The organism is Streptomyces venezuelae (assembly GCF_008642355.1).
GTDB classification, from domain to species: Bacteria; Actinomycetota; Actinomycetes; order Streptomycetales; family Streptomycetaceae; genus Streptomyces; species Streptomyces venezuelae_B.
This window is the reverse complement of sequence record NZ_CP029193.1, coordinates 3,753,020-3,977,217: the sequence shown is the minus strand read 5'-3', so window position 1 is coordinate 3,977,217 and position 224,198 is coordinate 3,753,020. Positions and strand designations below refer to the sequence as shown.

The following is a 224,198-nucleotide window of genomic DNA, read 5'->3' as shown; positions in this document are numbered from 1 at the left end:
AAGTCGGCCGTGAGTCGGCCCCCACCTGTTCGTCTACTCGACCTGCGGCAGGAACGCCTTCGTGACTCTCACGAAGACCTCCTGCAGTTCCGGGGGCACCCCCATTCTCCGGGCCGCTTCCTCGGGGCTCAGCAGTCGGGGGGTCTCGGGCTCCCCGCCCCGCGCCGCCATGATCGGCAGATCGTTCTCGGACAGCCGGCCGGAGCGGATCAGCATGTCCCGCAGGGGGACCCCGAGGACGGCGGCGAGGCGCCGCATCGTCTCCAGGTCCGGCATGCTCTGCCGCTGGATCAGTCGGCTGACCGCGGCCCGGTGCACGCCCGCGTCGTCCGCCAGTTTGGACTTGCCGCCGCCGCGCGGACTGTCGATGTCGTAACCGCGCTCGCGCATCACGCCCTCGATCCACTCGGCGAACTCCTCCAGTTCGTCCGCTCGGTTCCGGCCACCCTCACGGCCGTGTTCGTGATCGCTGCCGGGTCGGTACCCCTGGTCGCTGCGGGCGCTGGCCCGCGGGCTGGACACCATGTCGTCGCTCTCCCCTCGTCGCAGGGTGAGCGTACCGATCGCGCGCGCACCGAAATATGTGCGCGCTCGCACGTTGTTGTGAAGATCCGGCGCACGCGGGCGCGGGAGAGCGCATCCGCCGCGCGTCCGGGGCCGTCGCCGCATCTGTTTCCGGCCACCCGCATCTCCTCCTCCGACCTCTCGTCCTCCCGTTTTTAGTTGCGCGTGCGCACGTAGCGTGGAACTCTGATCACGCATCGACGTCTTCGAACTAATGTTCGCATACCTGCGGAGGGGATGCGCATGCCCAATCGGACAGATCTGCTCGCACCTGCTCTGAACAGCGCGTTTACTGACACACGAGTCTCCGGGCCCCACCGGGACGAGGCTCTCGACTGGCGCAGAAACGCCGCCTGTGTGGATCTCCCCCAGCAGTACGTCTTCACTCGCACCCCTGCAGAAGCCGCGCCGGTATTGCGCGCCTGCAATCAGTGCCCCATTCGCCGTGAGTGCGAAGCCATCGTCGACCCGTCGCACACGTGGTTCGACGGGGTCAGCGGGGGGCGCCTGTGGCGCAACGGACGCGAGGTCAAGCCGCGCAAGCCGAGGTCCACCGAGAAGCCGAGGAGCTCGTGATGAGCGGCAGCACCGTCGACCGCGCCGCGCTCTGGATCGACTCGCTGCGCCGCCGGTACCCCTTGCTCCTGGAGGAGCTGGCGCCCGGCACCGGACGTACGTTCCGAGAGGTGCGGGGCGGTGGTCCGTCCGCGTCCACCACCGCTCCCGTACGCCTCTACGTCTCCGACGCCCTTCGCGACATCGGCGACGGGGTGGTCGAGCTGGAGGAGGCGGTACGCGACCGGCTCGGCCTGCGCCGCATCTCCGCCGCCCCGGTGCCGGTCCGCCTGCGCCGCCTCGCCGAACTCCTCGATGTAGTGCGGGAAAGGGACCTGCCCGACCTCGCCGTCCACGTCGAGGAGGAGACCCGCCGGATGGCCAACCGGTGCGCCCGCGCCCTCGGGGACCCCGAACAGCTGGTGCGGCTGCCCGGTCGCTGCCCGGCCTGCGACTCGGTGTCGCTGCGCGCCTTTCCCGAACGCGGGGTCGCGATGTGCGTGAACCCGCCCTGCCGGCACGTACTCGACGACGGTGTGCTCGACGGGGAGACGGGAGCCACGGCATGAACGCACCTCTCATCTCGGGCGACCTCGCCGCCACCGAGGCCGATGTCTCGCCCGCGACCATCCGCAAGTGGGTCCAGCTCGGCCACCTGAAGGCCGCGGGCAGGCAGGGGCGACGCTCGATGTACCGCCTGGAGGACGTGTTCGCCGCGGAGCGGTGCGTGCGGCGGGCGGCGAGGGCACAGTCCTAGGAGCAGATCCAGGCGTACGTGAAGAGGGTCCCGCACCGGTCGGTGCGGGACCCTTCTCGCGTCTCCGACCAGCCCCAACACCCCTCCCCGCCGGTTCAGTTGCGGGATCAGGGACCCTGGATCACACTTGGAGCAGCGGCAGAGCTGCGCCCCGCACCGGGGCGGCGGACCTGCCGCTTTGTGTTGCCCGCAGTTGTGTCACCCCCACTCGTTTCCCTTCTCATGACAGGGAGTGTCCATGTGTCCATCCTGACCTTCCCCGACGCGGAACGGCTCGTCGTCGACTTCCTCAAGAACCGGGCAGAGCTGGCCGGTTCGGTCGTCGACAACAAGCCGCCCGCCGGGTTCGACGGCACCCAGAAGGCCGTCCTCGTCTCCCGCGTCGGCGGCGCGTGGGTCGACGACCGGCATCTCGACCAGCCGCTGCTCGATTTCGAGGTCTACGGCCCGGACAAGTCCACCGCGCACGGCATCTCCCTCGCCGCCCGTGCCTGTGTGCTCGAACTGACCGGCACCTCGTACGGCGGGGCCGTCGTCACCGACGTCTCCGAGGCGGACGGGCCGCGCTGGCTGCCCGACTACAACCGCCCGGCGGGCAACCGGTACCTGTCGACGGTGCGGGTCTCGATCCGCCCCGCGTAGCACCACCCCGCAGCCGCACCCCCAGGCCCTGCCATCCGGCGGGGCCTTCGTCGTACCCGAACGAAACAACATCTGAGGAGTTCGCATGGCAGGCAACAACGGCAAGGAAATCCGCGTCGCCGGTACCGGACGGGTGCTGATCGCGCCGGTCGGGACCGACGGGCCGGCCACCATCGCCACCGACTGGGACAAGGGGAAGTGGACGGACCTCGGTTACACCACGACCGACGGCATCAAGTTCAACAAGAAGGACAAGATCGACCCGGTCGACACCTGGCAGTCGGTGAGCCCGGCGCGGTTCATCTACTCCGACCGCGACCTGACCGTGAAGTTCCAGCTGCTGCAGCTGAACAAGGCGAACCTGGCCTTCTTCATGGGCGGTGGCGAGGTCAAGGCGGCCACCGTGCCGGCGACGCTCGACGCGCAGGCCGAGCCGGAGCTGAAGGAGTTCACGTACGACCTCGCCAACACCCCGGCGCCGGACGAGCGTGCGCTCGGCATCGAGTTCACCGACGGTGCGGCGAAGTACCGGTTCGTCGTGCCGCGTGGTCAGGTCACCGAGACCGAGGAGATCGGTCTGACCCGGACCGGCGCGGTGAAGCTGGGCGTGACGTTCACGGCGCTCGCCAAGGACGACAACGCTCCGCTGGCCAGCTTCCGGATCAAGGAACTGGCGACGTCGTACGTGTAAGCGGTCCGGGACGCAGAGCCCCTGCGCGACCGCTTGATTGATTGCGCAAAATCGCCGGTTGCGCTTGCGCGCGACCGCATAGGATCCCAGCGACGCCCGGCCCGTGCCCCCAGCACGGCCGGGCGTCGCCCTGCCGAAGGAGAGACCCGTGTCCGGCTTCAACGTCAACGCCGCCCGCGCCCAGCGCCTCGAAGCGCTCGGCCGGGCGTGGACCTTCGAGCTCGACTCCGACAGCTTCGAGCTGCCGACCGAACTGACCCGCGCGACCGCGCGCAAGCTCCGTGACCTCGACGACAACGATGTGGACGGGCTGCTCGAACTGCTCCTCGGGGAGCAGCAGTTCGCCCGCTTCGAGCGGCACGAGGTCACGATGCAGGACATCGCGGCGATCCTCGAGGCGTACGGCAAGGAGACCGGGCTCGGCCTGGGGGAAGGCTGAGCCTCGGCGCGTTCGTCGACGAACACGCCGAGGCTCTTGAGGCCGACCTGCTCCGCTTCTACGGCCTCGACCTCCTGGACTGGCACCGCGGCCGCCTCTCCTCCCGCCGCCTCGCCGTTCTGATCCGGCATCTGCCGCGGGAGGGGGCGGTGGCGCGGGAGACGGAGGGGGAGGCGGCGGAGTGGTCGGTGGGGGACTACCTGCTGGCCCACGCGGTGGACCAACTGGCTCAGGCGAACTGGATGTTCGCCACGGTCAACCAGGACGAGGACGCGGATCCGCTGGACCCGCCGCAGCCGTTGCCGCGCCCGGACGCCGAGAGCGCCGCCGACGAGTCCGAGGCGGAGTATCCGTCACCCACTGCCTCCGCGAATGCGACTCCGGCGAAACCTACCCCGCAGCAGCTGGCCGCTTTCTTCACCTGACCTTTTCCGCGGCCTCCCCAGGGGCCATGATCTGCCGGACGGCAGACGACCTGTGGAGGGGTGTGCGTGAAAGTGCAGATGACGAGTTGGTCCTCGTGGCGCAGCAAGGAGGTGCTCGTGCGCGAGGCCGGGGAAACCGGACCGATACCACTGCAGATCCGGGGAGTGTTCGGAGCCTCCGTGGTGGCCTATGCGGCCCAGCGCACGGATTCGACCGTCGCACAGGGGGTTTCGTACCGGATATGGAATGCGGGTAAACGTCGCATCATCCTGCCTGCGGGATACAACTCCCTGGACGTTGAACGGCGTTCTGTGGGCTCCAGTGGGTCCACCGGTATCGGTCCGTGGAAAGTGACCAGGCTGGCCGATGAGGACGTCCCTCTCGCCGTCGGCCAGATGGCCGGCCGCGGTCCGTGGGTGCTGCGGCTCGCGGACGGCTCCGCGAAAACCCTGCGCATCGTGTGGAACCAGGGGAAGTCCCCTGGCTGCCTGACGCTGTTCCGTGCCGACTCCGGCGCCGGCGAGGAACTCTCCGAACCGGAACACACCCAGGAGACCATCCGTGTGGCCGGCCCCGGGTACCTCCTCCTCGATGCCCGCCGCTGGACACTCGACATCGCCTGACCCATCGGATCACCACTGACGGCCTTGTGCGCCCCGACAGACGGCGCCCAGGGCCGTCACCTGTTTCTGGGAGCTGATCATGGCCGAACCGAGCACACCTGCACCGGGCAAGGGCGCGGCCACGCCCGATCCCACCGTCGTCAAGTGGTTCAAGGATTTCACCGAGCGGGAGCTCGTGAAAAAGGTCGAGCTCAACGCGCTCAAGAGCGAGATGAACGGTGGAGCCTTCGCCGCCAATGGCATCAGTGGCGAGCTCACCGGAATCAAGCTGGAGAAGACCATCTGGGACCCCCTTCAGGACCTTGAGAACAAGAAGGCTGAAGGCCTGGGTGAGCTACCGAGTCAACTCAAGGCGGCGGCCGGAAAAGCGCAGACGACGGCTGACAGAGCCGAGACCAAAGCCACCGGCGCCGACCGGCGCATCACCGACCTCTCCCGCGAACTCAACCGCAAAATCGCCCGTAAGGCGGACCTCTCCGACCTCCGGTCGACTGCCAGTCGGCACGACAGTCAGCTCGAAGGCCTTCGGAGCAGTCAGGTCAACGCGCTGAACCGCGAGGCGCGCCAGGCCAGGGTCAGCGTCCAGGCGCTGGAGGACGAGATCGCCCGGCTCAATGCCCGCTTCTGATCCGGCGTGCAAGGAGTGGAAATCCTGAGGAGTAGACACCCATGGCATTGAACAAGTCCGTAAGCAGCGCGGCCACCCAACTCGGCCGCATGCGCAGCGCCGCGAGTCAGGCCGCCACCCAGGTCGGCAAGTTGGGGAAGTCCACCGGCTCCGCCGCCGGGTCCGTGGGCAAGCTGAACAAGCCCACCGGGTCCGCCGCCTCCGCCGTCGGCAAGCTCGGCAAGTCCACCACGTCCGCCGCCACCGCGGTCGGCAAGCTGCGTACGTCCGCCAACAGCAGCAGCGGCGCGGTCAAGCAGCTGCACAGCGGACTCCGTACCGCCGACGGGTCCCTGGGCAAGGCGAAGAAGGGATCCGACAAGTTCAAGAGTTCGCTCGACAAGCTGCGGAGTTCGGCGAACAAGGCAAAGACCGCCCTGCGTGACGTGAAGCGTCAGGCCGACGCCGTGGAGAAGTCCGTCGGGAAGGCCGGCAAGAACGCCGACAAGGGCGGCAAGTCCATGGGCAACCTGGGCAAGGGGCTCAAGGGGGCGAGCACCGCGCAGAAGGGGCTCAATCTCGCCATGGCGGCCAGCCCCTTCGGGCTGATCATGACGCTCGCCGCCCCGCTGATCGCCCAGTTCGTGAACATGGACAAGGTCACCGCCGCCCTCAAGCGCGGGATGAACGCCGCGTGGAAGGGCATCAAGTCCGGCACCCGCGCTGCCGTCGACTTCATCAAGCCGCTGGTCAAGGGGCTCGGCAATCTCATCCTGACCCCCATCAAGGGGCTCGCCTCCGCCCTCAACGGCGTGTTCGGCGTTCTCGCCGGGATCAAGATCTCCATCCCCAGCTGGGTGCCGAAGTGGGGAGGGAAGTCGTTCGGCTTCCCGCGACTTCACGTGCCCGTACCGCACCTCGCCCAGGGCGGCATCGTGCAGGCCCGCAACGGCGGCACGCTCGCGCTCGTCGGTGAGGCGGGTGAGCACGAAGCCGTCATCCCGCTGTCGCGCCTCGAACGGATGATCAGCAACGGTGGCGGCAACGCCGTCGCCCTGCGCCGTCTCGCCGAGGCCATGGAGCGCCTCGCGGACCGGCCCGTCCACGTCGACGTCGACTCGCAGACCATCGCCCGCGCCGTGTTCGCGGGCCGGCGCGCCCTGGCACGGCGCTGACCCCCGATCCACCGAGTCACAACAGAACAGGAGGAGTTCATGGCCAGGAACCTGTGGATCGGAGCCCCCGGTCGGCTCCGGGAGATCCGGCAGGCGGCGAAGAGCTGGGACCGCACCGCCGAGCTCAACGTCACCGAGTTCAAGGCGCTCGAAGGGCGCGTCACCACCTTCGCGCCGACCCGCACCATCCGCCGTCTCAAGCTCTCCTTCGAGTGGCTTGAGCCCGATGACGCCCAGCACCTCGCCCGGCTCGCCCGCCGCGTCGGCACCGGCCGCGGCCCGCTCGTCGTCCTCGACCCCGCCTCCGTCAACCTGCTCGACCCCTATCAGGCGGCCGGTCAGTCGGACATCCCCGGTGGCTGGGACCACTGGTTCACCATGAACGGCGACATCGCGCTGGCCAGGAACGCCGACGGCGTCACGACCGTCGACTGCCGGGACGCGGCCGCCGCCGTCGGGTGGATCCACGGGGTGTGGGCCGGCTGGCCCGTCGTGCCCGGCATGCGGGCGTCCTGGCTGCTCCCCGAAGGCTGGGACCCGGCCGTCGCCACCGCCCAGCTGGACTGGAAGGCGGCGGACGGCAAGTACCTGAGCAGCAGCCACGCCATCGGCGCGTCCGTCACCGCGGTCGCCCCCGCGGGCGCCGCCTTCGTCACACCCGTCGCACGGCCCGGCGCCGTCGGCCTGTTCGGGCTCGCGGGCGGCTGCCTCACCCTCGACGAGGAGCCCGTCGCGCACGCGCTCGGCGACGGCTGCCCGGCCATGGTGGTCACGGCGTACACGGACGTCCCCGCGGCCAGGCTGCCGTACCGCAACGTCAGCCTCGACCTCGTGGAGGTCCGCGATGCAGCGCTCTGACGAGGTCCTCGACCGGGCCCTGTCCACGCCGGAGCGCGTACCGGCCCACTCCACGCGCCTCGGCGGCAAGGAGATCGGCCCGCAGGTCCAGTCGTGGAAGGTCGAGCGGGCGTACGCCACGGACCTTCCCGAGGCGATGCGGGCCGTTTCCGGCAGCGCCTCCGCCCAGCTGGAGCTGTTGCTCGGCGGTGCGGAGGGCGTTCCCGCGCCGCGGCTGTACTCGGCCTGGGCCGACCGGCTCACGGGTGATCTCGTACGTCCCGGACAGTCCGTCGTCCACACATCCGGTGCGGGTGGGCGCACCGTGCCGGCCTTCCGCGGCACGGTGCGTTCGCGCACGGCGGCCTCCGGGAGCGACACCGTCACCGTGCAGGCGCTGGACGGGGCGGAGCGGCTGCGGGGGCCCGCCTCCCTGCCCCGGCCGTACCACGGCTACTACTACGGGCGGCCGGTCGCCACCGCGACCTGGTGCGTCGACGAACTCCTGCGCCAGGGCGGCATCCACAGCTGTCCCCCGCCGCGGGCCCCGGACATCGACCCGGCCGACACGCAGCCGTTCACCGCGCTGTACGCCTCCCTGCACGGCGGGTTCAACGCGACCCACGGCCAGCCCGAGTACGTACCGAGCCCGTCGACGTACGACTGGATTCGTGAGGGCGCGCCCTTCGAGATGGCCCTCATGCCCAAGGCGGCCGGTCTCGAGGCGTCGTGGATGCCGCGCTCGCGGTTCACCCTGCCGGGCAAGGTCTTCCAGGTGGAGTGCTGGGTCAACACGGCGCTCGCGCGGGGCAACATGATCGAGATGTCGGCGGTGTTCGACCAGAACGGGACACGCACCGGCTACCTCAAGGCGACCTTCGACATCGCCACCGGCAAGGTGCACATCAGCTCCGGAACGAACGGTGTCGGCGAGCAGACGACGAACCCCTGGGTCTTCGACACGCTCGCCTCGCTGCGGGGGGTCTGGCACCTCGGCTTCACGGTGGACACGTCCTCGACCGGCACGGTCGTCGCTCCGACCGTGCAGCCCCGCCTCACCCAGCCCGACGGCAGGAACCGGGTGGGGCAGACGGTGACCTTCGACAAGGAGATCGCCTGGCAGCCGATCTCCGAGCTGCAGCAGGTCAACCTCAAGACCGACATGGCCGTCGAGTGCATCCAGGTCACCGACCGGCTCTGGACGGACACCGCCAGCTATCCGTGGGAGGAGTGGGAGCAGCGCGGCCAGTGGACCAAGGGTGCCGTCCTCGACACCCCCGAACTGCCCCTCTTCGACATCCCCAAGGTGTCCGGCTCCCAGTGGGACGTGATCACCGAGATCGCACGGGCCAGCATGTCCACCGCCGAGTTCGACGAACAGGGCGTGTTCCGCTGGCGCGGTCCCTCTCGGTTCACCACGGTGCCGGCCGTGCCCGACCTCACCGTCACCACGCGCCGGGACATCTCCTCGCTCACCGTCACCGAGGAGATCGACGCCTGCCGCAACTACTGCGAGCAGCCCTACCAGGACTGGAACGGGATCAAGGCGGTGGCCGGTGAGCCGATCCTGGACACGGTGGTACGGGAGATCAAGCCGAACTCGGCGATCGTCGTGCAGTACGCCATGGCCGAGGACGACACCGAGGTCGGCCCGCCCGGCGTCCTGGACGACTCCGTCTCCGGTGAGGGGCACCAGGTGCGCTTCGGCACCGCGAAGACCGGCGGGACGTCGGTCAAGGGCGAGGTCACGGTGAGCTGCTGGCGGGACGGGCCGACGTACTTCGTGCGGTTCGCCAACCACAGTGCGGCCAGCGTCTGGACGGTCACGAAGGACGGCAAGCCCTCCGTGCGGCTCCAGCCGCTCAAGCGCTCGGCCGACCCGAAGCTGCGCTCGTACGCGTGGCGGAACACGACCAGTCAGAAGTACTACGGCAAGCAGCAGTACACGGCCCCCTCCGGTGACTGGGTGCAGACCGTCGACACCGCGTCCGCCCTGTCGAAGGCCATGCTCACCGCCGGGCGCTACCCCGTGCCGCTCCTCGGCGACGTCGAGGTCCTGCACGACCCGCGCATCCAGCTCGGCGACGTGGTCCGCGTCGTCGACACGGCGGGCGCCGAACTCGACACCCTGGCCTGGGTGGTGGGCATCCGCACCACACACGCCGCGGGCAGCGCGCCGCAGCAGACCCTCACCCTGCGCGGCACCGCCTACAACGGCGTACCGGCCGACGAGGGGCTGGTCCCCGACGTCCCGGTCGACCCCGCCTACGGAGTGCAGCGGAAGTACGTCCGACTCGCCGCCCAGTACGCGACGCTCGGCGACCTCACGGCGAAGGCGATCAGCTACCGGACGCTTCTGGAGACGACGGGAGGAACGGAGTGAACGAGGAAACGACGCTCACGGAGGCGTACGTACCGCCGCCGGGCCCCGTGCAGATCGACGACCCGCTGGTGGCGGCGGACGACGAGGGGACGGGCCTGAGCGACATGACGCAACCGCCCCTCGGGGGCTGACCCGCAACGCGCCCGAACCCCTGAACCCCTGACCCCTGGACCCGGAGGAATCAGAAGACCATGGTCGCTCTCACCCCCCTCGGCAACCTCCCCTACCCCCAGCCCGCCGACAATGCCGACATCCCCGTCCACCTGCAGTCGCTCGCGGAGGCCGTCGACGGCCGCACCGTGCTGCGGTTCGCCGACGCCGCCGCCCGCGACGCGAAGGTGACCGACCCGATCCCCGGCATGATCGCCTGGCTCAACAACCCCGGCCGGCACTACTACTTCACCGCCGCCAAGCAGTGGGCCCCGCTCTCCCTCGGCCCCGTGTACTGGTCGAGCACCCTGACCGGCACGACGACGTCGACGGCGTACGTCGAGACGCTCACCGGCGCCACCGACCCCTTCACCATCACGTTCATCGCCCCGCCGTACGGCACCGCGGTCCTCACGGTCGGCGCCCGCTTCAACAACAGCGCGGCCGGTCTCGCGTACTTCTCGGCCAACGTGAAGCAGGGCACCCGGGTCGTCAGCGCCGCCTCCGACGCCCGCGCGGCCCTCGTCGGCGGCACGAACCAGGTCACGGCGAGCATGCAGTACCCGCTCTCCGGCCTCACCCCGGGCGCCGCCTACACCGTGACCGGTGCCTACCGCACCACGGCAGGCACCCTCACCCTCAGCAACCGCTACCTCACCATCACGTCCCTGATCTGACCTGATCTGACGCACACCGGGGAGGCCTCATGGCCACACCTCTGTCCCCCGACGCCCTCGTCCGCGCCCTGCGCGGCGAGGGCGTCCGCATGAGAGAACACGGCAACTGGAGGACGCACAACCGCAACCACAAGGGCCCCTGGGGCCCCGTGCACGGCGTCATGCTGCACCACACGGCAGGGCGCGACAGCCTCGCCCTCTGCCGCCGGGGCATGCCGGATCTGCCGGGTCCGCTCTGTATCGGACTCATCAGCAAGGACGGCACGCTCCACCTGATCGGATACGGCCGCACCAACCACGCGGGCAACGGTTCCGCCGCCGCGCTCGACGCCGTGCGGAGGTCGAAGGCGCTGCCGTCCCGGCCGGGGCCCGACGCCGTGGACGGCAACGCCCGTTTCTACGGCTTCGAGATCGAGAACCTCGGCAACGGCCGCGACCCGTTCCCCGCCGTCCAGCTCGACACGGTCGAACGCCTCTCGGCGGCGCTGTGCCGGGCGCACGGCTGGTCGGGCGCGAGCGTCATCGGCCACAAGGAGTGGACCCGACGCAAGATCGACCCGACGTTCTCGATGCCGGTGATGCGGGGGCGGGTCGCCAAGCGGCTCGGCTCCGACGCGCCGGGCGGCGAGGGCGGCGAAGACGGTCCCGCGTACGAGCCGTTCCCCGGCGCCGCGTTCTTCGCGATCGGCCGTCACAGCGCGCTGTTCACCTCCGTCGGGAGGCGCCTGGTCAAGGAGGGCTGCGGGCGGTACGAGGTCGGACCCGGGCCCGTCTGGACCGAGGCCGACCGCGCCTCGTACGCCGCCTGGCAGCACAAGCTCGGCTACCGGGGCGCGGACGCGGACGGGGTGCCGGGCCGGGCCAGCTGGAACCGGCTGCGGGTGCCGCGGTCATGACCGATGCCACGCGCAGAGGGCTGCGCACCGCCGTGCAGACACTCGTCACCCTCATCACCGCCCTGCCGCTGCTCGCCGCCGACCCGGGCGTCGCCGACGTCCCGGTGCTCGCGGGCCTCGTGGCCTTCGCCGCGGCGCTGAGCCGCCTCATGGCCGTGCCGGCCGTCGAGGCGCTGCTGCCCCCGTGGCTGCGGAGGCGGGGGGTGGACGATGGCCGGAGCTGAGACGGGGAGCGTCCCCCTGGAGCTGGAGCGGCTGCGCCGTTCCGTGGACGTCGGGTTCGCCACGACCAGGGGTGACCTCGCCCTCCTGCTCCAGCGCGCCGACCAGACCGACAAGACCCTCTCCGAGCACGAGGACCGCCTCGACGCCCTGGAACGCAGCCGCTGGCCCCTGCCCTCCCTGGCAGCGATCACCTCCTGCACCGCCCTGGCCGTCACCCTCTGGCAGGCGGGCGGCAGGTGAGGCGCTGAACGACGACGCGAGGGGCCCGGCCGCCGCCACGGTGGCCGGGCCCTCGACGTCCGGGCCACCGTGGGCCGTTGGCGGCGGCCCCGGCACCACACGAGACGCCACAACAGGGCCGTGCAGATTCCAGCCGACCGTCACTCGACGTCAACTCAGGCGCCGGCTCTGACGCGGTGCACAAACTTCGACTTCGTCAAGACGGAATGTTGGACACTACGTTGACGGGGGCATATCACCATGGGAAACCCCGCGCCTCCGACACACCCCACATCCCGCGCTCAGTGACTCCACCCTTGTAAGTCGCCCCCCCCGCACTCCGCACGCCGTCACCCAGGACCCCGGTGGCTCTTCGTCCCACCCGCCCCATCGGCCCCCCTGGACGTGGGCCGTACGCAGGGAGGATGCCGCCATGATCCACGGCGTTCCGCTCCCCGGCGGACAACTGCGCGTCCACCGGGCCCCCGACCACCTCGTCATGGAGTTCCACGGCGAGATAGACATCGCGGCGGCCCTGGAGATCCTGCCGATCCTGGACGCGGCGACCACGCCGCCCGAGACGCTGCTCGTCATCGACCTCACGCCGACCACGTTCCTCGACTGCTCCGGCCTGGCCCTGCTCTGCCGCGCCCGCACCCGCCTGGAGGAACGAGACGGCGACCTGCTCCTGGTCTGCCCCCACCCACTCATCCTGCGCACGCTGCGCGTCCTCCACCTCACAGCCCGCCTCCGCCCGGCCCCCACGTTGGAGGAAGCGCTGCGCGGACGGTTACGGGCGGCGGGCTGAACGATCCGAGCGGGCCGAAACGGGAACCGGGAAACGACGAAGGCCCGAACCGTCTGAACGGTCCGGGCCTTCTGCCGGCGGAGGATACGAGATTCGAACTCGTGAGGGGTTGCCCCCAACACGCTTTCCAAGCGTGCGCCCTAGGCCACTAGGCGAATCCTCCGCCGCAAACAATACAAGACGTTGGGCAGTGCTCGCGAACACGATCCACTCGCGGGACTCCCGAGGGAGTCTCGAGGGGGTCACGGGGGCTGAACCGTTCCTCCCGGCGTCGCTTCCACGCCCCGGGATCCGCTACTGTGGGGGCCAGCCCCTCACGTGGCGCTATCTGACTGAACTCCCCCAGGGCCGGAAGGCAGCAAGGGTAGGTCGGCTCTGGCGGGTGCGTGGGGGGCGCTTTGCGTTCCGGTGCGGTCCGCGTTGTCGGTGGTCGCCTATAACCTCGTATGCGTGTCGTCTCTCGCCTTGTACCGCCGCTATCGCCCGGAGTCGTTCGCCGAGGTCATCGGGCAGGAGCATGTGACCGACCCGCTGCAGCAGGCGCTGCGGAACAACCGGGTCAACCATGCCTACCTGTTCAGTGGCCCGCGCGGCTGCGGCAAGACGACGAGCGCGCGCATCCTGGCCCGCTGCCTCAACTGTGAGCAAGGTCCCACTCCCACGCCCTGCGGCGAGTGCCAGTCCTGCCGCGACCTGGCGCGGAACGGGCCGGGTTCCATCGACGTCATCGAGATCGACGCCGCTTCGCACGGTGGTGTGGACGACGCGCGTGACCTGCGCGAGAAGGCTTTCTTCGGTCCCGCATCCAGCCGGTACAAGATCTACATCATCGACGAGGCCCACATGGTCACCTCGGCGGGCTTCAACGCCCTCCTGAAGGTGGTCGAGGAGCCCCCGGAGCACCTCAAGTTCATCTTCGCGACGACCGAGCCCGAGAAGGTCATCGGCACGATCCGGTCGCGCACCCACCACTACCCGTTCCGGCTCGTGCCCCCCGGCACCCTCCGCGACTACCTCGCCGAGGTCTGCGGCCGCGAGGACATGGCCGTCGAGGACGGGGTTTTCCCGCTGGTCGTGCGGGCCGGTGCCGGATCCGTGCGTGACTCCATGTCCGTCATGGACCAGCTCCTCGCCGGCGCTCGCGAGGACGGTGTGACGTATGCCATGGCGACGTCCCTCCTCGGGTACACGGACGGCTCGCTGCTCGACTCCGTCATCGAGGCCTTCGCCTCCGGAGACGGCGCCGCGGCCTTCGAGGTCGTGGACCGCGTCATCGAGGGCGGCAACGACCCGCGCCGCTTCGTCGCCGACCTCCTGGAGCGGCTGCGGGACCTCGTGATCCTCGCCGCCGTGCCGGACGCCGCCGAGAAGGGGCTCATCGACGCCCCCGCCGACGTCGTGGAGCGCATGCAGGCGCAGGCCGGTGTCTTCGGCGGCGCCGAGCTCAGCCGTGCGGCCGACCTCGTGAACGAGGGCCTGACCGAGATGCGGGGCGCCACCTCGCCGCGCCTCCAGCTGGAGCTGATCTGTGCCCGCGTGCTGCTCCCCGCGGCCTACGACGACGAGCGCTCCGTCATGGCCCGGCTCGAGCGCCTGGAGCGCGGCGGGAACTTCGTGCCCGGTGGGCAGGGGCCCGGCCCCTCCATGGGGTACGTTCCCGGGCCCGAGGCTCATGCGGGCGTGCAGCAGCCCGGGGCGGCCATGCCGCCTGTGGGCCCTGCGGGTGGTTCCGCGCCTGCCCCGCAGGGGCCGCCGGTGCCTCCGGGCGGCGGGCCCGCGGCTGCGCGGGCGGCCGTGCGGGGCGCAGGCGGAGCGCCTGAGGCGGCCCCGTCGGCGGTTCCTGCCGCGGCCCCGGCTCCGCAGGCGAGTGCTCCGCCGCCCGCGGCGACGCCCCCTGCCGCTCCTGCTGCTCCGGCCCCCGCTGCTGAACCCACGGGTGAGCGTCGGCCCGGGGGCTGGCCCACGGCTTCGGCTCCCGCCGCCCAGACGTCGTCCACGCCCCGCCCGGGCGGATGGCCGACGGCTGCGTCCGCGGGCAGTGCCTCACCGGCCGCCTCCGCCCCGGCCCCGCAGGCTGCTGCCGCTCCGGCCGCCGCCCCCCAGCCCTCGCAGGCCGCCGCACCGATGGCGTCGGCACCCGCGGGCGGGCCCGACCCGCGTTCCCTCTGGCCGAACATCCTGGAAGCGGTGAAGAACCGCCGCCGTTTCACGTGGATCCTGCTCAGCCAGAACGCCCAGGTGGCGGGGTTCGACGGGACGACCCTGCAGATCGGCTTCGTCAACGCGGGCGCGCGGGACAACTTCGCGAGCAGCGGCAGTGAGGACGTGCTGCGGCAGGCGCTGTCCGAGCAGTTCGGGGTGCAGTGGAAGGTCGAGGCGATCGTCGACCCGTCCGGCGGCTCGGCGCCTCCGCCTGCGGCCGGCAACTTCGGCGGCGGTGGTGTGCCGTCGGGAGCGGGGAGCTTCGGCGGTGGCGCCCCCCAGCCTCCGCGCGCTGCCGCGCCCCAGCAACAGGCCCCCTCCCCGGCGGCTCCGGCCCCGTACTCTCCGCCCGCTCCGGCCCCGGAGCCGACTCCGGCTCCCGCTCCGGTCGCGGCCCCGCCCCGGGAGCACATCTCGCCCGAGGACGACATTCCCGAGGACGACGACCCGGACCTGGTCGAGTCGGCCCTGTCGGGCCACGACCTGATCGTGCGCGAGCTGGGCGCGACGGTGGTCGACGAATACCCGAACGAATAACCGCGCCGCCGCGCCGCCGCGCCGCCGCGCCGCCGCGCCGCCGCGCCGCCGCGAAGCGGCGGGGTGGTCCGGAGCGGGCCCGCATCCGAAGGGCACCGAACGCGCCGGGAACTGGAGGAACGTACAGGAGGGGGCAGCGCGTCCAGTGGGTGGCCCGTACGAAACGGGAAGGCGTGCGCGGGCTACCCTGACCCCGTGAAGGTCCTCGTCATCGGCAGTGGTGCCCGCGAACACGCCCTGTGCCGCTCTCTGTCCCTCGACCCCGACGTCTCCGAGCTGCACTGCGCCCCCGGCAACGCCGGCATCGCAGCAGTGGCCGAGCTGCACACCGTCGACGCCCTCGACGGCGCCGCCGTGGCGGGCCTCGCCCAGCGGCTGGACGCGGGGCTCGTCATCGTGGGCCCCGAGGCCCCCCTCGTCGCCGGTGTCGCCGACGCCGTGCGCGACGCGGGCATCCCCTGCTTCGGCCCCTCCAAGGAGGCCGCGCAGCTGGAGGGCTCCAAGGCCTTCGCCAAGGACGTCATGGCGGGCGCGAGCGTGCCGACCGCCCGGTCGTACGTCTGCACCACCCCCGCCGAGATCGACGAGGCACTCGACGCCTTCGGAGCGCCGTACGTCGTCAAGGACGACGGACTCGCCGCCGGCAAGGGAGTCGTCGTCACGGACGACGTCGACGTGGCCCGCGCCCACGCCCTCGCCTGCGAGCGCGTCGTCATCGAGGAGTTCCTCGACGGCCCCGAGGTGTCCCTCTTCGCGGTCACCGACGGTGAGACGGTCGTCCCGCTCCAGCCCGCCCAGGACTTCAAGCGGGCGCTCGACAACGACGAGGGCCCGAACACGGGCGGCATGGGCGCGTACTCACCCCTGCCGTGGGCCGACCCGAAGCTCGTCGACGAGGTCATGCAGAGCGTGCTGCAGCCGACCGTCGACGAGCTGCGCCGCCGCGGCACCCCGTTCGCGGGGCTGCTGTACGCGGGGCTCGCGATCACGAGCCGTGGCGTCCGCGTCATCGAATTCAACGCCCGCTTCGGCGACCCCGAGACCCAGGTCGTCCTCGCCCGCCTCAGGACCCCGCTCGCCGGGCTCCTCATGGCGGCGGCGACCGGCAACCTCGCCGACCTTCCCCCGCTGCGCTGGAGCGACGACGCCGCGGTGACCGTGGTCGTCGCCTCGCACAACTATCCGGGTACGCCGCGTACGGGCGACCCCATCGAGGGCCTGGACGAGGTCTCGGCGCAGGATGCCCCGGATGCGTACGTCCTGCACGCCGGAACGAAGCGCGACGGCGACGCGATCGTCAGCGCGGGCGGACGCGTGCTGTCCGTGACGGCGACCGGCGCGGGCCTGACGCAGGCGCGCGAGCGGGCGTACGCCGCGCTGTCCCGTATCCGTCTCGACGGGTCCCAGCACCGCACCGACATCGCGGCGAAGGCCGCCGCGGAGGCTTCCGCTTAGCCCACCGAGCCCGAGCGGCTAAGCAGCTGAGCGGCTGAGCGGCTGAGCGGCCGAGTCTTCGAGCGCCCAAGCCGCCGAGGCGTCCCGCACGCGGCTTCCGCGTGACCTTTCGGCCACCCCCGAAGCCCCCAGGGCCCCGGATCCGACACTGGATCCGGGGCCCTTTCGGCAGCCAGCTTTAGCCAAAGCCATTCCATCGGGTGACCGGTGGCCCATCCGGCTGACGACGACCGGGACCCCAACTAGGGTGCGGCGAAAGCGTTCAAGGCGCCCAGAGCCAAACAGACCACCGGCATTGCGATGTCGGCGGCGGGTGCCACAGTGGGGGAGTGAGCAAGACCAACGCCGTTGCAGTGCGCCGTCGGCTCCGGCCGGCGGCGACCGAACAGTAGGCAGCAGGGGGTGCCATCGGTCGTGTCAGGTACGGGTGTGGAGGTGGGCGCGCAGGCCGCGCGCTCCCGGGCCCTCGCCGTGCTGCGTCTGCGCAGCAGGGCACTGGCCGTCGCCCTGTTGCCCGCGGCCGTCGCCGTCGTGCTGTTCGCGGCGGGGGCCACGGGGCATGCCGGTGGCGGAAGTTGGTACGTCGCGAGCTGGACCGTGACCGTCATCGCGCTGCTCGTTCTGCTCGCCGCGGGCGCGGTCGGGCTGGTCGTCGCGCGGGCGCGGCCCGCCCTGAGCCCCACCGTCCCGATCGCCGAGGAGTCGGCGCCCGATCTGTACCGCCTGGTGCGGGACCTCGCCGACCGGCTCGGCGTGCCCGCCCCCTCGGCGATAGCGCTCACCCCGGACTGCGACAGCTGGCTCGAGGACCGTACGCATCCGGCGCACGGGGCGCCGGCGGGACGGGGTCGGGCCGGAGCGTCGGAAGCCCGGAACGCGCGGGCGCCCGGCACCGCGGGTGAGGCCACCGGTCCCGGCGGAGGCGAAGGCGGGGCCACCGGCCCCGTCGCGCCCGTTCTCGTCATCGGCTCCCCGTTCCTGTGGTGGATGCGCGTCGGCGAGCTCCGCGCGGTGCTCGCGCCCGTCGTGGCAGGTACGGGTCCCTCGGCGCACCCCGACATAGCCGCCGCCCGGCGCTTCGTGCGCGGGCTCGACGCGGCGGTCGCGGTCGCCTCGGCGCCGGGACGCGGGCCGCTGGCCCGGGTGGCGCTCGGCGGCGTCGGGCGGGTCGCCCGGCTCCTGCTGCGCCACTGCCGGGTCCACGCCGCCGAGATGGAGCGCGGGGTCGCCGCGGCCGCGGCGGAGCGGGCGCAGACCGTGGACTACGGCGTGCGGATCGTCGCACAGGAGCAGGTCGGCCTCGCGTACGCGGGCTGGGACCGCCTCCTCACCCGGGTCGCCCTGCCCGCCTGGCGCATGGGGCGCTGGCCCTCGCGGCTCGACGCGGGCGTGGTCTCCGCGCTGACGGAACTCTCCCGCAGGGACCGGCTGGCGGAGGGCTTCGCCTCCCGGCTCGGCGAGCGTCCCGCATGCGACCTCCTGGAGGAGCCGGGTTCCGTGGACGAGGCGGCGTCGCTGCTCGCCGCCCGCCTCTTCCACGGTGGGCCCGCGGAGTCGGGGCCGGACTGGGCGCCGGTGGCGTGGCAGGAGTACCCGGACGAGGTCGTCGACCGAAAATGGCGCATGGACGCGGCGCGGCTGCACCGGGTCCTGGACACGCTGGAGGCCGACGGGCCCGTCGACCGCACCGCCTCGGCGCCCAAGACCCCGACCCTCGACCGGGTCCTGACCCACCTGACGACGGCCCCGCAAAGCCTCACGGAGAGTGACCAGGCCTCGATCGAGGCGCCCTGCAGGGCTGCCGAGTCCGTCGGGACCGCCGAGTCCGTCGGGACCGCCGAGTCTGCCGAGTCCGCCGGGGCCACCGACGCCCTGGATGCCTTGGACGCCCCCGAGCGCGCCGCCTCCCTCTTCCCCGAGGTCGACGAGAGTGCCGACGAGGCCGATGAGGGGAGCCGTGGCGGTCTGCTCGCCGCGGGGCTCACCGCCGAGATCGCCCGCGAGGAAGCCGCCGCGCCCCCGCGTCCCGCCCCCACCGGGCAGGGCCCGGACGAAGCGCTCTGGGATGACGGCGCGCTGCCGCTCTTCCCGCTGCAGCCGCCCCGCACCGGCCGTGAGCTGCTCGTCGACCACGTCACGGCGATGGTGTGCTGCGCGGCCGTCGACACCGCGGGTGCCGCCCCCGGCCTCGACTGGCTCGACGGCCCCGCCCTGCTGGTGGGCGGCGAGCGCGCGGCGGATCTCGCGCCGCGCGTCCTGAGCCTCGTCGAGGACGGCGACCCGTCCCCGTTGCGGGACTGGCTCACCCGCCTCGGCATCCGCCCCGAGAAACCGGTCCGTCTGGTCTGAGCGCCGGTGTCCGACCCCGCAGACCCCCGAGCACACCCACGAAGACCCCCCAAGCACACCCTGAGGACACCCCCGAAAACACCCACACCCCCGCCCCGCCCCTTGGGACCGCGAACGCTGCACCGCCGGTGATAAAGCCCGATCCAGCACGATCCAGCCTGATTCCCCTCGATATCGCCCGGTACCACCCACTACCACCTGCCACCACCCACTACCACCTGCCACCACCTGCCACCACCCGCCACCCCCACTTCCACCCCCACCCCTCCCGGAGCATCACGCTCCGTTCATATCAATTCGCGACGAACGGTGACGGGGCGCGTGCGTAATGTGATGTGCTGGGAGCGGCTGCCGGACCGTATGCACCACAGGGCGGCGCAGGCTCGGGGGAGCGAGGGAGGGGCACGTATGAGGTCGGAGCCGAACCGCCGATGGGAATCGGGTGCGCTGGCGCACGCCGTATCGGACCCTTTCGGCCAGGGCCCACTGCCCTGGCTGCGCGGAACCGAGCACTACTTCGACGACACCGGCCGCGTCGTGCCCTGGTACATCGACCACGCCCCGGCCCCCGGCGCCGCCGACATCCCGGCCCCGCGCACCGGCGGTCCGATCAACGCCGACGACGTGCACTGCCAGATCAAGGGATTCACGTCGACCGGAGCCGCCGCTCCCGGTGAGGCCATCGACTTCCACGTCACCGTCGACCCGCCCCAGCAGTTCAGCGTCGACATCTACCGCATCGGGCACTACGGCGGAGACGGCGCCAGCAAGATCACCACGAGCCCCCGACTCTCCGGCATCGTCCAGCCGGCCCCGCTCACCGCCGACCGCACGGTCTCCTGCCACCACTGGTGGCTCTCCTGGCGCCTGCAGATCCCGAGCTACTGGAACGTCGGGGCGTACGTGGCGGTCCTCACCACCGCCGACGGGTACCGATCCCACGTCCCCTTCACGGTCCGCGACGACCACCCCGCCGACCTCTTGCTGCTCCTGCCCGACGTCACCTGGCAGGCGTACAACCTCTACCCCGAGGACGGTCGCACGGGCGCCAGCCTGTACCACGCGTGGGACGAAAAGGGCGGACTGCTCGGCGAGAGCGAGGCCGCCGTCACGGTCTCCTTCGACCGGCCGTACGCGGGTGCGGGCCTCCCCCTGCACGTGGGCCACGCCTACGACTTCATCCGCTGGGCCGAGCGGTACGGATACGACCTGGCGTACGCGGACGCCCGCGACCTGCACGCGGGCCGCGTCGACCCCACCCGGTACCGAGGCCTGGTCTTCCCGGGCCACGACGAGTACTGGTCGCCGAGCATGCGCCGCACCACGGAACAGGCCCGCGAACACGGCACGTCACTGGTCTTCCTCTCCGCCAACACCATGTACTGGCAGGTGGAGTTGAGCCCCTCCGCGTCCGGCGTCGAGGACCGTCTCCTCACCTGCCGCAAGCGCCGCGGCCCCGGCAAACCGGCGCTCTGGCGCGAGCGGGACGGCGGCAAGGCGGCCGAGCAGCAGCTCCTCGGCATCCAGTACGCGGGCCGCGTTCCCGAGCCGCGGCCCCTCGTCGTCCGCAACGCCGACCACTGGCTGTGGGAGGCCACGGGGGCGCACGACGGCGACGAGATCGACGGCCTGGTCGCGGGCGAGGCCGACCGCTACTTCCCCCGGACCGCGCTCCCCGAGCACCAGGGCCGCATCCTGCTCGCCCACTCCCCGTACGAGGACACCGAGGGCGTCGTCCGCCACCAGGAGTCGTCGCTCTACCGCGCCCCGTCCGGCGCCCTCGTCTTCGCGTCCGGCACCTTCGCCTGGTCCCCGGCGCTGGACCGTCCAGGCCATGTCGACGCCCGTATCCAGCGCGCCACGGCCAACCTCCTGGACCGCATCTGCAAACGTGACTGACCGCCACTCCACGCCCCGGTCGATGTCCGCTCCACCGCCCGACTCAACCCCTGGCCAAAACCACACCTCCCATACGGGAGAATCGACCTCACTTGGCCAGAACCACGGGAGGGAACCGTGTCCGGATTCGTAGAAAAGCCCGAGCCGCTCCAGGTGCCGGGCCTGGTCCACCTCCACACCGGCAAGGTGCGCGAGCTGTACCAGAACGAGGCGGGCGAGCTCGTCATGGTCGCCAGCGACCGCCTCTCCGCCTATGACTGGGTGCTGCCGTCGGAGATCCCCGACAAGGGCCGCGTCCTCACCCAGCTCTCCCTGTGGTGGTTCGACCAGCTCGCCGACCTCGTCCCGAACCACGTCGTCTCCACGGAGCTGCCGAAGGGCGCACCCGCCGACTGGGAGGGCCGCACGCTGGTCTGCAAGTCCCTGGAGATGGTCCCGGTCGAGTGCGTCGCCCGCGGCTATCTGACGGGCTCGGGCCTCCTGGAGTACAAGGAGTCGCGCACGGTCTGCGGCCTCGCCCTGCCCGAGGGCCTGGTCGACGGCTCGGAGCTGCCCGCGCCGATCTTCACGCCCGCCGCCAAGGCCGCCGTCGGCGAGCACGACGAGAACGTGTCGTACGAGGAAGTCGCCCGCCAGGTCGGCGCGGAGACCGCGGCGCAGCTGCGTCAGACGACCCTCGCCGTCTACGGCAGGGCGCGGGACATCGCACGCGAGCGCGGTCTGATCCTCGCCGACACGAAGTTCGAGTTCGGCTACGCGGGGGAGGAGCTCATCCTCGCCGACGAGGTCCTGACGCCGGACTCGTCGCGCTTCTGGCCCGCGGACCAGTGGGAGCCGGGCCGTGCGCAGCCGTCGTACGACAAGCAGTTCGTGCGTAACTGGCTGACCTCGCCGGCCTCGGGCTGGGACCGCGGAAGCGAGCAGCCGCCGCCCGCGCTGCCGCAGGACGTGGTGGACGCCACACGCGCCAAGTACATCGAGGCGTACGAGCGGCTCACCGGCACGCCCTGGTAGGCAGGGGTACAGCTGCTGGGAACGGAGAAGGCCCCGGTCCGATGGACCGGGGCCTTTCCTCTGGAGCGGACGACCAGGTTCGAACTGGCGACCTCAACCTTGGCAAGGTTGCGCTCTACCAACTGAGCTACGTCCGCGTTGCGCCGTGGCGCGAGGACAACTATACCCAACCTCGCTCGCGTGCGAGACGCACCGCGGCATGACGGTTCTCGGCGCCGATTTTGGTGGCGGCCGAGGAGAGGTAGTTGCGGACGGTTCCCTGGGAGAGCGCGGCGCGCTCGGCGATCTCCGCGACGGGCGCTCCGTCGGCGGCGAGTTCGAGCACCTCGGCCTCGCGTGCGGTAAGCGGCGAGTCCCCGGCGGAAATGGCGTCGGCGGCCAACTCCGGGTCCACGTAACGGTTTCCGGCGTGCACGGTCCGGATGATCTCGGCGAGCCGCTGGGCGCTGACGGTCTTCGGCACGAAGCCTCGTACGCCCACCGCGAGGGCCCGTTTCAGATGTCCGGGTCTGCCATGACTCGTCACGATCATGGTCCTGCAGTCGGGGAGTTCGTCGCGCAGGGATGTGGCCACACTCACACCGTCGGCGCCGGGCATCTGCAGATCGAGGACGGCGACGTCGGGCCGGTGGGCCCGCGCCATGGCGAGCGCCTCGGGCCCCGACGCGGCCTCGGCGACGACGACGAGGTCGTCCTCCAGGGCGAGCAGCGCGGCGAGCGCCCCGCGGATGAGGTGCTCATCGTCGGCCAACAGCACACGAAGACTCATGCCGCCGCCTCGGTCGGTTCCGCCAGGTCAGGAGCATGGTCCTGGTCCTGGCCCGGGTCCCGCGGAGGCGGCAGCGGTACCTGCACCGCCAGCCGGAACACCCCGTCACCGGACGTGAAGTCCAGCGTCCCGCCCACCGCGGCGAGCCGCTCCCGCAACCCCGCGAGACCGGAGCCGCTCCCCGCGAGAGCCGGCCCATCCCCCGAGAGATCGGCCCCACGCCCGGCAGGCCCGGCCCTGCGCCCCGCAGGCTCAGCTGCCCGCCTCGCAGGCGACGGCGCCTCCGGTACTCCGTCGTTCTCCACGCTCAACGTCGCCCGTTCCTCACTCACGGCGAGAGCGATGTCGCACCGGCCCGCGTCCCCGTGTCGCAGCACGTTCGTCGCCGCCTCCCGCACGACCCACCCGAGCGCCGACTGCACCGAGGCGGGCAGCTCCGCCCCGGACCCGATGACCCGGCACTCGATCCCGGCCGCCTCCAACACGCCCTGCGCGCCCGCGAGTTCCACCTTCAGGTCGACCTCGCGGTAGCCGCGTACGACTTCCCGCACTTCCCGCTGCGACTCCTGCGCGATCCGCTGCACCTCGACCATCTGGTCCACGGCCTCGGGGCGCCCCCGGCGCGCGAGCTGCACCGCGAGTTCGCTCTTGAGGGCGATGACGGCGAGGTTGCGGCCCATGACGTCGTGCAGGTCCCGCCCGAACCGCAGCCGTTCCTCGGCGACCGCGAGCCTCGCCTCGACCTCGCGCGCCCGGTCGGCCTCCCACATCACGGAGAGCGTCCAGGCGCCGCAGCGCGTGGAGATCAGCGCGAGGAAACCCGCGAAGGCGATGATCACGCCGATCGCGACGAGCTGCCCGCCGCGCGCCCCGGCGACGGCGAACGCGCCGACGGCCACGACGAGGACGAGCGCCATACGGGCCGCATAGCCCCGGACCGTGGCGGAGAAGGCGAGCGACTGGGCGAACGGTATCGGTACGAACAGGGCGGTGATGCCCAGCATCTCCGAGCGCACCCCGTCCACCGCCTGGAGGCTCACGGCCAGACCCATCGTGACGGTCATGAGGGCGCCCGCGACGACGAGGTCGCGGCGTGGCAGCGGGGCCCGCCGCAGGTAGTGGTCGACGGAGCGGCGCAGCGACCGGCTGGCGTGCAGGCACTGCGCGGCGCCCGACACGATCAGGGCCCAGCCGAAGAGTCGGGGGCTGAGGTCGTGGCGCAGGCTCAGGCCGAGCGGTACCGAGACCCAGCTGAGGAGGAAGATCCACGGCATCAGGTGCCAGGTCACCGTCGACTGGAACTCGACCTTCTCGATCTTGCTGCGCCCGTGCCAGCTCCGCTGCCAGGCCCGCATCCGGCCGACCACGTCCGTCGCCTCCCTCAGTGCCGGGGTTCCCACCGGAACCACCGCCGTACAGCAAACACCGCGAGCACGGTCCAGGCCACCGCGGTGGTGGCGGCGCCGAGCGCGTCACCTGCGGAGAGGTTTCCGGCCCAGCCGCCGCGGATCAGCTCGATGACGGGCGACAGCGGCAGCAGCTCGCAGACCGAGGCGAGCTTGTCGGGCATGACCTCCAGGGGGACGAAGAGTCCGGAGCCGAGCATCGACACGAAGATCAGCGGCATGGTCATGACCTGTGCGGACTCGGTGGACCGGCTGAAGCTCCCGGTGACGGCGGCCAGCGCGGCGAACATCACGAGGCCCGCGACGACGCCGAGGAGGACGAGGTGCGGCGCGCTCGGCGCCCCCGCGTCGAGGAGCACCGCGCAGCCCACGGAGAGGACGAGGCACTGCACGACGCCGATGAGGACCGAGGGCAGTGCGGCGCCCGCGAGGATCTCGGGGTCCCGCAGCTCGCCGGTGCGCAGCCGCTTCAGTACGAGTTCCTCGCGACGTGCGACGTAGACGGCGGTCAGCGCCGAGTACACGGCGAAGAGCAGGGAGAAGCCGAGGGCGCTCGGCAGCACGACGGTGCCGACGTCGAGTCCCGTGCCCTTCAGGTCCATGCCGTCGGCGGCCTGCCGCATGCTGAACGGGATGACCAGCGGTACGAACAGGGCCGCGAACAGCGTGCCCTTGCTCCGCCCGAGCAGCGTCATCTCGGAGCGCGCGAGCGCCCGCATGCGCCCTGCGGGCGTCGTCATGGGCATCGTGCTCATACCGCCATCTCCTTGTCCTCGGAGCCGTCCTCGGAGCCGTTCTCGGGGCCGCTCTTCCTGCCCGCACGGCGCCCGTATCCGTCGTCGTTCCCGCTCTCGGCGGCGCGCGCGATCCGCAGGAACGCCTCCTCCAGGGACGCGGCCCGCACGTCGAGTCCGGTGAGCTCGACCCGAGCGTCCCTGGCCCACAGCAGCAGCCCGGTGGCGGCGCGTTGGAGTTCGTTCGTACGCAGCCGGACCCTCCTTCCCGACGTCTCGTGGCCCGTCACGCCCAGCTCGCCGAGGGGCGGCAGGTCGCCGACGAAGTAGCCGTCGGGCAGCTCGAAGGAGATGTGCGAGGGCTGACTCGCGACCACGTCGGAGACGCGTCCCGCGGCGGCGATCCGCCCCTCGTGCAGGATCGCGAGGCGGTCGGCGAGTTCCTCGGCCTCTTCCAGGTAGTGCGTGGTGAGCAGCACGGTCGTGCCGTTGTCGCGCAGGTCCCGCACCAACTGCCAGGTCTCGCGGCGCCCTTCGGCGTCGAGTCCGGTGGTGGGTTCGTCGAGGAAGAGCACCTCGGGCCTGCCGAGGAGAGCCATGGCGAGGTCGAGCCGGCGCTTCTCGCCACCCGAGAGCTGCTTCACGCGCACCCCGGCCCGCTTGGCGAGCCCGACGATGTCCAGGGCCTCGCCGACGGGCATGGCGCCGCTGGTGCACCCCGCCCACATGCGGGCCGTCTCCTGGACGGTCAACTCGGCGGGGAATCCGCCTTCCTGGAGCATGACGCCGATGCGGGGCCGTACTTTGGCGCGTTCGGTGTACGGGTCGTGCCCGAGGACGCGCACGCGTCCGCCGGCCGGGGCGGCGAGCCCTTCGAGGAGTTCGAGGGTGGATGTCTTGCCGGCGCCGTTGGTGCCGAGGAGCGCGAACAGTTCGCCGCGGCCCACGGCGAAGGAGACCCCGCGTACCGCCTCGAAACCGCCCCCGTACACGCGCCGCAGATCGGTCACGTCGATCACTTGGTCAGTCATGGTTCGAGCGTCTCCCGGCCGGGAAGCGGTCGGCAGTGCGCGCTGTCACCGGCCCGTATGACAAATGTCAGAACACGTGGCCGACCATGGGGACCAAGGGAACCGAGGGGACACGAAGAAGGCCCCGGTCGAATCGACCGGGGCCTCTCACATGGAGCGAACGACGAGGTTCGAACTCGCGACCTCAACCTTGGCAAGGTTGCGCTCTACCAACTGAGCTACGTTCGCATTGCCTCCGACCAGCTCTCACTGATCGGCGCGAGCACCAGCTTACCGCAACCGGAGGACCGGTCGGTGAGCGGTGCAGAGCGGGTGACAGGAATTGCACACTGCGCCTTCCCCCTGGAAGGGGGATGTTCTACTACTGAACTACACCCGCACGACTCCGTGAGGCCCGGCCTTTCGGCCTCGCCCCTCGGCGTGCTCCAGACTCTAGCTGACCAGCGGGGGTGCAGCGCAAGTCGGTTGTCCCGAGGGGCGCGGATCGAGCTCGGATGCGGCGTGGACCTGCTGGTCCGGCCGACCGCTCAGTTGGCCGCCTCGAACGCCTCGTAGACCTTCTTGGGGATGCGGCCGCGCGGCGGGACGTTCATGTGGTGCGAGCGCGCCCAGGCGCGGACCGCCGACGGGTCGGGGGACAGGGCGGTGTGCCGGAACGCGGCGCCGGACCGCGACCGCTTGCGGGCGGCCTCCAGGTACGGGGCAAGTGCCCCGCGCAGTTTCTCTGCATTGGTTTGATTGAGGTCGATCTCGTACGAGGTGCCGTCAAGACCGAACGCGACCGTTTCCGCCGCTTCCCCGCCGTCGATGTCGTCAAAGAGAGTGACCACGACACGTTGCGCCACGAATATCGGTCCCTTCGCGCGGCTCTCCCGCGTGTACCGCGTTGACATGCGGTGTTGCCGACTGTGATGCCGACTGCATGGATGTTTTCGGCAAAGTATCGACTATTGCCTTTTCCTTTGTACAGTGCCCGGCATTGCATTGTGAAGCCTGGCCTAATACCTCCGCGTGTCAGGTTGCAATGACGTTGCGTGATCTTTCATGGATTCATGGTGAAGGTTCTCGGTTCGAAACCTGTTTGAGCACCGGAACGTGACCGTCATCTCGTAGGTTGCTACGAGTCTACGCGAGTAGAAATTTTGTGCCGGTAGTCTGAAGGAACCTGCTCAGCACCCAGCAAGCAGCACACGCCAGCACCACACACCGGGAGTGCCAGTGGCACGCGTCGTAGTCGACGTCATGCTCAAGCCGGAGATCCTCGACCCCCAGGGCCAGGCGGTGCAGCGTGCACTGCCGCGCCTCGGTTTCCAGGGCATCTCCGACGTACGTCAGGGAAAGCGCTTCGAACTCGAGGTGGACGGGCCCGTGGATGCCGCGGCCCTCGCCCGTATCCACGAGTTGGCGGAAACCTTCCTCGCCAACACCGTGATCGAGGACTTCGTCGTAAAGGTCGAAGAAGGCCAGGAGACGCGGAAGGCCGAGGAGGCCGCGAAGTGACCGCTCGAATTGGAGTCGTCACTTTCCCGGGAACCCTCGACGACCGCGACACCCAGCGTGCCGTCCGCGTGGCGGGCGCCGAAGCCGTGCCGCTGTGGCACAAGGACAAGGACCTCAAGCAGGTCGACGCCGTGGTGCTGCCCGGCGGGTTCTCCTACGGCGACTATCTGCGGGCCGGCGCCATCTCGCGTTTCTCGCCGGTGATGGAGTCCGTCATCGAGCAGGCGAAGGCCGGAATGCCGGTCCTCGGCATCTGCAACGGCTTCCAGGTGCTCACCGAGACGCACCTCCTGCCCGGGGCGATGCTGCGCAACAACCACCTGCACTTCATCTGCCGGGAGCAGAAGCTGCGCGTGGAGAACGCGGAGACCGCCTGGACCGCCGACTACACGGCGGGACAGGAGATCCGCATCCCGCTGAAGAACATCGACGGGCAGTACACGGCCGACGAGCGGACGCTGGACATGCTGGAGGCCGAGGGCCGCGTCGCCTTCCGCTACCTGGACGGCAACCCCAACGGCTCGCTCCGTGACATCGCCGGCATCACCAACGAGGCGGGCAACGTCGTCGGCCTCATGCCGCACCCCGAGCACGCCGTCGAGCCGCTGATCGGGACCGGCCGCGCCGACGGCCTCGGATTCTTCACCTCGATCCTGAAGAAGCTGGTCAACGCATGACTCTGGACACCGTCAAGCACGCGAGCGAGACGCCCGACGTCAAGCTCCCCTGGGCCGAACTGGGCCTGAAGGAAGACGAGTACGAGCGCGTCCGCGAGATCCTCGGCCGCCGCCCGACCGGCGCCGAGCTCGCCATGTACTCCGTCATGTGGTCCGAGCACTGCTCGTACAAGAGCAGCAAGGTCCACCTGCGGCAGTTCGGCGAGAAGGTGCCGGAGAACGACGCGATGCTCGTCGGCATCGGTGAGAACGCCGGCGTCGTCGACGTCGGCCAGGGCTACGCGGTCACCTTCAAGGTCGAGTCCCACAACCACCCGTCGTACGTCGAGCCCTACCAGGGCGCGGCCACCGGCGTCGGCGGCATCGTCCGCGACATCATCGCGATGGGCGCCCGCCCGGTCGCCGTCGTGGACCCGCTGCGCATGGGCGACGCCCAGCACCCCGACACCAAGCGCGTGCTCCCCGGAGTCGTCGCTGGCATCGGCGGCTACGGCAACTGCCTGGGTCTGCCCAACATCGGCGGCGAGCTCGTCTTCGACGCCTGCTACCAGGGCAACCCGCTGGTGAACGCAGGTGCCATCGGCGTGATGCGGCACGAGGACATCCACCTCGCGAAGGCGTCGGGCCCCGGCAACAAGGTCATCCTGTACGGCGCCCGCACGGGCGGCGACGGCATCGGCGGCGCCTCGATCCTGGCCTCCGAGACCTTCGACGACACGAAGCCGAGCAAGCGGCCGGCCGTGCAGGTCGGCGACCCCTTCCAGGAGAAGCTCCTCATCGAGTGCACCCTGGAGGCCTTCGCCGAGAAGCTCGTCGTCGGCATCCAGGACCTCGGCGCCGCCGGACTCTCCTGCGCCACCAGCGAGTTGGCGTCCAACGGCTCGGGCGGCATGCGCGTCGATCTTGACGACGTGCCGCTGCGCGACTCCACGCTCACCCCTGAGGAGATCCTCATGAGTGAGTCGCAGGAACGCATGTGTGCCGTGGTCGAGCCCGAGAAGGTCGAGCGCTTCCTGGAGATCTGCGAGAAGTGGGACGTCATCGCCACCGTCGTCGGTGAGGTGACCGACGGCGACCGCCTGGAGATCTTCTGGCACGGCGAGAAGATCGTCGACGTCGACCCGCGCACGGTCGCGCACGACGGCCCGGTCTACGAGCGTCCGTACGCCCGCCCGTCCTGGCAGGACGCCCTCCAGGCCGACGACGCGAACAAGCTGGCCCGCCCGGCGAACGGCGAGGAGCTGCGCGAGCAGGTCCTGAAGCTGGTCGCCGCGCCGAACCAGGCCGCGAAGTCCTGGGTCACCGACCAGTACGACCGCTTCGTGCAGGGCAACACCGTGCTGGCGCAGACCGAGGACTCCGGGATGATCCGGATCAACGAGGAGACGGGCCTCGGTGTCGCCATCGCCACCGACGGCAACGGCCGGTTCGCGAAGCTCGACCCGTACACGGGTGCGCAGCTCGCGCTCGCCGAGTCGTACCGCAACGTCGCCGCCTCCGGCGCCAAGCCCCTCGCGATCTCGGACTGCCTGAACTTCGGCTCGCCCGAGGACCCGGACGTCATGTGGCAGTTCGCCGAGGCCGTCCGCGGCCTCGCGGACGGCTGCCTGGAGCTCGGCACCCCGGTCACCGGCGGCAACGTCTCGCTCTACAACCAGACCGGCGAGGCGGCGATCCACCCGACGCCCGTCGTCGCCGTCCTCGGCGTGATCGACGACGTCGCGCGGCGCACGCCGATGGCGTTCGAGGAAGAGGGCCAGCTCCTCTACCTGCTGGGCGAGACGCGCGAGGAGTTCGGCGGTTCGGCCTGGTCGCAGGTGATCCACGGACACCTCGGCGGACTGCCGCCCAAGGTCGACCTGGCGCGCGAGAAGCTGCTCGCCGAGATCCTGATCTCCGCGTCGCGCGACGGCATGATCGACGCCGCGCACGACCTGTCGGACGGCGGTCTCGTGCAGGCCGTCACCGAGTCGTGCCTGCGCGGCGGCAAGGGCGCGCGGCTCGTCGTCCCCGACGGCTTGGACGCGTTCACGTTCCTCTTCTCCGAGTCGGCGGGCCGCGCGGTCGTCTCGGTGCCGCGGAGCGAGGAGCTGCGCTTCACCGACATGTGCGGGGCGCGGGGTCTGCCCGTGCGGCGCATCGGGGTCGTCGACGGTGACGCCGTCGACGTACAGGGCGAGTTCACGCTGCCGCTGAGCGAGCTGCGCGAGGCCCACGAGGGGACGCTTCCCGGGCTCTTCGCCTGAGCCGTCCCGTCTCTGCCCGAAGCCCCCGTCCGGACCAGGTCCGGACGGGGGCTTCGGCGTACCCGGACACGCCACGCGGACACTGCAGGGGTTGCACGGAATTACGTAATTACGTAAGTTCGAGGCATGGATCTGGAACAGCGCGTCGCCGAGCTCGAACGGCGCATGGCGGAGCTGGAGAGCGCGGAACCGGCCGCGCCCGCCGTGGGAGAGGGCGATTTCTGGGCCCTCGACGCGCTGAAGGCGCGGCATCCGGTGACGGAGGACGCGGACGGCGCCGTCCTGTTCACCGGGTCGGTACGGGTGCCGACGGGGCACCGGTACGAGTGGCAGTACGGCCTGCTCACCGAGTCCGTCTTCGAGGGCGACTGGTCCGAGGCGGCCGAATCGTTCGCCGCGCTCGGCAACCCCGTACGGCTGCGGCTGCTGCGGGAGATCCTCGGCGGCCTGCGCACCGCCGCCGAGCTGGCCGCGCTCGACGACGTCGGCACGACCGGCCAGATCTACCACCACCTGCGCCAGCTGACCGGCGCGGGCTGGCTGCACAGCACCGGGCGCGGGCGCTACGAGGTGCCCGCCGGGCGGGTGGTGCCGCTGCTCGTGGCGCTCACGGCGGCCAAGCCGGTGTCCTGACCGTTACCTGTACGAGGGGGAAGTCATGTCCGTGGGCCAACGCAAGGCGGCGGCACTGCTGCAACGTCTGCTGTTGCTGTTCATCGCCGCCCATCTGATCGTCGTCTTCACCGGCGACCCGCCCTATCCGAGCTGGCTCGGCCTTGCCGCGGCCGTCGGCGTGTTCGGCCTCTCCTTCGCGCTCGGCGCCGACGCGCGCCGCGAGGCCAAGGCTTCGCAGCCTTCGACGGTCGAGATCGAACCGCCGGTCACCGGCCGCTGGTCCGCGCTCAACAGTCCCGCCGACAAGGTGCCGAGCCATGGCACGCGGAGCTGCGGGCAGGCCTACGCCATCGACATCGTCGCCGAGCCGGCGGACGGGCCGGGCAGGCCCGCCTTCGCCTGGCTCTGGCCTCTCGCGCGCGGCAACCGTGCGTTCCCCGCCTTCGGGGCGCCGCTGCTGGCGGTCGCCGACGCGACCGTCGTGCACGCGGAGGACGGTCAGCGGGACCACCTCAGCCGCAACTCCCTCGCCGGAATCCTGTACCTGATCGTCGTCGAGGGCTTCGGCAGGTCGCTGGGCGGCGCCCGCCGCATCGTCGGCAACCACGTCATCCTCGACATCGGTGAGGGGACGTACGCCGTGTACGCGCACGTCAAGCAGGGCTCGCTCACCGTGCGGGCGGGGGACCGGGTGACCGTCGGACAGGAGCTCGGCCGGTGCGGGAACTCCGGCAACTCCACCGAGCCGCACGTGCACTTCCAGCTGATGGACGGGCCCGACCTGGACACGGCCCGGGGCGTGCCGTTCAGCTGGCGAGGGGTCGGCGTGCCCCGCAACCGCGAGACGTTCACCGTGCGGGAAGAGACCACCCCGGTACCGTGACCTGCATGACCGAGGAGCTGGGGCTGCGCGCGCGCAAGAAGCGGCAGACCGCCGCGCGGATCTGGCAGGTCGCTGTGGACCTCTGTGCCGAGCGGGGCTTCGACCACGTCTCCGTGGCGGAGATCGCCGAGGCGGCCGACGTGTCGAAGATGACCGTCTTCAACTACTTCGGCACCAAGGAAGACGTGATCGTCGGCCCCATGGAGGACCACGCGGAGGACCCGGCCCGCGCGGTCCGCGAGCGGCGCCCCGGCGAGTCCGCGGTCGCCGCGGCGCGCCGCCAGTTCCTGGAGCAGATCCCCCGGCGCGACCCGTCGATCGGCCTCGGCGGCGACCCGCGCACCCTCAAGGTGCGCCAGCTCATCAAGGAGACACCGACGCTCGCGCACCGCGTGGTCATCTTCCACATGCGCAGCGTCCAGCTCCTCGCCGACGAGCTCGCCGAGGAGACCGGCGACATGCTTCTCGCGCGGGTCGCCGCGGCCCAGCTGATCGGCGCCCGGAACGCGCTCATCATGCAGAACCACGAACGCACCCTCGCGGGGGACCCGGACGACGAGATCGCGAAGGGCTGCGCGGAGGCCGCCGAGCGCGCCTTCGACCTGGTCGAAAAGGGACTACAGGGGTACCCCGGAAACGCTTAGGCTCGGCCTCATGCCACCGGCCAAGAAGCGCACGCGCTCGTACGACTCCACCAAGATCCGCACCGCCGTGCTCGCCCAGTTCGGCAACGTACGGGACGCGGTGCACACCCTCACGCCCGAGCAGCTGGCCCGCCCCACCCGGCTCGGCGACTGGACCGTGCACGAACTCGCCGCCCACCTCGCCCTGGTCCTCGGCACCGTCCACCGCTACCTCGGCATGCCGGAACCGGCCAGACACGAAGTGCCGCTCATGGACTGGCCGTTCGCCACGGTCACCGCCGCCGCGCGGGTCGACGAGGACACCCGGGCGCTCGCCGAGACAGCGGGCGCGGACCTCGACGACCTCTTCACGCGCACGTTCACCGGCTTCGAGGAGTCCCTGGCCGCCGCGTCCGACGACCGTCTGGTGCCCTCGCGCTTCGGCGCCATGACCCTGGGCGACTTCCTCGTCACCCGTACCGTCGAACTCACCGTCCACACGGACGACTTGAACGACGCCGTGCCGGGCCTCGACGTGCCGTACGACCGGCAGGCCCTGGCCGCCTGCGCCCGGCTGCTCGCGGACGCCCTCGCGGTGAAGGCGCCCGGCGCGTCGACGGAGGTGCGGATTCCGCCGTATGCCGTCGTGCAGTGCGTCGAAGGACCCCGGCACACCCGCGGCACCCCGCCCAACGTCGTCGAGGCCGACCCGCTCACCTGGATCCGCCTCGCGACCGGACGCACGGACTGGGCGACCGCCGTCGACGCGGCGCAGGTCAGCGCGAGCGGTGAGCGGGCGGACCTGTCGGGGCTGCTGCCGATCATGGGGTGACCCCGCGGGCGCCGGGACGGAGAGATGGAACCGGTACCCCCACTTGTTCCGTCACATTGCCATGCACACGCAGCGAGTGACCCTCACCCTGACCGCGCTGGCCTCCGCGGGGCTGCTGCTCACGGCATGCGGCAGCGAGTCCGGAGCCGGCTCCGACCGCGACTCCGGCGGCCGTACCGTGACGACCGAGCAGGCACTCACCGGCGTCCGCTGGAACGTGGAGAGCCTCACCGTGGGCGGCAAGAAGCACGACGCCCCGGAAGGCGCGTACCTGAAGATCGGCAAGGACGGCAGGGCCGCCGGCAGCTACGGCTGCAACCACGCGGGCACCACCGTGTCGGTCAAGGGCGACACCGTGGACTTCGGCGAGACACAGACGACGATGATGGCCTGCGAGGGCGGCGGCCGCATGAAGTTCGAGGAGAAGCTCACGCGCGCACTCGGCGCGGGCAGGTTCACCGCGAAGGTGGACGGCGACCGCATGACCCTCACCACGGCCAAGGGAGACCGCGTGGACTTCACCTCGCAGCCCGCCGAGCCCGACGCGCCGCTCACCGGCACCAAATGGACGGTGAACGGCATCGGCGACGGCAAGACCGCCGCGACCCTGCCGAAGGCCGTGTCCGGCAAGGTCCACCTCACCTTCGGCGACGACGGCAAGGTCCGCGGCAACCTCGGCTGCAACGACGTCTCGGCCAAGGCCGAGGCGGAGGACGGCCGCATCACCTTCGGCAAGCCCGCGACCACCCGGAAGATGTGCCCCGGCGACGCGATGACCACCGAACGCAAGCTCCTGAAGCTCTTCGACGGCGAGGCACGCCACGAGGTGCAGCAGGGCACGCTGAAGCTCACCGCGGACGACGGCACGGTCGTCACGGCGAACACCACCGCGGCCAAGGGCCGGGCCAAGGACTAGGCGTAGGGCAGCAGTTCCTTGTCCGTCCGCTCCCACGCACGCCGCAGCTCCGCCAGGAGCCGCGGCTCCGCGGCGGCCCGGTCGGCCTGCTCGCGACGGTCCTCGGCGAGGTGGAAGAGCTGGTCGGCGCCGTCCTTGCCCCGGTAGTACTTCCAGTCGCCGCGCCGCAGCGCCCGCTCGCCCCGCACCCGCCAGAACAGCTCCCGCTCGGCGAGCCGCTCGCCCTTCAGGAGGTACGGGGCGAGGCTGGCGCCGTCCAGCGGGTGGGCGCGGTCCGGCCTGGCGCCGCCGATCTCCAGCAGCGTCGCCGTCCAGTCGGGCGTGTAGACGGGCTCGTCGCTGACCTGCCCGCCGTCGATCCGCGCCGGCCACCGCACGATGGTCGGCACTCGGATACCGCCCTCCTTGAGGGAGCCCTTGTTGCCGGACAGCGGCCAGTTGTACGAGAAGCGCTCGCCGCCGTTGTCCGACGCGAAGAACACGAGGGTGTCGCGCTCCTGCCCCGACTTCCGCAGGGCGCGCAGCACCTCACCGATCGAACGGTCCAGATCCTCGACCATCTCCTTGTACTTCTCCACGGAACCGCCGTCCCGGTGCTGCAGCGCCCCCTTCTCGCCCGCCTTGATGCGGCGGACGATCTCGGCGCTCTGCTCCTCGTCGCCGTCGGCTATCCACGGCCAGTGGGGAGTGGTGAAGTTCAGGTTGAGCAGCCACGGCTTGCCGCCGTGGTCCCGTCGCACGTACGCGCTCGCCCGCTCGGTCAGGACGCGGGTGTAGTACCGCAGGTCCTTGTACTCGGCGTCGCCCTCCCGGACGGCGCCCTCGTAGAGGTCGTACTCCCCGCCGAGCCCCAGCTTCGAGTAGTACTCCAGGGCCCCGCCGAAGTTCCCGAAGAACTCGTCCCACCCGGACTTGGTGGGTGAGTAGTCCGGCAGGTAGCCGCAGTGCCACTTGCCGATGAGCGCGGTCGCGTACCCGGCGTCGCGCAGCAGTGACGCGAGCGTGGGGTGGGTCGGGTCGAGGCCCACGGACCTGTCCGCGATCGGCTCCGCGAGACCGCCCTTCGTACGCCCGGGGAAGCGGCCCGTGTACAGGCTGAAGCGGGTCGGCGAGCAGGTCGCCGACCCGGAGTAGGCGTCCGTGAAGCGGACGCCCTCGCGGGCGAGGCGGTCGAGGTTCGGCGTCCGGATGTGCGGCGAGCCGTAGGACGAGAGGTCGGCCCAGCCGAGGTCGTCGCCGAGGACGAAGAGGATGTTCGGCCGCCGTCCGCCCCGGCGCGCCGCCGCCCGGAACGGCCGCTCCTCGGCACCGGCGCGGGCCTGCGCATCGGTGGCCGGGAGACCGACCGCGGCGGCGGTCGCGGAGGCGCCGACGACGCCTCCGAAGGCGCGCCGGGACAGCTGGGAAACGGACCTGTCGGAGGTGTGACCGGGCTTGTGGGAAGACACAATGCGCTCCTGAACGAGGGCAGGCGGAAGCCGGGGGGAAAGGGGTGCGGAAGGGTGCGTTCAGGCAGCGCGACAGATGGCGCTCGCGACACGGACCAGGTCAACGTGGCGGCGCCCCACGAGTGTGACCGTCGGGTCACCGGTGGACTGCATGCGCCGGAGCCTGTCCGAGGGCGCTTGTAGGTGTCAACGAAAGGGCCGGTCTGTTCACACGCGCTTCGCACTCGGCCGGTGCGGGCAGCGGGCGCGCCCCGTTCGCGATTACGGTCCGTGCAGGGTCCGTATCCCCAATTCGGACCAGTGGTCGATCTCGCCTACACTCGATGGCGTGCCACGTGGTGACGGTCGACTCAATCACGATCTGCTTCCCGGCGAGAAGGGCCCCCAGGACGCTTGCGGCGTCTTCGGTGTCTGGGCTCCGGGCGAAGAGGTCGCAAAGCTCACGTACTTCGGGCTCTACGCCCTCCAGCATCGGGGTCAGGAATCCGCGGGAATCGCGGTAAGCAACGGCTCCCAGATCCTCGTCTTCAAGGACATGGGCCTCGTGTCCCAGGTCTTCGACGAAACCTCTCTCGGCTCGCTCCAGGGTCACATCGCGGTCGGTCACGCCCGCTACTCGACCACTGGCGCCTCCGTCTGGGAGAACGCCCAGCCGACGTTCCGTGCCACCGCGCACGGCTCCATCGCGCTCGGGCACAACGGCAACCTCGTCAACACCGCCCAGCTCGCCGAGCTGGTCGCCGCCCTGCCCAAGGAGAACGGCCGCGCGACCCAGGTCGCCGCGACCAACGACACCGACCTGGTGACGGCCCTCCTCGCGGGTCAGGTGGACGACGACGGCAAGCCGCTGACCATCGAGGAAGCAGCCACCAAGGTCCTCCCGGACGTGCAGGGCGCCTTCTCCCTCGTCTTCATGAACGAGAACACGCTGTACGCGGCCCGCGACCCGCAGGGCATCCGCCCGCTGGTCCTCGGCCGCCTGGAGCGCGGCTGGGTCGTCGCCTCGGAGTCCGCCGCGCTCGACATCTGCGGCGCCAGCTACGTCCGCGAGATAGAGCCCGGTGAGTTCGTCGCGATCGACGAGAACGGACTGCGAACGTCCCGATTCGCGGAAGCGAAGCCCAAGGGCTGTGTCTTCGAGTACGTCTATCTGGCGCGCCCCGACACGGACATCGCGGGCCGGAACGTCTACCTCTCGCGCGTCGAGATGGGCCGGAAACTCGCCGCGGAAGCCCCGGTCGAGGCCGACCTCGTCATAGCGACCCCCGAATCCGGCACCCCCGCCGCGATCGGGTACGCGGAAGCCTCCGGCATCCCCTTCGGCGCAGGCCTGGTCAAGAACGCCTATGTCGGCCGGACCTTCATCCAGCCCTCGCAGACGATCCGTCAGCTCGGCATCCGTCTCAAGCTGAACCCCCTCAAGGAAGTCATCAAGGGCAAGCGCCTCGTGGTCGTCGACGACTCGATCGTCCGCGGCAACACCCAGCGCGCCCTGGTCAAGATGCTCCGCGAGGCCGGCGCCGCCGAGGTCCACATCCGGATCTCGTCCCCGCCCGTGAAGTGGCCGTGCTTCTTCGGCATCGACTTCGCGACCCGCGCCGAGCTCATCGCCAACGGCATGACCATCGAGGAGATCGGCACCTCGCTCGGCGCCGACTCCCTCTCGTACATCTCCATCGACGGCATGATCGAGGCCACGACCATCGACAAGCCGAACCTCTGCCGGGCCTGCTTCGACGGCGAGTACCCGATGGATCTGCCCGACCCCGAGCTGCTCGGCAAGCAGCTCCTGGAGACGGAGCTGGCGGCAGGCCCTGCCGCCACGGCAGCGGCCGACGCGATCCGTCGCCCGTAAGCCCACGTAGTAACGACACGAAAGTTCTCACCCCCTATGCCTGAGACCACCGGTGCCAGCTACGCAGCCGCGGGCGTCGACATCGAAGCGGGCGACCGCGCCGTCGAGCTGATGAAGGAGTGGGTCAAGAAGACCCGGCGTCCCGAGGTCGCGGGCCTCGGCGGGCTCGGCGGCTTCGCCGGGCTCTTCGACGCCTCCGCGCTCAAGCGTTTCGAGCGCCCGCTCCTGGCCTCCGCCACCGACGGCGTCGGGACCAAGGTCGACATCGCCCGCCAGATGGGCGTGTACGACACCATCGGCCACGACCTCGTCGCGATGGTCATGGACGACATCGTGGTGTGTGGCGCCGAGCCGCTCTTCATGACCGACTACATCTGCGTCGGCAAGGTGCACCCCGAGCGTGTCGCGGCGATCGTGAAGGGCATCGCCGAGGGCTGTGTCCTCGCGGGCTGCTCGCTCGTCGGCGGCGAGACCGCGGAGCACCCGGGTCTGCTGGGTCCGGACGACTTCGACGTCGCGGGCGCCGGCACCGGCGCGGTCGAGGCCGACCGGCTTCTCGGCCCCGATCGCATCCGTAAGGGTGACGCGGTGATCGCCATGGCGTCATCGGGTCTTCACTCGAACGGGTACTCGCTCGTCCGGCACGTGGTCTTCGACCGCGCCGGATGGGCCCTGGACCGTCGGGTCGAGGAGTTCGGCCGCACGCTCGGCGAGGAGCTCCTGGAGCCCACCAAGATCTACTCCCTGGACTGCCTGGCGCTGACCCGCACCACGGACGTCCACGCCTTCAGCCACGTCACGGGCGGCGGCCTCGCGGCCAACCTCGCCCGCGTGATCCCCGACGGCCTGCACGCCGTCGTGGACCGCGAGACGTGGACCCCCGGCGCGGTCTTCGACGTGGTCGGCCAGGTCGGGCAGGTCGAGCGCCTGGAGCTGGAGAAGACGCTGAACATGGGCGTCGGCATGATCGCGATCGTCCCCGAGGAGTCCGCGGACGCGGCGCTCACCACCCTCGCGGACCGCGGCGTGGACGCCTGGGTCGCGGGCGAGATCACGGACCGCGGCGACCACACGACCGGCGCCGAGCTGGTCGGCGACTACAGCGAGTAGAAGGTGGTGCTGCCCTCCGGGGGCAGCACAAAACCCGGTCCGGTGTGGTGACCACCCCGGACCGGGTGAAGTGCAGTTGCTACGTGAACTGCGAATGCCGCGTAGGCAACAGATGCTGCGTAAGCAACGAGGTCAAGCGCCGCGGCGCTGCGACGACGGACCGGACTCGTCGGAGTCCTCGTCCTCGTCGTCGTTGTACAGATCCGCGTACTGGGCGTACGGGTCGTCTTCCTCGTCGTCGTCCTCGAACGGCTCGCCATTCGGCGGCTGTTGCGAAGTCGAAGCGCCCAGCTCATTGGCCAGACGCGACAGATCAGTCCCGCCGCTGCTGTACTTCAGCTGGCGGGCGACCTTCGTCTGCTTGGCCTTTGCCCGGCCGCGCCCCATGGCTCGACCCCCTCGGATACGGGGCTCGACGGCCCCAGAGTCTTGACACGCGTTCATGATCTGGAACGGGCTCTCCGTGGAGAGACCGGTCCGTAGGGCTTCCACGGTACCTGCTCCTGCGGCCATACGGTACGTCGCCCGCAGGACGCGCCTCGGCGCACGACCCTCGAGGAGCCCCGTCCTCGCTGGTCAACTGCGATTTTAACCTCTTCTTGGCGGGCGACCCGCCGACGGGGGTGAGTCTTGTCTCTCCTGTGCGTCGACGGGGCCCTGTCAAAACGTCACAGAGCGTCGGAAGATCGGATTCCGGGCTGTTTCCTCGCGCGTCAGCGCCCCTCGGAGATCCGCTGTTCAGCGATCCTGTCGGCCGCGGCGGCCGGCGGAATGCCGTCCTCCTTTGCGCGAGCGAATATGGCGAGCGTGGTGTCGAAGATCTTCGACGCCTTCGCCTTGCACCGGTCGAAGTCGAACCCGTGGAGCTCGTCGGCGACCTGGATCACGCCGCCCGCGTTCACCACGTAGTCCGGCGCGTAGAGGATCGACCGGTCGGCCAGGTCCTTCTCCACACCCGGGTGCGCGAGCTGGTTGTTCGCGGCGCCGCACACCACCTTCGCCGTGAGGACGGGCACGGTGTCGTCGTTCAGCGCGCCGCCCAGCGCGCACGGCGCGTAGATGTCCAGGCCCTCGGTCCGGATCAGCGCCTCGGTGTCCGCCGCCGCCGTCACCGACGGGTGCTTGTGGACGATCCGGTTCACCGACTCCTCGCGGACGTCCGTGATGACGACCTCGGCGCCGTCCTCCAGGAGGTGCTCGACCAGGTGGTGGCCCACCTTGCCGACGCCCGCGACACCGACCTTGCGCCCGCGCAGCGACGGGTCGCCCCACAGGTGCTCGGCGCTGGCCCGCATGCCCTGGTAGACACCGAACGCGGTGAGCACGGAGGAGTCGCCCGCGCCGCCGTTCTCGGGGGAGCGACCTGTGGTCCAGCGGCACTCGCGCGCGACGACGTCCATGTCGGAGACGTACGTACCGACATCGCAGGCCGTCACGTAGCGGCCGCCGAGCGAGGCGACGCAGCGGCCGAAGGCGAGCAGCAGCTCCTCGCTCTTGATCCGGTCCGGATCGCCGATGATCACGGCCTTGCCGCCGCCGTGGTCGAGCCCGGCCATGGCGTTCTTGTACGACATCCCGCGCGACAGGTTCAGGACGTCGGCGACGGCCTCTTCCTCGGTCGCGTACGGGTAGAAGCGGGTGCCGCCGAGGGCGGGGCCCAGGGCGGTGCTGTGGATGGCGATGACGGCCTTGAGGCCGCTGGCGCGGTCCTGGCAGAGCACTACTTGCTCGTGGCCTCCCTGGTCCGAGTGGAACAGGGTGTGCAGGACGCCGTTGTCTGCTTCGGTCACTGTGGTGACTCCCGGTCAAGTGCGGCGGTTGGGAGGGCTCCCGTACGGGTGGCGGGGCCCGATGGGCATGAGACTAGAGGCTGTCCACCGACCTTGGCCTCCCGGTGCCGAGGATCACGTTTTCCGGCGCGTCCGCGGGGGAGAGAGGAGCCGTGCCCAAGGTGTCTTCGGTGACGGTCCCATACGCGTCCTACCTGCGTGTGTACGAGCCGCTGGCCGCTTTTCCCGAGCCGGAGCGCGGCCACTGGGCGCGCTACGCCCGCCGCCCCGACCTGCCTTCCTGCCAGGACGAGCTCCGCCGCTCGCTGGCCGGCCTGCTGCCCACGCCACCGGTGCCCGTGCCGGTGCACGAGAGCGACGACGCGTTCGTGGCCGAGGTCGACGGAGTGCTGCACGTCTGCCCGTGGCGGACCCGGCTGCGCGGCTGGCAGGCCATGGAGGAGCTGGCGGGCCAGTTGCCCCCGACGGTCCTGGACGCCGTGCTGCCCCCGGTGCTCCGCCGTCAGACGGTGGCGGACTACGAACAGTGGCTGGCGCGCAACCCCGACGCGCGCCCCTGGATCCGTACGTCGACGTGGCAGGTGCCGCTGCACTGGTTCGTGCTCGTCTCCGACGAGGAGCGCAGCCACGAGAAGGGCGAGCCGCCGGGGCTGAGCTACCGCACGCCGATGGTGCAGGCGCGGCGCCGGGTCGCGCGCGGGCTGCGGGCGCTGCGGGATGCGCTGGACGAGGGGCCGATCATCGACGGGCTCGTGGACGTCGGCCGGTGGCTGGAGGAGTTCCACCCGCGCTCCCTGGTCGAACTCGACTACGGCGGGCTCGTGCACGCGGTCTCCGCCGACGAGCTCGACGAGGACCACTCGGCGGCGGACGTCGCCGAGGGGATCGAGGCACTGCGCGCCGGCGACGGCGAGGCGGCCGGCGAGGCGTATGCGAGGCTCGTGGAGCGATGGCGGGCGGTCCGGGACCTTCAGTTCGCGAACTGAGGTCGTCGGTCGGCCCGGCGTCAGGACGTAGGTCCCGATCCGGGCCTTTGTCTCAAGCGTGACGGACCGCACTAAGTGCACCCTTGCGCCCATCACCCCTCCTCGTGCCAAAATAGGACAAGGAGTCCGGGGAGGGCTCCTTCCGCCCAACTATGGGCGGATTGCTCAGCATTGCACTCTATGGGGGGTCTGTTGACTCCTGATCGCTCTGTGACTGATCGTCACTGTGGCGTGACTGTCCGCTATGGCATGGTCCATCGGCTTCCGTCGGTGATGAACACCTGGGAGGGCAATTCCATCGGTTTGGCCGACGCGGCTGGACGGATGGTGTAGTTGTAGTGCCGAGGACAAGCCGTTCGTCCTATAACCGACTCGACTCGCGTCCGCCATTTCGGGCAACGCGGGTCAAGGTGCAGAATTTAGAGGAATGAACCGAGAAGGTTCGGTTCTCCCGAGGAGGCCGCTCATGACCGCTCGCACCCCTGATGCCGAGCCGCTGCTGACCCCGGCTGAGGTAGCCACGATGTTCCGCGTCGACCCGAAGACGGTGACGCGCTGGGCCAAGGCTGGCAAGCTCACGTCGATTCGCACGCTCGGCGGACACCGCCGGTACCGCGAGGCTGAGGTCCGCGCACTGCTCGCGGGTATCCCGCAGCAGCGCAGCGAGGCCTGACGTACCGCTCAACCTGCAGTAACCCGCACAACTCGGGCGAAGAGCACCACTGCTGCCGGGTCCCCCAACCTGGCCGTACGTCCGACATTTGGCTACACGCGACGAGGGTCCTGCCCCAACGGGGCCCACGCCTGACTCACTTGGGTGCGTCGTCTTCGATCGCGCTGGACTCCGCCGGGTCCAGCGCGATCTTTTTTGTGCGCCGAGGACGCGCTGGTGGGCGCGGTCTGCGCGCCCTTGTTGGTCTCTGGGGAGTCCGGTGCGGAGCTCCTGAGAGCGCGCCGGGGGCGCGTCCGGGGGGTGGTGCAATTGCACATATTAAATTGGCCCTTTGTAGGGAGGGTGTAAGTTCCGGGGTTCCTAAAACTTGTTCGGTGACACCCGTCACACGTCGTGAAGCTTGTTGCGCACGACACGCCTGCGCTAGAGGGGCGAGGGTCCCTACGCCTCTCAGCCTCCCACCGGGTCGGGGGCCCGCGGGTCGTCTTTGGTCATGCGTCGGGGGGACTTTCGTCCCCGGCCTCGGTGCGGGCGGCTGCGGCGCTCTCGCTCACGAAGGCCGCCTCGGGGGCCCCGCGCTCGCCGGAGGCGCGCTGAGAGGGCTCCAGGGCGAGCCTCAGCAGCCGGTGGCAGATCGGGCAGTGCCGGGTCAGGTGGCGGTATCTGGTGGCCGCCGCGAGGTGCGCGCGCAGCAGGGCGCGCGCCTCGTGCCGCGCGGACGCCGAAGAAGCGGACATGCGTCACCTCCTGAGGAGCCTCCCGCGACTCCCTGGTGTCCGGGGTACCGGCGGAATGTGACCCAGTCAAGACGTGGGCACACGAAGAAGGGCCGCACCCGTGGGGTGCGGCCCTTCTTCTGCTGCGGTCCTGACGGGATTTGAACCCGCGGCCTCCACCTTGACAGGGTGGCGAGCACTCCAAACTGCTCCACAGGACCTTGCTCGCGGCACTTGGTGTTGCGTTGTGCTGCGAGATGAGACTGTACAGCAGCGCAGGCCCGGCGGTCGAACTCACCCTGTGCGGTCGTCCGGTTACGGCACCTGTGCGTCGATCGCCTTCACGATCCGCTTGTCCGAGACGGGGTACGCCGTGCCCAGCGCGTGCGCGAAGTAGCTGACGCGGAGCTCCTCGATCATCCAGCGGATGTCCAGGGCTTCCTGCGGCACCGGCCTGCCGCGCGGCATCTGTTCGAGCAGCCACAGGTATTCGTCGCGCATCTCGCGGACCTTCTCCATGCGCGCGGTGTCCCGCTGGACGTTCGTCGGCATCTGTTGCAGGCGCCGGTCCGCCGCCACCATGTACCGCATCAGGTCCGGCAGGCGCCGCAGCCCCGTCTCCGTCACGAAGCCCGGCTTGACGAGGGAGTCCAGCTGCTCCCGCACGTCCGCGAGGTTCGCGAGGAGTGCCTGGCTCCGCGCCGACTTCAGCCGGCGCTCGCACGCCTGCCACGCGGCGAGGACCTGCTGCACCTGTCCGACCGCACGCACCGTCGTGTCGACGATCTCCGCCCGCACCTTGTCGAACAGCTTGCGGTACGACTCCTCGTCCCAGACGGGCCCTCCGAAGTCCCCGATCAGCTTGTCCGCGGCGGCCATCGCGCAGTCGTCGAAGAGGGCCTGCATGGAGCCGTGCGGGTTCGCGGACAGGGCGAGCTTCTGCTGGTTGCTCAGCTTGTCGGACGCGAACTTGCCCGGGTTCACGGGGATGTTGCGCAGGATGAGGCGCCGCGTGCCCCGCCACATGGCCTGGAGCTGCTCCGCCTCCGTGTCGAAGAGGCGTACGGAGACGGTGTCGCCGTCGTCCACGAGCGCCGGGTACGCCTTCACCGGCTGGCCCGCGCGGCGCGTCTCGAAGACGCGCGTGAGCGTGCCGATCGTCCAGTCCGTGAGCCCCGTGCGCTCCACGGCCGCCCCGCCCGTCCGCTCGGCCGTCGCCGCAGCCGCCTGCGACAGCGCCTTGCGGGCCTTCGGCTTGAGGCGGAGCTTCAGGGCTTCCAGGTCCTTGTCCTCCGCGAGCTTCTTGCGCCGCTCGTCGGTGATCCGGAACGTGATCTTCAAGTGGTCGGGCACGCGTGTCAGGTCGAAGTCGTCCGGCGAGACCGGCACGCCGACCATCCGCTGCAGCTCCCGCGCCAGCGTGACGTGCAGCGGCTCCTGCAGCGGCACCGCACGCTCCAGGAACGCCTTCGCGAAGTTCGGCGCGGGCACGTAGTTGCGGCGGATGGGCTTCGGCAGGGAGCGGATCAGCTCGATGACCACGTCCTCGCGCAGGCCCGGGATCTGCCAGTCGAAGCCCTCGTCGGTGACCTGGTTCAGGACCTGGAGCGGGATGTGGACCGTCACACCGTCCGCGTCCGCACCCGGCTCGAACTGGTACGTCACCTTGAACTTGAGCTGCCCCTGCCGCCACGAGTCGGGGTAGTCGTCCTTGGAGACGTCCCCCGCCTTCTCGTTGATCAGCATCGACCGCTCGAAGTCGAGCAGTTCGGGCTCCTCGCGCTGCTTCTTCTTCCACCAGGAGTCGAAGTGCGCCCCCGACACGACGTGTGCGGGGACCCGCTGGTCGTAGAAGTCGAAGAGCGTCTCGTCGTCGACGAGGATGTCGCGGCGCCGCGCGCGGTGCTCCAGCTCCTCGACCTCGGTCAGGAGCTTGCGGTTGGCGGCGAAGAACTTGTGGTGCGTGCGCCAGTCGCCCTCGACCAGCGCGTTGCGGATGAACAGGTCGCGGGAGACCTCGGGGTCGATGCGGCCGTAGTTGACCTTGCGGTCGGTGACGATCGGGACGCCGTACAGCGTCACCTTCTCTGTCGCCATGACCGCCGCCTGGTCCTTCTCCCAGTGCGGTTCGCTGTACGTGCGCTTCAGGAGGTGCTGGGCGAGCGGCTCGACCCACTCCGGCTCGATGCGGGCGTTCACCCGCGCCCACAGGCGCGAGGTCTCCACCAGCTCGGCGGACATGATGAAGCGCGGGGGCTTCTTGAAGAGCGCGGAGCCCGGGAAGACCGCGAACCTGGCGTTGCGGGCGCCGATGTATTCGCCCCGCCCGCCGCCCCGCTGCTTCGGGTCCTTCTCCTTGCTCTCCTTCGACTCCTTCACGTCCTTCATCCCGATGTGGGAGAGGAGACCGGAGAGGAGGGAGATGTGGATGTGCTGCTCGGGGGCGTCGTCCTCGTTGAGGTGGATGCCCATCTGCTTGGCGACCGTGCGCAGCTGCGTGTAGATGTCCTGCCATTCGCGGATCCGCAGGAAGTTCAGGTACTCCGCCTTGCACATGCGCCGGAAGGACGAGGAGCCGCGCTCCTTCTGCTGCTCCCGCACGTACCGCCACAGGTTGAGGTAGGCGAGGAAGTCGCTCGTCTCGTCCTTGAAGCGGGCGTGCTGCTGGTCGGCCTGCGCCTGCTTGTCGGCAGGGCGCTCGCGCGGGTCCTGGATGGAGAGCGCCGCCGCGATCACCATGACCTCGCGCACGCAGCCGTTCTTGTCGGCCTCCAGGACCATCCGGGCCAGGCGCGGGTCGACGGGGAGCTGGCTGAGCTTGCGGCCCTGCTGGGTGAGGCGTTTCTTCGGGTCCTTCTGCGCCGGGTCGAGCGCGCCCAGCTCCTGGAGGAGCTGCACGCCGTCGCGGATGTTGCGGTGGTCCGGCGGGTCGATGAAGGGGAACTTCTCGATGTCGCCGAGGCCGGCCGCGGTCATCTGGAGGATGACCGACGCCAGGTTCGTACGGAGGATCTCCGCGTCCGTGAACTCGGGGCGCGACAGGAAGTCGTCCTCGCTGTACAGCCGGATGCAGATGCCGTCCGACGTACGCCCGCAGCGGCCCTTGCGCTGGTTGGCGCTGGCCTGGCTGATCGCCTCGATGGGCAGGCGCTGCACCTTCGTGCGGTGGCTGTAGCGGGAGATGCGGGCCGTGCCCGGGTCGATCACGTACTTGATGCCGGGGACCGTCAGGGACGTCTCGGCGACGTTCGTCGCGAGGACGATCCGTCTTCCCGTGTGCTGCTGGAAGACGCGGTGCTGCTCGGCGTGCGAGAGGCGGGCGTAGAGGGGGAGGACCTCCGTGAACCGCAGGTTCTTCTTGTTCAGCGCGTCCGCCGTGTCGCGGATCTCGCGCTCTCCGGAGAGGAAGACGAGGATGTCGCCCTTGCCCTCGGCCTGGAGCTCCTCGACGGCGTCCGTGATCGCGGTGATCTGGTCCCGGTCGGAGTCATCGCTGTCCTCTTCGAGGAGCGGGCGATAACGCACCTCCACGGGATACGTGCGTCCGCTGACCTCGACGATCGGCGCGTCCCCGAAGTGCCGCGAGAAGCGCTCCGGGTCGATGGTCGCGGAGGTGATCACGACCTTCAGGTCAGGGCGCTTCGGCAGCAGCTGGGCGAGGTAGCCGAGGAGGAAGTCGATGTTGAGCGACCGCTCGTGGGCCTCGTCGATGATGATCGTGTCGTACGCGCGCAGCTCGCGGTCCGTCTGGATCTCGGCGAGCAGGATGCCGTCCGTCATCAGCTTCACGAACGTGTCGGCGCCGACCTGATCGGTGAAGCGGACCTTCCAGCCGACGGCCTCGCCCAGCGGCGTGTTCAGCTCCTCGGCGACGCGCTCGGCGACCGTGCGGGCCGCGATCCTGCGGGGCTGCGTGTGGCCGATCATGCCGCGCACGCCCCGGCCGAGCTCCATGCAGATCTTCGGGATCTGCGTGGTCTTGCCCGAACCGGTCTCACCGGCGACGATCACGACCTGGTGGTCGCGGATCGCGTCGGCGATCTCGTCCTTCTTCTGGCTGACCGGCAGCTGCTCCGGATACGTGATCACGGGCATGCGGGAGCCGCGCTCGGCCATCCGCGCCTCGGCCTTCTCCACGTCCGCCGCGATCTCGGCGAGGACGGCGGCGCGGGCCTCGGGCTTACGGATCCGGCGGGCACCCTCCAGCCGCCGGCCGATCCGGTGCTCGTCGCGCAGCGACAGCTCGGAGAGTCGGGGGGCGAGGGCGTCGAGGGCAAGGGCGGGCTGCGTAGACATACGGCGTCCAGGATCTCACCCGCGACTCGGCAGTGGCGAACCGATTTCCCGCGCGGACCGCCGCGGCACGTACGATTCCGGGCATGTCGTCCCGCGCGCGCACGCTCTGGAGCCCCCTGGCCGGGGTGCTTCTCATCGTGCTCGGGCTGTTCTGCGCGCCCGCGCCCGCGCCCGCGCCGACAGCGACAGCGACAGCGACGGCGACGGCGACGGTGACCGCGAGCCCCGCGGCCTCCGCGATCGACGGCCACGAACAGCCGGGCTGCGGAAAGGGCGCGCGGGGAGACGGCGAGCAGGGCCCGGCCGCGCCGCCGCGCACGAACTCCCCCCACGAACTGCTCCCCGCGCTCTGCCAGGCCCACGGCGCGACCGGCTCCTGGGGCGCCGACCAGGCGTTCCTCGACCGCACGCCGGTACGCGGCCCGCCCGAGCCCGTCCCGCTCTCACCCGTCGACCTCTCGGTCCTGCGCGTGTAGGAGGCCCCTGTTCCGCGCCAGGGGCCCCTTCATCGACGTACAAGACGTACAACAGGACAAGAGAGACCGCTCTGATGCCCAACAAGCCCAAGAAGAGCCGCAACATCGCCATCGGCGCGGGTGTCGCCGTCGCCGCGGTGCTGCTCGGCGTCGCCTCGTACACGGCGACCAAGCCCGCCGAATCCTCCAACGGCGGCACCGTCAAGGAGGAGGCCGCGGGCGCCGCGCCCTCCACCGAATCGCAGGCCGGCGTCTACCCCGAGCTGGAGAAGCTCGCCCGCCGCGACGCCGAGGACCCGCTCGCGCAGGGCCGTGCGGACGCACCCGTCGTGATGGTCGAGTACGCCGACTTCAAGTGCGGTTTCTGCGGCAAGTTCGCCCGCGACACCGAGCCGGGCCTCGTGAAGAAGTACGTCGAGGACGGCACCCTGCGCATCGAATGGCGCAACTTCCCGATCTTCGGCGAGGACTCCGAGCGGGCCGCGCGTGCCGCGTGGGCGGCGGGCAGGCAGGGCCGGTTCTGGCAGTTCCACGAGGCCGCGTACGCCGACGGCTCGAAGGAGAAGGGCTTCGGCGACGACCGCCTGAAGGAGCTCGCCGAGGACGCCGGCGTCAAGGACGTGGGCCGGTTCGTCACCGACGCGGGGAGCGACGCGGCCAAGAGCGCCGTGAAGAAGGACCAGGAGGAGGCGTACGGCCTCGGCGCCGCCGCGACGCCCTCCTTCGTGATCAACGGACGGCCCATCTCGGGCGCCCAGCCGGACCAGGTCTTCCATCAGGCCATCGAGTCGGCGGCGAAGAGCGCGAAGCCCGCCGGCAAGAAGGGCGGGGGCTCCGAGTGACCGCCGACGTCGGGTACTTCGCCGCGTTCCTGGGCGGACTCCTCGCCCTGGTCAGCCCGTGCAGCGCCCTGCTCCTGCCCGCCTTCTTCGCCTACTCCGTCGACTCCACCTCGCGCCTGGTCGCCCGCACCGGCATCTTCTACGCGGGACTCGCGACGACCCTGGTGCCGCTCGGCGCAGCCGGGTCCTACGCGGGACGCTTCTTCTTCGGCCACCGCGACCAGCTGGTGCTCGTCGCGGGCTGGCTGATCATCGGCCTCGGCGTGCTCCAGATCCTCGGCATGGGCTTCGCCTCGCGGCGGATGGCGGAGCTCTCGGGCCGCATCCGCCCGACGACGGCGTTCTCCGTGTACGCGCTGGGCGCGGTGTACGGGCTCGCCGGGTTCTGCGCGGGCCCGATCCTCGGCAGCGTCCTGACGGTGGCCGCGGTGAGCGGAAGCCCGGTCTACGGAGGGCTGCTGCTGGCCGTGTACGCGCTGGGGATGGCCGTGCCGCTCTTCGTCCTCGCCCTGCTCTGGGAGCGGTTCGACCTGGGGCGGCGCAGGTGGCTGCGGGGCCGGACGTTCCGCGTCGGCCGGTTCGAACTGCACACGACGTCGCTGCTGTCCGGCCTCTTCTTCATCGCGCTGGGCGCGCTGTTCCTCGCGTACGACGGGACGACGGCGCTGCCCGGACTGCTGGGCGTGGACGACTCGTTCGCGGCGGAGCAGTGGGCGGGGAACCTCGGCCGCGCGGTGCCGGACTCGGTGCTGCTCGTGGGGGTCGTGGTGCTGGTGGGGGCGGTGCTCGGGGTACGCGGGTGGCGCAGGCGCGAGAACGACAGGTCCGAATCGTCCGTTACCGAGGATTCACCCGTTACCGAGCATTCGCCCGTTACCAAGTGAGAAGGATGCGTATACGTGGTTTAGCGTATTCGTATGCCTGATCATGAGCCGGAGCCGCGCCAGGACGGTGCACAGCCGCACCAGGACGGTGGTGCGCATCAGCACGGCGCGCACGGGCGCGTCCCCACCCGGAGCGAGCGGTGGGACGCGTTCAAGCAGTCGCCCTTCCTGCCCGCGATCGTGCTGGTGTTCATCCTGGCGGCGGCCGCCGGGCTCTTCGCCGGTTCGTACACGTTCTCCATGGCGAAGCCGACCCCGCACCACATCCCCACCGCGGTGGTCGACGCCAAGGACAAGGGCGACTCGGCCCGCGGGAAGGCCTTCCTCGACGGCATGGAGAAGGCGCTGAACGCCTCCCTGGAGGTGCGCCGGTACGACACCCGGGAAGCCGCCCGGGTCGACGTGGAGGAGCAGAAGGTCTTCGCGATCCTCGACGTGGCCCGCGGCGGTGACAAGGTGACCCTGGACGTCTCCGGGGCGTCCGGCGCCTCCGTCGCGCAGGTGCTCGCGGAGACCGCGCCGAAGGTCGGCGAGAAGGTCGGCGTCCCCGTCACGGTGAAGGACGTCAAGCCGCTCCAGGAGGGCGACCCGCGCGGCCTCGCCATCTTCTACATCTCCCTCGCCGCCGTGATCATCGGCTTCGTGGGCGCGATCCAGCTGAGCGTCCACGCGCGCGGCCTGAACCCGGCCGAGCGGATCGGGTTCACCGCGCTGTACGCGCTGCTCGGCGCGTTCGTCATCGCCGCGGTCGTGGACTGGTGGCTGGGCGCGCTGGACCTGCCCTTCGTGGAGTCCTGGCTGATCCTGGCGCTGACGATGTTCGCCTCGGGCATGGTCTTCACGATGTTCAACACGCTGTTCGGGCGCTGGGCGATGCTCCCGACGTGGGGGCTGATGGTGCTCCTCGGGAACCCGTCGTCCGGCGGCGCGGTGTCGTGGCCCCTGCTGCCCTCCGTCCTCGGCCACATCGGGCAGTGGCTGCCGCCGGGGGCATCGGTGAACGCGCAGCACACGGCGGTCTACTTCGGCGGCCACCAGCACGCGTTCCCGTTCCTGGTGCTCGGCGCGTGGGCGCTGGTGTCCTCGACGGTCTTCTGGGTGTGGCGGCACCGCCATCCGGGCGGCCGGGTCTCGGTGCCGGCCCACGCGGGGAAGTGACAGGGCCGGGAACGGCAGAAGCCCCGCCGGTGGCGGGGCTTCCGTGAGAAGTGGCTGGGGCCGGGATCGAACCGGCGACCTATCGCTTTTCAGGCGATCGCTCGTACCAACTGAGCTACCCAGCCACGCGATCCGCGTGGAATCGCAAGCGGTCCTGACGGGATTTGAACCCGCGGCCTCCACCTTGACAGGGTGGCGAGCACTCCAAACTGCTCCACAGGACCAAGCGTTGTGCGAGCACTAGTCTCGCACAAGGTGTTGCGTGCCCCCAACGGGATTCGAACCCGTGCTACCGCCTTGAAAGGGCGGCGTCCTGGGCCACTAGACGATGAGGGCTAAGAGGCCCGCCTGGGCGCTTTGCAGCGCGTCGGGGACGTGAGAAGCATATGGGATGCGGGGAGGTATCGCCAAAACGCTTATCCGGACTCCGGGGACCGGCCCTCCGCAGACCGGTCGGAGGAGGGGGTGGGCGAGGTCGTGGCGGGGGGCGCGCCGGGGCGGTTCTCCTTGGGGAGATGGCGGCTGACCTCCGCCTTCGTGAGGCCGAGGCCGCCCAGCCTGATCTCGTCCCAGGCCTGCAGCCGTTTGGTCGTACGGTCCAGGTAGAGGACCGACGCCTCGACCGGGTCGGGGTACTTGTCGTCGACCGCGCGCAGCCCGCTGCCGCCCGTCGATCCCTCGACGCGCAGCCGCGTGCCCTTCTCCATGACCTCCATCTCCTGACGGTGGATGTGCCCCGCGAGGACGAGCGGCACCTCGCCGTCGGTCTCCCGCGCCGCCGTCGGGTCGTGGGCGACGGCCACGTCGACGGGGGTGCCCGCCGCCCGTTCGGCCCGCAGCGCGGACGCGAGCCGTATGCCCGCGATGTGCTCGACCGCGTCACCGCCCGCCTTCTCCGAGCGGTCCGGCGTGTACTGCGGGTCGCCGATGCCGGCGAAGCGCAGGCCCGCGACGGTCTCGGCCCTGCCGTCGTCGAGGACGTGGACGTTCTTGAACCGCTCCAGATAGCGCTGTGTGGTGTGCGAGTCGTGGTTGCCGCGCACCCACACGTAGGGCACGCCGAGGTCCGCGATCGGGTCGAGGAAGCCGTTCTCGGTGGCGGAGCCGTGGTCCATGGTGTCGCCCGAGTCGACGATGACGTCGATGTCGTACTGCTCGACGAGCGACGAGATGATCTTCCAGCTCGCCGGGTTCAGGTGGATGTCCGAGACGTGCAGGACGCGCATCGTGGTGGGGTCCGGCTGGTACGCGGGGAGCGTGGACGTCACGTCGTACAGCTTGGTGACGTTGGTGACCAGGCGCGCCAATTCCTGCTGGTAGACGTCGAATTCGCTGACGATGCTGCGGGCGTCGCCGACGACGGAGGGGGCGCTGCTGAGCAGGCCCGAGAACTTCGGCTCCAGGACGGACTTCGGGTTCCAGGTGGCGTACGCGGCCGTGCCGGACGCCGCGAGGAGGGCGAGCGCGAGACCGCCGGCGGCCAGGGCGCGGCGCGGACGGCGGTAGACGGCGAGGCCGAGCGCGGTCGCGCCGGAGACGACGGCGACGCAGGAGCGTACGGCCAGGTCGAGCGCGCCGTGGCCGACGTCGCGCGCCACCTCGTCCTGGAGCCCGGAGAGCCGCTCGGGGTGGTTCACCAGGGCCTGGGAGCGCACCGGGTCGAGGCGGTCCACGTCGACGTCGAGGCGGATGGGGGCCGTGTGGGAGCGGAGTTCGAGGGCGCCGAGCGGCGAGACGTTGATCTTCGTGCCGCCCGAGACGGAGGGGCGCAGGGTCATGCGGGTGTCCATCGGGCCGACGGGCGCGCGCACGCTGCCGACGATGAGGAGCCCGAGCCAGGCACCGAGCAGGACGACCGTGATCAGGCCGAGGGCGCGGGCGTACGGGTGGGGCGGGCTGACCAGCTCGTTGACGGGGTGGGTGCGGCGATCGCGGTAGTGGCCTACGAGGGCGTGGCCCGCCCTGCGTACGCCCTGGAGGACGACGGTGAAGTCGCGGGCCATTCGTCCCGTATGCCCATGTGCGGCGGTCGGTATGCCGGGACGGGACGAGGGGTGTGGCTGACAATGGGGGTGTGCTGGAGATGACGCGCGAGGAGTTCGAGGAACTGGTCGGCGAGGCGCTCGACCGGATTCCGCCGGAGTTGACCCGGCTGATGGACAACGTGGCCGTTTTCGTCGAGGACGAGCCACCGGCCGAGGATCCCGAGTTGCTCGGGCTGTACGAGGGGACTCCGCTGACCGACCGGGGCGAGTGGTACGCCGGGGTGCTGCCGGACCGCATCACGATCTACCGGGGGCCGACGCTGCGCATGTGCGAGTCGCGTGAGGACGTCGTCGCCGAGACGGAGATCACAGTGGTCCACGAGGTCGCCCACCACTTCGGGATCGACGACGAGAGGTTGCACGCGCTGGGGTACGGGTGAGTGAGGGCGTACGGGCTGGTGTGCGGTGCCCGGCGCGGGGCGGGTCTCCGGGACGCGCCGTCCGTGTCCTCTTGCGTACCGCGGGAGTTGGGCAGGTCGTCTGACTCTCAGCGCCTCAGGAGGTGCTCGGCCGTGCGCCAGTTGTACGTTCCCGTCCGTTGGGCCGCGGTCGCGGTGGCCGTAGCGGCGACCGCGGGCTGCATGAGCATCGGTGACGACGGGAACGGCCCGGCGCCCGACCGTTCCGGCGGCCGGCACGGCGGTGCGGCCGCCCCCGACGGCGGTCCCGTGACCCAGGGCGGTGACGTCGACGCGGAGGACGGGCGCGGGCGTGACGGCGAGCGCGGCAAGGGGAAGAAGAAGGGCAAGGGCCGGTCGTTCCGCGGGGGCGAGAAGGAGCAGGGGGCCGCCGAGCCCTCGGAGTCCTCGGCGGCCACGGAGTCCGAGAAGCCGCCGAAGCCCGGCGGACCCGGCAAGCCGACCCCGACGCGTCCCCGGCCCACGCCGACGCGGACGACCGCGACGCCGGACCCGCCGAAGCCCACGCCGACCCCGACACCGGATCCGACCACTCCGGAACCGTCCTCGTCGGAGGGGTCGGGGCAGGACCCGCAGCTGCAACGGCGGGACGAGGAGATCGTGGCGCGCGAGCCGTCGCCCCAGGCGGGGCCGCGTTAGCGGGGGCGGATGGACACCCCTCCGGGGTACCCAGGAGAGGGGCGGTTTGCCATCCGGGGTGGAGGGTGCGTATGGTGGTAGATCGTTTGATCCCATTTGCCCGGCGCCGACACAGAAGAGCGCCGCGTGGCGCGTACTCTCCCTTGCCGTGGCTGACCGCATCGAGGCGGTCCATTGCGAAATCACGGAGTTGACGGGCGCGTGCCGAGACTCCGGAAGGTTTCGCATTTCGCATGTCCATTTCCAGTTCTGACCACGCCGTCCTGCCCGAGAACGAGATCGTCGAGTCCGTCGAGAACGACGCCGTAGAGGCCGTCGCCGACACCGCCGAGACCGTCCGGGTCCAGGACGTCACCGAGGCCGACGCCTCCCAGACCGACGCCGTCGAGGCCGACGCCTCCGACGCCGAGCCCGAGACCACCTTCGCGGACCTCGGTCTGCCCGAGGGCGTCGTCCGCAAGCTCGCGCAGAACGGCGTGACCACCCCCTTCCCGATCCAGGCCGCGACCATCCCGGACGCCCTGGCCGGCAAGGACATCCTCGGCCGCGGCCGCACCGGCTCCGGCAAGACCCTCTCCTTCGGTCTGCCGATGCTGGCGACGCTGGCCGCCGAGGGCCGCACCGAGAAGAAGAAGCCCCGCGGCGTCATCCTCACGCCGACCCGTGAGCTCGCGATGCAGGTCGCGGACGCCCTCCAGCCCTACGGCGACGTGCTCGGCCTGAAGATGAAGGTCGTCTGCGGCGGTACGTCGATGGGCAACCAGATCTACGCCCTGGAGCGCGGCGTCGACATCCTCGTCGCCACCCCGGGCCGCCTGCGCGACATCATCAACCGCGGCGCCTGCTCGCTGGAGAACACCCAGATCGCCGTCCTCGACGAGGCCGACCAGATGTCGGACCTGGGCTTCCTGCCCGAGGTCACCGAGCTGCTCGACCAGGTCCCGGCGGGCGGCCAGCGCATGCTGTTCTCCGCCACGATGGAGAACGAGATCTCCACGCTGGTCAAGCGCTACCTGACCGACCCGGTCACGCACGAGGTCGACAGCGCGCAGGGCAACGTCACGACCATGACGCACCACATCCTGATCGTGAAGCCGCGCGACAAGGCGCCGGTCACCGCCGCCATCGCCGCGCGCAAGGGCCGCACGATCATCTTCGTCCGCACCCAGCTGGGCGCCGACCGCATCGCCGAGCAGCTCTGCGACTCCGGCGTGAAGGCCGACGCGCTGCACGGCGGCATGACGCAGGGTGCCCGCACCCGTGTCCTTGAGGACTTCAAGAAGGGCTACGTCAACGCCCTCGTCGCCACCGACGTCGCCGCCCGCGGCATCCACGTCGACGGCATCGACCTGGTCCTGAACGTGGACCCGGCCGGCGACCACAAGGACTACCTGCACCGTTCGGGCCGCACGGCCCGCGCAGGCCGCTCCGGCACGGTCGTCTCCCTCTCCCTCCCGCACCAGCGCCGCCAGATCTTCCGCCTCATGGAGGACGCGGGCGTCGACGCCACGCGCCACATCATCAACGGCGGCGGCACCTTCGACCCGGAGGTCGCCGAGATCACCGGCGCCCGTTCGATGACCGAGGTGCAGGCCGACTCCGCGGGCAACGCCGCGACCCAGGCCGAGCGCGAGGTCAAGGACCTCACCAAGGAGCTGGAGCGCGCCACGCGCCGCGCCGCCGAGCTGCGCGAGGAGGCCGACCGCCTCACCGCGCGTGCCGCCCGCGAGCGCGGTGACGACCCGGAGGCGGCGGTCGCCGAGGCCACCGCCGCCGCGGAGGCGGTCGTCGAGGCCGCCGTGTCGGTGCCGGAGCAGCCGGCCCCCGCCGCCGAGCGTTCCTCCTCGTACGACAACCGTCGTCCGCAGCGTGACGAGCGCGGCAACTACGAGCGCCGCAACGACCGTGGTGGCTTCCGTCGCGACGAGCGTCGTGACGACAACCGTGGTGGCGGCTTCAACCGTGACCGTCGTGACGACAACCGTGGTGGCGGCTTCAACCGTGACCGTCGTGACGACAACCGCGGCGGTGGCTTCCGCCGTGACGAGCGTCGTGACGACAACCGTGGTGGCGGGTTCCGCCGCGACGACAACCGTGGTGGCGGCTTCAACCGTGACCGTCGTGACGACAACCGCGGTGGCGGCTTCCGCCGTGACGAGCGCCGTGACGACAACCGAGGCGGTGGCTTCCGTCGCGACGAGCGTCGTGACGACAACCGTGGTGGCGGGTTCCGCCGCGACGACCGTCCCTCCAGCGGCTTCCGCCGCGACGACCGCCCGTCCGGCGGCCACCGCGGCAGCGACCGTCCGTTCAACCGCGACCGCCGCGACGACCGCCCCTCGGGCGGTTACCGCTCCGGTGGCCACGACCGCCCGTCGTACAACCGCCGCGACGACCGCTCCGGCTCCGGCACGGGTTCGTTCGGCCGCCGCGACGACAAGCCGCGCTGGAAGCGCAACGGCTGACCGCTGGCCGGTAGCCGGTAGTTCAGATGCCGAAGGGCCCGTCCGACACTCCAGTCGGGCGGGCCCTTCGGCGTAAACGGCGATACCCGATCGGATGTCGAGGCCCGTCCCGCTATGCTCGGGGGTGCACCAACGCGGACCGTTAGCTCAATTGGCAGAGCAGTGGACTTTTAATCCATTGGTTGTGGGTTCGAGTCCCACACGGTCTACAGAGAAAGCCCCCGGTCAGCCACACGCCGACCGGGGGCTTCGTCGATGTCCGCCCTCGGCGTGAGGCGGAGGCCGCGGTCCCGGGTGGTCGCGCGTTCAGGGCACATGGTCGTGGGGCGGGCCGGAGAGAGCGGACAAGCCGTCGCCGCGGCACGGGCCGCACTCCAGGCGTGGCCGGCCCGGTTCGCCGCCGATGTCGTGGGCCAGGCGCTGTTCGACGCCGCAGGTGCGCAGGTCGAATCCGCAGCGGGCGCACAGGAGCCCCATCGCCGCGGCCTGTTCGGCCGTCCAGGTGGGCCACTCCGCCGCGAGGGACGGCAGGAGCTTCATCACCATGCCGGTGGGGCGAGCCTCGCAGTACGGGAAGGGGAAGCCGAAGTGCGCGTCGGGGATCTCGTCGATCTGCTGGCGGAGCTGCGGCATCCAGCGGACCAGCCGGTCCAGGTCCGGGAAGGGGACGCGGACCTCCTGGCCCTTGCGCGGGGCCTCGTCGCGCCCCCGCGGCGGGCGGAACGCGACCACGATGGTGTGCGGCACCTTGAGGACGTCCATGTCCCGGGAGAGCTCCGCCGCGGACAGCGTCCACGGGCCGGTCCGGTACTCGCGCCACATCGCCAGACCACCGCCGGTGAGCACGCTGTCGCTGCGCACCGCCGAACCGACTCTGCGCTGTGCGGCCTGTTCGTCCTCGGTCACCACCTGGGCCGTGGGTGTACCTCCTGATCACACGTACGACTGCTACGACTGCGCGGTGCAAGGGCGGCGCCGGCGTCGCGGATGTGCCTGGAGGTGTGGTGCGTCGCGGAGCGGCGGGCGGGCGCGTTCGGACATGCCCGGGCGTCGGGTCTCAACGGTCGCCTCCGGGGGCTGGGGAAGCCGGCGTCGGTGCGCCTTCGACCATCCTGCCCGCGGCATCCGGAGGCCAGCCACAGCGACTCGGGCACGTCTCGAATCGATCGGACGAAGTCCGGCGTGTGACCTGCGGAGGTGCTGTCGGGTGCTGTCGGGGTGCCGTCAGGCGCGGCGGACCGCGGCGACCTCGAACTCCACCGTCACCCGGGAGCCTACGAAGAGCGTGTCCACGGGGTTGGCCTTCACGCCCCAGTCCCTGCGGTCGATCCGGACGCTGCCCTTGAAGCCCACCGTGACATCGCCGGCCGGGTCGTTCTCGCCGCCCGTGGACTCGACGTCCAGGGTGAGCGGCTTCGTCGTGCCGCGGATGGTCAGGTCCCCGGTGACCTTGTAGTGGGTGTCGTCGACGCGCCGCACCTCGGTGGAGGCGAAGGTGATGTCGGGGTGGTTCCCGGTGTCGAGGAACTTGGCGCGCACGGGGTCGTCGCGGAGCTTGTTGTGGCTCTGGATGCTCTCCGACCGGATCGTGAGCCGGACGGTGGACTTGGCGGGGTCGGCGCCGTCGAGTCGCGCGCTGCCCTCGAACTCCTCGAAGTGGCCGCGCACTTGCGGGCCCACCGCGTGGCGGGCGACGAACCCGATCCGGGTGCGGGCGGTGTCGAGGACGTACTCGCCGCTCAGCTCGCTGAGCTCGGTGATCGCTGACATTGCTGGTCACTCCCGGAGGGCGTCGCGACGTCGTGGGTTTCACGACGATACCGCCGCGGGACGGCTCTGTTCGGGGTGCTCCAGCGCCAAACCAGCCTGAGTCAAGCGGGGTTGGCGCGGGCGGTCCCGGCGGCCCGATCCCGGGGCCGCGTCGCCCGAACGGACCAGTCCGGCCGTGCGCGGCGGCGGGGCGCGGGGCCGGGTGCGATGACGCGTGTGCCCGCCTACTTCTCTCTGGGGTCCGCCGGGAAGCTGCCCGTCTCCCCGGCGGGCTCTCGCAGGAGATCTGCCGCAACCTCAAGCACGCGAGCTACGAGTTCCACCCCAGGTACCAGCTCGGAGCCACGGCACCGGCCTGGCTGTGCGGCGGCACGTGGTGTGGGAGCCCCTCACACACGCCGACAGCACGTAAGTGGTTCGACGCACCCCTCCGGATGGCGTACTGTTGTGTTCACCGACGCGGGGTGGAGCAGCTCGGTAGCTCGCTGGGCTCATAACCCAGAGGTCGCAGGTTCAAATCCTGTCCCCGCTACTGAAGGCCAGAGGCCGGGAAGCATCAGCTTCCCGGCCTCTGGTGTTTCCCCGGCCCTCGGATGGCTTTTCCGTTCGTCACCCGGTCGGCCCACGCCGACTCGCACCCTCCCGCCGCTGCGGGAACCCTGAATGCAGCGCGGTGATGGGCGCGGAGTCGGCGGGAGACGAGCGGTGGGGCAGCGAGGAGGACCCGACGACAGGGGGGCCAGGGGAGCCAAGGGGGCCACCGGGCCCGAGCGGGCGTTCGTCCGCGTCCTGCCGCTCCTGCTGCTCGTCGTCGGCGTCGTGTACGACGCGTCGACCCCGTCGGAGTTCACCGCGGCCCCCCTCTTCACCGCCGCCCCGCTGATCGCCGCCCCCTTCTACTCGCGGCTCAACACCGTCCTGACCGGCGTCGCCGCCACGGTCGCCGTCCTCTTCCTGCACTACGGCGGCACCGTCAGCAGTCAGGTCGAGGCCGTCACCGAAGTGGTCACCGTGGTGACCGTCGCCGCGCTCGCGATCGTCATCAACCGCGTCGTGCGCCGCAGCAACGACCGGCTCGCCATCGCCCGCTCCATCTCCGAGGCGACCCAGCGCGCCGTGCTGCCCGAACCGGATCCGCGGATCGGCGGGCTCGACTTCGCGGCGCGGTACGAGGCGGCGCAGGCGGACGCGTTCATCGGGGGCGATCTGTACGCGGTGCAGGACACCCCGCACGGCGTACGGCTCATCGTCGGCGACGTGCGCGGCAAGGGCATGGGCGCGGTCGCCGCCGTCGCCGTCGTCATCGGCGCCTTCCGGGAGGCCGCCGAGCAGGAGGCCACCCTGGAGGCGGTCGCGCAGCGCCTGGAGCGGGCGCTCGCGCGCGAGGGCACGCGGCGCGACGGGCTCGACGCGTTCGAAGGGTTCACCACCGCGGTCCTCGCCGAGATCCGGCACGGCGAGGGCGTCGTACGGCTCGTCAATCGCGGGCACCCGCCGCCGCTGCTGCTGTGCGGCGACGGGCGGCTCTGCGTCCTGTCGGCGAGCGAACCCGCGCTGCCGCTCGGCATGGGCGACCTCGGGGCGTGGCCGGACCGCGTGGACGAGACGGAACTGCCGCCCGGCGCGCTGCTGCTCTTCTACACGGACGGCCTGTCGGAGGCGCGCAACGCGGCGGGGGAGTTCTACGATCCCGCGACCCGGCTCGGCGGGCGGATCTTCCCGGGGCGCGGCGGCCCGCACGCACTCCTCGCCGCCCTGGCGGGGGAGGTGCGGCGGCACACCGGGGGCGGCATGACGGACGACATGGCGCTGCTCGCGGTGCGGCGCCCCACCGCCGGGGAAGCGGCCGAAGCGGACGGCGGATCCGACGTGACGGCCGGTGACTGAAGTGCATCCCTCCGCATAACAACTGACGCTCTGTCAAGGGAATGTGGAGTTCCGGTGTTTAAGGATGTCGGGTCAACTCGCCCCGTTCCGCCCCTCCGTGTCCCGGTACGTACAGCCGGTGAGCGTTAACGATCAACCGGAACGGCTTGGAATACCGACCCGCTGTCTATTAACGTTCGATAACGCAGCGCGGTCGTCCCAGCCGTCACTAGAGGCGGCTCCGTGCGCACGCGCCTAATCCCGCAAGGGAGCCGGGGAACCACCAACATGGGGTGAATCGAGCCCCTGCGCATCCGTGCATTCGTGCACCCGTGCCAGGTGTTCGTAGGAGACCTTCCTGCTCCGAACCCGTCAGCTAACCCGGTAGGCGAGAAGGAAGGAAAGGAGTGCGCCCCAGTGGCGTCCAACCGGCCTGCCCCCCAAGCCGTCTACGTTCCGAATGACGACGACTTCGGTTCGTACGACGAGGGCTCCTTCGAAGAGTGGAACCCCACCGAGGAGTCCGTCCGTCCCGTCCGCGGCAGGCACCGTGTGCACAAGAAGGGCGGCGGCGGGCTCGCCCGCAGCTCCACCGTGCTCGGCGTGGGCGTCATCGCCGCCGTGGGCGCCGGTGGCATCGCCACCGCGCAGGACGGCAAGCCGCCGGTCTCCATATCGATGCCCGACCTGGGCGCGGTCACCGACTCGCTGCCCGAGGCCGAGTCCCTGCCGGGTGTCGGCTCGCTGATGTCCGACGACGCCGCCGCGGACACCGCCGTCGCCGCCGCGGCCCCCCTCACCGCCGCCGGTGTCAGCACCGCCGACGCCGAGCAGGGCACCACCCACGCCGGTGAGGCCCTGCGCGCCCGCATCATGCAGCAGGCCGAGAACCAGCAGAACCAGGCGGACACCGCCGTGCGGACGGCGGCCGAGGACGCCGCCGTCAAGAAGGCCGCGGAGGAAGCGGCCGCGCAGCAGCGGGCCGCCGAGAAGCGGGCGGACGCCAAGGCCGCCGCAAAGAAGAAGAAGGAGGAGGAGGCCCGGAAGGCGAAGGCCGAGGCCGCGCGCCTGGCCAAGCTCGCCAAGAGCTACGTCATCCCCACCTCCTCGTACACCCTCACCTCGCACTTCGGCGACGCCGGCTCCATGTGGTCCTCGGGCCACCACACCGGCCTGGACTTCGCGGCGCCCACGGGCACCCCTCTGAAGGCCGTGCACACCGGCACCGTGAAGGAGGCCGGCTGGGCGGGCGCGTACGGCTACCGCACCGTGCTCGAACTCGAGGACGGCACGGAGGTCTGGTACTGCCACCAGTCCTCGCTCAACGTCAGCGCGGGCCAGAAGGTCTCCACGGGTGACGTCATCGGCCGCGTCGGCGCGACCGGCAACGTCACGGGTCCGCACCTCCACATGGAGGTCCACACGCCGGGCGGCACGGGGATCGACCCGCTCGGATGGCTGCAGAGCAAGGGCCTCAACCCCTGACCCCGCGCGGTCGGCCTGCCGGGCGGCCGACTGCATGGGGCTTGCACGGAATTCCGTTTCCACTGGGGGCGTTGAGGAGCACATGACTTCTCTTCGCCCTCTCGGCTCCTCCGACCTCGAGGTCTTCCCGCTCTCCCTCGGCGGCAACGTCTTCGGCTGGACCGCGGACCGTGCGGCGTCCTTCGCCGTCCTCGACGCCTACACCGCGGCAGGCGGCAACTTCATCGACACCGCCGACGCGTACTCGGCCTGGGTCGACGGCAACAAGGGCGGCGAGTCCGAGACCCTCATCGGCGAGTGGCTCGCCGAGCGCGGCAACCGCTCCGACGTCGTCGTGGCCACGAAGGTCGGCTCCCACCCCGAGTACAAGGGCCTGTCCGCCGCCACCATCAAGGGCGCGGCCGACGCGTCCCTGCGGCGACTCGGCACGGACCACATCGACCTCTACTACACGCACTTCGACGACACGTCGGTGCCCGTGGAGGAGATCATCGGCGCGCTCGACGAGCTGGTGCGGGTCGGCAAGGTGCGTGCCATCGCCGCCTCCAACATCTCCCCCGAGCGGCTCCAGGAGTCCCTCGACGTCTCCGACCGCGAGGGCCTCGCGCGGTACGTCGCGCTGCAGCCGCACTACAACCTCGTCTCCCGCGACACCTACGAGGGCCCCCTCCAGGAAGTCGCCTCGCGCTCCGGCCTCGCGGCCGTCCCCTACTTCGGGCTCGCGGCGGGCTACCTCACCGGCAAGTACCGGGCGGGCGCACGCGTGGAGAGCGCGCGTAGCTCGCGCGTCGAGGCGTACGTGGGGACGGAGCGGGGCGACCGTGTCCTCGCCGCCCTCGACGAGATCGCGCAGGCGCACGGCGCACAGGTCCCGACCGTGGCGCTCGCCTGGCTCGCGGCACAGCCCACCGTGGCGGCGCCGATCGCCTCCGCGCGGACGGTGGAGCAGCTGCCGGCGCTGCTCGCGGTGGCGGACCTCGAACTGACGGAGGCGGAGATCGCGGCGCTGAACGCGGCGTCCGCGTAACGGCGTGCCCCCTAGGGGCGGTAGGGGTTGTACGTCGTCGGGTAGCCGTGGGCCGGGTGGGGCCGCGGGGGCCAGCCGTACACCCCTGGTGTCCCCGGGGGTGCCCCGTACATCCCGTAGGGCGGCATGGGGGGCATGACCGGGGCCGTCGCCTGTGCCGCGTACGCGAGGGCGGGGCGGGCCGGTTCGCGGCGCTCCCACAGCTTCTCGAGGAGTTCCCGCTCGCGTACGACGAAGTCGGCACCGGCCCGTCCGCGGCGGCCCCGGTTGCGCAGGAACGCGAGGGACGTCGCGTACATCTGGTACTCCGCGACCGTGCGGGCCGCGGGCTTTCCCCAGGTGTACGCGGCGTAGTCGCGGGCCAGTGAGCGGGCGCGCATCGAGCCGAGCGCGAACGGTTCGGGCGGGGTGAGCCAGCCCGCCGCCGCGTACACGGGCAACACGTCGCGGATCATGCGGAGCTCGCGCTGGCGGGTCCAGATGGCCAGCCAGGTCAGCAGGCCGAACGCCGGGAGCATGACCAGGGCGTACACGGTGAAGAACCCGAACTGCCCGAAGACGGCGGAGCCGTTCCACAGGGCGTGCATGCCCATCGCGAGGAGCAGCCCGGTGAGTGGGAGCAGCACGCGGCGCACGACCTGCCGTTCGGCCGAGAGCGCGGCGATGCCGAAGCCGATGCCGGTCAGGACCGTGAAGAGCGGGTGGGCGAACGGCGACATGACGACGCGCACGAAGAAGGTCGCGGCGGTCACGGAGGCGAGGCCGCTCTCACGGCTGAGCTGGTCGGTGACGAAGGCGTTGCCCAGATAGAGGATGTTCTCGGTGAACGCGAATCCGGTCGCGGTCACCCCGGCTATGACGACGCCGTCGACGATGCCGGTGAAGTCGCGTCTGCGGAAGAGGAAGACGAGGAGCACGGCGGCGGCCTTCGCGCTCTCCTCGACGACCGGGGCGACGACGGTCGCGCCGATGTTGTCCGCGCCGCTGGGGTCGGCGGTCGCGGTGGCTATCCAGCGGATCGCGAAGCTGTTCGCCACGATCGCGACGAGAGCGGCGGCGCAGGCGCCCCAGGAGAAGGAGAAGATCAGGTTCCGCCAGGGGCCCGGTGCCACGCGGTCCAGCCAGCGGAACGCGGCGACGAGGAGCGGTACCGGCACGGTCGCCAGGCCGAGCCCGACGAGGAAGCCCTCGGTGCCGGTCTGCTCCCTGACCAGGGCCAGGATCACCAGGCCGGAGAGTGCGAGGAGGGTGACGAGCGCGGCGACGCGTATCGCTCGCCGCTGCCACCAGCGGACACGGAGGAGCTCCCTCGGGGCGGGCGCCTCGGGGGGTATCGGATACGGGGAACCGGTGGCCACGTGGTCGACCCTAACGAGGGATGGGGGTGGCCGCGACGGTGCCTCGGTCCTGTGCCTCAGTCCTGGGCGGCCGCCGTGGGCGCCGCGGTCGTCCGGCCGACGCGTCGGAACAGCAGGTCGTGGACGACGTGGCCCTTGTCCAGGCCCTGGCCCTCGAAGCGGGTGCGGGGGCGGAAGGCGGGGCGCGGCGCGTATCCGCCGTCGGGCTGCGTGTTCTCGAAGTCGGGGTGCGCGGTGAGCACCTCGAGCATCTGCTCGGCGTACGGCTCCCAGTCGGTCGCGCAGTGCAGCAGCGCGCCGGGCTTGAGGGAGGGTGCGGCGAGGCTGAGGAACTCGGGCTGGATGAGGCGACGCTTGTGGTGGCGGGCCTTGGGCCAGGGATCCGGGAAGTAGACGCGCAGTCCGTCCAGGCACTGGGGCGGCAGCATCTCCCGCAGCAGGATGATGGCGTCCCCGTTGGCGACGCGGACGTTGTCGAGGCCCTTGCGCTCGGCGAGGCCGAGGAGGTTGCCCTGGCCCGGGGTGTGCACGTCGACGGCGAGGATGCCGGTGTCCGGGTCGGCCGCGGCCATCTCGGCGGTGGCCTCACCCATGCCGAAGCCGATCTCCAGGACGACGGGCAGGTCGGGGCGCGGCCCCCGCTCGTCGCCGAACAGCTCGGCGAGGTCGAGGGTGCGGAGCCCGTCGATGTCCAGCCCCCACGTGGGCCAGAGGCGCCGCAGGGCGTCCCCCTGGCTGGTGGTCACCCGGCTCCGCCGGGGCTGGAAACTACGGATCCGCCGCTCATGATGCGACCCGGCGGGATCGGGCGAGGGCCCCCCGGGAAACCGAGGAGCCGCGGTGACCCGCCCCTTGGACCCTGCGGAAGCGTCGGGAGCGTCGGCGTTACGAGATGAGTCAGACACAGTGCCCCAATTTTACGCACCGCCCCACTGGACATCGGCCGTGAGAAGGACTGGGCCAGGGCCGCGGGGAACTGCGCGAGCAACCCGGGCGGACCCGCAGCCGGACGGAGGGACAAGTGGACCCCGGGTCACCCCGGGACCGGCCCCCCGGAGAAGGGGGGGGGACTCAGTCGCCCTCCGCCACCCGCAACGCGGAAACCGCCCGACGGGCCACTTCCCTGCCGATCGGCAGAGACGCCGTCGCAGCCGGCGAGGGAGCGTTCAGGACGTGCACCGCCCGCGCCCCCTCACGTATGAGGAAGTCGTCGACCAGCGTCCCGTCCCGCAGCACCGCCTGCGCCCGCACCCCCGCAGGCGCGGCCACAAGATCATCGGCCCGAACCGCGGGCAGCAGCCTCCGCACCGCCTCGGTGAACGCGGACTTGGACGCGGACCGCCGCAGCTCCCCCGCCCCGTACCGCCAGTGCCGCCGCGCCATGTGCCAGGACCCGGGCCAGCCGAGCGTCCCGGCGAGCTCGCGGGGCCGGACGACCGACCACCCGTATCCCTCCCGCGCCAGCGCGGGCACCGCGTTCGGCCCCACGTGGACGCCGCCGTCGATGCCCCGTGTGAGGTGGACGCCGAGGAAGGGGAACGCCGGATCGGGCACGGGATAGACGAGGCCCCGCACCAGCTCGGGCCTGGCCAGCTCGAAGTACTCCCCCCGGAACGGCACGATCCGCATTCCGGGGTCGTCCCCCGTGAGCCGCGCGATCCCGTCGCAGTGGAGCCCCGCGCAGTTCACGAGGACCTTGCCGCGCACGACGGACCCGTCGGCCGTGCGGACGGCGACGCCCCGGTCGGCCCGGCGGTCGATCCGGACGACCTCGCCCCGCGCGCCGTACCGGATCTCCGCCCCGGACGCTTCGGCGAGCCGCGCGGCCACCGCGCCGTAGTCACATGTCCCGGTCGTGCCGACATGGATCGCGGCGAGTCCGCGGACCTCCGGTTCGTACTCGGTGATCTGCGCGGGCCCCAGCTCGCGCACCGGAATGCCGTTCTCCCTGCCGCGCTGCACGAGCGCGTGCAGGCGCGGCAGCTCGTCCCGCTCGGTGGCGACGATGAGCTTGCCGGTGACCTCGTGCGCGACGCCGTACTCCGCGCAGAACTTGACCATCTCGGCGGCGCCACGGACCGCGTACCGCGCCTTGAGGGAGCCGGGGCGGTAGTAGATCCCGCTGTGGATCACACCGCTGTTGCGGCCCGTCTGGTGCCGTGCGGGCCCCGTCTCCTTCTCGAGCACCGTGACCCGCGTGCCGGGAGTGGTGCGCGTGAGGGCATACGCCGTCGCGAGCCCGACGATCCCCCCGCCGATCACCAGCACGTCGCAGTCGTACGCGACCTTCTTCACCGCGCCTCACCTCCCACCACAGATACTGCCCTGCGCCACTGACAACGCCGCCAAACCTCGGACGCCGGTTCGAGCACGACCGTGTGGCGGGACTACGCCGGAGCCATCAGCAGAGGCCGTGCCCGCTCCCGCAGCTCGACCACCCGCGGCTCGTCCCCGTACGGTTCGAGCCGGTGCAGCAGGTCCTTCACGTACTCCGTGGTCCTCGCGGACGAGATCCGCCCGGCGACCTCGAGCGCCCGCGTCCCCTGCTCGCACGCCGCGTCGAGGTTCCCGGACTCCAGCTCGGCGACGGCCGACACCACCAGCCGCAATCCGTGCGAGCGCACGAATTCCTCCGTGGGCCGGGACAGTGCCTGCTCCGTGAAACGCCGCACCTGCCGCGGTGCCTTCAGGTCGCGGTAGCACTCGGCGGCGTCGGCGGCGAAGCGGTCGTACGAGTAGAAGCCGAGCCAGGACGGGTCGTTGTCACCGTCACGGGCCCGCTCCAGCCAGCCCTCGGCGGCCCGCAGCGCCGCCCCCGCGGCCTGCGCGTCGTTGGCACGCGCGTGTGCCCGTGCCTCGACGAGCCGGAAGAAGCTCATCGTGCGGGCGGTCGCCAGGCCCCTGTTCCGCTCCAGCGCGGCCTGCGCGAGGTCGACTCCCTCGTCGCCGAAGCCCCGGTAGGTCGCCTGGAGGGACATGGACGCCAGGACGTATCCCCCGAGGGGGACGTCCGCCGCCGCGCGCGCGAGCCGCAGCGCCTGGATGTAGTAGCGCTGGGCGGCCTCCTGCTGGCCCGTGTCGAAGGCCATCCATCCGGCGAGGCGCGTCAGCTCGGCGGAGGCTCCGAAGAGGGCACGTCCGACCTCGTCGGAGTACGAGCCGAGGAGCAGCGGTGCCGCCTCGACCCGCAGGCACTCGGGGACCATCGAGGAGCGCCAGTCGCCGCCGCCGTACTTGGAGTCCCAGCGGCGCGCGTCCTCGGCGGCCTCCCGCAGCTTCAGTACGTCGCTGTGGCCGACCTTCATCGGCGCGCCGCCGTCGTCGGTGTGCACGGTGTCGCGGGGCACCTCGCGCGTGACGTCACGCGCGACGGAGCTGTCCGCGGGGGTTATCAGCCAGCGCGAGGCGGGCGTCGCGTAGGCACTGACGGCGAAGGAGCCCGCCAGGGACTGCCAGATGCCGCCGCTGCCGGCGCGCCGGCCCGCCAGGTCGAGCCGGTACAGCTCGGTCGCGGACTTCACCGCCGCACCCACGTCGCGCGGGAAGGCGAGACCCACCTCAGGAGCGGGGTCGGCGTCCGCGAGGCCGATCTCGTGCAGGGGCACGGGGCGGCCCAGCTTCTGGCCGATGGCCGCGGCGATCAGGTGGGGGGCGGCGCCCTGCGGCACCATGCCCTTGGACACCCAGCGGGCCACCGACGTCTTGTCGTAACGGAGCGTCAACCCGCGTTGGGCGCCGAGGTCGTTGACCCGGCGGGCGAGTCCCGCATTGCTGATTCCCGCGAGGGCGAGAACGGTGCCGAGTTTTTCGTTCGGCCCGCGTTGCTCCCTGGACATGCGCCACCCCTCGACACAGACGGCTGCCGGGCAGTGGCTGGACCGCGCACGGCATTCGTGCCGTGTTCCCCGGGGGCGGTGGCCGGAAAGTCGGCCGCAAGCGCGTTTGGCCGATCCTCCAGGTATATGCCTCCGCGAAAACAACAGCACACACAGCGTAGTTCGCCGCATCCCAAGCGTTAAGAGCCCCAGTTCCGGATGGCGAGATTGTTGTCCGTACGTAGGTGCCTCGGCGGCGATGTGTGCTCCCGCTGTGTGGCCGTGCGCCCGTGTGTGCGCTCTTCTCCGGCCATGACGGCAGGGCTTCCATTGGCGATGCGTGGGTCGGCCCGCTGCGCTGGAGTCAGTGGGCTGGGGGACACCGCCGCCTCCATCCCCGCGGGCGGCGGACCGGTCCGGGAGGCGAACACCGCCTCCCGGGCTGTGTGTTGCCTTCGAACGGTTCCCTCCCGGGGCCGCGCCAGGCCGATTTGGCCGAAAAGCACCCGTGTACAGAATCCGACATTCCGCCCATGGCGGTGGTGTGCGCATGTGTCGGAGCGCGGTGTGCGCGTGTGTTCGAGTCCGGCGTACGCCTGCGCCCGGGTGCGGCGCACGCGTGCGCCTGTGACGGTTGCACGCGCCGAGCGCACAAGCTCGCACAGGCCGTGCGCGGGAAGTGCGCGCGGTCGCCCGGACGCTCTCCGGGCCCTCCCGGGAGCCTCAATAAGAAGCAGGGCACCGTTCTGCTCTCAACTACCGCTCACCTGGGGCGCATTCCAGGGGGCGCAAGCCGTTCCGCGGACCTTCCCGCACGCCTCCTTCGTGGCAGCATGGGACCCCAGTTCTTCGGTGTACTGGTCGGCCGTGCCCGGCGGCGCTTCGCCGACGGCCGTCCACAGCCTGTGGAGGAAGCGATGCGGTGGTTGGTGGGGTGGAGCAGTACCACCGCGAGATCCTCGGCGGTGGGCTCGGCCGGGGCCACCGGGGACGACGGCCGGACCGTCCATCCCGTGGGTTCCCAGCTCCTGTGGGGCGACCCGGACCCCCTCTGGGCGGTCGGCGACTGGCGGGCCGACGAAGTACGGACAGTGACGGCCGACGAGCAGACCCGCATCGCGGTCCTCGGCACGTGCGGCGCCTCCGACGAGGAACTCAGGGTCGGCCTCCTCGCCGCACGCGGCGGCGCCCTGCGCCATCTGACCGCCTGGTCCGGCAGCTACACGGCGGTCGTCCAGGTCGGCCGCCGCATCATGATCGCCGGCGATCTCGCGGGCGCTCGCCCCGTCTTCTACACCCCCTGGGCCGACGGCACGGCCTACGGAACCGCCGCCCTGCCGCTCGCCGACCTCATCGAGGCGCACCTGGACATCGGCCACCTCGCGGCGCTGCTCGCCGCCCCCGACGTCCCCGAGGCGCTGCACGACTCGACCCCGTACCAGGGCGTGCGGCGCGTACCGCCGGGGCACGCGCTGATCCTGCGCGCGGGCGCACGGGAGATCGCCGGGTACGAACCGGTGGCCTCGCTGGCGGTCGCCGCGGCGCCCACCGACCCCGACAGCGCGGTGGACGGCGTACGCGAAGCCCTCATCGACGCGGTACGCGCCCGCCTCACCGCACCCCGTCACGTACCCGGCACGGACATGGACCCCGGCCCGGTGCCCGGCATGGGGCCCGCCGAACGGCGCGCGGCCCGCGGCATGCCGGTGCCCGGCATCGGAGCCGACCTCTCCGGAGGACCCGCCTCGGGAACCCTCGCCCTCCTCGCGGCCGGTCTGCCCGGCATGCCCGGCACGGTGCTCGGCCACGGCACCGGAGCGGGGGAACGCCTCCTCGCCGTCACCTTCAACGACCTGGCCGTCAACGGCAGGGAGGCCGAACTGGAGCGGGCCGGCGCCATCGCCGCCAACCCGCGCCTGCACCACGTGGTCGTCGCGGCGGGCGAGGACGCGCTGCCGTACGCCGATCTGGACGGACCCCTGACGGACGAACCGAGCGCCGTCCTGGTGGCCGCCCAGCGCCACCGCGCCCGGCTCTCGTCGGGCAGCGCCGACCACTTCACCGGCCACGGCGCCCGGCAGGTCCTCGACGCACACCCGGCCCGCCTCGCCGACCTCCTGATGGACCGCAGACGACGCCACATGGTGCGGCCCGTCGCGGCGCTGGCGAAGGCCGACGGCTCCGTGCTGGTCCCCGCGCGCGTGTACGGCGCCGCCCGCAAGCTCGCCCGCATGCCGCACCGCGCGGGCGTCGAATCGCTCGCCGAGCGCCTGCTGCAGCGCCGCTTCGACGAACCCGGCGGAGCCGTGGGGGCATCGCTCGCCGCCCTCACGTGGGCCAGGCCCGGACCCGCCGCGCGCTGGCTGACCGGCGAGGCCCTCGCTGAAGTATCGGTTCGTCTCCAGGACACCACCATGCGTCCCGGCGGTCCGGGACAACGGCCAGGCGAGTTCCGCGCGCGGGCCGCGCTCGCCCGGCACGCCGCGGACCTGCGGGTCCTGGAACAGGCGGCCGAGGTGCGGTTCCAGCGCCTGCACGCACCCTTCCTGGACAACCAGGTCGTCCGTGCCTGCCGTGCGCTCCCCGAGGCGCTGCGCGTGCAGCCCGGTGCGCGGGCCTCCATCCTGCGCACCGTCCTCGAAGGCGCCGGGGTCGCCGAACTGCCCCCCGGCTGGGGCGCCCCCTCCCACGCCTCGAACGCGGCGGCCGCCCGTACGGGGCTCCGCATGGCCGTCGACGACCTCATCGCCCTCTTCGACACCCCGCTGCTCGCCCAGGCGGGTCTGGTCGAGGCCCGCGTGGTCCGCAAGGCCCTGCGCTCGGCCGCCGAAGGAGCACCTCTTCCGCTGGACGGCCTGGCCGACCTGGTCTCCACCGAACTGTGGCTGCGACGGCTCCTGTCGCGAAGAGGAACGTGCTGGACCGGGACTCCAGCACGGCAACGAGCTGTTCCTACGGGGACTGTGGTTCCGCAGAGGGGAGCCCTAGGAGCGGGGCGGTAGCGGAATAGGGGGCACAGGGGTCGCGGGCCGGCGGAGGGCCCGACGACGCGCGCCCCAAAAGAAACCACGCGCCCTCGCGCACCCGGACGGGGAGAATGACCAGGTGCGGTACCGAATCCTGGGCGCCACCGAGGCGTACGACGACCAAGGCGCCCCTCTGTCCGTAGGGGGCCAGCGGCTGCGTGCCCTGCTCGCCGCCCTCGCGCTCCAGGCGAACCGCACGGCGACCGTCGGCACGCTCATCGAAGAGGTGTGGGCCGGAGATCCGCCCGCCGACGCCCCCGCCGCCCTCCAGGCCCTGGTGGGCCGCCTGCGCCGGGCCGTCGGCAAGGACGCCGTCGTGTCCGCCCCCGGCGGATACCGCCTCGCCGTCGCCCCCGACGACGTCGACCTGCACCGCTTCGAGCGCCTCGCACGCGAGGGCAGGGCCGCGCTGGACCGCGGCGACCCGGCCCCGGCCGCCCGCACCCTGCGCGACGCGCTCGCCCTGTGGCGCGGCCCCGCCCTCGCCGACCTGCCCGACCGCACCACCGCGGCCCGCCCCGAGGCGCAGCGCGCCGAGGCCGTCCGCGCACGGATCGAGGCGGACCTCGCCCTCGGCCGCGCCCCCGAGGTCGTACCGGAACTCCGCGAGCTGACCTCCGCCCAGCCCTACGACGAGGCACTGCGCGCCCTGCTGATCCGCGCCCTGCGCGACGCCGGCCGCGGAGCCGACGCGCTGGCCGCGTACGAGGAGGGGCGCCGCGCCCTCGCCGAGGGCCTCGGCACCGACCCCGGTCCGGAACTGCGCGCGCTGCACGCGGAGTTGCTCGCCGGCCCGGACCTGCCCCGGCGGGATCCGGCGGGACAGGGGCGGCAGCCGGTGACTCAGGGACAACGGTGGGCGGGCCAGGGACAGCGGTCGGCGAGCGCGGGCCCCAACCCTGCGGGTCAGGGCCGGAAGCCTGCGGGTCTGGGCCAGAACCTTGCGGGTCCGGGTCAGGGCCTTGCGGGTCCCGGTCAGGGTCCTGCGGGTCAGGCCCAAGGCGAACCGGCACGGCGACCGCCGGAAGACCAGCAGCCACCCCAGCCCCAGCGGGCGGGACGAGCCGACCAGCACGGCAACATCCGCACCCGCCTGACCTCTTTCGTCGGCCGGGAACCCGAACTCGAAGCCATCCGTTCAGACTTGCGAGGAGCCCGCCTCGTCACCCTCACCGGACCGGGCGGCTCCGGCAAGACCCGCCTCGCCGAGGAAGCCGCCGCCGGGCATCCGCAGGCATGGCTGGCCGAGCTCGCCCCGCTCGACCACCCCGAGGCGGTGCCCGGCGCTGTCGTCAGCGCGCTCGACCTGCGCGAGACCGTCCTGATGACCAGCGAACTGACCACCTCGCAGGACGACCCGGTCGCCCTGCTCGTCGAGTACTGCGCGCCGCGCAGCCTGCTCCTGCTCCTTGACAACTGCGAACACGTGATCGGTGCCGCCGCCGAGCTCGCCGAGACCCTCCTCACGCACTGCCCGGGTCTCACCATCCTCGCCACCAGCCGCGAACCCCTGGGCGTGCCCGGTGAGGCGGTCCGCCCCGTGGAGCCGCTCCCGCCCGACCCCGCGCACCGCCTGTTCACCGAGCGGGCCGTCGCGGTGCGGCCCGGCTTCGACCCGGCGGCGGACGCCGACGCCGTCGCCGAGATCTGCCGCCGTCTCGACGGACTGCCGCTCGCCATCGAACTGGCCGCCGCCCGCCTGCGGATGCTCACCCCGCGCCAGATCGCCGACCGCCTCGACGACCGCTTCCGCCTCCTGACCAGCGGCAGCCGCACGGTCCTGCCCCGCCAGCAGACCCTGCGGGCCGTCGTCGACTGGTCCTGGGAGCTCCTCGACGAGGCCGAGCGTGCCGTGCTGCGCGAGGCGTCCGTCTTCGCGGGCAGCTGGGACCTCCCGGCCGCCGAGGCCGTGTGCACCGCGCCCGCCACCGACCTCATCGGCGCACTCGTCGACAAGTCCCTGGTCGTCGCCGTGCCGTCCGCGGGCCCCGGCGGCGGCATGCGCTACCGCCTCCTGGAGACCATCCACGAGTACGCCACCGAGCGCGCCGCCGAGACCCCCGCCCTGCTCGCCGCCGCCGAGGCCCGCCACTCCGCGTACTTCAGGGACCTCGTCGCCCGCGCCGAGCCACTGCTCCGCTCCGCGGAGCAACTGCCGTGGATCAGCCGCCTGGAGACGGACCTCGACAACATCCGGGCCGCACTGCAGCGCACCGCCGCGACCGGCGACAAGGCCGGCGCGATCGACATGGCCCTGAACACCGGCTGGTTCTGGTGGCTGCGCAACTACCGCAGGGAGGGCGCCGACTGGATGGCCCGCGTCCTGGAACTCGCGCCGCCCGGCCTCCCCGCCGAGGACGACCCGCTCTACTGGCCGTGGATGCGGCTCAAGCTGCTGCACCTGTGCCTGGTCGCGGAGTCCAGGCCCGCGGACTCACCGGCCCACCACGAGGAGTGGGCCGACCCGGCGCTCGTCGAGGGCCTGCGCGCCGCCTTCTCGCAGCCCGTGCCCGAGACGGCGCGCTTCCCCGGGCTGCTCTGGCCGTTCACCATCTTCTTCACCGGCGGCACCCACGAGGACGCGCTGGCCCCGCTGAACCGGACGGTCGAGAACTGCCGTCGCCACGGCGAGGACTGGGACCTCGGCGTCACCCTCATGTTCCGCACGCACATGGCCGTCGACATGCCCGGCAACCTCTCCGGCGTCGACGAGGACCTGGCCGAGCTGCGGGAGCTGAGCCGCCGGGTCGGCGACCGCTGGATGCGCGCCCAGGTGTGCAGCGCGGCGGGCGAGGCGGCCATGGCCCGCAGCAACCACGAGGAGGCCCGCGTCGAGTACGAGGAAGCACTGCGCCTCGCCTATGAAGTGGGCGCTTTCGCGGAGTCCTCGTTCCTGCTCGCCCGGCTCGCCGAGGTCGCCTACCGCGAGGGCGACCGGGACGCGGCGAAGAAGGTGCTCGACGAGGCACGCCAGGAGGCCGACCGGTACGGGGTGACGGACTCACGCGCCTTCGTACGGCTCCTCGGGGCGCTGCTCGCCCTGGACGAGGGGGACGTCGGCACGGCCCGCGCACTGTGCGAGGCCTCGCGGGCCGAGTCCGAGTACGGCACGCCGCCGCCACAGTTCAGCGTCGCCCTCAGCGGCATGGAGGCGCGCATCGCCGCCGCCGAGTGCGGCCCCGCCGCGGGGCTGCCTCTCGTCACCGGCGCGGTGCGCGAGGCCGTGGAGTCCCGCTGCTCCGAAGTGATCGTGGCGTCGCTGGTGGACGGCGCCGCGGTGCTGCTCGCCGACCTCGGCGACCACGCGCGCGCGACGCGGGTCCTCGCCGCCGCCACCGCCCTGCGCAACGGCAATGTGCGGCCCCACCCGGAGGCCGTGCAGGCGGACCGCGTGGAGCGTGCGGCCATGGCGGCGCTCGGACGGGACGTGTACGAGCGGGAGCGCGCGGCGGGCACCGCGCTGGTGCCGGACGAGGTGCTGACGGAGCTGGAACGCGCGACCGCGGCAGCGGACGACCAGCGGTGATGGACGCCTAGCGGCACGTCATCCGTGACTGCGCCCAGTCCGCGAGCGCCGTCGTGTCGAACGGCGTGTGCGGTTCGACGACGAGCCTGACCGTTTTGCGACCGGACAGGTTCACACGCACCGGCACCGCCGGGTCGCCGCCCTTGACCAGCGGGGACTGCCACAACCGCGCCCCGTCCCCGTATACGGAGAAGCGCACCCTGCCGAGGCCCAGCGTCATGTCGTCGACGCCGACGACCGCGTCGTACGTGGAGCAGCTGCGGTTCAGGTCGATGGTGACGGAGGACCGGCCGTGGACGGTCACGCCGTGCGAGTACCGCTTGTCACCGACCGACAGGCCCCAGCGCTGCCACACCCAGCTGCTCTCGGTGAGCCGCATCTCGGGTTTGGTGCCGTCGCCGGTGAGGCCGTAGGCGAGCTCGTTCCACTGGTAGACCCTGGGGGCCGGTGGCGGCGGGGGCGGCGGCTTCGGGGTCGGCTTCGGCGGAGTGGGCCTGGGCTTCGGAGGGGGCGGGGGTGTGGGCTTCGGCTCGGGCTTCTCCTCGGCGGGAGGTTTCGGCTTCGGCGTGGGGGTGGGCGTGGGCTTCGGGGTCGGCTTCGGCGCGGGGGGCGACGGCTTCGGCTCGGCCTTCGGCTTCTCGGGCGGCGGCTTCTGCGGCACGACCGACTCGGAGACCACGGGTTCCTTGGACGGAGGCGGGTCCGCCGCCTTCGGCTTGCCGCCCCCTCCGGTGAGGGCGATCGCCGCGACGACCCCGGCCGCCACGACGACGCCCGCCGCGATACCGGCCTTCGCGGGCGCGCCGAGCCCCTCGGAAGCGGCGGCACCGCCCGCCGCGGATCCACCCGTCGATCCGCCCGCCGCGGCCGCACCCGCGGCCCCCGCCGCGCCCGCTCCGACGGTGCCGCCGCCGACGAGCGCGGCCACCTTCGCGTACCCGGCGGCACCGAACCAGCCGATGACGGCGATCGGCACGACCGCGGGAATCCCGCTCGCGACGTCCTCGATCTGCCCGGCGGCCAGCCGGCACTTCGCGCACTCCTCCAAGTGCTTGCGCAGGCCACGCTCGGCGCGGGTGCGCAGGCCGCCGCGCGCGTAGGCACCGAGCCGGTCGGCGTAGCGCGCGCACTCCTCGCTCTCGGTGAGCGTGGCGCTGACATGTGCCTGCAGATAGGCCTGTTTGAGACCCTCGCGGGCCCGGCTCGCGAGCACGCGCGTGCCGTTCGCGTCGAGGCCGAAGAGCGTGGCGACGTCGCTGGGCGACTCGTCCTCGACCTCCGTGTGCCACAGCACGGCCTGCCAGCGCTCCGGCAGGCTCCGGAAGGCCTGCATGGCCATCGACTGCTCGGCCTCGTGCATCGCGCGGACGTCCGCGCCCAGATCCAGACCCGCTCCGAAGGAGCCGACGGACGCCGTGTCGTCGGAGACCTCCGTGCCCCGCGCGGCCTGCGCGGCGAACACCGCGAAGTCGTCGACCAGGTGCTCGCGCTTCGCCGACTTCGTCCACCCGGCGGCGACCCGGCGCACGGTGGTGAGCAGATAGGCGCGCACGGCGTGCTCGGGGCCGCTGCCGCCGCGCACCGCCTGCAGCATGCGGGCGAACACCTCGGCGGTGAGGTCGTCGGCGGTGTGGGCGTCGCGGCAGCAGGTGCGGGCGTAGCGGCGCACGGCCTCGGCGTGACGGCGGTACAGCTCCTCGTACGCCGAGTCGTCGCCGGAGCGCATCCGGGCGATCAGGTCGGCGTCGGACACCGGCCCTTCGACGCCTCCGGGAACCGGGGCACCCGTGCCGCCCTCGCGCTGCGGAGGCACGCTCGGACCTGCCGCGTCGGCCGCGCTGACGGGACCTCCCGCACCGCTGCCGGGACCGTCCTGGGATGCCTCGTCCCGACCGTCAACACTCATCGCGGAACGCCCCCGGTTGCACACTCAGACCCGACCACCGGGAAAGCGTGCCACACGGGTGTGCCGCGGCCGAGAGGGACGACGTTCAACCACCCGTCCGGGGCGATTTCCCGTAATGGAGCACTACCGTTCACCCGAACGGGGAAGGCTCAACGTCCGGCGCGTTCACCATGGAGTCGAGCCTCCCACCGAACCGGGCGGTCACGCGGGCCGCGACCGCAGGCCCTCCAGCAGGATGTCGAGAAGCCGCGACGAGGCCGCCGCCTGCTGTGCCGCGTCCGGCAGCGAGGGCGCCGCCGTGGCGATCACCAGCAGGACGTCGGACACCGTCACGTCCGCCCGCAGCTCGCCCGCCGCGCGGGCACGCTCCACGAGACGGCCGACGACGTCGAGGAGCGTCGCCGCCCCCGTGTCGTCACCCAGGGAGGTCGACTCCTCGATGGGCGCCTGACGCTGCTCGACGAGACGCAGGTCGGGGGAGTCCGTGGCCGGCTGCCGCTGCTGCGGCACCCGTACCTCGTCCTCCTTGGCACCGTCCTCCACGCTGACCCGCAGCACCTGCGGCGGCAGCAGTCGGCCCGCACCCGACGCCACGGACGTCCGCAGGAAGCGCGAGAGCGCCGACCACGGCTCGTCCTCCTGCCCGAGCGCCGCACGCGCCTGATCGGTCAGCCGGGAGGTCTCCTCCTCGGCTATCCGCCTGACCAGCACATCCTTGCTCGGGAAGCGGCGGTAGACCGTGCCGACTCCGACCCGCGCGCGACGCGCCACGTCTTCCATCGGCGCGCCGTAACCCAGCTCGCCGAAGACTTCGCGTGCCGCCCTCAGTACATGTTCGAGATTGCGCTGTGCGTCGACACGCAGCGGTGTCGTGCGCGCTCCTTCCCCCATGTCGCGTCCGTTCCCGCCTGGGCCGACGGCTGATGCCGACACGGCAGCGGAAGTCCAGTGAGTCTCCTGAATGTGCATGCGTTCCCCCGGTAATGACGTCTCCCCCCGGAGACACTCCCCGCCATTGACTACCGAAGTGTGAGGAGCGAGCCCTTCCACGAGCCGGAAAACCGGCCCGACGAGCGCATCCCCCGACACCCCGACGTCCCACGAACATAGTTGAGCGGGGGTCAATTCAGAAGAGGCGGGTTCCGCACAGCGCGCCCCCCGATCGGAGTATGCGCCCTTTCCGGCCTTCCCGTGCCCCTCCTCCGCTCCCCCTTCGCCCCCGCTGACCTGCGCACCTGACAGGGCCGACAGCGGAAATCCGAGGTCTTCCCGCACGCCGCCCCCGGTCACACAAATTGCCGGGCCTGTGGACAAACGCCAAAGGCGGGTGCGTCATGGGATGGTGAAGGCTGCGATCTCCCGGGGGACGACCCCCGTGCCCCCGGACTGTGTACGCATTCTCGTCGTCGGCGGCGGCTACGTCGGCATGTACACCGCGCTGAGACTCCAACGAAAGCTGAAACGCGAGCTCAAGCGGGGTGAGGTCGAGATCGTCGTGATCGCTCCCGATCCCTATATGACGTATCAGCCGTTCCTGCCCGAAGCCGCCGCGGGATCCATCTCGCCGCGCCACGTCGTCGTGCCGCTCCGCCGCACCCTCGACCAGTGCCGCATCGTCATCGGCGAGGTCGAATCGGTCAACCACGCCAAGCGCACCGCGACCTTCACCACCCTCGCCACCGAGGAAGAGGGCACCGGGTCCGTCCAGATCGCGTACGACGAAATCGTCCTGGCCCCCGGCTCCATCGCCCGCACGCTGCCGGTGCCGGGACTCGCCGACCACGCCATCGGCTTCAAGACCGTCGAAGAGGCCATCGGCCTGCGCAACCACGTCATCGAACAGATGGACATCGCCTCCTCCACACGTGACCCCGCGATCCGCGACGCCGCCCTGACCTTCGTCTTCGTAGGAGGCGGTTACGCAGGCGTCGAGGCGCTCGGCGAACTGGAGGACATGGCCCGGTACGCGTCCCGGTACTACCACAACATCAAGGCCGAGGACATGAAGTGGATCCTCGTCGAGGCGACGGGCCGCATCCTGCCCGAAGTCGGCGAGGAGATGGGCAAGTACACGGTGCGCGAGCTGCGCAGGCGCAACATCGACGTACGCCTGGAGACCCGTCTCGAATCGTGCGAGGACCGCGTGGCCGTCCTCAGCGACGGCGCCCGCCACCCCACCCGCACCGTCGTCTGGACGGCCGGCGTCAAGGCGCATCCCGTGCTCGCCGCCACCGATCTGCCGCTGAACGAACGCGGTCGCCTCAAGTGCACCGCACAGCTGGCCGTCGACGGGGCCCCACACGCGTGGGGCGCGGGCGACGCGGCAGCCGTCCCCGACATCACCGCGGACGAACCCGGCACGGAGTGCGCACCCAACGCCCAGCACGCGGTGCGCCAGGCCAAGGTCCTCGCCGACAACATCGTCGCGTCCCTGCGCGAGCGCCCTCTCCAGGAATACGAGCACAAATACGTCGGCTCCGTGGCCTCCCTGGGACTGCACAAAGGTGTCGCGCACGTCTACGGACGCAAGCTGAAGGGCTACCCTGCCTGGTTCATGCACCGCGTCTACCACCTGAGCAGAGTGCCGACCGTCAACCGCAAGTCCCGAGTGCTCTCCGAATGGACCCTGTCCGGCCTGTTCAAACGCGAGATCGTCTCCCTGGGATCGCTCGAACACCCCCGTGCGGAGTTCGAACTCGCGGCCGGTGGGGAACGCCCGAAGGAGTCCTCCTGACCGGAGTCAGGAACTCCCCGCACAGGTCCGGCGTCTGACGGATGTCAGTCCGTTCCGCCAGACTGTCCGTGTGACCATGGGCAGGCCGTCAGGCCGACACCAGGGACGTCCGCTCTCGACATGCTGTGTTCCCGATCCAGAAGCGACACCACGAGGCCTACCGCAGTGAACTTCACGCGCTGGAGCGCCCGGCTCCCCGGAACGCAGCGCCGCGCAGCAGCGCGGACCGAACAAGCGGTCGCCACGGCACCGCGCGGGGACGGCTCCGTCCCCGCGGCCCGTGCCGAGCGGCCCGCGGGAGCGGCGGACCCCCTCCCACCGGGCGGCGACGTCGGCCTCACAGGACCCGACGGCGTCGACGAACTGCCGGTCCGCGAGGTGCTCGACCGCATCCCGGCCCTCGTCGCCCTGGTCCACGGCACCGACCACCGCATCGCGTACGTCAACGACGCGTACGCCGCCGCCTTCGGCCCCCGGCCCATCGGTGAACCCGCGCGCGTGGCCCTGCCCGAACTGACCGAGCTCGGCCTGCTGTCCCTCCTCGACCAGGTCCTGCGCAGCTCCCGGCCGCGCACCGTCAAGTCCCGCAAAGCGGCGTCCGGCCGGTCGTACACGTTCACGTGCACCCCCGTGACGCTGCCGCTCGGCGGCTCCGCGGCGGGACCCGAAGAGGGCGGCGGCGTCCTGGTGTTCGCAGCCGACGTCACCGACCACGCCGAGGCCGCCGAACGCCTGCGCACCAGCGAACGCGCCCAGCGCGAGACCGCCGTCACGCTCCAGAAGTCACTGCTGCCGCAGGAGTTGGAGCAGCCCGACGACCTGCGCATCGCCGCCACCTACCAACCGGGCGGCACCGAGGCGGCGGTCGGCGGCGACTGGTACGACGTGATCACCCTCGGCGGCGGCCGCACCGCCCTCGTCATCGGCGACGTGATGGGCCGCGGCGTGCGCGCGGCCGCCGTCATGGGCCAGCTCCGCACCGCCGTGCGGGCCTACGCCCGCCTGGACCTGCCCCCGCACGAGGTCCTGCAGCTCCTGGACGGCCTCGCCACCGAGATCGACCCCAGCCAGATCGCCACGTGTGTCTACGCGGTGCACGACCCGAACGAAGGAAGCCTCGTCTACGCCTCGGCGGGACACCTCCCCATCCTCGTGCGCGACGAGCACGGCACGATCCACCGCGCGGAGGAGCCCACAGGCCCCCCGCTCGGCACCGGAGGATGGCTGCACACCTCGGGCTCCGTCCCCCTCGGCCCCGGCTCCACCGCCGTCCTCTACACGGACGGCCTCGTCGAACGGCGCAGCGAGGACATCGACGAAGGCTTGGCCTCACTGGAACGCGCCCTCGCCGGCGCCACCGGCACCCCTCAGGTGGTGTGCGACCGACTGATCCGCGCCCTGGGAGTGACGGCCGACCACGACGACGACGTGGCCGTCCTCGTCCTCCAGCACCCCGCCCGTGCCGGGGGCGACGCCGAACTGTTCAGGAACGCCGCCCTGGAGCTCCTCGGCGGTGTGGAGGCCGCCCCCCGCGCGCGTGCCTTCGCCACCGGCGTCCTCGCCAGCTGGCGCTTCTCCCCGGAACTCCACGACCTCGGGGTCCTCGCGGCCAGCGAACTGGTCGCGAACTCCCTCCAGCACGGCACCCCGCCGATGCGGCTGCGCCTGCGCCGCACCGACCGCCGACTGATCATCGAGGTCACCGACGGCGACGACCACCTGCCGCGCCGCCGCCGCGCCGAACCGGCCGACGAGGCGGGACGCGGCATCGCCATCGTCGCGACGATCGCGTCGAACTGGGGCTCGCGCCGCACACCGGGCGGCGGCAAGGCCGTCTGGTGCGAGTTCGCGCTCCCCACATAGCGCGCGTTACGCGTCGGCTGTGGCGGGCGCGGCCGTAGCAGGGCCGCCCTGCGCCACCACCGGGCTCTTGGCCAGCGAGGGCTGGTTCTGCACCGGCGTGAGGCGACGCCCGAGCCGCACCGCGAGCACCGTGATGCCCAGCGAGAACAGAACGAACGTCACGATGTACGGGACGTGCAGCGCGGCACCCATCGGCCCGCCCACGGCCGGACCGACCGCGAGGGCCAGCTGCTTCACCAGGGCGAAGGCCGAGTTGTACTGACCGACCATGCCGCCCGGCGCCAGATCGGCGACCAGCGGCGCGACGGTCGGCGACAGCATCGCCTCACCGAGCCCGAAGAGGGCGTACGTCGAGATGAACGCGGCGGTCGCCATCGCCTGGCTGCCGTGCCCGACACCCGCGTACCCGGCGAGCAGCCACGCGAAGGCCCAGATCAGACCCACGGCCGCGATCACACGGGACCGCTTGCGCCGCTCCACGAACTTCAGGACGGCGAACTGCGCGATCACGATCATGGCCGTGTTGGCGGCCAGCGCGATGCCGAGCGTCGACGCCGAGATGCCCGCGGCCTCCACGCCGTACGCGGAGAGACCCGACTCGAACTGCCCGTAGCAGGCGAAGAAGATCACGAAGCCGAGCACGCACAGCTGCACCATGGCCTTGTGCCGCAGGAGCGCACGCATGCCGCCCTGCGGAGCGGAGGCGTCCTTCGGCATGGCGTCCTGGATGGACGGCGCGTGCGGCAGCCGCACGGTCAACGCGATGCCCGCGAGCACCAGGAACATCACGGACTCGATGGAGAACAGCAGAGTGAAGCTGCTCGGACGGCTCTCGTCGACGATCTGGCCGCCGATGAGACCACCGATGCCGAGGCCCAGGTTCTGCAGGAAGAACTGCATCGCGAAGGACCGCGTGCGGGTGGCCGGCGTCGAGGACCAGACAATCATCGTCGCAAGCGCGGGCTGCATGACCGCCGTACCGGCGCCGAGCAGCGCCGCGGACAGGATCGCCGTCAGCTCACTGTTCGCGAGGCCGAGCGCGATCGCACCCACGGAGGCGACACCCGCGGCTCCCACGAGCACGGGCAGGGGGCCGCGACGGTCGATGACGCGGCCGGTGATGGGCAGGACGATCAGAGCGGCCATGGCGAACGCGGCGAGCACGATGCCCGCCGCACTGGACCCCAGCTCCCGCACCTGCGCCACGTAGACGTAGAGGAACGGAACCGTGAACCCGATGCCGAACGCGCTCAGCGCGCTGCCTGCCTGAATACGACGCATCGCTGCGCCCATCGCCCTGGTCACTTTCACCTGCCTTGAGTGAGTGCTGTGGTGCTTAGAAGTGAAGACTTCGAAGCTAAAGTTCGAGACTAAACTGTACACACCGAAGGACTTCAATGCCAAGCGGGGGCGTGCCATACTCGGCCCATGGGTGACACCCCCGGCCCAAGTGAGCCGACACTTGAAGAGCAGATCGCCGCGTATCAGCGGGAGTTCCAGGACCTCGACCCCCAGGTCGAGGAGATCGTCTCGGCCCTCGGCCGCCTGAACCGCCGCATGAACGTCGCCTACGGCCGCCAGACGGCGACCCTCGGCATCAGCAACGCCGAGTGGGAGGTCCTCAAGGCCCTCGTCCTCTCCGGGGCCCCGTACCAAATGGGCCCCGGCGACCTGGCCAAGCGCCTGGGTCTCACGCCGGCGGCGATGACCCACCGGATCGACCGCATGGTGGCGGAGGGTCTGGTCACGCGGGACCGCGACGAGAACAACCGCGTCCGCGTCATCGTCGAGCTGACGGCGGAGGGCCGCGAGAAGTGGCTGGAGGCGATGCGCCTGGCCACGGTCTTCGAGGAGGACCTCCTCCAGGACCTGTCGCAGGAGGAGCGCGGCGCGCTGGGTGAGGTGCTGACCCGTCTTCTACGTCGCGTGGAGCACGCCCAGCCGGATGCGGGCGGTCGCCTGACGGACCTGGACTGAAGCGGAGGTTCTCGCCGGACTGAAGGGCTCTCCGGCGGGGTACAGGGCGGGGTTGACAGTCACCCGCCCGACCCGTAAGGTTCTTCGGGTTGCCACGGAGCCGTAACGGTTCTGCGACAGCACCTCCCGCCGCGGAAAGCGGCAAACCAAACTCTGCACGACCTCCCAACGGAACCGATTCGGCATGCCCGAATTCAATTCCAAGGCTCGATTATGAGTCGCCGGGAAAACCCGCTAGAGTTTGAGACGTCGGAACGGCCCAACAGCCGCAAAGACAAACCCCGCTGACCGGGAGTCAGGCCCGAAAGGATCTGATAGAGTCGGAACCGCCGGAAAGGGAAACGCGAAAGCCGAAAGGCCGGAGCGGGAACCGGAAAGGCACCGAGGAAATCGGACACGAAAGAGTCTGATAGAGTCGGAAACGCAAGAACAAAAGAAACACCGAAGGGAAGCGCCCGGAGGAAAGCCCGAGAGGGTGAGTACAAAGGAAGCGTCCGTTCCTTGAGAACTCAACAGCGTGCCAAAAGTCAACGCCAGATATGTTGATAACCCCGGCTCACTTCGGTGAGTTGGAGGTTCCTTTGAAAAAACACAGCGAGGACGCTGTGAACCGGGAGATTATTCCTCTCCTCGGTTCCGCTCTCGTGCTGTGTCACCGGATTACCGGTACACATTCACGGAGAGTTTGATCCTGGCTCAGGACGAACGCTGGCGGCGTGCTTAACACATGCAAGTCGAACGATGAACCACTTCGGTGGGGATTAGTGGCGAACGGGTGAGTAACACGTGGGCAATCTGCCCTTCACTCTGGGACAAGCCCTGGAAACGGGGTCTAATACCGGATAACACCTTCCCTCTCCTGAGGGAGGGTTAAAAGCTCCGGCGGTGAAGGATGAGCCCGCGGCCTATCAGCTTGTTGGTGAGGTAATGGCTCACCAAGGCGACGACGGGTAGCCGGCCTGAGAGGGCGACCGGCCACACTGGGACTGAGACACGGCCCAGACTCCTACGGGAGGCAGCAGTGGGGAATATTGCACAATGGGCGAAAGCCTGATGCAGCGACGCCGCGTGAGGGATGACGGCCTTCGGGTTGTAAACCTCTTTCAGCAGGGAAGAAGCGAAAGTGACGGTACCTGCAGAAGAAGCGCCGGCTAACTACGTGCCAGCAGCCGCGGTAATACGTAGGGCGCAAGCGTTGTCCGGAATTATTGGGCGTAAAGAGCTCGTAGGCGGCTTGTCACGTCGGTTGTGAAAGCCCGGGGCTTAACCCCGGGTCTGCAGTCGATACGGGCAGGCTAGAGTGTGGTAGGGGAGATCGGAATTCCTGGTGTAGCGGTGAAATGCGCAGATATCAGGAGGAACACCGGTGGCGAAGGCGGATCTCTGGGCCATTACTGACGCTGAGGAGCGAAAGCGTGGGGAGCGAACAGGATTAGATACCCTGGTAGTCCACGCCGTAAACGGTGGGAACTAGGTGTTGGCGACATTCCACGTCGTCGGTGCCGCAGCTAACGCATTAAGTTCCCCGCCTGGGGAGTACGGCCGCAAGGCTAAAACTCAAAGGAATTGACGGGGGCCCGCACAAGCAGCGGAGCATGTGGCTTAATTCGACGCAACGCGAAGAACCTTACCAAGGCTTGACATACACCGGAAAGCATCAGAGATGGTGCCCCCCTTGTGGTCGGTGTACAGGTGGTGCATGGCTGTCGTCAGCTCGTGTCGTGAGATGTTGGGTTAAGTCCCGCAACGAGCGCAACCCTTGTTCTGTGTTGCCAGCATGCCCTTCGGGGTGATGGGGACTCACAGAAGACCGCCGGGGTCAACTCGGAGGAAGGTGGGGACGACGTCAAGTCATCATGCCCCTTATGTCTTGGGCTGCACACGTGCTACAATGGCAGGTACAATGAGCAGCGATACCGCGAGGTGGAGCGAATCTCAAAAAGCCTGTCTCAGTTCGGATTGGGGTCTGCAACTCGACCCCATGAAGTCGGAGTTGCTAGTAATCGCAGATCAGCATTGCTGCGGTGAATACGTTCCCGGGCCTTGTACACACCGCCCGTCACGTCACGAAAGTCGGTAACACCCGAAGCCGGTGGCCCAACCCCTTGTGGGAGGGAGCTGTCGAAGGTGGGACTGGCGATTGGGACGAAGTCGTAACAAGGTAGCCGTACCGGAAGGTGCGGCTGGATCACCTCCTTTCTAAGGAGCACTTCTAAGCCAGGCTTGCCTGGTTCAGAGGCCACTACGTCGGCAAACGTCCGACGGTGGTTGCTCATGGGTGGAACGTTGACTACTCGGCACACTTGATCGTCTTCTCCTTCTAGTACTGCTCGTCAGAGCGTGGAGGGTTGAGGGAAGCGGTAGGGGTGTCGGGCACGCTGTTGGGTATCTGAGGGTACGGACTTGTTCCCGACCTCAATGCCGACCCCAGTGAAGGTTCGTTTCGGCGGGCTGTGATGGGTGGTTGGTCGTTGTTTGAGAACTGCACAGTGGACGCGAGCATCTGTGGCCAAGTTTTTAAGGGCGCACGGTGGATGCCTTGGCACCAGGAACCGATGAAGGACGTGGGAGGCCACGATAGTCCCCGGGGAGTCGTCAACCAGGCTTTGATCCGGGGGTTTCCGAATGGGGAAACCCGGCAGTCGTCATGGGCTGTCACCCGCTGCTGAACACATAGGCAGTGTGGAGGGAACGCGGGGAAGTGAAACATCTCAGTACCCGCAGGAAGAGAAAACAACCGTGATTCCGGGAGTAGTGGCGAGCGAAACCGGATGAGGCCAAACCGTATGCGTGTGAGACCCGGCAGGGGTTGCGCATACGGGGTTGTGGGATCTCTCTTTCACAGTCTGCCGGCTGTGAGACGAGTCAGAAACCGTTGATGTAGGCGAAGGACATGCGAAAGGTCCGGCGTAGAGGGTAAGACCCCCGTAGTCGAAACGTCAGCGGCTCGTTTGAGAGACACCCAAGTAGCACGGGGCCCGAGAAATCCCGTGTGAATCTGGCGGGACCACCCGTTAAGCCTAAATATTCCCTGGTGACCGATAGCGGATAGTACCGTGAGGGAATGGTGAAAAGTACCGCGGGAGCGGAGTGAAATAGTACCTGAAACCGTGTGCCTACAAGCCGTGGGAGCGTCGGGATGGAGCTTGCTTCATCCTCGTGACTGCGTGCCTTTTGAAGAATGAGCCTGCGAGTTTGCGGTGTGTTGCGAGGTTAACCCGTGTGGGGAAGCCGTAGCGAAAGCGAGTCCGAACAGGGCGGTTTAGTAGCGCGCTCAAGACCCGAAGCGGAGTGATCTAGCCATGGGCAGGTTGAAGCGGCTGTAAGAGGTCGTGGAGGACCGAACCCACCAGGGTTGAAAACCTGGGGGATGACCTGTGGTTAGGGGTGAAAGGCCAATCAAACTCCGTGATAGCTGGTTCTCCCCGAAATGCATTTAGGTGCAGCGTCGTGTGTTTCTTGCCGGAGGTAGAGCACTGGATAGGCGATGGGCCCTACCGGGTTACTGACCTTAGCCAAACTCCGAATGCCGGTAAGTGAGAGCGCGGCAGTGAGACTGTGGGGGATAAGCTCCATGGTCGAGAGGGAAACAGCCCAGAGCATCGACTAAGGCCCCTAAGCGTACGCTAAGTGGGAAAGGATGTGGAGTCGCAGAGACAACCAGGAGGTTGGCTTAGAAGCAGCCACCCTTGAAAGAGTGCGTAATAGCTCACTGGTCTAGTGATTCCGCGCCGACAATGTAGCGGGGCTCAAGCGTACCGCCGAAGTCGTGTCATTCCAGCATGAGGGCCAACGCCCGCTGGGATGGGTAGGGGAGCGTCGTGTGCCGGGTGAAGCTGCGCCGGAAGGCAGTGGTGGACGGTTCACGAGTGAGAATGCAGGCATGAGTAGCGATACATACGTGAGAAACGTGTGCGCCGATTGACTAAGGGTTCCTGGGTCAAGCTGATCTGCCCAGGGTAAGTCGGGACCTAAGGCGAGGCCGACAGGCGTAGTCGATGGATAACCGGTTGATATTCCGGTACCCGCTGTGAAGCGTCAAACATCGAGCCCATTAATGCTAAGGCCGTGAAGCCGCCCTGGAGCCTTCGGGCAAAGGGGAGTGGTGGAGCCGCTGACCCAAGGTGGTAGTAGGTGAGTGATGGGGTGACGCAGGAAGGTAGTCCAGCCCGGGCGGTGGTTGTCCCGGGGTAAGGGTGTAGCCCGTCATCTAGGTAAATCCGGATGACATGTGGGTGAGACCTGATGCCGAGCCGATTGTGGTGAAGTGGATGATCCTATGCTGTCGAGAAAAGCCTCTAGCGAGTTTCATGGCGGCCCGTACCCTAAACCGACTCAGGTGGTCAGGTAGAGAATACCGAGGCGTTCGGGTGAACTATGGTTAAGGAACTCGGCAAAATGCCCCCGTAACTTCGGGAGAAGGGGGGCCATTCCTGGTGATGAGTTTTGCACTCTGAGCTGGGGGTGGCCGCAGAGACCAGCGAGAAGCGACTGTTTACTAAAAACACAGGTCCGTGCGAAGCCGTAAGGCGATGTATACGGACTGACGCCTGCCCGGTGCTGGAACGTTAAGGGGACCGGTTAGTGCGCTTTCGGGCGTGCGAAGCTGAGAACTTAAGCGCCAGTAAACGGCGGTGGTAACTATAACCATCCTAAGGTAGCGAAATTCCTTGTCGGGTAAGTTCCGACCTGCACGAATGGCGTAACGACTTCTCGACTGTCTCAACCATAGGCCCGGTGAAATTGCACTACGAGTAAAGATGCTCGTTTCGCGCAGAAGGACGGAAAGACCCCGGGACCTTTACTACAGTTTGATATTGGTGTTCGGTTCGGCTTGTGTAGGATAGGTGGGAGACTGTGAAGCGGGCACGCCAGTGTTCGTGGAGTCAACGTTGAAATACCACTCTGGTCGTGCTGGATGTCTAACCTCGGTCCGTGATCCGGATCAGGGACAGTGTCTGATGGGTAGTTTAACTGGGGCGGTTGCCTCCCAAAGGGTAACGGAGGCGCCCAAAGGTTCCCTCAGCCTGGTTGGTAATCAGGTGTTGAGTGTAAGTGCACAAGGGAGCTTGACTGTGAGACCGACGGGTCGAGCAGGGACGAAAGTCGGGACTAGTGATCCGGCGGTGGCTTGTGGAAGCGCCGTCGCTCAACGGATAAAAGGTACCCCGGGGATAACAGGCTGATCTTCCCCAAGAGTCCATATCGACGGGATGGTTTGGCACCTCGATGTCGGCTCGTCGCATCCTGGGGCTGGAGTCGGTCCCAAGGGTTGGGCTGTTCGCCCATTAAAGCGGTACGCGAGCTGGGTTTAGAACGTCGTGAGACAGTTCGGTCCCTATCCTCTGTGCGCGTAGGAATATTGAGAAGGGCTGTCCCTAGTACGAGAGGACCGGGACGGACGAACCTCTGGTGTGCCAGTTGTCCTGCCAAGGGCATGGCTGGTTGGCTACGTTCGGAAAGGATAACCGCTGAAAGCATCTAAGCGGGAAGCCTGCTTCGAGATGAGTATTCCCACCCCCTTTGAGGGGTTAAGGCTCCCAGTAGACGACTGGGTTGATAGGCCAGATCTGGAAGCCCGGTAACGGGTGGAGGTGACTGGTACTAATAGGCCGAGGGCTTGTCCTCAGTTGCTCGCGTCCACTGTGTTGGTTCTGAAACCACGAACAACCCCATGCATGGTCACGCATGGTGCGGTTGACAGTTTCATAGTGTTTCGGTGGTCATAGCGTGAGGGAAACGCCCGGTTACATTCCGAACCCGGAAGCTAAGCCTCACAGCGCCGATGGTACTGCAGGGGGGACCCTGTGGGAGAGTAGGACGCCGCCGAACTTTTTTTGGGAAAACCCCCGCACCTCACGGTGCGGGGGTTTTCTGCGTTTACGGGTTCCGAGGTTCTGGAGTTCCGGGGTTGTGGAGTTCCGGAGTTCTGGTCATTTTGCTTTATGACGGTGTCACCAGTTTCGTGTCGTACGCCAGGATCACCGCTTGCACTCTGTCCCTCGTTCCCGTTTTCGAGAGAATGCGGCCCACGTGCGTTTTCACCGTGGATTCCGCGAGATGAAGGCGCGAAGCGATCTCCGCGTTCGTCCAGCCCTGGCCTATGACCGTCAGGATTTCGCGTTCCCGGTGGGTGAGGGACGACAGGCGCGGGTCCGCCGCGGGGTCGGCGGCGACCGTGCCGGACGTCGTCGGCAAGTGGTCCGCGTACGCGTCGAGAAGCCGCCGGGTCAGGCTCGGGGCGACCACCGCGTCGCCCGATGCGACCGCGCGGATTCCTGAGAGGAGTTCCTCGGGCAGCGCGTCCTTGATGAGGAAGCCGGACGCTCCGGCGCGGAGACCCGCGTACGCGTACTCGTCGAGGTCGAACGTCGTCAGGATGAGGACGCGCGTGCGGTCGCCCGACGCGACGATGCGGCGTGTGGCCTCGATGCCGTCGAGTCCCGGCATGCGGATGTCCATCAGGACGACGTCCGGGTTCAGTTCGGCGGTCATGCGGACCGCCTCACTGCCGTTGCCCGCCTCGCCGGCCACTGTCATGTCGTCCTGACTCTCCAGGAGCATGCGGAAACCGAAACGCTGCATGGGCTGGTCGTCGACGATGAGCACGGTCGTCACGTTGCTGTCTCACTGTCCTTCGGGAACCTTCGGGAGATGGAGGCGCACCCGCCAGCCGCCGGACGGGCGAGGCAGCGGGCCGGCCTCAAGTGTGCCCTCGTACAAAGCTGTTCGCTCGCGCATTCCCGTCAGGCCGCGGCCCTTGCCCGAGGGCCGGGAACCGCCCGCACCCGTGTCCGTCACCTCCACCGTCACCCCGCCCTCCCCGTACGTGACGTCGACCGTCGCCGTCGCGCCCGAGCCGCCGTGCTTCAGGGTGTTCGTGAGGGCCTCCTGCACGACCCGGTACACCGTGAGCTGACGACCCGCGGGGACGGAGTCAGGGCTGCCCTGCACAGTGGTCCGTACGGGGAGGCCCGCCGCCCGTACGCCGTCGATGAGCTGGTCCAGGTCGGTCAGAGCGGGCTGAGGGGCCAGTTCGGCGGGGGTGGGGGTCTCGTCGCGCAGGACGTCCAGGAGGCGGCGGAGCTCACCGAGGGCCTGGCGGCTGGTGCTGCCGATCGCCTCCAGCGCCTGGGCCGCACGCTCCGGGGACTTGGCGGCCGCGTACGAACCGCCGTCCGCGAGGCCCGTGATGACGGAGAGGTTGTGGCCGATGATGTCGTGCATCTCGCGGGCTATGCGCGTACGTTCGGCTGCTGCCGCGAGCTGCGCCTGCTGGTCGCGTTCCACCTCCAGCTGCCGGGCGCGCTCCACGAGGGCCTCGGTGTAGTCCTGGCGGGAGCGCACCGCGATGCCGAGCAGGGCGACCACGGCGTACGCCCACAGGTTCGGGATGATCTGCTGGTCCCAGCTGTCCTCGGGATAGCGGGCCGCGCCCACGACGAGCGGCACCGTCATCATCAGGCCCGCCCGGCCGAGCGTCCGCAGGGGCAGCCGCATCGCGATGCTGAAGAGCACGAGCATCTGGATCAGCGCCGCCTGAAGCATGGCGCCGCTCCAGCTGCTGACCAGAGCCGTCGCCACCATCACGGTGAGGACCGCCATCGGATGCCTGCGGCGCCACAGCACGGGCAGCGAGAGCCCCATGCTCATCAGGAAGACCAACCAGCCGGGGACTTCCGTGTTGGGTGCCACATTGCGCCAGCCGCCGCCCGCGTCGACGAGGGCGGCGGCCACGAAGAACGTGGTCACCAGGACATCCCAGACGAGCGGGCGGCGCCTGTCGAAGGCGCGCACCCGCTGGGTCAGTCGCTGGAGGAACTGCGTGAGGGGTTGCGGTTCGGGCACGGCCTTCGGCTCGGTCACTGCCTCATCCTCGTACAGGAAACATCAGTCGGGACCTGATACGGCGGGCGGGCTCATACATCGCGGCGCTTGAGGAGCATCGTCGCCGCCGCCATGATGGCCGCCGCCCACAGGACGAGTGTGCAGACGGCCGCGCCCGGCGCGATGGTGTTCTCCACGCGGGCCACCGAGCCGAGGGAACTCGCGGCCTGGGCGGGGAAGTACTTCATGGCGGTGTCCACGGCGCCGAACGGCAGCATCGACAGGACCTCGGGCAGGATCAGGACCGTCGCGACGAACGCGCCGATGGCTCCGGGCACCGAGCGGAACAGGGCACCCAGAGCCAGCGCGACGAGGCTCAGCAGGGTGAGGGAGACGGCGCTGGTCGTGAGGGCGCCGAAGACGCCCGGGTCGGTGAGCGACAGCTCCTTGTCCGTGTCCGCGAGCCAGATCTGGGCGACGAGGAACGTCACGACGTTCGTCGCGAGGGACAGGGTGAACGCGACCGCCGCGAACACACCGGCCTTTGACCACAGGACGGGCACGCGGCGCGGGACCGCGGCGAGTGAGGAACGGATCATGCCCGTCGAGTACTCGCCCGCGGTGACGAGGATGCCGAGGACGGCGAGGCAGATCTGGGACAGCTGCGTGCCGAACAGGGTGAAGACGATGGTGTCCACCTCGGCGTCGTCGCCGTCGTACGTGGCGCCCATGGTGATGCCCACCGCGAGGACCAGCGCGCTCGCGGTGATCAGGGTGATCCACGTCGAGCGGAGCGTCCACAGCTTGTGCCACTCGGAGCGGATGACGCCCTTGGTGCTGAGGCGGTACATGGGGGCAGTGGGTGTGGTGCGGGCGGGGGTCATGCCGCGGCTCCTTCCGTGTGGCGGGTCACCGGGTTGTTCGTCGAGGCGACGTAGTCGACCGAGTCCCGCGTCAGGTCCATGAAGGCCTGCTCCAACGACGCCGTGTGCGGGGTGAGTTCGAAGAGCGGGATGCCGTGGGCCGCGGCGGTGCGGCCGATGTGCTCGGCGTCGGTGCCGCGTACGTCGAGGACGCCCGGGGTGTCACCGGAGATCCGCACGTCCGGCCCCGCGAGCAGTTCGGTCAGGCGGCCGGCCTCGGGGGTCACGACCTTGACCGAGCCGGAGCCCGACTCGCGGACGAAGCGTTCGACGGTGGTGTCGGCGAGGAGCTTGCCGCGGCCGATGATGATCAGGTGCTCGGCGGTCAGTGCCATCTCGCTCATGAGGTGCGACGAGACGAGGACCGTACGGCCCTCCGCCGCCAGGGACTTGAGGAGGTTGCGGATCCACAGGACGCCCTCGGGGTCGAGGCCGTTGACCGGCTCGTCGAGGATCACCGTGGCCGGGTCGCCGAGCAGGGCGGCGGCGATGCCGAGGCGCTGCCCCATGCCGAGGGAGAAGCCTTTGACGCGTCTGCGGGCGACCTCGTGGATGCCGGCCAGGTCCAGGACCGCGTCGACGCGGCTCCTCGGGATGGAGTGGGTGTGGGCGAGTGCCATGAGGTGGTGGTACGCGGAGCGGCCCGGGTGGACCGACCGCGCCTCCAGGAGCGCGCCGACCTCGTGGAGGGGCGCGGGGTGGCCCGCGTAGGCGCGGTCGCCGATGGTGGCGCGGCCGCTGGTGGGCGCGTCGAGGCCGATGAGCATCCGCATGGTGGTGGACTTGCCCGCCCCGTTGGGGCCGAGGAAGCCGGTGACGGTGCCGGGGAGCACCTCGAAGCTGAGGTCGTCGACGGCCTTCTTGGCGGACTCGCCGCCGTAGTGTTTGGTCAGTCCGTATGCCCTAATCATGTCTTCGATGGTGGCGTCGGCGGGGGCGCGGATCGTCGGACCGGGGGCGGGAAGTGGGGACCTGGGGGTAGTACCCGGGTACGACGGCGACCCTGAGATGCCCCTCGGCGGCTGCCGCTGCCCCGGCCACAGGTCCTAGAGCAGCTCCGGTTCCGTCCGCGCGATGAGGTAACCGAGCTGTGCCCGTGACTGCGAGCCCAACTCGGCCGACAGGGCCGCCACATGGCCCGCCACCGTGCGCCGCGACACCCCGAGGCGGCGCGCGACGGCGTCGTCCGTCAGGCCGGAGACGAGGAGCTTCATGACCGTGCGGCGTACCTCGTCGACGATCAGTGGTTCGCGGGTGCGGGCCGCGGACGGTTCGGCCACGGGGTGCGCCCGCTCCCAGGCCTCCTCGAAGGTGGCCACGAGGTGGGCTACGACGATGGGCTGCCGGACCTCCACGGTGCTGCGGCCGACGAGGTAGGCGACGCTGCCGTCGCACACGAGCAGGTGGCCGGTCAGCTGGTGCAGGGTGCGGACGCGTCCGCCCGCACGCTCGACGTCCTGGAGGTGCCGCCACTGCCCGGCATGGGTGCGGGCCGCGTGCGGGAAGAGGGCGCGGTGGGATACGCCGGTGCCGGTCGGGATGTGGGTGTGATGGGTGGTGCCCGGCCGGAGCGGGGGTTCGCCCGTCGGCCGGACGGTCAGGAGTTCCGTACGGCAGCCGCGTACGGCCTGCTCCAGGAGCGCGGGCACGGCGTCCGCGCCCTCGACGACCGTCAGCCAGTCCTGGGACTCGCGGCGCGCGGCCCGGTAGATGGCGTGGACCGACGAGAATCCGGCGCCGATCGACCGCAGCAACTCCTGCTGGGCGTCGAGCGACTCCCTCACGGGCTGCAGGAGTTCGGACTCCGCGACGTTCGGCGAGACCGGCACGAGGACGTCGGGGTCGTCCGGCGGCGGCGTCAGGAGACCCAGGCGTACGAGGCAGTGGGGTGCCGTCACGCGGGGCAGGCAGCCCTTGACGACCGCGGCCCGGTAGCGGCTCAGGCCCTCGGCGCAGGGGGCTTCCGCGGTGTCGTCGCAGCGGCAGCCGGTGCCGTCGGGGCCCTGTGCGTCATCGTGCATCGCATGATTATGCACCGCGTTTTCGAAGGCCGAGGCGGTGTATTGCAGTGAAACTCGAACCTGTACGGAGTACGCCCTTGGGATTCTAAGGAACAAGAACGTGGTTCATGTGAAGCAAACTCTCGCCCACCACACCGTCGTCATCACCGGCGCGGGCAGCGGCATCGGGCTCGCCACCGCCGAACTCGTCGCCCGGCGCGGCGCCCGCGTCGTCCTCACCGACCGCAGTGCGGAGGTGGTGCGTCGGCACGCCGAGCGGATCACCGAGCTGACCGGTGCGGAGGCCGATTACCGGGCGCTGGATGTCACGGACGGCGCCGCCGTCGAGGAGGTCATGGGATCGGTCGGCACCATCGACCACCTCTTCACCTGTGCGTCCGGCAGTGTCATCGCCCCGTTCGAGGAGCTCACGGAGGCCGACGTGCGCCGGTTCTTCGAGGTCAAGTGGTGGGGGCAGTACCGGTGCCTGCGGGCCGCGCTGCCGTATCTGCGCAGGGAGACGGGGTCGGTCACGCTCGTCTCCGGCTACCTCTACCGCAAGGCCGACCCGGGCTGCTTCGCGTTCGCCGCCGTCAACGGAGCGGTCGAGGCCGCGGTGAAGTCCCTCGCCATGGAGCTGGCGCCGCTCCGCGTCAACGCCCTCGCCCCCGGGCCGACCGACACGCACGCGCACGTGATGAGCCCCGAGGAGCACCGGGCCTACCGCGCGGAGATCGCGGAACGGCTGCCCGTGGGGCGGCCCGGCACGGCCGAGGAGGTCGCCCACGCGGCGGCGTACCTGATGGAGAACGCGTTCACGACCGGTACGACGCTGGACGTCGACGGCGGCAAGCGCTGACGTACGACTTGGATCCGGAGGGGCACGCGGCTACGTCACCGGCAGTTCGCTGTCCGGCCAGCGCGACCTGCCCTGCTCCCGCGACCGGAGCAGGGCCAGGGTCGGCAGGCCCCGGTCCGCGCCGGTGGCGAGCAGCTCCGGCAGCTGGGGCAGCGGAGCCACCGCGGCGACATCGTCCAGGACGAGCGTCATTGGTGGGTCGAGCCGACCGGAGGATGACCGTGCGGCCATGCGCCGGCCGTGCTCGACCACGCTGGAGGCGAGTGCCGTCAACAGGGGCATGGCACCCGGGCCTTGGCGGGACTTGGGATCCTCGATCGCCTCACCCACCACAAAAAGCGTGCCCCCTTCATCGACGAAGGAATCCAGGGAGAGCGCATCAGTTCGGTTCGGCGTGCAGGATTCGCGCACATGGACGGTGAAGAGCGCGGCCAGCGCCCGGGAGGTCAACTCCTGCGCGATGTCCCGCCGTTCGGGGTGCGCGGTGAGTGCCGCCTCCAGCTCGCCCGCGGAACCGGACGCGGCCTTCGGATGCGTACGGAGGATGCGTACCGCCTCCTGCACCTGGTTGCCCTGCGACCAGCGGTGCACGATCTTCATCGGCTTGTCCGCCACCGCGGCTGCGTGCAGGAAGCTGCGCATCAGGAGCTGGGCCGTGTCGGCCACGGCGACGTCCAGCTTCGAGGCGGGTCTTGTCGGGGCGAGGAGCGCGGCGGCACGGGTGTCCGCCGTCGCCTTGTCCGCGCAGCCGGAGGTGGGGGACCAGTGGAGGCGGGCGGGGGTGTCGCACAGGTGGGAGGGGTCGTAGAGCAGGACGGGCCCGAGCTTGGCCCGCGCGTCCTTCGTCTCGGCCCACAGGGTCGGGTCGGAGGTCAGGACGAGCGCGGCCCCTTCGGCGTCCTGCACGGCCTGTACGGCGAGGGGGCGACGGGTGGCGGGGTCGCCGAGGACCAGGGGGGTGCGGGGGGTGGGGACGGAGGGGGCTGTGGGGGTGGTGGGGGTGGTGGGGGGTGTGTCGGCGGCGGGCGCGGCGCCGACGGGGGTTGGGGTTGCGTACTCGACGGGGGTGGGGGTGGGGGTGGGCGTGAAGGTGTGGAGGGGGAGGGGGTCTGTGGTCGGGAGGGGGGCGCCCGGTTGGGGCGGAGCGGGTGCCGGTGCGGGGGAGGGGGACTGCCCGGGTCCCGGTGCCGGGGCGGCCGGGGCGGCCGGTGTCGGAGGCGCTGCTGCACCAGGAGCCGGAATCGCACCAGGAGCCGGAAGCGCACCAGGAACCGGTGTCGGAGCCGGGACCGCACCAGGAGCCTGGGCTGGACCTGGTGCCGGAACCGCACCAGGAGCCGGAGCCGGACCTGGGGCCGCAAGGGGAGGACCGGCCGGACCGCCGAACCCACCGGCCTCGACCGGCGCGGCAGCCGATCCCGGGGCTTCCGCCCCCGTCACCACACCCGCGTCCGCGCCCGCGTCCTCCCGGCGAGCCCTCCGAACCGCGCGCCACCGCGTCACCGTGCCCATGACGAAGATGGTCATGACCAGCAGCACCATCAGCTGGCCGATGAACAGGCCCCAGAACAGGCCGTACCCCGACAGCTGGTCCGGCGGGGTCTCCGGCCATGCGCCCGCGACGTCCTGGGGGTTGCCGATCAAGTGGCGTACCGCGGGGGGTGTATGGCCGAACGAGACCTTCTCCGGCCAGGCGCCCCGCGCGAACCGTCCCGCGAGGTTCGTCGCGGACCAGACGAGCACCGTGGCCCCGATCAGAAGCCCAAGGAAACCCACCAGGAGGCCGTCCGGGACCCCACCGGAGCCGGGGCCAGAACCGGAGCCGGAGCGTCCGCCGCCGCCTCCGCCCCGGGACCCGCCCCGATCCGCCGGACCCCGCCCGTGCGGGGACCGCCCCCGCTCCCACTCATCCCGCATGCTGCTCCATGTACGCCGCCCGCTCCTCCGCCTCCAGTTCCGCCGCCCGCAGCGCGTCGTCGGACGGGGCGTCGTGGGGCAGGTCGGACGACGACTCGGTCATGGCGCGGTCGGTGAAGACCAGCGGCCGTTCCGTCTCGGTGATGAGGTGCTTCACCACCTGTACGTTGCCGTTCACGTCCCAGACCGCGATGCCGGGCGTGAGCGTGGGGATGATCTCCACCGCCCACCTGGGCAGCCCGAGGACCCGTCCCGTCGCCCGTGCCTCGTCCGCTTTCTGGGCGTAGATCGTCCGGGTCGAGGCCATCTTCAGGATGGCCGCCGCCTCCTTGGCCGCGGCGCCGTCGACGACGTCGCTCAGGTGGTGGACCACCGCCACGAACGACAGGCCGAGCCGTCGGCCGAACTTCAGGAGGCGCTGGAACAGCTGGGCGACGAAGGGTGAGTTGATGATGTGCCACGCCTCCTCCACCAGGAAGATGCGCTTCTTGCGGTCCGGACGGATCCAGGTGTGTTCGAGCCAGACGCCGACGATCGCCATCAGGATCGGCATCGCGATCGAGTTGCGGTCGATGTGCGAGAGGTCGAAGACGATGAGGGGCGCGTCGAGGTCGATGCCCACCGTCGTCGGGCCGTCGAACATGCCGCGCAGGTCACCGTCGACCAGGCGGTCGAGGACCAGTGCGACGTCCAGACCCCACGCCCGCACGTCGTCTATGGCCACGTTCATGGCCTCGGCCGACTCCGGCTCCGGGTGGCGCAGCTGCTCCACGATGTCCGTCAGGACGGGCTGACGCTCCACGATCGTCTCGTTCACGTAGGCGTGGGCGACCTTCAGCGCGAAGCCCGACCGCTCGTCGAGCCCGTGCCCCATCGCGACCTCGATGATGGTCCGCAGGAGCGCGAGCTGGCCGGTCGTCGTGATCGCCGGGTCCAGCGGATTCAGCCGGATGCCCATGTCCAGCGCGGCCGTCGGGTCGAGGCGGATGGGCGTTATCCCCAGCTCCTGGGCGATGAGGTTCCACTCGCCCACCCCGTCCTCGCCCTGCGCGTCCAGGACGACGACCTGCCGGTCCTTGAAGCGCAGCTGCCGCAGCACGTACGTCTTCTCCAGCGCCGACTTGCCGTTGCCCGACTCGCCGAGCACCAGCCAGTGCGGTGCGGGCAGCTGCTGCCCGTACAGCTGGAAGGGGTCGTAGATGTACCCCTTGCCGGAGTACACCTCACGCCCGATGATCACGCCCGAGTCGCCGAGGCCCGGCGCGGCCGTCGGGAGGTAGACCGCCTGGGCCTGCCCCGTGGACGTGCGCACCGGAAGCCTGGTCGTCTCGACCTTCCCGAAGAGGAAGGAGGTGAAGGCGTCCGTGAGGACGGTCAGCGGATCCCGCATCGCAACAGCCTGCCTCTACGTCGTTACCGTCTAGCGCTCGCGCGCTCTAGCGTCGGATGCCGGTCGCGAACGGCAGCGTGTTGACGAAGGCCCTGTGGTGCTCGCGGTCGCACCACTCCAGCTTCAGATACGACTTGCCGGCGGAGGCGCGAATCGTGCGCTTGTCGCGCGCGAGCGCCTCCGGGGAACGGGAAGAGACCGTGATGTACCCGACGAGGTTCACGCCCGCCGCGCCGCTCGCCAGGTCCTCGCCGCGCTGGTCGAGGCGGGAGTGCGAGGCGATGTCGCGGGGGTCGACCGTGCGGTTCATCTTGGCCTGGCGGCTCGCCTCCGCCTCGTCGTTCGTCTTCTCGGTGAGCATCCGCTCGATGGCGACCTCGGTGGGTTCGAGGTCCATCGTCACGGCCACCGTCCTGATGACGTCCGGGGTGTGGACGAGCAGCGGGGCGAGGAAGTTGACGCCGACGGGGGTCATCGGCCACTCCTTCACCCAGGCCGTGGCGTGGCACCACGGGGCGCGGGTGGAGGACTCGCGGGTCTTCGCCTGGAGGTAGGTGGGCTCCATGGCGTCGAGCTCGGCGGGCCAGGCGTTGCGCTTCGTCATCGCCTGGATGTGGTCGATCGGGTGGTCCGGGTCGTACATGGAGTGCACCAGCGAGGAGAGGCGCCCCTGCCCGAGCGGCTGCCGCACCCGGATGTCGGCCTCCTGGAGGCGCGAACAGATGTCGGTGAGCTCGCGCGCCATCACGACGGCGAGCCCGGCGTCCTTGTCGAGCTTCCTGCCGCCGACCGGGCGGGCCGCGCGGGCCATCGCCTGGGCCTCGGCGGCGAGGTCACGGGAGTAGTGCATGCAGGCGACGAGGTAGGCGCGGTGCTGCTCGCTGCTGGTGGACACCATCGACTGCAGCTGGTCGTACGACTGCTGGAGCCAGGGCAGCGCCCGGTCGTCGCCGCGCACGCTGACGTCCTTGGCGTGCGCGTCGGGGTCGGCGGGCAGCGTACGCGCGAGCATCTGCAGCCGGGTCACGAAGCCGTCCCCGTTGGCGACGTGCTTGAGGAGCGTGCCGAAGCGGTCGACGAGGGCCTCCTGGTCCTCGCTGTCGCGCAGCCCGACGCCGGGCCCCTCGATCTCGATCGCCGCGGTGACGGTCCGCCGGTCGGCGTGCAGCAGCACGGCGATCTCGTCCGGGCCGAAGGGCGCGGCCAGCCAGCTGATGCGGCCGATGCCGGGCGGCGGCCCGACCTCGACCTCCCGCCCGTCGAGCCGGACGCCCGCCTCGGGGGCGGCGGAACGGTAGGCGGTACCGCGCTTCAGAGAGCGCTTGTAGGTCCGATTGATCTCGAACCACTTGTAGAACGTCCGCCCCTTGTACGGGACGTACACCGCCGCGATGGCGAGCATCGGCAGGCCGGTGAGCAGCACGATGCGCAGGGAGAGGACGGGGACGAGGAGACCGCACATCATGCCGAGGAAGGCGCCCACGATGATCAGGGCGATCTCCCCGGTCTCGCGGTTCTTGCCGACGATCGCGTTCGGCCGGGCGCGGCCGATCAGATATGTACGGCGGGGCGCGACCGGCTGGGACAGGTGGGACTGGGTCGTCAACGCCCTTCACCTCCCGTGCGGTTGGTACTGCTGCTGCGTGAACCGCCGCGGTGGCCCGCGTGCGGGGTGTCCGTCGCGCTGCTGCGCGGCGGGGGTGCGGCGGAGGGGACAGATCCGCCGCCGTTGGAGGAGCCGCCGCCGGTGGATCCGCGGCTGCTGTGGGCGGCGACGCCGCCGCTGGCGGGGTTGGCGGGGCGGGCCTGGTTGTTCCCGCCGCCCTGACTGCCTCCACCGCCGCTCCCGTTCCCGCGGGCACTGTGGGTCTTGATGCCCTGCGAGACGAGGGAGGCGGGGGAGCTGATCACGGCGGCGGCCTTGTTCTCGGCGCCGCGCATGATCCGGTTGTTGCGGGAGTTGGCGATCTCGTCCCCGAAGCCGGGGACGAACCGGTAGATCATGGCGCTCGCGAAGATGGCGAGCAGGATGATCGAGAGCCCGGAGACGACCGCGGAGAACGAGTCGGGTCCGTCGTCGGCGGAGAGCGCGCCGGCGAGACCCAGCACGATGACGATGATCGGCTTCACGAGGATGACGGCGATCATGATGCCCGCCCAGCGGCGGACGTGCGTCCACAGGTTCTTGTCGACGAGACCCGCGTACACGACGGTGCCGAGGAGCGCTCCTACGTAGAGGAGTGCCGCCCTGATGACGAGTTCGAGCCAGAGGACGCCGGCGGCGAGGATCGACACGAGCGAGACGACGATCAGCATGATCGGTCCCCCTCCGATGTCCTCGCCCTTCTTCAGCGCGCCGGAGAACGTCCCGAAGAACGTGTCCGTCTGACCGCCCGTCGCTTTCGCGATGACGTCGGTGACGCCGTCCGTCGCGGAGACGACGGTGTAGAGGATCAGGGGGGTGAAGGCGGAGGCGAGGACGGTGAGCCAGAGGAAGCCGATGGCCTCGGACAGGGCGGTGGTGAGCGGCACGCCGCGCACTGCCCTCTTCGCCACGGCGAGGAGCCACAGGAGCAGCGTCAGGACGGTCGACGCGGCGAAGACGACGGCGTACTGCTGCAGGAACTCCGGGTTCGTGAAGTCGACGTTCGCCGTCTCCTTCACGGCGTCCGAGAGCTTGTCGACGGTCCAGGAGGCGGCGTCGGCACAGCCCTTGGCCAGGGAGCTGAGGGGGTCCAGGGAGTCGCCGAGGGGGGGCTCGGTGGGGTAACTTCCGCCGCCGCTTCCGCTGCTTTCCTGGCCTTTTTCGCAGTATTTTTTGGCGGGGCCGTGGATGAGGTCGCAGGCGTCCTCGTCCTTGGGGTCCGGCGCGGCGACGGCACGCGTCGCGAGCAGGATCGCAGCGGTCTGGACGGCGGCGACGCTGGCGCCGAGTCGGAGCACACGGCGGCTACCGGGCATAGGTGAACCCTCCGTATCCTTCGACGGCCTTGGCGATCTCGTCGGAGTTGGACGCACGATCGTCGCCCGGGACCGGGGCGGGGCCGTCCTTCTGGGAGTGCGTGACCGCCTTCCAGTCGCCGTCGATCCACGCCAGCTCCATGGTCAGAGTGAACCAACTGTTAGTGACCGGTTTGGTGGACTTCTCCCCGGCGAGGCCCAGCAGACCGCTGCACCAGACCTCAACGGTCGCCTTGCCCTCCGAGAAGGCGGTGACCTTGGTTCCTACCGGGGTCGTGCGGGAGATGAACTGGTAGCCGCTCGGCGTCGAGCCGTCCTCGTTCAGGCCCACGTTCTTGAAGAACGGCGCGGTGTAGGCCTTGTCCAGCTCGGTCTGGAACTTGGCCACGCTGGATGGAGCCATGACGGTGTTCAGGATGGCGTTGCGCTTGTTCTTGTCGAACATCTCCGCCGAGCCGAGGGGCACGGCGAAGTTCGCCGCCGCGCTCTCGGCACCTTGCTTGGTCTTGGCGAAGCCGGAGGCGATCCCACCGGTCTTGCCGCCCACCGGCTTTGTTCCCGAAGCGGCCGTCGGCGACGCCGCGGCCTTGTCCCCGTCGTCCCGTCCGGAGGACGAGTCATCGCCCCCCCGATTGGCGAAGGCGATCGCCGCGATGAGGAGGACCACGACGCCCACGACCGTGACGAGGCTGCGGGAGGACGTGCGGCCGCCGCGCGGGGATCTGCGCATGCCGCCGTAGACGTCGTCGCCCCCACCCTCCCCCTCGGGAAGCCGCGTCCGGGTCTCGCCCGAGCCGCCGAAGAGCCCGTCGTTCCGGTTGTCGTCGGGACTCATGCCGCGCACGCCCCCTCAACCTCTCGCTGGACCGTCTCGTAGGACACGTATGACGGTAGCCCTGCTGGTTCCCGCGCGGGCGCGGTGTGGTGACTCGACATCAGGGAGTTGCAACCTCAGCCGGTGGGCACGACGGACGGGTGGGGGGACGTGGCGACGTAGGGGACGTGGGGGATGTGGGGGACAGGGGGACGTGGGATGGGAGACGGCTGAGGTCTGCGCGGGGGACCGCTAGACCGCCATGCCGTAGACGATCGTGAACAGTGTGCCCAGGGACCCGATGATGAAGACCCCGGTGAGGCCCGCGATGATCAGACCCTTGCCCTGTTCCGCACTGAACGTGTCACGCAGCGCCGTCGCGCCGATGCGCTGCTTCGCCGCGCCCCAGATCGCAATGCCGAGACAGAGGAGGATGGCGATCGCCATCACGACCTCGATCATCACGCGCGCCTCGTTGCCCAGGCTCCCGAAGGGACCCCAGTCGGGGGCGATCCCGCCGATGATGGTGGTGATGTCGCCCTTTTCGGCTGCCATAAGCATGTGTAACTCACCGCCCCTAGTGGGTTGTTCTGTCACCTCTGCCCACTCGGTGCAGAGGACAGCTCATTGTCGCCGACAATCGGGCCCGCGCATGTCGCCTTGGCGCCATTCGTTGGCTGACTTCGTACGTTTCCTCGTACGCGAGGTCCGGTGACTCTGTGTATCACGCGGTACGACGCCGGGCAATGACGGCCCGGCGTGCCCCTGACCAGGTGTTAAGTCGGCCCGAGCCCGGCGGTGCCGCGGGTAACGAAGGAGCAGTCGGTGTAGCGGTACGCGGGGCTGAGCCTCACACCGTCGGCTCGATTGCGTACGCCCGCCCGCTTGTAGAGGAAGTGGTACGTGCCCGCGGGCAGTCGCAGCGTGGTCCTCGGGTACTTCGTGACGCCGGTCCGGCAGGCGTCGTCGCCCCGGGACCCGGTGGCGTAAATGCGGCATGACGCGCAGTTCTCCAGCTTGACGGTGCCGGTGGCGGGGCCGGTGTGGAGGATCTCCAGCGGGCCGGGGCCGAGGTTGGCGACGACCAGTTCGACCGTGCCGCCTCCTCGTCCCGTGGTGCGGGACGGCGGCAGGCGGTGGCCCGCGGCGGGGCGTTCCGCCGCGATCTCCGCGGCGACGGCGATGTCCTCGGCGCGGTCCCGCTTCCCGTTGCCTGGTTCGTGTAGGCGCCGTCCTTGAACTCGTCGATCCCGCAGGCGTAGACGCCGCGCTCCACGGCACGGGCGGTGGCCGCGCGCAGGGCACGGGTGTCGAGGGTGTCCGGGGTGCCGTCGGGGAGCGTGTCGGTGGTCCGGTCCAGGGCGCGCAGATCGTCGACGTCGGTGCAGGGGCGGAGGTGGCTCCGGATCCGGAGCCCTTGAGCGCGTCCGAACGGGTGTCTGGCGGCTGCCCCCGGCCGTGACGCGGCGCGCCGTGGGCGGTCGTCGGAGTACGCAGAGGCCGCATGACGCCCAATTCACCCACCATCGACGCTGATTGCGGTCACGTCAATTGCCGGGAGCCGGGTGGTATGGAGGGGGTTGAACCCCTGTGGCCAGGGCATTCCGCCTGGCCACAGGGGTCACATACGTACGTCGGGGCGTACGTATGGTCCTCCGGGTGCCCGAGGGCCGTGTCTCAGCCCGCGGGGGAGTCGCTGACCGTGCCGACCGGGCTGATCGACAGCTTCGGGCCACCGGAGGGGGCATCGGGGTTGGCCACGGGGAGGGAGCCCGCGGGCCAGGCGATGGTGACGGTCTTCGTCTCGTTCGGCGGCGTCACGAGGATCTTGGAGACGCGCACGCCGGAGCCACCGCTGTTGTTGATGGGGAACGTGATGTTGAAGGCGGCGGACTCGCCGTCCTTGAGGACGCCCGCGTGGGGCTTCTCGCCGTTGCGGTCGACGGAGAGGGTGTCGCCGGTGGCGGTCTTGAGGTCGACGCCCGCGTAACCGTTGATGGTGCAGTCGCGGCCGCCGCCGTTCTCGAGCTGGACGGTGACGACGCCTTCCGTCTTGTCGGTGCTGTTGTCGACGGCGGAGACCTCCAGCTCGTCGCTGCGGCAGATGCCGGTCTTGCCGCCGGTGTCGGAGCCGGTGCCGGCACCGGTGCCCTGGCCACTGTCGTTGCCGCCGCTCTTGCCCTGGCCGCCGCCGGCGCTGTCGTTGCCGCCGGTGCTGCCGGAGGTCCCGCCGCCGGACCCCTGGTCGGACCCGCCGCCCGAGCCGCCGCTGCCGCCCGTCGTGGCGCTGGAAGCGGTGTCGGGGGACCCCGCCCCCGTGTTGCCGGTGTCGTCTCCGTTGCAGGCGGTCAGGCCGAGCGTGCTGATCAGCGCGAGACCGGCGAGGAGGGTCTTGGTGGCGTGCGTGTGCTTCATGAGGGGTCCCCGTGAGGTGGTGTGGATCCAGCTTGCTGGGCCGGGCGAGGCCGGGGTGTTCGGCCTGCTCCACAGCGAAGCGGGTGCCTCGGGGGCGGGGCAAGGAGTGCCGGACGATCAGGAACGCTGGAACGCTCGCATGCCACCTGACCTGCGTAAACGTCCATTCCCTGGAACGCCGCGGTGGGACGCGGGAGGGAGTGTGGCGGGTGCGCGGGTGCGCGGGTGTGGCGGAGATGGCGGGTGTGGGGGTCAGCGTTCGTCCGCGGGAACGCCGTACCAGCGCCACGTGGTGCGGCGGGGCCGGCCGGGGAGGGTGCCGCGTCCGGTGGCCCACAGAAGGACGTCCCACGGACCGGCGTCACCGTCACCCGTCCCGGCGTCCGCCACCACGTCCGGGAAGAGGCGGCCGAGGACGCGGGCGCAGAGGTCGGCGGGCGGATCCCACAGGTGGCCGATGCCGAGCCCGTGCGCGATGTCGTACGTGTGGACGAGCGTCTCCAGGATCCCCATCGCGGCGAATCCCTCGGGGTCGGAGACGCCCCAGCCATGGTGGGCGCGGACCGTCGAGGGCGTGGTCGCGACCATGCCGGTGAGCAGGGCGCCGCACGACTCCAGGACCTGCAACAGCCCGGCGACCCCGCCCTCGTGGTCGGCGAAGGTGACGTTGGAGGGGCCGCCGTGCCGCCGCCGGTACCAGAGGAAGGGCACCTCGCGGTCCAGCGGCGGCTGCTCGGGGCCGAGCTGCGCGGCGTACGCGAAGAGGTCGTCCGCGAGATGCTCGACCGTCTCCCAGCAGTCCCACTCCAGGCCTCCGGCCTTGCTGCTCCAGTCGGCGTCGGCGGGGGCTTCGCGGAGGACGGCCACGGCCAGCCGTACGGCGGCGGTGACGTCTGCGGCGGTGACGGGGGCGGCGTCCGGGGTGTTGGGCATGGCGGGACGGTAGCAGTGGGGGTGTAGGGCGTGACCAGAGGTTTTCGTCGGGGTCCGGGCGCCCCCGACGCCCGCGCCCCTCAGTTCTGCTCCGCCCGTTCCGACTGCCGGGGCCCCGCTGTCGCGGAGGCGCAGGTGCCCAGCACCCAGAGCAGCACGGCGGTGATCATCGCCGGGGTGTGGGTCGACGGGTGGAGGGACCAGGCCCAGGGTTCGGGGGTGTTGTCGCTGCCCACGCCGAGGAGCAGCGTGGGGCCGAACATGGCCAGCGGGAGCAGCCAGGCCAGGCCGCTGCCGAAGAGGCGGGCGCTGAGCATGGCGAGGCCGAGGTAGCCGATGACGTTGCGGGCCGCCGAGACGAAGACGTCGGTCGTGGCGCCCGCGACGAGGGGCAGTGCGGTCAGACCCAGGGCCAACGCCAGCAGCGTGACCAGGTACAGGGCCCTGTGGCGGGTCATCGGCTGGGCCGACGTCTGTTCCAGGTCGGCCATGGGGGAGAAGAGCGTCGTGGCCAGGATGACCGCGTGGGCGAGCGGGACGATCTCGGCGACGGGGACGCTGAAGTCGACCAGGTAGCGGAATTCCGGTACCGCCACGCTCTGGCCCGCGAACGCGGTCGCCGCCAGGGCCACGAGCAGGGCGACGCCTGCCGCGCGGGGCAGGCCCCGGCAGCGTACGAAGGACAGGACAGGGGTCAGTCGGGGGTCGTGGAGCCCGCTTTCGCGGGGGGTCTCCTCGGGCTCGGCCGACGGGCGGTTCGGGCGGGTCGGCTCGGGGTTCGTAGGGGGCATCGCGGCGCGTCGATTCGCTCGGGGCAGCCGTGGGAGCTGCGACGGCTAGGGGAGTTCGGGGACCGGCCGGCACGCGCGGATGGCGCCCGCCGCCGCCTCGATCCACCGGTCCTGCTTCGCGCGCGGAGCGCCGGTGATGCGTTCGAGGGCGCGGCCGAACTCCTCGCCGTAGTACTCGCTCGGGGCGCCGATGCGGGCGCGTACGGCGGCTTCGAAGAGGAATGTGTCGGGGTAGCCGCCGGCCGACTTGAGGAGGTGTGGTTCGCACGTCGAGGACCTGGGCCGGGGGAGGGCCGCCGAGAACATCGCGTCGGTCAGGTCGTCCTTGGTCGCCGCCGGTGACATGAGGGGGAGTTCGGCGGTGGCTCCGGACGGGCGGTCGAGGCCGTCGGCGTAGAAGGCGCGGTTGAGTCCGGCGAGGGAGCCGAGCCCCGAGTCGACGGTCCGCACGGCGGCGCGGGCCCGGGGCAGGAGATGGCGGTCGTCCGGCCACAGGCACGCCTTCGTGCGGCCGCTGGTCGTGCAGAGCGGCTGCGCGGGCTGTTCCTTGCGTACGGCCCAGTACGAGTCGGGCACGGGCGTGCGGAAGGCCACGAGAGTGCCGCCCGCGACGAGCGCGGCCACCGCGAGCGCGCCGAGCGCGACCGGCCGGGGCGTGAGGGCGGCGCCGCGCCGGAGCGCGGGCAGCGCGGTGAGGACGAGCCCGAACGCCAGGCACCAGGCGACGGCGACGAGCATGCGCGTCGTGTTGGGCTCGAACTCCGAGCTCCAGAATTCGTCTATCGCGGGGAACAGCTTGTCGAGCGGGGTGTCGGGGACGAACGCGACGACGACGAACAGGCTGTACCAGAACACGCCCGCGAAGGGGGCGACCACGCGCGAGGGCAGGGCCGAGCCGACGGCGACGCCGACGGCGATCTCCAGGCCCATCATGCCCGCGCCGAGCAGCAGCGGCGTCCACGCGGGTTCGCTGACGTCGCTGACTCCCGCGGTGCGGGAGAAGGCGACGGCGATCAGCACCGCGTACGCGAGCAGGGCCCAGAGCCAGGCCGCGAGCCAGAGCAGCAGCGACTGCGCCCAGCCGCCGCGGGCGGCGGTGTCGGCCCAGAGCCGGGTGCGGTGGCGGAAGGCGCGGCCCGCGCTCCAGGCGGCCGCGGCGCTCATCACGGAGCCCATCACGATGACGGCGAACAGTTGGACCTGGAGGCTGGTCTGCGTCCACCAGCCGATCCAGTCGCTCTCGTCGGGGCTCTCCGCGGTGAAGTAGTAGACGCCGACGGCGCCCATGAGGGCGGCGCCCCACTTGGCCTCGCCGCGGCGCATTTCGGTGAGGAGTACGCGCATCAGCCGGCCACCGCTTCCGTGCCCGCGAGATGCAGATATCCGGCTTCCACGGCTCCGCCGTCGATGTCTCCGATGTCCGCGCCGCCTGCGTCACCGTGGGGCAGGGCGCACAGCTCGGCAACCGTGCCCGTGAACCGGACCGTGCCCTCCAGGAGGACGGCGACGCGGTCGCACACGTGGGCCACGTCCTCGGCGAGGTGGGTGCTCATCACCACCGCGCAGCGGTCGCCCAACTCCTTGATGAGCTTGCGGAACCCGACGCGCTGGGCCGGGTCGAGGCCCACGGTCGGCTCGTCGAGGAGGACGAGGGAGGGTTCGTTGACCATGGCCTGCGCGATGCCGACGCGGCGCAGCATGCCGCCGGAAAGAGCGCCCATCTTCGCGCCCGCGTGCTTCTCCATCTGCACCAGACGCAGCGCCTCCCGGGCGCGTTCGCGGCGCTGTGCGGCGGGCACCTTGCGCAGCCATGCGGCGTACTCGGTGAACTCGAGGACGGTGAAGCGGGGGTAGTACCCGAAGGACTGCGGCAGCACCCCGATCTGCTTGCGCAGCCGCTGCACGCGCGTCCGTCTTGGGGTCTCGCCCAGGAGGGTCACGTCGCCGGACTTCGGCCTGCGGGCCGTGCTGAGCAGCGACAACAGGGTGCTTTTCCCCGCCCCGTTGGGGCCGAGGAGGCCGGTGACGCCGGCGGGGAAGGTGAGGGAGACGTCGTCGAGGGCGGTCGTCGAGCCGTACCGGACGGTGACGCCCGCGACCGCCGCGACCGGCTGGGAGCCGGTCGCGGCGGCGCTGTGGGAGGTGCTCACGTGATTCCTGAGTCCTGAATCCTGAGTCGAGATCAGTTCTGGGCGTTCACGTAACCGTAGGCCCGGCTGCCGGGGATACCGGCCCAGGTGGCCTTGGTGTAGTACTTGCCACTGGTGCTGGTGCCCTTGTACGCACCGCAGCCGTAGCCCTGCTTGTAGCTGCGGGACGTGCTAGCGATCTTGGGGTCGGGGCGGAAGCTCTTGTCCTGGTAGATGTACGCGCTGAACGTACGCGTGTCGTTCACCGGCACATCGCCGCAGGCCTTGGCGTGACCGCTGCTCTTGCCCTTCCAGCGGTCACCGTCTTCCTTGCTTCCCCCGGTGGAGAGGGCGAACGGCAGCCGGCTGCCACTGATCTCCGCGGCCACCGCACCCACGGCGGGCACGCTGATGGCAACCGCCGTCAGCGCCCCCACGACCGCGAGCTTGCGCTTCCCCGTAAAACGCTTGCGCATGAACTCTCCTAAAATCACGACGAATTGGTCGTAACCGCTTGGTCGCCGATCATGTTAGGTGCGGAATCTCACGCTCCGTAGGGCATCAGTTCGACTGTGTACATGGTCACGAACGGGGCGGACGTGCGTGCCGGTGCTTGATCGCCGGGAAATGGCCTGATATCGGCGCTGCCGGGGTCGGCGCCCACGGGTGCACGGCGGCTACCGGTGGCTCCGCCGCGTCGTTCACGTGCTCCAGGTACGACGACATGAGCCCCCAATTCGTGAGGCGATCGCCGTACACTTGGCGCCGGTGGACTACCGGGCGGTGAGGGGTGGTTGACGGTGCGTAAGGCGTGGGTCGTCGCGTCTGTCGGGATCGGCGGGGCCCTCAGCTTCATCGCGCTGCTCGTCGTCGGGACGTACATGGCCGCGGGGAGCATGGCCAACGGGGTCGGCGGCGGGTCCGTGGGACTCGCCAAGGGGGCCGTGCCCGCCACCTATCAGCCCCTGGTGCAGAAGTGGGGCAACCTCTGCAAGGCCATCAACCCGGCGCTGCTCGCAGCTCAGCTCTACCAGGAGAGCGGGTTCAATCCGCGTGCCACGAGTCCGGCCAAGGCGCAGGGGATAGCGCAGTTCATCCCGGGGACCTGGGCGTCGCACGGCCTGGACGGGGACGGTGACGGCGATCGGGACGTGTGGGATCCGAAGGATGCCATTCCGTCCGCTGCCTCGTACGACTGCAAGCTCGCCGGATACGTGAAGGACGCGCCCGGAGACCCCACGAAGAACATGCTCGCCGCGTACAACGCGGGCGCGTACGCCGTCATCAAGTACGGCGGTGTCCCGCCCTACAGCGAGACGCAGAACTACGTGAAGACCATCACCGACCTCTCGAAGAGCTTCGCCCGGCCCGTCGGCCGCGTGGAGCCCTCCAAACAGGCGGCCGGTGCCATCTACTACGCCCAGAAGAAGCTGGGCACCCTCTACCTCTGGGGCGGCAACGGCACGCCGGAGCAGGGCGGCCGCTTCGACTGCTCCGGGCTCACCCTCGCCGCGTACCGCTCCGTGGGCGTCACGCTGCCACGCGTCGCCAACGACCAGTACAACGCGGGCCCGCACCCCAAGAGGGAGGAACTCCTCCCCGGCGACCTCGTCTTCTTCTCGGACGACCTGACCAATTCCCGCGCCATCCGCCACGTCGGCATCTACGTCGGCGGCGGTTACATGATCAACGCGCCGCGGACCGGCGCCGTCATCCGCTTCGACCGCATCGACACCCCTGACTACTTCGGCGCGACGCGTGTCACGGAGGACGGGGCCAAGGCCGTGCCCGCGAAGCCGACCGAAGTGTGAAGGTTGCCGGCCGAAGTGCGCGAGACCTCGTTGAGGATGGGATCCACGGGGTATGTGTGTGTGATGTGGCTTGAACCCTCCGTCAGAACACTCCTCTGAGCTGCAGCGATGCATCTCTCTTCGGTAACGTCTGAGTGATCTTTCGGTGGAGGGTGGAACGTAGGACGGGGGACAGGGCGTTCCCTTGACTGGACCGACCACGGGGGTTGATGGACAGGGCGCACAGAACGGTGCGCCCACGGGCTAGGAGACAAGGGGCCGCAGCGCCATGGCTGGACTCGATGAATCCGGGTCGAACCCCGACGTCGGCCTGCTCTACGACATCAATGGCCTGGCCAAGGACACTCCGTCCTGGCTCGACGGTGCCATCACGTTCGTCGGCGAGTACGGCCTGTTGCTCGCCCTCGTCCTCCTCGTTCTGTGGTGCTGGTGGGGTCAGCGCAAGCGCGGCACCCTCGACGACGCCGCCTCTTCGGTCGCCGCCGTCGTCTGGGCCCCCCTCGCCGCGGGCATCGCGGTTCTCGTCAACATCCCCATCCGCAGCTTCGTGGAACGCCCGCGTCCGTTCCGCGTCCACCGCGGTGTCGAGCTCCTCGTGGACGGCAAGAACGACTACTCCTTCGTCAGCGACCACGCCACCCTCGCCATGGCCATCGGCGCCGGACTCTTCGTCGCCAACCGGAAGTTCGGCATCGTCGGCCTCGGCCTCGCCGCCGTCGAGGGCTTCTGCCGCGTCTTCATGGGCGTGCACTACCCGACGGACGTCGTCGGCGGCTTCGCGCTCGGCACCGCCGTCGCCCTGCTCCTCTCGCCGCTCGCCATGGCGCTCCTCACGCCGCTCACCAAGATGATCGGCCGCTCCGGCCGGGCGGGGTGGCTGGTGTGGGACCGGAAAGTCGCTCCTGTCGCGGCGCCGCTGAACGGGACGGCGACGACTCGTGCGGGAGGGACGGCGGGAGCGCAGGGAGCGGCGTCGGTGGATCCGGACGAGAGGGATCTCGCGGCGTAGTGCTCTTCGCCGACGGACTGAGGGCCGGGCCGGTGCTTCTCGTCGGCGGGGTGACGGCCGGGCTCGTGTTCCTCTCCGGTGTCGCCACGCGCGCCGCGCTCACCACCACGTTCGAGTCCCAGTGGCCGTTCCTGCCGATGCGGCCCCCGCAGGTGATCAGGCGCAGTTGGGCGCCGATCGCGGGCGCGTAGACCGTGGCGGTGGGGAAGTCCGCCGTACGGTACGTGGCGACCTCCGTGACATTGAACGTCGTACGCCGCCCCGCCGCCGTCCTCGTCTCGATCCGGTCGCCGGGGCGCAGGCGGTCGAGCCGGGCGAAGACGGCGTCCCGGTAGCCCCGGCGGCCCCGTCCTCCCCGTTCCGCGGGCGCGTCGCGGTGGCCCACGAGGATCGCGGGGCCCCGGTCACCCGGGCGTGGCCCCAACTCGTACCAGCCCACCTTCAGGGCGTCCCGGAACGGCGGCACCTCCAGCGCGCCCTGCCGGTCGAGGCCGACCGGCAGGACATCCGCGTCGACACCGATCGCGGGGATTCGGATGCGGCCCTCGGGGGCCGGGGAGGGTGGCGGGCCGTCGCCCAACGAGGGCGCCGTGGCGAGGAGGGTGGCCGCCGCGAGCAGCAAGGGGGCGGCCGCGCGGCGCAGGGGGCGGTGCACGGGGCGCCTCGGGGTGCGGCGGTTCAGGGGCGGTCCGGGCCGGTGTCCGGGCCCGTGCCGGAGCCCGGGGCCGTGCCGGTCTCCGTGCCCGGGGCCACGGCGTGCGCGTGCGCCTTGCGTCGGCGCAGCAGCCAGACACCCACGCCTGCCGCCGCGCCGGTCACCGCCGCGGAGACGAACGTGAGGGGGCCCGACGCGGGGTGCTCACCCTCGGCCGTGGCGTGGGTCGCGCCGCCTCGGGCGGCGCCGGACGGGGTGGCCTGGAGGGCGCCGACGTTCGCGTCCGGGGACTTGGTGGCGGTGGACGTGTTCGGGGTGCTCGGGGTGGGGGCCGGGGGCGTGTACGGGTTCGCGGGCGGCTGGGATGCCGCTTCCGTCGCGGTGTCCGAGGGGGCGTCCGTGGAGGCGTTCGCGGAAGAGGGCGGGCTTGTGGATGCCTTCGGGGACGGGGACTTCTCCGCGGACGTGGACGATGTCTCGGGGACCTCCGACTTGTCGGTGCCGTCGGCATCGGTGTCGGCATCGGAATCGGAGTCGCCGTCCGTCCCCGCGCCCCCGCCCAGCTTCTTGCCGTCCGCGCCGAGCAGGCTCCAGCCCTTCACGTCCTGGCCCTTGGGGGCCTGCCCCTTCTCGTCGCCCTTGTAGTAGTAGAGGGGGCGGGTCTCGTAGATGACCTGCGGCTTGTCGGCGTTCTGCGCGTCGTCGCCGGTCTGGGCGGTCTGGCCCGTGACGTCGTCGGCCTTGGTGGGGTAGCCGATCGCCGCCGGCCAGTCGGTGGCGCACTTCCCGGTGCAGTCGGGGGTGTCGGCGTCGTCGGCGTCGCGCGTGTAGAGCGGGTTGCCGTTCTTGTCGGCGAGCGCCTTGCCCTTCGGGGTGTCGATGAGCGTCAGCCGCTCGGGCTCGGTGGGCTTGTCCAGGGCGATGGCAGGGGCCGCCAGGGCGAGGACGGCCGCCGCGGCCGCTGTCGCCGTGACGGCGGCTGCGCGCGGGGTGCCGGAAGGTGTGCGTGTGCGTATGCGTATGAGCGTGCTGCGGGGTGGGGTCATGCCCCCAGGCCACCCGTGTCCAGCGGGGTGGGCCACCTGGGGGCGTGTCGGACGGGGCCGAACGGGTTGCGGCAGCCGCCGGGCGGGTGACGGGGGTTGGTGCCCGGTCCCTGACAGCGCCGGACGGGTGAAGAGGTGGGTGCCCGGTTTCCCGACCGCCCGGGGGCCTGTCCGGTTGCCCGGGTGGCGTCTAGAGCGCCTGCGGGAAGTCGAAGAACCGCGTGGGGTCGTACTGCTTCTTCAACTTCTTCAGCCGCGGCGCCGCCGCCCCGTAGTACGCCTCGCGCCAGTTCGTCAGCGTCGAGTCGGTGTAGTTCTGGTACGCGGCACCGGACGCGTGACGCCCCATGGCCCCGTGCGCCTTTTTCAGCCACGCCCGCGCGGGCGAGCCCGACGTGCCCGCGCGCCACGACGCGATGTACTGCGCCAGCATCCGCGAGCGCCGGTGCACGAACGCCGTCGCCGTCGGGTCGACCCGGTTGATCGCGCCGCCGAGCGCGGTGAGCGCGATGCTGCCGCCGCTCGCGCCCGTCACGTTCTCGATCTGCGACAGCAGCGTGCGGATGCCCGCCGCCGAGAGGGAACGGTCGAAGAAGTCCGAACTCGCCGCGTACGTCTCGCGCTTGAGTGCACCCGTCGGGGTGCGGCCCGGCGTCGTGCCGGGAAGGTGGCACTGGGCATCGGTGGCGAAGGACGAGCAGCCCGCGTACACCTCCATCGACTCCTCGTACGTACGCCGCTTCAGGGAGACGCTGCGCGCCGGTGCGCCGATCTTGTCGGCGAGGCGGTCGACGGCGTTCTGCAGTTCGCCGTACGTCCCGAGGGAGAAGCACGCGACGGACACGGTCGGCGTGCCGCCCGGCGTGTTCGCGAGGTGCGCGGACGACCAGATCTCGTCCGGCTGGTCCGGGCCCCACTCCTGCCACGCCTTGATGACCGCGGCCGCCTTCGACCAGGGCCACGTCATGTAGGCGGAGACGCCCTGGGGCGCGGCGTGCGTGCGGAAGCCGAGTTCGGTGACGATGCCGAAGTTGCCGTTGCCCGCGCCGCGCAGCGCCCAGAACAGCTCCTTGTGCTCCGACTTGGAGACCGTGAGCTCCTTGCCGTCCGCCGTCACGATCTTCGCGGAGGTGAGGCTGTCGCAGGTCAGGCCGTACGCCCGCGACACCACGCCGTGGCCGCCGCCGAGCGTGAGCCCCGATATGCCGACGGTCGGGCACGAGCCCGCGGGGATCGTGACGCCCTTCGCCGCGAGCGAGCGGTAGACGTCGATGAGCTTGGCGCCGCCGCCGATGGTGGCGGAACCGCCGCTCGCGCGTATCTTGCTCAGCTTCGACACGTCGATGATCAGCCGGCCGTTGCCGGACGACCAACCCGCGTAGGAGTGGCCGCCGTTGCGGATCGCGACCTTCGTGCGGTGTGCGCGGGCGTACGCGAGGGCGGTACGGATGTCGTCCGGGTGCGCGACGTAGGCCACGGCGGTGGGCTTCAGGTCGTCGTACCGCGTGTTGTACAGCTGCCGCGCCGCCGCCCACTTGGCCTGGCCGGGCTGGACGAGGGTGCCGTCCAGGTCGCGGGCGAGCGCCTTGAGGGTCGCGGGGGAGGAGGAGGCGGCGCTGGAGGTTCTGATGGGGGTGCCGCCGCCGGATGCGGTGGTTCCGGTACCGGTTGCGGTGCCGCTGCCGGACGAGGTGCTTCCGGTGTCCGTCCTCGTGCTGGTGCAGCCCGCGACCGTGGCGGCGGCCAGGGTGGCCGCCGTTGTGCCGATGAATGTACGTCGTTCCATGACGCCTCCCGTTGCTTCCCGAGGACGAGACGGTGTGGGGGGCGCGGGGGTTCCTTCGTGGGCGGGGGCGGGTCGAGGTGGGGGCGGGTCGGGGCGGGATGGGATGGGGTGTGGGGGTCAGGGGGACGCTTCGTGTTCCGTGCCGTCCGTCCGTGCCTTGCTGCGGGCCCGACGGGCCGGGCCGCGCCATCCGCAGGTGCAGTGGGCCGCGGTGAAGCGGCCCTTCTCGACCGTCGTGGTGCGGTGGGCTGTCGCGGGTTCGGCTGACGCGGGGGCGACGGTCGTGGGGTCGGACGCCGTGGGGTCGGCTGCCGTGGGGCGGGCTGAGGGGGCTTGCTGGTCGGCCACACGGTCACCGTACCGATCCCGGGTGAACGGCCGCCCGCGTGACGGGTCAACGTACCGGTCGTTAGGGGAACGACGGGGGAAGTCGCAGGCGGACAACGCTTGGGGGTAGGCAGGCGATGGTGCACCGGCAGAGGCACACGGGTGGCGCGGGCGCCGCGGACGCCGCGGATACTGCGGGCGGCGCGCGTGACGCGCGGGGTGCGCGCGGTGCTGGTGGCGCGGTCGTCGCGGCCGTCGGGGCCGTCGCGTTCGGGCTGATGGCCGTCACCTCCGGATGTTCGCCTTCCGGTGCCGTCGCCGACGGCAGCGGCCCCGGCGATCCGGCCGACGCCGTGCGCGGGTCCGCCGACTCCCTCGTCCGCGCGGGGAGTTCGAAGGCGTCGACCTCCATGGAGATGGCCAGCGGCGGTACGCGTGTGACCATCCGCGGCAAGGGCGTCTACGACTTCGCGCGGCAGGTCGGACGGTTCCAGGTGGTGCTCCCGCAGGATCCCGCGGGTGCCGACGAGCACCGGCCCATCACCGAGCTGATGGCCGCGGGAGCGCTGTACATGAAGAACCGGGGGGCCGGGGTGCCCTCCGACAAGTGGGTGCGGATCGAGACACGTTCGCTGTCCGACGGGAATCTCGTCACCGGTGGCGCCACGGATCCCCTCGCGGCGGCGGAACTGCTGCGCGGGGCGCGGAAGGTGGGGTTCGTGGGCGAGGAGCGGGTCGGTGGTGTGGACGTACGGCACTACCGCGGCGTCGTCGACGTGCGTGCCGCTGCCCGTGCTGCTTCCGCAGGTCAGCGCGGTGCGCTGAGGGTGGCGGCGGCGAAAGGGTTCAGCAAGGGCAGCGTTCCGTTCGACGTCTACCTCGACGACGAGGGGCGCGTGCGGAAGCTGCGGCAGCGGTTCGCCGTGTCCGACGCGAACGTGGCGTCGACCACGTTGCTCTACGGGTTCGGGGTGCGGGCGAAGGTGCGACTTCCGGCCGAGAAGGACATCTATGCCGGGAAGATTGCGGGTCCGTAGTCGCGTACGGCTGGTGGAAATGGTCCGTCCGTGCCATGCGCGGTGCGTAGACCGCTCCCTACCCTAGGAAGTCGGCATCAGGAAGAGGTGATGAACGTGGCTCCGATGCGTGGCGGTACGGCGGTTCAGGACCACGTCGCCCTCGCCGAGATCGAACTGTGCGGGGAACTCATCATTGCGGCGAGTGCGGCGGCCGAGCGGTTGAGCTTTGACCGGATCGACGAGGTGTTGCAGGTTGCCGAACGGGGTGAGGGGACGCCCGGCGAGGACCGGGCCCGGCTCTCCCCTTGACGGGGGGTCCGCTTGACGGGGGCCGCGCGGGTTGCTCGCCGCGCCGCGGCGACGGGCCCCACACCCGTGAACCCGGCACCGGGGTGGCCCCGGCCCTCTCGCCGAAGCGGCCAACCCGCCGCTCCGCGGCGACCCGCCCCACCCACCGACCCGTGCGCCCCGGACCGACCCGTGCGCCCCGGACCGGGGGTGTGCCGACGGGCGCCCCGTGCCTAGCCCCCCGCATCCTGGGTGGTGCTGCCTAGCCGCCGCTTCGCGGCGATGCGACCCGCCCACCCACCCGTGCACCCCGCACCGGAAGGTGACCGATGGGGTGGCCCGTGACTGCAACGCCCTGCCCCCAGGGTGGTGCTGCCTACCCGCCGCCTCACGGCGATGCGCCCCACCCACCCGTGCGCCCCGCACCGATGGGTGGGCGGGTGGCGAAAAGCCCGCGCAGCGGGCACGCGGCGCGGAGGGGGCGCAGGGTCCCTAGGGGGCGTGCGAGGGGTGCCCGCAGCGGCCGTGCACCTCGTACCGATGGGCGGGCGGGTGGGGAGGAGCCCGCGCAGCGGGCACGCAGTGCCGGTTGAGTGCCGGGTGCTGCGGAGGCGCGCGGTGTGGGTGGGGTGGTTCCCGGGGCCGCTGCGGGCAGGCGGCGGGGTGCGGTGCGGGTGACTGCGGCGCGGGGGTGTGGCGTGGGGGTTGTGGTGAGGGGGGCCGCCTGGGGGCCCGCGCCGGGTAGTGGGAGCCCTTGGGCTGCGTGGGAGCGTTACGTTCGCATCATGCGGGCGATCGCCTTCGTCGCTTCCTCGACCTTCGCGTCGATCTCCGCGCCGCCCTTCACCGCCGCGTCGGCCACGCAGTGGCGCAGGTGCTCCTCCAAGAGCTGGAGCGCGAAGGACTGGAGCGCCTTCGTGCCGGCCGAGACCTGGGTGAGTATGTCGATGCAGTAGACGTCCTCCTCGACCATGCGCTGCAGACCGCGGATCTGGCCCTCGATGCGGCGCAGGCGCTTGAGGTGTTCGTCCTTCTGCTTGTGGTAGCCGTGCACCTCGTGCGCGGGGCCCTGGACCTCGTCGGAGGGTGCCTCAGGCGCCCCCGGGGTCGGTACGGCCGTGCCGGCCGCGTCGGCCGCCTCAGTGGTCGTCATGGCGTCCTCCTTCTGGACTTCGGATAGAGGGTAGGGGGTGGGGGAAGCAGGGGAGGGGGAAGGACCGGGGAGGGAGCGGCACGGGCAGTCCGTCGCGGGTGGGGCGGCGGAGCCGGGCGGCGTCGGCACGCTCGACGGCCTCGGCCTCTGAGATTTCCCGCACTTTTTCGCGTGTCGCGTCCGCCCTCGAACCTCGCCCCGCCGCCCTCCGGCCCCCGGAAACAGTGCCCATTTGCATACCCCCCGTGGGTATATCATAGCCGATTTTCCGGGGGGTGTGCTGATCACTGTGCCTGATGGGCGACACTGGGGGGCGGCCGGTTAGCCGTGGCCGGATGATGCGCCTAGCATCAGCCTGACCGCATCCAAAGCACCCCGAGGACCCCACGTGCGCTTTCGTCTGACCCCCAGGGAGACGAGCTTCTACGACATGTTCGCCGCATCCGCGGACAACATCGTCACGGGCTCGAAGCTCCTCATGGAACTGCTCGGAGCGGACTCTTCCGCACGGGCCGAGATCGCAGAGCGTATGCGGGCCGCGGAACACGCGGGAGACGACGCGACGCATGCGATCTTCCACCAGCTGAACTCCTCGTTCATCACGCCGTTCGACCGTGAGGACATCTACAACCTCGCGTCGTCCCTCGACGACATCATGGACTTCATGGAGGAGGCCGTCGACCTGGTCGTCCTCTACCAGGTCGAAGAGCTCCCCAAGGGCGTCGAGCAGCAGATCGAGGTGCTCGCGCGGGCCGCCGAGCTCACCGCGGAGGCCATGCCCAATCTGCGGACGATGGCCAACCTCACCGAGTACTGGATCGAGGTCAACCGTCTGGAGAACCAGGCCGACCAGATCCACCGCAAGCTCCTCGCCCAGCTCTTCAACGGCAAGTACGACGCCATCGAGGTGCTGAAGCTCAAGCAGATCGTGGATGTGCTGGAAGAGGCCGCCGACGCCTTCGAGCACGTGGCGAACACTGTGGAGACCATCGCGGTCAAGGAGTCCTGAGGCCTCGCCATGGACACCTTTGCTTTGGTCGTGACCATTGGCGTCGCGCTCGGATTTACGTACACGAACGGCTTTCACGACTCCGCGAACGCCATCGCCACATCCGTCTCCACCCGTGCGCTGACGCCCCGCGCGGCGCTCGCCATGGCCGCGGTGATGAACCTCGCCGGTGCCTTCCTCGGCAGCGGCGTCGCCAAGACGGTGAGTGAGGGGATCATCGAGACCCCGCACGGCGACAAGGGGATGTGGATCCTCTTCGCGGCGCTCATCGGCGCCATCGTGTGGAACCTGATCACCTGGTACTTCGGCCTGCCCTCGTCCTCGTCGCACGCCCTCTTCGGCGGCATGGTCGGCGCGGCGCTCGCGGGCGGCATCGGGGTCATCTGGTCCGGCGTCGTCGACAAGATCGTCATCCCGATGTTCCTGTCGCCGGTGGTCGGCCTCGTCGCCGGTTATCTGGTGATGTGCGCGATCATGTGGATGTTCCGCAAGTCCAACCCGCACAAGGCCAAGCGCGGCTTCCGCATCGCGCAGACGGTCTCGGCGGCCGGCATGGCCCTCGGTCACGGTCTGCAGGACGCGCAGAAGACGATGGGCATCGTGGTGATGGCGCTCGTCATCTCCGATGTGCAGAGCGCCGATGCCCCCATTCCGATCTGGGTCAAGATCGCCTGTGCGCTGATGCTCTCGGCCGGTACGTACGCGGGCGGCTGGCGCATCATGCGCACCCTCGGCCGCAAGATCATCGAGCTGGACCCGCCGCAGGGCTTCGCCGCCGAGACGACCGGCGCGGGCATCATGTTCACCACGGCGTTCATGTTCCACGCGCCGATCTCGACGACGCACGTCATCACCTCCGCGATCATGGGTGTGGGCGCGACGAAGCGGGTGAACGCGGTGCGGTGGGGTGTCGCCAAGAACATCATCCTGGGCTGGTTCATCACCATGCCGGCCGCCGCCATCGTGGCAGCGCTGAGTTTCTGGGCCGTGGATCTGGCGTTCCTGTAGCGCGTCCGTGTGTGTCCGCAGCCGGTGTCCCGGCTGGGGGTCCGGGGGTTATTCCCCGGGGGATGCAGCATCACGATGCCGGCCGCCGCCATCGTGGCGGCGCTGAGTTTCTGGGCCGTGGATCTGGCGTTCCTGTAGCGCACCGTACGTACCGCACCGTACATACCGCACATGGAAGGGCCCGCCCCCGGGAGCCAGGGGCGGGCCCTTCTTGGTGTCCCTGCGGTGGCACCGCCATGCAGCACCGCGGGGAGTCTCGTGGCCGGAAGTCGGCGCGGCGCCGCTCAGCCGAAGCGGCCCGAGATGTAGTCCTCGGTGGCCTGGACCGACGGGTTGGAGAAGATCCGCTCCGTGTCGTCGATCTCGATGAGCTTGCCGGGCTGGCCGACGGCGGCCAGGTTGAAGAACGCCGTGCGATCCGAGACGCGCGCCGCCTGCTGCATGTTGTGCGTCACGATGACGATCGTGAAGCGCTCCTTCAGCTCGCCGATCAGGTCCTCGATGGCGAGGGTCGAGATCGGGTCGAGGGCCGAGCAGGGCTCGTCCATGAGCAGGACGTCCGGCTCGACCGCGATCGCCCGCGCGATGCACAGACGCTGCTGCTGACCGCCGGAGAGGCCGGAACCGGGCTTGTTGAGGCGGTCCTTGACCTCGTTCCAGAGGTTCGCGCCCTTGAGGGACTTCTCGACGATGTCGTTCAGTTCGCTCTTCTTGTACGAGCCGTTGAGCTTGAGGCCCGCGGCGACGTTGTCGAAGATCGACATCGTGGGGAACGGGTTCGGGCGCTGGAAGACCATGCCGATCGTGCGGCGCACGGCCACCGGATCCACGCCGCTGCCGTAGAGGTCCTCGTCGTCCAGGAGCACCTTGCCCTCGACACGGCCGCCGGGCGTGACCTCGTGCATGCGGTTGAGCGTGCGCAGGAACGTGGACTTGCCGCAGCCGGACGGGCCGATGAAGGCGGTCACGGAGCGGGGCTCCACGGTCATGGAGATGTCGTCGATCGCCTTGTGGGAGCCGTAGAAGGCGGTCAGGCCCGATACGTCGATTCGCTTGGCCATGGGATCACTGCTTTCGAAAAGGTGGAGCGTGCTGAGGGTCGCTGATGTGGCCGCCTCAGCGGCCCGTCTTGGGGGCCTTCCAGCGCGCTACGGCGCGTGCCGCCATGTTGAGGATCATGATGAAGCCGATGAGGGCGAGCGCCGCGGCCCAGGCCCGGTCGTACGACGCCTGTGTGCCGGCCGCGTACTGCTGGTAGATGTACAGCGGCAGCGAGCCCTGCGCCCCGTCGAACGGGTTCGTGTTGATCAGGGGGTTCACCCAGACCAGGAGCAGGACCGGCGCGGTCTCGCCGGCGATGCGGGCCACCGCGAGCATGACGCCCGTGGTGATGCCGCCGATCGCGGTCGGCAGGACGACCTTGAGGATCGTCCGCCACTTCGGCACGCCGAGGGCGAGCGACGCCTCGCGCAGCTCGTTCGGGACGAGCTTGAGCATCTCCTCGGTGGAGCGCACGATCACCGGCATCATCAGGATGGCGAGCGCCATGGCGCCGGCCCAGCCGGAGTAGTCGAACTCGAGGATGAGGATCCAGAAGCTGAGGACGAACAGGCCCGCGACGATCGAGGGGATGCCGGTCATGACGTCCACGAAGAACGTGACGGTCTTGGCGAGCTTCCCGCGCCCGTACTCGACGAGGTAGACCGCGGTGAGCAGGCCGATCGGCACGGCGATCACGGAGGCGAGGAGCACCTGCTCCAGGGTGCCGATGATCGCGTGGTAGATGCCGCCGCCGGTCTCCTCGTCGGCCACGACGCCCATGGAGTGGGTCAGGAAGTAGCCGTCGAAGACCTTGATGCCGCGCTGCACGGTCTCGTAGATCAGCGAGGCGAGCGGGACCACGGCGAGCAGGAACATGACCCACACCAGCGAGGTGGCGAGGCGGTCCTTGGCCTGGCGGGTGCCCTCGACGGTCATCGCGAGGACGTACGAGCCGGTGATGAACAGGAGCGCGGCTATCAGGCCCCACTGGATGCGGCTCTCCAGGCCCGCCGCGGCGCCGATGCCGACGGCGACGGCGGCGGATCCCGCGGCCATGGCCGCCGGCGTCCAGCGGGGGAGCGTCGCGGCCTTGAGGGTGCTCGGCCGCTTGACGAGCGGGCCGGTGGGGGTGGGTGTCGTGGTGCTCATGCGTTGGCCCCCGAGTACTCCTTGCGGCGCGCGATGATCAGGCGGGCCGCGCCGTTGACCAGCAGCGTGATGATGAAGAGCACCAGGCCGGAGGCGATGAGCGCGTCCTGCCCGTACTCACTGGCCTCGTTGAACTTGCTGGCGATGTTCTGCGCGAAGGTGCCGCCGCCGTAGTCGAGCACCGAGGTGTTGATGAGGAAGTTCGGCGAGAGGACGGTGGCGACGGCGATCGTCTCGCCGAGCGCGCGGCCGAGGCCCAGCATCGAGGCGGAGATGATGCCGGAGCGGCCGAAGGGCAGCACCGACATGCGGATGACCTCCCAGCGCGTGGCGCCGAGGGCCAGTGCGGCCTCCTCGTGCATCTTCGGGGCCTGGAGGAAGACCTCGCGGCTCACGTTCGTGATGATCGGCAGGATCATGATCGCGAGGAGGATGCCGACGGTCATCAGGGAGCGCGGGGCCTCGCCGTTGTACGAGAAGACGCCGGTCCAGCCGAGGTAGTCGTCGAGCCAGCTGTAGAAGCCGGTGAGGTTGGGGGCGACCACGAGGGCGCCCCACAGGCCGTACACGATCGAGGGCACGGCGGCCAGCAGGTCGATCACGTAGGCGATGGGGGCGGCCAGCTTGCGCGGCGCGTAGTGCGAGATGAAGAGCGCGATGCCGATGGCGACGGGGACCGCGATCGCGAGGGCGATGATCGAGCTGACCACGGTGCCGAAGACCAGGACGGCGATGCCGAAGTACGGCTTGCCGTCGCTGTTGATGCCGGCGGGGTCCCACTCGAAGGTGGTGAGGAAGTTGCCGGTGTTGTCGGCGAGGGCGACGGTCGTGCGGTACGTCAGGAACGCGGCGATGGCCGCCATGATCACGAGGAGCACGATCCCGGAGCCACGGGAGAGGCCGAGGAAGATCTTGTCGCCGGGTCGGGTGGCGCCGCGTGCGGCTGCCTTGTCCACCGGGGCCGTCGGCTTGATGTCGTCGACAGGCGGGGATGCGGTCGTATTGCTTGGTATGTCCATGGGGTTCTCCGGTCTGCGGAGGCGCCGTGCGGGTGTCGCAGGCGCTCCGTGGCGGCGGTGCACCGGACGGTGCGGCCGGCCCTGGTTCCGCGGGGCCGGCCGCACTCGGTTCAGCTAGCTCAGGCCCGCGACGGTGGAGCGGACCTTGGTGATGATCTCGGCCGGGATCGGCGCGTAGTCGTTGTCCTTGAGGACCTGCTGGCCGTCCTCGCCGGCGATGTAGGTGAGGAAGGACTTGGTGGCGGCGAGGGTGTCCTTCTTGTTGCCCTTCTCGCAGACGATCTCGTACGTCACGAGGGTGATCGGGTAGGCGCCCTCGGCGGTCGGCTTGTAGTTCAGCTCCAGGGCGAGGTCCTTGCCCTTGCCGACGACCTTGGCCTCGGAGATGGCCTTGGAGGCGTTGTCGACGGTGGCCTTCACCGGCTCCTTCGCCTCGGTCTTCAGGTCGACGGTCTTGACGCCCTCACCGGCGTAGGAGAGCTCGAAGTACGAGATGGCGCCCGCGGTCTGCTTGACCTGACCCGCGACACCGGCCGAACCGTTCGCGGACTGGCCGCCCTTGGGCTCCCACGACTTGCCCGGCTCGTAGGGCCAGGCGCTCGGGGCGGCGCCCTTCAGGTACTTGGTGAAGTTGTCCGTGGTGCCGGACTCGTCGGAGCGGTGGAAGGGCTGGATCTTGGTGCTGGGGAGCTTGGCGTCGGGGTTGAGCTTCTTGATCGCCTTGTCGTCCCAGGACTTGATCTTGTTGTTGAAGATGTCGGCCAGGGTCTTGGCGTCCAGGGTCAGGCTGTCGACGCCGGGGACGTTGTAGCCGATGGCGATCGGGCCGCCCACCATGGGCAGGTCGATGGCCTGGCTGTTCGAGCAGACCTTCTTCGACTTCTCGATCTCGTCGGGCTTCAGCGCCGAGTCCGAACCGGCGAACGCGGTCTGGCCCTGGAGGAACGCGGTGATGCCGGCGCCCGAACCCGTCGGGTTGTAGTTCAGCTGCACGTCCTTGCAGTTGGTCGTGTAGACCTTCCGCCAGGCGTCGATCGCGTTCTTCTGTGCGGACGAGCCGGAGGCCGCGAGCTGGCCCTTGGCGTCGTCGCACTTGATGTTGGCGTTGGCGTTGGTCTCCTTGCCGCCGTCGCCGGAGCTGGTGTCGTCGGAGCCGCACGCCGTGAGGGCCAGGGCGCCGGAGACGGCGAGGGCGCCGAGGGAGAGGGCGCGGAGCCGGTTCTTGCGCTGAAGCTTCACTTCGGGTCTTCCTTCCGGGAGCCGCCGACCCTTTGCTGGCGGCGTGCGATGACTTGCGTCGTGTTGTAAGGCCGAAATTAGGCAGGGCAGGTGAAGCGGCCGATGGGCACGAGTGAACGGCGGGTGAACCTCGGCGGTCGGCCCGGTTAGACTTTCCGCTACAAAAAGTAGCTGATCCACTACGCGGAGTCAGGCTTGCTGGTCGTGCGTGAGCGCCGGATACGATCAGCGCATGATCTACCCGTTCCTCGGCGGCGTCGCCGTCTGGCTCGCCATCGCCACCACAGCTGTCTGGGTCGGCAGGGCGTACTGCAGGGAGTGCCGCGCGCGGCGGCGTACGGCTGCTTAGTCGGTCCGGACCGCTCAGGCCCTGCCCCGCGGTGCGGCCAGGGCCGCCAGCAGGTCGGTGACGAGTTCGGCGTCCCGCTCGCGCGTCAGCAGGCGGCGGGCCTCGTCGGGCGACAGCCACCGCAGGTGCGACACCTCGGAGTTGGGCACGAACGTGCCGGAGAGCGCCTCGGCGGCCCAGTAGCGGACCTCCTTGGGGCGGTCCTGCGCGTCCCGGTAGTGGGCGGTGGGCAGTTCGGCGCCGAGCGCGCACGTCATGCCGGTCTCCTCCAGCACTTCGCGCAGCGCCGCGTCCCGCGCCGTCTCCCCGCGCTTCAGCTTGCCCTTCGGGTGGGACCAGTCCGACCACTTGGGCCGGTGCACCAGGGCGAGTTCGATGCCGCCCCGCCCGGAGAGGGCCGGGCGCCACAGGACGCAGCCGGCCGCGAGGACCGTGCCCTCCTCGCCGGTCCGCTCTTCTTTCCCGTACGTCACCGGGTCCTCCTGGTCTCCTCGCGCAGCCACGCCCGCTGGAACACGAACCGGGCCGCCTCGACCTCGTGGCGCTGGTCGGCGTGGAGCACTCCCAGCGCGTACGCCGTGGCGGGTGCGATCCGCGGGGTCCGTGCCGCGTGGGCCGCCGCCGCCGCCGCTGCCGCCGCCTCGCGGTGGACGTTCAGGGCGTGGCTCGCGTCCGCGATGCGTGGGTCGTGACGGTCGTGGCCGAGGAGGACCTCCTGTGCGTACCGGTACAGGCGCAGCAGTGAGCGGACCTTCAGCCAGGGGGCGTCCTGGGCGTCCGGGGCGGTGTCCGTGGGCGCGAGGCCGTGGGAGAGCGCGCCCGCGTTGTAGGGGTGGCCCGCCTGGCCGAGGGGGAGGGCGGCGACGGCCTCGGCGAGCGCCGCCTCCGCCTGGTCCGCGAGGAGCCCGAGGTCCTCCGCCGTCCCGCTCAGGGGGACCTCGCTGGCCAGGACGGCCACGTGGTCCGCCACCGCGTGGAAACGGGAGGAGCCGAACGCCTGGAGGGCGGTGGAGTGGGCGCGGGTCCTCGCGAGTGTGAGCTGTCGCTCCAGGAGGGCGGCGGCCTTGGCGGCGCCGACCGCGAGACCGCGCGGGGTGCCGCTGTCGGCGGCGCTCGGCACCGGGGGCTGCTGCGTCCAGCCGTTCTGCCGTGCCGTGCGGCCTCCCGCGCCCGAGGCGGCGAGGGCGGCCGACGCGGGCCGCGTGGCCGGGGCCGGTACCGGTGAGGGCCCCGACAGGCGGTGCAGGGCCTCCAGGAGGCGGTCCAGGCGGGTGGCGTACGCGTGTTCCTGGCCCAGCGTGCCGGAGAGCCAGGCCAGTTCGGGGCGGAGCGACGACGCCCACTCCGCGTCGAGGAGCGGACGGAACGTGTGGAGGGTGGCGCCGATGCGACGGGCCGCACGGCGCAGGGAGCGGGCGGCCTCCAGGGACTCCTCCGCGCCCTGCGCGTCCGTGCTGGACTCGCGGTGCAGCCGCAGCGAGCGGAGGAATTCCGTGGCCTGGTCCTGCAGATAGCCCGCGAGGGCCTCACCGCCGGTGCCCGGCCCCGCTCCCGTACCCGTGTCCGTCATCTCATGGTGTTGCTGTGCCACGCCGGCGCCTCCGGGCGTCTATGAGCATCTCCTGCACGTTGCGCAGCGGCTGGCCGTCCTGGTCCGCCGAGTGGCGGGTCCAGTTGCCGTCCGCGCCCAGGTGCCAGGAGGCCGTGGTGTCCGACATGCCGGTCTCGAGGAGCCGGCTGAGGGCCGCCCGGTGCGCCGGGTCCTGGACCCTGACCAGCGCCTCGATGCGGCGGTCGAGATTGCGGTGCATCATGTCGGCGCTGCCGATCCACACCTCCGGTTCGCCGCCGTTGCCGAAGGCGAAGACGCGGGAGTGTTCGAGGAAGCGGCCGAGGACGGAACGGACCCGGATGTTCTCCGAGAGCCCCTCGACGCCGGGACGGACCGCGCAGATGCCGCGCACCCACACGTCCACCTCGACGCCCGCCTGCGACGCACGGTACAGCGCGTCGACGACGGCCTCGTCGACCATCGAGTTGACCTTGATGCGGACGTAGGCGGGGCGGCCCGCCCTGTGGTGCTGTATCTCCTTGTTGACGCGGGAGATGAGGCCGTCGCGCAGGGACTTGGGGGCGACGAGCAGGCGGCGGTAGGTCTCCCTGCGGGAGTAACCGGAGAGCCGGTTGAAGAGGTCGGAGAGGTCCGCGCCGACCTCCGCGTTGGAGGTGAGCAGCCCCAGGTCCTCGTAGAGGCGGGCGGTCTTGGGGTGGTAGTTGCCGGTGCCCACGTGCGAGTACCGGACGAGGGTCTCGCCCTCCTGGCGCACGACGAGGGACAGCTTGCAGTGCGTCTTCAGGCCGACGAGGCCGTAGACCACATGGCAGCCGGCCTCCTCAAGCTTCCGCGCCCACTTGATGTTGGCCTGCTCGTCGAAGCGGGCCTTGATCTCGACGAGGACGAGGACCTGCTTGCCGGACTCGGCGGCGTCGATCAGCGCGTCGACTATGGGGGAGTCGCCCGACGTCCGGTACAGCGTCTGCTTGATCGCGAGGACGTCCGGGTCGGACGCGGCCTGCTCCAGGAACGCCTGCACGGAGGTGGAGAACGAGTCGTACGGGTGGTGCAGGAGTACGTCGCGTTCGCGAAGGGCGGCGAAGATGTCGGGGGCCGACGCCGACTCGACCTCGGCGAGGTCGCGGTGGGTGCCCGCCACGAACTTCGGGTACTTCAGCTCGGGCCGGTCCAGCTTGGCGATGCTGAAGAGACCGGTGAGGTCGAGCGGTCCGGGCAGCGGGTAGACCTCAGCCTCGCTGATCTTCAGCTCGCGCACCAGCAGGCTGAGGATGTTCGGCGCGATGGACTCCTCGACCTCAAGTCGCACCGGCGGCCCGAAGCGGCGCCGCATGAGCTCCTTCTCCAGGGCCTGGAGCAGGTTCTCGGCGTCGTCCTCCTCGACCTCCAGGTCCTCGTTCCTGGTGAGCCGGAACATGTGGTGCTCCTGGATCTCCATGCCCGGGAAGAGCTCCTGGAGATGCGCGGGCGCGGCGATGACGTCCTCGATGGGCACGTACCGCTGCGGGGACGCCTCCAGGAACCGCGAGAGCAGCGGAGGGACCTTCACACGTGCGAAGTGCTGGTGCCCGGACACCGGGTTGCGGACGACCACGGCGAGGTTCAGCGAGAGCCCCGAGATGTACGGGAAGGGGTGCGCGGGATCGACGGCCAGCGGGGTCAGGACGGGGAAGATCTGCTGCCGGAAGAGCGTGAAGAGCCGGGACTGCTCCTTCTCGGTCAGCTCGTGCCAGCGCACCAGGTGGATGCCCTCGTCGGCGAGGCCGGACGCGACGTCCTCCTGGTAGCAGGCGGCGTGCCGGGCCATGAGCTCGCGGGAGCGGTTCCAGATGAGTTCGAGGACCTCGCGGGGCTGCAGGCCCGAGGCCGAACGGGTGGCGACACCGGTGGCGATGCGGCGCTTCAGGCCCGCCACCCGGACCATGAAGAACTCGTCCAGGTTCGACGCGAAGATCGCCAGGAAATTCGCCCGTTCGAGGAGGGGCGTGTTCGGGTCCTCGGCGAGTTCGAGCACCCTCTCGTTGAACGCGAGCCAGCTGCGCTCCCGGTCCAGGAAACGCCCCTGGGGCAGCTCGGCGCCGTCGTGGCCGACCGCGGCGTCCTCGTCGTAGGCGTCGAGATCCGCGTCGATGTCGGGGTCGAGGTCGGAGACGGTGGCGGCGATGGTGGCGGGTCGGTGCGCGGCGATGGAACCCACGGAAGGCTGGGCGTGCTGCACATTTCCTTGCGTGTTCTGCTGGCTCATGGACCCATTGTTCCGCGCGGGCACGACGATGGGCGCGTCGGAGAGCGCGGGAGTGAGGCGTCGCTTCCCGTTTGCCGGGGAAGCGCTCCCGTTCTCCGGGGACGGGTCGGGCGCGGCGGGCTGCATTGAGCGAGCGTCGCAAGGCTGTCTGAATGAGTGGTTACGGCGACATGACGTGCGGGACATCGGCCGAAGGCTCCGGGGCGTCTACAGCGTGGTGCCTCCGGCCGATCGTACGGTTCAGGCCACGCGGCGGCGCAAGAAGCGGAACGCGGCGTACGTGACGGCGGCGGCCAGCAACAGCAGGATGCCGGTCTCCACGAGCTGGAGGGGCCAGAAGTGGGACGAGGGGTGGAAGTCGCTGTACCAGCCGGTGACTTGGTGCTCGGCGTAGCACGGATCGGGGTCCCTGGCCGAGTCCCAGCACAGCGACTCCGGCAGCCGTTTCCCGTCGGCGGTGAGCATGCCGCGTTCCACCAGCAGGCCGAAGTCGGGCGTGGCCCGGGGATACGTCTGTGCCCAGCTGATCGTCTCGGTCGCCCACAGGTGGGGACGGGCCAGCGGCAGCAGAACGACCGCGATGAAGGTGAAGCCCGTGGCAGCCGCCATGGCGCGCAAAACGTCGCGCGTCACGAGCCCGGCGAGGGCCCCGATGGCGAGGCCGAGCAGGGCGTACCCGATGCCGACCGTGCCCAAGGAGCCGTACATGGCCCGCTCGTACCAGGGCGCCCGGCCGTATTCGAGCTCAGGGCCGGTGGTCCACGCCCACCGCTGGACCGCGGTGAACAGCACCACTCCGCTCACCACGAGTGCGGCGACCACGGTGAGACGGGTGGCGAGCCAGCGGGCCGGGGTGACCGACTGTGTCCAGGCCCATTTGTACGTGCCCGACTCCAGGTCCCTCGCGACGATCGGTCCGGCGACGAACGCCCCGATGAGACAGGGCAGTCCGAGCATGGCCATGCCCGCGTAGTCGAGGTTCCGGTCGAACTGGAGCTCGGCGTCGAGGTAGCCGCGGACCTTGCCGCCGCAGCCCGGTGTCGTGTTCGTGATGGTGCAGTCCGTCGCCGCGAAGACGTCGGCGGCGTGGCTCACCCACAGGCGGTCGGCGGCCAGCGCGGCGGTGCCGAGCGCGAAGAGGCCGAGCAGAATCCACAGGACCGTGCGGTGCTGGCGCAGCACCGCGCGGTACGGGCCCGGGAGAGCGAAGGCGGCGCGGCGGTCCTGCCGCGCCGCGGGCGCGGTCGTCGTCGCGGTCACGCGGACACCCCCGACTCCTGCGCACCGCGTGCCACGGGCGTGCTGCCGGGGGAGAGGAGCGGTGGCGCCTCCGGTGCGCGCAGGTGGGCCAGCAACAGTTCCTCCAGGGAAGGCTCTTCGACGTCCCAGTCGTCGCCGACCGGGCCCTCGGTGCGGATGAGCGCCGTCAGGCCGCGCCCCGCGGCGCGGGACTCGACGACGGTGTGCGGGTGGAGCCGGTCCGCCGGGCCGCGGCCCGTGACCAGGCGGTGCGCGCCGATGAGGTCGTCGATGCCGCCCGCGAGCCGGATGCCGCCGCCGGACATCAGGAGCAAGTAGTCGCAGGCTTCCGCCAGTTCGCTCACGATGTGCGAGGACATGACGACCGTCGTGCCGTGCTCGGCGGCCTCCGCCATCAGCGTGCCCATCAGCTGGTGCCTGGCGAGGGGGTCGAGGTCGGCCATCGGCTCGTCCAGGAGGAGGAGTTCGGCGCGCTTGCCGAGGGCGAGGGCGAGCGCGACGCGGGTGCGCTGGCCGCCGGAGAGCGTACGGATGCGGGCGGTGCGGTCGAGTCCGCCGCCGCCGCTGACGACGCGCTCGGCGGCGGCCGTGTCCCAGATGCCGGCGTTGAGTTCGGCGCCGAGCCGCAGGGTGTCGGCGATGGTCAGCTGCGGGTGGAGCGGTTTGTCCTGGGCGACGTACGCGATGCGGGTGCGGGCTTCGGCGGGGCCCGTGCCGAGGACGCGGATCGTGCCGGACGTGGGGCGGTCGAGGCCCGCCGCGAGGGTGAGCAGCGTCGACTTGCCCGCGCCGTTCGGGCCGACGACCGCGCAGACGCGGCCGGTGGGCAGGCGGAACGTGCAGTCCCGCAGGGCGTGTCCGCGCCGGAAGCGTTTGGTCAGTGCGGTCGCCTCGATGGCGGTGTCGGTCATGCGGAGTCCCCCTGGGGTGCTTGTGATGGCCGCGGGCGCGTCTCCTGGGCCTGCGGCGCGCCGAACTGTTCTTCCAGTACGGCCGTGAACAGCGCCGCCACGTCGTCCCTCTCCAGTCCCGCCCGCCGGGCCCGCGCGGCCCACTCGGCGAGCTCCCCCCGGAGCGGCGAGTCGGCCGGTGCGGCGCCGAGCGTCCGGCGGACGAACGTGCCGAGGCCGCGCCGGGCCTCGACCAGGCCCTCGCGCTCCAGCTCTCGGTACGCCTTCAGCACGGTGTTCGGGTTGATGGCCGTGGCCTCGACGACCTCGCGGGCCGTGGGCAGCTTGTCGCCGGGTTCCAGCAGGCCGAGGCGGAGTGCCTGGCGGGTCTGCTGGACGATCTGGAGATAGGTGGCGACGCCGCTGCGCCGGTCGATGCGGTACTCGACCACTGCTTGCACCACCCTTTCACTAATTGAGTAGTGAAAGGGTGGTGCAGGAAAGGGGCGGCGTCAAGTGACGCCGCCCCCTCGGGGTGCGGAAGTACGGATGCGGTGCGGTTCCTACGACTCCGTGCGGTACATCAGGTCGGTCTCGTGCGTGACGAAGCCGAGGCGTTCGTAGACGCTCACGGCCGCCTTGTTGTCCGCGTCCACGTACAGCATCGCCGTCGGCAGACCCGCCTCCGCGAGGTGGCGCAGGCCCGTCGTCGTCAGCGCCTTGCCGAGGCCGCCGCCCTGGGCCCCCGGCCGTACGCCCACGACGTACACCTCCCCGAGCCGCTCCTCGGCGTGCACCTTCGTCCAGTGGAAGCCGACCAGTTCGCCGTCGCTCTCCCGCACGGCCAGGAAGAAGCCCGCCGGGTCGAACCACGGCTCCGCCTTGCGGTCGTCCAGGTCGCGCTGGGTCAGGGCGCCCTGCTCGGGGTGGTGGGCGAAGGCCTCCGCGTTCACCGCGAGCCACGCCTCGTCGTCCTGTCCGGGTACGAAGGTGCGTACGGAAATCCCCTCCGGCAGCGTCGGATCCGGCAGGTCCAGGTCCGCCAAGGGGCGCCGCATCTGGCGCAGTTCGCGGAAGAGGGCGAGCCCGAGCACCTGGGCCAGGTGGCGGGCCGCGGAGTGACCGCCGTGCGCCCACACGCGCAGGCGGCGGCCCGACTCGGCCAGCAGCGCGGTGCCGAGCGCCCTGCCGTGCCCGTGCCCGCGGCGCGACGGGTGCACGACGAGCTCGGCGGCGGGGGCCTCGACGGGGTCGGTGTCCTCCAGCTGCGCGTAGCCGAGGAGCTGGTCCTCGACGGTGAGCAGCAGGTGCCGGACGCCGTCGCGGGCGCCGCCGCGCAGCTGGAGCCGGCCCTGCTCGGACACCGCCTGCTGCCCGTCCGTACGGGCCGCCTCGGCGAGGAGTTCGAGCACGGCTTCGGCCTGCGCGGGGGTGAGTTCGTCGAGAGTGTCGATCTTGCGGAGGGGGGAGGGGGCGTCGGCGGCGGGGCGGTCGTGAGTCATGTTCCTATTCTGGCGGGGCGCCTCGGGGGGTGGGGTGTTCCGTGACGCACACCTTGGGGACGCTCAAGGGCAATCAGGTCGTAACCAGCGACCCTCTGTTGCGCTACGCGCGTTGACCTTAGGCTTCCGACGCTGTCTGCGTCGTCCGTACTCCTAACCCCCCGGGGGGAACACGTGTCCGCCATACCCAAGCATCGACGGCCAAGGCGTCGTGCCACCCGTGTCCTCGCCGTCGCGGCGGGGCTCGCCACCGTCGGGGCGCTGGCCGCGTCCCTGCCCGCCAGTGCGGGGCAGGATCACCCGGGCGGAGGGAGCAAGGGAAAGCACTCGCGCACCGTCGACGTGCAGCTCCTGTCGTTCAACGACTTCCACGGGAATCTGCAGCCGCCCGCCGGGTCCTCGGGCCAGGTGACGGAGCGGCAGGCCGACGGGAGCGAGAAGAAGATCGACGCCGGCGGGGTCGAGTACCTCGCCACGTCGCTGCGTACCGCCAGGAAGGGCAACCCGTACAGCGTCACCGCCGCCGCCGGTGACCTCATCGGCGCCAGCCCGCTGCTCTCCGGGCTCTTCCACGACGAGCCCACCGTCGAGGCGATGAACAAGCTCGACCTGGACGTCACCAGCGTCGGCAACCACGAGTTCGACGAGGGGGCCAAGGAGCTGGCCCGCATGCAGAACGGCGGCTGTCACCCCAAGGACGGCTGCTTCGAGAAGGGGAAGGGCGGCAAGGAGAAGAAGTTCGAGGGGGCGGACTACCCGTATCTCGCCGCCAACGTCACCGACGAGAAGACCGGCAAGCCCATCCTCAAGCCCTACTGGGTGTGGAAGCACAAGGGCGTCAAGGTCGGTTTCATTGGTGTGACGCTCGAAGGCACGCCTGACATCGTCTCCGCCGACGGCGTCAAGGGGCTGAAGTTCCACGACGAGATCGAGACCGTCAACAAGTACGCGAAGATCCTCGACAAGCAGGGCGTGAAGTCCATCGTCACGCTCATCCACGAGGGCGGCGTGCCGAAGAGCCAGACGTACAACTACGACTGCGACTCGCCCGGCGCGGGCGACGGGATCTCCGGGCCCGTCACCACCATCGCCAAGGGCATCACGCCCAAGGTCGACGCCCTCGTCACGGGGCACACCCACAACGCGTACGTCTGCACCATCCCCGACCCCGCGGGCAAGCCGCGCATGGTGACCTCGGCCTCGTCCTTCGGGAAGCTCTACACCGACACGACGCTCACGTACGACCGGAAGACCAAGGACATCGTCCGGACGAGCGTGCGGTCCGCGAACCACGTCGTCAGCCGTGAACAGGCCAAGGCCCCGGACATGACCTCGCTGATCTCGCGCTGGGACAAGCTCGCCGCGCCCGTCGCCAACAAGGCCGTGGGGTACGTCTCCGGGGACATCCCGGGGCGTGGCGCCGGCGTCCCCGAGTCCCCCCTCGGCGACCTCATCTCCGACGCGCAGCTCGCGCACGCCAAGTCCATCGACCCGGAAGCCGATCTCGCGCTGATGAACCCGGGCGGCATCCGCTCCGACATCGTGTACAAGGCGAGCGGCAGCGAGGGTGACGGCGTCGTCACGTACGGCGAGGCGTTCACCGTGCAGCCGTTCAGCAACACCGTCAATCTGGTCGACCTGACCGGCGCGCAGCTCGTCACCGGGCTGAAGCAGCAGGTCAGCGGGTCGAACGAGGCGTCGCCGAAGATCCTGCAGGTGTCGCAGGGGCTGACGTACACGCTGGACATGACCAAGACGGGCGCGGACCGTGTCGTCGCCGACTCGATCAAGCTGAACGGCAAGGCGATCGACCCGGCGGCCACGTACCGCGTCGCGATGAACTCGTTCCTCGCGGGCGGCGGTGACGGCTTCGCGGAGCTCGGCAAGGGGACGAAGCCGGTCGTCGGCAGCGACGACCTGAAGGCGTTCAACGACTACCTGACCGCCAACTCCTCTGCGGACAAGCCGATCGCGCCCCCGAAGGCCGACCGGATCACCATCGTGAAGTAGGCAATCTCACGGCCCGCAAGTACCGGCGGAAACCGGCTCTTACCGGGAGTAAGGTTTGGGGTGGGGTGTGAACGTATGGTGAGATCGCTCGATGCGTTCCCCCCACCGCATAGCCACGCATCCTCCGGATGCGCCTATCGACGACGACCGCACCGCCCGGACCGACTACAGCAATCCGTACGACGAACTGGCCGCCCTCGCGCCGAACCCGCTGGAGGACTTCCTCCACGAGGAGAAGAGCGACGGTGACACGGCCGAGGCCGAGAAGCCCTGGACTCCGCCCAATCACCGGCGCGGCAGCCGCCGCCGCAACCGCTTCGCGGGGCTTCCGCTCGCCGCGAAGGCCCTGGTCGCGGTCCTCGTGGCCGCCGCGTTCCTCGCGCTCGGCGACCGCTGGGCGCTGCTCTACGCCGAGCACGAGGCCGCGGAGAAGCTCAAGGACCAGATGAATCTGAGCGCGGCGCCCGAGGTCGACATCGAGGGGTTCCCCTTCCTCACCCAGGTCCTCGACAAGCGCGTCGACAAGGTGAAGGTCACCGTCCCCGACGTCGCGGCCGACCGGATCTCACTCGCGAAGGTCTCCGCGACCGCCACGAACGTCACCATCAACGGTGACGGGCCCACCTCCATCAAGGGCGCGAGCATCGGCGAGATGAACGGCGAGGTCCTGCTCTCCTTCGACGACCTCAACCGTGAACTGGGCGCTTCCCAGGTGACGTTCACCGGCCGCGGCAAGGACGAGGTCCTCGCGCGCGGCACGCTGCCCGTCGCCGGACACGACCTCAAGGTCCGCGCCGATGCCCGCATCCAGCGCAACGGCGACCGCGGCATCTCCACCGACATCGGCGGCATGAGCCTGCAACTCGGCGACCTGGCGACGTACCGTCCGGGTACGCGGGAGAAGGAGGGCCTGCACCTGTCGCGGAAGTCCGCCGACCGCGTCGCCGAGGAGACGTCCAAGGCCAAGGCGCTGTTGTCCGTCCCGGCGATCGTCGAGCGGCTCGGCGTACCGCGGGGCGTGGTCCGCGAGGCGCTGAAGAGCGACGCCAAGCTCAACGACCTCACGGGCTCGCCGCGCTTCGTGAACGACGTCATGGGCCTGAACCTCATCGATGTCGCGATGGGCCACCCCGAGCTCCTGAAGAAGCTCGGCCTGGACCCCGCCCTCCTGAACGGCCTCTCCCAGCTCACCCGCCCTGTCCTCGCCGACCGCCTCACCCTCGCCTTCCGGCTGCCGAAGCTGCCGGGGGCCGGGACGGTGGCGTTGCGCGACGTGACGGTGGAGAAGGAGGGCATCCGGGTGCGGATCGCGGGTTCGGGGATCGGCGTCGGGCAGTAGCGCTACAGGGCCGGCGACTCCGGTGGTGGTGTCGCCGCCCCCGGCAGCCGTACCGTCGCCACCGTTCCGCCGCCCTCCGCCGCCTCCAGCGTCACCTCGCCGCCCGACTGGCGGACCGTGCGGGCCACGATCGACAGGCCCAGGCCCGAGCCGGGGAGGGAGCGGGCCGAGGGGGAGCGCCAGAAGCGGTCGAAGACATGGGGGAGTTCGTCCTCGGGGATGCCGGGACCGTGGTCGCGGACCGTCAGACGGCCGCGGTCCAGCGTGACCTCCACCGTGCCGCCCGGCGGGCTGAACTTCACCGCGTTGTCCAGGACGTTGACGATGGCGCGCTCCAGGGCGGGGGGCTCCGCGCGGACGTACCAGGGGGCCAGTTCCGCGGTGATCGTCAGTTCGGGGCCGCGCAGCCTCGCGCGGGCGAGGGCGGTCCTGGTGAGGTCGTGGAACGGGATCACCTGGATCTTGCCGCCCCCGTCTCCGTCGCCGTCCGCGGTGCCCGCGTCGGGGCGGGACAGTTCCTGCAGGTCGCCGATGAGCGCGGCCAGCTCCGTCATCTGCGCGGTGACCGACGCGAGCAGCGCCCTGCGGTCGTCGGGCGGGATGGCCCGGCCCGTCTCCTCGCTCCTCGCCAGCAGCTCGATGTTCGTGCGCAGAGAGGTGAGCGGGGTACGGAGTTCGTGGCCGGCGTCCGCGATCAGTTGCTGCTGGAGGTCGCGGGACGACGCCAGTGAGGCGGTCATCGAGTTGAAGGACTCCGACAGGCGGGCGATCTCGTCGTCTCCCTCCACGGGGATGCGGAGGGAGAGGTCTTCGGTGCGGGCCACGTGTTCCACCGCCGCGGTGAGCTGGTCCACGGGGCGGAGGCCCGTGCGGGCCACCCACAGTCCCGCCGCGCCCGCGCCCAGGACGCCGACACCGGCGACGACGAGGAGGATCAGGGCGAGGTTGTCGAGCGTGTCGTCGATCTCGCTGTAGGGGCGGGCCACGGAGACGGCGAGCTGCAGCTGCGGGTAGTCCTCCAGCGGGTAGGTGTAGACCCGGTACTTCTCGCCGTTCGCCGCGGTGGTGTCGTGGTACGTCGCCGACCGCTCGCGCGCGGCCACCGCGGTGTCCGACGCGTCGACCTCGATGGACTGGCGGCCCAGCACGATGCAGTTCGAGCCGTTCTCGGCGACGACCTGGATGATCTGCTTGTAGAGGTCCGGCTGGTCGCGGCCCGGGATCTCCCGCAGACAGCGCGCGCCGCCCGCCACCGCGTCGATGTCGATCTGCTGGATCACCTCGCCCTGCTTCGGCCGGTTGCTGCTCAGCGCGTCGTCCAGCGAGTCCAGCAACGCGTTGCGCACCACGAACCAGCACGTCACCGCCGCCGCCGCCACCGCGAGCGCCACGGCCGTGGCCACGAGCAGTGCGAGCCGCGACCGCAGTGGCAGCCCGCGGAACCGCCGCAGGACCCTGTTCACTCGCCGCCCCGCAGCACGTACCCGACACCCCGCACCGTGTGTACGAGACGCGGTTCCCCGCCCGCCTCCGTCTTGCGGCGCAGGTACATGACGTACACGTCGAGGGAGTTGGACGACGGCTCGAAGTCGAAGCCCCAGACCGCCTTGAGGATCTGCTCGCGGGTCAGGACCTGGCGCGGGTGGGCGAGAAACATCTCCAGGAGCGTGAACTCCGTGCGGGTCAGCTCCACGGTCCGCGTACCCCGCGTGACCTCGCGCGTCGCGAGGTCCATCCGCAGGTCGGCGAAGGCGAGCGTGTCGCCCTCCGGGTCCTGTCCGGCCCCGGGAGCGTACGAACTGCGGCGCAGCAGCGCGCGGATCCGGGCGAAGAGCTCGTCCAGCTCGAACGGCTTGACCAGGTAGTCGTCGGCGCCCGCGTCGAGTCCCGTGACGCGGTCGCCGACGGTGTCGCGCGCCGTCAGCATCAGGATCGGGGTGGTCGATCCGGTGGAGCGGAGCCTGCGCGCGGCGGTCAGGCCGTCCATGCGGGGCATCTGGATGTCGAGGACGACGAGGTCCGGGCGGTACGCGGTCGCCTTCTCCAGCGCGTCGGCGCCGTCGACCGCGACCTCGGTGCCGTACCCCTCGAAGGCGAGGCTGCGTCGCAGCGCCTCCCGCACGGCGGGTTCGTCGTCCACGATCAGGATGCGTTGCTGCTCGCGGTCACCGGTGCGGTCGCCTTCGGCGGGGCTCATGGGATGCGGACTTCCTCGGGTCGGTGGGGCGGGACGGGGCCGGTATCAGCCTCGCACGCGAGGGCGGGCGGGGCGCCCCAGGTGCACCCCGGATCAGGTCTTCGAGCCCGACCGCAGCTTGCCGAGGTCGTCCTTGACCGCGTCGATCGGTATGGCGAAGCCGAGGCCGACACTGCCGGAGGACGCCGACTCCGAGCCGCCCTGCGACGAACTGGGCGAGTACATGGCCGAGTTGATGCCGATGATGTTGCCGTTCATGTCGATGAGGGCGCCGCCGGAGTTGCCGGGGTTGAGGGAGGCGTCGGTCTGCAGTGCCTTGTACGTGGTCTTGGACGAGCCCGTGTCACCGTTGAACTGGCGCCCGTCGAACTCGAACGGCCAGCCGCCCTCCGGGTTCTGCGGCTGTTCCTGGCCCTCCCCCGTGGGCACCGTGACGTCGCGGTCGAGCGCGGAGACGATGCCGCTGGTGACCGTGCCGGTGAGGCCCTCGGGGGAGCCGATGGCGACGACCTCGTCACCGACCCTGACGTTGTCGGAGTTGCCGAGGGTGGCCGGCTTGAGCCCGGACGCGCCCTTGAGCTCGAGGAGGGCGAGGTCCTTCTTGCTGTCGGTGCCGACGACTTCGGCGTCGTACGTCTTGCCGTCGTTCGTCCGCACCTTGACCGACGTGGCGCCCGCGATGACGTGGTTGTTGGTGACGATCTCGCCGTCGCTCGTCGTGATGACCCCGGAGCCCGTCGACTTGCCCTGGGCCGTCTGGGCGCCGACCTCGACGATGCTGGGGCTGACCGCCTCGGCGACCCCCGAGACGGTGCCCTTCTTGCTCGTCGGCACGACGTCGGTGCTGGTCGCGGAGGTGCCGCCGTCCCTGCCGGTCAGCGTCTGCACGGCGTACGCGGTGCCGCCGCCCACCGCGGCCGCCGCTATCGCGACGGCGGCGATGAGGGCCACCGGGCCCTTGGCGCGGCGCCGCCGTGGGGCGGGTGCCTGAGGTTCTTCCGGCGCGAAGGCGGGCGGGGGCGGCCACGCGCCGTGCGCGGTGCCTCCCTGCGTACCGCCGTGGTGCACAGGCGCTGCCGACTGCTGCTGGGGGTACTCGCCGCTGTGGCGGAAGGTCTCGGTCATGACCACGAGACTGTCCGGCGTACATGAGAGCTGCCTGAGTACGTCCTGAGAAGCCCGGCAGAAGTGCGTATGCCCGATATAAAGGCGGGTCGCGCGGCTGTCGGCGGTGTCCTGCTTGCGGCAGGGTCCTACTTGCAGCCGCAGGACTGCCGGACCACCAGCCGGGACGGGAACAGCTTCAGCCGCTCACGCCGCGACCCCGCGACCCGCAGCCCGTCGTCCAGGACCAGGTCCACCGCCGCCCGCGCCATCGCGGGCCGGTCCGACGCGACCGTCGTCAGCGGCGGGTCCGTGAGCCCCGCCTCCTTCACGTCGTCGAAGCCGGCCACGGCCAGCTCGCCCGGCACGTCGATGCGCAGCTCGCGCGCCGCCCGCAGGATGCCGATCGCCTGGTCGTCCGTGGAGCAGAAGATCGCGGTGGGCCTGTCCGGGCGGGCGAGGAGCTCCAGGCCCACCTGGTACGCGTCGTAGCGGTTGTACGGCGCTTCGAAGAGCCGCCCCTCCACCGACCGCCCGGCCTCCCGCATCGCGCGCCGCCAGCCCTCGACGTGGTCGGAGACGGGGTCGCCGACGGTCGGGGTCTCGGCCGTGCCGCCGACACAGGCGACGTACTGGTGACCGTGTTCCAGGAGGTGGCGGGTGGCGAGCTGCGCGCCGCCCACGTCGTCCGTGACGACCGCGACGTCGTCGATGGCCTCGGGCCGCTCGTGGAGCAGCACCACGCGCGCGTCCCACGCGTCGATCTCGGCGGCGGCCTGGTCGGTCAGACCGTGGCTGACGAGGATGAGGCCGGAGACCCGCATGCCGAGGAAGGCGCGGAGGTAGTGCGTCTCGCGCTCCTCCACGTAGTCGGAGTTCCCGACCAGGACCATCTTTCCGCGCTCGGACGCCGCCTGTTCGACGGCGTGCGTCATCTCCGCGAAGAACGGCTGGCGCGCGTCCGGCACGATCATGCCTATGAGGTCCGTGCGCCGCGAGGCCATGGCCTGGGCAACCCTGTCGGGCCGGTACCCCAGCTCCTTGATCGCGGCGAGTACCCGCTCGCGCGTGGCCGGGGCGACCGGCCTGGGTCCGTTGTTGATGACGTAACTGACGACCGCGGTCGAAGTACCCGCAAGTCTTGCCACGTCATCCCGAGTCACCTTGGCCACGCGCGGAGTCTACGCGGATGGAACTACCGCTGGGCAGGGCGTACGGCAGCTTCCTTCGGAGCGGGCGCCGCGGCCTTCGCCTTCTCGGCCTCGGCCGCGCGTTCGACCTTCTCCGGGGCGACGAAGCGGTAGCCGACATTGCGGACCGTGCCGATCAGCGACTCGTGCTCGACGCCGAGCTTCGCCCGCAGCCGCCGCACGTGCACGTCGACCGTGCGGGTGCCGCCGAAGTAGTCGTAGCCCCACACCTCCTGGAGCAGCTGGGCACGCGTGAAGACCCGCCCCGGGTGCTGCGCCAGATATTTGAGGAGCTCGAACTCCTTGAAGGTCAGGTCGAGGACCCGGCCCTTCAGCTTCGCGCTGTACGTCGCCTCGTCCACGGAGAGATCGCCGTTGCGGATCTCCATGGGGGAGTCGTCGGAGGTGATCTGCTGGCGGCCCATCGCGAGCCGCAGCCGCGCCTCGACCTCGGCGGGGCCCGCCGTGTCGAGGAGCACGTCGTCGATGCCCCAGTCCGCGGTGACGGCCGCGAGGCCGCCCTCCGTCACGACGAGGACCAGCGGACAGCCGGGTCCCGTGGAGCGGAGCAGCTGGCAGAGGCTGCGGACCTGTGGGAGGTCGCGGCGCCCGTCGATCAGGATGACGTCGGCGCCGGGGGTGTCGACGAGGGCGGGGCCCTCCGCGGGGGCGACGCGCACGTTGTGAAGGAGCAGGCCGAGAGCGGGGAGCACCTCCGTCGACGGCTGGAGGGCATTGGTCAGGAGCAGCAGTGAGCTCACCGCCGACCACCTGCCCGGGTCGTCCGACTGTCGTGCACGTTTCGCTCGCCCATAACGTCTGGTTCCTCCTCGGTCCCTGCGAGGACGTTTACGGCACTGCTTCGTACTGAAGACGTGATTTCTGTGGCCCGCGCCCGGGGTCCCGGAAAGCACGAAAGGACCCGGGGGCTGCGCTGCCCGGATCCTCTGCCCAGCAGAATAGCCCACATGAACTCCGGTCCGGCAGGTCAAGAGGCGCGATCTTCTGTGCCTCCGCTCACTCGCGGTCAGCGCAGCGTTCAGCGGAGGGCCACGCTCCGTACACAGGACGGCGTGGCCATCGAGGCCGCCCACGACCCCGGGCCCGACCCCGCCGGCGAGCTCGCGATCGTCGTCGCGCACGGGTTCTCGGGGGACCTCGCGCGCCCGCACGTGCGCCGGATCGCGGGTGTCCTCGCCCAGCGTGCGGCCGTGATCACCTTTTCCTTCCGGGGCCACGGCGGGTCCGGCGGGCACTCCACGGTGGGCGACCGCGAGGTCCTCGACCTGGCTGCGGCGGTCGAGTGGGCGCGGTCCCTGGGGTACGCGCACGTGGTCACCGTCGGTTTCTCGATGGGGGGCTCGGTCGTCCTCCGTCACGCCGCGTTGCACAGGGGGCGCACGGAAGCGCGGACCGACGCGGTGGCCGCGGTGAGTGCTCCCGCGCGGTGGTTCTACCGGGGGACGGCGCCGATGCGGCGGCTGCACTGGGTCGTCACCCGGCCCGCGGGACGCGCCGTCGGCCGCTACGGACTGCGGACCCGAATCCACCCGCACGAGTGGGACCCCGTCCCCCTTTCGCCCGTCGAGTCCGTCCCCCTCATCGCCCCGACGCCGCTGCTCGTCGTCCACGGAGACCGGGACCCGTACTTCCCGCTCGACCATCCCCGGATGCTCGCCGCGGCAGCCGGGGGCGGGGCGGAGCTGTGGCTGGAAGAGGGCATGGGACACGCGGAGCACGCGGCGTCCGACGCGCTCGTCGGACGGATCGCCTCGTGGGCCACGGCATCATGGACGTCGGCAACCGCCGACTGAAAGGAAGGGGAGTCGCATGGTGAACGGCACCATTCGTTACTGGGCCGCTGCCAAGGCGGCCGCGGGCGTCGCCGAGGAGCCGTACGACGCGGCGACGCTCGCCGACGCGCTGGACGCCGCACGCGAGCGGCATCCCGGTGAACTCGTCCGGGTCCTGCAGCGCTGCTCCTTCCTGGTCGACGGGGCCCCCGTCGGGACCCGGAGGCATGAGACCGTACGGCTGGCCGAGGGCGGCACGGTCGAGGTGCTCCCGCCGTTCGCAGGAGGATGAGCACCATGTCCGATCAGCCCTATGAGGGGTACGAGGGGTACGACGGGTACGAGCCGTATCCGCAGCAGCAGTACCCCGGACAGCAGCAGTATCCGGAGCAGCAGCACCACCAGCCCTACCCGGATCAGCAGCAGCAACAGCCGTATCCGGACCAGCAGCAGTACTACGCGCAGCCACAGCAACAACAGCAGTACGGGCAGGGCCAGGACCAGTACGGCCACGATCAGTACGGCCGCCCGTACCCCCAGCAGCAGTACTACGCCGAGCCGCAGCAGCAGTACGGCCAGGAGCACCACACCCAGCAGTGGGAGGGGCAGACCTGGGAGACGCAGGTGGGCCACCAGGCGCCCGCCGCGGTGGACGTGACGGAGACCGCGTACCTGCCGCCGCAGAGCGCCGCGCCCGCCCCCGTGCCGGAACCGGCGCCGGATCCTGCCCCCCAGCCCGCCCGCGACTCGTCCTCGTACGGGCCCGCCACCACCACCGGCAACCCCCGCGTCACCGACGCCCAGCGCGCCCGCGCCGAGGGCCGCTCGCCGATCATCGAGCCGGGGATGCAGCCCGCCGCGCTGACCGCCGTGCTCGGCCTGCTGCTCGCCGCGGGTGCCGCCGTCGGGCAGTACGCGCTGCTCGTACCGCTCGTGCTGCTGCAGGCCGTGACCGCCGCCGGCTGGTTCCGGCTCAACGGCATGTGGCCCGCGCGACAGGGCATCGCGCTCGCGTTCCTCGGCGGTGTCGTCGCGGACGTCGCGCTGCTCGCCGTCGGCAAGGAGGACGCGCCCGCCGCCGTCCTCGGCACGCTCGGCGTGTGGGTGCTGCTCGTCCTCGTGCTGCAGCTGCGCAGCCACGCGGGGGCCGACGAGCGGATGTACGGCCTGATGGCCACGGTGGTGTCGTCGGCGCTCGCGATCGTCGCCGCCGGGCACCTCGCGGCCGCGGCCGACGCGGTGACCGTGGGCGGCATCGCCGTCGCCGTCGCGATCCTCGCCCGCGCGCTGCCACTGCCCACCATCGCCTCGGTGGTCGTCTCGCTGATCGCGGCCGCGGGCGCCGGGGTCGCGGTGGGCGGGACGACCGACTACGGCAGCGAGGGCGCGCTGCTCGCGCTCGGCGCCGGCGTGTGCGCGCTGATCGGGCACCGCGTCGCCAGCTACGACTACCCGTCGCGGTTCGTGCACATGACGGCGGGCGTCGCGCTGCCGCTCGCTGCCGCCGCCCCGGCCGTCTACGTCCTCGGACGTGCCATCGGCTGATCGTCACAGCTGTTCGACAGGTCCCCCGCCGGGCTCTCCGGCGGGGGACCTGTCCTTTAGGCTCGCGGAAACGAACAGTTGACCTCGGGGGACCAGGTGGGGGAACACCGGACATGAGCAAGCGCGCCATACGCATACTTCTGATCGTCGTCGTGATCCTCGGCGGTCTCTTCGTGGCGGCCGACCGGCTCGCCGTGAACTTCGCCGAGGGCGAGGCGGCGGACAAGATGCGCACCAGCGAGGGGCTGAGCGAGACGCCCGACGTCTCCATCAAGGGCTTCCCCTTCCTCACCCAGGTGATGGGCGGTGAGCTCGACGACGTGGAGGTCGGCATCAAGAACTACGACGCCAAGTCCGGCTCCGACTCCATCCGCATCGCCGACCTCACCGCCCACATGAAGGGCGTCGAGTTCTCCGGCGACTACAGCTCGGCGACCGCCGCGACCGCCACGGGCACCGCCCACGTCTCGTACGACGAGCTCCTGAAGGCCAGCAAGTCCGAGCCCGTCGAGCTGCCGCTCGGCGCGACCGGCAAGGTCGTCGGCCTCTCCGACGGCGGCAACGGCAAGATCAAGGTCGAGGTCGAGGTCAGCAAGGGCGGCGCGAAGCTGCCCAAGCCCGTCCACGTGCTCAGCTCGGTCCGCGTCGAGGGCGACAACATCCGCGTCCACGCCGACCGGATCCCCAAGAGCCTGAACGTCCTCGGCGTCTCCATCCCGCTCCCCGAGGGCACGGCCCGCAACGTCACCGACTTCGACCAGAGGATCGAGGACCTGCCCGCCGGCATCAAGCTGGAGAAGGTCGAGGCGGCACCGGACGGCGTCGACATGTCGGTGTCGGGTTCCAACGTGCGCCTGGCGAGCTGACACGCTCCTCCGACCGCCTCGTCCGTAGTACGAGACGGAGGCGTCCGGGGGGCGGATGCGGCGGGGGTACGGGGCAGTCCGCGGCGGCTTCGGGGCGGCCGGGGGCTTCAACGGTTCCCGCATCGTGGACGATCGCGTCTCAGTATGCGGAGCGCCGGTGACACGGCCGCCCCTCCGTCCCTACGATCGGACCCATGCACCGACAGGCGGACCTCACGAAGCGGCGGGCAGTGGACCTGTGCCGCGTCGCCGCCATGCTCTGTCGCACCTTCTAGCGGGACGCCCCATCCCCGCATTTCCCCCGGCCTTTCGACGCCATCCGTCAGGGCCTCCCCGTGCGTACGTACGCCGTGCCTCCCCGCACCTCCCGTACCTCGCACGCCCCTATGCACCGCCGTAACTGCCCCGGAGGAGAGAAGCATGAGCCGCAGCGACGTCCTGGTAGACGCCGACTGGGTCGAGGCCCACATCGAGGACCCGAAGGTCGTCATCGTCGAGGTCGACGAGGACACCTCCGCGTACGACAAGAACCACATCAAGAACGCGATCCGCATCGACTGGACCAAGGACCTCCAGGACCCGGTCCGGCGTGACTTCATCGACCAGGAGGGCTTCGAGAAGCTCCTCTCGGCCAAGGGCATCGCCAACGACTCCACCGTCGTCCTCTACGGCGGCAACAACAACTGGTTCGCGTCGTACGCCTTCTGGTACTTCAAGCTCTACGGCCACCAGGACGTGAAGCTCCTCGACGGCGGCCGTAAGAAGTGGGAGCTCGACTCCCGCGACCTGGTCGACGGTTCCGAGGTCCCGAACCGCCCCGCGACCGACTACAAGGCGAAGCCGCAGGACACCTCGATCCGCGCCTTCCGCGACGACGTGGTCAAGGCCATCGGCTCGCAGAACCTCGTCGACGTGCGCTCGCCCGACGAGTTCAGCGGCAAGCTGCTCGCCCCGGCCCACCTCCCGCAGGAGCAGTCGCAGCGCCCCGGCCACGTGCCGAGCGCCCGCAACATCCCGTGGTCGAAGAACGCCAACGACGACGGCACCTTCAAGTCCGACGACGAGCTCAAGGCCCTCTACGAGGACGAGCAGGTCGACCTGTCGAAGGACACCATCGCCTACTGCCGCATCGGTGAGCGTTCGGCCCTGACCTGGTTCGTCCTGCACGAGCTGCTCGGCCAGACCAACGTCAAGAACTACGACGGCTCCTGGACCGAGTACGGCTCGCTCGTCGGCGTGCCGATCGAGCTCGGCGCCGACAAGTAAGACCCTCGACCTCTCTTCCCCCTCAGGAGTACCCATGTGTGGAGCAAAGGCCGGCGGCCCCGACGCTTCGACGATCAAGCCCGGTGAGACGACGATCCAGGGCCAGGTGACCCGCGACGGCGAGCCCGTCACCGGTTACGTGCGCCTGCTCGACTCGACCGGCGAGTTCACCGCCGAGGTCCCCACCTCGGCCACCGGACAGTTCCGCTTCTACGCCGCCGAGGGCACGTGGACCGTCCGGGCACTGATCCCCGGCGGCACCGCGGACCGTACGGTCGTCGCCCGGACGGGCGGTCTGGCGGAGGTCGCGATCGCGGTCTGAGTCACACAGCGCGGTCCGCACGCCGCGCCGAGAACGGCTGAAGGGCCGCACCCCAGGGGGTTGGACGCCACTGGAAAGGGGTGCGGCCCTTCGGCTACCTCTGCCGTCTGTGCCTGCCGTCCAGCTCGTCCCACCACTCGTCGGACGTGCGGTCCCCGCTGGGGTCGTCCCACCAGCGGTCATCGGGACCCCGCCGATTCGCGGTCATGGCGGCCAGCGGCGGGATCACCATCGCCACGACGCACATCCCGACGGCCACGGGAACCGACCAGAGCCGCACGACGCCCCAGGCCAGGACGAACAGACCGACACAGGTCCCCATCATGGCGAAGTACAGACGGCGCCTTCGCGCGTACATGCACCCAGCGTACGTCGCGAGGGACCTCACAGAGAGGGACGGGCGCCGCCCGACTACAGTGGGACCGGCTCTGATACCTGCCCCAACCGCTCACCGAGGAGCACCCCGTGCTTGAGGCCTTCTTCTCCGCCCTGCTGGTTCTGGTCTGCGTCGGCGTTCTCGCCTTCGCCGGGCTGACCGTGAAGAAGCTGTACCAGGGCCAGCGCTGACCCCCGCCCACGCCACCTCCACAGATCGCCTGAGCTTCCCATGATCGAGATTCCGTCCGACCTGAACCCCGACCTCGTCCCCCTCGCCTGGCTCCTCGGCAACTGGGCGGGCGCGGGCGTCACCGACTTCCCCGGCGCCGAGAAGGCGAACTTCGGCCAGGAGGTCTCCTTCACCCACGACGGCCGGGACTTCATCGAGTACCGCTCGTACACCTGGGTGCTGGACGCCGAGGGCAACAAGGTGAAGCCCCTGGAGACCGAGTCCGGCTTCTGGCGCATCGACAAGAACCGCCAGGTCGAGGTCGTCATGGTCCGCGACGACGGCGTCGTCGAGGTCTGGTACGGCGAGCTGGCCGACAAGAAGCCGCAGATCGACCTGGCCACCGACGCCGTCGCCCGGACCGCGGCCTCCGGCCCGTACACCGGCGGCAAGCGCCTCTACGGCTACGTGAAGGGCGACCTCATGTGGGTCGGCGAGAAGCAGACCCCCGAGGTCCCGCTGCGGCCCTACATGTCGGCCCAGCTGAAGAAGGTCGTCACCCCCGAAGAGGTCGCCGACATGGCCCGCAACCTCGGCGATCTCCCCGACGACGGCATCGCTTTCTTCAAGTAAGCCTAGACTTCATGGTGTGGCGAGCACCGACTCCGACTGGAAGAGCGACCTGCGTCAGCGCGGTTACCGGCTGACGCCGCAGCGACAGCTTGTCCTCGAAGCCGTCGACACCCTGGAACACGCGACCCCCGACGACATCCTCTGCGAAGTGCGCAAGACGGCGTCGGGGGTCAACATCTCCACGGTCTACCGCACCCTGGAGCTCCTGGAGGAACTGGGCCTGGTCAGCCACGCCCACCTCGGGCACGGCGCGCCGACCTACCACCTCGCGGACCGGCACCACCACATCCACCTGGTCTGCCGGGACTGCACGGACGTCATCGAGGCCGACACCGAGATCGCCGCGGACTTCACCGACAAGCTGCGGAAGACCTTCGGGTTCGACACCGACCTGAAGCACTTCGCGATCTTCGGGCAGTGCGGGAAGTGCCGGGGAGCGGACGCGGAATAAGCGTGGGCGCGGGCTGGTCGTAGTCTTTGTGAACATGAAGAGCCCCCTGCTGTCCCTGCCCGGCGCCGTCCCCGCCGAGGGCGTGGACGAAGGCGTCGCCGCCCACTACGGCGAACTGTTCCGCGAGCAGCGCGCCCTCGCCGACGGCACCGGTTTCGTCGACCTCTCGCACCGCGGCGTGGTCACCGTCACCGGCTCCGACCGGCTGAGCTGGCTGCACCTGCTGCTCACCCAGCACCTCAGCGAGCTGCCCGCGGGCCAGGCCACCGAAGCGCTGATCCTCTCCGCCAACGGCCACATCGAGCACCACCTCTCCCTCGTCGACGACGGCGAGACCGTCTGGGCGCACGTCGAGCCCGGCACGCAGGACGCACTCATCGCGTACCTGGAGAGCATGAAGTTCTTCTACCGCGTCGAGGTCGCCGACCGCACCGACGACATCGCCGTCGTGCACCTGCCCGCCGGTTCCATCGCGCCGGTCCCGGACGGCGTCGTCGTACGCGAGACAGCGCACGGCCGCGACCTGTTCCTGCCGCGCACGGACCTGGAGACGTACGCCGAGGGGAACGGCCCCGCCGCCGGACTCCTCGCGTACGAGGCGCTGCGCGTCGAGACCCACCGGCCGCGCCTCGGCTTCGAGACCGACCACCGCACCATCCCGCACGAGCTGGGCTGGATCGGCTCGGCCGTGCACCTGCAGAAGGGCTGCTACCGGGGCCAGGAGACGGTCGCGCGCGTCCAGAACCTGGGGAAACCGCCGCGCCGCCTGGTCTTCCTGCACCTGGACGGCAGCGAGGTGCACCTGCCGGCGGCCGGGACACCGCTGCACCTCGCGAGCGAGGGCGTCGAGGGCCGCAAGCTCGGCTTCGTCACCACGGCCGTACGCCACCACGAACTCGGGCCGATCGCGCTCGGCCTCGTGAAGCGCAACGTGCCGGTGGACGCCGGGCTCGTGGCGGGGGACACCGCCGCTGCCCAGGAAGTCGTCGTCGAGCCGTAGCCCTCACCCGGGCACGGGCTCACATCTCGATCAGGACCGTGAACGGGCCGTCGTTCGTCAGGCCCACCCGCATCCGCGCCCCGAAGCGGCCCGTCGCGACCGTCGCCCCCAGGGCGCGGAGCTGTGACACCACCTCGTCGACCAGGGGCTCGGCCACGGGGCCGGGGGCCGCCGCGTTCCATGTGGGGCGGCGGCCCTTCCGCGCGTCGCCGTAGAGCGTGAACTGGCTGATGACCAGGAGCGGCGCGTCGATGTCGCTGCACGACCTCTCGTCGGACAGCATGCGCACCGACCACAGTTTGCGGGCCAGCTGGGCGGCCTTCTCCTTGGTGTCGTCGTGGGTGACGCCCACCAGGACGCACAGGCCCTCGCCGTCGATCTCGCCCACCGTCTCGCCGTCGACGACCACGCTCGCGCCGTCGACCCTCTGCACCACTGCTCGCATACGGCCCATCATGCCGTGCCGCACGAGGCGCCCGGGACGGGCCCGCGATCCCCCCATCTGGGGCCGATTCCGGGCACTCGGCCACATAGCGGGTACTCGGGGTGGCACGATGCTCACACGCGGTGCACCGCGTCGGCCGGTCGAGGGGACGGGTAGAGCCAGATGATGAGCACATCGAGTACGGGGCAGACACCGGGGCGCATCTCGCTGCGGCGCACGCAGAGCGCGCGGCCGCCGGTGCAGCGCACGGGGGGTCGGCTGCTGCCCGAGGTGCCCCAGCACGACCTGGCCGCCCTGCGCCTGCCGGAGCTCCGCGAACTGCGCAGGTCGGCGCAGCAGGACGAGGCCGACCTCAGCTATGTGCGGCGGCTGTTGCAGGGGCGCATCGACATTCTGCGTGCCGAGATCGCGCGCCGCGGGGCGCCCGGCTCACCGGACTCCCCGGCGCCCGCTCCTGCGGCGACCGTCGTGGACCGGCTCGCGGAGATCCTCAGGGACGCGCCGGCCCGCCACCGCTCCTCGGCCCGGCACGTCACGCTCGGCACGCCGCTCGGCGAGGAGTCCCGCCTGCTGGCCAAGGAGATGCTCGCCGACGTCGAGCTCTCCGACCTGGCGGCGCGCACCGACGACGAGCTGGACGCGGCCATGGCGCGTCTCGTCCGCTACGAACAGCAGGTGTCCCGGCGCAGACAGGGGCTGCAGCGCACGGCGGACGACTGCTCGGCGGAGATCGGGCGGCGGTACCGGGTGGGCGAGGCGCAGGTCGACGACCTGCTGCTGTGAGCGGGGGCGGCCGTGGGCTTTCCGGCTCCCGAAATCCGGGTGCGGTCGCGGGACTTCGCTGCCTAGCGTGTGCGGATGAGCGATGTTGCCGAAGCTGCCGTTGTTGATGACGTCGAGGTAAGAGCGGTCGCCGACGAGGAGTTGCCTGCCTGGCTGCGTGCCGTGCAGGCCGGATTCCTCAACCCCTTCGCCGCGATGTCGGACGACGCCGTCGCCCACCTCCGGTCCCGCACCGCCCCGGCCCGCACCCTGGGCGCCTACGACCGCGGCCGGTGCGTGGGCACGTACAGGTCCTTCCGGCAGGAGGTCACCGCGGTGGGCGGCGCGCCCGTCGTCGCCAACGCCGTGTCGGGTGTGACCGTCGCCCCGACACACCGGCGCCGCGGCATCCTCAGCCGCATGATGGCCGGGGACCTCGCCGAGGCGAAGGAGCGCGGCGACGTCCTGGCCACGCTGAACTCCGCCGAGTACCCGATCTACGGCCGGTACGGCTTCGGCGCGGCGACCTGGGTCACCGAGTGGACGGTCGACGTGCCGCGCTCCGGGCTCGACCCGCGCTGGTCGGGGCCCGAGGAGTCCGGCGCCCGCATCGACCTCGTCGACGGCGACGACGTGCGCAAGCACGGCCCGGAGCTGTTCGAGCGGTTCCGTGCGGCCCGGCACGGCGTCGTCAGCCGCGACGAGGAGTGGTGGCTGCGCAACACCGGCATGCAGGCGACCCCCGAATTCCCCTGGCAGGAACCGTTCTACGCCCTCTACCGCGGCCCCTCCGGCCAAGTGGAGGGACTCGTCGCGTACCGGACGACGAACAACGAGTGGGGGCCGTCCCGGCTGCCGCGGAACGCCGCGACCGTCCTCGGGATCACGGCCGTCACACCGGCCGCCGAACGCGCCCTGTGGCACTACGTCTGCGCGATCGACAAGGTCGTCTCGGTGCGCAGCGGCTGGCTGGCCCCAGACGACCTGCTCCCGCACCTCCTGCCGGACCCTCGCGCGGCCACGGTCACCGGGCACGCGGACTGGCTCTGGGTGCGGATCCTGGATGTCGTGCGGGCCCTGGAAGCGCGTACGTACGCCGGTTCCGGCACGGTCGTCCTGGAGATCGGCGACAGCGCGGGGCTCGCGGGCGGACGCTACCGGCTCGACGCGACGCCGCAGGGTGCGTCCTGCGTGCCGACGACCGCGACGGCCGACCTCGTCCTGGACGTACGGGAGTTGGGCGAGATGTGGCTGGGTGACGCGTCCGTGGCGCGGGCCGTGGCGCTCGGGCGGGTGGGGGAGGAGCGGACGGGCGCCGCCGCGGTGGCCGACGCCCTGTTCCGCACGTCCAGGCGGCCATGGTGCCCGGACATGTTCTGAGCCCCGGTCCCCGTAGCAGGACCGGGGCCCAGCCCCCCATCGACTGATCGGACTCCCGGCTCCCCTCCGGATGGGAGCCCGGTCAGCCGGGTCCGGTGATCGGGCGGGGTCAGCCCGACTGGGCGAGGAGCAGGACGAGCAGTCCGGCTCCGACGCCGCTGAGCTTGACGTTCTTGGCCTTGATCCCGATGGTCAGCAGGACGAACGCGACGATGCCGAGCGGTCCGTACTTCCACTGGATGAGCTGCTCGAACGCGATGGCGAGGACGGCGACGACGAGAGCGATGATCGGCATGACGTTCCCCCATATCGGGCTGATGGCCAACCCCGAAAGGGTCTGACCAGGTCGCCGAAGTTGGCTACCAACTTCAACTGACTTATCTCCTCTGGGAGTCGACTCATAACCATCTTTCCCGCAACTCCCCTAAGATGGCGCGAAGTTGTACTGTTTGGTTGTGAGCACCGAACACGCCGCCGTCAATGGGCGCAAGCGAGCGCAGCGGAGCCACCGAGAGGTTGCCGACGTGCTGCGCGACCGGATCAGGTCCGGGTCGCTGCGGCCCGGCCAGCGCATGCCGACGCAGGCCGAGCTGGCCGACGAGTTCGGTGTGGAGCGCGGTGCGGTGCGGGAAGCGCTGCGCATCCTGCACCGTGAGCATCTGCTGTCCAACGTGTCCAAGGGCAGCCCCGCCACCGTCGCGGACGTCGCGGAGCGTGCTTCAGCCGGTCCCGGCGAGGCGCGGCCGCAGCCCACGATGGTCGGCCTGGGCCCGCGCATCGCGTCCGCCTTCGACGTGCCGCACGTGGAGATAGACGCGCTCTGCCTCACGTCCATCTCGCTCACCATGGCCATCGGCGAACCGCTGCGCCGGATCCACGCCGGGCAGCGGAAACCGGCCAAGGTCGACGTCCGGGTGCTGCTGCCCAGCCGCGACATCGACCTCGCCTTCCCCGCGCCGGTCGACGGCGGGGACCACCAGGGCGACCAGGTCCACCGGCGCTGGCTCGACCAGCGCAATGCCCAGGGCCAGGTGCTCCGCCACAACCTCCTCGCGCTGCGCTCGTCGCACGGCATCGACGTGTCGGTGCAGTTCCGGGCGCTGCCGTTCACGCCGCCCGTGAAGCTGTACCTGATCAACGGCACGGAAGCGCTCTTCGCGTACTACACGCTGACCAAGCGGGACGAGGAGATCGGCAAGGAGTCCCTGGAGATGTACGACGCGCAGGGCACGCAGTCGATGCTCTTCCCGTTCAAGGAGGGGGACGGGTTGCGGGACACCACATTCGTGGAACAGTCCCATCTGTGGTTCAACGCCCTCTGGAACACGATCAGTCAGGACCTGGAGCTCGCGGCGGGCTGATCAGCCCGCCGGACCCGTCACCAGCAGGGCGAGGACGACGGCTCCGATGGAACTGCAGGTGGCGTTCTTCGCCTTGACGCCCACGGTCAGCAGAAGGAGGCCGACGATGCCCATCGGGCCGTACTTCCACTGCACGAGCTGTTCCAGGGTGACGGCGACCACGGCTGCGAGGAGGGCTATGGCGGGCATGGTGGTTCCCCCTTCTGCCATCTTGAGCCAGTTGGCAACCAACTCTGCATAGGTTGTCCCCAGTTGGCGACAGCGCCAAAACAACTTCCCTACAACTCCCCAGAGATGGCGGTCAGTTGTATCGTCTGGTCGTGACCCAGGAGAACGTGGCAGTGAACGGCAGCAGAAGACTCACCCCCCAGGACATCGCCGACACCCTCCGCGACCGCATCCGGGCGGGCGAACTGAGAGCGGGAGAACGTCTGCCGACCCAGGCGGAACTCGCCGAGGAGTTCGGCGTCGAACGAGGCGCCGTACGCCAGGCGATGAAGAAGCTCCAGGCCGAGGGGCTGCTGTCCAACGTGAGCAAGGGCAGCCCACCGCGCGTAGCCCAGGCGGCGCCGGCCCCCGTGGGCAAGGAACCCCAGCCGTCCATGGTCGCCCTGGCCCCGAGGCTCACGGCGGCCTTCGCCGAACCGCACGTGCGGATCGACGTGGTCTCGTACACCGCGGAGACCCTGATGATCGCGCTGGGCGAGCCCGTGCGGCTCATCCACGAGGGCCGTCTCCGCCCCCAGTCGATCACCGCGCGCATCCTGCTCCCGAGCAGCGACATCGAGCTCGCGTTCCCCGTGCCGATGGAGGGCGGCGAGGAGGGCCGGGAACGGCTCCACCACCGCTGGCACACGCAGCGCAACGCGCAGGGCCAGGTCCTGCGCCACAACCTGCGCGCCCTGCGCGCCTCCCACGGGATCGACGTCGACGTCACGTTCCGCGCGCTGCCGTTCACGACGCCGGTGAAGCTGTATCTGCTGAACGGGCGGGAGGCGTTGCTCGCGTACTACACGCTGGCGCGTACGTCCGTGGAGCTGGACGTTCCCGACGGGGCGACCGAGGTGATGGACATCTGGGACGCGGGGGGCATCAAGGCCCCGGTCTTCTCCTTCGAGAAGACCGCCGAAGCCGCCCGCGACTCGGTCTTCGTCGACGAGTCGCAGAACTGGTTCGACGCCCTCTGGGAAACGATCACTTCTGACCTGACACTCTCTTAAATGACATCTGATTCGACGCAGTCCGACGTGACGCCGACCGAATCGGCGACGGATGAGACCGAACGGTTGCGGAACGTGGTCGCTTCCATCGGCTACGTGCTCTTCGACTTCGACGGACCCATCTGCCGCCTCTTCGCCGGGCGGCCCGCGGCGGACGTGGCGCGGGACCTGGTCCGGTGGCTGAAGGAGCGCGGGCTGCGCGGGCTGCTCACCGCCGAGGAGAAGGAGGAGCCCGACCCCTACGTCGTGCTGCGCGCCGTCGACCGCAGGCATCCCCACAGCGACCTGGTCGCCGAGCTGGAGCAGTGGCTCACGCGGCAGGAGCTGAACGCCGTGGCGACGGCCATGCCGACCGCGTACGTCGACCCGCTGATCCGCACCTGGTCGGCGACCGGCGCCCGGCTCGCGGTGACGACGAACAACGCACCGTGCGCGGTGGGCAGGTACCTGGAGCGCCGCGGCACCCTGGACTGCTTCGCCCCCCACATCTACGGCCGCACCCAGGACCTCAGCCTGCTCAAGCCCCACCCGGACTGCGTCGAGCGGGCGCTGCGCGCCATGGGGGCGAAGCCGCGGGCGACCCTGATGATCGGTGACGCGCCGTCCGACTATGTGGCGGCCGAGCGGGCGGGGGTGCGGTTCCTCGGGTACGCGCGCAACGAACGCAAGGCGCGGCTGCTGCGCGAGGCGGGCGCGGAACACCTGGTCGACTCCCTCGAACGCCTCTCCAGGGTTGTATACGCCATGGGGCACACGAAGGCGCCCTGAAGGAGCAGGCGGGAGCACGCAAGCGCCACGCCGACGTCCACTATGTGGCATGTGGCAGGAACGGTTCCGTGATCCGGATACCCTCTGCGCTCATGCCGTCCCCTCCGCCTCGCACCCCCCACGAGGCGCCGAAGACCGGGCTCCGCGAGTCGTGGATCCGACGCCTCGCCGAACTGCACCGGGAGCACCCGAAGCGCCAGGTCGTGGCCGGTCACCACAACATCAACCACGTCGTACCGCTCGGCTGGTCGCTCGCCCTGCTGCTGTGCACGATGCCGTTCCGCGCGCGGGTCAAGTGCCGGATGCCGCGCGAGACGGTGGAGGTGGTGCCCCGCATCTGGCCCAGCGAGCCCGAGCTGCTCGCCGTGGTCAGCCGCCACCTGAAGGAAGTCCCGCGCTGTCTGCGGGACTTCGGCGACTGGTCGCTGCACTCCTACCGTCCGGGCCGGGCGCTCTCCGACGTGGTGCCGGAAGGGCCCATCGGGGAGCCGCTGATGCGGACCTTCGCGGAGTTCTTCGCCCGCGCCGCGGCGGTGCCGGAGGACGAGCTCCCGCCCCGCCCGCCCGACTGGCCCGAGTCCGGCCGGTCCGAGGAGTTCCTCCAGTGGCTCGTCGACTTCACCGAGCACCGGGTGCACGCCCCGAACCGCAGGCGCTTCGAGACGCTCTTCTCGGCGGTCGGAGTACGCCCCGACGCCCTCGCGGCCTTCCGTGACGACCCGGCCCGCCCCCGCCTCACCTCCAGACCCTTCTGCCTCCTCCACACCGACGTGCACCGCGCGAACGTCGTCGTCGACCGCAGGGAGCTGGCGGTGATCGACTGGGAGCTGGCCATGTACGGCGACCCCCTGCACGACCTCGCCATCCACATGGTCCGCATGGAGTACGAGAAGGAGGAGCAGACCCGGGTCAGGGACCTGTGGATTGAGGCGATGGAACGGGCGGGACACGCCGACATGACGGCCGGAATGACCACCGACCTCCCCGTCTACCTGGACTTCGAATACGCCCAGTCGGTCTTCCCCGACATCATGCGGGCCGCCCTCGCCCTGACCACCCTGCCCGAGCCCCCGGACCCCGCCGACTACGCGGGCGCGGCAGCCCGGGTCTGCCGAGCGGTGCGCCGCGCCGCGGAACCCCTGAGGCTGGACTCGGTGCCGGACGAGGGGGCTGCCGAGAAGGCTCTCCGGGAGTGGTACGAGGGGCCGCACGGGCGGGAGACGTCCTCTTCCTGACGGCTCCGGGCGCGGGCACCATGGCCTTCTCTGTCGAGTACGGCGTCAACTCCCGTGGAGCGAGGGGGCCTGGTGGCTGCGAGAGGTCGTCGTTCGGGGCGGGAGCGCTGGGCGAACGCCGAGAGCGCCCTGACCAAGGCGCTGCTCCTCGGCGTGTTCGTCCTCGGACTGGTCGCCCAGTTCGTGCAGCCCGTAGGGGACGCGCTGGAGGGCAAGGCCTATCTGGGCGGTTCGATCGTCAGCCTGGTCGGCTACGTGCTCTACACCGAGGTGCGCGAGCTGAACCGCAGGACACCTCCTGAGGCCGGTTCCGAGATACGCACGGCGGACCTGGGCGAGCACATCGAACGTGTGGTGGGGAACAGGAGGGCGCGGCGCGTCCGGATCGACGCCGTCGGATACACGGGGGAGACCGTCAAGGCGCCGGTCATGCGGAGCCTGGAGGCGCTGGAGGAGGGGGCCCGACGCAGTGTGCGGGTGCGGATCCTCGTGCCGGACTTCACCGTGCCGATGGCGATACCGGGGACGCTGGACGCGCAGGGCAGGGCCGTGGACGACCCCGCGTACCGCGCGTACCAGCTGGACCGGGTGCGGTGGAACGTGCGTGAGTTCGCGGGAGTGGCCCGCAGCCTGAGAGGGGCGCGCCGGGCCGACATGGACGTGCAGTTCCGCATGCTGCGCATCACCCCTCTCCTGAAGTTCTGCCTGCTCAACGGCGACGAGCTGTTCGACGGCATCTACGACAAGGTGGTGCAGGAGTCCGCTCCCGTGCCGCCGGAGCGGCAGATCCTGGACCTCAAGGGCTACCAGGCCGTCCTGACCCACTGGCGCGCCGGGTCGGGGGCCGCGGGGCGGGAGAAGGTCGCCCAGCGGCAGGACCTCTTCGACACCCTGTGGCGGCTGTCCTCGCCGCTGCCCGACGCGGGCAGCGGCTGAGAGCCCGCGCCATGACCCGGGCCGGTCACGCGTACCGCGCGAGGCCCGTGCGCAGCTGGCCGAACGCCCTGTTCGCCGCCGTCACCGCCTCCGGTCCGATCGCGTCCACGGGTTCGCCCCCGGCGACGCGGTGCCAGTTGTCCTCCGCCAGGACGCGCTGGACGGCGATGATCTGGGCCGCGGCCAGGCGGGCGTCCAGGGGGGTGCCGCCGTGGGCGTCGTGGAGGGCTGTGGCCAGGGCCTGTTCGGAGCGGTTCTGGTAGCCGTGGAGGCGGGCGATCAGGGACGGGGTGCCGTAGAGCAGGCGGTGGAAGGCGAGGACTCCTTCGGCGTCGTTGAGGCCCGTCACCGGGTCGTGGCGGTCCAGGCCGGCCAGGAAGTGGCGGTGGAGGGCGTCCAGTGCGGTGAGGCCCGCGGGGCGGGCGGCGACCGTGCGGGCCGCCTCGTCCTCGTGGTCGGCGAAACGGTGGAGGACCAGGTCCTCCTTCGACGCGAAGTAGCGGAACAGGGTCGGCTTGGAGACCTCCGCCGCCGCCGCGACCTCCGCCACCGACACCTTCTCGAACCCCTTCTCCAGGAAGAGGGCGATCGCCGTCTCGGAGATCTCCTCGAAACGGCGCTGCTTCTTGCGGGCGCGGAGGCCGCTCGTGGGGGCCGTGCTCTCGGTGGCTGGGGGCATGGAGCGAGTCTAACGGGTGGGCGAGATGCGGTTACGAATGTATCTCGGTTATGTTTGTTACTCGGTTGCATTATCCTGGCGGCATGACGACGACACCATCGGCCGCAGCCACCGACGCCCTCGCCCGGGAACGCCGTCACCACGACGCCTGCCGCGCCGCCCTGGCCCGCATGGTCGAAGGCGCCGAGGAGCGGGTGGTCGGAGGGGCGGACGTGTCCGCGTCCGGAGCCGACGCCGAGGTGCTCGGGTACGAGTTCCGCAGCCACGCCAAGGCGATGCGCGAACTGCCGCAGGCCCCGCTGTTCTTCGGTCGGCTCGACTTCGCCGACGCGGAGGACGCCGGGGCCGGCGAGCATCGCGGGCAGCGCTACTACATAGGGCGGCTGCGCGTCAGCGAGCATCCCTCCGTCCCGCCCCTCGTCGTCGACTGGCGCGCCCCCGTCTCCCGCGCCTTCTACCAGGCGGGTGCCAGGGACCCGCAGGGCGTCGCCGTCCGGCGCCGGTTCGGCTGGGCGCCAGGCAGCAAGGGGGACTCCGCCGACCTCACCGGGATGGAGGACGAACCCCTGGGGCAGGACGAGCCCGTGGGGAAAGGCGGCCACGACGACGGCGTGGGCAGTCGCATCGTCGCCGGTGAGATCGAGCGGCCACGCGTCGGCCCCATGCGCGACATCGCCGCCACCATCCAGCCCGAACAGGACGACCTGGTGCGCGGCGAACTCGCCGCCTCCGTCTGTGTGCAGGGAGCGCCCGGCACCGGCAAGACCGCCGTCGGCCTGCACCGCGCCGCGTACCTCCTCTACACCTACCCCCACCGCGTCCAGCGCTCCGGACTGCTCATCCTCGGCCCCAACCGCACCTTCCTCCGCTACATCGCCGAGGTACTCCCCTCGCTCGGCGAGACCGGCGTACGGCAGTCGACGGTGAGCGACGAGATCCGGGGCCGGTATGCCGTACGCGCCCACGACGACGAGGCCGCCGCCCTCGTCAAGCACGACGCCCGCATGGCCGAGGTGCTGCGCCGGGCGCTGTACGCGCGGGTCGTCGCGCCGCCCGCGGACGCGGAGGTCGCCGTCGCCGACGGGGCGTACCGGTGGCGGGTCCCGCTCGGCGAACTGGAGCGGATCGTGGCGGACGTACGGGAAGAGGAGCCGCCGTACGCCGTCGGGCGTGAGCGGGTGCGCAGCCGGGTCGTGCGGGCCGTGCGGGAACAGGCGGAGCGCCGGGCCGGGCCGCAGAACAACACGTGGGTGCAGAAGGTCGGACGGGCCAGGTCCGTCAGCGGCTTCCTCGACGCGGTGTGGCCGCGGGTGCGGGCGGACGAGGTGCTGGCGGAGGTGCTGGGGGACGCGGAGACGCTGGCGGCCGCGGCCGAGGGGGTTCTCGCCGACGCGGAGCAGCGGGCGATCCTGTGGGGCCGCCCTCCCCGCTCCCACAAGTCCGCGAAGTGGAGCGCCGCCGACCTGGTGCTGCTCGACGAGATCGAGGGGCTCCTCGAACGCCCCGCCGGGTACGGGCACATCGTCGTCGACGAGGCGCAGGACCTGTCGCCCATGGAGTGCCGGGTCATCGCGCGCCGCTCGGACTTCGGCTCGCTGACGGTCCTCGGCGACCTCGCGCAGGCCACGACGCCCTGGGCCGCCCGCAGCTGGGCGGAGGTGCTGACCCACCTGGGCAAGCCGGATGCCGCGGTGGCGCCGCTGACCACCGGGTTCCGGGTGCCGCGTGCCGTCGTCGGGCTCGCCAACGAACTCCTCGGACGGCTCGACGTCGACGTACCGCCCGCGAGGTCGCTGCGCGGGGACGGGGAGCTGCGGGTGCGGGAGGTCGCGGACGTGACGGCCGCGGTGGTGGAGGCGGTGCGGGGCGCGCTCGGGCGGGAGGGCTCGATCGGGGTCATCGCCGCCGACCACGACGTCGAACGGCTCCGTACGGCACTGGACGCGGCCGGCATCGGCAGCGCGGGCCCGGACGAGCTGGGCGCACGCGTCACCCTGCTCCCGGCGTCCGTCGCCAAGGGCCTGGAGTACGACCACGTCGTCGCCGCCGAACCGGCCGCCATCGTGGAGGCGGAAGCGCGCGGACTCCACCGGCTGTACGTGGTCCTGACCCGCGCCGTGTCACGTCTCGACGTACTGCACAGCAGGCCCCTGCCGTGGACCGCCGGTCTCTGAGGGACCTCGGAGCTCTCAGCGTTCCAGGACCGCCTCCATGACCGCCTTCGCGATCGGCGCGCCCAGCTTGCCGCCCGCGATCTCCGAGCGTGCGATGTCCATGTCGGAGGGGTCGACGAACACGGCGACGGCGACGGGCGACTCGCCCTCGCTGTTCTTCGCGTACGAGACGAACCACGCGAAAGGACGCTCGTCGTCGACGTCCGCGCCGTGCTGGGCCGTGCCGGTCTTGCCGCCGACCGTGACGCCGTCGATCCGCGCCTTGTTCGCGGTGCCGTTCTCGACGGTGTTCTCCATCATTTCCTGGACGCTCTTCGCCGTCTTCTCGGAGACGGCCTGGTTGAGCGGGTCGGGCGAGCCCTTCTCGATCGTGGAGAGGTCGGGGCCGCGCAACTCCTCGACCAGGTACGGCTTCATGACCTTGCCGTCGTTGGCGAGGCCCGCCGTGACCATCGCCATCTGCAGCGGCGTGCTGGTCAGGCTGCCCTGCCCCATGCCGGTCAGCGCGGTCTGCGGCTTGTCGAGCTTCTCTGGGTAGCTGCTGGCGGCGGAACGCACCGGAATGAACTGCTCTTCGTTGAAGCCGAACTTCTCCGCCGTCTCGCGCATCTTGTCCTTGCCGAGCTTGTCCGCGAGGTCGAGGAAGACGTTGTTGCAGGACCACTGCATGCCGGTCTTCACGGAGACCTTGTCGCAGTTGGAGTCCGGCACGTCGTTGCCGATGCGGGTGGAGCTGAGGGGGAGTTTGTACGGGGTCGGCGCGTCGGTCGGCTTGTCGATGTCCGTCACGACGCCGTGCTCCAGGGCGGCGGCGGCGGTGAGGATCTTGAAGGTGGAGCCGGGAGGGTAGATCTCGCGCAGCGCGCGGTTGCTGAGCGGCTTGTCCTTGCGGCCGCTGAGCTCCTTGAACTTCTTGCCCTCGGCGAGCGAGATGCCCGAGAACACCGAGGGGTCGTACGAGGGGGTGCTGGCCATCGCGAGCACCTTGCCGCTGCGCGGGTCCAGGGCGACGACCGCACCCTTGGCGTTCAGGTCCACCAGCCCCTGGTAGGCCGCCTTCTGCGCCTTGGGGTCGATGGTCGTGATGACGTCGCCGCCCTGCTGCTTCTTGCCGGTCAGCATGTCGAGGGTGCGCTTGATGAAGAGCCGGTCGTCGTTGCCGCTGAGGATGCCGTTGTGGACGCCCTCCAGGAACGTGGCGCCCTGGGCCTGCGAGAAGTAGCCCGTCACCGGCGCGTACATCGGGCCCTCCTTGAAGACCCGCTTGAACTTGAAGTCGGACCCGGGGGTTTCCTTCGCGCCGGTGATGGACTTGCCGCCGACGATGATGTCGCCGCGGGGGTGGGAGAACGCCTCGATCTGCACGCGGCGGTTCTTCTTGTCGTTCGCGAGGTCGTCGTTCTTCGCGAACTGCACCCAGTTCGCCCGCAGGAGCAGGGCGAGGATGAGGAGGCCGCAGAAGAGGGCTATGTGCCGCAGCGGACGGTTCATGGGTGGCTCCCCCCGGTGCCGACGAATCGTTCCGTCCATCCTCGCCTCTGCGGCGGCGGAACGGGGGGAAACCCGGTGATCCATCGCAGGCCTGTGACGTGACGCGGGCCGGTGCCCATCCGTGGGCCGGTGGTCCGTCGGCGTAGGCCAATGGCTCGTCAGCGGTCGCCGCGCAGCACCTCGATCACGCTCGCGTAGCTGTCTCCGCCGTGGCCCGCCGCCGCCGCGCGCTCCATCGTCGCCTTCAGGAGCTCGGGCAGCGCGTTGTCGACGCCGCGCGCCTCCGCGGCGTGGATCAGGTGGCCGATCGCCGCGATCTGCACGTCGACGGTCGCGTCGTCGCCCGGATAGCGTCCGGCGTCCACCTGCGGCGCGTACGTCGAGACGAACCCGGAGACCGCGCCGTTCAGCCAGCGCAGCGCGACCCGCGTGAAGTCCGCGGCCGACGTGCCCCGCGAGGTGACCAGCGCGGTGCCGTGCAGCCACCCCGTGAACGCGGCCCACATCAGGCCGAGCAGCGCGGCGTCGTAGAGCGAGGCGAGGCCCGGCTCCGTGCCGAGGTGGAGCGGGTCGCCGAGCGCGGCGAGGGTGTCGCGGTGGGCCGCGAAGACGGCCTCCGACCCGCTGTACAGGAACATCATCTCGGGGCTCCCGACGCCCGGCGGCGTCGTCATGATGCCGCCGTCGAGATAGTCGGCCCCGTGCGAGGCCGCCCACCGCGCCATCTCCTCGGCCTGCTCCGGCGTACCGGTGGTGAGGTTGACCAGGGACTTCCCGGCGAGTCCGCCGGTCGCCGCGAGGGGGCCGAGCACGGCGTGCAGGGCGTCGTGGTCGAGTACGCAGGCGAGGACGAGATCGCTCGCCGCGAGGGCGTCCGCCGGGGTGGCGGCCACCTGCGCGCCCCGGTCGGCCAGGGGTTTCGCCTTCTCCGGGGAGCGGTTCCAGACGGTGGTGGGGTGACCTGCGTCCAGGAGGGCGGCGGCGAGGGCGGAGCCCATGAGGCCGAGGCCGATGACGGTGACGGGGGAGGTTGCGGGGGTCGTTGCGGTGGTGGTGTTCGTGTCGCTGCTCGCGTTCATGGGGACCACGGTCGCAGCGGGCGCCGACCGTCGACAGTGACAGCGGTGACGGTGATCACCAAATTCCTGCCAACCGTCGCGGGGAGCCGGGACCGCCGTACGCTCCCCTCATGAGCGCAGGTTCCGTGGCGGTCGTCGTGGCCGACGAGATCGGGATCCCGTCCTGGGATCTGTACGAACTGAGCATCCCCTTCACGGTGTTCGGCAAGCCGCAGCCCGACCTGTCGGACCACTGGTACGACATGCGGCTGTGCGCCACCAAGGGGCCGGGGCAAGGGGCGGCCGAGTTCGGGGTCTCGCTCCGTACCCCCTACGGCCTCGAAGGGCTGACCGGCGCCGACACCGTCGTCGTCACCTCCGTGCCGGACGCGTGCGTCGAGGAGGGCGCGCCACTGCCGGACGGCCTCGCCGACGCGCTGCGGGCCGCGCATGCCGAGGGCGCCCGCATGGTGTCCCTCTGCACCGGGGCCTTCGCGCTCGCGGAGGCGGGCCTCCTCGACGGGCGCAGGGCGACCGCCCACTGGATGCACACCGCCCAACTGGCCGCGCGCCACCCGGACGTCACCGTCGACGACTCCGTCCTCTACGTGGACGACGGCGACGTCCTGACCAGCGCGGGACTCACCGCCGGCCTCGACCTCTGTCTGCACCTGGTCCGCCGCGACCTCGGCGCGCACGTCGCCAACCAGCTGGCGCGCCGGATGGTCGTGCCCGCCCACCGGCCCGGTGGGCAGGCCCAGTTCATCGACCTGTCCGTGCCCGAGACGGACGACGGGGGCCTCGGCCCCGTACTGGAGTGGGCCCGCGCACACCTGGACCGCCCGCTGACCGTCGACGACCTCGCACGCCGGGCGTCGATGAGCCCGCGCACGTTCTACCGGCGCCTCCACGCGGCCACCGGTACGACGCCGCTGCAGTGGCTGCTCAACCAGCGGCTCGTGCGCGCGCAGAGCCTGCTGGAGACGACGGACCTGCCGGTGGAGCGGGTGGGCGAGCTGAGCGGCCTGGGCACGGCGAACAACCTGCGCCACCACTTCCTGAAGCAGGTCGGGGTGTCGCCCGCCGACTACCGCCGCTCATTCTTCACCCACCCGGCTCCCACCGGCCCGGCTCCCACCGGCCCGGACCTCACCCGCCCAGCCGCCTGACCACGCCCGTGATCGCGGTGATCTGCTTGCCGCCCTCCGGCGTACTCGTTCACGTGGGCCCGCGGATGTACGCGAAGCCGTCCTCGCCCACGCCGGCGGCGGCGTCGCCGCCCGGGACGGGGCGCCCGCGAAACCCAGGGTTCCGGCGCCCCCCTGGGGGACTCAGCGTCGGCCGAGCAGCTCGGTGACCCTGGTCAGCCCGTCGGTGCCGTGGCCCTCGCCGATGACGCGCCGGGCCAGCCCCTCGGCGGCACGCATGACGCCCGCGTCGATGCCGTGGGACTCGGACGTGTGGATCACGTGGGCCATCGTGGACGCGGCGGACGTGATCGGGTTGTCGTCCCCGGAGTACGTACCGTTGTCCACCTCCGCCGCGGCGGCCTCGAACACCGCCGGGAGGATCGCGCCGATGCCCGCCGCGAACGGGGCCAGCTCGCGCGCCTGGACACCCTCGGCCTTCGCCACCGCCAGGGCGTGCATGTACCCGGTCATCGCGGTCCAGAAGATGTCGAGCAGCGCCACGTCGTACGCCGCCGCCCGCCCGATGTCCTCACCGAGGTGCGTGTGGGTGCCGCCCAGCGCTTCGAGGGTGGGACGGTGCTCCTCGTAGAGCGCGGTCTCACCGCTGTGGATGAAGACGGCGTGCGGCGTTCCGATCGTCGTGGTCGGCGTCATGATCGCGCCGTCCAGGTACCGCACCCCGTGCGCGGCCGCCCACTCCGCGGCCGACCTGGCGCGGTCGGGGGTGTCGGCGCTGAGGTTCACGACGGTCCGGCCCTTGAGGGCGCGGGTGACGGCGTCGTCGCGCAGGACCGCGTCCGAGGCGTCGTAATTGACGACGCACACCACGGTCAACGGGCTCGCGGCGACGGCCTCTTCGGCGGTGCGGGCTCTCAGCGCGCCGCGTTCGACCAGTTCGCCGTCCCGCCCCGGCGTCCGGTTCCACACGGTGGTGGGTACACCGGCGGCGAGGAACGCGGCGGCGAGGGCCCGCCCCATGGGACCGAGGCCGATGACGGTGACGGGGCTCGTGACGGCAGACTGGTGCGTGTTGTTCGCAGGCATGATGCGACTCCGTGCGTACGTACACAGGCATGTGTATGCGGATGGATGGCAGTGGAGGGGACGGACGGACATGACGCGCAGCCGTGCGCAGGACCCGAACGTGTGCGGAGTGACCGCCGCGATCGCCGTGATCGACGGCAAGTGGAAGACGGCACTGCTCTGGCCGCTGGAGAGCGGACCCCGCCGCCCCGGCGAGATGCTGCGGCTGCTGCCGGGGCTGACGGAGAAAGTGCTGACTCAGGCCCTCCGCGAGATGGAGGCGGACGGCCTCGTGCACCGGGAGGTGCACAATGTGCGGCCGTTGAAGACCGTCTACTCCCTCACGGCTTTCGGCCGCGACCTCTGCGAGGCTCTGGCCCCGCTGTCGGACTGGGGCCACCGGCGCCTGGACAAGATGGCCGGCGTCGGGGACGAGTCCCTGTCGGGAAGGACTTCCTGACGCACCGACACCTCCTGTCCTCGCCGTCCTTCACGTCTGCGTGGCCCGTGCGCCCCGCTCCTCCACAAGGTTCTCCGCCGAGGGCCGCCCCGCCAAGTACCCACTAAAAAGTGGCTATCCGCCAGGGCGGCCGGTCAGCCGCCCACGTACTCCGCCGGTCGGCCGCCCACGTACTCCGCCGGTCAGCCGCCCACGTACTCCGCGAGGTGCTCACCCGTGAGAGTGGACCGCTTGGCGACCAGATCCGCGGGCGTGCCCTCGAACACGACCTTGCCGCCGTCGTGGCCCGCCCCCGGACCGAGGTCGATGATCCAGTCCGCGTGCGCCATGACCGCCTGGTGGTGCTCGATGACGATGACGGACTTGCCCGCGTCGACGAGCCGGTCGAGGAGGCCGAGAAGCTGCTCGACGTCGGCGAGGTGGAGGCCGGTGGTCGGCTCGTCGAGTACGTAGACGCCGCCCTTGTCGCCCATGTGCGTGGCCAGCTTGAGGCGCTGCCGCTCGCCGCCGGAGAGCGTGGTCAGGGGCTGGCCGAGGCTGAGGTAGCCGAGGCCGACGTCCGACAGGCGGTCCAGGATGCGGTGGGCCGCGGGCGTCCTGGCCTCGCCGTCGCCGAAGAACTCCAGCGCCTCCGCCACGGACATCGCGAGGACCTCGCTGATGTCGCGCCCACCGAGCCGGTACTCCAGGACCGACGCCTGGAAGCGCCGCCCCTCGCAGTCCTCGCAGGGCGTGGCGACGCTCGCCATCACCCCGAGGTCCGTGTAGATGACCCCGGCGCCGTTGCACGTCGGGCAGGCACCCTCGGAGTTGGCGCTGAACAGCGCGGGCTTCACGCCGTTGGCCTTGGCGAAGGCCTTGCGGATCGGGTCGAGCAGGCCCGTGTACGTCGCGGGGTTGCTGCGCCGCGAGCCGCGGATCGGGGTCTGGTCGACGGCGACCACGCCCACGTCCGCGGGGATCGACTTGTGCACCAGCGAGCTCTTGCCGGACCCGGCGACGCCGGTGACGACGGTGAGCACCCCGAGCGGGATGTCGACGTCGACCTCGCGCAGGTTGTGCGCGTCCGCGCCGCGGATCTCCAGGGCTCCGGTGGGCTCGCGCACGGACTCCTTCAGCGTGGACCGGTCGTCGAAGTGGCGGCCGGTGACGGTGCCGGACGCCCGCAACCCGTCCACCGTGCCCTCGAAGCAGACAGTGCCGCCCGCCGTGCCCGCGCCGGGCCCGAGGTCGACGACATGGTCGGCGATGACGATCGTCTCCGGCTTGTGCTCCACGACGAGCACGGTGTTGCCCTTGTCGCGCAGGCGCAGCAGCAGGTCGTTCATCCGCCGGATGTCGTGGGGGTGCAGTCCGATGGTGGGCTCGTCGAAGACGTACGTGACGTCGGTGAGCGAGGAGCCGAGGTGGCGGATCATCTTGACGCGCTGTGCCTCGCCGCCCGACAGGGTCGCCGCGGGCCGGTCGAGCGCGAGGTAGCCGAGCCCGATCTCCACGAACGAGTCGAGGGTCTGCTGCAGGGCCGTGAGCAGCGGCGCCACCGACGCGTACGCCCCGCTCGTGCCGAGCCCGCGGATCCACTCGGCCAGGTCCCTGATCTCCATCGCGCAGAGGTCGGCGATGCTCTTCCGCTCGATCTTCGAGGAGCGGGCGCCCTCGCTGAGCCGCGTGCCGTCGCACTCGGGGCAGGTGGTGAACGTGACCGCGCGCTCCACGAACGCCCGGATGTGCGGCTGCATCGACTCCTTGTCCTTGGACAGGAACGACTTCTGGATCTTCGGGATCAGCCCTTCGTAGGTGAGGTTCACGCCGTTGACCTTCACCTTGACCGGGTCTCCGTAGAGGAAGTCGCGCAGCTCCTTCTTCGTGTACGCACGGATCGGCTTGTCCGGGTCGACGAAGCCGGACTGGGCGTACACCTGCACGGTCCACTGGCTGTCCGACTTCCAGCCGGGGATGGTGAACGCGCCCTCGGCCAGCGACTTGGAGTCGTCGTACAGCTGCGTCAGGTCGATGTCGGAGACGCTGCCCCGCCCCTCGCAGCGCGTGCACATGCCGCCGGTGCGCTGGTACGTCGCCTTCTGCGCCTCGGTCTTGTTGCCCCGCTCGACGGTGATCGCGCCGCTCGCGCGGACCGACGCGGTGTTGAAGGAGTACGCACTGGGCGGGCCGATGTGCGGCTCGCCGAGCCGGCTGAAGAGGATGCGCAGCATCGCGTTGGCATCGGTGGCGGTGCCGACCGTGGAGCGCGGGTCGCCGCCCATCCGCTGCTGGCCGACGGTGATGGCGGTGGTGAGCCCGTCGAGCACGTCGACCTCGGGGCGCGCCTGCGTCGGCATGAAGCCCTGCACGAAGGCGCTGTACGTCTCGTTGATGAGCCGCTGCGACTCCGCGGCGATCGTGTCGAACACCAGCGAACTCTTGCCGGAACCGGAGACGCCGGTGAACACCGTCAGACGGCGCTTCGGGATCTCGATGCTCACGTCCTTGAGGTTGTTCTCGCGAGCGCCGTGCACACGGATCAGATCGTGGCTGTCGGCTGTGTGCGTCGTCCTGGCCTTGCTCATCGTTGTCTCCGCGGGGCAGCGAGTCCCGTACATGGCGGCGTACGGGGAGGAGTTGGCGTAACAGCGGTACTCGTGCTCACGCTAGCCGGGGGGTCTGACAACGGCGCCCCGACGCACCTCCGAGGGGATCGGCCGGCAAAGGGGATGCGGCCGTCCGGCACGATGGGGTGTGATCGTTGCCATGGCGATCGTGTTGAACGTTCCGGGGGTCGACGGGCTGGCCGAGGCCGTGGCCGTACTGCGGGAGTGGCAGTACGAAGGGGCGCCGACGCAGTTGCATCCGGGGGACCTGGGCTGGTTCTGGCGCTCGGGCGCGGAGGCGACCGCGGCGGCGGTCAGGACGTGGAGCCGGTCGGGGCGGATTCTCGCGGCCGGCCTGCTGGACGGCCCGGACCTGCTGCGGCTGACGACCGCGCCGGACGTCCGTCAGGACGAGGAACTGGCACGGCAGTTGGTCGCCGACGTGACCGACCCGGCGCGTGGCGTACTGCCCGCGGGCCGCGTGAACATCGAGGCACCCCCGAACACCCTCTTCCCTGACCTCCTGGGCGCCGAGGAGGGCTGGCACCTCGACGATCCGTGGACACCGCTGCGCCGCGACCTCACGGCCCCGGTCCGCACGCCGGACCTGCGCGTCGAGGAGGTCGGCCCGGCGCGGGCCCAGGCGTTCGCGGCCGTACTCGGTGCGGCGTTCGACGGTTCGAGGTTCACGGCGGACCGCTGGCACGCGGTGGCGTCGGGCCTGCCGTACGCCGACGCGCGCTGTCTCCTCGGGTACGACGACGGGGGCGACGCGGTGGCGGCCGTGACGGTCTGGTCGGCGGGCGCCGGCAGACCGGGGATCCTCGAACCGATGGGCGTACACCGCGACCACCGCCGCCGCGGCCACGGCGAACAGATCACCCTCGCCGCGGCGGCCGCGCTCCGGGACATGGGCGCGTCGAGCGCGCTGGTCGCCACACCGAGCTCGAACACGGCCGCGGTGGCGACGTACGAGTCGGCGGGGTTCGAGCGACGCACGGAGACGAGGGACCGCTCCAGGGCGGCGTGACGGTCAACTGGTCCGTCTTCCGTCGCCGTTCCACGGCCGAAGTGGCGTGGCGCACTTTTGCAAGCGGTTGCTTGCAAAAGTTAGCGGCGGTGCTGCACCATCGGCGTATGGCATCGCTCAACGTCGGCAATCTCGGTGAGTATCTGCGCGAACAGCGGCGCAGTGCGCAGCTGTCGCTGCGGCAGCTCGCCGATGCCGCGGGAGTGTCCAATCCGTATCTGAGCCAGATCGAGCGCGGCCTGCGCAAGCCGAGCGCCGAGGTCCTGCAGCAGGTCGCCAAGGCCCTGCGGATCTCCGCCGAGACGCTGTACGTGCGGGCCGGGATCCTCGACGAGAAGGAGCGGGACGAGCTGGAGACGCGCGCCGTCATCCTCGCCGACCCGTCCATCAACGAACGCCAGAAGCAAGTGCTGTTGCAGATCTACGAGTCGTTCCGCAAGGAGAACGGCTTCGAGACGCCGTCGCACGCGGACGCGTACGACGACGGCAGTGATGCCGGTACCGAGCAAGCACCCACAGGCTGAACGTTCCACACGCCTCATACGCCTCATACGCCGACGCGAATCCGGGAGGACCCTCGTCATGGCCATCACCGATGACCTGCGCAAGACCCTGAGCAACCCCACCCCCGCGTACTTCGTCGCCGGGTCCGCGGACCTCGCCATCCAGCAGGCGAAGAAGGTTCCGGGGCTCGTCGAGCAGCTGATCGCCGAGGCCCCGTCCCGCATCGAAGCGGTGCGCAACACCGACCCGAAGGCCGTCCAGGACAAGGCCGGTGCCCGCGCCAAGGAGGCGCAGGAGACCCTCCAGGCGAAGGTCGCCGAGGTGCTCGGCACGATCGACACCGACCTGAAGAAGCTCGGCGAAACCGCTCAGGACCTCGCGCTGCGCGGTGTCGGCGTCGCCGCCGAGCTCGCGGTCAAGGCGCGCGAGAAGTACGACGAGGTCGCCGAGCACGGCGAGCAGGCCGTGAAGTCGTGGCGCGGCGAGGCCGCCGAGGAGATCCTCGACCTGGCCGAGACCGTCGAGCCCGACGACGAGCCGAAGCCCGCCGTGACGCAGTCCGCCGAGCCCAAGGGGCCCGCCGTCGTCACGCCGAAGAGCGCCGTCGCCGCCGCCCCGGTGAAGAAGCCCGCCGCCAAGAAGGCACCGGCCAAGAAGCCGGCCGCCAAGAAGACCACACCGCCCGCCAAGTAGAGCGGGCCGTGCCGGCCGGGCAGAGCCGGGCCACGCGCCGGGGCGGGCACTCATCGAGTGTCCGCCCCGTTGTCCGGGTAGCGGGTGACTGGGTAGCGGGTACCGTGGCCGCGTAATCGATGAGCCGAGACTGGTGGTGGACGTTGTGCTGATGCAAGGGTTCGCGAACTTCATGTGGCTGCTGTCGCTGGCCCTGATCGTCTTCAGCGGATTCGCGCTCATCGACGCCGCCGTCCGGCGCGAGGACGCCTATCGCGCCGCGGACAAGAAGACCAAGCCGTTCTGGCTGATCATCCTCGGGCTCGCCTTCGTGGTGAACCTGCTCTTCCCGATCCTGTCCTTCCTGCCGATCATCGGGCTCGTCGCCACCATCGTCTACATGGTCGACGTGCGCCCCGCGATCCGGCAGATCACGGGCGGCGGCGGCCGCCGCGGCGGCTCCAGCAGCGACGGTCCCTACGGCCCGTACAACGGCGGACGGTGACGGCAGGCCGAGAGGCCCGGCCGCTCAGCGCGCGCCGGGCGCCCGGTCCAGGAGCAGTACCGCCACGTCGTCCGTCAGGTCCCCGCCGTTGAGGTCGCGGGCCTCGTTCACCGCCGCCTCCAGCAGCTCCTCGCCCTGCAGCCCGGCCGCGATCTGGCGGCGGACCATGTCCACCATGCCTTCCTGCCCAAGCCGCTGGTTGCCCTGGCCGATGCGGCCCTCGATCAGGCCGTCCGTGTAGAGCATCAGGCTCCACTTGCCGCCCAGCTCCACCTGTCGGCGCGGCCAGCGGGCGCGCGGCAGGAGCCCCAGGGCGGGACCCCCGTCCTCGTACGGGAGCAGCTCGGCGAGCCGTCCCTCGCGGGCGATCAGCGGCGCGGGGTGCCCGGCGAGACAGAGACCGGCCCTGCGGCCGTCCGGGGCGATGTCGACCGTGCAGAGGGTCGCGAAGATCTCGTCGTCCGGGCGCTCGTGCTCCAGAACCTTCTGGAGCGTGGAGAGCAGCTCGTCGCCGCACAGGCCCGCGAAGGTCAGCGCGCGCCAGGCGATGCGCAGCTCCACGCCGAGCGCCGCCTCGTCGGGGCCGTGGCCGCAGACGTCGCCGATCATGACGTGCACGGCGCCGTCGGGCGTGCGCACGGTGTCGTAGAAGTCGCCGCCGAGCAGCGCGCGGGAGCGGCCGGGCCGGTAGCGGGCGGCGAAGCGCAGCGGTGAGCCCTCCAGGAGCGGCGTCGGCAGCAGGCCGCGCTCCAGACGGGCGTTCTCCTGCGCGCGCAGCCGCGACTCGGTCAGCTGGCGCTGTGCGGCGTCGGCGCGCTTGCGCTCGACCGCGTACCGGATGGCGCGGCTCAGCAGCCGGCCGTCCAGCTCGTCCCGGAACAGGTAGTCCTGCGCGCCGACGCGCACGGCCTCGGCGCCGCGCTCGGAGTCGTCGTTCGCGGTGAGCGCGAGGACGGCGTGCCGGGGCGCGAGCCGCAGCACGTGCTTGAGGGCGATGAGCTCGTCCTCGTCGCCCTCGGCGGTGCCGGTGCCAGTACCGGCGCCGGGGGAGGCGCCGGGGGCGGGCAGGGCGAGGTCGAGCAGGATGCAGTGCACGTCGTCCGTGAGCAGCCGCTCGGCCTCGGTGAGGTTGCGGGCGGTGCGGATACGGATGGGCTTGCCCGCGGAGTCGAGGAGCTCGGGCACGCTGAGGGACCCCGCCGGGTCGTCCTCGATCACGAGCAGGGTGAGACCGGAACCGTTGCCGCCGGTGGCGGTGCCGGTGGTACCGGTGTCGGCGCGGGTGTCCGTGGCACTGCTGAAGCCGTTGACGCGGGGGCCTTCCTGGGACGGCGCCGTCGTGTCGTGTGGGGGCGCCGGGTGAGCCTGACCGCCTTCCGCGGCCGGTATCGCTCTCTGCCGCGGTATGGGTACGGGCATCGTCTGGTTCCTTCCCTCCCCCCGAGGGCATGGTGCCGCGCAGGTCGACGCGGCACCGACGGGGACCATAGCGGTAGCCGTGCCTCCATAGGAATGCCGCACGGCAAACAGCCACCGTCATATGCCGCATCCGGTAACGCAATTGGGCACGGCACGGTCCCGCAGGGGATGACGAACATCACGCCGCGAGGGTTGAGAGTGGACCTGCGTCGTGCGCTGGGTCACATGGGGGAGGGGCAGGGAGCGGCCATCCCACGGAACAGGGGCCTGCGCCTACTTGTCGGGCCGCACGACCCCGAGTATCCGCATCGACCCGGCCCCCGCGATCGTCACGTTCCGGCCCGGCCGCGGCGCGTGCACGATCGCGCCGTCGCCCAGATACATCCCGACATGGCTCGCGTCCGCGTGGTAGATGATCAGGTCACCGGGGCGCATGTTCTTGATGTCGACGCGCGGCAACTGCTTCCACTGCTCCTGCGACGTCCGCGGAATGCCCTTGCCCGCGGCGGCCCAGGCCTGGGAGGTCAGCCCCGAGCAGTCGTACGAACCCGGGCCCTCGGCGCCCCACACGTACGGCTTGCCGATCTGGGCGGTGGCGAACTCGACGGCCTTCTCGCCGCGGGTGGACGCCTTGCCGTCGACGTCCTTCAGGACGCCCGAACTCACCCACGCCGACTGCTTCTTGCGGGCGGCCTCCTCCTCCAGCTTGCGCAGCCGCTCCCGCTCCTTCTCCTCCAGCGTCGACTCGAGCTTCTCGGCGGCCGCGATCTTCCTCTTTATCTTCTTCTTCGCGGCGGCCTTCGACTTGCGGTTGGCTTCCAGCTTCGTCCAGCGGGCGGTGGCGTCCTTGGCGTAGATCCGCAGGTCGTCCTGCGTTCTCTCCATGTCGGTCAGCAGGCCCTTGGTGGCCTTCTCGCCCTCCCGGATGCGGCCCGCGCCGTCCAGGAACTGCCCCGGGTCGTCGCTGAGCATCAGCCTGGCCTCGGAGGGCATGCCGCCCGCGCGGTACTGCGCGCGGGCCGCGGCGCCCGCGCGGGCCTTCAGCTTCTTGAGTTTCGCCTGGCCCTTGGCGATGTCCTTGGCCAGCTCCACGATCTGCTCGGACTGCTTCTCGGCCTTCTCCTCGGCCGCGTTGTACGCGTCCGTGGCCACGCCCGCGTCGTGGTACAGGTCGTCGATCTCCTTGCGGACCTGTTCGAGGGACTTGTCCGTGCGGGGGGCCGGGGGCGGGTTCGGGCCCGGGTTCGCAAAGGCCGTCCCCGGTGCGGCCAGCACCGTCGCCGCGCAGACCAGCGCCACGGCCGCCGCCCTCGGGTATCGCTTCCCAGTCACGCCCCGCCACCCCCAAAGCTGATTTACCGTCAGTAACTTCCGGTCGACAACGGGATAGTGCCACGTCAGCGCTCGATACGACAGAGCCCGTCAGCAACTCCGATCCCCACCTGACCCGTGTGACGTACCGCACGCGGCGTTCGTTCCCCTCCGCCGCGTTCGCCCGGACATCTCCGGGTGGCGTCCGGGTGTCCCCGGAGGGCCCTCGGGGTTCACCCCGGGCCCGGGACTCGCCTCGATCTCGGGATTCACCCCGAGCCCGCCCTCACCCCAGGCGCGGCGCCAACGCCTCCCACCGCACCGTCACTTCGCCCTGCCGCCACCGTGACGCGTCGTCAAGAACGGGCCAGTCGGCGGTCAGATCCCGCACCGCACGGATCCACCGCTGCCGCGCCCCGTACGAGGCATAGGGCGCCGCGGCCGCCCACGCCCGGTCGAAGTCGCGCAGGAACGCGTGGACCGGCTCGCCCGGCACGTTCCGGTGGATCAGCGCCTTCGGCAGCCGCTCGGCGAGGTCGGAGGGCTGCTCCAGGGAGCCGAGCCGCGCCGCGAAAGTCACCGTGCGCGGCCCCTCCGGCCCGAGCGCGACCCACACGTGCCGGCGCCCGATCTCGTCGCAGGTGCCCTCGACCAGCAGCCCGCCGGGGGAGAGGCGGGCGCACAGCCGTGCCCACACGGCGGCGACCTGGTCCTCGTCGTACTGCCGAAGGACGTTCGCGGCCCGGATCAGATCCGGTCCGGTGCCGGTCCCGTTCGGCGGTGACAGCGGCACCTCGAACCCGCCGTGCCGGAAGGTGAGCCCCTCGCGCGCGTAGGGCGCGGCGGCGGCGACCCGGGCGGGGTCGATCTCGATGCCGACGACACGCGCGCGTGGAGCGACGGTACGCAGCCTCAGGAGCAGCTCGACGGCGGTCCAGGGGGAGGCGCCGTATCCGAGGTCGACGGCGACGGGGGCCGCCGAGCGGCGCAGCGCGGCGCCGTGGACGGCCGCGATCCAGCGGTCCATGCGGCGCAGCCGGTTCGGGTTCGTGGTCCCGCGCGTCACCGTTCCCACGGGGCGGGAAGAGGTGCGTGGGGCCATGGGGAAAGGGTATGCGGGAATGGCGGTTGAGGGACGCTACGTAATGCTTTGGTAAAAACGGGCGGGCAGGAAATGGAGCAGCGGGCTCCGGTGTTCTCCCTCTGGAGGAACGTACGCCCTCCTCAAAGCTGTGCCCGTAACCATGCAGCAGCAGTGCCCGTAGCCATGCACGTACGCAAGGAGGACCGCCCCGTGAGCCAGTACGTGTCCAGGCTCGGGCGTCGCTCCCAGGCGGCACCCCCGAGACTCCGTATTCCCGGCTCCCAGCGGCGGCCGCGCCGCGTGGCGATGCTGAGCGTGCACACCTCGCCCCTGCACCAGCCCGGCACGGGCGACGCGGGCGGCATGAACGTCTACATCGTCGAGCTCGCCAAGCGCCTCGCCGCGATCAACATCGAGGTCGAGATCTTCACGCGCGCCACCACCGGAGGGCTCGATCCCACCGTGGAGCTCGCGCCCGGCGTCCTCGTGCGTCACGTCGACGCGGGGCCCTACGAAGGGCTCGCCAAGGAAGAGCTGCCGGCCCAGCTCTGCGCCTTCACGCACGGCGTCATGCAGGCCTGGGCGGGCCACCGGCCCGGCTACTACGACCTGGTCCACTCCCACTACTGGCTCTCCGGCCACGTCGGCTGGCTCGCCGCCGAACGCTGGGGCGTCCCGCTCGTCCACGCCATGCACACCATGGCGAAGGTCAAGAACGCGGCGCTCGCCGCCGGCGACACCCCCGAGCCGGCCGCCCGCGTCATCGGCGAGACCCAGATCGTCCGGGCCGCCGACCGCCTCGTCGCGAACACCGCCGAAGAGGCCGACGAACTCGTGCGTCACTACGAAGCCGAGCCCGGCAAGGTCGCCGTCGTCCATCCCGGCGTCAACCTCGAACGGTTCCGCCCCGCCGACGGACGTGCCGCGGCCCGGCACCGCCTCGGCCTGCCGCAGAACGCCCTCGTACCGCTCTTCGCGGGCCGCATCCAGCCCCTGAAGGCCCCCGACCTGCTCCTTCGCGCCGTCGCCGTCCTGCTGGACGAGCGTCCGGCGCTGCGCTCGAACATCGTCGTCCCCATAGTCGGCGGCCCGAGCGGCAGCGGCCTCGCGAAGCCCGAAGGGCTGCAGAAGCTGGCCGCGAAGCTCGGGATCGCGGACGTCGTCCGCTTCCAGCCGCCCGTCGGGCAGGAGCAGCTGGCGGACTGGTTCCGGGCGGCCTCGGTCCTGGTGATGCCCTCCTACAGCGAGTCCTTCGGTCTCGTCGCCATCGAGGCGCAGGCTGCGGGCACGCCGGTCCTCGCCGCCGCGGTCGGTGGGCTGCCCGTCGCCGTACGCGACGAGGTCACCGGTTTCCTCGTCCCCGGCCACGAACCGGCCCTCTACGCGCGCGTGCTCCGCGATTTCGCCGACCATCCCCAGCTTGTGGACCGCATGGGCGCCGCCGCCACCGCGCACGCGCAGTCCTTCGGCTGGGACACGGCGGCGTCCGCCACGGCGGACGTCTACACCGCGGCGATGCACGACTTCCGCACAGCGCGCCGTCACGTACGCTCGCACCATGGTTGAGCGGGCGGAGCAGACGGGGACGGCACGGACGACTGACGCCGCGTCGGTCATCGAGGGAACGCTGAACGACGCAGAGCTCGAATGGGAGTCGCCCGAACCCGGTTCGTACGTCGTGAAGCTCCCCGGCACCCGAAAGCTCTCCACGACCCTGTCCCTGCGGGTCGGCAACCACTCCCTCTCCCTGAACGCCTTCGTGATCCGCCACCCGGACGAGAACCACGAGGCGGTGCACCGCTGGCTCCTGGAGCGGAACCTCCGTCTCTACGGCGTCAGTTACGCGATCGACTCCCTCGGCGACATCTACCTCGCGGGGAAGCTGCCGCTCGCCGCGGTCACCCCCGCCGAACTGGACCGCCTCCTCGGCTCGGTCCTCTCCGCCTCGGACGACTCCTTCAACACGCTCCTGGAACTGGGCTTCGCGTCGGCGATCCGCAAGGAGTACGAGTGGCGGGTCTCGCGCGGCGAGTCCACGCGAAACCTCGAAGCGTTCAAGCATCTGACCCAGCCGAGCTGAGCTGTCGCTGGCGCGCGCTCCGTGGGCGCGCGCTCCGCTGTCGTCAGCGCTCCACCTCTTCCGCCCGGCGGGACGCCATGGCATGCTCCCGTCCACCGCAGACATGAACGCAGTCCATATATGTGATCGTGGACGACGGTTGACGGAAGGCGGCGCCGCCATGGAGTACGAGCGAACCCCCGCACATTCACACGCGCACGCGCATCCACGCCCCACCAGACGAGGCCTGCTAGGCGCCGCCATAGCCGTAGCCACCGCGACCGGGGCCATGTCCCCGACACCGGCCGTCGCCGTCCCCCGACGCCAAACCCCGCTCCTCTGGAGAGAGTTCACCGCCGCCCCCTACACCCACCCCCAGATCCCCTACATAGGCCGAGCGGGTTTCCGCACGGGCCGCCACCCCTTCCCCCGCTCGCGCCCTCACCCCGACCGGATCTTCCCCATAGACGTCCCCCCGGACGGCAGGACGGACGCCGCCCCCGCGATCAACCGCGCCCTCGCCGAAGCGGGCCGGGAAGGCGGCGGCACCGTAGTACTGCGCCCCGGCGCCTACCGCCTCGACGGCCTGATCCACATGGCCCACGACAACGTCACCCTGCGCGGCGCGGGCAGCGCCCGCACCACCCTCCTCGCCACCAGGAGTCTCACCGACCTGATCGGCCCCTACGGCTCGCGCTACGGCGGCGACAAGTCCAGCTGGTCCTGGGCGGGCGGCCTCATCTGGCTCTGCCCGCAGGCCCGTTGGGAGTCCCTCACCGACGCCATCAAAGCCGGGAACTGGCCCTTCGAAGGCTGGACCGGCAACAACAGGGACACCTGGCAAACCCTCACCGGCGTCCGCCCCGCCCACCGCGGCTCCTGGTCCGTGACCGTGGCCGACGCGTCCCGGCTCCGCAAAGGAGACCTCGTGCTCCTCCGCCTCTCGGATGACCCGGACCACACCCTTCTGGAGCACATGGCGGGCGACGGCGCGGGCGCGAAGGCGTACACCTGGGACGGCAAGACGAAGCTCACGTCGTACGTCCCCTACGAGTGGCCCGTACGGATCGTCGCCGTCGACCCCGGAGAGCGCCGGGTCACGTTCGAGCGACCGCTCCCCCTCGACGTACGCCCGGAGTGGGACCCGCGGCTCACCACTCACGCGACGCCCCTGACCGGTTCCGGCGTCGAAGGCCTCACCCTGGAGGCCGTCGAGACCCCGCAGTCCCCGCACCTCCTCGACAGGGGCTACAACGGCGTCACGTTCCAGTGCGCGTACGACTGCTGGGCCGACGACGTCGTCGTACGCCACGTCGACAACGGCTTCGGACTGGTCGCCGCCTCCGCCTGCACCCTGCGCGGCACGCGCGTGACGGGCCGCGGCTCCCACCACCCGTACTTCTGCCGGGAGGGCTCGCACGACAACCTCGTGGAGGACTTCCGCATCGACGCCCGCACGACCCCGGCGCCGCCCGGCACCCAACTGCACGGCATCAACGTGGAGGGCCTGTCCTCCTACAACGTCTGGTCGCGCGGCCACATGGAGATGGGCACGTTCGACAGCCATCGCGGGATGCCGTTCGCGAACGTACGGACGGACATCACCGTCGAGAACAACGGCCGGCACGGCGGCGACGCGAGCGCGGGCCCCCTCTTCGGAGCCCGCTTCACGCACTGGAACATCCGCGTCACCAACGAACGCGCGGGCCTGATGAAGATCGACGGACTCGCGCCGCACAGCGCGACGGTCGGCCTCAACACGGTCCGCGAGTTCGACCAGATCGACGTCCCCGACTTCACCGGCGACCTCCGGTCCAGGCTGGCGCTGTACGGCACTACGGACGTGGTGCGGCCACGGAATCTGTACGAGGCGCAACGAAGTCTTCAGGAGGCGCAACGGAGTCCGTACGGGGCACAGCGGACTCTGCCGCGGCGGTGACCTCGACGGCACCGGGCGCGTCGGCCACGCCCGGGGCGACCCCACCCGGGGCGACCTCCCCCGGCTCCGCCCCCTCCTCGGGCAGCTTCCGCATGAGCCCCCAGTACCCCAGCGCGGCCCCGGTCCCGAGTACCGCGCACGTCCCCCACAGCCACTCCGCGCCGAACCGGTCGATCATGAAGCCGGACATCAGCGGGGCGACCAGCGCGGCCACGGACCAGGACATCGTGTACATGCCCTGGTACCGCCCGCGTCCGTGGACGGGGGAGAGGCGTACGACGAGGCCCGTCTGGGTCGGCGCGTTGACGATCTCGGCGAGTGTCCACACGCACACCGTCAGCGCGAAGACGCCGAGCGACCCGGCGAACGCGGTGAGCCCGAAGCCGTACCCGGCGACGACCGAGGAGATCACGAGCAGCCGGCGCGGGTCGCGGTGCTCGATGAAGCGGGTGACGGGGATCTGCATGACGACGATGAGCACGCCGTTCACCGCGATGGCGAGCCCGTAGTCGGCGGGTGTGAACCCCGCCTCGCCCATCGCGACGGGCAGTCCCACGGACCCCTGCTGGAAGATGAGCGCGACGACGAAGCTGAGTCCGACCACACCCATGAAGCGCCCGTCCCGCAGCACGGTCCCGAGCCCCACCACGGGCTCGGCGGCCTTCTCCACCTCCGTCTGCACGGGCCGCGACTCCGGCAGCTTCGTGAAGACGACGATGGCGCAGACCATGGTCATGGCGGCCTCGATGAGGAAGCCGGCCCGGTAGCTGTAGGAGGCGATGAACCCGGCACCCGCGGACGAGACGGCGAACCCGAGATTGATGGCCCAGTAATTGAGCGAGAAAGCCCGCACCCGGTCCTCGGGCCGCACGATGTCCGCCATCATCGCCTGCACGGCGGGCCGGGACGCGTTGCTGGCCATGCCGACGAGCAAGGCGACGCCCGCGATGGCGACGGGGTGCTCCATGAACCCGAGCACCGCCACCGACACGGCCGTGGAAGCCTGCGCGATCAGCAGGGTCGGCCGCCGCCCCAGCCGGTCGGTCATCACCCCCGCACCGAGCGACGACACGACACCGCCGAGCCCGTGCAGCGCGACGACGAGCCCGGCGTACGAGGCGGAGTACCCCCGCTCAAGGGTCAGATAGAGCGCCATGAAGGTGGCGACGAAGGCGCCGAGCCGGTTGACCAGGGTGCTGATCCACAGCCACCAGAAGGCCCGGGGCAACCCGGAGACGCTCTCGGTGACGGCGCGTCTCATTCGTCCTGTGGCGGCGTACGGCATGGAGGTCCCCCGGAGATGATGCAAGCGGCTGAGCTGTAAGAGGCAACGACGGCAGGCACAAATTACGAGCCGCCCGCCCGGCCCCGCCACTCAATTGACAACCCCCGTCAACTGTCGCGGCCCCGCACGTTCCTCCGGTCCACCCCTGGTCCGCGCGCGCGAGGCGCCCGGAGGTTCGATTACGCTCAGAGGCATGGCCGACGCACCGTACAAGCTGATCCTCCTCCGCCACGGCGAGAGCGAATGGAACGCGAAGAACCTGTTCACCGGCTGGGTGGACGTCAACCTCAACGAGAAGGGCGAGAAGGAGGCGGTCCGCGGCGGTGAGCTGCTCAAGGACGCCGGCCTGCTCCCCGACGTGGTCCACACGTCGCTCCAGAAGCGCGCGATCCGCACCGCGCAGCTGGCCCTCGAATCGGCTGACCGCCACTGGATCCCGGTCCACCGCAGCTGGCGCCTGAACGAGCGCCACTACGGCGCTTTGCAGGGCAAGGACAAGGCCCAGACGCTCGCCGAGTTCGGCGAGGAGCAGTTCATGCTGTGGCGCCGCTCGTACGACACGCCGCCGCCGGCGCTGGACCGCGACGCCGAGTACTCCCAGTTCTCGGACCCGCGCTACGCGACGCTCCCGCCGGAGCTGCGCCCCCAGACGGAGTGCCTGAAGGACGTCGTCGTCCGCATGCTCCCGTACTGGTTCGACGGCATCGTCCCCGACCTCCTGACCGGCAGGACGGTCCTGGTCGCGGCCCACGGCAACAGCCTCCGCGCCCTGGTCAAGCACCTGGACGGCATCTCCGACGCCGACATCGCGGGCCTGAACATCCCCACGGGCATCCCCCTCTCCTACGAGCTGGACGCCGACTTCAAGCCCCTGAACCCGGGCGGCACCTACCTCGACCCGGAGGCCGCGAAGGCGGCGATCGAGGCGGTCAAGAACCAGGGCAAGAAGAAGTAGCCCGACGGCGTAAGCACATGTAGCCCCCGGCCCCGGCTTTGTCTTCAGGCCGGGGGCTTGCATGTGTCCGCGGGTCGTCCCATGTGTCGTAGCGGCCGGACCAGTGGGTCCTCAGGACGGCCAAGCCTCGGCCATCCGGAAAGAGACCACCGTTCCGCCGAAGCGGCTGGGTCCGGCGTGCCAGGAGTCGGCGACGGAGTCGACGAGGAGCAGCCCGCGGCCATGCGCGTCGCCGGCGTCCGGGTGCCTGAGCCGCACATTCTCCGGGAGTCCCGGGTTGTGCACCTTGACCCGAAGGGAGCCACTCTCGCGGAACCACTCCACCCGGACGACCCAGGGCTCGTCCGACCTGCCGTGGACGACGGCGTTGGTCACGAGTTCCGAGATCATCAGGACGCAGTCGTGGATGGAGCAGGCGGGATTGTAGGGAGCGATGAACTTCCGGAACCAGCGCCGCGCCCGAGGAACGGACTCCGCGACGGGGTGCAAGGTCATCGCGCCGAGACGCGGCGACTCTTCGCAGGGATTGCGGTCGATCGTGTAGGTCATCAGCGTCCCGCGCCTCTCGCTCCCGAGGTCTGGCCGCTCGACCTCTCTATACAGCTCACTCTGGGTGACATCTCTAGAGACGTCAATCGAAAACGCGGGAAGGGTCGGGCGACTGCGCCGGTGACTACTCGCAGCGAACGAACGCCCAACCTGTGACCTAAGGTGTCTAGAGATGAGCGGGAGGAGACCTGCGGGATGGCCCATACCGAAGACGGCCCTCGGCCCAAGTACCAGCGAATCGCCGACACTTTGCGCGAGGCGATCCAGGCGGGCCAGTACAGTCCTGGTGATCGGCTGCCGGGTGAGAACGACCTCATGGCCGCCCACGGCGTCGCCCGCATGACGGCACGCCAGGCCCTGGGTGTCCTTCGGGACGAGGGCCTCGCTGAGGCCCGTAAGGGTGCCGGTGTGTTCGTCCGCAGCTTTCGCCCGCTGCGGCGTCGAGGGATCCAGCGGCTGGCCGAGCAGCAGTGGGGCAACGGCCGCTCCATCTGGTCGGCGGACATCGGGAACCGCTCGCTCGAGGTGGACCAGGTCACCGTGTCCGAGGAGACCGCGCCCGAACGCATCGGTGCGGTCCTGGAGTTGGCTGCCGACGAACCGGCGTGCGTGAGGCGCCGACGTTTCGTCCTGGACGGCAAGCCCGTCCTGCTCGCGACGAGCTACCTGCCCATGCCCGTGGTCGCCGGGTCCGAGATCACCCAAGAGGACACCGGGGAGGGCGGAACATACGCCCGGCTCGCCGATCTCGGCCACAAGCCGGTGCATTTCCGCGAAGAGATCCGCTCACGCATGCCGTCGAAGGATGAGGTGGCGCGCCTGAGCATGTCGGAGGGTACCCCTGTCATCCTCATCTGCCGCACGGCCTTCACAGCCAAAGGCCGCCCCGTCGAGGTCAACGAAATGACGCTGGACGCCGCCTCGTACGTCCTGGAGTACGACTTCGACGCATGACCGAACCCCTTACGAAGACGTTCACGGCGACCCCGAATCCGTGATGCCCTCCGCGAGTTGCCCCACCGCGTTCAGGATGCTCTGGCCGAAGTCCGTCGGGGCGACCACCACTCCGAACGCCACCGCGAGCGCCACCGTCACCATCTGGTCGCCCCGGCTCCTGGCCTGCACCTTGCGGCGCAGCAGGAAGAAGAGGATGACGGCCAGGAGCACCGCAACGTTGATCGTCAGCACCATCGGCCAGGCCCCCTGCACGTGAAGTGACGTCCCGGCCTTCCTGTTTAACCCAGAACTCCGCGCCGTGGCCGCCCGATTACCTGTGGTTGGCAACAATGTGCTCCCTGGGGGCCGAATCGATGCGCAGCTCAAGCGGTTCGCAGGTCGGACTGGGTTGAACCTCGATCGTTCCCCGAGCCGAGGATCAAGGGACCGGCCAGATTCCCGTCCACGGGTGGTCGGACGGCATCGGGCCCGTCTCGCCCTTGAGCTTCGCCAGCCGGCGCCTCGCGATGTGATACGTCCACGCGTGCGTGGCGACCTTCTTCTCCACCCCGAAGTGCCTGCCCGTCGCCGCCTCCAGGACCTGGTGGTACTCCTGGAGAGGGTCCCAGGACATGTGCTCGAAGTCCGCGTCGGCCCAGCCGTACAGATGCTGGAGCTCGAACCGTACGGCGGCCAGGAACTCGATGTCCTCGCGGTCCTTCTGCTCCGTCCTGCCGCCGTGTGCGCGCACCCACTCCTGGACCTCCGGTGCCGCCCCCGTCCACTTGCTGCCCGAGTCCCTGATCTCCGCGTAGTCCACCCACGCCCAAAACGCCTCCGCGTCGGCGATGTCGGGTGCCTGGCGGTGATGGTCCGGGCAGAGCAGGGCGAAGTTGCGGACGTCCATGGAGCCGCCGAGCGAAGTGGGGACCGCGTGGGCGCGGTCCACAGGCGTGCCCCAGCAGATCAGGCACGCCGGGTCCATCCCCAGGTAGTCGGCCATCACCGCGAGCTTCGGCGGCGGCTTCCTCGCGTTCTCCGTCGTCCCGCGCGGGCGGAGGGGGAGGAGGGTCACGTCGTACCAGAAGCCCGCGTCCGAACCGGGGTCCGGCCACCGGCGTCATTGCGGTGGCCCTGCACCCTGAGAAGGAGGAGACGGGGCTTGCCGGGCATCCTGGCTTCCGCGTTCCCCAGGACTTCGAAGACGCGGCGGGCGCAGCGTTCGAAGTTCTCGTACACCGCCATGTCGTGGTAGAGCAGGACCGCCTTCTGGTCGACCGCTCGCGTCGGGACTCTGCCGCCGCTCGACTTCCGGCTTTTCCTGCTCCGTTGTTTCTTCTCGGGCATGGATGGATGGTCGCGCGTGCCGGCCCCGTCGCACGCGGGTTCCCACAAAGATCCGCACGCACACGCGCGCGTGTGCGCCGTTGATGCGCCCCGCCCCCGTGGGCATGAAATGGGCGTCAGGCAGTACGTCGTACGCCTTCGAGGAGGAGACCATGGCCGAGTCCCCCACGCGTCAATACGTTCCCGAGGTCCCGCTCAGCGCCTGCGGATGCGGTCCGGGCTGCAGCTGCGGCTGCCAGTCGGGCGGTTCCTGCCAGTGCGGCGGCGGTTGCGGCTGACCCGTCGCGCCGGCCCCGCCGAACGGGCAGAGCCGGGCGTGCCCCGCGCGACAACCTGACATCGCGCGGGGCACACACGCCAGCGGGGCACACACGGCAAGGCAGAGAGCTACGCGCCCTCCACCGGCGCCTGCCCCGCAGGCTGTATCTCGTCCGCGTGCTCACCCGTCACCAGGTACACGACCCGCTTCGCCACCGACACCGCGTGGTCCGCGAAGCGCTCGTAGTAGCGGCCTAGGAGCGTCACGTCGACGGCCGTCTCGATGCCGTGCTTCCAGCGGTCGTCCATCAGGTGCTGGAACAGCGTGCGGTGCAGCTGGTCCATCTCGTCGTCGTCCTGCTCCAGCTGGAGCGCCAGGTCGACGTCCTTGGTGATGATGACCTCCGCCGCCTTCGCCATCAGGCGCTGCGCGAGCTGGCCCATCTCCAGGATCGTCGCGTGCAGGTCCCGCGGCACCGCCGAGTCGGGGAAGCGGAGCCTCGCCAGCTTCGCGACGTGCTGGGCGAGGTCGCCCGAGCGCTCCAGGTCGGCGCTCATGCGCAGCGAGGTGACCACGATGCGCAGATCCGTGGCGACCGGCTGCTGGCGCGCCAGCAGGGCTATCGCACGCGCCTCAAGGTCATGCTGCAGATCGTCGACCTTCTGGTCGGCGGCGATCACGCTCTCCGCCATCTTCAGGTCGGCGTCGAGCATGGCCGTCGTGGCGCGCCCGATCGCGGACCCGACGAGGCGGGCCATCTCGACCAGGCTGTCGCCGATCGAGTCAAGTTCCTCGTGGTACGCGTCCCGCATGTGGCTGTCCCTCTCTCGTACGTCTCAGGGGGCTGGCCCCTACGCTCCCACGGTGCGGCCCGGACGCGTCCGTTTCCGGCACCCCACGTGAATCGCCACCGTCATCAAGGTGAACTGTGGGCGACGCGGGACCACCTCCTTGATCAGCCGTCCCCCGGACCGCCGGGGGGAAGTGAACCGGCACCGTCCCCACGGTGAACTCTGGGCGACGACTGTTCGAGCGAGCACCCGTACGGCTGTGACCGGCTCTTACGCGGCGCATAACCTTGAGGCATGGACGTGAACGCGGCGGTCGCCGCAGCGGCAGCGATCGCCGGGGTGTGCACCGGCGTCATCGCCATGCTGGCGTTCCGATGGAGCGAGCGCGACCAGAAACGCCCCACCCGGACCTCCCTGCACACCGACCCTGTACTGCCGCCCGGCGTCGACACGGTGCTCTCCGTGCTCCGCTCCTCCGCGGTCGTCCTCGACGAGGCCGACAGCGTGGTCAAGGCGAGCTCGGCGGCGTACGCGCTCGGACTCGTACGCGGCGGGAAGCTCGCCGTCGAACCGATGCTGCAGATGGCCCGCGACACCCGCCGCGACGGCGAGATACGCCAGGTCGAGCTGGACCTGCCGAGGCGCGGCACCGGCCGCGGCGAGGCCCTCGCGGTCTCCGCGCGGGTGGCGCCGCTGGGCTCCCGGCTCGTGCTGCTCCTCGTGGAGGACCTCACCGAGGCCCGCCGCATCGAGGCCGTACGGCGCGACTTCGTCGCGAACGTGAGCCACGAGCTGAAGACCCCGGTGGGGGCTCTCTCGCTGCTCTCCGAAGCCGTCATGGACGCCTCGGACGACCCGGAGGCCGTCGAGCGCTTCGCGGGCCGCATGCAGATCGAGGCGACCCGCCTGACCAACCTCGTCCAGGAACTCATCGACCTCTCCCGGGTGCAGAACGACGACCCGCTGGAGGACGCCGAACCCGTCCGCGTCGACGAACTGGTGGCGGAAGCGATCGACCGCAGCCGCCACCAGGCCTCCCACAAGCAGATCACCATGGCCTCGGGCGGCACCGCCGACCTCCAGATATGGGGCAACCGCGGCCAGCTCGCCGCGGCCCTCGGCAACCTCGTCGAGAACGCCGTGAACTACTCGCCCGCCCGCACGCGCGTGGGCATCGCCGCCCGGAGGGTCGCGGCACCGGGAGGGGACCTGATCGAGGTCGCCGTCACCGACCAGGGCATCGGCATCTCCGACAAGGACAAGGAACGCATCTTCGAGCGCTTCTACCGCGTCGACCCGGCCCGCTCCCGGGCCACCGGCGGCACCGGCCTCGGTCTCGCCATCGTCAAGCACGTGGCCGCCTCGCACGGCGGGGAGGTCACCGTGTGGAGCTCCGAGGGTCAGGGCTCCACGTTCACCCTGCGGCTGCCCGAGGCGGCCGCACACCGCGACCGCGGATCAGGTCACGGCGGGGGACCCGACGACGGGACCACCTCGCCCGGCGACGGCACCGAGACCGCCGCGACCACCACGTACGAACCCATTCCTGCCCCGGAGGTCCTTCCGTGACCCGTGTGCTCGTCGTCGAGGACGAGGAATCCTTCAGCGACGCCCTGTCCTACATGCTCCGCAAGGAGGGTTTCGAAGTCGCCATCGCGGCAACGGGCCCGGACGGCCTCGACGAATTCGAGCGCAACGGCGCCGACCTCGTCCTGCTCGACCTGATGCTGCCGGGCCTGCCCGGCACCGAGGTCTGCCGCCAGCTGCGCAGCCGCTCCAACGTCCCGGTGATCATGGTGACCGCCAAGGACAGCGAGATCGACAAGGTCGTCGGTCTGGAGATAGGAGCCGATGACTACGTCACCAAGCCCTTCTCCTCCCGCGAGCTGGTCGCCCGCATCCGCGCGGTGCTGCGCCGCCGAGGCGAGCCGGAGGAGGTCACCCCGCAGGCGCTGGAGGCGGGCCCGGTCCGGATGGACGTCGACCGCCACGTGGTCACCGTCTCCGGCTCCAAGGTCGACCTGCCCCTGAAGGAGTTCGACCTCCTGGAGATGCTGCTGCGCAACGCGGGCCGCGTACTGACCCGCATGCAGCTCATCGACCGCGTCTGGGGCGCGGACTACGTGGGGGACACCAAGACCCTCGACGTCCACGTGAAGCGCCTGCGCGCCAAGATCGAGCCGGACCCGGGGGCGCCGCGCTACCTGGTGACGGTCCGCGGCCTGGGCTACAAGTTCGAGCCGTAGACGGCGGCAGGCAGGACATGAGGAAGGGCGGGCCCTCGATGAGGTCCCGCCCTTCTTCGTGCTCGTACGTCGCTCGTACGTCGGTCAGTGCTCGGCGCCGGTCCCGGTGCCGTTCTCCGCACCCGTGTCCGTGCCCGCACCGTGGTTCGCGGCGTCCGAGGACGCGTTGCCCGACGGCTTGCCGGAGGGCTTGCCGGACGGGCCGGTGGCGGCCCCGGAGGCGCCCGTGGAGGGCTCCTGCGGCTTGCCGGACTTCCCGGGCCTGGCCGGCTTGCCGTCCGGCGACTGCGGCAGCCGGCTCGGCCCCCACTTGGAGAAGTAGCTGTCGGCCGGCACGACGAACGCTTCCATCTTCACGTCGCCGGTCGCGCTGAAGGAGAAGGTGATGGGCTGCGCGTTGCCGTCCTTGACCGCCTCGCGGCTGCCGGACAGGACCGCCGAGGCGTTGTCCTTGCCGCCGATGACGATGGAGCCGCCGGCCGGGATGGTCAGCGGACCGTTCGGCTTGGAGTCCTTGTCGTCCTTGCCGCGCGTGAGCTTGGCGCTCTTGTCGGTGCCGTCGACCTTGATGGAGTTCAGGGTCTGGGCCTTGTCACCGGCGTTGAAGATCGTCGCGGAGACCACGGCGGGACCGGTCGACTCCAGGTCCGGCTGCGTGATGACCATGGCGTTCTGGATCTTGATGTCGCCGACGGAGGTCGCGGCGTTGTCCGGCTTGACCTCCATCGTCTGTGCGTTGTTGCCTGCGGCGCACGCGGTGAGCGAGGCGAGCGAGAACGCGAGGGCGGTGGCGGCGAGGGCGCCGCGTCGAAGGCTGCGGCTCACGGCGGCGGCAACTCCTTGAACGTGGGCGGTACAGGACGGGGCGGGCGGCCGTAAAGCCGTCCTAAGGGTGTGTCAGCGCGCTTAGATTACCGAGCCGTTCCCGCCGGGCCGCACCCGACCCGCCCCTTAGTGCACGGGACGGCACACGCGCACCCGGGACGGGCGCCGCACGAGACGCGCCGGGCGCCCGGCGGCGCCTCCGCGCTCCCGTCACCCCAATGCGCCCTCGGCCCGTTTTCGCATTAGCGCGGTCGAGAGACCGACTGCCACGTCTTACTGTCACGCCTTGCGGATTTTCCGTAAGGAATGCACGACGGTACGGAGGGCGGTCCGGGGGCGGGTCCGGAGAATTGATCATCCGACTGCTTGATCAATTCAGGAAACGCGTCGGACGTCACTCAGCACATCTCTCCGGCCACCGAACGGAGTATCGGAAGTTCACCGCTTGGAACCTCGCAAACCGGGACGTTCAGCCTCTTCGGGTGCCCTCGGGGGGCGCGCGACGGGGGCGTTTCCGGCTCCCCGGAGAGCCGCTCCGACCTGCGAATACCCCGTTCCGGAGGCCCTCCGCAGCACGTTCTTGTTGCTGTTGTCAAGCCCCGAGATATGCCCTGACCTGCGAAAACGCCATTCAGAAGAGGCGATTCTCGTGTTAGGATGGATAGCCACGGAAGGGGTACCTGTCACATGACGTTCAAGGTTGGCGACACCGTGGTCTATCCCCATCACGGGGCCGCGCTGATCGAGGCCATCGAAACTCGCCAGATCAAAGGCGTGGACAAGACCTACTTGGTGCTGAAGGTCGCCCAGGGCGACCTGACGGTGCGTGTGCCAGCGGACAATGCGGAGTTCGTCGGCGTGCGTGATGTGGTCGGGCAGGACGGCCTCGACCGGGTCTTCGAAGTACTGCGCGCGCCGTACGCAGAAGAGCCCACGAACTGGTCGCGCCGCTACAAGGCAAATCTCGAGAAGCTCGCCTCCGGCGATGTCATCAAGGTCGCGGAAGTCGTCCGTGACCTGTGGCGTCGGGAGCGCGAGCGTGGACTGTCGGCCGGTGAGAAGCGCATGCTCGCCAAGGCCCGCCAGATCCTGGTGAGCGAACTCGCCCTCGCGGAGAACACGAACGAGGACAAGGCCGAGGCCCTGCTGGACGAGGTCCTCGCGTCCTGACGCGGACGGCCCGAGGCGCACGTCATGCCTCGGAGCCAACGCGTCGACCAGGCGCAGCAATGCCGCGGTGCCCGCTGACCCTTCATGGAGTCGCCGGGCGCTGCGGCATGTTCGTACCCAGTCCTCGTACCCAGCCATTCCCAGTCTTCGTACCCAGGCTGATTCGTACCCGGGCCGATGTGGTGGGGCGACCCCGAAGGGCCGTTACTGGCGTGCCGGGCTCTTGCGGCTGACTCGACCGAATGTCACGGAAGGGTCCGGTCAAGGCGTCCGTCCCGCCCGGCACGGTGTGGCCATACCCACGTCGGCCGAGCACACAAACCTGAACGGAACCGATGTCTAGCGAATCCCGTACCGCGGTGGTCATTCCCGCGGCTGGGCGGGGCGTGCGCCTCGGCCCGGGCGCCCCCAAAGCGCTTCGCGCGCTGAACGGCACCCCGATGCTGATCCACGCCGTGCGCGCCATGGCGGAGTCCCGCGCCGTCTCCCTCGTCGTCGTCGTGGCGCCCCCGGACGGCGCCGCCGCGGTCAAGACCCTCCTCGACGACCACGCGCTGCCCGAGCGGACCGACTTCCTCGTCGTGCCCGGCGGGGAGAGCCGCCAGGAGTCCGTGCGGGCCGGCCTGGACGCGCTGCCGCCCGGCTTCGACATCGTGCTCGTGCACGACGCGGCCCGCCCGCTCGTGCCGGTCGACACGGTCGACGGCGTCATCGAGGCCGTGCGCGACGGGGCTCCCGCCGTCGTCCCCGCGCTCCCGCTCTCCGACACGGTCAAGCAGGTCGAGCCCGCGGCGGAGCAGGACGCGCCCGAGCCCGTCGTCGCCACGCCCGAGCGCGCCCGGCTGCGCGCCGTGCAGACCCCGCAGGGCTTCGACCGCGCGACGCTCGTACGCGCCCACGAGAGCGTCACCGGACAGGTGACGGACGACGCCGGCATGGTCGAGCAGCTGGGGCTGCCGGTCGTGTGCGTGCCGGGCCACGAGGAGGCGTTCAAGGTGACGCGTCCCCTGGACCTCGTGCTCGCGGAGGCGGTCCTGGCCCGGAGGAGGGCGAACGATGGCTTCTGAGACCGATGAGGCACAGGTGCGGGCCCTCCTCCCCCAGGTGGGCATCGGCACCGACATCCACGCCTTCGAAGAGGGCCGCGAGCTGTGGTGTGCGGGCCTCAAGTGGGAGGACCAGGGCCCCGGTCTGGCCGGGCACTCCGACGCCGACGTCGTCGCGCACGCCGCGTGCAACGCGCTGTTCTCCGCGGCGGGCCTCGGCGACCTCGGCGCCCACTTCGGCACCGGACGCCCCGAGTGGTCCGGCGCCTCCGGCCTGACCCTGCTCGCCGAGGCCGCCCGCATCGTCAGGGACGCCGGCTTCGCCATCGGCAACGTCGCCGTCCAGGTCATCGGCGACCGCCCGAAGATCGGCAGGCGCAGGGACGAGGCCCAGAAGGTGCTCTCCGATGCGGCGGGCGCCCCGGTCTCCGTCTCCGGGGCCACCACCGACGGCCTGGGCTTCCCGGGCCGCGGCGACGGCCTGGCGGCGATCGCCACCGCGTTGGTCGTACGTACGTCGTCGTAGGGCGGGCAATGGGGTATTCGTATGCCTCGTACAGACAAACCCCGCACGCCCCACGAAGGAGTGAGCCATGTCCGCCCAACTCTCCGACGACCTCAAAGCGCTGCTCGACACGCCGGTCTTCATCAACGTCGCGACCATTCAGCCGGACGGGAGTCCGCAGGTGTCCCCGGTCTGGGTGAAGCGTGACGGGGACGATGTGCTGTTCTCGACGACGGTCGGCCGGCGCAAGGAGAAGAACCTGCGGCGGGACCCGCGGGTGACGGTGCTGGTGCAGCCCTTCGACGCGCCGTACACGTACGCGGAGATCCGTGGGACGGCGGAGATGACGACGGAGGGCGGGCAGGAGCTCATCGACGAGCTGTCGTTGAAGTACACGGGCAAGAAGTACGCGGAGTTCAACCCGGCCTCGAAGAACGACTCCCAGCGGGTCGTGGTCCGGGTGAGCGCGCGGAAGGTGGTCGGGAGCATCTGAGGGCGGGCCTCACGTCACAGTCCGTGCACGGTGGGGCCAGGGGGCGTGGGGCACTGTCCCGCGCCCACTACCCTGGAGTGGTGACGATTCGCCTGTACGACACCAGCGCCCGGCAGATCCGTGACTTCAGCCCCCTCAACGACGGCTGTGTCTCGATCTACCTCTGTGGTGCCACGGTGCAGGCCGCCCCGCACATCGGGCACATCCGGTCCGGTCTGAACTTCGACATCATGCGCCGCTGGTTCGCGTACCGCGGCTACGACGTGACGTTCATCAGGAACGTGACCGACATCGACGACAAGATCATCCGGAAGTCGGGTGAGCAGGGCAGGCCCTGGTGGGCCATCGGGTACGAGAACGAGCGCGCGTTCAACAGCGGTTACGACGCGCTCGGCTGCCTCCCGCCCACCTACGAGCCGCGTGCCACCGGCCACATCACCGAGATGGTCGAGATGATGCGCGGTCTCATCGAGCGCGGGCACGCCTACGAGGCCGACGGCAACGTCTACTTCGACGTGCGGTCCTTCCCCGGCTACCTGGAGCTCTCCAACCAGGACCTGGACGATCTGCGCCAGCCCTCGGGCGAGGGCGAGACCGGCAAGCGCGACCCGCGTGACTTCGCCATGTGGAAGGCGGCCAAGGAAGGCGAGCCGAGCTGGGAGACGCCCTGGGGGCGTGGCCGGCCCGGCTGGCACCTGGAGTGCTCGGCCATGGCCCACAAGTACCTGGGTGAAGAGTTCGACATTCACGGGGGCGGGATCGATCTGATCTTCCCGCACCACGAGAACGAGATCGCGCAGGCCAAGGCCTTCGGTGACACCTTCGCGCGCTACTGGGTGCACAACGGCTGGGTCACCATGAGCGGCGAGAAGATGTCCAAGTCGCTGGGCAACTCGGTGCTCGTGAGCGAGATGGTCAAGCAGTGGCGGCCCATCGTGCTCCGCTACTACCTCGGCACCCCGCACTACCGCTCGATGATCGAGTACAGCGAGGAGGCCCTGCGCGAGGCCGAGTCCGCGTTCGCCCGCATCGAGGGCTTCGTGCAGCGCGTCGTGGAGAAGGCCGGCGGCGTCGTCGAGCCCGCCGCCCAGGTCCCGCCCGCGTTCGCCGACGCCATGGACGACGACATGGGCGTCCCGCAGGCGCTCGCCATCGTCCACACCACGGTCAGGCAGGGGAACTCCGCCCTCGCCGCCGACGACAAGGAAGCCGCCGTCGCACGCCTCGCCGAGGTGCGGGCCATGCTCGGCGTCCTCGGCCTCGACCCGCTCGACCCGCACTGGGCCGGCGGCGAGACCGACCGCGGCGAGGACCTGCACGGGGCCGTCGACACCCTGGTCCGACTCGTCCTCGACCAGCGCGAGGCCGCCCGGTCCCGCAAGGACTGGGGCACCGCCGACGCGATCCGCGACCAGCTCAACCAGTCGGGCCTCGTCATCGAGGACAGCCCGACCGGTCCCCGCTGGACGCTCGGCCCGCGCTAGGCCACAGCCGATGTGCCGCCCGGATGTGCCTTACGGCCTTCCGGGCGGCACACTTCATAGACGTACACCCAGTACACCGACGTACACCCGCGCGCGTACGCACGTACGCGCCCACGCATCACGACAGACAGGTAGGTCATGGCCGCTAACAACCGCCGCATGTCCGGCAAGAAGGGCGCGCAGGTCGGCAGCGGCGGCAATCGGCGCCGCGGCCTGGAGGGCAAGGGTCCGACGCCGCCCGCCGAGATGCGCAAGGGGCATGTGAAGAACCGCATCGCCAACGCCAAGGCCAAGAAGGCCGTCGGCCGCCGCACCGCCACGCCCAAGGGGCGCGGCGGCAAGGGCACCTCCGAGATGGTCGTCGGCCGCAACCCGGTCTTCGAGGCGCTGCGCGACGGCGTGCCCGCCTCCACGCTCTACGTCCAGCAGTTCATCGACAACGACGAGCGGGTCCGCGAGGCGCTGCAGCTCGCGGCCGAGCGCGGCGGCATCCACCTGATGGAGGCGCCCCGCCCCGAGCTGGACCGCATGACGAACGGCCTCAACCACCAGGGCCTCGTGCTCCAGGTCCCGCCGTACGAGTACGCGCACCCGGAGGACCTCGTCGCCGCCGCGTTCGACGAGGGCCAGGACCCGCTGATCGTCGCCCTCGACGGCGTCACGGACCCGCGCAACCTCGGCGCGGTCGTCCGCTCCGTCTGCGCGTTCGGCGGCCACGGCGTGCTCGTGCCCGAGCGGCGCGCCGCCGGTATGACGGCCGGCGCGTGGAAGACGTCCGCGGGCACCGCCGCGCGGACGCCGGTCGCCCGCGCCACGAACCTGACGCGCGCCCTGGAGCAGTACAAGAAGGCCGGCGTCGCCGTGGTCGGCCTCGCCGCCGACGGCGAGCACGAGGTCGGTGACCTGGAGGCGCTGTCCGGTCCCGTCGTCATCGTCGTCGGCAGCGAGGGCAAGGGCCTCTCGCGCCTCGTCGGCGAGACCTGCGACTTCCGCGTGCGGATTCCGATGCCGGGTGGCGCGGAGTCCCTGAACGCCGGTGTCGCGGCGGGCGTCGTGCTGTACGAGGCGGCGCGGCGCCGCGCCTGATTCCCCGGGGATGTCCGGGCCGCGGTGATCTTTTGACGCGGTCCGGACATTTCTCCATGGTCAAGGCAGTGTCCTAAACACACATCACTCGGTTAGATGAGTGTGGACACCAGAACACCCCGCACTCCCACTGGGGGAAGCTCGTCAGGTTTTGACGATGCTCCCGCGCTGAGCATGGTGAAGGTGCCGAGCGACCCGGCGCAGGTCATCGTCAATCACGCGAGTTTCCGCGTGCAGCTTCCCGCCGCTGGGCGCACTCAATCCCCGCGTATCTCACGGCACTTGGGCATGCCCGACGAGACGGCACGCATGCCCGCCGCCGCCGCGGCCGGTGCGGCCGCCAAACGCCGCGCGCCCGTCGTCTGGAGCGGGAAGTCCGCCCCGGACGACACGGGCGCCATCAGACTGCTGCAGGCCGTGCGCGGCGGCGGCGTGCGCCGTTCGGCCGAGGAGGCCGGTCCCTACAACAGCGCGGAGGACGCGGGCGCCACCCAGGTCATCCCCCGCGTCGGCGTCGACGAAGGACCGGAGACCGTCGAGACGCCCGCCGTCATCGGCCCGCGCACCCCCGAACCCGGCACCCGGATGCTGCCGCAGATGCGGCTGCCCGGCAGCGACTACGACGAGCGGCTCGAGCAGGAGTACGACGACCGCGGCTACGACGACGCCGACGACGACGCGTACGACGACGAAGGCGGCACGCAGCGGGCGCGCAGGCACGGCTCGGACCCCGTCCGGCACGCCTACTACCCGGGCCGCCGCATGAACCTCGGCGTCGTCCTGCTCCCGATGCGCGTCTTCCTCGGGTTCATCTCCATCTACGCCGGCATGGGCAAGCTCTGCGACCCCGTCTACTTCGACGGCGGCCAGCGCGGCTCCATGGTCAAGTGGCTCAACTCGCTGCACCCCTGGGCGCTCGCCGAGCCACTGCGCGACTTCGCCCTCCAGCACCCCGTGGGCGCCGGCCTGTGCATCGCCTTCCTCCAGGTCGTCGTCGGCGTTCTGACGGTCCTCGGGCTCTGGCAGCGGGTCGCCGCCTCCGTCGGTGTGCTGCTCTCGGCGGCGCTCATCGTCACCGTCAGCTGGAAGACCGTCCCCGCCTACGACGCGCCCGACATCATCTACCTCGCCGCGTGGTCTCCGCTGATCATCGCGGGCGCACCCGTCTACTCCGTCGACGGACGCCTCGCCGGTGAGGCGTGGCGCACGCTCGGGCCGCGCTCCGACATCTGGGACCTGCGGCGGCGCGTGCTGCGGCGGGGCGGTCTGATCGGCGGGATCGTCATCGGTCTGACGCTGCTCATCGGCTCGATGCTGGGCGGCGCGGTGCGGGACGCGGACCGTGTCACCGTGCCCGGCCCCGGCGAGGCCCCGCGCAACGAACTGCCGGGCTCCGCGCTTCCCCAGGACCCCGCGAAGAAGCGGCAGAAGCAGCGCTCCCAGAGCCCGTCCGCGTCATCGAGCTCCCCGACGCAGGGCCGCGGCTCAGCGAGCCCCACGCAGGGCGCCACGGCCCCGGGCACGGCCCGCGAGACCGGCACGGTCGGTTCGGGCGGACAGCCCAGCCAGACGCAGGGCAGCAGCACGGCGGGCCAGGCCCCGCCGCAGCAGTCGGCGCCGCAGCAGCAGCAGCCGGCCGCGGGAACGACCGCGGGGCCCTCGTCCAGCGGCGGTTCGGGCGGCGCGCAGAGCGGTACCAACGCGTCCGGTGGTTCGGGGGGCGGTTCGGGCGGCGAGCAGCCCGGCGGCCTGCTGGGCGGTGTGCTCGGCCGCTGACCGAGGACGCCGGTACGCGTACGTACGTCGATGGGCCCCGCACAGCGCGTGTGCGGGGCCCATCGACGTACCGGAGTCGTTGGGGCGGCAGGGTCAACGGCCCTGCGCGGCGAGCTCCTTGGCGGCCTCGGTGAGGTCCTTCGCGGTGTCGATCGCGCGCCAGTAGGCGCCCTGCGGCAGTGGGAAGCCCGCGAGGCGCTTCGCGCGGGCCAGGCGCGGGAACGTGGTGCGCTCGTGGTCGCCGAGGTCCGGCAGGAGCGAGGTGAACTCGGCCGCGAAGACGTACACGCCCGCGTTGATGAGGTACGGGGACGGCGGAGCCTCGACGAAGTCCGTGATGTGGCCGAACGCGTCGGTCTCGACGGCGCCCCACGGGATGCGGGGGCGGGCCAGGGCGAGGGTGGCCGTGGCGTCGCGCTCGGCGTGGAAGGCAGCCATGTCGCGCAGCGAGAAGCGGGTCCAGATGTCGCCGTTCGTCGCGTACCAGGGCTGGTCCGCGTGCGGCAGGTGCCGGGCGGCGTACTTGAGGCCGCCGCCGCGGCCCAGGGGCTCCTTCTCGACGACCGTGGTCACGTTCAACGGCAGGTCGGCGGAGTCCAGCCACTCCTGGAGGACCTCGGCGAGGTGGCCGCAGGAGACGACGGCATCCGTCACGCCTTCCTCGGCGAGCCAGGCAAGTTGATGGCCGATGATCGGGGTCCCCGTGCCGGGGATCTCGACCATCGGCTTGGGCCGGTCGTCGGTGTACGGGCGGAGCCGGGAGCCCTGGCCACCGGCCAGGACGACAGCCTGCGTGGGCTTCAGCGTGGTCATGCCGGAAACCCTACGCGGCGGTACGCGGCCGGCCGCTCAGCCCTTCTGATGGGCCGCGGCCACGCCCGTGGCGAAGGACGTGTCGCAGACGGGCCTGGCGTACGACTGGGCGCGTGTCGGGCCGTAGACCCGCACGGCGGCACGGCCGAGCGCGCGGGCCAGCGCGGCACAGTGCCGGGCGAGCGACGGGTGGCGGTTCACCTCCTGCTGGAGGTGCGTGAGCGCCACGCCCGGGTTCTTCTCCTGGAGTTCCAGGAGGAGCCGGTCGCGCAGGACGTCCTGCGGGGCGCGGGACTTGGCGGGCTTGGAGAGGTTGTCGGCGGATGCGGTGAGCATCGAGTCCGAGGCGTTCCCCGACCAGTTGACGCTGGTGACCGCGAGGGTCCCGGAAAGCACCAGCATCACGGGCAGGACGAGAGCGAGCGTGCGGCCGATGCGACGGGCGGGGCCCCGGTGGGCTCGGCGCGGCTTCTGGGTGTAGTTGGCGGAGTGCGTCACGCGAGGAGCGTAGCGCTAGGTGATGATTTGGCGACATTTAGTCACCCGGTCGAGCGACAGGGAAGAGGTTTCCTCTGGAGCGGTGTTGACGCCGGAACGTCGAAATGACCGATGTGCCGGGGTATTTGTCGACAACGGGGTGGGGTTCGTGGTGGCGGACGGGCGTACGCGAAGGGCCCCGCACGCGGGGTGCGGGGCCCTTCGGGACCGTGGCGTTCGCGGCCTGGATCCGGCTGCTTCCGGTTGCCTCCGGTTGCTTCCGGCTGCCTCAGTCGCTGAGGCGCTCGCCCGTGGAGGTGGAGAACACGTGGGTCTCACCCGGACGGGGCACGACGTGCAGCTGCGCGCCCTTGTCCGGTACCTGGCGGCCGTTGACGCGGACGACGAGGTCCTTCTGCTCGCCGCCGACCTCGGCGGTGCCGTAGACGTAACCGTCGGCGCCGAGCTCCTCGACGACGTTCACGGACACGGCGAGGCCGGCCGGGGCGTCCTCGGTCTCCTTGGAGAGGGACTTCGCGGCGCCACCGTTCTGTTCGACGATGTCGAAGTGCTCGGGCCGGACGCCGACGGTGACGGTACGGTCACCACGGTCGGCGGCAGCGCTCAGCGCCTCCCGGTTGACCGGCACGACACTGTTCCCGAACTTCACACCGCCATCGGTGATCGGCACCTCGACGAGGTTCATGGCGGGGGAGCCGATGAAGCCGGCGACGAAGAGGTTGGCCGGGCGGTCGTACATGTTGCGCGGCGAGTCGACCTGCTGCAGCAGCCCGTCCTTCAGGACGGCCACGCGGTCGCCCATGGTCATGGCCTCGACCTGGTCGTGCGTGACGTACACGGTGGTGATGCCGAGCCTGCGCTGCAGGCTGGCGATCTGCGTACGGGTGCTCACACGGAGCTTGGCGTCGAGGTTGGACAGCGGCTCGTCCATGAGGAAGACCTGCGGCTCACGCACGATGGCCCGACCCATGGCGACACGCTGACGCTGACCACCGGAGAGGGCCTTCGGCTTGCGCCCGAGGTACTCGGTGAGGTCGAGGATCTTCGCCGCGTCCTCGACCTTCTGCCGGATCTCCGCCTTGTTCACACCGGCGATCTTGAGCGCGAAGCCCATGTTGTCGGCGACGGTCATGTGCGGGTACAGCGCGTAGTTCTGGAACACCATGGCGATGTCCCGGTCCTTCGGCGGCAGGTGCGTGACGTCGCGGTCACCGATGCGGATGGCGCCGGCGTTCACGTCCTCGAGCCCCGCGAGCATGCGGAGCGAGGTGGACTTGCCGCAACCGGACGGACCGACGAGGACGAGGAACTCGCCGTCCTCGATCTCGATGTCGAGACCGTCGACGGCGGGCTTGTCGCCACCCGGATAGATCCGGGTCGCCTTGTCGAACGTAACAGTGGCCATGGTGAGGGCCCCCTTCACCGGCAGGAACGTGCCGGACGATCCGAGTAGAGGGAGTGGTGTAGTCCACCTGAGTGAACTGCTCGTGACCGTACCCCGGGGGTCAGCGGTCTGTCAGTAGTCGCGCCGCTGTGACCTTCGAGGAAATTTTCGACGGGGTCGGGGGAGGTGTTGGTTACACTGCACGGGCACGTGCGGCTGCCGCCGGGCGTGCGCGTGTGCCTCCTTAGCTCAGATGGCCAGAGCAACGCACTTGTAATGCGTAGGTCGTCGGTTCGAATCCGACAGGGGGCTCTTGTCGAACCCCAGCTCAGATGTCTCTGAGCTGGGGTTTTGTTGTTCAGCGGATGCGGCGTCGGCGGCGGGATCGGGCCGCGCGGCGGTCCTCAGTCTCAGTTCCAGTCTCAGTTGAGGGTCCGGGGGCCGGTTGCGGGGCAGGCAGGAAGGCGTCTCCCATGCGGCGCATGGCGTCCTTGGAGAGGTGCGAGCGGCCCTTGACGTAGCGGCGGGTTTGGCTGATCTGGGTGTGGCGGAGAATTTCCATGATTGTGGGCATGTCGACGCCCAGCTCGTTCAGGATCGTGCCTGCGGTGTGGCGGCTTCCGTCGTAGAGGCGACGGTCGTCGATGCCCGCCTCCGCGAGTAGTTCCTTGAACTCCGCCCAGTCCTCGCGGGGATCGATAGGGCGTCCGTCGGCGCGAGCGAACACGGCCTGGTGCTCCTGCCAGAGTTCGCCGGCCACCTCCCGGAGTTCGTCTTGCTGGGCCTTGTGTGCGATCAGGTAGGGGATGAAGGCAGGCGGGATCGGGACGGGGTTCGTGCTCTTCTTGGTCTTGGGGCGGGTGAAGACCAGGCCTCCGCCCTTGCGCTCGGGGCAGATGCTGGCGTGCTTCACGCAAGTGGTGGTGCAGGGCTTGGGGCAGCCGCGTTTGTAGTTCTTGTGCTGGGCGCAGTGCGGCGGGCAGGGCTCGAAGCGGTGGCGGCGGGCTCCGCAGGCGTGGGGGTCGCTGCATCCGTGCCGCCATGTGAGCCGCTGGAGCTGCCAGCGGGGGTGGAACAGCTCGGCTTCCAGGTCGACGTACGGCCAGCGCAGTCCCAGGGTCTCGCCCTGTCGGAACCCCATGCCGACCCCGACGATCCACCGCATGAACGTGGGGCGTTTCGCCGCCGCTTCGAGGAATGCCTTGGCCTCTTCCTGGCTGAACGGGTTCGTCTCGGTCTCGTCGATGCTGGGCGGGTCCACGAGGGTGGCGACGTTCTCGCCGATCATCCGGCGGCGGTGGGCGATCTTCAGGGCCCGCGACAGGATGCGGTGCACCTTGACCACGTGTGACGGGGCGCGTCCGGCGTCCAGCATCGCCCGGTACATCTGTTCCAGGTGCTCAGGAGCGAGCTTGTCGATGCGGTGCTTTCCGACGCCGGGAATGATGTCGTTGCGGGTCTTGGACCAGTAGTCGTCGAGGGAGCGCGGCTTCAGCTTCAGGCTGGCGATGTCGGTCAGGTAGGTCTCCATCCACTGACCGACCGTGGGCTTGCGGCCCGCTTTGGTCGCGCGTCCCTCGTCGCGGAGCTTCTCCAGATCGCGGACCTTGCGGCGGACTGCGGCTTCGGTGCGGGCCATGCGGTGCCGGCGGTCGGGGCTCCCGTCAGGCAGTACGCCCATGGTGACGCGGCCGTGCCACCATCCGTCGTCGCCGCGGTAGATGGACGATTCGTTGTTGGCCCTGCGCGGGCTCATGCGTGCCTCCATACGGGAGGCGCCCCGAGCTGTGTGCTCAGGGCGCCTCAGGGGATGTGCGGGTCTCAGGGATGTGCGGGTCGCGGATCAGTTGGGCAGAACGGCGAGGCTTTCCACGAAGGCTTCGAGGTCGGCGCGTCGAATGCGGCGAGTACGGCCCAACTTGATGTACCTCAGGGCGCCTTCGGCCATGAGCTCGTAGACGGTGGAGCGTCCGAGCGAGAGTGCCTTGGCAGCTTCCTCGGGCTTGTAGAGGAGTCGGTCGACGGGGGCAGCGATGGCGGTGCTCATCCGGGGTGCCTCCTGGGCAGTTCGTCCGTGCCTGCGGGGGTGGTGGGATTGAGCTCTGCGGCCTGCGAGTGTCCGAGGCTTGGATTCCTGCGTCACCGCGTCACCTGCGTCATGCGTGGCTTCCGGCCTGCGGATTTCGCGTGACGCAAGGCGTTCGGGGTGCGTCACGGGTGACGCAGGCTGTCTGTCACGCGTGACGCAGGTGACGCGACGTGACGCAGAGATCGGCCGTCTGCGTCACGTCCGTATGCGCAGCTCAGCGGGGGTTCTCGGGGTGCTCGTGACGCAGGTGACGCAGCGTTTCCCACTTAGGAAAAAAGGGGGGCGTGTCTGTGGTGGTGTGAGCGGCTCAGGACGTGAAGAAGGAGCCGCTTCGCGGCGCGTCCGATGCGGGCGGCGGTGCCGCCGAACAGCAAGAGGAGCACGCCGCGGCGGGGTGCTCCTCTTGCTTGTGTGCCGGTGGGGCGGTGCGCCGCCGGTTAGAACGCTTGCTGCTCGGACGCTGGCGTGCCCGGTGAGCGGGTCATTTCGAGGTAGCGGCCCTCACGGGTGCGCCCCGAGTCGATGAGGACACCCCGGGCGGCCAGGGTCGGTTGGAGGCGCTTGAGACGGTCCGAGAGGACCTTGCCCGTGGTCGGCCACCCCTTGGGCAGGGGACGGAAGTCCTCGCCGCTGTAGAGGCCGCTGAGGCAGTGCAGCCACTCCGTGGATGTCATCCGCAGGGCTGTACCGGGCTCGATGCCCTCGGCGTGCTTGAGGACGGTCTGTGCGAGGAGATCGCCCTCGATCACGTCATCGTTCAGATCGTCCAAAGCCGCCCGGTAAGCGGGCAGCACGCCCAGACCGGTCGCGGCGTCGAGCTGCGCGCACAGGTGCGCGAAGTCCGCCATCCGCAGATCGGTCGGCGTCTCGGCTTCGGTCGCGCGAACCTTGACGGTGAGGTCGAGGAGCGAGCCCAGGACAACGGGCAGCACCTCGGCGTACTCCGCCCACAACTCCGCCTCGGTGCGCCGGACCCGGGGCCGTACCAGGCGCAGGGGTAGGAGCCGTTCAGCGAGGTCGGGGCGGATGACGCCGACGTCGATGCCCGTCATGAGCAGCGGGCGGCGGTAGCCGACGCGGAACACGTCTCCGTCGGTGAACAGAGCGCGCTTGACGTTCTCGGCCCCGGTGACGATGCAGCACATGGCATCCGACAGGTCCGGCGTCATGTAGGAGAGGTTGTCCAGGGCGGTGACCCAACCGGCCGCCACGGCCGCGAGCAGGTTCTCCTCATCCTTCGGGGCCCGCCGCAGATCCCCGCTCATGCCCTCCACGATCCTCAGGAGCATGCGGCCCGCGGTGGATTTGCCCGCGCCCTGCGGCCCGGTCAGGAACGGGGCCGGGACGGGCACCGACGGGCCCAGGCAGCCGATCAACCACGCGATGGCCAGGCATTCGGTCTCGGCGGTGGCGAAGTTGCACAGCCGCATCAACAGGTCGATGCCCTTGCCGTTGGTGTCCTTGGTCGGCAGGGGCAGTTCCCCGGTGAGCTGGGTGCGCCGCCAGCACACTTCCCGTGGGTCGGGAACGGCGATGTCCCACCCGGTGGGGTGGATACGCACGGACTGCCCGTCACTGCGGCCCAGGTCCAACCAGGTCGCCCCGTCGTATCCGGGGGCGACGCGGATATGCACGGCCTGTACGTCCTCGCTCAGCGCGAGGGCTTCGATCAGGTCCAACGCCTCTTTCAGCGCGGTGCCGTTGAACACGCCAAGCCCGTCCTTGAACAACCCGACCATGAGTTCTTGGCGGTGGCTGCCGGTGGTGCCTTGGGAGCGGATCGGGCGGGCGACGGGGTGGCCGTTCTTCTGGGCGTAGACGGTCCCGTCGGCGGTGCGAAAGTACCGGAAGTGGCTTTGCGCGTAGTCGGTGATGACTTCGCGCGCGGGGTTCTTCTCGTCCTCGGACATGTCACAGCCCCAATGTGGTGCGGGCGTTGGCCCACGCGTCGGTGCAGTGCCGGGGCGTCTCGCCCTTGGTCTGCGCGGCGGCGAACAGGCGCGTGATGTGGGTGGCGGTGAGGCAACCGCACCGGCCGTGTTTGGCGAGCACGGCCAGGAAGGTGCGGTAGACGGTGGCGTGCACGCCGGTGGTGGCCTGGGTGATGCGCTGCTCGGCCATGGCCAGGCCACGAGCCAGGTAGGTCGGGGTGCGGTGCGGGCACGAGCCGCCCCCGACCGGCGCGGGCACGGTGACCGCCTGAGGCGCGGTCCGGGCCGGTGCTGGCTTCGTGACGAGATCGCGCACGGCGTCCGGCAGGGCGGTGATGGTGCCGGTGCCGTGACCGAGCCAACGGGCATAGGCCATGGTCGACTTGATGTCGACGCCGGGGCGGACCGCGTTGGCGGACTGCATCACGCCCAGGTAGATCCAGTGCTCGCCCCGGGTGGTGGGCACGGTCTGTGTGGCGGGCAGGTTCGTACGGGCCCACGCGATGGCGTCAGCGTCGTCCAGGTCCACGACGGTCAGTCCCGCGCCCCCCGGGTGGTAGGCGACCGCGCTCGCGGACAGCCATGCCCGGCGCCAGGCGGTGGAGGCGATGACGTCCGGGTCCGTGGTCGCGGCGGCCCAGGCGTGGCAGGGGGCGGGGCAGGTGCAGGGGCCGGGGGTCTTCATGTTCGGCCGGCCGCCGCACGCGTTGGTCGCGCAGCGGGGGCAGTTGCCGAAGGGGACCTTCCCAGCCCGCAACGGCAGGACCTGCACGCCGGAGGCTGCCAGGGAGAGAGCGGTACGCAGGTGCTCTCCCGAAACGTCGGTGGGTTGGGTCATGCTGGAGACCTCCATCAGGTCTGTAGAGGACGGATGGACAAGGGCGGCCCCGGACTTTGGCGAGACGGGGGCCGCCCTTGGCGTTACGGCTGGTTGCTGGTCTTGGCCCACACGCCGGATGTGCGGCTGTGGACGGTGCGCCGGTCCTGGTGCACCGGGCCCGCGTAGTGGTGGTGGATGTCCGGGGCGGGCTTGGCACGTCGGGCGAGGCGGGCGAGGGCGAGCACGAGGAAGCTGGGGGCGCCGAAGACGAGGCCGCAGACGATCGGGTCGGCGAACTGCGAGACGTACATCAGTACTCCGGCGGTGCCACCGACCATGACGGTGGTGGTGCCCCCGGCGAGTAGGAGCACGCTCGCGTCGGTGGCGCCCTGGCTCATCGGGGGGCGTCCGGGCTGAGAGATGGCCGGGGCGTCGCCGTGGGCGGGCACGGGGGAGGGATCGCGGTAGGCGGTGGGGCGGTAGGCGTCGTCGATGATCCGGCGTGCCTCAGTTGCAGCCTGCTCCTCGCTCAGACCGGCGCCCGGTGCGCCCGCCTGCGGGGTGCTCTTCTTGTACATGCGGAATCCCTTCATCGACGGTTCAGGGAGGCAGAGACACCCCCTTCCGGGGATGCCGTGGAGGGGGTTTCGGGGGGTTGGCCTGCAGTGCCTCCCTGCCTCCCTGAACGATCATTCGTGCAGGTCAGGGCCAGGGAGGTGGGTCAGGGAGGCGGTCAGGGAGTTCTCCCTGCCTCCCTGGCCCGAAGCGGCTCGGCTCCCTCTAGTCGACGTGCGAAATGGAAGCATCCGAATCCTCGTCGTCGGGGCGGTTTGCGAGGGCACGGGCGACCCGGTCGCGTCCGACGACCATGCGCCCGTCGGACTTGTACGGGTCAGCGCCAGCGTTCTCCAGGACGCGCTTGAGGTCACCGAACGACCAGCTTCCGTACGCGTCCTGGCTCAGGGCGGCGAGCCGCTGAAGGACGGTTTGGGTGAGTACACGGGGTGCGTCCCCGAGCACGGAGAGGATGTCCGTGAGCGGGTCGCGCTGCTCGCTCCGGTCGATGGCGTGCAGGGTGGTCACCCCATCGCGCAGGGCCTTGGCCCGCTCGGTGATGGCCTTGGCTGCGTCGTCGTCGATGTAGTGCGTGCGCACCGTGATGGACGACTGTCCGGCCGGGATGGTGATGCCGTCGGAGGCGACGACCAGGGTTCCCCGGTCCAGGCCCGGACGGAGCAGGTTCGGGGCGGCGCCGCCGTCAACGGCTTTGTCGCCGAGCGCCATGCGGGCTTGCGACTCGGTGCCCAGGGCGAGGGAGGCGCGGGTGTGGGCGCCCTCGCGGACCAGTTTGGGCAGGTTCTCGTTGGTCGGGTCCTGGGTGCCCTGCCACATCAGGACGTTCACGGCGCGGCCCTGGTTGTGGATTTTGCGTACGGCCATGAAGTAGCGGGAGTTGGCCTTCGAGCCGCCGTAGGGACGCTTCTGGTCGTCCTTGGCCGGGCACATGAACGCCACCTGCGCCTCGTCGACGAGCACGATCAAGGGCGGGTAGGTGGTTCCGGGCGGGGCCTGGATACGGCGGTTCATCTCCTCGACCGCACCCTCGACCATCTCCGTGACCTCGATGACGTGCTCGTCGGTCGGCCCCTGGATGAGGGTGGAGGCCAGGCCGTCGAACATGGCCCAGTCGCCGACGCCCTTGAGATCACCCATGAGGAACTGCACCGACCTGTCCAGCGCCAACCACAGCGCGAGGGAGCGCAGCGCGACGGTCTTGCCCTGGTTGGACAGGCCCGTGATGAGCAGGTGGCGTTGGTAGAGGCTGAGCGCGGCGGCGTCCCCGCGCAGGTCCTGCCCCCAGGGGGCGCGGCCCTTGGCGTAGTCGGCGGTCATGGTCTCGTCGGTGACCAGCGGGGATGGGCCGATCGGTTCGTCCAGCGCACCGGAGTCGGCCACCCACAGCCGTACCGTGCGGGCGGCTTCGGGGATGGTGATGAACACCTCGTGCTCGTGCCGGGTCAAGTTCTCGGCGAGCTTGCGGCGCCGCTGCTGAACCTCGACCGTGGACACCCCGGACGGGAGCGTCACGTCGACCTCGACGCCGCATCCCGCGATCCGGATCGGCCCCAGCATCGCCGCCCCCGCGTCGCCCATCTCCTTGATGGCGTTCCGCAGCGCGGGCACCCCCAGATCGCGCAGTGCCTTGACCACGATGGACGGGGTGATCGGCTCGCCCTCGCCCGACTGGACGTTCGCCGGAAGCGCCCAGTTCGGCGCGGCCTGCGAATGACGGCCCACGCTCCACAGGGCGAGCAGCGCCAGCAACGGGCCCACCCGCAGGGCTGGGCCCCACACGACGGACACGATGGTGATGAGCAGGCGGATGAACTCGACGACTGCCATCAACGGCGTGAGCACATCGGTGACGTCCTCGTTCGCGATGGCCAGCACCACCCCGAGCCCGACGAGCGCGCCGATGCCCGCCCCGGTGCCGACCGCCAGGCCTTTGGCTACGTCGACGGGGGACTTGAGGAGGTCCATGCGGCGGCGGTGGCGGGCTTCGCGGAAGCGCTGCAGCCGCTCCTCCCACTCGGCGGCTACCTCGTAGTTGCCCTGGGCTTCGGCGGCGCGAAGGAGGCGTTCGTAGCGGGCGCCGGTGCGTCCGTCCCAGGCGCGACGCGTCACGATGCGGGTCCCACCGACCACGTACATGCTGTGCCGCACGGCCAACCGGCCGACCTCACGGGTGCGTTCGTGGGTGACCGCCCGCTGTATGGCACGCCCGGAGCGCACCCACAGCGGCACCGCCGGCGTGGGGGAGGGCTCGGGGACCACGGTCAGGGTCGGGCCCGGTTCCGAGACGGGCGCGGGCGGGGTTTTGTGCAGGGGAACGACGTTGCCGTCCATGGCGGAAAGGCTCCTGACTGCCCCGGACGGGGCGAGAAGACGCGGGGGACCGGGTGGCCGCCCCCCAACCGGGGCGGCCACCCGAGCGGCCGGAAGGTGCGGGCACGCGTCACACGACGCGTGAGGTGGGGACGGTCACCACCAGAAGGACGGCTTCTTGGGTACGAGGACCGGGCAGCCGTTGTGCAGGTGGTCAAGGCAGGGCTCGCACTGCCTGCCCTTGAGTGCCTTGTGGATACGCTTGTCGTGGGCGTGCGCCCAGCACTGCGGACACTCACCGCCGGGGGTCGGCTTGGGGGCCACGCTCACCACCACCCCGAGGACTTCGCGGCCTTCTTGGCGGCCTTGTCGGTGGCGGCCCGCCTCACGGCCTCGTCCCGCTCGACCTGAAGAGCGTTGATCTCCGCCTGAAGCCGCGTCTGCGCCGACTCCCACGTCGCCGCGGCCTTCTCTTCCGGGCGCGTGGTGCTCTTGTGCCGCACGACCTTGGCGGTCACGCTGCCCATCGCGGACACCAGGGCGCGGCGCTCGGGTCCGTTCAACGCCCACATCTCGCGCTTGGCGGCGGCTTCGAGCTTGCGCTGGGTGGTGCGGATCTCGCGGTCAATCTGGTTGGTGTCAGGGGTACCCACAGGGGCTCTCCTCGTGAGGAAACGTGCCTGGTCAGGGGGTAGACGTGCGGGAGCGTCCGTGCCGCTCAGGCGGCATCACGGGCCGGAAGAGCGGCGGGCGCAAGGAAGCGGAGCGCGGCCACGGCCTGGTGGGGAACCACGCCGTTGCCGAGCGCTTTGAGCTGTGCGGAGCGGGACAGGCTGGGGACGTCGGTGACGTGGCCGGCGGGCAGGCCCATGAGCCATTCGACGAAGACGGGGCTCAGGCGTCCCACAGCGTCAACTGGTCCTGGGGCGCGCTGCCCGAGCGCCGTTTCCCAGCGCGTGATGGCCGAGCCGTACTCGCCCCAGTCGATCGGGCTGCGGCCGGCAGGTTGGCCATCTCCGCAGCCAGGCACTTGCCGTGGGTGCCCGCTTCCTGCGACGGGGTCCGCTTGGTCTGCCGGTTCTCGTTCGCCGACGCGCGCGGGGTGGGCAGCAGCGAGACAACGTGCCGCAGGTTCATCCCGCCCTGCGCGGCGTGTCCGGGACCGGTGTTCTCCGAGGTCGACGGGGTCGGCAGCAGCGAGCCCACGGCGGTCGGTAACTGCCCGCGCTGACCGCCGCCCTTCCAGTCCCTGGCTGCCGGGGTCGGCAGACCATGCGAGGACGAAGAGTCGGTTGCGTTGGTGAGCCGCGCCCACGTCAGATGCGCGAAGAGTGCACCAGCGCGCATCGAACCCGAGGGCGGCAAGGTCAGCGAGGACGGTGTCGAATCCGAGAGAAAGGTGCCCTGCGACGTTTTCAAAGACCGCGTAGCGGGGTCGTAGAACGCCAAGGGCACGGGCGATGTGGGGCCAGATGTGCCGGTCATCGGCGGTTCCCTTCCTCTTGCCGGCGGAGCTGAATGGCTGGCACGGATAGCCGCCGCAGACCACATCGACTGACCCGACTCGGGAGAAGTCAGTGGTGGTGATGTCACCGAGGTTCGGCACGTCAGGATGGCGGTGGGCCAGGACGCGGCTCGCGCCGGGGTCGTTGTCCGCCACCCACGCCAGCTCGCCGCCGAACACGGCCTGCACGGCCATGTCCAGACCGCCGTAACCGGTGCACAGAGACCCGATCCGCAGGCCTCCCATCACGCCACCCGTTTCCAGGCGGCCCGCAGCCGGACCTCGGAAGCGGAGTGCCCGGAGGCACGGAAGCGGGTGGCCATGTCGCGGTAGGACAGGGCGGGGTCCTCGCTCGTACGGATCGCGTCGACCAGCTGGTCGAGTGCGGCGTCCGTGAGCGCGGGCGCGGCCGCATCGAGTGCGGGGACCTGTTCGCTCGGCCCCCACACGGGCAGTTCCCAGCGGGCCGTGACGCCGGGTGTGACGGGTGCCGTCACGCTGGTCAGAGCCTTGCCGGTGCCTTCGCCCTTGCGGGCCGCTTCCAGCGTTGCCCAGGCTCCGGACAGGGTGTGGGCCGTCTTGGCCTGGACGCGGGCGACGCGTGCCCCGGCGGCCGTCACGGCCGTCAGCCGCGTCTCCTCCGTGGCTGCTTCGGCACGCAGCAGGGCACGGGCCACGGCCGCCTCGTCACGCGCCTCTTGCTGGATGCCTTGGATGGCGTCCAGCGCGTGGGTGGTGAGCGCGGTCCGTTCCCACAGCCCGTGCACCAGCCAAAGGGCCTTCGCAGCGATCGGGAGCCACGCGACCGCCAGCCATGCGCCGGCAGAGTCCTCGACGGTCGCCGCATGGGAGACCAGGACCCCGGAGGCCAGAAGGCCGAAGGACCAGCCGATAGCGGTCACTACGCGGTTATGGTCGCCCTGCGCAGCGAGGCGACGCTCATAGGCCAGGGTGGCCAGCCAGCCCCCGTCGATCCCCAGACCGACGACCAGAGCGACCAGCCACGGCACGGCCGACCCAAGCCACATCATGACCACGGCCAGGGTGAGCACCATGGACACGGCCGTCATCGCGACCGCGGGCAGTACCGTCTTGCCCCTCACAGCGCACCTCCCGCCTGGAGGAGTGCGACGAGCACGAGCAGGGCGCCGCCTGCGCGGGTCAGGTCGACCGCCCGCTTGAGGGCGGTGAACTTGCGGACCGCGATCCGGGCCAGACCCGCGATGTCCCGCGCCCGCTGGTCTTCCGCGAGTTCGGCGGTGATCTCCTCGGCGCTCAGCGTTGCCCACAGCGGAAAGCCGTGCCGAACGCTCAGGTTCGGGCGGACCGACGACAGCAACAGGCCCGCGGCGGCGAGCAGCAGCGCCATGCCCAGACCACCCACCGTGCAGGTAGGCACCGTCAAGGCCGTGTCCTTGGCGACCGTCCACGTACCGGCGAGCAGAGCGCCGACGAACGCCAGGAGGAGACTGGTCTTGGAGTCGGTACGCGCGATTTCCGCCTTCACCTCGGCGTGTGCCGCCGACAGGTTCAAGTCCGTGACACTCACGCACCCACCCCCGCGGTGACGGTGGTGGCGTTGGCGAGAGCGCGGCGGGCGGCGAGCACCTTGCGGTGGGCCCGCCGGATGCGCCGCGCGTCGACCTCGTTCGGGGCGCGGTCGAGGGTGATGATCTGCGCGTCCAGCAGCTCGACGCCCGCCTCGATCAGCGGCATCTCCCGCTCGATCGCGTCCAGCTCCGTGGCCGAGGGCTCGTGCCACGGCTCGAACGCGGTAACAGCCTCGTGAACAGTGACGATGTGCTTCATGGGTCGTGTTCTCCCTAGCAGGTGGCAACGGCCCCAACAGAGCCCCCGGAGTTGCACCTCCGGGGGCTCGCGCCGTTGTTGTGGGAGCCGCGCGGGAAGCGCGCGGCACGGCCGAGAGAGTCGGCCGCGATGCCCCGAGCGGGGCGGGTGGGTACTACTCGTCGTCGGCGTCGGTGCTCGCACCGCCGCCCATGACGACGTCTCCGTAGACGACACCGCCGGAGACGCCGATCTGGTCCCCAAGAACGATGTCCCCGCCGAACGTGACGTTGCCGCCGAAGTCGAAGACGGCCCCGTTGTTGTCACTCATGGATAGCTCCTTGGTGAGAGGGACGTGCACACGGTCGGACGACCGCAGTGCCCCGGGCGGGATTCGATCCCGCGCCCTCGCGGCCGGATTCCGGGGCGGTAGTACATGTCTCCTTCGGGAGCCAGAGCTCCCGTCGTAGGCGTATGGAGACGTGACCTTTCGGTCTAAGCCCTCCGGTCAATGACAAGGCGCCGGGTCGCCTCCCCCCGTCCGATGCGGGGCTCCTGGTCGTGCGATCGTGCAGGTCAAGCGGTGGGCGGCAGGGATCTTCACGCAGAAACGAGCTATCCCGCCCACGTTGCTCATGCGGCAACCACCGGAACGCTGTCCCGGGACTGCCGCTGGGCATGGCAAGAGACTGGCACTAAGTCCCGGGACTGTCAACAGTCCCGGGATAGCCGTCAATCCCGGGACTGTGGTTCACTGGCCTGGTCGATGAGGAGGGGTTCTGTATGGCACCCAAAACGCCGCAATGGCGTGGACTCGCGGACCAGATCGCGCGGGACATCGCGGCCGGCGCATCCGGATACCGGCCTGGAGATCAGCTCCCGCAGATTCGGGACCTGGTCGCGCAAGGCAAGGGATCAAAGACCACCGTCCTCGCGGCCTACAAGGCGCTGGAGGCCGAGGGTCTGGTCAGCATGGTCCGCGGGCACGGGACGAAGGTCCGTCAGCGCCCGCCGCACCAGATCCGCCGCCACCAGGAGCGATACGTCTGGGAAAAGAAGCTGGCGCTACGGCCCGATGAGGTGCGCCGCACCAGTGGCGTGGTCGACAAGGACACGGGCCTGGAGCACGACGAGATCGCGACGCATGCGACGTTCAGGGCCATCCCAGCCGATGCAGATCTCGCTGAACGGTTTGGTGTGGAGGTGGGCACCCTGATGCTGCACCGGCAGTACTGGCACAGTGCCGGGGACGATCCGACCGCGCTATCGCTGATCGACTCCTACCTCGTCCACGAGGTTGCGGCCCGAAACCCTGACCTGCTGGACAGTGCCAAGGAACCGTGGCCCGGGGGGACGCACCATCAGCTGAGCACCGTGGGCATCGAGATCGACCGTATCGACGACGGCATCAGGACCCGGCTTGCCACCCAGGCCGAGGCCCGGAAGCTGGGCATCCCGACCGGTAGCGCGGTACTCCTCCTCGACAAGACCAGCATCTCGACCGAGGGCGACGTCGTCGAGTACTCGCACGTGGTGCTCCCTGGCGAGCGCACAGAGCTGTGGTACTCCGTGCCGCTGGAGAGGTGGACCCCATGACCCGGATCATGTCGGTCGTGACGCCGGTCCACGACGCGGCGTTGCCCTTCCTGCCCGAGGCCTTCGCCTCGCTCCGTTCGCAGGAGCTGCCCAGTGGCTGGGACTGGGAATGGCTGATCCAGGTCGACGGCGGCAAGGCGGTCGATGTGCCTGCCGACATCCGCGAAGACGCGCGCGTCGCGGTCAGTGACAACAGGCGCGGCGGCCCTGGAGTGGCCCGGACCATGGCGTGGGGCCGCAGCAAGGGCGAGCTGGTGAAGGTCCTGGACGCTGACGATGTCCTGCCCGCCGGCGCCCTCGCCCGTGACCTCGAGGTCATGGAGGCACACCCGTCCGTCGGCTGGACGGTGTGCAAGGTGCTCGACCTCATGCCGGACGGCTCACTGGTGCACTACACACTCGGCGACCCGGACCCCGGCCAGCTCACCCGGGGGGAGCTGTACGCCTACTGGTCCACCACGCACCGGCCCGCGGTGCATCCGGCCTCGCTCTGCATCCGGGAAAGCCTGCTCGCTGAAGCCGGGGGGTGGATGGCCCTGCCCGCATCGGAAGACACTGCCCTGTTGCTGGCCCTCGACGTGATGGCCGACGGCTGGTTCATCGGCGAGGCGGGACTCCACTACCGCAAGCACCCAGACCAGACGACCGCCCACCCGGACCACCGTGACGGTGCTGAGTGGGAAGCCCGAATGGGAGCTATTGGCAAGCATGCGGCAGCCCTTGCCCATAAGTACCTATCCACAGGCTGAACGCTGCAAATAAAAGCCCTCGGGTGCTACGCCCGGGGGCTTTTGCAGGCCGGTCTGATAGAGGCGTACGTGGCATCGCGTGGACTATGAGGCCGTTTCTGTGTCAGGACGCAAAAATTTTCCTACCCGGTCAAGGCTGCTCACTCCGCTCACCGCGAGCGGCCCGGCTCCCGCACGGCCTGCGCCACTGTCTCCGCCCAGCGCCCGTGCCACACGCACGACAAGTGGCCATCTGAAGTCAGAGTGGGCGTTCATCCCGGCTGGGGCGTCGACTCCACGGCTTCAAGACGGCCATTCTGGGGCAGTCCTCTAGGTTATTCAGGGCTCCAACTTCATTCTTTAACGCATAGGCCCATAGAGTTCCGGCAGGCTGAAAGTTGAAGGCACGATCCTCACCTTAAATCAGCTTTAGGCTCCGGTCGCTTCACTGGCCTATTGGATAGGCTTAATCAGCTTCGCTCCAGAGGCGCTTGAAATTAGGTGATGGGGCCTACCCTGCAACATTCCTGCAAGAGCTTCGGCCTCCTCGCTCGTCGCGAAGATAATCTGCGCTTCGCTGCCGTTCACATTCGCGGCGCGACCTAGAAGCGCGGAGAAACTCAACCTATTAGTTTCTTGTTGGCGTGGTTCATCAAAGATAAGCAAGCGAGCATGATTGGTTGAGAAGTTCAGGCCCGCCTCAAGAAATGCTAGGAGGTAGGCCCAGATCACACGGATCATATCGCTAGCCGACAGGTCGAATCCTAGGTCAAACCCTTCGTGGATGGGGCGATAGGTGTCGGGCGAGATCTCAATGCTCTCAGCGTCTAGCGAGTTGAAGTGATAACTCCTGAGCTGTTGCCGCAAAGAATTCTGCAAGAACGCGATCTTCGCGGCATCTTGAGGTGATTGTCCTTGTTCAGCAAGAGCGCGCAGAGCGCCTCGGTTATGCGACCACGCAACTGCCCTCGTGCGAAGGTCGTTACTGGCAGTGAGAATCTCAGCCTGCACCGATCGCAATGCCTCGATCCGATCCTGCAGGCGGATTCTTTCAGCCACAGTCGCAACAGAGGGCGTCGAAGAGGGGGAGGTGAGCGATTGCTTGACGGCTCGAATTCCCCTACGGACCTGAGACATTCTGTCGCGTAGACCTGCCACTTTTGCTTGCTGGTTTTCGATTACCCGTTGCATGTCCGTATGCATAGCCCGGAACGTTCGAAGCTCTTGCTCGATGTACGTGATGCTTTCGTCTGGTGACATAGGGTTCAGAGTCACATCGAAGCCATCCGGCAGCGCCTGCTGACATGTAGGGCATGTCGATTCTCCTCCAATGACAGCGGCATGATCCGAACCGAGCCGACGCAAAAGAGCCGCATCCTTATGCCTTTGCAAGTCCTCCTCAAGGGCTTCGACCCGGAATTCTAGTCCATCACGTCGTGCGCTCGACTCAGTAAGTGATTCGATCTCGTCACGTAGCTTCGCGGCGATAACAGTTAGCTGTTCCTGAGCGCGTGATAGTTCGAAATCCAGTTGCTGCGAGCTCTCCTCGACTGTGGGAACCTCCACGCCATCCAACTCATCCAGACGGGCCTGTAGCAAAGTAATCTCGTCATCGATTGTGATCCATTTGCTATCCGAAGCAATGACTGCCTCGATGGCTACAGCAGCAGCGTCCAGTACGGGTCTCTGCGGCACACCGCGCAGTACCACAGCAGCACCCTTAGTGGTACCAACAAGCCGATCGACGACTTGTCGCCACTCGCTGTCCATTTGAGATCCAGCAGACTCTAGTCGTTGCCGTCGTAGCACGGCGGAATACTCATCGAGGTTCAAGATAAACTCGGCGGCCCTACGGCTCACGTCTCGAATCATGAAGTGAGTCGGGATGCGGGCCTGAATGCCGGACCATCCATGTTTCTGCTCTACAAAGAAATATGGAAAGAGGCACTCTAGGTACAGTGGGCCCTCGCTACCATCCAGGCGGGAAACCTGAGGAAGTTCCCACCCCAGGAAAGCAGCCAAGCGATGGTGAAATCCCCTGTCCCTGATGGCAGCTCCAGGACGGCGGACGAAGTAATCGGTCCCCCTCTCCATGGGCAATCCTTCACTCAAGCAGGGGCCAGTGAACTCCTCAACTAGCGTCATGTGCTTGGTAGCACTCTTCACATGACGCCGAACAGTAATGACATGCCCTGAAGAGTTCTCCACCTCCAACGCTACCCACGACTCGAGGACAGAAAAATCGCGCCCATCTACCTCAATAGAGTCCGTCATAGCGTGTGGCAGCGGAATGTCACGTCGGGCACTCAGCATTCCTTCTAGACCCAAGGCGTAGATGACCGCCTGCATGCAAGTCGATTTTCCGCTGGAGTTGTCGGCCCTTAGAACGTTTAGCCCGCTCACGAATTGAAGATCCGCACCACACAAGGGACCTTCAGTTACGACGCGCAGCTGCAGGTTGCGGATCTTGAGCATGTTAGTTCCAGTCCATGAGTTGACGGATAGACTTTTGCGAAATCTTCCCAGGGAACGCCCTCAGAAAGTCTTTCTCCTCAGTCAGCACCGCATCGTGACGCCAAACATTCCGCGCTAGCGACTTACCCTCGGGTGTTAGAGAAATAGCTTGACTCGGCTTGCGGAATACCAAGCCACTGGAAATAGCAATAGCGATCGTTCGGCTCAGTACCGGATCGTACCTGACCGCAAATTCGTCAGGTGCTCTTTCTCCGTTTTTCCAGGACAGCACCATATTTCGAGTGGATCTCGACCGCATAGCCCAAACAAGCAAATGAAGCTGTTCAACATTCGCTGAGCTCGCGTGACACCGGTCTAACACGAGCACGAGTGCAGCGAGCCTCCATCCGTGCCGTAGATCTCCTGGAATCGGATCGGGGCGCCGAGTAAAGGTTACGGGGGTGTTTGTATTGGAGAAGAGGTCTGCGAGTTCGTCAGTATTAAGCATTATGAGGCCACCGTTGGAAAGTCGAGAGGGCAGCGCATAATCCAGTCGGCAATTGAGGCCCAAGCGATAGCGCTACGGAGGCGATTGTCTAGCGCTGGCGCATCTTCTTTAAGCTCGTGCTCAATTTCCTTGGCAATTTTGGAAAGGCTGCTAAATTGAATATCGGTCGATGGGTACTCAAAAATAAGGAGCTGCTCTTTGTGGTTTCGGTAACGAGTAGCCCTCTCCCAATTGTCGGGGAATTTTCTCCGCATGTCTGCTAGAGCATTCTCCCCCTTAATGTATTGCATGACAAGGCTCTCAACAGCCTGCAACCTACGTGGGTCGTCTTGGATTAGTCCCTGAAGTTTCCTTTCGGCTGTGGTGAATGAGTGCGAATTCTCTCTGATCCAGGCGGCCACGTCTTCTTGTGTCTGCTCGTGAACCTCCACCAAAGGTTGCGGATTGAGCAGCACCTGCTCACGAATATCCGCGTAGGCATCTTCGTCCACTACGACGATCTGGAACCCGGGATCCAAGTGAGGGAGACTCTTACCTCGATACTCTGCAGCCTTCGTCGACGCATGCTGAACAAGTTCGTGAGAATCAAAGTAAGGGACCATGAACATGTATCGCTTGATTCTTACATTACCGAGAAGAGTCACGAACTTCTCTCGACGGTCTTCCAGCTTAGCCAAATCTGTAGTGAGCTTGTCGCGTTGTTTCTCGTAGCGCTCCTTCACTGGAATAGGTTCTTGCGCCGCATAGCATTGAAAAGCGCAGCCGTCGTACGTGAAGGCCTCAATTCCGAGATCGCCTCGGTGGCGGGCCGGAACGACCTGCACTTGATCAGCGCCATATCGCCTACGAATGAGAAGAATGCACCATTCTTCCCATTCGTCGCCATCCCAATTCCTAGCCGAGCGCAAGTGGGCCCTCCACTTCAGTGGTGCCGTCAAGGCCACAGACTGGGATCTCGCCCGCTGGCCCATTGATCCAGGGTATCGATGATCGAGCCGGATGGTAGTGGCTGTGGAACAGTGCGTGACAGGGTCGCGGCCCGATGGCCAAGGTGCTTGTAACCGGGCGAGCGCATCGAGTGGTCGCGCTCGCCCCTTAGCCGTGGGCCAGAAGGCATAGCCGCAGTGGTGCCGCGCGCCCTGTGTAAGACCAGGTCCCGGGATGCGACAAGAGTCGGTGGTCTTGCCGCTCAGCACCGTGCCGGACCCGTGCCGGGCTGGACGGAGAGCCGACGGGGAGCAGCTGGCAACGAATCAGGGAGCGTGAGGACCGTCAAGACACTCCCTCACAGCCCAGATGCTGACTGCCCTAGAACGCCCGAACTCCCCAAGCTGTTGGTCTGTCGGCTAAGTGGAAACTGCCGCTTGGTGCAGAGCTCCCCGCATTTTCAAACCGGCGACTCGCACCGCGTTGCATTGGGGGCTGACTACGATGGTTTGGTCATGGCCGGGCGTTTCGGGCAGTGCGGGCCGCACTCGTACACCTCGATGGACAAGTCGTGCGCACCCTCGCGTCCTTCGGCGCGGCCGGCGGACCTTGCGCCCTGCCAGATCGGGGCGTCGCACCAGCAGCAGTGCCAGCCGAGGTACTGCCAGCCGTTGAGCGTCTTGGCGCGCGGGGGCTTCGGGCGCCCCATCTCGTTCACGGCCGGTCGGCGAACGGGACTAGGTCGTGCTCCTCGCGGCAGGGGAGACACGCGAAGTCCACGCCCCCTGGGCCCGAGCCCTGTTCCACCACGTTGATGACGCGGATGCCTGCGCTATAGCCGCGGTGCCACGAGCAGTAGCCGTAGCTGCCGGGCTCCATCTTGGCCGTGTTTGAGCTGTTCGGAGTGTTCGGATTCTGCTTAGCCTCGTTCACGTCGACTCCACGTCAGTCGTCCACGCCCCTGGGTCGTTCGCGCGGCCGCAGGGGTGCTGTGCGTGCACGCAGCGTAGTACTAGCTAGCTAGGGTAGCTAGGCCATGCAGGCTTACTCGTCTCGCTGACCAAGCCTGTCCTGCCTAGCTTCGGATCATGGATTGGAAGCCGGACATCCCGCGGTGGAAGCAGGTCTACGCGGTCTTTGAGCAGCGGATCGCCGATGGCGAGTACCCGCCGGGCAGTCAGCTGCCGGGTGTCCTCGCGATCCAGGGTGAGTTTGGCATCGCGCAGATGACCGCCCGCCGGGTACTCACCGAGCTTCGAGAGGCCGGGCTCGCACAGATGCAACCCGGCATCGGAACCTTCGTCACCGAGCTGCCCAAGCCCAAGCCGTAGTTGGGCCCCAGCCCCAGCGTGGTTTGGTAGCTGGGCCAGTCTCAGTTCTAGTCTCGGTTGGCGCCGAATCCGGCATCGTTCGTACTCGTCCCTGTGCGTCCACCAACGCCCTTGACCTGCGAGTTCGGCTCACTCAGGGACGCGCCCGGACCACGATGGATCAAGGCCGGACAGCTTGTAATGCGTAGGTCGTCGGTTCGAATCCGACAGGGGGCTCTCTTTCAGTGGCGGCCCGCCACCCTGTCCGCCCATTGGGCCAGGCGGGATGAGGTCGGGGTGTGGGTCGTGTGTTCGCGGTGGTCGGCCGCGTTGTACGTGGCGTACATCGCGTGGACGCCCAGCCAGCGGAGCGGTTCCGGTTCCCAGCGGCGGACCTTGTGGTTGACCCAGGGGAGGGTGGTGAGGTCTGTGGGGCCGGCCTGGCCCGAGTCCTGTTGGATCAGGTCGCGCAGGGTGCGGGCGGCCAGGTTCGTGGTGGCTACGCCCGAGCCGACGTAGCCGCCCGCCCAGCCGAGGCCCGTGGCGCGGTCCAGGGTGACCGTGGCGCACCAGTCGCGCGGGACGCCGAGGACGCCGGACCAGGCGTGGGCGATGCCGACGCCGGCCAGCTGGGGGAAGAAGCGGGTCAGGATCTCGTGCAGGGCTTCGATCGTCGCGGGTCGGGTGCGGCCGTCGTTGTCCGTCTTGGAGGCATAGCGGTACGGGACGCCTCGGCCGCCGAGCGCGATGCGGCCGTCGGCGGTGCGCTGGGCGTACATGTACGCGTGCGCCATGTCGCCGAGTGTTTCGCGGCCTTCCCAGCCTATTGACTCCCATTGGGCGGAGGTCAGGGGGTCTGTGGCGATCATCGAGGAGTTCATGGGGAGCCATGTGCGGCGCTGGCCCTTCAGGGACGCCGTGAAGCCCTCCGTGCAGCGCAGGATGTAAGGGGCGCGGACCGTGCCGTACGGGGTGATCGCGTGTTTCGGGTTGATCTCCGTCACCGGTGTCGACTCGTGGATGGTGACGCCGAGGGCTTCCACCGTCGCGGCCAGGCCCTGGACGAGCTTGACCGGGTGCAGGCGCGCGCCGTGCGGGGTCCACGTGGAGCCGACGGCGCCGGCCACGCGCACCCGCTCCGCCGTCTCGCGGGCACCGTGCAGGGTGCGGTCCTTCTCGCCGTAGGACAGTTCTGAGGCGTGGAACGCTTTGAGGCGGGCCAACTGGGCGGGTGTGTGGGCGATTTCGAGTACGCCTCCGTGGTGGATGTCCGCGTCGATGGATTCTTCGGCGGCTACGCGGATCACTTCGGTGACGGTTTCGTTCATGGCTCGCTGGAGGCGGACGGCCGCCTCATGGCCGTGCAGTTTCGCGTAGCGGTCGCGGCCCGCGATGCCGTTGTAGAGCCAGCCGCCGTTGCGGCCGCTCGCGCCGTAGCCGCAGAACCTCTGCTCCAGGACGGTGACGCGGAGGAAGGGGGCCGCCTTCTTCAGGTAGTACGCCGTCCACAGGCCGGTGTAGCCGCCGCCGACGATGCAGACGTCCGCCGTGGTGTCGGACGTCAGGGGCTCGCGGGCGGTGGGCAGTCCGTGGTCCGCGTACCAGAACGATATGCCGCCGTTGACCGTGCCGGGCCGGTGGTGCGTGTTGTTCGCGCTGCTCATGGGCGGACGTTACTGCGCAGGTGGGGGCCGTGGGGAGGGGGCGGAGCGGTCGTTTCGATCGTTTCGCGCGGAGGGTCGTAAGTCCCTGGGGGCGGGGCGTTCGGCCCACGGTGCGCGGGATAGATTCCGATACTTTGAGCGGTACGTGACGAATGCGAGGGAGGGCTTTTCATGGCCGTACACAAGGCCGGGCGCAAGGCAGCACGCGTCGCCACCACGGTGGCCGCGGTGGCGCTGGTCGGGGTGGCCGCGTCCGCCTGCGGCCCCGGCGACGACGACGCCAAGGGCGGCGACCGCGTCAGCGAGAAGCCCGCGGCGTCGGCCGGGGAGAAGTCCCCGGACTCCGGCGGACCGGACTCCGCTGATCCGGCCTCCGGCGCCCCCGAGGCGAAGGCTCCTTCGGCGGCCAGTGCGCAACTCGCCGACGTGCCCGCCACCGTGAAGGGCGGCGTGATCACCGTCGGCGATCCGAAGGCCAAGCATACGGTCAAGATCTACGAGGACCCGCGCTGCCCGTTCTGCAAGAAGTTCGAGGACGGTGGGGCGCAGGCGCTGGTGAAGCCGGTGGCCGACGGCAAGGTCAAGGTCGAGTACACGATCGCGTCGTTCCTCGACAAGAACCTCGGCGGCAGCGGCTCGGTGAACGCGGCGAACGCGCTGCGGGCCTCCGTGGAGGCGGGCAAGTTCCCGCAGTACCACGCCGCCGTCTTCGCCAACCAGGCCGAGGAGGAGACGGACGACGCCTACACGCCCGCGTTCCTGCTGAAGATCGCCGACAAGGTCGACGGGCTGCGCGGCGGCGCCTTCGACAAGGCGGTCACCAACGGGACGTACAAGGAGTGGGTCGGCGAGGCGATGGAGTCCTTCAGCGCCGACGGCATCACGGGCACGCCGACCGTCTTCATCGACGGGAAGAAGGCGGGCGGCGACGCGCTGTACGAGCAGGGCGCGTTCGCCAAGGAGCTGAAGGCCAAGGGGGTTTCCTGATCCCGGCGTCCTCGACGACCTCAGGGGGCCGCCGGGAAATCCCCGTGCGGTCGCGGGGGCGCGTCGGTAATGTCCCGGACGTGATCGACATTCGCGTTCCGGACGAGCTGGTCGAGTCGCAGCACCTGTACGCGGGGGAGCCGGGGCGTGCCTTCATCGCCGCGCTCCCCGCGCGCGTACGGGAGTTCGTGGAGCGCTGGGAGCTCACTGTCGACGGCGACCCGATGCACGGCATGGCGGCGCTCGTGCTGCCCGTGGTGTGCGCGGACGGCACGCCCGCCGCGGTCAAGTTCCAGCTCCTGGACGAGGAGACCGAGGGCGAGCCGGTCGCGCTGCGGGTGTGGGACGGCGACGGCGCGGTCCGGCTCCTCGACCACGACGCCGCCACCGGCACGATGCTGCTCGAACGCCTCGACTCCGGGCGGATGCTGTCGACGATGGCCGACACCCGCAAGGCCGTCCTCGTCCTCGCCGAGCTCCTCGCCCGGCTCACCGCGACGCCCGCCCCCGAAGGCATGCGCCGTCTCGGCGACATCGCCGCCGAGATGGTCGACGACCTGCCGCAGGCGCTGCGGACGATCGCCGACCCGGCCGAGCGGGCCCTCGTCGAACGGTGCGGGGGCGCGGTCCGCGAGGTCATGGGGGAGCCCGGTGACCGGATGCTGCACTGGGACCTGCACTTCGAGAACGTCCTCGCGAGCGACCGCGAGCCGTGGCTCGCCATCGACCCGAAGCCGCTCGCGGGCGACCCCGGCTTCGACCTCTGGCCCGCCATCGACAACAAGTTCGACGCGGACGACGTGCTGTGGCGGTTCGACGCGATGACGGAGGTCCTCTCCCTCGACCGCGAGCGGGCGCGCGCCTGGACGCTCGGGCGGGTCCTGCAGAACGCGCTGTGGGAGGCCGAGGACGGGCGGCCGATGGTGGCCGACGACATGGAGATCGCGCGGCGGCTGCTGGGCCGGTAGCGGTCGGCGGGTGCCGGAAGGTGAGACGACGTTGACGCGGCGGGGCGCGCGTGGCTTGCTGCCTCCATGATTCGTACCGCCACACCCGCCGACGTGCCCGTCATCCACACCCTGGTCCGTGACCTCGCCGCGTACGAGAAGGTGCCCGACGAGGCGAAGGCCACCGAGGAACAGCTGCACGAGGCGCTCTTCGGTGAGCGCCCCGCCGCCTTCGCCCACATCGCCGAGGACGACGCCTCCGGCGACGTGGTCGGGTTCGCGCTGTGGTTCCTCAACTTCTCGACCTGGCGCGGCGTGCACGGCATCTACCTGGAGGACCTGTACGTACGCCCCGAGGCGCGCGGCGGCGGCCACGGCAAGGCGCTCCTCACCGAGCTCGCACGGATCTGCGTGGAACGCGGCTACGAGCGCCTCGAATGGTCCGTCCTCGACTGGAACGAGCCGTCGATCGACTTCTACCGGTCACTGGGGGCGCTGCCCCAGGACGAGTGGACCGTGTACCGGCTGACCGACGGCGCACTGGACGCGCTCGGCCGTTCCTAGAGCGGGCTAGAACTCGTCCACCGTGTGCGGCAGCAGCGCCGTGTGCAGGGCCGCGTCCAGCGCTGCCGCCGTGCCCGGGGTGTGCTCCGTGGCCAGGCCCGCGCGGAGCAGGGCGGCCGTCTTCGTGCCGCCCAGGTAGCAGGCGGCCAGGTCGCGCACGTCGAGGGTGAGGTCCGCGGGGTCCTCCGTCCTCTCGTACGTACACCCCTCGGGGGACGCCGTCAGCCGGTGGCGGCCTTCGTTGGCCGGGAGACGGCCGTCCCGCACGTCCAGGACGACGTCCACAGGGGCCGCCCAGGAGCGGGCCTCCAGCGCGCCGCGCACGTCGACGAGGCGGACCCACAGGGCCGGGAACTCGCCGGTGACGCGCACCTGGTCGCGGTCGGCGGAGAAGAGGTGCAGCGGGTCGTCCACCGGCCGTCCCCACGCGCGGACGAGGCCCGTCAGGTCGATCGACGCGAGGTAGCGCCAGAGGGCGGCCGCGACGGCCGGCGTGTCCGCCTCCAGCTCGTCCAGGCGTACGAGACCGGGGGCGTCGTCGCGGGTCCTGGTGCGGTAGATCGCGTAACCGGCGACGGGTTCGTCGGGGGCGCCGAGGACGACCACGCGGGGCGGCGACAGCTCGTCGTCCTCCTCGTCCTCCTCCACCAGCCACTCCTCGCGCCACCACGCCTCGCCGCGGGCGATGCGTCCGGCGCGCTCGGCGCGGGTCCGGTCGTAGTACTCCCCGAGCACGCCGGGCGCGTCGGACGGGTCGATGAGGCGCAGCGGCCGGTCGTCCGGGGTGATGCGCAGGGCGAGGGGGCGGCGGGAGTCGACCTCCACGGTGTGGCCGAGCGTGGCGGGGCCGAAGCCGAACCTTCCGTAGATCGCGTCCTCCGACGCCCACAGGGCCGCGATCGGCGCGCCGTCCGCCGTGGCCCGCGCGAACAGCTCCGCGAGCATCCCGGAGAGCACGCCGCGCCGCCGGTGCGTCGGGGCCACGGAGACGAACGTCAGGCAGGGGCAGGGCAGTTCGCCGCCCGGAACGGACACGGTGAAGGGGAACGCCGCGACGAGACCGACGAGTTCCTCGCCCTCGTACGCACCGATGCGGGTGCAGCCGCGCAGCAGGTCGTGGTGGTGCTTGCGCTTCTCGTCCTCCGGGTTCTCGTGGAAGACGAGGTAGGAGAGGGAGAGCGCGCGGTCGATCCCGGCCTCGGGGATGTCGCGGAACTGGACGGATTCCATACCCATATAACGGACGGTAGTTCCCGGATGTCGTACGGGCATCCGGTTTTCCGACCTCTCCCGAGTGCGGGGGTCAAGGGATCAGGACGACTTTGCCCATCGTGGCCCGGGACTCCAGGGCGCGGTGTGCGGCGGCCGCCTCCGCGAGGGGGAAGCGCTGCACGGCCGGGGTGAAGTGGCCCTGCGACGCGGCGGCGAGGGCGGCAAGCTCCAGGGTGCGGACCGGGTTGTCGCCGCCCGCCTTCCGCATCATCGCCGGGCCGAGCACATTGAGCTGGGTGATGCCGCGCGCGGCGAGTTCCTCCTCGGTGAAGGTGAGCGGCTCGCCGTCGTGCGGCCCTTTCCCGGCCCAGCCGAAGACGATGTGCGTGCCGCCGGGGCCGAGCAGGTCCACCGCGTGCCGGCCCGCGTCGCCGCCCACGCCGTCGAAGACGACGGTGGCCGCGCGGCCGTCGAGCCGCTCCGTGAGGTACGCGCGGACCTCGTCGGGCCACTTCGCGTCGGTGTAGTCCACGGCGAGGTCGGCGCCGTTCGCGCGGACGCGGTCCGTCTTCTCCGGCCCGCCCGCCAGGCCGATCACGGTGGCGCCGCGGTGCTTGGCGTACTTCGTGAGGAGCGTGCCGATGCCGCCCGCCGCGGCGGGGACGACGGCCACGGAGTCCGGCGTCAGCGTGGTGAACCGCAGGATGCCCATCGTCGTACGCCCCGTGCCGATCAGGGCGACCGCCTCCGCGGAGTCGAGGTCGTCCGGCACCTCGTGGAGGCGGGACGCCTCGGTGACGACGCGCTCGGCGTAGCCCCCGGGGGCGAAGCCGATGTGGGCGACGACGCGCTTGCCCAGCCAGTGGGCGGGGACGTCGTCGCCGAGTTCGTCGACGATGCCGGCGATCTCGCGTCCGGGGACGGTGGGCAGGGCGGGGAGTTCGGGGAGCGGGCCCTGGATGCCCTCGCGGACCGCGGTGTCCAGGAGGTGCACGCCGGCCGCCGCCACGGTGATGCGGACCTGACCCTTCCCGGGCTCGGGATCCGGTATCTCGTCCAGGACGAGGTTCTCGGCGGGACCGAAGGCGTGGAGGCGGATGGCGCGCATGACGGGCTCCTCGAAGGTGTGTCGATGGCCCCCAGCCTTCAACCTGAAGTGGACTTGAGGTCAAGTGCCGACTTCGTGAGCGCGAGCGACACCGCCTCCACCGCGCTGTTGAACGACACCTCGGACAGCAGCCCGGGCGCCGCGACCTGATCGCCCACTACGTAGACGCCGTCCCCGCGGTCGATCGCGGGGCGGTCCCTCCAGGTCGTGCCGGGCCGGTCGAGCGCGCCCGTACGGCCGTTGGCGACCGAGGCGCGGCGCCACGTCAGGCGTTCGCGCCAGCCGGGGAAGCCGAGGTCGAGGAGGCGTTCCGCGTGGGCCACGCCGTCGGCCTTGGTCTCGTCGGGGGAGAGGGGGATCTGCGCCTGGACGAGCTGCTCCCCGGCGGGGGCGAGCGTACGGTCCTGGGCGGTGAAACGCTCCACCCAGCCCGTCCTGTCCAGGTCGGAGACGACGAACAGGTCGCCCCTGCGGGAACGGAACGCCACGTCGACCAGTGCCGTGCGGCCGCTCTCCCAGCGCAGGGACGCGTCGCCGAGCAGGCGGCGGGCCGAGTCGAGGGACGTAGCGACGATGACGGGCCCGCCCCGCGGCAGGTCGTCGAGCGTGTCCACCCGGTCCAGCGTCTCCGTGCGTACACCCATGTTCCAGGCCAGCGCGGCCATGCGGTCGACGACGGGACCCCAGCCGCCGCGCGGGTAGTGCGCCTGCGGGGGCAGCTTGGTGGTGCGGCGCAGCCGCTCGTGCACGAAGCGGGCGGAGAGCGAGCCGGGATCGTGGTGGAAGGTGGCGACGGCGACGTAGTGCGCGGCGGCGCGTGCGCCCTCCTCGCCGACCTCCTCCGTGGCCCACGACATGAAGTCACGTTCCACCGGCGCCTGTTCGGTCCTGCGGCGCAGGAGCTTGAGCATGGCGAGGGGCGGCGTGCGGCGCAGTGTGCCTCCGTGGAGCAGGCGCAGGCGGGCGCCTTCGAGGGGTGGGAGCGGGGCGAGCGGGCCGATGAGGTCGCGCTGCTTGAGCCAGGTCCACAGGGGGCCGCCGCTGTAGAGGGCGTGGGGGCCCTCGTTCGTCTTGTACGTGCCTTCGGAGGTACGGGCGCGTCCGCCGAGGGTGTGGTGGGCCTCGCGGAGGGTGACGCGGGCGCCCGCCTCGGCGGCGCTGATGGCGGCGGTGAGGCCGGCGAGGCCGCCGCCGATGACGGTGAGCTTGAGGTGTGGCCTGGTGGGGGGAGTGGATGTGGACGTGTGCATGGGGGCGGGCTCCCTCGGGCCGGGTGCGTGGACTCGGGTGCGTGGTCTTCGCCTCTTGGACGTATGGGAGCGGCCGGAATGTGACATCGGGGCGGGGAACGCGCTTTTGGCCGGTCGGCGGGCGTTGTCAGTGGTGGGGTGCACGATGGGGGAATGGTGCGGAGGACGAAACCGGTGCGGGTGGTCGAGGCGGTTCGGCGGGCCGAGGTGCGGTTGCCTCCGCTGCGGCCGTTCGAGGGAGGGGAGTACGGAGGGGAGTTGCGCCCCGACGGGGACTACGACGGCGTGGAGTTCAAGGAGCTCGACCTCAGTGGGCAGGACGGCGGCGGGGCCCTGTTCATGGACTGCGCGGTGACGGGGTGCGCGGTCGACGGGACGCGGCTGGTCAGGGCCCGGTTCGTCGACTCGGTGCTGACGGGGCCGCGAGGGGTGGGGACGGATCTCGCGGAGGCGTCGCTGCGGGATGTGGAGGTCGTCGACGCGCGGCTCGGGGGCGTGCAGTTGCACGGGGGCGTCCTGGAGCGGGTCGTGGTGCGCGGCGGGAAGATCGACTACGTGAACCTGCGGAAGGCGCGGCTGCGGGACGTCGTGTTCGAGGGGTGCGTGCTGGTGGAGCCGGACTTCGGGCAGGCCTCGCTGGAGCGGGTGGAGTTCCGGGACTGCGTGGTGCGGGGAGCGGACTTCACGGGGGTACGGATGACAGACGTCGACCTGCGGGACGCGGCGGAGCTGGACATCGCGCGGGGCATCGAGCGGCTCGCCGGTGCGGTGATCAGCCCGTCCCAGCTGATGGAACTGGCCCCGGCGTTCGCGGCGCAGGTGGGGGTGCGGGTGGCGGGGGCGGGGGAGTAGCCGCGGCTCCCCCGGAGGGCCACTGGGTTACTGGACCACTGGGTTACTGGACCACTGGGCTACTGGGTCCGGGGGAAGCGGGACAGCAGGGACCAGATCGCGGGGTTGTCCGCGAGGGAGTCGTGGAGGTCGGTCAGGTCGGCGACCAGATCGTGCAGGAAGTCGCGCACCTCGCGGCGGAGCTCGGTGTGCGAGAAGGTCAGCGGCGCCTCGTCCGGATCCATCCAGTCCGCCTCGATGTCCACCCAGCCGAAACGGCGGGCGAACAGCATGCGGTCCGTCGACTCCGTGAAGTCGAGCTCCGCGTACTGGGGGCGGGAGGCGCGGCTGCCCATCGGGTCCTTGTCGAGCGTCTCGACGATGTCGCACAGCGCCCACGCGAAGTCCAGCACGGGAACCCACCCCCAGGCTGTGGACAGCTCCCGGTCCGCCTCGGTGTCCGCGAGGTACACGTCCCCGCAGAACAGGTCGTGACGCAGCGTGTGGACGTCCGCGCGGCTGTAGTCCAGCTGGGCGGGGTCGGGGAAGCGGCGGGAGAGGGCGTAGCCGATGTCGAGCACGGGTCGATGGTGTCATGGGTGGGGTGTGGGGGGCGGCGTCAGGCCTTTGACCTGGAGAAACGGTAGCGGTCGCGCGTTCGGGCGAACGGTTTGCGGTTCCGTCGGCGCTGGGAGGCCCAGGCTGACAGTGTCGCGTTGAGCGAGGGAGGTTCCGTGCTGTACACGGAGCCCCTCGGCTTCGAGCTCGACACCAGCGAGTTCTGAACCGCCCCCGCTGCACGCAGGTTTCACGGCAGCAGGCGTTGTTCCTTCGCCACCGCGACCGCGCCCGCCCGCGTGTCCACGCCCAGCTTGTCGTAGATGCGGCCCAGGTGGGTTTTGACCGTGGCCTCGCTGATGAAGAGGGCGCGGGCGATGTCGCGGTTGCCGAGGCCCTGGGAGAGCTGGCCGAGGATGTCGCGTTCGCGGTCCGTGAGCGTGGGCCGGGGGGCGCGCATGCGGGCCATGACGCGGGAGGCGACCGGGGGAGAGAGCGCGGTGCGGCCCTGGGACGCGGCCTGGATCGCGGAGAAGAGTTCCTCGGGGCGCTCCGCCTTGAGCAGGTAGCCCGTCGCGCCCGCCTCGATGGCGCGGGTGATGTCCGCGTCCGTGTCGTACGTCGTCAGGACCAGGACGTGCGGGGCCGGGGGCGGCGACGACGTGATGCGGCGGGTGG

Annotated in this window: 209 protein-coding genes, 11 tRNA genes, 3 rRNA genes, 1 other RNA gene, 2 pseudogenes and 1 riboswitch (1 of these 227 cut by a window edge); of the genes and pseudogenes, 113 read left to right on the top strand and 113 right to left on the bottom strand. The window is 70.3% G+C overall.

Translation table 11 applies throughout. The features are described from left to right. Window positions 1-33 precede the first annotated feature (33 nt). Window positions 34-390, bottom strand: a complete 357-nt coding sequence (locus DEJ47_RS18385; RefSeq protein WP_223828711.1) for a transcriptional regulator — start codon at window positions 388-390, stop codon at window positions 34-36. 411 nt (window positions 391-801) lie between these two features. Here DEJ47_RS18385 and DEJ47_RS37655 point away from each other — a divergent pair, with 411 nt between their 5' ends. The 18 genes from DEJ47_RS37655 to DEJ47_RS18300 all read left to right on the top strand — a co-directional run bounded on the left by DEJ47_RS37655 (window position 802) and on the right by DEJ47_RS18300 (window position 12,674). Beyond that, on the top strand, window positions 802-1,140 hold the full coding sequence (locus tag DEJ47_RS37655) for a WhiB family transcriptional regulator (RefSeq protein ID WP_343298475.1): 339 nt from the start codon (window positions 802-804) through the stop codon (window positions 1,138-1,140). Beyond that, entirely contained in the window at window positions 1,140-1,688 is a 549-nt protein-coding gene (locus tag DEJ47_RS18375; protein WP_150169708.1) for a hypothetical protein, read from the top strand. Before DEJ47_RS37655 ends, DEJ47_RS18375 begins: the two co-directional genes overlap by 1 nt. Beyond that, window positions 1,685-1,876: a helix-turn-helix domain-containing protein gene (locus tag DEJ47_RS18370; protein ID WP_150169706.1), complete on the top strand. Its 192-nt coding sequence runs from the start codon at window positions 1,685-1,687 to the stop codon at window positions 1,874-1,876. Before DEJ47_RS18375 ends, DEJ47_RS18370 begins: the two co-directional genes overlap by 4 nt. 240 nt (window positions 1,877-2,116) lie before the next feature. Further along, window positions 2,117-2,518: a hypothetical protein gene (locus DEJ47_RS18365; RefSeq protein WP_398336061.1), complete on the top strand. Its 402-nt coding sequence runs from the start codon at window positions 2,117-2,119 to the stop codon at window positions 2,516-2,518. Window positions 2,519-2,603: 85 nt separating this feature from the next. Then, a complete protein-coding gene (locus DEJ47_RS18360) occupies window positions 2,604-3,209 on the top strand; it encodes a phage tail protein (RefSeq protein WP_150169702.1) in 606 nt (201 codons plus the stop codon). 148 nt (window positions 3,210-3,357) lie between these two features. Then, window positions 3,358-3,648, top strand: a complete 291-nt coding sequence (locus tag DEJ47_RS18355; protein ID WP_150169700.1) for a hypothetical protein — start codon at window positions 3,358-3,360, stop codon at window positions 3,646-3,648. Window positions 3,649-3,695: 47 nt separating this feature from the next. Beyond that, the gene (locus tag DEJ47_RS18350) at window positions 3,696-4,073 is read left to right on the top strand and encodes a hypothetical protein (protein WP_150169698.1); all 378 of its coding nucleotides are present in this window, start codon (window positions 3,696-3,698) and stop codon (window positions 4,071-4,073) included. Window positions 4,074-4,139: 66 nt separating this feature from the next. After that, window positions 4,140-4,697 (top strand): hypothetical protein, encoded by a 558-nt coding sequence (locus DEJ47_RS18345; protein WP_150169696.1) that lies wholly within the window; start codon window positions 4,140-4,142, stop codon window positions 4,695-4,697. Window positions 4,698-4,776: 79 nt separating this feature from the next. Further along, window positions 4,777-5,325, top strand: a complete 549-nt coding sequence (locus tag DEJ47_RS18340; protein ID WP_150169694.1) for a hypothetical protein — start codon at window positions 4,777-4,779, stop codon at window positions 5,323-5,325. Between the two features lie 41 nt (window positions 5,326-5,366). Next, complete coding sequence (locus DEJ47_RS18335; protein WP_150169692.1) at window positions 5,367-6,479, top strand: hypothetical protein; 1,113 nt, start codon at window positions 5,367-5,369, stop codon at window positions 6,477-6,479. Window positions 6,480-6,518: 39 nt separating this feature from the next. Continuing rightward, window positions 6,519-7,337, top strand: a complete 819-nt coding sequence (locus DEJ47_RS18330; RefSeq protein WP_150169690.1) for a hypothetical protein — start codon at window positions 6,519-6,521, stop codon at window positions 7,335-7,337. Then, window positions 7,324-9,699: a hypothetical protein gene (locus tag DEJ47_RS18325; RefSeq protein WP_150169688.1), complete on the top strand. Its 2,376-nt coding sequence runs from the start codon at window positions 7,324-7,326 to the stop codon at window positions 9,697-9,699. Before DEJ47_RS18330 ends, DEJ47_RS18325 begins: the two co-directional genes overlap by 14 nt. After that, window positions 9,696-9,830, top strand: a complete 135-nt coding sequence (locus DEJ47_RS37375) for a hypothetical protein (protein ID WP_263398896.1) — start codon at window positions 9,696-9,698, stop codon at window positions 9,828-9,830. Before DEJ47_RS18325 ends, DEJ47_RS37375 begins: the two co-directional genes overlap by 4 nt. A gap of 60 nt (window positions 9,831-9,890) precedes the next feature. Beyond that, window positions 9,891-10,526: a hypothetical protein gene (locus DEJ47_RS18320; RefSeq protein WP_150169686.1), complete on the top strand. Its 636-nt coding sequence runs from the start codon at window positions 9,891-9,893 to the stop codon at window positions 10,524-10,526. Between the two features lie 29 nt (window positions 10,527-10,555). Continuing rightward, complete coding sequence (locus DEJ47_RS18315; protein ID WP_150169684.1) at window positions 10,556-11,422, top strand: peptidoglycan-binding protein; 867 nt, start codon at window positions 10,556-10,558, stop codon at window positions 11,420-11,422. After that, window positions 11,419-11,646 (top strand): hypothetical protein, encoded by a 228-nt coding sequence (locus tag DEJ47_RS18310; RefSeq protein WP_150169682.1) that lies wholly within the window; start codon window positions 11,419-11,421, stop codon window positions 11,644-11,646. The genes DEJ47_RS18315 and DEJ47_RS18310 overlap by 4 nt, the downstream gene beginning before the upstream one ends. Further along, entirely contained in the window at window positions 11,633-11,887 is a 255-nt protein-coding gene (locus DEJ47_RS18305; protein WP_150169680.1) for a hypothetical protein, read from the top strand. Before DEJ47_RS18310 ends, DEJ47_RS18305 begins: the two co-directional genes overlap by 14 nt. 412 nt (window positions 11,888-12,299) lie before the next feature. Continuing rightward, the gene (locus DEJ47_RS18300; RefSeq protein ID WP_150169678.1) at window positions 12,300-12,674 is read left to right on the top strand and encodes an STAS domain-containing protein; all 375 of its coding nucleotides are present in this window, start codon (window positions 12,300-12,302) and stop codon (window positions 12,672-12,674) included. Between the two features lie 78 nt (window positions 12,675-12,752). On the opposite strand, the gene DEJ47_RS18295 is transcribed toward DEJ47_RS18300, so the two are convergent. Beyond that, window positions 12,753-12,837 (bottom strand) — tRNA-Ser (locus DEJ47_RS18295). A gap of 142 nt (window positions 12,838-12,979) precedes the next feature. On the opposite strand from DEJ47_RS18295, the gene ffs reads away from it, so the two are divergent. The 6 genes from ffs (at window position 12,980) to DEJ47_RS18265 (ending at window position 22,130) form a co-directional block, all read left to right on the top strand. Then, window positions 12,980-13,078, top strand: an RNA gene (gene ffs / locus DEJ47_RS18290) — signal recognition particle sRNA small type. 46 nt (window positions 13,079-13,124) lie between these two features. Next, window positions 13,125-15,413: a DNA polymerase III subunit gamma and tau gene (locus DEJ47_RS18285; RefSeq protein ID WP_150169676.1), complete on the top strand. Its 2,289-nt coding sequence runs from the start codon at window positions 13,125-13,127 to the stop codon at window positions 15,411-15,413. 195 nt (window positions 15,414-15,608) lie between these two features. Further along, the gene (gene purD, locus DEJ47_RS18280; RefSeq protein WP_150169674.1) at window positions 15,609-16,868 is read left to right on the top strand and encodes a phosphoribosylamine--glycine ligase; all 1,260 of its coding nucleotides are present in this window, start codon (window positions 15,609-15,611) and stop codon (window positions 16,866-16,868) included. A 414-nt stretch (window positions 16,869-17,282) separates the two neighbouring features. Next, a complete protein-coding gene (locus DEJ47_RS18275) occupies window positions 17,283-19,217 on the top strand; it encodes a hypothetical protein (RefSeq protein WP_150169672.1) in 1,935 nt (644 codons plus the stop codon). Between the two features lie 408 nt (window positions 19,218-19,625). After that, window positions 19,626-21,116 (top strand): N,N-dimethylformamidase beta subunit family domain-containing protein, encoded by a 1,491-nt coding sequence (locus DEJ47_RS18270; protein ID WP_150169670.1) that lies wholly within the window; start codon window positions 19,626-19,628, stop codon window positions 21,114-21,116. Window positions 21,117-21,233: 117 nt separating this feature from the next. Next, entirely contained in the window at window positions 21,234-22,130 is an 897-nt protein-coding gene (locus DEJ47_RS18265; RefSeq protein WP_150169668.1) for a phosphoribosylaminoimidazolesuccinocarboxamide synthase, read from the top strand. Between the two features lie 61 nt (window positions 22,131-22,191). On the opposite strand, the gene DEJ47_RS18260 is transcribed toward DEJ47_RS18265, so the two are convergent. From DEJ47_RS18260 to DEJ47_RS18225, 8 genes are all read right to left on the bottom strand, one after another. Then, a tRNA-Gly gene (locus tag DEJ47_RS18260) sits at window positions 22,192-22,267 on the bottom strand. Between the two features lie 23 nt (window positions 22,268-22,290). Beyond that, window positions 22,291-22,899, bottom strand: a complete 609-nt coding sequence (locus tag DEJ47_RS18255; protein WP_150169666.1) for a response regulator transcription factor — start codon at window positions 22,897-22,899, stop codon at window positions 22,291-22,293. Beyond that, window positions 22,896-24,299, bottom strand: a complete 1,404-nt coding sequence (locus tag DEJ47_RS18250; protein ID WP_223828402.1) for a sensor histidine kinase — start codon at window positions 24,297-24,299, stop codon at window positions 22,896-22,898. The genes DEJ47_RS18255 and DEJ47_RS18250 overlap by 4 nt, the downstream gene beginning before the upstream one ends. After that, window positions 24,281-25,060 carry an ABC transporter permease gene (locus DEJ47_RS18245; RefSeq protein ID WP_150169664.1) on the bottom strand — a complete coding sequence of 260 codons (780 nt, stop codon included), beginning with the start codon at window positions 25,058-25,060 and terminating at the stop codon, window positions 24,281-24,283. Before DEJ47_RS18245 ends, DEJ47_RS18250 begins: the two co-directional genes overlap by 19 nt. After that, complete coding sequence (locus DEJ47_RS18240; protein ID WP_150169662.1) at window positions 25,057-26,070, bottom strand: ABC transporter ATP-binding protein; 1,014 nt, start codon at window positions 26,068-26,070, stop codon at window positions 25,057-25,059. The genes DEJ47_RS18245 and DEJ47_RS18240 overlap by 4 nt, the downstream gene beginning before the upstream one ends. Before the next feature lie 152 nt (window positions 26,071-26,222). After that, a tRNA-Gly gene (locus DEJ47_RS18235) sits at window positions 26,223-26,298 on the bottom strand. Window positions 26,299-26,377: 79 nt separating this feature from the next. Then, window positions 26,378-26,449: transfer RNA gene (locus tag DEJ47_RS18230), tRNA-Gly, on the bottom strand. 148 nt (window positions 26,450-26,597) lie between these two features. Next, complete coding sequence (locus DEJ47_RS18225; RefSeq protein ID WP_150169660.1) at window positions 26,598-26,915, bottom strand: histone-like nucleoid-structuring protein Lsr2; 318 nt, start codon at window positions 26,913-26,915, stop codon at window positions 26,598-26,600. A gap of 373 nt (window positions 26,916-27,288) precedes the next feature. Here DEJ47_RS18225 and purS point away from each other — a divergent pair, with 373 nt between their 5' ends. From purS to DEJ47_RS18185, 8 genes are all read left to right on the top strand, one after another. Further along, window positions 27,289-27,570 (top strand): phosphoribosylformylglycinamidine synthase subunit PurS, encoded by a 282-nt coding sequence (gene purS / locus DEJ47_RS18220; protein WP_150169658.1) that lies wholly within the window; start codon window positions 27,289-27,291, stop codon window positions 27,568-27,570. Further along, window positions 27,567-28,247, top strand: coding sequence for a phosphoribosylformylglycinamidine synthase subunit PurQ (gene purQ, locus DEJ47_RS18215; protein ID WP_150169656.1), 681 nt, complete (start codon window positions 27,567-27,569; stop codon window positions 28,245-28,247). Before purS ends, purQ begins: the two co-directional genes overlap by 4 nt. Continuing rightward, a complete protein-coding gene (purL, locus tag DEJ47_RS18210; RefSeq protein WP_150169655.1) occupies window positions 28,244-30,493 on the top strand; it encodes a phosphoribosylformylglycinamidine synthase subunit PurL in 2,250 nt (749 codons plus the stop codon). The genes purQ and purL overlap by 4 nt, the downstream gene beginning before the upstream one ends. Window positions 30,494-30,619: 126 nt before the next feature. Continuing rightward, window positions 30,620-31,126 carry a helix-turn-helix domain-containing protein gene (locus DEJ47_RS18205; RefSeq protein ID WP_150169653.1) on the top strand — a complete coding sequence of 169 codons (507 nt, stop codon included), beginning with the start codon at window positions 30,620-30,622 and terminating at the stop codon, window positions 31,124-31,126. 25 nt (window positions 31,127-31,151) lie between these two features. Beyond that, a complete protein-coding gene (locus DEJ47_RS18200) occupies window positions 31,152-31,991 on the top strand; it encodes a M23 family metallopeptidase (RefSeq protein WP_150169651.1) in 840 nt (279 codons plus the stop codon). A 5-nt stretch (window positions 31,992-31,996) separates the two neighbouring features. Then, entirely contained in the window at window positions 31,997-32,635 is a 639-nt protein-coding gene (locus DEJ47_RS18195) for a TetR/AcrR family transcriptional regulator (RefSeq protein WP_150169649.1), read from the top strand. Window positions 32,636-32,645: 10 nt separating this feature from the next. Further along, the gene (locus DEJ47_RS18190) at window positions 32,646-33,446 is read left to right on the top strand and encodes a maleylpyruvate isomerase family mycothiol-dependent enzyme (protein WP_150169647.1); all 801 of its coding nucleotides are present in this window, start codon (window positions 32,646-32,648) and stop codon (window positions 33,444-33,446) included. A gap of 61 nt (window positions 33,447-33,507) precedes the next feature. After that, entirely contained in the window at window positions 33,508-34,362 is an 855-nt protein-coding gene (locus tag DEJ47_RS18185; RefSeq protein WP_223828401.1) for an META domain-containing protein, read from the top strand. Here the strand turns inward: DEJ47_RS18185 and DEJ47_RS18180 are convergent. Both DEJ47_RS18180 and DEJ47_RS37650 read right to left on the bottom strand, forming a co-directional pair. Continuing rightward, entirely contained in the window at window positions 34,359-35,810 is a 1,452-nt protein-coding gene (locus DEJ47_RS18180; protein WP_223828400.1) for a sulfatase-like hydrolase/transferase, read from the bottom strand. The genes DEJ47_RS18185 and DEJ47_RS18180 overlap by 4 nt on opposite strands. Before the next feature lie 60 nt (window positions 35,811-35,870). Next, a complete protein-coding gene (locus tag DEJ47_RS37650; RefSeq protein ID WP_362640831.1) occupies window positions 35,871-35,963 on the bottom strand; it encodes a putative leader peptide in 93 nt (30 codons plus the stop codon). A gap of 175 nt (window positions 35,964-36,138) precedes the next feature. Between DEJ47_RS37650 and purF the strand changes: the two genes are divergently transcribed. Both purF and purM read left to right on the top strand, forming a co-directional pair. Continuing rightward, on the top strand, window positions 36,139-37,665 hold the full coding sequence (purF, locus tag DEJ47_RS18175; protein WP_150169644.1) for an amidophosphoribosyltransferase: 1,527 nt from the start codon (window positions 36,139-36,141) through the stop codon (window positions 37,663-37,665). Between the two features lie 36 nt (window positions 37,666-37,701). Beyond that, window positions 37,702-38,775 (top strand): phosphoribosylformylglycinamidine cyclo-ligase, encoded by a 1,074-nt coding sequence (gene purM / locus DEJ47_RS18170; RefSeq protein ID WP_150169642.1) that lies wholly within the window; start codon window positions 37,702-37,704, stop codon window positions 38,773-38,775. A gap of 132 nt (window positions 38,776-38,907) precedes the next feature. Here the strand turns inward: purM and DEJ47_RS18165 are convergent, their stop codons facing one another. Both DEJ47_RS18165 and DEJ47_RS18160 read right to left on the bottom strand, forming a co-directional pair. Beyond that, window positions 38,908-39,162, bottom strand: coding sequence for a DUF3073 domain-containing protein (locus tag DEJ47_RS18165; protein ID WP_055568369.1), 255 nt, complete (start codon window positions 39,160-39,162; stop codon window positions 38,908-38,910). A 326-nt stretch (window positions 39,163-39,488) separates the two neighbouring features. Next, complete coding sequence (locus tag DEJ47_RS18160; protein ID WP_150169640.1) at window positions 39,489-40,565, bottom strand: Leu/Phe/Val dehydrogenase; 1,077 nt, start codon at window positions 40,563-40,565, stop codon at window positions 39,489-39,491. A 152-nt stretch (window positions 40,566-40,717) separates the two neighbouring features. Here DEJ47_RS18160 and DEJ47_RS18155 point away from each other — a divergent pair, with 152 nt between their 5' ends. Both DEJ47_RS18155 and bldC read left to right on the top strand, forming a co-directional pair. Next, the gene (locus DEJ47_RS18155) at window positions 40,718-41,551 is read left to right on the top strand and encodes a hypothetical protein (RefSeq protein WP_150169638.1); all 834 of its coding nucleotides are present in this window, start codon (window positions 40,718-40,720) and stop codon (window positions 41,549-41,551) included. A gap of 466 nt (window positions 41,552-42,017) precedes the next feature. Beyond that, a complete protein-coding gene (bldC, locus tag DEJ47_RS18150) occupies window positions 42,018-42,224 on the top strand; it encodes a developmental transcriptional regulator BldC (protein WP_003949541.1) in 207 nt (68 codons plus the stop codon). A 491-nt stretch (window positions 42,225-42,715) separates the two neighbouring features. Here bldC and DEJ47_RS18145 read toward each other — a convergent pair whose 3' ends face one another. From DEJ47_RS18145 to hrpA, 3 genes are all read right to left on the bottom strand, one after another. Next, window positions 42,716-42,961, bottom strand: coding sequence for a DUF6274 family protein (locus DEJ47_RS18145; protein WP_150169636.1), 246 nt, complete (start codon window positions 42,959-42,961; stop codon window positions 42,716-42,718). A gap of 125 nt (window positions 42,962-43,086) precedes the next feature. Further along, window positions 43,087-43,161 (bottom strand) — tRNA-Asp (locus DEJ47_RS18140). Between the two features lie 94 nt (window positions 43,162-43,255). Next, window positions 43,256-47,236, bottom strand: a complete 3,981-nt coding sequence (hrpA, locus tag DEJ47_RS18135) for an ATP-dependent RNA helicase HrpA (RefSeq protein WP_150169634.1) — start codon at window positions 47,234-47,236, stop codon at window positions 43,256-43,258. Between the two features lie 83 nt (window positions 47,237-47,319). On the opposite strand from hrpA, the gene DEJ47_RS36465 reads away from it, so the two are divergent. The 4 genes from DEJ47_RS36465 to DEJ47_RS18120 all read left to right on the top strand — a co-directional run bounded on the left by DEJ47_RS36465 (window position 47,320) and on the right by DEJ47_RS18120 (window position 50,596). Next, entirely contained in the window at window positions 47,320-47,712 is a 393-nt protein-coding gene (locus DEJ47_RS36465; protein WP_190415455.1) for a hypothetical protein, read from the top strand. Window positions 47,713-47,786: 74 nt separating this feature from the next. Then, window positions 47,787-48,554 (top strand): DsbA family protein, encoded by a 768-nt coding sequence (locus DEJ47_RS18130; protein WP_150169632.1) that lies wholly within the window; start codon window positions 47,787-47,789, stop codon window positions 48,552-48,554. Beyond that, window positions 48,551-49,438, top strand: coding sequence for a cytochrome c biogenesis CcdA family protein (locus tag DEJ47_RS18125; protein ID WP_150169630.1), 888 nt, complete (start codon window positions 48,551-48,553; stop codon window positions 49,436-49,438). The genes DEJ47_RS18130 and DEJ47_RS18125 overlap by 4 nt, the downstream gene beginning before the upstream one ends. 33 nt (window positions 49,439-49,471) lie before the next feature. After that, complete coding sequence (locus DEJ47_RS18120) at window positions 49,472-50,596, top strand: DUF3533 domain-containing protein (protein WP_150169628.1); 1,125 nt, start codon at window positions 49,472-49,474, stop codon at window positions 50,594-50,596. Between the two features lie 51 nt (window positions 50,597-50,647). Here the strand turns inward: DEJ47_RS18120 and DEJ47_RS18115 are convergent. The 4 genes from DEJ47_RS18115 to DEJ47_RS18100 all read right to left on the bottom strand — a co-directional run bounded on the left by DEJ47_RS18115 (window position 50,648) and on the right by DEJ47_RS18100 (window position 52,599). Further along, window positions 50,648-50,721 (bottom strand) — tRNA-Phe (locus tag DEJ47_RS18115). A gap of 24 nt (window positions 50,722-50,745) precedes the next feature. Continuing rightward, a tRNA-Asp gene (locus DEJ47_RS18110) sits at window positions 50,746-50,820 on the bottom strand. 39 nt (window positions 50,821-50,859) lie between these two features. Beyond that, a tRNA-Glu gene (locus DEJ47_RS18105) sits at window positions 50,860-50,932 on the bottom strand. 80 nt (window positions 50,933-51,012) lie between these two features. After that, window positions 51,013-52,599 carry a metallophosphoesterase gene (locus DEJ47_RS18100; protein ID WP_150169626.1) on the bottom strand — a complete coding sequence of 529 codons (1,587 nt, stop codon included), beginning with the start codon at window positions 52,597-52,599 and terminating at the stop codon, window positions 51,013-51,015. Between the two features lie 71 nt (window positions 52,600-52,670). Here DEJ47_RS18100 and DEJ47_RS18095 point away from each other — a divergent pair, with 71 nt between their 5' ends. The 4 genes from DEJ47_RS18095 (at window position 52,671) to DEJ47_RS18080 (ending at window position 56,373) form a co-directional block, all read left to right on the top strand. Further along, window positions 52,671-53,021 carry a metallopeptidase family protein gene (locus DEJ47_RS18095; protein WP_055569865.1) on the top strand — a complete coding sequence of 117 codons (351 nt, stop codon included), beginning with the start codon at window positions 52,671-52,673 and terminating at the stop codon, window positions 53,019-53,021. Window positions 53,022-53,153: 132 nt separating this feature from the next. Beyond that, window positions 53,154-53,699, top strand: a complete 546-nt coding sequence (locus DEJ47_RS18090) for a hypothetical protein (protein WP_150169624.1) — start codon at window positions 53,154-53,156, stop codon at window positions 53,697-53,699. 233 nt (window positions 53,700-53,932) lie between these two features. Further along, entirely contained in the window at window positions 53,933-56,164 is a 2,232-nt protein-coding gene (locus DEJ47_RS18085) for a DEAD/DEAH box helicase (protein ID WP_150169622.1), read from the top strand. A 136-nt stretch (window positions 56,165-56,300) separates the two neighbouring features. Beyond that, window positions 56,301-56,373 (top strand) — tRNA-Lys (locus tag DEJ47_RS18080). 97 nt (window positions 56,374-56,470) lie between these two features. Here DEJ47_RS18080 and DEJ47_RS18075 read toward each other — a convergent pair. Next, window positions 56,471-57,070, bottom strand: coding sequence for a hypothetical protein (locus DEJ47_RS18075; RefSeq protein WP_150169620.1), 600 nt, complete (start codon window positions 57,068-57,070; stop codon window positions 56,471-56,473). Window positions 57,071-57,388: 318 nt separating this feature from the next. Further along, window positions 57,389-57,934 (bottom strand): YceI family protein, encoded by a 546-nt coding sequence (locus tag DEJ47_RS18070; RefSeq protein ID WP_150169618.1) that lies wholly within the window; start codon window positions 57,932-57,934, stop codon window positions 57,389-57,391. A 458-nt stretch (window positions 57,935-58,392) separates the two neighbouring features. On the opposite strand from DEJ47_RS18070, the gene DEJ47_RS18065 reads away from it, so the two are divergent. From DEJ47_RS18065 to DEJ47_RS18050, 4 genes are all read left to right on the top strand, one after another. Next, window positions 58,393-58,466, top strand: a tRNA-Met gene (locus DEJ47_RS18065). Between the two features lie 173 nt (window positions 58,467-58,639). Continuing rightward, on the top strand, window positions 58,640-59,821 hold the full coding sequence (locus DEJ47_RS18060) for a PP2C family protein-serine/threonine phosphatase (RefSeq protein WP_223828399.1): 1,182 nt from the start codon (window positions 58,640-58,642) through the stop codon (window positions 59,819-59,821). Between the two features lie 221 nt (window positions 59,822-60,042). Beyond that, a riboswitch (cyclic di-AMP (ydaO/yuaA leader) is annotated at window positions 60,043-60,206 on the top strand. A gap of 11 nt (window positions 60,207-60,217) precedes the next feature. Further along, window positions 60,218-61,285: a M23 family metallopeptidase gene (locus DEJ47_RS18055; RefSeq protein ID WP_150169614.1), complete on the top strand. Its 1,068-nt coding sequence runs from the start codon at window positions 60,218-60,220 to the stop codon at window positions 61,283-61,285. An 82-nt stretch (window positions 61,286-61,367) separates the two neighbouring features. Next, a complete protein-coding gene (locus tag DEJ47_RS18050) occupies window positions 61,368-62,312 on the top strand; it encodes an aldo/keto reductase (protein WP_150169612.1) in 945 nt (314 codons plus the stop codon). Between the two features lie 11 nt (window positions 62,313-62,323). Here the strand turns inward: DEJ47_RS18050 and DEJ47_RS18045 are convergent, their stop codons facing one another. The 4 genes from DEJ47_RS18045 to DEJ47_RS18030 form a co-directional block, all read right to left on the bottom strand. Beyond that, window positions 62,324-63,670 carry a PrsW family intramembrane metalloprotease gene (locus DEJ47_RS18045; protein WP_150169610.1) on the bottom strand — a complete coding sequence of 449 codons (1,347 nt, stop codon included), beginning with the start codon at window positions 63,668-63,670 and terminating at the stop codon, window positions 62,324-62,326. Between the two features lie 56 nt (window positions 63,671-63,726). Continuing rightward, window positions 63,727-64,575: a tRNA (guanosine(46)-N7)-methyltransferase TrmB gene (trmB, locus tag DEJ47_RS18040; RefSeq protein ID WP_150169608.1), complete on the bottom strand. Its 849-nt coding sequence runs from the start codon at window positions 64,573-64,575 to the stop codon at window positions 63,727-63,729. Window positions 64,576-64,741: 166 nt separating this feature from the next. After that, on the bottom strand, window positions 64,742-65,965 hold the full coding sequence (gene lhgO, locus DEJ47_RS18035) for an L-2-hydroxyglutarate oxidase (protein WP_150169606.1): 1,224 nt from the start codon (window positions 65,963-65,965) through the stop codon (window positions 64,742-64,744). 92 nt (window positions 65,966-66,057) lie between these two features. Then, the gene (locus DEJ47_RS18030) at window positions 66,058-67,506 is read right to left on the bottom strand and encodes an MFS transporter (RefSeq protein ID WP_150169604.1); all 1,449 of its coding nucleotides are present in this window, start codon (window positions 67,504-67,506) and stop codon (window positions 66,058-66,060) included. Between the two features lie 896 nt (window positions 67,507-68,402). On the opposite strand from DEJ47_RS18030, the gene DEJ47_RS18025 reads away from it, so the two are divergent. Both DEJ47_RS18025 and DEJ47_RS18020 read left to right on the top strand, forming a co-directional pair. Further along, entirely contained in the window at window positions 68,403-70,487 is a 2,085-nt protein-coding gene (locus DEJ47_RS18025; RefSeq protein ID WP_150175716.1) for an asparagine synthase-related protein, read from the top strand. Window positions 70,488-70,590: 103 nt separating this feature from the next. After that, a complete protein-coding gene (locus tag DEJ47_RS18020; protein WP_150169602.1) occupies window positions 70,591-74,037 on the top strand; it encodes an AfsR/SARP family transcriptional regulator in 3,447 nt (1,148 codons plus the stop codon). Window positions 74,038-74,044: 7 nt separating this feature from the next. On the opposite strand, the gene DEJ47_RS18015 is transcribed toward DEJ47_RS18020, so the two are convergent. Both DEJ47_RS18015 and DEJ47_RS18010 read right to left on the bottom strand, forming a co-directional pair. Next, entirely contained in the window at window positions 74,045-75,943 is a 1,899-nt protein-coding gene (locus DEJ47_RS18015; RefSeq protein ID WP_150169600.1) for a sigma-70 family RNA polymerase sigma factor, read from the bottom strand. 201 nt (window positions 75,944-76,144) lie between these two features. Beyond that, a complete protein-coding gene (locus DEJ47_RS18010) occupies window positions 76,145-76,912 on the bottom strand; it encodes a TetR/AcrR family transcriptional regulator (RefSeq protein ID WP_150169598.1) in 768 nt (255 codons plus the stop codon). Window positions 76,913-77,282: 370 nt separating this feature from the next. Here DEJ47_RS18010 and DEJ47_RS18005 point away from each other — a divergent pair, with 370 nt between their 5' ends. Further along, on the top strand, window positions 77,283-78,677 hold the full coding sequence (locus tag DEJ47_RS18005) for an NAD(P)/FAD-dependent oxidoreductase (protein ID WP_150169596.1): 1,395 nt from the start codon (window positions 77,283-77,285) through the stop codon (window positions 78,675-78,677). A 165-nt stretch (window positions 78,678-78,842) separates the two neighbouring features. Further along, a complete protein-coding gene (locus DEJ47_RS18000; protein ID WP_150169594.1) occupies window positions 78,843-80,540 on the top strand; it encodes a SpoIIE family protein phosphatase in 1,698 nt (565 codons plus the stop codon). A 6-nt stretch (window positions 80,541-80,546) separates the two neighbouring features. Here the strand turns inward: DEJ47_RS18000 and DEJ47_RS17995 are convergent, their stop codons facing one another. Next, on the bottom strand, window positions 80,547-81,833 hold the full coding sequence (locus DEJ47_RS17995) for an MFS transporter (RefSeq protein WP_150169592.1): 1,287 nt from the start codon (window positions 81,831-81,833) through the stop codon (window positions 80,547-80,549). Between the two features lie 135 nt (window positions 81,834-81,968). On the opposite strand from DEJ47_RS17995, the gene DEJ47_RS17990 reads away from it, so the two are divergent. The 4 genes from DEJ47_RS17990 to rrf all read left to right on the top strand — a co-directional run bounded on the left by DEJ47_RS17990 (window position 81,969) and on the right by rrf (window position 88,349). Continuing rightward, entirely contained in the window at window positions 81,969-82,517 is a 549-nt protein-coding gene (locus DEJ47_RS17990; protein WP_055568202.1) for a MarR family winged helix-turn-helix transcriptional regulator, read from the top strand. A 673-nt stretch (window positions 82,518-83,190) separates the two neighbouring features. Then, window positions 83,191-84,716 (top strand): 16S ribosomal RNA (locus DEJ47_RS17980). Between the two features lie 308 nt (window positions 84,717-85,024). Next, window positions 85,025-88,145 (top strand): 23S ribosomal RNA (locus DEJ47_RS17975). A gap of 87 nt (window positions 88,146-88,232) precedes the next feature. After that, window positions 88,233-88,349: ribosomal RNA gene (rrf, locus tag DEJ47_RS17970) — 5S ribosomal RNA — on the top strand. Together the 16S, 23S and 5S rRNA genes form the textbook arrangement of a ribosomal RNA operon. A gap of 111 nt (window positions 88,350-88,460) precedes the next feature. On the opposite strand, the gene DEJ47_RS17965 is transcribed toward rrf, so the two are convergent. The 5 genes from DEJ47_RS17965 to DEJ47_RS17945 form a co-directional block, all read right to left on the bottom strand. Then, complete coding sequence (locus DEJ47_RS17965) at window positions 88,461-89,135, bottom strand: response regulator (RefSeq protein ID WP_150169591.1); 675 nt, start codon at window positions 89,133-89,135, stop codon at window positions 88,461-88,463. Between the two features lie 9 nt (window positions 89,136-89,144). Next, complete coding sequence (locus DEJ47_RS17960) at window positions 89,145-90,383, bottom strand: sensor histidine kinase (RefSeq protein ID WP_223828398.1); 1,239 nt, start codon at window positions 90,381-90,383, stop codon at window positions 89,145-89,147. Window positions 90,384-90,436: 53 nt separating this feature from the next. Then, window positions 90,437-91,228, bottom strand: coding sequence for an ABC transporter permease (locus DEJ47_RS17955; protein WP_150169587.1), 792 nt, complete (start codon window positions 91,226-91,228; stop codon window positions 90,437-90,439). Beyond that, a complete protein-coding gene (locus tag DEJ47_RS17950) occupies window positions 91,225-92,178 on the bottom strand; it encodes an ATP-binding cassette domain-containing protein (RefSeq protein ID WP_150169585.1) in 954 nt (317 codons plus the stop codon). The genes DEJ47_RS17955 and DEJ47_RS17950 overlap by 4 nt, the downstream gene beginning before the upstream one ends. Before the next feature lie 135 nt (window positions 92,179-92,313). After that, a complete protein-coding gene (locus DEJ47_RS17945; RefSeq protein ID WP_150169583.1) occupies window positions 92,314-93,288 on the bottom strand; it encodes a helix-turn-helix transcriptional regulator in 975 nt (324 codons plus the stop codon). 109 nt (window positions 93,289-93,397) lie between these two features. Here DEJ47_RS17945 and DEJ47_RS17940 point away from each other — a divergent pair, with 109 nt between their 5' ends. Next, window positions 93,398-94,126 carry an SDR family NAD(P)-dependent oxidoreductase gene (locus DEJ47_RS17940; protein ID WP_190415453.1) on the top strand — a complete coding sequence of 243 codons (729 nt, stop codon included), beginning with the start codon at window positions 93,398-93,400 and terminating at the stop codon, window positions 94,124-94,126. 30 nt (window positions 94,127-94,156) lie between these two features. On the opposite strand, the gene DEJ47_RS17935 is transcribed toward DEJ47_RS17940, so the two are convergent. From DEJ47_RS17935 to DEJ47_RS17910, 6 genes are all read right to left on the bottom strand, one after another. Further along, window positions 94,157-95,638 (bottom strand): type IV secretory system conjugative DNA transfer family protein, encoded by a 1,482-nt coding sequence (locus DEJ47_RS17935; RefSeq protein WP_411757266.1) that lies wholly within the window; start codon window positions 95,636-95,638, stop codon window positions 94,157-94,159. A gap of 394 nt (window positions 95,639-96,032) precedes the next feature. Beyond that, entirely contained in the window at window positions 96,033-97,433 is a 1,401-nt protein-coding gene (locus tag DEJ47_RS17930) for an ATP-binding protein (protein WP_150169578.1), read from the bottom strand. A gap of 46 nt (window positions 97,434-97,479) precedes the next feature. Next, on the bottom strand, window positions 97,480-99,039 hold the full coding sequence (locus DEJ47_RS17925) for an SCO6880 family protein (protein ID WP_150169576.1): 1,560 nt from the start codon (window positions 99,037-99,039) through the stop codon (window positions 97,480-97,482). Further along, window positions 99,036-100,394, bottom strand: a complete 1,359-nt coding sequence (locus DEJ47_RS17920) for a hypothetical protein (RefSeq protein WP_150169574.1) — start codon at window positions 100,392-100,394, stop codon at window positions 99,036-99,038. The genes DEJ47_RS17925 and DEJ47_RS17920 overlap by 4 nt, the downstream gene beginning before the upstream one ends. Beyond that, window positions 100,384-101,229 (bottom strand): hypothetical protein, encoded by an 846-nt coding sequence (locus DEJ47_RS17915; protein WP_150169572.1) that lies wholly within the window; start codon window positions 101,227-101,229, stop codon window positions 100,384-100,386. The genes DEJ47_RS17920 and DEJ47_RS17915 overlap by 11 nt, the downstream gene beginning before the upstream one ends. 231 nt (window positions 101,230-101,460) lie before the next feature. Continuing rightward, window positions 101,461-101,769, bottom strand: coding sequence for a hypothetical protein (locus DEJ47_RS17910; protein ID WP_055570172.1), 309 nt, complete (start codon window positions 101,767-101,769; stop codon window positions 101,461-101,463). A 482-nt stretch (window positions 101,770-102,251) separates the two neighbouring features. Here DEJ47_RS17910 and DEJ47_RS17905 point away from each other — a divergent pair, with 482 nt between their 5' ends. Then, entirely contained in the window at window positions 102,252-102,434 is a 183-nt protein-coding gene (locus tag DEJ47_RS17905) for a hypothetical protein (RefSeq protein ID WP_150169570.1), read from the top strand. A 451-nt stretch (window positions 102,435-102,885) separates the two neighbouring features. Here the strand turns inward: DEJ47_RS17905 and DEJ47_RS17900 are convergent, their stop codons facing one another. The 6 genes from DEJ47_RS17900 to DEJ47_RS17875 form a co-directional block, all read right to left on the bottom strand. Next, the gene (locus DEJ47_RS17900) at window positions 102,886-103,623 is read right to left on the bottom strand and encodes a DUF4232 domain-containing protein (RefSeq protein WP_150169567.1); all 738 of its coding nucleotides are present in this window, start codon (window positions 103,621-103,623) and stop codon (window positions 102,886-102,888) included. Window positions 103,624-103,875: 252 nt separating this feature from the next. After that, on the bottom strand, window positions 103,876-104,556 hold the full coding sequence (locus DEJ47_RS17895) for a hypothetical protein (protein WP_150169565.1): 681 nt from the start codon (window positions 104,554-104,556) through the stop codon (window positions 103,876-103,878). An 80-nt stretch (window positions 104,557-104,636) separates the two neighbouring features. Beyond that, the gene (locus DEJ47_RS17890; protein ID WP_150169563.1) at window positions 104,637-105,347 is read right to left on the bottom strand and encodes a hypothetical protein; all 711 of its coding nucleotides are present in this window, start codon (window positions 105,345-105,347) and stop codon (window positions 104,637-104,639) included. 45 nt (window positions 105,348-105,392) lie between these two features. Beyond that, the gene (locus tag DEJ47_RS17885) at window positions 105,393-106,691 is read right to left on the bottom strand and encodes a hypothetical protein (protein WP_150169561.1); all 1,299 of its coding nucleotides are present in this window, start codon (window positions 106,689-106,691) and stop codon (window positions 105,393-105,395) included. Then, on the bottom strand, window positions 106,691-107,497 hold the full coding sequence (locus DEJ47_RS17880) for an ATP-binding cassette domain-containing protein (protein ID WP_150169559.1): 807 nt from the start codon (window positions 107,495-107,497) through the stop codon (window positions 106,691-106,693). The genes DEJ47_RS17885 and DEJ47_RS17880 overlap by 1 nt, the downstream gene beginning before the upstream one ends. A 32-nt stretch (window positions 107,498-107,529) precedes the next feature. Further along, window positions 107,530-107,952, bottom strand: coding sequence for a hypothetical protein (locus DEJ47_RS17875; RefSeq protein ID WP_150169557.1), 423 nt, complete (start codon window positions 107,950-107,952; stop codon window positions 107,530-107,532). A 324-nt stretch (window positions 107,953-108,276) separates the two neighbouring features. Between DEJ47_RS17875 and DEJ47_RS17870 the strand changes: the two genes are divergently transcribed. The 3 genes from DEJ47_RS17870 (at window position 108,277) to DEJ47_RS37370 (ending at window position 110,487) form a co-directional block, all read left to right on the top strand. After that, window positions 108,277-109,287: an NlpC/P60 family protein gene (locus DEJ47_RS17870; RefSeq protein ID WP_150169555.1), complete on the top strand. Its 1,011-nt coding sequence runs from the start codon at window positions 108,277-108,279 to the stop codon at window positions 109,285-109,287. A 268-nt stretch (window positions 109,288-109,555) separates the two neighbouring features. Next, the gene (locus tag DEJ47_RS17865; RefSeq protein ID WP_150169553.1) at window positions 109,556-110,296 is read left to right on the top strand and encodes a phosphatase PAP2 family protein; all 741 of its coding nucleotides are present in this window, start codon (window positions 109,556-109,558) and stop codon (window positions 110,294-110,296) included. Then, window positions 110,296-110,487 carry a hypothetical protein gene (locus tag DEJ47_RS37370; RefSeq protein ID WP_190415901.1) on the top strand — a complete coding sequence of 64 codons (192 nt, stop codon included), beginning with the start codon at window positions 110,296-110,298 and terminating at the stop codon, window positions 110,485-110,487. The genes DEJ47_RS17865 and DEJ47_RS37370 overlap by 1 nt, the downstream gene beginning before the upstream one ends. On the opposite strand, the pseudogene DEJ47_RS37645 reads toward DEJ47_RS37370, so the two are convergent. From DEJ47_RS37645 to DEJ47_RS17845, 4 genes and pseudogenes are all read right to left on the bottom strand, one after another. Then, window positions 110,442-110,951 (bottom strand): annotated as a pseudogene (locus DEJ47_RS37645) (sortase domain-bontaining protein); the annotation flags it as partial. The gene DEJ47_RS37370 and the pseudogene DEJ47_RS37645 overlap by 46 nt on opposite strands. A 23-nt stretch (window positions 110,952-110,974) precedes the next feature. After that, window positions 110,975-111,997, bottom strand: coding sequence for a hypothetical protein (locus DEJ47_RS17855; RefSeq protein WP_150169551.1), 1,023 nt, complete (start codon window positions 111,995-111,997; stop codon window positions 110,975-110,977). Between the two features lie 190 nt (window positions 111,998-112,187). Then, entirely contained in the window at window positions 112,188-113,783 is a 1,596-nt protein-coding gene (locus DEJ47_RS17850) for an FAD-binding oxidoreductase (RefSeq protein ID WP_150169549.1), read from the bottom strand. A gap of 117 nt (window positions 113,784-113,900) precedes the next feature. Next, window positions 113,901-114,131 carry a hypothetical protein gene (locus DEJ47_RS17845; protein WP_150169547.1) on the bottom strand — a complete coding sequence of 77 codons (231 nt, stop codon included), beginning with the start codon at window positions 114,129-114,131 and terminating at the stop codon, window positions 113,901-113,903. A 116-nt stretch (window positions 114,132-114,247) separates the two neighbouring features. Between DEJ47_RS17845 and DEJ47_RS17840 the strand changes: the two genes are divergently transcribed. Next, window positions 114,248-115,147 carry a hypothetical protein gene (locus tag DEJ47_RS17840; RefSeq protein ID WP_398337637.1) on the top strand — a complete coding sequence of 300 codons (900 nt, stop codon included), beginning with the start codon at window positions 114,248-114,250 and terminating at the stop codon, window positions 115,145-115,147. A 90-nt stretch (window positions 115,148-115,237) separates the two neighbouring features. Beyond that, window positions 115,238-115,438: a hypothetical protein gene (locus DEJ47_RS17835; protein ID WP_150169545.1), complete on the top strand. Its 201-nt coding sequence runs from the start codon at window positions 115,238-115,240 to the stop codon at window positions 115,436-115,438. Between the two features lie 751 nt (window positions 115,439-116,189). Here DEJ47_RS17835 and DEJ47_RS17830 read toward each other — a convergent pair. Then, entirely contained in the window at window positions 116,190-116,570 is a 381-nt protein-coding gene (locus tag DEJ47_RS17830) for a metal-sensitive transcriptional regulator (protein ID WP_150169543.1), read from the bottom strand. A 388-nt stretch (window positions 116,571-116,958) separates the two neighbouring features. Here DEJ47_RS17830 and DEJ47_RS17825 point away from each other — a divergent pair, with 388 nt between their 5' ends. Continuing rightward, on the top strand, window positions 116,959-117,579 hold the full coding sequence (locus tag DEJ47_RS17825; RefSeq protein ID WP_055567145.1) for a DUF47 domain-containing protein: 621 nt from the start codon (window positions 116,959-116,961) through the stop codon (window positions 117,577-117,579). 9 nt (window positions 117,580-117,588) lie between these two features. After that, the gene (locus DEJ47_RS17820) at window positions 117,589-118,587 is read left to right on the top strand and encodes an inorganic phosphate transporter (protein ID WP_150169541.1); all 999 of its coding nucleotides are present in this window, start codon (window positions 117,589-117,591) and stop codon (window positions 118,585-118,587) included. 284 nt (window positions 118,588-118,871) lie between these two features. Here the strand turns inward: DEJ47_RS17820 and pstB are convergent, their stop codons facing one another. The 11 genes from pstB to mshD form a co-directional block, all read right to left on the bottom strand. Next, window positions 118,872-119,648 (bottom strand): phosphate ABC transporter ATP-binding protein PstB, encoded by a 777-nt coding sequence (gene pstB / locus DEJ47_RS17815; protein WP_150169539.1) that lies wholly within the window; start codon window positions 119,646-119,648, stop codon window positions 118,872-118,874. 55 nt (window positions 119,649-119,703) lie between these two features. Continuing rightward, on the bottom strand, window positions 119,704-120,777 hold the full coding sequence (pstA, locus tag DEJ47_RS17810) for a phosphate ABC transporter permease PstA (protein WP_150169537.1): 1,074 nt from the start codon (window positions 120,775-120,777) through the stop codon (window positions 119,704-119,706). Next, entirely contained in the window at window positions 120,774-121,796 is a 1,023-nt protein-coding gene (pstC, locus tag DEJ47_RS17805; RefSeq protein ID WP_150169535.1) for a phosphate ABC transporter permease subunit PstC, read from the bottom strand. The genes pstA and pstC overlap by 4 nt, the downstream gene beginning before the upstream one ends. A 114-nt stretch (window positions 121,797-121,910) precedes the next feature. Beyond that, window positions 121,911-123,035 (bottom strand): phosphate ABC transporter substrate-binding protein PstS, encoded by a 1,125-nt coding sequence (gene pstS, locus DEJ47_RS17800; RefSeq protein ID WP_150169533.1) that lies wholly within the window; start codon window positions 123,033-123,035, stop codon window positions 121,911-121,913. A gap of 363 nt (window positions 123,036-123,398) precedes the next feature. Beyond that, entirely contained in the window at window positions 123,399-123,857 is a 459-nt protein-coding gene (locus tag DEJ47_RS17795) for an NUDIX hydrolase (RefSeq protein ID WP_150169532.1), read from the bottom strand. Further along, a complete protein-coding gene (locus tag DEJ47_RS17790) occupies window positions 123,854-124,975 on the bottom strand; it encodes a CHAD domain-containing protein (RefSeq protein ID WP_150169530.1) in 1,122 nt (373 codons plus the stop codon). Before DEJ47_RS17790 ends, DEJ47_RS17795 begins: the two co-directional genes overlap by 4 nt. Beyond that, window positions 124,956-127,328 carry an RNA degradosome polyphosphate kinase gene (locus DEJ47_RS17785; protein ID WP_398337630.1) on the bottom strand — a complete coding sequence of 791 codons (2,373 nt, stop codon included), beginning with the start codon at window positions 127,326-127,328 and terminating at the stop codon, window positions 124,956-124,958. The genes DEJ47_RS17790 and DEJ47_RS17785 overlap by 20 nt, the downstream gene beginning before the upstream one ends. Window positions 127,329-127,442: 114 nt before the next feature. Continuing rightward, window positions 127,443-128,462, bottom strand: a complete 1,020-nt coding sequence (locus DEJ47_RS17780) for a hypothetical protein (protein WP_150169528.1) — start codon at window positions 128,460-128,462, stop codon at window positions 127,443-127,445. After that, on the bottom strand, window positions 128,459-129,373 hold the full coding sequence (locus tag DEJ47_RS17775) for an ABC transporter ATP-binding protein (protein WP_150169526.1): 915 nt from the start codon (window positions 129,371-129,373) through the stop codon (window positions 128,459-128,461). Before DEJ47_RS17775 ends, DEJ47_RS17780 begins: the two co-directional genes overlap by 4 nt. Continuing rightward, window positions 129,370-129,804, bottom strand: a complete 435-nt coding sequence (locus DEJ47_RS17770; protein ID WP_150175712.1) for a GntR family transcriptional regulator — start codon at window positions 129,802-129,804, stop codon at window positions 129,370-129,372. Before DEJ47_RS17770 ends, DEJ47_RS17775 begins: the two co-directional genes overlap by 4 nt. A gap of 111 nt (window positions 129,805-129,915) precedes the next feature. Then, window positions 129,916-130,854, bottom strand: coding sequence for a mycothiol synthase (gene mshD, locus DEJ47_RS17765; protein ID WP_150169524.1), 939 nt, complete (start codon window positions 130,852-130,854; stop codon window positions 129,916-129,918). Window positions 130,855-131,028: 174 nt separating this feature from the next. On the opposite strand from mshD, the gene DEJ47_RS17760 reads away from it, so the two are divergent. Next, window positions 131,029-132,864: a bifunctional metallophosphatase/5'-nucleotidase gene (locus DEJ47_RS17760; RefSeq protein WP_150169522.1), complete on the top strand. Its 1,836-nt coding sequence runs from the start codon at window positions 131,029-131,031 to the stop codon at window positions 132,862-132,864. A gap of 91 nt (window positions 132,865-132,955) precedes the next feature. Further along, complete coding sequence (locus DEJ47_RS17755; protein WP_150169520.1) at window positions 132,956-134,203, top strand: DUF2993 domain-containing protein; 1,248 nt, start codon at window positions 132,956-132,958, stop codon at window positions 134,201-134,203. Between the two features lie 2 nt (window positions 134,204-134,205). On the opposite strand, the gene DEJ47_RS17750 is transcribed toward DEJ47_RS17755, so the two are convergent. The 5 genes from DEJ47_RS17750 to DEJ47_RS17730 all read right to left on the bottom strand — a co-directional run bounded on the left by DEJ47_RS17750 (window position 134,206) and on the right by DEJ47_RS17730 (window position 139,455). Further along, on the bottom strand, window positions 134,206-135,666 hold the full coding sequence (locus tag DEJ47_RS17750; RefSeq protein WP_150169518.1) for a sensor histidine kinase: 1,461 nt from the start codon (window positions 135,664-135,666) through the stop codon (window positions 134,206-134,208). Beyond that, window positions 135,663-136,400 (bottom strand): response regulator transcription factor, encoded by a 738-nt coding sequence (locus tag DEJ47_RS17745; RefSeq protein WP_150169516.1) that lies wholly within the window; start codon window positions 136,398-136,400, stop codon window positions 135,663-135,665. Before DEJ47_RS17745 ends, DEJ47_RS17750 begins: the two co-directional genes overlap by 4 nt. Window positions 136,401-136,493: 93 nt before the next feature. After that, entirely contained in the window at window positions 136,494-137,525 is a 1,032-nt protein-coding gene (locus DEJ47_RS17740) for a S1C family serine protease (protein WP_150169514.1), read from the bottom strand. Between the two features lie 128 nt (window positions 137,526-137,653). Beyond that, a complete protein-coding gene (locus DEJ47_RS17735) occupies window positions 137,654-138,676 on the bottom strand; it encodes a LacI family DNA-binding transcriptional regulator (RefSeq protein WP_150169512.1) in 1,023 nt (340 codons plus the stop codon). A 23-nt stretch (window positions 138,677-138,699) separates the two neighbouring features. Then, a complete protein-coding gene (locus DEJ47_RS17730; protein ID WP_150169510.1) occupies window positions 138,700-139,455 on the bottom strand; it encodes a response regulator transcription factor in 756 nt (251 codons plus the stop codon). 207 nt (window positions 139,456-139,662) lie between these two features. Between DEJ47_RS17730 and DEJ47_RS17725 the strand changes: the two genes are divergently transcribed. From DEJ47_RS17725 to DEJ47_RS17700, 7 genes are all read left to right on the top strand, one after another. Then, entirely contained in the window at window positions 139,663-140,508 is an 846-nt protein-coding gene (locus DEJ47_RS17725) for an alpha/beta hydrolase (RefSeq protein WP_150169508.1), read from the top strand. 16 nt (window positions 140,509-140,524) lie between these two features. Further along, a complete protein-coding gene (locus DEJ47_RS17720) occupies window positions 140,525-140,779 on the top strand; it encodes a MoaD/ThiS family protein (protein WP_150169506.1) in 255 nt (84 codons plus the stop codon). A gap of 5 nt (window positions 140,780-140,784) precedes the next feature. Further along, window positions 140,785-142,032, top strand: coding sequence for a hypothetical protein (locus tag DEJ47_RS17715; protein ID WP_150169504.1), 1,248 nt, complete (start codon window positions 140,785-140,787; stop codon window positions 142,030-142,032). 113 nt (window positions 142,033-142,145) lie between these two features. Next, window positions 142,146-142,898 (top strand): DUF2993 domain-containing protein, encoded by a 753-nt coding sequence (locus DEJ47_RS17710; RefSeq protein ID WP_150169502.1) that lies wholly within the window; start codon window positions 142,146-142,148, stop codon window positions 142,896-142,898. Window positions 142,899-143,092: 194 nt separating this feature from the next. After that, the gene (locus tag DEJ47_RS37640) at window positions 143,093-143,173 is read left to right on the top strand and encodes a putative leader peptide (protein ID WP_350893136.1); all 81 of its coding nucleotides are present in this window, start codon (window positions 143,093-143,095) and stop codon (window positions 143,171-143,173) included. Window positions 143,174-143,318: 145 nt separating this feature from the next. Then, the gene (locus DEJ47_RS17705; RefSeq protein ID WP_150169500.1) at window positions 143,319-144,164 is read left to right on the top strand and encodes a sulfurtransferase; all 846 of its coding nucleotides are present in this window, start codon (window positions 143,319-143,321) and stop codon (window positions 144,162-144,164) included. A gap of 34 nt (window positions 144,165-144,198) precedes the next feature. Then, window positions 144,199-144,486, top strand: a complete 288-nt coding sequence (locus DEJ47_RS17700) for a DUF1416 domain-containing protein (RefSeq protein ID WP_062773190.1) — start codon at window positions 144,199-144,201, stop codon at window positions 144,484-144,486. Window positions 144,487-144,580: 94 nt separating this feature from the next. Here DEJ47_RS17700 and DEJ47_RS17695 read toward each other — a convergent pair whose 3' ends face one another. After that, on the bottom strand, window positions 144,581-144,844 hold the full coding sequence (locus DEJ47_RS17695; protein WP_150169498.1) for a DUF3099 domain-containing protein: 264 nt from the start codon (window positions 144,842-144,844) through the stop codon (window positions 144,581-144,583). Window positions 144,845-145,093: 249 nt separating this feature from the next. Here DEJ47_RS17695 and DEJ47_RS17685 point away from each other — a divergent pair, with 249 nt between their 5' ends. From DEJ47_RS17685 to DEJ47_RS17675, 3 genes are read left to right on the top strand one after another with little or no spacing between them, the layout of a single operon-like run. Beyond that, window positions 145,094-145,666 carry an FABP family protein gene (locus DEJ47_RS17685; protein ID WP_150169496.1) on the top strand — a complete coding sequence of 191 codons (573 nt, stop codon included), beginning with the start codon at window positions 145,094-145,096 and terminating at the stop codon, window positions 145,664-145,666. Window positions 145,667-145,682: 16 nt separating this feature from the next. Further along, window positions 145,683-146,117 carry a Fur family transcriptional regulator gene (locus DEJ47_RS17680; RefSeq protein WP_150169494.1) on the top strand — a complete coding sequence of 145 codons (435 nt, stop codon included), beginning with the start codon at window positions 145,683-145,685 and terminating at the stop codon, window positions 146,115-146,117. 34 nt (window positions 146,118-146,151) lie between these two features. Beyond that, complete coding sequence (locus DEJ47_RS17675) at window positions 146,152-147,117, top strand: YgfZ/GcvT domain-containing protein (RefSeq protein ID WP_150169492.1); 966 nt, start codon at window positions 146,152-146,154, stop codon at window positions 147,115-147,117. A gap of 19 nt (window positions 147,118-147,136) precedes the next feature. Here the strand turns inward: DEJ47_RS17675 and dtd are convergent, their stop codons facing one another. Next, window positions 147,137-147,562 carry a D-aminoacyl-tRNA deacylase gene (dtd, locus tag DEJ47_RS17670; RefSeq protein WP_150169490.1) on the bottom strand — a complete coding sequence of 142 codons (426 nt, stop codon included), beginning with the start codon at window positions 147,560-147,562 and terminating at the stop codon, window positions 147,137-147,139. A 165-nt stretch (window positions 147,563-147,727) separates the two neighbouring features. On the opposite strand from dtd, the gene DEJ47_RS17665 reads away from it, so the two are divergent. Both DEJ47_RS17665 and DEJ47_RS17660 read left to right on the top strand, forming a co-directional pair. Continuing rightward, complete coding sequence (locus DEJ47_RS17665) at window positions 147,728-148,345, top strand: ABC transporter substrate-binding protein (RefSeq protein WP_150169488.1); 618 nt, start codon at window positions 147,728-147,730, stop codon at window positions 148,343-148,345. A 75-nt stretch (window positions 148,346-148,420) separates the two neighbouring features. Then, complete coding sequence (locus DEJ47_RS17660; protein ID WP_150169486.1) at window positions 148,421-149,704, top strand: GNAT family N-acetyltransferase; 1,284 nt, start codon at window positions 148,421-148,423, stop codon at window positions 149,702-149,704. A 109-nt stretch (window positions 149,705-149,813) separates the two neighbouring features. Here DEJ47_RS17660 and DEJ47_RS17655 read toward each other — a convergent pair whose 3' ends face one another. Further along, entirely contained in the window at window positions 149,814-149,999 is a 186-nt protein-coding gene (locus DEJ47_RS17655) for a hypothetical protein (RefSeq protein ID WP_150169484.1), read from the bottom strand. A 154-nt stretch (window positions 150,000-150,153) separates the two neighbouring features. Here DEJ47_RS17655 and DEJ47_RS17650 point away from each other — a divergent pair, with 154 nt between their 5' ends. Continuing rightward, window positions 150,154-151,065, top strand: coding sequence for a winged helix-turn-helix domain-containing protein (locus DEJ47_RS17650; protein ID WP_150169482.1), 912 nt, complete (start codon window positions 150,154-150,156; stop codon window positions 151,063-151,065). Here the strand turns inward: DEJ47_RS17650 and DEJ47_RS17645 are convergent, their stop codons facing one another. After that, on the bottom strand, window positions 151,066-151,254 hold the full coding sequence (locus DEJ47_RS17645; protein ID WP_150169480.1) for a hypothetical protein: 189 nt from the start codon (window positions 151,252-151,254) through the stop codon (window positions 151,066-151,068). Between the two features lie 125 nt (window positions 151,255-151,379). Between DEJ47_RS17645 and DEJ47_RS17640 the strand changes: the two genes are divergently transcribed. The 4 genes from DEJ47_RS17640 to DEJ47_RS17625 all read left to right on the top strand — a co-directional run bounded on the left by DEJ47_RS17640 (window position 151,380) and on the right by DEJ47_RS17625 (window position 155,224). Then, window positions 151,380-152,285: a winged helix-turn-helix domain-containing protein gene (locus tag DEJ47_RS17640; protein WP_150175711.1), complete on the top strand. Its 906-nt coding sequence runs from the start codon at window positions 151,380-151,382 to the stop codon at window positions 152,283-152,285. Continuing rightward, window positions 152,286-153,053, top strand: coding sequence for an HAD family hydrolase (locus tag DEJ47_RS17635; RefSeq protein ID WP_150169479.1), 768 nt, complete (start codon window positions 152,286-152,288; stop codon window positions 153,051-153,053). 92 nt (window positions 153,054-153,145) lie between these two features. After that, window positions 153,146-154,288, top strand: a complete 1,143-nt coding sequence (locus tag DEJ47_RS17630) for an aminoglycoside phosphotransferase family protein (RefSeq protein ID WP_150169477.1) — start codon at window positions 153,146-153,148, stop codon at window positions 154,286-154,288. 72 nt (window positions 154,289-154,360) lie between these two features. After that, window positions 154,361-155,224 carry a hypothetical protein gene (locus DEJ47_RS17625; protein ID WP_150169475.1) on the top strand — a complete coding sequence of 288 codons (864 nt, stop codon included), beginning with the start codon at window positions 154,361-154,363 and terminating at the stop codon, window positions 155,222-155,224. A gap of 25 nt (window positions 155,225-155,249) precedes the next feature. Here DEJ47_RS17625 and DEJ47_RS17620 read toward each other — a convergent pair whose 3' ends face one another. Then, entirely contained in the window at window positions 155,250-155,903 is a 654-nt protein-coding gene (locus DEJ47_RS17620; protein WP_150169473.1) for a TetR/AcrR family transcriptional regulator, read from the bottom strand. Between the two features lie 83 nt (window positions 155,904-155,986). Between DEJ47_RS17620 and DEJ47_RS17615 the strand changes: the two genes are divergently transcribed. Continuing rightward, window positions 155,987-158,077 carry a HelD family protein gene (locus DEJ47_RS17615; RefSeq protein WP_150169471.1) on the top strand — a complete coding sequence of 697 codons (2,091 nt, stop codon included), beginning with the start codon at window positions 155,987-155,989 and terminating at the stop codon, window positions 158,075-158,077. Between the two features lie 15 nt (window positions 158,078-158,092). Here the strand turns inward: DEJ47_RS17615 and DEJ47_RS17610 are convergent, their stop codons facing one another. Then, window positions 158,093-159,568, bottom strand: coding sequence for a peptidoglycan D,D-transpeptidase FtsI family protein (locus DEJ47_RS17610; protein ID WP_150169469.1), 1,476 nt, complete (start codon window positions 159,566-159,568; stop codon window positions 158,093-158,095). A 158-nt stretch (window positions 159,569-159,726) separates the two neighbouring features. After that, window positions 159,727-160,647, bottom strand: a complete 921-nt coding sequence (locus tag DEJ47_RS17605) for an NAD(P)-dependent oxidoreductase (RefSeq protein ID WP_150169467.1) — start codon at window positions 160,645-160,647, stop codon at window positions 159,727-159,729. A 110-nt stretch (window positions 160,648-160,757) separates the two neighbouring features. Between DEJ47_RS17605 and DEJ47_RS17600 the strand changes: the two genes are divergently transcribed. Beyond that, a complete protein-coding gene (locus tag DEJ47_RS17600; protein ID WP_150169465.1) occupies window positions 160,758-161,795 on the top strand; it encodes a helix-turn-helix domain-containing protein in 1,038 nt (345 codons plus the stop codon). A 162-nt stretch (window positions 161,796-161,957) separates the two neighbouring features. Here the strand turns inward: DEJ47_RS17600 and DEJ47_RS17595 are convergent, their stop codons facing one another. Beyond that, entirely contained in the window at window positions 161,958-162,860 is a 903-nt protein-coding gene (locus DEJ47_RS17595) for an NAD(P)-dependent oxidoreductase (RefSeq protein WP_150169463.1), read from the bottom strand. A 70-nt stretch (window positions 162,861-162,930) separates the two neighbouring features. Between DEJ47_RS17595 and DEJ47_RS17590 the strand changes: the two genes are divergently transcribed. Further along, entirely contained in the window at window positions 162,931-163,299 is a 369-nt protein-coding gene (locus tag DEJ47_RS17590; RefSeq protein ID WP_150169461.1) for a winged helix-turn-helix transcriptional regulator, read from the top strand. Between the two features lie 182 nt (window positions 163,300-163,481). On the opposite strand, the gene DEJ47_RS17585 is transcribed toward DEJ47_RS17590, so the two are convergent. Next, window positions 163,482-165,866, bottom strand: coding sequence for an ATP-binding cassette domain-containing protein (locus tag DEJ47_RS17585; RefSeq protein ID WP_150169459.1), 2,385 nt, complete (start codon window positions 165,864-165,866; stop codon window positions 163,482-163,484). Window positions 165,867-166,047: 181 nt separating this feature from the next. Here DEJ47_RS17585 and DEJ47_RS17580 point away from each other — a divergent pair, with 181 nt between their 5' ends. The 4 genes from DEJ47_RS17580 to DEJ47_RS17565 all read left to right on the top strand — a co-directional run bounded on the left by DEJ47_RS17580 (window position 166,048) and on the right by DEJ47_RS17565 (window position 168,598). Then, window positions 166,048-166,917, top strand: a complete 870-nt coding sequence (locus tag DEJ47_RS17580; protein WP_150169457.1) for a GNAT family N-acetyltransferase — start codon at window positions 166,048-166,050, stop codon at window positions 166,915-166,917. Between the two features lie 107 nt (window positions 166,918-167,024). After that, complete coding sequence (locus DEJ47_RS17575; RefSeq protein ID WP_150169455.1) at window positions 167,025-167,441, top strand: helix-turn-helix domain-containing protein; 417 nt, start codon at window positions 167,025-167,027, stop codon at window positions 167,439-167,441. A gap of 58 nt (window positions 167,442-167,499) precedes the next feature. Then, window positions 167,500-168,114, top strand: coding sequence for a hypothetical protein (locus tag DEJ47_RS17570; protein ID WP_150169454.1), 615 nt, complete (start codon window positions 167,500-167,502; stop codon window positions 168,112-168,114). A 151-nt stretch (window positions 168,115-168,265) separates the two neighbouring features. Continuing rightward, a complete protein-coding gene (locus DEJ47_RS17565) occupies window positions 168,266-168,598 on the top strand; it encodes a DUF2516 family protein (RefSeq protein WP_190415451.1) in 333 nt (110 codons plus the stop codon). Between the two features lie 24 nt (window positions 168,599-168,622). Here the strand turns inward: DEJ47_RS17565 and DEJ47_RS17560 are convergent, their stop codons facing one another. From DEJ47_RS17560 to DEJ47_RS17550, 3 genes are all read right to left on the bottom strand, one after another. Next, the gene (locus DEJ47_RS17560; protein WP_150169452.1) at window positions 168,623-170,017 is read right to left on the bottom strand and encodes a PP2C family protein-serine/threonine phosphatase; all 1,395 of its coding nucleotides are present in this window, start codon (window positions 170,015-170,017) and stop codon (window positions 168,623-168,625) included. A 273-nt stretch (window positions 170,018-170,290) separates the two neighbouring features. Further along, on the bottom strand, window positions 170,291-171,349 hold the full coding sequence (locus DEJ47_RS17555) for a C40 family peptidase (RefSeq protein ID WP_150169450.1): 1,059 nt from the start codon (window positions 171,347-171,349) through the stop codon (window positions 170,291-170,293). Between the two features lie 265 nt (window positions 171,350-171,614). Further along, window positions 171,615-172,430, bottom strand: a complete 816-nt coding sequence (locus DEJ47_RS17550; protein ID WP_150169448.1) for a class I SAM-dependent methyltransferase — start codon at window positions 172,428-172,430, stop codon at window positions 171,615-171,617. A gap of 192 nt (window positions 172,431-172,622) precedes the next feature. Between DEJ47_RS17550 and mshA the strand changes: the two genes are divergently transcribed. The 3 genes from mshA to DEJ47_RS17535 all read left to right on the top strand — a co-directional run bounded on the left by mshA (window position 172,623) and on the right by DEJ47_RS17535 (window position 176,410). Next, window positions 172,623-173,978: a D-inositol-3-phosphate glycosyltransferase gene (gene mshA, locus DEJ47_RS17545; protein ID WP_150169446.1), complete on the top strand. Its 1,356-nt coding sequence runs from the start codon at window positions 172,623-172,625 to the stop codon at window positions 173,976-173,978. Continuing rightward, window positions 173,971-174,492 (top strand): YbjN domain-containing protein, encoded by a 522-nt coding sequence (locus DEJ47_RS17540; RefSeq protein ID WP_150169444.1) that lies wholly within the window; start codon window positions 173,971-173,973, stop codon window positions 174,490-174,492. The genes mshA and DEJ47_RS17540 overlap by 8 nt, the downstream gene beginning before the upstream one ends. Window positions 174,493-174,652: 160 nt before the next feature. Then, window positions 174,653-176,410 (top strand): glycosyl hydrolase family 28-related protein, encoded by a 1,758-nt coding sequence (locus DEJ47_RS17535; protein ID WP_398337608.1) that lies wholly within the window; start codon window positions 174,653-174,655, stop codon window positions 176,408-176,410. Here DEJ47_RS17535 and DEJ47_RS17530 read toward each other — a convergent pair. After that, window positions 176,307-177,671 (bottom strand): MDR family MFS transporter, encoded by a 1,365-nt coding sequence (locus tag DEJ47_RS17530; protein ID WP_223828395.1) that lies wholly within the window; start codon window positions 177,669-177,671, stop codon window positions 176,307-176,309. The two genes, DEJ47_RS17535 and DEJ47_RS17530, sit on opposite strands and share 104 nt — an antisense overlap. Window positions 177,672-177,888: 217 nt before the next feature. Here DEJ47_RS17530 and DEJ47_RS17525 point away from each other — a divergent pair, with 217 nt between their 5' ends. After that, a complete protein-coding gene (locus DEJ47_RS17525) occupies window positions 177,889-178,650 on the top strand; it encodes a phosphoglyceromutase (protein ID WP_062773105.1) in 762 nt (253 codons plus the stop codon). A 111-nt stretch (window positions 178,651-178,761) separates the two neighbouring features. Here DEJ47_RS17525 and DEJ47_RS17520 read toward each other — a convergent pair whose 3' ends face one another. Next, window positions 178,762-179,199 (bottom strand): ATP-binding protein, encoded by a 438-nt coding sequence (locus DEJ47_RS17520; protein ID WP_150169437.1) that lies wholly within the window; start codon window positions 179,197-179,199, stop codon window positions 178,762-178,764. 195 nt (window positions 179,200-179,394) lie between these two features. Here DEJ47_RS17520 and DEJ47_RS17515 point away from each other — a divergent pair, with 195 nt between their 5' ends. Beyond that, entirely contained in the window at window positions 179,395-180,153 is a 759-nt protein-coding gene (locus DEJ47_RS17515; RefSeq protein WP_150169435.1) for a GntR family transcriptional regulator, read from the top strand. 21 nt (window positions 180,154-180,174) lie between these two features. Here the strand turns inward: DEJ47_RS17515 and DEJ47_RS17510 are convergent, their stop codons facing one another. The 4 genes from DEJ47_RS17510 to phoU form a co-directional block, all read right to left on the bottom strand. Beyond that, window positions 180,175-180,390 carry a hypothetical protein gene (locus tag DEJ47_RS17510; RefSeq protein ID WP_150169433.1) on the bottom strand — a complete coding sequence of 72 codons (216 nt, stop codon included), beginning with the start codon at window positions 180,388-180,390 and terminating at the stop codon, window positions 180,175-180,177. A gap of 184 nt (window positions 180,391-180,574) precedes the next feature. Next, window positions 180,575-181,210, bottom strand: a complete 636-nt coding sequence (locus DEJ47_RS17505; protein ID WP_223828394.1) for an HNH endonuclease signature motif containing protein — start codon at window positions 181,208-181,210, stop codon at window positions 180,575-180,577. Continuing rightward, window positions 181,207-181,482: a hypothetical protein gene (locus DEJ47_RS17500; RefSeq protein WP_150169431.1), complete on the bottom strand. Its 276-nt coding sequence runs from the start codon at window positions 181,480-181,482 to the stop codon at window positions 181,207-181,209. The genes DEJ47_RS17505 and DEJ47_RS17500 overlap by 4 nt, the downstream gene beginning before the upstream one ends. Window positions 181,483-181,869: 387 nt before the next feature. After that, window positions 181,870-182,553 carry a phosphate signaling complex protein PhoU gene (gene phoU, locus DEJ47_RS17495; RefSeq protein ID WP_150169429.1) on the bottom strand — a complete coding sequence of 228 codons (684 nt, stop codon included), beginning with the start codon at window positions 182,551-182,553 and terminating at the stop codon, window positions 181,870-181,872. A 273-nt stretch (window positions 182,554-182,826) separates the two neighbouring features. Here phoU and DEJ47_RS17490 point away from each other — a divergent pair, with 273 nt between their 5' ends. Together DEJ47_RS17490 and DEJ47_RS17485 are read left to right on the top strand one after the other, a co-directional pair. Next, entirely contained in the window at window positions 182,827-184,101 is a 1,275-nt protein-coding gene (locus DEJ47_RS17490) for a sensor histidine kinase (RefSeq protein WP_150169428.1), read from the top strand. After that, window positions 184,098-184,778, top strand: a complete 681-nt coding sequence (locus DEJ47_RS17485) for a response regulator transcription factor (RefSeq protein WP_030682312.1) — start codon at window positions 184,098-184,100, stop codon at window positions 184,776-184,778. Before DEJ47_RS17490 ends, DEJ47_RS17485 begins: the two co-directional genes overlap by 4 nt. Window positions 184,779-184,862: 84 nt before the next feature. Here DEJ47_RS17485 and DEJ47_RS17480 read toward each other — a convergent pair whose 3' ends face one another. Next, window positions 184,863-185,603 (bottom strand): copper chaperone PCu(A)C, encoded by a 741-nt coding sequence (locus DEJ47_RS17480; protein ID WP_150169427.1) that lies wholly within the window; start codon window positions 185,601-185,603, stop codon window positions 184,863-184,865. 687 nt (window positions 185,604-186,290) lie between these two features. On the opposite strand from DEJ47_RS17480, the gene DEJ47_RS17470 reads away from it, so the two are divergent. The 7 genes from DEJ47_RS17470 to DEJ47_RS17440 all read left to right on the top strand — a co-directional run bounded on the left by DEJ47_RS17470 (window position 186,291) and on the right by DEJ47_RS17440 (window position 193,163). Then, a complete protein-coding gene (locus DEJ47_RS17470; RefSeq protein WP_003953493.1) occupies window positions 186,291-186,773 on the top strand; it encodes a CarD family transcriptional regulator in 483 nt (160 codons plus the stop codon). Window positions 186,774-187,108: 335 nt separating this feature from the next. After that, a complete protein-coding gene (gene ispD / locus DEJ47_RS17465; RefSeq protein ID WP_150169426.1) occupies window positions 187,109-187,840 on the top strand; it encodes a 2-C-methyl-D-erythritol 4-phosphate cytidylyltransferase in 732 nt (243 codons plus the stop codon). After that, the gene (gene ispF / locus DEJ47_RS17460; protein WP_150169424.1) at window positions 187,830-188,345 is read left to right on the top strand and encodes a 2-C-methyl-D-erythritol 2,4-cyclodiphosphate synthase; all 516 of its coding nucleotides are present in this window, start codon (window positions 187,830-187,832) and stop codon (window positions 188,343-188,345) included. The genes ispD and ispF overlap by 11 nt, the downstream gene beginning before the upstream one ends. Before the next feature lie 67 nt (window positions 188,346-188,412). After that, a complete protein-coding gene (locus DEJ47_RS17455; RefSeq protein WP_150169422.1) occupies window positions 188,413-188,817 on the top strand; it encodes a PPOX class F420-dependent oxidoreductase in 405 nt (134 codons plus the stop codon). 80 nt (window positions 188,818-188,897) lie between these two features. Further along, complete coding sequence (gene cysS, locus DEJ47_RS17450; RefSeq protein ID WP_150169420.1) at window positions 188,898-190,301, top strand: cysteine--tRNA ligase; 1,404 nt, start codon at window positions 188,898-188,900, stop codon at window positions 190,299-190,301. Between the two features lie 138 nt (window positions 190,302-190,439). Next, entirely contained in the window at window positions 190,440-191,387 is a 948-nt protein-coding gene (rlmB, locus tag DEJ47_RS17445) for a 23S rRNA (guanosine(2251)-2'-O)-methyltransferase RlmB (RefSeq protein WP_150169418.1), read from the top strand. Window positions 191,388-191,483: 96 nt separating this feature from the next. Further along, on the top strand, window positions 191,484-193,163 hold the full coding sequence (locus tag DEJ47_RS17440) for a DoxX family membrane protein (RefSeq protein ID WP_202456610.1): 1,680 nt from the start codon (window positions 191,484-191,486) through the stop codon (window positions 193,161-193,163). Between the two features lie 93 nt (window positions 193,164-193,256). On the opposite strand, the gene DEJ47_RS17435 is transcribed toward DEJ47_RS17440, so the two are convergent. The 3 genes from DEJ47_RS17435 to DEJ47_RS17425 all read right to left on the bottom strand — a co-directional run bounded on the left by DEJ47_RS17435 (window position 193,257) and on the right by DEJ47_RS17425 (window position 195,879). Next, window positions 193,257-193,976, bottom strand: coding sequence for an NDP-sugar synthase (locus DEJ47_RS17435; protein WP_150169416.1), 720 nt, complete (start codon window positions 193,974-193,976; stop codon window positions 193,257-193,259). Between the two features lie 36 nt (window positions 193,977-194,012). After that, a complete protein-coding gene (locus DEJ47_RS17430) occupies window positions 194,013-194,474 on the bottom strand; it encodes a hypothetical protein (RefSeq protein ID WP_150169414.1) in 462 nt (153 codons plus the stop codon). Window positions 194,475-194,742: 268 nt separating this feature from the next. Beyond that, window positions 194,743-195,879: an ABC transporter ATP-binding protein gene (locus DEJ47_RS17425; protein ID WP_150169412.1), complete on the bottom strand. Its 1,137-nt coding sequence runs from the start codon at window positions 195,877-195,879 to the stop codon at window positions 194,743-194,745. A 217-nt stretch (window positions 195,880-196,096) separates the two neighbouring features. Between DEJ47_RS17425 and DEJ47_RS17420 the strand changes: the two genes are divergently transcribed. Next, window positions 196,097-196,170: transfer RNA gene (locus DEJ47_RS17420), tRNA-Thr, on the top strand. 46 nt (window positions 196,171-196,216) lie between these two features. Here DEJ47_RS17420 and DEJ47_RS17415 read toward each other — a convergent pair. The 14 genes and pseudogenes from DEJ47_RS17415 to DEJ47_RS36455 form a co-directional block, all read right to left on the bottom strand. Next, complete coding sequence (locus DEJ47_RS17415; protein ID WP_150169410.1) at window positions 196,217-197,614, bottom strand: tyrosine-type recombinase/integrase; 1,398 nt, start codon at window positions 197,612-197,614, stop codon at window positions 196,217-196,219. A gap of 87 nt (window positions 197,615-197,701) precedes the next feature. Continuing rightward, window positions 197,702-197,905 (bottom strand): helix-turn-helix domain-containing protein, encoded by a 204-nt coding sequence (locus DEJ47_RS17410; protein ID WP_150169408.1) that lies wholly within the window; start codon window positions 197,903-197,905, stop codon window positions 197,702-197,704. A gap of 479 nt (window positions 197,906-198,384) precedes the next feature. Further along, window positions 198,385-199,857 carry an ATP-binding protein gene (locus DEJ47_RS17405; RefSeq protein WP_150169406.1) on the bottom strand — a complete coding sequence of 491 codons (1,473 nt, stop codon included), beginning with the start codon at window positions 199,855-199,857 and terminating at the stop codon, window positions 198,385-198,387. 1 nt (window position 199,858) lies between these two features. Beyond that, window positions 199,859-200,716, bottom strand: a complete 858-nt coding sequence (locus DEJ47_RS17400; RefSeq protein WP_150169404.1) for a DNA primase — start codon at window positions 200,714-200,716, stop codon at window positions 199,859-199,861. Window positions 200,717-200,799: 83 nt separating this feature from the next. Next, entirely contained in the window at window positions 200,800-201,276 is a 477-nt protein-coding gene (locus tag DEJ47_RS17395; RefSeq protein WP_150169402.1) for a hypothetical protein, read from the bottom strand. A gap of 202 nt (window positions 201,277-201,478) precedes the next feature. Continuing rightward, window positions 201,479-203,605 carry an FtsK/SpoIIIE domain-containing protein gene (locus DEJ47_RS17390; RefSeq protein WP_150169400.1) on the bottom strand — a complete coding sequence of 709 codons (2,127 nt, stop codon included), beginning with the start codon at window positions 203,603-203,605 and terminating at the stop codon, window positions 201,479-201,481. A 135-nt stretch (window positions 203,606-203,740) separates the two neighbouring features. Next, window positions 203,741-203,908 (bottom strand): pRL2-8, encoded by a 168-nt coding sequence (locus tag DEJ47_RS17385; protein WP_202456939.1) that lies wholly within the window; start codon window positions 203,906-203,908, stop codon window positions 203,741-203,743. A 2-nt stretch (window positions 203,909-203,910) separates the two neighbouring features. Beyond that, on the bottom strand, window positions 203,911-204,237 hold the full coding sequence (locus tag DEJ47_RS17380; protein ID WP_150169396.1) for a hypothetical protein: 327 nt from the start codon (window positions 204,235-204,237) through the stop codon (window positions 203,911-203,913). Between the two features lie 65 nt (window positions 204,238-204,302). Next, complete coding sequence (locus DEJ47_RS36950) at window positions 204,303-204,491, bottom strand: hypothetical protein (RefSeq protein WP_223828793.1); 189 nt, start codon at window positions 204,489-204,491, stop codon at window positions 204,303-204,305. A gap of 414 nt (window positions 204,492-204,905) precedes the next feature. Next, a pseudogene (locus DEJ47_RS36945) lies at window positions 204,906-205,283 on the bottom strand (DNA cytosine methyltransferase); the annotation flags it as partial. Between the two features lie 50 nt (window positions 205,284-205,333). Beyond that, a complete protein-coding gene (locus DEJ47_RS17370) occupies window positions 205,334-206,191 on the bottom strand; it encodes a protein spdB (RefSeq protein WP_150169394.1) in 858 nt (285 codons plus the stop codon). Next, window positions 206,188-206,637 carry a Pycsar system effector family protein gene (locus tag DEJ47_RS17365; RefSeq protein ID WP_150169391.1) on the bottom strand — a complete coding sequence of 150 codons (450 nt, stop codon included), beginning with the start codon at window positions 206,635-206,637 and terminating at the stop codon, window positions 206,188-206,190. The genes DEJ47_RS17370 and DEJ47_RS17365 overlap by 4 nt, the downstream gene beginning before the upstream one ends. Next, on the bottom strand, window positions 206,634-206,897 hold the full coding sequence (locus DEJ47_RS17360; RefSeq protein ID WP_150169389.1) for a DUF6284 family protein: 264 nt from the start codon (window positions 206,895-206,897) through the stop codon (window positions 206,634-206,636). The genes DEJ47_RS17365 and DEJ47_RS17360 overlap by 4 nt, the downstream gene beginning before the upstream one ends. A gap of 154 nt (window positions 206,898-207,051) precedes the next feature. Then, window positions 207,052-207,207, bottom strand: coding sequence for a hypothetical protein (locus DEJ47_RS36455; protein ID WP_190415449.1), 156 nt, complete (start codon window positions 207,205-207,207; stop codon window positions 207,052-207,054). Between the two features lie 452 nt (window positions 207,208-207,659). Here DEJ47_RS36455 and DEJ47_RS17355 point away from each other — a divergent pair, with 452 nt between their 5' ends. After that, entirely contained in the window at window positions 207,660-208,472 is an 813-nt protein-coding gene (locus tag DEJ47_RS17355) for a GntR family transcriptional regulator (protein WP_150169387.1), read from the top strand. Further along, complete coding sequence (locus DEJ47_RS17350) at window positions 208,469-209,221, top strand: glycosyltransferase family A protein (protein WP_150169385.1); 753 nt, start codon at window positions 208,469-208,471, stop codon at window positions 209,219-209,221. Before DEJ47_RS17355 ends, DEJ47_RS17350 begins: the two co-directional genes overlap by 4 nt. Before the next feature lie 432 nt (window positions 209,222-209,653). Here the strand turns inward: DEJ47_RS17350 and DEJ47_RS17345 are convergent, their stop codons facing one another. The 3 genes from DEJ47_RS17345 to DEJ47_RS17335 all read right to left on the bottom strand — a co-directional run bounded on the left by DEJ47_RS17345 (window position 209,654) and on the right by DEJ47_RS17335 (window position 213,798). Next, complete coding sequence (locus DEJ47_RS17345; RefSeq protein WP_150169383.1) at window positions 209,654-211,675, bottom strand: ATP-binding protein; 2,022 nt, start codon at window positions 211,673-211,675, stop codon at window positions 209,654-209,656. A 486-nt stretch (window positions 211,676-212,161) separates the two neighbouring features. After that, complete coding sequence (locus DEJ47_RS17340) at window positions 212,162-212,884, bottom strand: hypothetical protein (RefSeq protein ID WP_150169380.1); 723 nt, start codon at window positions 212,882-212,884, stop codon at window positions 212,162-212,164. A gap of 704 nt (window positions 212,885-213,588) precedes the next feature. Then, the gene (locus DEJ47_RS17335) at window positions 213,589-213,798 is read right to left on the bottom strand and encodes a hypothetical protein (RefSeq protein ID WP_150175706.1); all 210 of its coding nucleotides are present in this window, start codon (window positions 213,796-213,798) and stop codon (window positions 213,589-213,591) included. 379 nt (window positions 213,799-214,177) lie between these two features. Between DEJ47_RS17335 and DEJ47_RS17325 the strand changes: the two genes are divergently transcribed. Beyond that, window positions 214,178-214,420: a winged helix-turn-helix domain-containing protein gene (locus DEJ47_RS17325; RefSeq protein WP_150169376.1), complete on the top strand. Its 243-nt coding sequence runs from the start codon at window positions 214,178-214,180 to the stop codon at window positions 214,418-214,420. A 221-nt stretch (window positions 214,421-214,641) separates the two neighbouring features. On the opposite strand, the gene DEJ47_RS17320 is transcribed toward DEJ47_RS17325, so the two are convergent. Continuing rightward, complete coding sequence (locus DEJ47_RS17320; RefSeq protein ID WP_150169374.1) at window positions 214,642-216,063, bottom strand: NAD(P)/FAD-dependent oxidoreductase; 1,422 nt, start codon at window positions 216,061-216,063, stop codon at window positions 214,642-214,644. 171 nt (window positions 216,064-216,234) lie between these two features. Between DEJ47_RS17320 and DEJ47_RS17315 the strand changes: the two genes are divergently transcribed. The 3 genes from DEJ47_RS17315 (at window position 216,235) to DEJ47_RS17305 (ending at window position 218,561) form a co-directional block, all read left to right on the top strand. Next, window positions 216,235-217,050 (top strand): DsbA family protein, encoded by an 816-nt coding sequence (locus DEJ47_RS17315; RefSeq protein WP_150169372.1) that lies wholly within the window; start codon window positions 216,235-216,237, stop codon window positions 217,048-217,050. An 80-nt stretch (window positions 217,051-217,130) separates the two neighbouring features. Beyond that, on the top strand, window positions 217,131-218,018 hold the full coding sequence (locus DEJ47_RS17310; protein ID WP_150169370.1) for an aminoglycoside phosphotransferase family protein: 888 nt from the start codon (window positions 217,131-217,133) through the stop codon (window positions 218,016-218,018). 66 nt (window positions 218,019-218,084) lie between these two features. Next, window positions 218,085-218,561, top strand: coding sequence for a GNAT family N-acetyltransferase (locus DEJ47_RS17305; RefSeq protein ID WP_150169368.1), 477 nt, complete (start codon window positions 218,085-218,087; stop codon window positions 218,559-218,561). 6 nt (window positions 218,562-218,567) lie between these two features. Here DEJ47_RS17305 and DEJ47_RS17300 read toward each other — a convergent pair whose 3' ends face one another. From DEJ47_RS17300 to DEJ47_RS17290, 3 genes are all read right to left on the bottom strand, one after another. Further along, on the bottom strand, window positions 218,568-219,791 hold the full coding sequence (locus DEJ47_RS17300; protein ID WP_150175705.1) for a GNAT family N-acetyltransferase: 1,224 nt from the start codon (window positions 219,789-219,791) through the stop codon (window positions 218,568-218,570). Between the two features lie 73 nt (window positions 219,792-219,864). Beyond that, window positions 219,865-220,881, bottom strand: coding sequence for a zinc-binding dehydrogenase (locus DEJ47_RS17295; RefSeq protein ID WP_150169366.1), 1,017 nt, complete (start codon window positions 220,879-220,881; stop codon window positions 219,865-219,867). Between the two features lie 38 nt (window positions 220,882-220,919). After that, window positions 220,920-222,131, bottom strand: coding sequence for an NAD(P)-binding protein (locus tag DEJ47_RS17290; RefSeq protein ID WP_150169364.1), 1,212 nt, complete (start codon window positions 222,129-222,131; stop codon window positions 220,920-220,922). A 153-nt stretch (window positions 222,132-222,284) separates the two neighbouring features. On the opposite strand from DEJ47_RS17290, the gene DEJ47_RS17285 reads away from it, so the two are divergent. Next, a complete protein-coding gene (locus DEJ47_RS17285) occupies window positions 222,285-222,983 on the top strand; it encodes a pentapeptide repeat-containing protein (protein ID WP_150169362.1) in 699 nt (232 codons plus the stop codon). 59 nt (window positions 222,984-223,042) lie between these two features. On the opposite strand, the gene DEJ47_RS17280 is transcribed toward DEJ47_RS17285, so the two are convergent. Then, window positions 223,043-223,543, bottom strand: coding sequence for a hypothetical protein (locus tag DEJ47_RS17280; RefSeq protein WP_150169360.1), 501 nt, complete (start codon window positions 223,541-223,543; stop codon window positions 223,043-223,045). A gap of 227 nt (window positions 223,544-223,770) precedes the next feature. After that, window positions 223,771-224,198 carry the 3' portion of a response regulator gene (locus DEJ47_RS17275; RefSeq protein WP_150169358.1) on the bottom strand. The gene runs 229 nt beyond the window's last position, so 428 of the gene's 657 nt are visible here — the last part of the coding sequence; its start codon lies beyond the right edge, outside the window; the stop codon is at window positions 223,771-223,773.

Bases quoted from the DNA above. Each gene is read 5' to 3' on its own strand.
- DEJ47_RS36465 (WP_190415455.1), top strand. From the start codon at position 47,320: ATGTCGTCCCGCGCGCGCACGCTCTGGAGCCCCCTGGCCGGGGTGCTT.
- DEJ47_RS18370 (WP_150169706.1), top strand. From the start codon at position 1,685: ATGAACGCACCTCTCATCTCGGGCGACCTCGCCGCCACCGAGGCCGAT.
- DEJ47_RS18005 (WP_150169596.1), top strand. From the start codon at position 77,283: ATGGTGAAGGCTGCGATCTCCCGGGGGACGACCCCCGTGCCCCCGGAC.
- DEJ47_RS18130 (WP_150169632.1), top strand. From the start codon at position 47,787: ATGCCCAACAAGCCCAAGAAGAGCCGCAACATCGCCATCGGCGCGGGT.
- DEJ47_RS17440 (WP_202456610.1), top strand. From the start codon at position 191,484: ATGAGTGTGGACACCAGAACACCCCGCACTCCCACTGGGGGAAGCTCG.
- DEJ47_RS17290 (WP_150169364.1), bottom strand. From the start codon at position 222,131: ATGCACACGTCCACATCCACTCCCCCCACCAGGCCACACCTCAAGCTC.
- DEJ47_RS37640 (WP_350893136.1), top strand. From the start codon at position 143,093: ATGCACCGACAGGCGGACCTCACGAAGCGGCGGGCAGTGGACCTGTGC.
- DEJ47_RS17455 (WP_150169422.1), top strand. From the start codon at position 188,413: ATGTCCGCCCAACTCTCCGACGACCTCAAAGCGCTGCTCGACACGCCG.
- DEJ47_RS18305 (WP_150169680.1), top strand. From the start codon at position 11,633: ATGGCCGGAGCTGAGACGGGGAGCGTCCCCCTGGAGCTGGAGCGGCTG.
- DEJ47_RS18245 (WP_150169664.1), bottom strand. From the start codon at position 25,060: ATGAGCACGATGCCCATGACGACGCCCGCAGGGCGCATGCGGGCGCTC.
- DEJ47_RS18165 (WP_055568369.1), bottom strand. From the start codon at position 39,162: ATGGGGCGCGGCCGGGCAAAGGCCAAGCAGACGAAGGTCGCCCGCCAG.
- DEJ47_RS17565 (WP_190415451.1), top strand. From the start codon at position 168,266: ATGCAAGGGTTCGCGAACTTCATGTGGCTGCTGTCGCTGGCCCTGATC.
- DEJ47_RS18385 (WP_223828711.1), bottom strand. From the start codon at position 390: ATGCGCGAGCGCGGTTACGACATCGACAGTCCGCGCGGCGGCGGCAAG.
- DEJ47_RS18270 (WP_150169670.1), top strand. From the start codon at position 19,626: ATGAGGTCGGAGCCGAACCGCCGATGGGAATCGGGTGCGCTGGCGCAC.
- DEJ47_RS17835 (WP_150169545.1), top strand. From the start codon at position 115,238: ATGAACGTGGCTCCGATGCGTGGCGGTACGGCGGTTCAGGACCACGTC.
- DEJ47_RS17600 (WP_150169465.1), top strand. From the start codon at position 160,758: ATGAGCGCAGGTTCCGTGGCGGTCGTCGTGGCCGACGAGATCGGGATC.
- DEJ47_RS17305 (WP_150169368.1), top strand. From the start codon at position 218,085: ATGATTCGTACCGCCACACCCGCCGACGTGCCCGTCATCCACACCCTG.
- DEJ47_RS17895 (WP_150169565.1), bottom strand. From the start codon at position 104,556: ATGCCCAACACCCCGGACGCCGCCCCCGTCACCGCCGCAGACGTCACC.
- DEJ47_RS17620 (WP_150169473.1), bottom strand. From the start codon at position 155,903: ATGCCCCCAGCCACCGAGAGCACGGCCCCCACGAGCGGCCTCCGCGCC.
- DEJ47_RS18320 (WP_150169686.1), top strand. From the start codon at position 9,891: ATGGTCGCTCTCACCCCCCTCGGCAACCTCCCCTACCCCCAGCCCGCC.
- bldC (WP_003949541.1), top strand. From the start codon at position 42,018: ATGACCGCTCGCACCCCTGATGCCGAGCCGCTGCTGACCCCGGCTGAG.
- DEJ47_RS18240 (WP_150169662.1), bottom strand. From the start codon at position 26,070: ATGACTGACCAAGTGATCGACGTGACCGATCTGCGGCGCGTGTACGGG.
- DEJ47_RS18300 (WP_150169678.1), top strand. From the start codon at position 12,300: ATGATCCACGGCGTTCCGCTCCCCGGCGGACAACTGCGCGTCCACCGG.
- DEJ47_RS18025 (WP_150175716.1), top strand. From the start codon at position 68,403: ATGCGGTGGTTGGTGGGGTGGAGCAGTACCACCGCGAGATCCTCGGCG.
- DEJ47_RS17990 (WP_055568202.1), top strand. From the start codon at position 81,969: ATGGGTGACACCCCCGGCCCAAGTGAGCCGACACTTGAAGAGCAGATC.
- DEJ47_RS17395 (WP_150169402.1), bottom strand. From the start codon at position 201,276: ATGTACAAGAAGAGCACCCCGCAGGCGGGCGCACCGGGCGCCGGTCTG.
- purM (WP_150169642.1), top strand. From the start codon at position 37,702: ATGCCTGAGACCACCGGTGCCAGCTACGCAGCCGCGGGCGTCGACATC.
- pstC (WP_150169535.1), bottom strand. From the start codon at position 121,796: ATGGACATACCAAGCAATACGACCGCATCCCCGCCTGTCGACGACATC.
- DEJ47_RS17540 (WP_150169444.1), top strand. From the start codon at position 173,971: ATGGTTGAGCGGGCGGAGCAGACGGGGACGGCACGGACGACTGACGCC.
- DEJ47_RS18205 (WP_150169653.1), top strand. From the start codon at position 30,620: ATGGATCTGGAACAGCGCGTCGCCGAGCTCGAACGGCGCATGGCGGAG.
- DEJ47_RS36455 (WP_190415449.1), bottom strand. From the start codon at position 207,207: ATGAGTGACAACAACGGGGCCGTCTTCGACTTCGGCGGCAACGTCACG.
- DEJ47_RS17955 (WP_150169587.1), bottom strand. From the start codon at position 91,228: ATGACCCCCGCCCGCACCACACCCACTGCCCCCATGTACCGCCTCAGC.
- DEJ47_RS17585 (WP_150169459.1), bottom strand. From the start codon at position 165,866: ATGAGCAAGGCCAGGACGACGCACACAGCCGACAGCCACGATCTGATC.
- DEJ47_RS17525 (WP_062773105.1), top strand. From the start codon at position 177,889: ATGGCCGACGCACCGTACAAGCTGATCCTCCTCCGCCACGGCGAGAGC.
- hrpA (WP_150169634.1), bottom strand. From the start codon at position 47,236: ATGTCTACGCAGCCCGCCCTTGCCCTCGACGCCCTCGCCCCCCGACTC.
- DEJ47_RS18085 (WP_150169622.1), top strand. From the start codon at position 53,933: ATGTCCATTTCCAGTTCTGACCACGCCGTCCTGCCCGAGAACGAGATC.
- DEJ47_RS17855 (WP_150169551.1), bottom strand. From the start codon at position 111,997: ATGACCCCACCCCGCAGCACGCTCATACGCATACGCACACGCACACCT.
- DEJ47_RS18050 (WP_150169612.1), top strand. From the start codon at position 61,368: ATGACTTCTCTTCGCCCTCTCGGCTCCTCCGACCTCGAGGTCTTCCCG.
- DEJ47_RS17700 (WP_062773190.1), top strand. From the start codon at position 144,199: ATGTGTGGAGCAAAGGCCGGCGGCCCCGACGCTTCGACGATCAAGCCC.
- DEJ47_RS18010 (WP_150169598.1), bottom strand. From the start codon at position 76,912: ATGCACATTCAGGAGACTCACTGGACTTCCGCTGCCGTGTCGGCATCA.
- DEJ47_RS17820 (WP_150169541.1), top strand. From the start codon at position 117,589: ATGGACACCTTTGCTTTGGTCGTGACCATTGGCGTCGCGCTCGGATTT.
- DEJ47_RS17890 (WP_150169563.1), bottom strand. From the start codon at position 105,347: ATGCCCCCTACGAACCCCGAGCCGACCCGCCCGAACCGCCCGTCGGCC.
- DEJ47_RS17930 (WP_150169578.1), bottom strand. From the start codon at position 97,433: ATGCGGGATCCGCTGACCGTCCTCACGGACGCCTTCACCTCCTTCCTC.
- DEJ47_RS17500 (WP_150169431.1), bottom strand. From the start codon at position 181,482: ATGCCCGAGAAGAAACAACGGAGCAGGAAAAGCCGGAAGTCGAGCGGC.
- DEJ47_RS17520 (WP_150169437.1), bottom strand. From the start codon at position 179,199: ATGACCTACACGATCGACCGCAATCCCTGCGAAGAGTCGCCGCGTCTC.
- DEJ47_RS17710 (WP_150169502.1), top strand. From the start codon at position 142,146: ATGAGCAAGCGCGCCATACGCATACTTCTGATCGTCGTCGTGATCCTC.
- DEJ47_RS17850 (WP_150169549.1), bottom strand. From the start codon at position 113,783: ATGGAACGACGTACATTCATCGGCACAACGGCGGCCACCCTGGCCGCC.
- DEJ47_RS17515 (WP_150169435.1), top strand. From the start codon at position 179,395: ATGGCCCATACCGAAGACGGCCCTCGGCCCAAGTACCAGCGAATCGCC.
- DEJ47_RS17785 (WP_398337630.1), bottom strand. From the start codon at position 127,328: ATGCAGCCCGCCGCGCCCGACCCGTCCCCGGAGAACGGGAGCGCTTCC.
- DEJ47_RS17695 (WP_150169498.1), bottom strand. From the start codon at position 144,844: ATGTACGCGCGAAGGCGCCGTCTGTACTTCGCCATGATGGGGACCTGT.
- DEJ47_RS17875 (WP_150169557.1), bottom strand. From the start codon at position 107,952: ATGCGCAAGCGTTTTACGGGGAAGCGCAAGCTCGCGGTCGTGGGGGCG.
- DEJ47_RS18375 (WP_150169708.1), top strand. From the start codon at position 1,140: ATGAGCGGCAGCACCGTCGACCGCGCCGCGCTCTGGATCGACTCGCTG.
- DEJ47_RS17530 (WP_223828395.1), bottom strand. From the start codon at position 177,671: ATGAGACGCGCCGTCACCGAGAGCGTCTCCGGGTTGCCCCGGGCCTTC.
- DEJ47_RS17755 (WP_150169520.1), top strand. From the start codon at position 132,956: ATGCGTTCCCCCCACCGCATAGCCACGCATCCTCCGGATGCGCCTATC.
- DEJ47_RS17745 (WP_150169516.1), bottom strand. From the start codon at position 136,400: ATGAGCCCCGCCGAAGGCGACCGCACCGGTGACCGCGAGCAGCAACGC.
- DEJ47_RS18030 (WP_150169604.1), bottom strand. From the start codon at position 67,506: ATGTCCAGGGAGCAACGCGGGCCGAACGAAAAACTCGGCACCGTTCTC.
- DEJ47_RS18120 (WP_150169628.1), top strand. From the start codon at position 49,472: ATGCCTGATCATGAGCCGGAGCCGCGCCAGGACGGTGCACAGCCGCAC.
- DEJ47_RS17720 (WP_150169506.1), top strand. From the start codon at position 140,525: ATGGTGAACGGCACCATTCGTTACTGGGCCGCTGCCAAGGCGGCCGCG.
- DEJ47_RS17840 (WP_398337637.1), top strand. From the start codon at position 114,248: ATGGTGCACCGGCAGAGGCACACGGGTGGCGCGGGCGCCGCGGACGCC.
- DEJ47_RS37655 (WP_343298475.1), top strand. From the start codon at position 802: ATGCGCATGCCCAATCGGACAGATCTGCTCGCACCTGCTCTGAACAGC.
- DEJ47_RS17865 (WP_150169553.1), top strand. From the start codon at position 109,556: ATGGCTGGACTCGATGAATCCGGGTCGAACCCCGACGTCGGCCTGCTC.
- DEJ47_RS17580 (WP_150169457.1), top strand. From the start codon at position 166,048: ATGGCGATCGTGTTGAACGTTCCGGGGGTCGACGGGCTGGCCGAGGCC.
- DEJ47_RS17295 (WP_150169366.1), bottom strand. From the start codon at position 220,881: ATGCGCGCCATCCGCCTCCACGCCTTCGGTCCCGCCGAGAACCTCGTC.
- DEJ47_RS17550 (WP_150169448.1), bottom strand. From the start codon at position 172,430: ATGGCCCCACGCACCTCTTCCCGCCCCGTGGGAACGGTGACGCGCGGG.
- DEJ47_RS17325 (WP_150169376.1), top strand. From the start codon at position 214,178: ATGGATTGGAAGCCGGACATCCCGCGGTGGAAGCAGGTCTACGCGGTC.
- DEJ47_RS18335 (WP_150169692.1), top strand. From the start codon at position 5,367: ATGGCATTGAACAAGTCCGTAAGCAGCGCGGCCACCCAACTCGGCCGC.
- DEJ47_RS17915 (WP_150169572.1), bottom strand. From the start codon at position 101,229: ATGAGTCCCGACGACAACCGGAACGACGGGCTCTTCGGCGGCTCGGGC.
- DEJ47_RS18100 (WP_150169626.1), bottom strand. From the start codon at position 52,599: ATGGCCCGCGACTTCACCGTCGTCCTCCAGGGCGTACGCAGGGCGGGC.
- DEJ47_RS17335 (WP_150175706.1), bottom strand. From the start codon at position 213,798: ATGGGGCGCCCGAAGCCCCCGCGCGCCAAGACGCTCAACGGCTGGCAG.
- dtd (WP_150169490.1), bottom strand. From the start codon at position 147,562: ATGCGAGCAGTGGTGCAGAGGGTCGACGGCGCGAGCGTGGTCGTCGAC.
- DEJ47_RS17830 (WP_150169543.1), bottom strand. From the start codon at position 116,570: ATGACGACCACTGAGGCGGCCGACGCGGCCGGCACGGCCGTACCGACC.
- rlmB (WP_150169418.1), top strand. From the start codon at position 190,440: ATGGCCGCTAACAACCGCCGCATGTCCGGCAAGAAGGGCGCGCAGGTC.
- DEJ47_RS17435 (WP_150169416.1), bottom strand. From the start codon at position 193,976: ATGACCACGCTGAAGCCCACGCAGGCTGTCGTCCTGGCCGGTGGCCAG.
- DEJ47_RS17400 (WP_150169404.1), bottom strand. From the start codon at position 200,716: ATGACCCAACCCACCGACGTTTCGGGAGAGCACCTGCGTACCGCTCTC.
- phoU (WP_150169429.1), bottom strand. From the start codon at position 182,553: ATGCGGGACGCGTACCACGAGGAACTTGACTCGATCGGCGACAGCCTG.
- DEJ47_RS17425 (WP_150169412.1), bottom strand. From the start codon at position 195,879: ATGGCCACTGTTACGTTCGACAAGGCGACCCGGATCTATCCGGGTGGC.
- DEJ47_RS17490 (WP_150169428.1), top strand. From the start codon at position 182,827: ATGGACGTGAACGCGGCGGTCGCCGCAGCGGCAGCGATCGCCGGGGTG.
- DEJ47_RS17350 (WP_150169385.1), top strand. From the start codon at position 208,469: ATGACCCGGATCATGTCGGTCGTGACGCCGGTCCACGACGCGGCGTTG.
- DEJ47_RS18200 (WP_150169651.1), top strand. From the start codon at position 31,152: ATGTCCGTGGGCCAACGCAAGGCGGCGGCACTGCTGCAACGTCTGCTG.
- DEJ47_RS17615 (WP_150169471.1), top strand. From the start codon at position 155,987: ATGACGACGACACCATCGGCCGCAGCCACCGACGCCCTCGCCCGGGAA.
- DEJ47_RS17675 (WP_150169492.1), top strand. From the start codon at position 146,152: ATGAAGAGCCCCCTGCTGTCCCTGCCCGGCGCCGTCCCCGCCGAGGGC.
- DEJ47_RS17355 (WP_150169387.1), top strand. From the start codon at position 207,660: ATGGCACCCAAAACGCCGCAATGGCGTGGACTCGCGGACCAGATCGCG.
- DEJ47_RS17655 (WP_150169484.1), bottom strand. From the start codon at position 149,999: ATGCCGATCATCGCTCTCGTCGTCGCCGTCCTCGCCATCGCGTTCGAG.
- pstA (WP_150169537.1), bottom strand. From the start codon at position 120,777: ATGAGCACCACGACACCCACCCCCACCGGCCCGCTCGTCAAGCGGCCG.
- DEJ47_RS17315 (WP_150169372.1), top strand. From the start codon at position 216,235: ATGGCCGTACACAAGGCCGGGCGCAAGGCAGCACGCGTCGCCACCACG.
- DEJ47_RS17740 (WP_150169514.1), bottom strand. From the start codon at position 137,525: ATGACCGAGACCTTCCGCCACAGCGGCGAGTACCCCCAGCAGCAGTCG.
- DEJ47_RS17300 (WP_150175705.1), bottom strand. From the start codon at position 219,791: ATGGAATCCGTCCAGTTCCGCGACATCCCCGAGGCCGGGATCGACCGC.
- DEJ47_RS18325 (WP_150169688.1), top strand. From the start codon at position 7,324: ATGCAGCGCTCTGACGAGGTCCTCGACCGGGCCCTGTCCACGCCGGAG.
- DEJ47_RS17285 (WP_150169362.1), top strand. From the start codon at position 222,285: ATGGTGCGGAGGACGAAACCGGTGCGGGTGGTCGAGGCGGTTCGGCGG.
- DEJ47_RS17705 (WP_150169500.1), top strand. From the start codon at position 143,319: ATGAGCCGCAGCGACGTCCTGGTAGACGCCGACTGGGTCGAGGCCCAC.
- DEJ47_RS17415 (WP_150169410.1), bottom strand. From the start codon at position 197,614: ATGAGCCCGCGCAGGGCCAACAACGAATCGTCCATCTACCGCGGCGAC.
- DEJ47_RS18190 (WP_150169647.1), top strand. From the start codon at position 32,646: ATGCCACCGGCCAAGAAGCGCACGCGCTCGTACGACTCCACCAAGATC.
- DEJ47_RS17610 (WP_150169469.1), bottom strand. From the start codon at position 159,568: ATGAACCGTCCGCTGCGGCACATAGCCCTCTTCTGCGGCCTCCTCATC.
- DEJ47_RS17535 (WP_398337608.1), top strand. From the start codon at position 174,653: ATGGAGTACGAGCGAACCCCCGCACATTCACACGCGCACGCGCATCCA.
- DEJ47_RS17570 (WP_150169454.1), top strand. From the start codon at position 167,500: ATGGCCATCACCGATGACCTGCGCAAGACCCTGAGCAACCCCACCCCC.
- DEJ47_RS17405 (WP_150169406.1), bottom strand. From the start codon at position 199,857: ATGTCCGAGGACGAGAAGAACCCCGCGCGCGAAGTCATCACCGACTAC.
- mshD (WP_150169524.1), bottom strand. From the start codon at position 130,854: ATGACTCACGACCGCCCCGCCGCCGACGCCCCCTCCCCCCTCCGCAAG.
- DEJ47_RS17575 (WP_150169455.1), top strand. From the start codon at position 167,025: ATGGCATCGCTCAACGTCGGCAATCTCGGTGAGTATCTGCGCGAACAG.
- DEJ47_RS18070 (WP_150169618.1), bottom strand. From the start codon at position 57,934: ATGTCAGCGATCACCGAGCTCAGCGAGCTGAGCGGCGAGTACGTCCTC.
- ispD (WP_150169426.1), top strand. From the start codon at position 187,109: ATGTCTAGCGAATCCCGTACCGCGGTGGTCATTCCCGCGGCTGGGCGG.
- DEJ47_RS18015 (WP_150169600.1), bottom strand. From the start codon at position 75,943: ATGAGTGTTGACGGTCGGGACGAGGCATCCCAGGACGGTCCCGGCAGC.
- DEJ47_RS17995 (WP_150169592.1), bottom strand. From the start codon at position 81,833: ATGGGCGCAGCGATGCGTCGTATTCAGGCAGGCAGCGCGCTGAGCGCG.
- DEJ47_RS17935 (WP_411757266.1), bottom strand. From the start codon at position 95,638: ATGGGCACGGTGACGCGGTGGCGCGCGGTTCGGAGGGCTCGCCGGGAG.
- DEJ47_RS17885 (WP_150169561.1), bottom strand. From the start codon at position 106,691: ATGCGCGTACTCCTCACCGAAATGCGCCGCGGCGAGGCCAAGTGGGGC.
- DEJ47_RS17605 (WP_150169467.1), bottom strand. From the start codon at position 160,647: ATGAACGCGAGCAGCGACACGAACACCACCACCGCAACGACCCCCGCA.
- DEJ47_RS17470 (WP_003953493.1), top strand. From the start codon at position 186,291: ATGACGTTCAAGGTTGGCGACACCGTGGTCTATCCCCATCACGGGGCC.
- DEJ47_RS17635 (WP_150169479.1), top strand. From the start codon at position 152,286: ATGACATCTGATTCGACGCAGTCCGACGTGACGCCGACCGAATCGGCG.
- DEJ47_RS18360 (WP_150169702.1), top strand. From the start codon at position 2,604: ATGGCAGGCAACAACGGCAAGGAAATCCGCGTCGCCGGTACCGGACGG.
- DEJ47_RS17645 (WP_150169480.1), bottom strand. From the start codon at position 151,254: ATGCCCGCCATAGCCCTCCTCGCAGCCGTGGTCGCCGTCACCCTGGAA.
- DEJ47_RS17360 (WP_150169389.1), bottom strand. From the start codon at position 206,897: ATGAAGCACATCGTCACTGTTCACGAGGCTGTTACCGCGTTCGAGCCG.
- DEJ47_RS18310 (WP_150169682.1), top strand. From the start codon at position 11,419: ATGACCGATGCCACGCGCAGAGGGCTGCGCACCGCCGTGCAGACACTC.
- DEJ47_RS17560 (WP_150169452.1), bottom strand. From the start codon at position 170,017: ATGCCCGTACCCATACCGCGGCAGAGAGCGATACCGGCCGCGGAAGGC.
- DEJ47_RS17775 (WP_150169526.1), bottom strand. From the start codon at position 129,373: ATGACCGACACCGCCATCGAGGCGACCGCACTGACCAAACGCTTCCGG.
- DEJ47_RS17660 (WP_150169486.1), top strand. From the start codon at position 148,421: ATGAGCGATGTTGCCGAAGCTGCCGTTGTTGATGACGTCGAGGTAAGA.
- DEJ47_RS18185 (WP_223828401.1), top strand. From the start codon at position 33,508: ATGCACACGCAGCGAGTGACCCTCACCCTGACCGCGCTGGCCTCCGCG.
- DEJ47_RS18315 (WP_150169684.1), top strand. From the start codon at position 10,556: ATGGCCACACCTCTGTCCCCCGACGCCCTCGTCCGCGCCCTGCGCGGC.
- DEJ47_RS17910 (WP_055570172.1), bottom strand. From the start codon at position 101,769: ATGCTTATGGCAGCCGAAAAGGGCGACATCACCACCATCATCGGCGGG.
- DEJ47_RS18330 (WP_150169690.1), top strand. From the start codon at position 6,519: ATGGCCAGGAACCTGTGGATCGGAGCCCCCGGTCGGCTCCGGGAGATC.
- pstB (WP_150169539.1), bottom strand. From the start codon at position 119,648: ATGGCCAAGCGAATCGACGTATCGGGCCTGACCGCCTTCTACGGCTCC.
- DEJ47_RS17510 (WP_150169433.1), bottom strand. From the start codon at position 180,390: ATGGTGCTGACGATCAACGTTGCGGTGCTCCTGGCCGTCATCCTCTTC.
- DEJ47_RS17390 (WP_150169400.1), bottom strand. From the start codon at position 203,605: ATGGACGGCAACGTCGTTCCCCTGCACAAAACCCCGCCCGCGCCCGTC.
- DEJ47_RS17320 (WP_150169374.1), bottom strand. From the start codon at position 216,063: ATGAGCAGCGCGAACAACACGCACCACCGGCCCGGCACGGTCAACGGC.
- DEJ47_RS18195 (WP_150169649.1), top strand. From the start codon at position 31,997: ATGACCGAGGAGCTGGGGCTGCGCGCGCGCAAGAAGCGGCAGACCGCC.
- DEJ47_RS37650 (WP_362640831.1), bottom strand. From the start codon at position 35,963: ATGCAGTCCACCGGTGACCCGACGGTCACACTCGTGGGGCGCCGCCAC.
- DEJ47_RS18255 (WP_150169666.1), bottom strand. From the start codon at position 22,899: ATGAGTCTTCGTGTGCTGTTGGCCGACGATGAGCACCTCATCCGCGGG.
- DEJ47_RS17685 (WP_150169496.1), top strand. From the start codon at position 145,094: ATGATCGAGATTCCGTCCGACCTGAACCCCGACCTCGTCCCCCTCGCC.
- DEJ47_RS17595 (WP_150169463.1), bottom strand. From the start codon at position 162,860: ATGCCTGCGAACAACACGCACCAGTCTGCCGTCACGAGCCCCGTCACC.
- DEJ47_RS17715 (WP_150169504.1), top strand. From the start codon at position 140,785: ATGTCCGATCAGCCCTATGAGGGGTACGAGGGGTACGACGGGTACGAG.
- DEJ47_RS17900 (WP_150169567.1), bottom strand. From the start codon at position 103,623: ATGAAGCACACGCACGCCACCAAGACCCTCCTCGCCGGTCTCGCGCTG.
- DEJ47_RS17410 (WP_150169408.1), bottom strand. From the start codon at position 197,905: ATGAGCACCGCCATCGCTGCCCCCGTCGACCGACTCCTCTACAAGCCC.
- DEJ47_RS17590 (WP_150169461.1), top strand. From the start codon at position 162,931: ATGACGCGCAGCCGTGCGCAGGACCCGAACGTGTGCGGAGTGACCGCC.
- DEJ47_RS17920 (WP_150169574.1), bottom strand. From the start codon at position 100,394: ATGCCCGGTAGCCGCCGTGTGCTCCGACTCGGCGCCAGCGTCGCCGCC.
- purL (WP_150169655.1), top strand. From the start codon at position 28,244: ATGACTCTGGACACCGTCAAGCACGCGAGCGAGACGCCCGACGTCAAG.
- DEJ47_RS17665 (WP_150169488.1), top strand. From the start codon at position 147,728: ATGAGCACATCGAGTACGGGGCAGACACCGGGGCGCATCTCGCTGCGG.
- DEJ47_RS17950 (WP_150169585.1), bottom strand. From the start codon at position 92,178: ATGATTAGGGCATACGGACTGACCAAACACTACGGCGGCGAGTCCGCC.
- DEJ47_RS17945 (WP_150169583.1), bottom strand. From the start codon at position 93,288: ATGCACGATGACGCACAGGGCCCCGACGGCACCGGCTGCCGCTGCGAC.
- DEJ47_RS18145 (WP_150169636.1), bottom strand. From the start codon at position 42,961: ATGTCCGCTTCTTCGGCGTCCGCGCGGCACGAGGCGCGCGCCCTGCTG.
- DEJ47_RS17345 (WP_150169383.1), bottom strand. From the start codon at position 211,675: ATGCTCAAGATCCGCAACCTGCAGCTGCGCGTCGTAACTGAAGGTCCC.
- DEJ47_RS18340 (WP_150169694.1), top strand. From the start codon at position 4,777: ATGGCCGAACCGAGCACACCTGCACCGGGCAAGGGCGCGGCCACGCCC.
- DEJ47_RS17630 (WP_150169477.1), top strand. From the start codon at position 153,146: ATGCCGTCCCCTCCGCCTCGCACCCCCCACGAGGCGCCGAAGACCGGG.
- DEJ47_RS17725 (WP_150169508.1), top strand. From the start codon at position 139,663: ATGAACTCCGGTCCGGCAGGTCAAGAGGCGCGATCTTCTGTGCCTCCG.
- ispF (WP_150169424.1), top strand. From the start codon at position 187,830: ATGGCTTCTGAGACCGATGAGGCACAGGTGCGGGCCCTCCTCCCCCAG.